The organism is Asaia astilbis JCM 15831 (assembly GCF_000613845.1).
In the GTDB taxonomy this organism is placed as follows: domain Bacteria; phylum Pseudomonadota; class Alphaproteobacteria; order Acetobacterales; family Acetobacteraceae; genus Asaia; species Asaia astilbis.
In genome coordinates, this window is the sequence record NZ_BAJT01000004.1 from 1 (window position 1) to 188,572 (window position 188,572).

Genomic DNA, 188,572 nt, shown 5'->3' on the forward strand with positions numbered 1-188,572 from the left:
GCTACACCAAGGACTTCACCTGGGCACGTCTCTGGACACAAAGCGCTTATGAAATGGTGGATGAGCACGAGCTGACCAACCAGACAAACTCGGTTCTGTCCTATGGCAATATGTTCCGTAATAATCAGACCAACGTGTTCTCTCAGGAAATCAAGCTGGAATCACGCGATCCCAAGGCACGGTTTCACTGGGAAACCGGCCTGTATTACAGCCGCGCGCGCATGGCTCAGAGCTTCTGGTACGATAGCTCGGACCGCCCCGGCACAACGCCGCTGAACGAAACCGCCTATCGACAGAACCAGCAGAATTTCAACCAGTATGTGCAGCTCAGCTATCGCCTTCTGCCCAAACTGACCCTGATCGGCGCGATCAATCACGACTCCGACGATCGACAGATGCTCAATCTGACGAGCACCAATGTCGACCTCAATACCGGGCTCGCCACCTCGCAAACCAATTTTGGCAATGCTGGTGCCTTGACCAACCAGTTTGGCGGACGCGTCGGCGCACAGTACCAGATCACGCCCAATGTCATGGGCTATGCGATTTTTTCCAAAGGATTCAAACCGGGCGGATTCTCGGCCAATATCACCCAAAATGCCAATCAGCTGCGTCCCTTCAAGCCTGAATCCGTACTCACCTATGAGGGCGGCTTCAAATCCATGCTTTTCGACCGTCGCCTGCGCTTCAATGCTGCCGGCTTCTACTACGATTATCGCGATCAGCAGCTACTGGGCAGCATTCTGGTCCCGCCCTATGGCGTTCTTGGTGGCTACGTGAATGCCCCGCGCTCTTATATCTACGGTGCGGAATTCGACATGGAGGCGCATCCGTTCCACGGTCTGACGCTGACACAGAATTTTGGCTATCAGAAGGGTGCGTATACTCAGTTCCAGAGCCTGAACCGCAGTGCAACAACAGCACAATTCGCCTCAATCGGCGTGTGGTCACCTGTCTTCACCAATTATAATGGCTACGACATGGGCCTGGCCAACCTCACCCTTTCAGGTGCGGCTGTCTATACATGGCCGGTCTTTCGCGATTATCGCGTAACCTTCGACGTCGATTATAATTATCGCGGCGCGCAGACACAGCCCCAGCATATCGGCGATGGAGGCATCTATCGCGCTCCGGCCTATTTCCTCGTCAATTCCTTCCTGACCTTTGCCTCTCCGAAGCAACACTGGTCGCTGACGGTCTATGGCCAGAACCTGGCCGATCGTCGCTACTGGCTCTCAGGCGGCACTCAGGCCACCTTCTACGGTGTCATTCCGGGGCTCCCGCGTTTTGTCGGGGCCAAGATCAACGTTACCTACTGAACAAAGCGACGACCTGCCTCCCCGCCTGAGACAGGTCTTTCTTTTACCCGCTGACCGGAGAACCGATTTGAGCGCTCATGTTCTGAAGAAACCCGCATCGTATCGCCCCGGTATTTTCGTTCAGGTCATCATCGCCACGATAGGCGGCATTTTACTGGGGCTTTTCGCGCCCCATCTGGCCCATCAGTGCCGTTGGCTGACCGATCTCTTCCTTCGGCTTATCCTGATGATCGTCGGGCCCCTCCTGTTCTGCATCGTTGTCAGTGGCATCACGGGGGCAGGGTCTCTGGGCGCTGTCGGACGACTGGGCAGCCGAGCACTGCTTTACTTCGAGGCCATGACCACGATCGTCCTGCTTCTGGCATTGGGGGCAGCCCTCCTGCTGCATCCGGGTCGTGGCATGAACTACACGCCGAGTCCCGAAGATGCTCGTGCCGTCGCAAGTTATGCTGCCAATGCCCATGCGCTGCACGGTCAGGGAGTCACCGGCTTTATCCTCTCCCTCATTCCTCGCTCGCCCGTGGCTGCCTTTGCCGAAGGCAATATTCTGCAAATTCTCTTTTTCGCTGTGCTTCTGGGTTGCTGTCTGTCGCGACTGGGTGAGGCCGGTGCCCCCATCACGACCCTGATCAACAGTTTCTCGGCGCTGTTTTCACGCATGATGCGCATTATCATCGCGACGGCGCCGCTTGGCGTGTTCGGCGCAGTCTCAACGACGGTTGCGGAATACGGGCTGGAGGCGATCAACCATCTGGCTATTTTCGTGGTTCTTTATTTCAGCGCCATCGCCGTCTTTATCGTCGTCATTCTTGGCGGTCTGCTTCAGCTTTGCGGCATCAATCCCCTGCGTTTTGCCCGATATTTCCGCGAAGAGATCCTGATCGTCACCGCAACCACAAGTTCCGATTCCGTCCTACCAAGCATCATGACCAAACTCGAAGCCATGGGCGTGTCGCGTCAGGTCGTCGGGCTTGTCGTGCCTGCCGGGTATTCGCTCAATCTCGACGCGCTCTCGATCTATCTGGGCTTTGCCATCGTCTTTCTGGCCGAAGTCACTCATACGCCGCTGACTCTCACACAAATCCTTTCAATGCTGGCAACGGCGCTCATCACCTCGAAAGGCGCTCATGGTGTGCCGGGGATCGCCATTGTCGTGCTCGCAGCGACTCTGGCCGCAGCGCCGTCCATCCCTCTTTCGAGTCTCGTTCTGCTGATCGCGGTGGACTGGTTCAGCGGCATCGCCCGCTCTGTCGGCAATCTGGCGGGTAATTGCGTCGCGCCGGTTATCCTTGCAGCATGGGAAGGCGCACTCGACCGCGAACGGGCACAAAAGATGCTTGGCTCACACTAACCGCTAAAGACGGAACCGCCATGACAGATCCGACACGCTATCCGGCAGCTCTGCTTGCCGAAGCCTGCCAGTCAAAACTGGTCACTGCTGGTGCCCTGCAAGAAGACGCTGCCGAGACCGTCAGAGCCCTGATTCAGGCCTCACGCCTTGGCACCGACAGTCATGGAGTGCGGCTGATCGGCTATTACGTGGATATGCTGACCAATGGCGGGGTCAGAAAACGCCCCGTGCGACGCTTTGAACAGACCGCCCCGGCGACAGGCCGCTTAGACGCCGATTCCGGTCTAGGTCATCCAGCGGCTTATCAGCCACGGAAGAGGCGGTTCGTCTCGCCAGACACGCAGGCATTGGTGCTGTGACCGTGCGTCACTCCACCCATTACGGCGCAGGAGGCGTTTACGCCCTTGAAGCAGCCAAACAGGGCTTTGTCTCTCTGGTGCTCAGTAACTCCGACCCTGCCGTGGCGCTCGCCGGAGGGCGGACTCCGTTTCATGGTACCAACCCCATCGCCATGAGCGCCCCTGTGCGTCTTGGCAAACCATGGCTGCTGGACATGGCCACATCGTCTATCCCGTTCAACCGGGTGAAGCTCTATCGGAGCCTTGATCTTCCCCTGCCCCCCGAGGTCGCGCTAAACGAAGAAGGTCATCCGACACTCGACGCCGAACAGGCCCGCTTTCTTCAGCCATTGGGGGGCATGGCTTATGGCCACAAGGGCGCTGCCCTTGCCGGCATGGTCACGATCCTGTCCGCTGTGCTGGCGGGTGCCGATCCCGACCCGGTCATGATCTCGACAGCAGAGGCTCAAAGCGGCCCCACACCCCAGAATGTCGGCCATACCATGGTCGCCTTCGACCCGGCGCGCTTTGTCGGTCAGGAAGCCTTCGAAATCGGCATGGAGCAGTATCTCGCCTTGCTCCGGACTTCCCCCGCCGCTGAACAGGGCGTTCCCGTCTGTGCCCCCGGCGACAAGGAATGGGCCGAAGCCGCAAAGCGGGACGAACACGGCATCCCCGTGGACCCGGATACGGAACGCTTTCTCGATTTGAGATAAAGCATGATCTCGAACGCGGCTCGGCTCTCTGTGCAGAGCCGCATTTTGCAGGTCATGGCATGAGGGCGAGCGCGCTCAGCGCGCCTGACCACGCCCCTTATCCCATAGCCGAAGCCCACGCAGCGCCAGATCGGCGATACCGGGTAGAAGTCGGGGCTGCATGAGACCGGGATCGAAAGCCGTCATGCGACGCGCGTTCTCGCGATAGCAATCTTCCACGAAACCGCGGAACGAAAAACCGTCGAGAAACAGATTGGTCTGGGTGACGGAGAAATCCCGTCCGTCATTCGGCTCCTGCCCCCGACGCACCATACCCAGAAGGCGGCTGAGCGCACGCAGATAGAAGCGAAGGGATTTGAAGGAGCGTCTCGCCCGGCCAAGCCCACGGCGCTTTTCACGCCAGGCCATGTAATTGATAAAGAACACGATGTGTCGGGTCTCTTCGAACATCAGGATGTCAAAGATTTCGAACATCTTCTCCGGCAGGAACTGGGACTGGCGCGCGCTTTTGAACGCTCCGAACCCCAGAAAGGCGTCCAGACATTCACCAAAGCCGAAATCGATAAACGCCTTTTCAAGGTCGGCCGGAAATTTTTCGATCGGCTGTTTCTCAGCCTTGAGACCGTAACGCTCGATCATCACCCGGATGAGTTCGGCATGACGGGCTTCTTCCAACCCCTGAAGCCGAACGGCCTCCCGAACCTGCGGGTCCATGATCCGCGGCGTGAAGGCGTCGACAATAGCCCCGGCCCGACGCTCGGTGTGGTACACCTCCTGCCAGAACGGAACTGCACGCAGCCGGGCCAGTTCTTCTTCTGTCAGCTCGGGCCACGGCAGGGTTTCTGGATCGAAAACCTGATGCGTGTCGATGAATTGCTGGCAGAAATAGCGCTTATGCGCTTCCGATCCCGGCTCGATCACACTCATGCAGCGGCGTGCTGCGCTTTATGACCGAGACGCGCGCGGACGGCACCAGAGGCTTTCTGCCAGAACCCGTAGGCTGCAAGCCCGGTCTTGACGAGCGTCGGTGTGGTCGTGGGACGAAGCAGGCGATGGTCGTAGCCGGAGAAGCGGCGATCGTTTTCATCAAGGCAAAGCTGCATCAGCTCTGGCACCTTGATGTCGATATCCGTCATTTCCTTGGCGCCGGTGACCGTGAAATTGTTATCCTGCGTATGCTCGTTACCGTCGGCATCGATCGAACGCGCTAGATCCATGCGCTCATAGGCAAGGAACGCCCAGACGCCGAGCACGCGTGCCTCGAAGATCGGGCGCTTCCACCACGGCATGGTCGCGCGGTGCCAGGCCAGCCAGTTGGCAAAAAGCAGAATGTGGCGACATTCTTCCTGCATAACCGGCTCGAACGTCTCGATCAGCTCCATCGGAAACAGACCCGCGCGCTCGGCCAGAGCAAACAGACCAAAGGCGAAGAAGCTGTCCACGCATTCCGAAAACCCGGTGACCAGATAGGCCCATTCGGTGTCTTTCGGCTCGATATAGGGCGGCTCCGGCGCCATCGGAATTTTATAGGCCTCAACCAGCTTGGAGAGGACCTCCTTGTGGCGGTTCTCTTCCCACGCATTGCGACGCAGAGCGTCTTTCATGTCGGGGTCGTCGATCATGTCCGCATAAGCGGCCATGCGAAGACGGGCCTTGCCTTCGGTCTGCACCGCAATATCCCAGATGGGCAGAGACGTAATGCGATGCAGCGTGTCCGGATCGAGTTCCGGCCACTCGATGACCGAGGGCTTGTATGGGTTGAAGGTCTCTCTGAACATGTCGGCGACGGCACGCTTGTGTTCCTGCGTGCCCGGCTTCAGCGGGCCCGGAATGGCACTGCTCCAGTGACGGGCTTCAAAATCGGCCTTGGCCAGAGTCTTGTCCGACGGCGCATCGGGAAGATGGCTGTAGAGATCTGCAAGACGTGACATGGGAGAGACTTCCTCTTCTTATTCCTTGATGTCGCTCATTTTGCTGATCGTCCGCGACACGAGGCCATAAGCAATGGCTTCTTCGGCAGACATCCAGTAATTGCGGTCGGTGTCCTTGGCGATCTTCTCGTAGGACTGACCGGTTTCACGGGCAAAAAGGCGATTGAGCCGCTCGCGCATCTTGATGATTTCGCGGGCTTCAATATCGATATCGGTTGCAGGGCCACGCACGCCACCCATCGGCTGATGCAGCAGAAAGCGTGTGTTCGGGAGGCAGAGCCGGCGCTCGGGACGACCGGCCGCGAAGATGAGTGCGCCTGCAGACGCGACCCAGCCTGTGCCGATCATGTTGATCGGTGCGACGGAATCCACGAAGCGGATCATGTCGTGAATGGTATCGCCACTCTCGACATGGCCACCCGGGGAGTTGACGTAAACGTCGATCGGCTTGTCGGAGGCACCAGCCAGAGCCAGCAGGCGTCCCGTGACCTCACGGGCGACCTTGTCGTTGATCCCGCCGAAGATCAGAACCTTGCGCTGCTCGAAGAGCTTGCCCTCGACCTCGGACGTCGCTGCCTTCTCGGCAGGCTCCTTCGGCTCGGGCGCTTCCGGGGACTGCGGATCGGGTTCTTCATCGTCGAGACGTGGGGCGAGGCGGGAGATATCCTGGGGGGTCGTACCACGACGCATGCCGGTGTTCCTCTGTCGGTGCAGCCTAATCATGCCTTCTATGTTGCGCTCGATAGCCGCCCCTCACAAGAGCCCCCCTGATTTTTGCTCCAAATCAAGCATCTCGCCAGAGCGGATCGGAACGGTTAGGGTGGCGCCCAGGCTTTAGGGCCATAAAGAAAACGCAAGGTCGATCAGGAAAAATGCAGAAAACAGGCTGGCTGCGAACAGGCTTTGCCATGGCAGGCGTGATGTCACTGGCCGCCTGCGGGCATCGGGATGCCGTCGATACGGTCGGCAACTGGTATCATCAGTTTCAGGGTGGCGAGATCGCCAAGCAGCGTCCACCCGCTCCGGGCGTGCACGGCACCTATCCCCGCGTCGGCCTGACACCCACGACTGCTGTCGACCTGCCAAGCGCTCCTGCCCGTCAGGCTCTGACCGACCGCCTGACGCTTCAGCGCAATCTGAGCCAGCATCTGGCCGTGGCCGATGGCCCTTTGATTATCGCCCCGCCGCCGCCGCCGCCACAGCCCAAGCCTCGTCCAGCCAATGACGAAAACGGCTCGTCCATGAGCGTTGTGGCGCCTGGCCAGACCCCGGCACCCCCTGCGGCACCAGCCCCGACATCGGCACCCGCACCAGACAAACCCTCTGCTCCGCAGCCAGCCAGGCAGGCAGCGCCTGCTTCAGAAAAGAAACCGAAGGCCAAATCCGACCGCGAGGCCAAACCTGCGCCTGCACCCGAAGCCGCCTTGCCCGACGTCACGCGTTTCGCACCGCCGCCGATCAAGCCGGGTGAGCTGCCACAGATTGGCGACCTTCCCCCGACAGCGCCGAACTTCCCGGGCTTCGCCATCCCACGCGATGCCAACCTGCCCGATATCGTCCCCCCGGCTTACGATCTGTCGGAGCCGCATGGCACGCTGATACGCTTCAATCAGGCCTCGGATCAGATGGCGAAAGGACAGGAGGGTGTGATCAACAAAGCCCTGACCGGACGCGGCCCTCATGACATCATCTTCGTCAAGGGCTTTGGCGAAATTGCCTCTTTCCGACCGTCAGAACAGGTTCTGGGCATCAAGCTCGGCCTGCTTCGTGCGCGCGTCGTGGCTCAGAGTCTGATCTTGCATGGCGTGCCTGCATCGGAAATCCGCGTCAGTGCCGGGGCCTTCGGGCGCGGTGCGAGAATTGACCGGTCGCCCTTCTGAGGAAGGTTCCGCCGATTCTGGAATCGGGTTAGTGAAGTAGAGTGTCGGAGTCGTGCTGACTTCGGCAACTTTATTTCAACCCTGTGCCCCCGAGCTCGAGAAAATGACCGAAGAGTTTCACCGCATTCGCCGCTTGCCGCCCTATGTCTTTGCCGAGGTAAACAAGGCCAAGGCCGCGGCCCGAGCGCATGGTGAAGACATCATCGATCTGGGCATGGGGAACCCTGACAGCCCGACACCGCCGCATATCGTCAAGAAGCTGGTCGAGACTGTTTCGGACCCCCGCAGCCATCGCTATTCGGTCAGCCGGGGCATCCCCGGTCTCCGCCGCGCACTGGCAGGCTATTATGAACGTCGCTTCGACGTGAAACTGGATCCGGAAACAGAAGTCATCGCGACCCTTGGCTCCAAGGAAGGGCTGGCCAATCTCTCGGCTGCCATCACAAGCCCCGGTGACACGATTCTGGTGCCGAACCCGTCTTATCCGATCCATCAGTTCGGCTTCATTATTGCGGGTGCATCCGTGCGCTCGATTCCGGCAACACCTAACGAAGACATGCTGCGCGCGCTGGAACGCGCCGTGCGTCACTCTGTCCCCAAGCCGACCGCGCTGATCGTCAATTTCCCCTCCAATCCAACCGCCTACACAGCCAGCCTCGATTTTTACAAGGAGCTGGTCGCGTTCGCACGGCGTGAGCAGATCTGGATCCTTTCCGATCTCGCCTATTGCGAGATCTATTTTGGCGATGAGCCCCCGCCGTCGATCCTGCAGGTCCCGGGAGCCAAAGAGATCGCGGTCGAGTTCACGTCGCTTTCCAAGACCTATTCGATGGCTGGCTGGCGCATGGGATTTGCCGCAGGCAACCCCCGTCTGATTCAGGCTCTGACACGCATCAAATCCTATCTCGATTATGGCGCTTTTACACCAATCCAGGTGGCGGCCGTCGCAGCCCTCAGCGGTCCACAGGATTGCGTGGCCGAAATCCGCGCAATGTATCGCGAACGACGCGATGTGCTGATCCGCGGTCTGCATGCCGCAGGCTGGGACGTCCCGACGCCGGAAAGCTCAATGTTCGCCTGGGCGCCGATCCCCGAACGTTTTGCCGAAATGGGCAGTGTCGATTTCAGCAAGCTTTTGCTGAAAGAAGCCGGTGTTGCCGTGGCTCCCGGTCTGGGCTTTGGTGAATATGGCGAGGGCTTTGTGCGGATCGGTCTGGTCGAAAATACGCAGCGCCTGCGTCAGGCAACCCGGGCCATCAAGACTTTTCTCAATAAACATGGCGTCAAACAGGCAGAGGCGGTTTCGTGAACGGTCAAACTCTTCATCTCGGTATTGCTGGCCTCGGTACGGTCGGAGCGGGCGTCATCCGTCTGTTGCGCGAAAACGCTCAGGCGATCACAGCCCGTGCCGGACGTTCCATCGAGGTTGTGGCCGTTTCTGCCCGCGATCGTAGCCGTGACAGAGGCGTCGATCTCTCCGGTCTGACCTGGCACGATGATCCGGTCGCGCTGGCTTCCGATCCCAATGTCGATGTGGTGCTCGAACTGGTCGGCGGCGCCGAAGGCGCGGCACGCATTCTGGTCGAGACCGCTCTCAAGTCAGGGAAACCTGTCGTGACCGCCAACAAGGCATTGCTGGCCCTTCATGGTGCTGCGCTCGCCACTCTGGCGGGAGAAAACGGAACCTCTCTCTTGTTCGAGGCCTCGGTAGCCGGGGGAATTCCTGCCATCAAGCTCGTGCGCGAAGGTCTCGCTGCAGACCATCTCCTGCGCGTCGGCGGCATTCTGAACGGGACCTGCAACTACATCCTGACCGCCATGCGCGAGACAGGTCGGGACTTCGACGACATTCTCGCCGAGGCTCAGGCTCTGGGTTATGCGGAAGCTGATCCCTCCACCGATGTCGATGGGTGGGACGCCGCTCATAAACTGGCCATTCTGGCTGGTCTGGCCTTTGGGCAGCCTGTGCGTTTCGACAGCCTTCATGTCGAGGGTATTCGGACCATCGCCGCTTGCGATCAGGCTTTTGCCCGCGAAATGGGCTATCGCATCAAATTGCTGGGAAGTGCGCGCAGCGATGGCGCAGGCAAGATCGAAGCCTCGATGCGCCCGTGCATGGTGCCTCAATCGGCTCCGATCGCGAATGTCGATGGCGTGTTCAATGCCGTTCTGACTGAGGGCGCCTTCAGCGGTCCGATGCTGATCGAAGGGCGCGGTGCAGGTGCCGGACCGACGGCCAGCGCCGTCGTGGCCGACGTGATCGATCTGGCGAGAGGCACAGCGCTGCCCGTCTGGGGCATGGAGCCACGTCCCGAAATTGCCTGTGCCCCGCGTGAAAGCCTGAACGGACAGTATTATCTGCGCCTCTTTGTGCAGGATCGCCCTGGTGTCGTCGCCGACATTACCGCCGCCCTGCGCGATTACGGCGTATCTCTCCGCGCTCTGTCGCAGCATGCCGCAGAAGAGGCGGGGCAGACATCCGGATCGCAGACAGTCGTTCCGCTGGCCCTCATCACGCATGAGACGACCGAAGCAGCCATGCTCTCCGTCCTCACGGCGCTCGAGCCGCTCGAAACCGTCATTGGCAGCCCGCTGCTCATGAAAATCGAGACTGTGTGATGTGGCAAAAGCGACACTTCCCTGCATAACTAAGCGTGTCGCAATTCCAGCCTCGCTGGATCGAGTACAGATAGGATAACCGAATGCCTTTCTCTCCTAAGTATAAAGTGACGGATCGCAACCTCGCACTCGAGCTCGTTCGCGTGACTGAAGCTGCAGCCATCTCGTCATCGGCCTGGACTGGCCGTGGGGAAAAGAACGAGGCTGACGGTGCAGCCGTTCAGGCCATGCGGGCTGCGTTCGACACGGTCGCGATCGAAGGAACGGTCGTGATCGGCGAAGGCGAGATGGACGAAGCGCCGATGCTCTATATCGGCGAAAAAGTGGGCGCTGGCGGACCGAAGATGGATATCGCCGTCGATCCGCTCGAGGGCACCAATCTCTGCGCCAAGGACATGCCAAACGCCATGACCATGGTGGCGCTGGCCGAGAGCGGCAATTTTCTGCATGCACCAGACATCTACATGCAGAAGCTCGTTGTCGGACCGAACCTGCCCCGCGACCTGATTGACATCGATGCCCCGATCGAGACCACGCTGCGCGATCTCGCCAAGGCTAAGGGCAAGGACATCTCCTCGATCACCATGTGCGCGCTTGATCGTGATCGTCACGAAGAGATGATTGCCCGCGCCCGCGAGGCCGGGGCCCGCGTCATGCTCCTGACCGATGGCGATGTGGCTGCTGCAATTGCGGCCTGTATGGAAGAGAGCCGCGTCGACATCTATGCAGGCTCGGGCGGCGCCCCTGAAGGCGTTCTGGCAGCTGCTGCCGTGCGATGCGTCGGCGGCCAGATGCAGGGACGTCTGATGTTCGAAGATGACAGTCAGATCGAGCGTGCACGTTCGATGGACCCTGAAAACGACCCGACACGCAAGCTCGGCCTGCACGACATGGCGCGCGGGGATGTGCTGTTTTCGGCCACCGGCGTGACAACGGGCACGCTTCTGCGCGGTGTCCGTTTCTACGGCCCGACAGTGGCTCGCACGCATTCCATCGTCATGCGGTCGAAATCGGCGACGGTGCGCTTCATCGAAGGACGTCACGATTTCACCACCAAGACGTGGGCAGCTCACTGATCCACGACTATAAGGGGGCGTATGTCTGACGCCCCCTCATCCCTCGCTTCGCCAGAACCGGTTCTCTCGATCCATTCCAGCGGTAGCGGGCGACGCTGGGTCTGGCGCGACGAAAGCCTTGCTTCGGGCGATGGTCGGCTGGCTCTGGCAATGGCTCAAAGAGCCGCCATTCCTGAAATTCTTGCCCGTATTCTTTTCAGCCGCGGGGTAGAGGCGACACGTGTTGCCGCTTTTCTCGACCCGCGTCTGAAAGACTGGCTGCCAGATCCTTCCTGCCTTCGGGACATGGATCGAACAGCCGCCCGACTGGCTGAAGCTGTCCGGAACAGCGAAACGATTGGCGTCTTCGGCGATTACGATGTGGATGGGGCCTGCGGCACAACGATCCTGACCGAGACCCTGCGCGATCTCGGTTGTGCGGTCCATTTCCATATTCCTGACCGACAGAAAGAGGGGTACGGCCCTAATGGCCCGGCTCTCGAAGGGCTTCGTGAAAAAGGAGCCAGTCTCCTTATCTGCGTCGATTGCGGTACGGCAGCAGTCGGGTTGCTTGACACTCTGCGACAGGGCGGAGACATCATTGTGCTCGACCATCATAAACCGGATGGTGCCGTTCTGCCCGGTTGCTTTGTGGTCAATCCAAACCGTCTCGATTGCGAGTCAGGTCTCGGCCATCTCTGCGCTACAAGTGTTGCGTTTCTGACCCTCATCGCCACCTGCCGCACTCTGCGCCTCTCTGGCTGGTTTGAAGATCGCGAAGAACCAGCCCTTCTCCGCAAGCTCGACCTCGTCGCTCTGGCGACAATATGCGACGTCATGCCACTGCGTGACCTGAACAGAGCTTTCGTCGCCCAGGGCCTTCGCGTCATGGGGCGAGGCGAACGTCTCGGTTTGGCGACGCTGGCCTCGGTTGCTGGCGTCAAGGAAACAGCAAGTGCCATGGCGTGCGGGTTCGGCATCGGCCCCCGGATCAATGCGGGCGGGCGCATCGCTCAGTCCGATCTGGGAGTTAAACTTCTGCTAAGCGACGATGCTTTCGAAGCCCGTGCGCTGGCTGAGAAGCTCGATGAAATCAACCGTCAGCGCCAGACCGTCGAAGCCGATATCCTGACCGATGCCTACCGTCAGGCCGAGATGCAGCTTGAGTCGGACCACGCGGCCCTCTTCCTGTACGGTGAAAGCTGGCACCCGGGGGTTGTCGGGATTGTGGCCAGTCGCGTCCGTGAACGATGCAATCGCCCTGTCCTGGTAGGAGCGCTACAGGACGGCGTCATCAAGGGATCGGCACGCTCTGTACCGGGGATCGATATCGGCGCTGCCATTATCGGGGCTCAACAATCAGGGCTTCTTCTGACCGGCGGCGGACACGCCATGGCCGCAGGTTTTTCCCTTGAGGCCGAAAAGGCCCCTGCCTTTCACGCCTTTCTCGATGAAGCTCTCAACCAGGCCCGCGAGCGCCCTCGTCATGACGCGCTTTGCATCGACGGTATCTTGAGCCTGCGCGGCGCGACGACAGAGATTGCCAGCCAGCTTGCCCGATTGGGCCCGTTCGGAGCGGGGCATGAAGAACCGGTTATCGCCATCAGCCGGGTCCGTGCCGTCAAGACGGAGCGCATTGGACGCGATGGCAATACGCTGCGTGTGATCTTGCAAGGTGAGGATGGGGGTAGACTGCGCGGTCTGGTCTTTCGTGCCGCAGACAAGGCATTTGCCGCCCTTCTCGAAGACCGGGCAATGCCGGTGCTTCATGTCGCCGGACAGCTCCGCTGCGAGCAATGGCAGGGCCAGGACATGCTGAGCTTCTTTATTTCCGACGCCGCCACGATTTAGGGTTGACCCCTCTCCGACGCTGGAATAATAAGCCGCTCACGCCTCCAGTCCCGTTCGTCTAGAGGCCTAGGACACCGCCCTTTCACGGCGGTAACACGGGTTCGAATCCCGTACGGGACACCACGGCATCTACCGCAGTTTTCTGCGGGATGCAGCGGGCTTAAAAAGCAAAATTTTGATTTAGAAAAATATAAGATCAAGCCGTTCCTGAAAAGATACTCTGGGAAATACGGCCTTGATACCGTGTCTTCGGTCAATATCAGGCGTACCCGTTGGTCGATTCCAATTGCCTGTTAAAAACCCTTCACACCGCTGGCCTTGGCGCGTCTTTAGTTCACCGGAAATTGCGCTCAGGTCGATCTACGCCAGTTCGCAAACGCCCTTTCTTCCGACAAGGTCCCTTTTGGGAGCTCGGCCGAGTGTCATCATCGCATATGTGTGACACATCACGACGCTGATTGTCATGACCACTTTCGTGCTCGTCTTCTTGATGACATCGACATCAAATCCGGCGTGTAAGGTGCTGGCGAAGAGACCATGAACGCAGTATATCAGCGCTGTCACTCGCCCCCACTCCTTCCTCTCAATGCAGAATAATCGGCGATGAGAGAATGCTGTTCTTCCAGCGAACCTGAAATAGCGCTGTATAACTCAATGGATCAGGGACAGATCTTAGCTTTATGCCAATTGCATCAAATCTTCTGCTCCTAGCCCATCTCATGCCCCTGTCCTTCCCTGACGCGACTGCCCAGATGCTCATTGCGCGGAATGATCCGTCAGGGTCCCTGCACGAGCCCCATGCCGCGAAACCAGCTACCTCGCCCCCGCGGAAGAAAACAATGGCTCCGCCTGCCTACTCACCAGCAAAAAAAGACCCTGCACTCAAATTAGGTCTGGCGATCCGTGGACGCTACGATCTCCGCTTTAATGACCGCAGCAAAGCAGGTCGAAACCGCACCTCAAATCACCTCTCCTTTGATACGGCGATCGTCACTGCGGATTACGATTCCGCAGTCCTCTTCGGATCCGCGCAATACCGTTTCTATGGGGGTAGCTTCATCTACGGAAAAGAGTCCGGCTACAAAAATTATCCCGGAGAAATCAGCTTTCCGCTTTATGGTTATCTGGGCGCAAAGATCAATAAAACGAGCCAGGTCACATTCGGTCTTGCACCGGTTCCTTTTGACGATCGTTGGTGGGGCGCTTCTTTCTTGAATAGTATTGGCTTCGTCTACGGACTGGAAGAAGTCTATAATCTCGGTGCTGTCCTTGGGCATAAAACCGATAAATGGTCTTTCGACCTCGGTTTTTTCCGACGACCGCTCCCAATGCAATGGGGCGCAGTGCCGATAGTGCGCGTTATTCTGTCAACATGACAGGACATGGGACAGTCTTGCCGAATGGATCGGATAATGACGAGCGATATATGACGGTTGGGCGGGCACGCTATCAAATCAGTTCGGGCATGAAAACGAACCTCGCCGTCACGGGATCTTTCTGGCTCTCCACAATCCACAACTATTCCACGAGAAGGAATGGTCAGCGCCGCGCTTTCGCTTTGAGCCTGAGATACAAAACTGGCCCGTGGCGCTTCAAGCTGATGGGGGTGCGACAGGATATGGACCTCAGAAATCCAGGATCGAACGACATCGTGACGGTGGGAGATTACGACTCAGTCTATAATATCGCGAGCCGTGCCACTATTGGCTTTATCGAAGGTGCGCGCACAATCGATACTGGTAAGTTCCCAGTCAAACTCGATCTTTTCGTCAATTACGCGAATGTCTGGAAAGATAGCAGTCATCATGCACCCAACACACAGCGCCTGAGTCTTGGCGCCTTCTGGACGGACAAAGCGACCAATCGCTTTCGTGTATGGTCGGAATTTTATCTCGGTCGCAACGACCCCAATGTTGGAGCGGGTCAGTTTACCAACGGTGCGGGACAAGGCGGTGACGATAAGTATAAATCTTCGTTTCTTGTTATTTTTGGATATTATTTTCAATAGACTAATAATTATTAATTTTTATGGTAGATAAATACTCAGTCTCCCACAAAATTCGTCACGCTGTGGCGCTTATGTATGCTCCACCAAATTGCACAGAAAAAAGGCTCTGGTGGAAACAGCACCCGATTTGTCAGCTCGGTGTCGATCCGTCCTGCTTCAACACCACACCGGCCAGGTAGAGACTACCGCAGATCAGCACACGTGAGGGCGGCCCCTCTAAGCGAGGCAGGATCGCCGCGATGGTCGGACCGGGAAGAGCAACGCCTCCAGAGGCGCTCACAATGTCTTTGATCGGCAGGGCCAGATGCTGTCCTTCTTCGCTCACGGCATAGAGACTAGCCGCGTGACGCTGGACGGGTCGCAAAAAACCGGCAGCGTCCTTGCTCTGCTTCATCCCGACAATCACATGCAAGGGACGGTCCGACCATGCCGCGAGAGTCACAGCGAGTGCTTCACCTGCGTTCGGGTTATGTCCGCCGTCGAGCCAGAGTTCCCATCCCTCTGGCAGTTGGGCCGCAAGCTTGCCTTCAAGGCGCTGCAAGCGTGCGGACCACTGAGTCTTAGCGATCCCCCTGCCCACGCCTTGTCGGGCAAAGGCAGTCCGCTCTCGCGCAGCACCGCGATGGCAAGTCCCGAACGGAACACCAGGCCCTAAAGATATTCGACTCCAACGCGTGAAAATTTATTTGTACCTTCAGCTTCAATCTATCTCCGGCTCACGAAAAAAGTCCGATAGTCGCTTCCGCCTTGATACCAAACGAATTTTATAATCTGGTGCAGACTGTGCGATGACTAAGATGTGGCTGTTTAAGGGCTTCTCTTTGACAATGAGATCAGACTGCAACAATGAATACTGGCTCTCTGCATCACCACCCCCACCTAATCAAAACGCTCAGTCGGTGAAAATCAAAGAGTATTCCGAATAGACAATCTCTTGTATTAATATATTATTAAGTCAAAAAACAAGTATTTTATATTCCTAATCTAATAATTTAATTTTTTTGATAAAGTACTCACCAACTCCGAGAGACATTTTTATAATTAACCGCCTTCACAAGTTAGAATCTCGATAACCAACATCAGGTTGCGAGGCCCATGGCAAAGAGGCCGGAGTGTATTGACGATCTATATGCGCGTAAGGGTTATTCGCGTCCCACCAAGCTTGGCTACCATTAGCAAGAATGAACATCGCCATAGCCCTGCCTGGCGAGCCAAATCCCTTACCAGCTGCAGAGAAAGTCGCGTAATAGCTAGGGTCAAGAGTTTTGAGATACGCCTCAAGCCGCACGCCGTCAGCAGCTGTTGGGTTATACACATGCCCAGCAAACAGTATCTGTCCACCTGATACGTGGGATAGCTCATCGCCAGATAACTCTCTCATCTACCTTCCTTTTGTTGGGAGAATTTATAATATCATGAAAATATATTAATTGTTTCAAATTATATTATTCTATGAACGGCTAATTTCATACACCTTTTTTGGATATTTTCGAACATCACAGATAATTGAAACACCAATTCTAAGAGAGAGATGTCATCACATCAGGTAATCAATCTATCCAATGAGAATTGATCGTCATTTATATATTTAAATATTTTCTCAATCGAAAGTTCTATACGTTATTGTTGAATTATCCAAAAATACTATCTCCATTTCCGAGTTTATCCTCTTCAGAACCGCTCTTTTCTTTATTCATTACAAATCTATTTTGTAAGGTCTCCCTAAACAGAGTCTGACGATGAAGTAAGTTTGGTGGGGATAAAATAAATGATGTATGATTATAAATATACTTATGTTTTTACTATATTTTTAAACCCTACCAGAACTTCACTTAGATAAGAATCTAATATTTTTCCGAATTATCCTGGCAATGATCCATCTTGCTTCAACACCACACCAGCCAGATACAGGCTACCGCAGATCAGCACACGAGAGGGCGGCCCCTCTAAGCGAGGCAGGATCGCCGCGATGGTCGGACCGGGAAGAGCAACGCCTCCAGAGGCGCTCACAATGTCTTCGATCGGCAGGGCCAGATGCTGTCCTTCTTCACTCACGGCATAGAGACTAGCCGCATGACGCTGGACAGGTCGTAGAAAGCCAGCGGCGTCCTTGCTCTGCTTCATCCCGACAATCACATGCAAGGGACGATCCGACCATGCCGCGAGAGTGACTGCAAGTGCCTCACCTGCGTTCGGGTTATGTCCGCCGTCGAGCCAGAGTTCCCACCCCTCTGGCAGCTGGGCCGCGAGCTTGCCTTCAAGGCGCTGCAAGCGCGCAGGCCACTGAGTCTGAACGATCCCGGCCCACGCCTTGTCGGGTAAAGGCAGTCTGCTCGCGCGCAGCGCCGCAACAGCGAGAGCCGCATTGCCAGCCTGATGCGCGCCTTGAGGCCGGGAGCAGGCAGCGCAAGAACGCCAAGCGGATCCTGATAGTCCAGTGTGCCATCGGCGTGTCGATCACAACCGATCTCCTGCCCGAGACGCCAAAGCGGCGCCTCGCAGGCGGCGGCCCGAGCCTCGATCACGGCCAGCGCAGCCTCATTCTGAGGCGCGCAAACGACCGGAACACCTTGTTTGATGATACCCGCTTTTTCGGCAGCAATCACCGCCAATGTATCACCCAGAAAAGCCTGATGATCGAGATCGACCGGGGTAATCACACAGGCAGCAGGGCGCTCCACAACATTTGTGGCGTCCAGACGCCCGCCAAGCCCGACCTCGAGAATAGCGAGATCAGCTGCGTTACGCGAAAAGAGCAGAAACCCCGCCGCAGTCAGCACTTCGAACACGGTGATGGGCGCATCTCCGTTCACGCGTTCAATTTCTTCAAGCGTTGCGACGAGTGCGTCTTCACTCACCAACTGCCCGGCGATACGGAAGCGTTCCGTCACATCGACCAGATGAGGGCTGGTCATGACATGAACCGACCATCCCGCAGCTTCGGCAATTGCGCGCAACGTCGCGCAGGTACTGCCCTTGCCATTGGTGCCCGCCACATGGATCACAGGCGGCAAGGCGCGCTCCGGATTGCCGAGCTTGCCGAGCAGGGTGTGAAGCCGATCGAGCGAGAGATCGATGAGCTTGGGATAGAGCGCCTGAACCCGGGCCAGAACGGCGCCGGTCCGGCCCTCATATTCATCACTGAGCTTGGCCGGGGGCGCCTGGGTCGTCATGGAATCATCCGGAGGTATAGTCACCACTCCCTTCCAGGGAGTGGGTGGCGTCAGTCTTTCAGGCGGCTTCGATAGACGGAGCAACAGGCTTGTTCATCATCAGACCGATCAGGCGACCCAGCGTGGCGCGCAGGTCGGGACGAGCCACGACCATATCGACCATGCCGTGGTCACGCAGATATTCCGAACGCTGGAAGCCTTCAGGCAGCTTCTCACGAACTGTATCCTGAATCACGCGAGGACCGGTGAAGGCAATCAACGCTTCAGGTTCGGCAATCTGGACATCACCCAGCATGGCGAAAGAAGCCGAAACACCGCCCGTCGTCGGATTGGTCAACACAACGAGATAGGGCAGTCCCGCATCCTTGAGCATTTCGACGCCAATGGTTGTGCGCGGCATCTGCATGAGAGAAAGCACCCCCTCCTGCATGCGCGCGCCGCCAGATGCCGTGTAGATGACAAGCGCCGCTTTCTGCAGCACAGCCAGGCGGCAGGCAGCGATAAAGGCTTCGCCCAGCGCAGTGCCCATGGTGCCTGCCATGAACTCATAGGCCATGACAGCGACGACAGCATCGTGGCCACCAATCTTGCCGTGTGCGACAGCCAGAGACTCATCGAGATGCGTCTTTGTTTTGGCGTCCTTCAGACGGTCGGCATATTTCTTCTGATCCTTGAACCCGAGCGGATCGCTGGGCACTTTCGGCAGCTCGATCTTCGTGTATTTGCCATCGTCGAACGTCCAATCGAGACGCTCATTTGCCTTGACCTTTCCATGATGGCCACAATGCGGGCAGACACGTTGAGCTTTCTCAAGATCCTTGATGAGGATCATCTGAGAGCAGGAGTCACAGCTGGTCCAGAGATTATCGGGCACTTCGCGCTGCAAAAGGCCACGGATTTTCGGTCGAACGTATTCGGTCAGCCAGCTCATCTTGATCCTACTTCTTGCCTGTCCCGCAACTTGTTGACCCCTTCCCTCGGGGTACTGCGGTCTGGTTGGCACCAGTCACTGTTGAGGTGCTTTTAGCGATCTTCCTTGTGTAATGCCAGTTCCACGAAAGAGGGCGGCCTCACACGTGAAGCCGCCCTCTTTCGTTAGACCGAACTTAGGGTAGCGCGCTCTTAGGCTGCCGCCTCTTCCTGTTCGTCCTCCGACACGATGCGTGTCTGACCGCGTGTCGGGCGAAAGCGCTTCTCGTGCAGGGCCAGCTCGATATCCTCAAGCGTGGCACCAGCTGTCTCGGGCACGAAAAAGAAAATGAACAAGACCGAAGCCAGATTGACTACGGCATAGAACCACATCGTGCCACCCAGCGTGATGAGCTGAACCAGTGTCAGGGCCGTGCCCGTTACCAGAAGATCCGAGCCCCAAAGCGTCGCCGCATGAAGACTGGTCGCCTGACCACGCATGGAAAGCGGGAACATCTCTGCGCCAAGAAGCCAGCCACAGACCTGGATGCCGCCCGAGTTGAATGCCATGAACGACAGCAGGAAGACGATCACAAGATAGGACCCAACGCTTCCGGGAGCAGGATGCATCGCAAAAACGATTCCCAGCCCGATCAAGCTCACGATCGACCCTGGCCCCATCACGAGCATGAGGCGACGACGTCCTACCCGATCCACAATCAGACAGCCGATGAACGTCATGATGCAATAGGTAATCGCCACGCCCAGAGAGGCCATGAGCGCCGAAGACGCGCCAAACCCGGCATCACGCAGAAATGTCGGTGCGTAATAGATCATCATCTCCAACCCGCCGCATTGGGTGAAGAAAGCCACACCAAGAGCTGCCACCAGAGCCGGACGCACCCAAGGCCGGAACAATCCCTTCCAGCCACGGTTACGCGGATCGATGGCCTCGGCATTCTCGCGCATTTCGCGCACTTCCTTGCGGATCACCTTTTTCGATGTGCGAATACGACCGAGCTCAATGATGGCACGCTTCATGCCCTCATTTTCAGCCGTCCAGCGGGGGCTCTTGGGCATGAAGAACATCGAGACGAAGACGATCGCGGCCGGGATAGCGGCGAGACCAACCATCGGTCTCCATCCCCAGGCCTCTCGCTGGGTGAAGCCAATGATGTTGGCCAGAAGAATGCCCAGCCCGATTGCGACGTTGAACATCGTCACGAGCGTTCCACGCTTCTCGGCAGGAGCCAGCTCCGAAATGTACATCGGCACGACCTGGGTCGAACCACCAACAGCAAAACCCAGAAACACACGGGCGATGATCAACATCCAGACATCCGGCGCGAAGGCACACGCCAATGCCCCGAGAACGAACACGCCGCTCACCAGTGTGACGCAGGCCCTTCGACCAAATTTTTCAGAAAAGGATCCGGCCGCCAACGCGCCGAGAATGGCCCCTGCCAGAATGGCAGAGGCGACCATCTCCTGCATGGTGCTACTCAGATGGAAATCATCGCTAATCAGGAGCAGCGCACCTGAGATGATACCCGTGTCGTAGCCGTAAAGGCCGCCACAGATAGCCGCCACGACGGCAGCAAGGATCAGGATATATTTCGCATAAGGCGAAACCTCGATCGGATGTTCGTCTCGTTGCGTCGCTCCGGAACGGGGCGTTTCTGAATTATTTGTCATGACGGTATAACCAATTACTTGGTAATTGGTTTAATCTCAAAGGGCAAAAATGGAAAAAGGAGCCCTCAATGGCCAAACCGACCAAGGTCAAGCCCGATGTCCCGACGATCAACCTGCGGGAGTTGATCATCATGCATGGTGTTCTGGCCGCTTTCATTGTCGGCATCATGCTGCTGGACTGGCGTCTGAACTAGGATTTTTCTGTTTTCTGGCTCTAACAGCCTGAATACGTCTAGCGCGTGGCTGGGGCGAAGTATCGGGCCAGAAGATAGCACAGCGTCGCACCGAGGCTGATCCAGAACGACACCGGTGCGTCGCTGTACCAGGACAAGACAAGACCTCCCCAGGAGAGCGCCAGAGCCAGCAGGGCCGAGCAGGCAAGACCTGGCCAGGGTGACAGACCGAGCCGCAAGACGCAGGCGGCCGGTCCCACCAGCAGGCTGAACACCAGCAGAATGCCTGTTGTCTCCGAACAGATGGCTGTCGCCAAGGCAACCAGCGTCATGAACGCACAGGCGACAAATCTCAGCCGAACGCCTTTTGCTGCTGCCAGATCGGGATCGAGGCTGGCAAACAGCAGAGGACGTGCAAGAAAGCACAGACCCACAAGACATAGTCCCGCAAGGATAAAAAGCAGGCGCAAGGTCGCGTGGTCCACCCCGAGCACGTTGCCGAACAGAAGGGCGGACGTGCTGCTGACAGGCGCATGCTGCCACTGCAAAAACAGCAATCCAAGACCGAGACTGGCGGCCAGGACCAGACCGATCACGCTGTCACGATAGTTCGCCGTCGCCGCGTTGGCGCGCAGATCGCCCTGAGGCTCCCATCCCAGCACCAGTCCCGCTGCCACGGCAGAAAGCGCCATACCCATCAGCGGTGTCATGCCAATCAGAACGGCGCCTGTCGCTCCGGCAAAACCGATATGAGAGAGCGCGTGTCCGGCAAAACTCTGACCGCGCAAGACAAGAAACCAGCCGACAAGACCGCTCAGAACGGCAACGACACCCGATGCCAGAAAGGCATTCTGCATGAATTCATAATGCAGCATCGGCCAGCTCCAGCTTATGTGCCTGATCTGAAGCAGATGGTCTGCAAACGGTCTGACAGCGTCCACACCGTGACATGACATCAGAACTGCCATACCCGTCTCGCGGCATCGCTCGCGCAGCATGGTCAGGATGCGATGCTGCCATGATAGATCCACACCACTCAGGGGCTCATCGAGGATCAGCAACGCGGGGGCATCGAGCAGTGCCTCGGCGAGAAAGAGCCGTTGTCGTTCCCCACCGGAGAGCTGACTCAGAGGCTGAGCCGCCAGAGTGTCCGCTCCCGTCAAGGCAAGAACGTCGTGCACATCTCGTTCCATCGCCCGACCCCAGCCAGGCAAGCCGAAATGCGTCCCGCGCCAGGACGACGCGATCAGCGCGCGCCCGGTCATCTGAGGCGCAGGCAGTCTCCGCTCTTGAGGCATATAGCCGATCCGGCTTCGCGCCTTGCGAGGAGACTCGCCCAGAACCTTCATGTCGCCGCTGCGGAGCGGGTGCAGTCCCAAAAGGGCGCGCATCAGCGTCGTCTTGCCATGACCATTGGCGCCCGACAGAACCGTGAAACTTCCTGCAGCGAGCGAAAGATCTGCCTCATCGAAGAGCACACGCTCCCCGTGGGTCAGCGTCACCTTCTTCAACAAAATCGCGGAGGATCGATCAGCCATGCGCACCAAGGGCGGCAACAAGGCGGTCGAGACGGTCTGTCATCCAACCCTGCCAGGCATGACCCGCTGCCGGAAATTCGTCGAACTCGACAATCGGAATTCCTGCCTCTCTTGCCAGCGCCACGATACGATTCAGTGAAGGGCTCGCAACCGCAGGATTGACCACGAGGAGCCTCACCTGTTTACGCCGCAGCGCTTCTTCAAGCCGAGCCACTTCGCGCGGTGCCGGATCGTCATGCGTCATCGCAGCAAGCGCAAAGGCCGGATCGACAATGTCGATCCCCAAGGCCTGAAAGAGAGGACCTCCTACAGGCTCTGCGACTGCGATCCTTGTTCCCTGAAGCTCTTGATGCAGGAGCTGCAACCGTTGCGAAATTCCGCCGATTACACTCATGTAACCCGCACGTCTGGCTTCGATCGCACCAGCTTCATCGGGTAACCGGCGAGACAGCTCCTGAGCGAGCGCTGTCACCATGAGACCGATTGCCTCGGGATCATCGAACAGGTGAGGATTGTCACCTTGTCCCAGCCGTGTCAGCGACGCGACCGAAATCACACGACGGGAAGCGCTGGGCTGGGCTGCGAGCAAAGGCGGCACCCAGTCATCGTAATGCCCTCCCATCATCAGCACGACACTGGAATCGGCCAACTTGCGCGCCATATCAGGCGTGACCTGAAAGTCATGCGGATCGATGAGCGGGGACGTCAGAATACTGGTTGTGCTAACCGCCTTACCACCCAGGGTCTCGGCCAGATCGCACCACAACGCTTCAGCGCAGAAAACCTTTACCGGCTCAGCTCTGGCAGAGCCAAACAGGGTCAGAAAGCAGAGCAGCAAGAAGAAAGTCTGGCGCAAAAAAGTCGCCTTTAGTTATATTATAACGACTGAGATACGCGATATAGAGGCGGAACTCTGGTCAGGACAAGCCGGAAAAGGAAATCCTTCATGCTCAGCATCACGGCCACGACCGAACTGGACCCTTTCTCGACCCAGACGCTCGCACTCCTCGACCGGGCGGCCGCCTTCTGCGCAACGCGTGCCAGCCGCCTGACCGAAACGAGACGTCTCGTGCTCGGACTGATCCTGCAGAGCCACAAGCCGTTGGGGCCTATGATATTCTCGACCATCTGCGCCAGTACCAGCGCAACGCGGCTCCCCCGACTGTCTATCGCGCGCTCGATTTTCTGCTCTCCCAGGGGCTGATCCATCGTATCGAGCGTATGAGCGCTTTCATCGGATGTGCCCACCGCCTCGAATGTCATCATGGCCACGGCTGCGGGCATCGTGCCCAGTTTCTGATCTGTAGTGGCTGCGGCGCCGTGAGCGAAGTAGAGGACAGCGAAATCTCTCACGCCATCGAGAGCGCTGCGAAAAAGACGGGCTTTGTCCCGCACCAATCGACTGTGGAAATCGAAGGGCTCTGCGCCTCCTGCAAACCGGCCTGATCGGCGGCGCCCGGTTGCTGTGCCATGTCGCGCTCTGACAAATTTGCCCTGCTCGGCGGCGAACTCCATTCGCGACCGGAGCGTGCTCCCCGCCCTGTGCGGCAAGAAAAAGCTCCTCTTCACCAGCCGGATCTCTTCGACTACGTGCCTCCTGTTCGCAAGACGCATCTTCTGCCCGAAGAAGCGCCCCTGTTGACGGTCACCAACCGCGCCTTTGGAGAAACGGAGCGTGATGACGGCTGGCTCTATCTTCTGCTCCCTGTCGAGCTGGGTTGGGCTCTCATAGAAGCGGGCCTGCCTCTCGACCCTCGCTCGCCAATATCTCTCAGTGAGCGCTCTGCGCTTCCTCCGCTTTTTTCATCTCTCTCTGAAGAGCATCCGGAGACCGAACCGCTGCTCCTTCGTGTCCGCAAAGCCCATGTTGCCCCCTTCCTGGAGAGCGACCCCGATATGAGTGCGCGTCTTGGCGCATCCTGCTATCTGCTGTCGCGACAGACACCGATCGGCTGACGCCGCTTTCTCACCCCCGTCAAGGATCCCGTCATGGACGATATTGCCCTCGCCGAAGTCACGCGCGGTGGACGCGTCGAATCCCTTCATCATGGACGCATCGCCCTTATGGACGATACCGGACGCGTCGTTCGGGCGCATGGCGCGATCGACAAGCCGGTTTTCCCCCGCTCGACGGTCAAGGCGCTCCTCGCCCTGCCTTTGGTTGAAACGGGTGCAGCAGACCGGCTGGGTCTGACTGATGCGGAACTGGCTCTGGCCTGCGCCTCCCATGGCGGAGAAATCCTTCACGCTGAAACCGCCGCCTCGATGCTTGCCAAGGCAGGACAAACCGTGACCTGCCTGGAATGCGGCGCGCACTGGCCGACCTATGATGCCGCGGCCCATGAGCTCGCCGCTTCAGGCGCACGCCCTACGCCCCTGCATAATAACTGCTCTGGCAAACATGCCGGGCTGATCTGTCTGTCGATCGACCAATCGCTGGACCCGAAAGGCTATATCAACCCCGAGCACGAGGCCCAGCGTCAGGTCACCGCTGCTCTGGCAATGGCGACTTCGGCCGCTCATGACGAAAACAATCGCGGACTCGATGGCTGCTCGATGCCAACCTACGCCATTCCGCTTTCCGCGTTGGCAACGGGGTTCGCCCGTTTCGGAACTGGAAAAAATTTTTCGCCCGATCATGCGTCGGCAGCCTCGCGGCTGCGTTCTGCTGTTGCGTCCGAGCCCTTCTTGGTGGCAGGGAGTGGACGTTTCGATACGACATTGATGGCGCATTTCGGTAACCGGATCTTTTGCAAGATGGGTGCAGAAGGGGTCATGGTCGCGTCCGTTCCCGAATTGGGGCTCGGCATTGCGATCAAAACCGATGATGGCGCGAACCGAGCTGCTGAAGTCGCTTTGGCGTCGCTGCTCCTCGGTCTCGACGGTGCGCAGTGGTCAGATGATGACCGCAGCGTGCTGACCGGATTGTCGCATCAGGTCATGAAAAACTGGAATGGACGAGAAGTCGGCACGCTTCGTGCCGCCGTAAAAGGATAAGACAAGACGATGCCGCTCGATACGGAATCAGGCCTAGCGTCGGTTTTTGACGCTACAAAATTTAAGATCGTCGTCATCGGCGTGCTCGCCGCTCTCGCGGGTCTGATGTCTGGTCTGGATATCGGCGTCGTCGCCGGCGCTCTGGACTTCTTTGCCAAGCAGTACCACGCTTCGACTTTCGCTCAGGAATGGGTTGTCAGCTCGATGATGGGCGGCGCTGCCGTCGGCGCTCTGGCTGCTGGCTGGATGGCACACACACTCGGTCGTAAACGCTCTCTGATCGCCGGCGCATCGATCTTCGTGATCGGGTCCATCGGTTGCGCGCTGAGCTGGTCGATTCCGTCGATGATCAGCTTTCGTGTTGTGATGGGACTGGCCGTCGGCATCTCTGCCTTCACCGCTCCTCTCTACCTCTCGGAAATCGCCAGCGAAGCCACCCGTGGTGCGATGGTCTCGACCTACCAGCTGATGGTGACGGTCGGCATTTTCATGGCCTTCCTGTCGAACACCTATTTTTCCTATTCGGGTAACTGGCGCTGGATGTTCGGTGTCGCCGCCATTCCCGCAGCCCTGTTCCTTCTGGGCGTCCTGTTCCTCCCATACAGCCCGCGCTGGCTGATCATGCAGGGGCGCCACAAGGAAGCCCGTGAAGTGCTGCTGTCCCTGCGCGAAGATCCGCTGGAGGCAGCCAAGGAAATCAAGGCGATCCGCGAACAGCTCGAAGTCAAACAGCATGGCCTCGAGCTACTCAAGACCAACTCTAATTTCCGTCGTTCGATCGCTCTGGGCATCATGCTGCAGGCCATGCAGCAGCTGGCTGGCATCAACATCATCATGTATTACGCGCCGAAGATCCTCTCCAATGCGGGTTTCGACGCGACCTCGCAGATGTGGTGCACGGCCATTATCGGTCTGGTGAACATGCTGGCCACCTTCATTGCGGTCGGTCTGGTCGATAGATGGGGCCGCAAACCCATCCTCTACATGGGTTTCTCGGTCATGGCGCTCGGCATGGGCGCCCTTGCCGTCCTGCTTTCCACAGACATGTCGGGCGAGACCTCGAAATTCATCGCGATCTTCCTGCTGCTGCTGTTCTGCACAGGCTTTGCCATGTCGGCTGGCCCTCTGATGTGGGTGCTCTGCTCAGAGATCCAGCCGATGCAGGGGCGTAATCTCGGCATCTCGCTTTCGACCCTGACCAACTGGATCACCAACATGGTTGTTGGTGCCAGCTTCCTGACGTTGATGAACACTTTCGGGACATCGGGCACGTTCTGGCTTTTCGCTGGTCTGAACGGCTCCTTTATCCTGCTCACCTTCCTCTTCGTGCCGGAAACAAAGGGCATGTCGCTCGAGGTGATCGAAAAGCGCCTGATGGCCGGCGAAAAGCTCCGCAAGCTCGGTCGCTGAAAAGAGCGCGAGCAACGTTTTTCCTCCTGTCTTTCCCCTGACCCTGGTCAGGGGAAAACTTCAAGGCGTCAGCAGCTCACTCCTGTCTGACTAAAGAACCAGAGCTTTCTTTGAAGAAAGCTCTTTTGGCACTCCCTTCTCTCGTAAGCCGATCGTGAAGATTGAGAGAAATCCGATGCCAGTCCCTTCCCGAAACGACGCGCGTGCTGGAAATTAAGACCTTCTTCACAAGAAGGCGGTCTGTCCCATGCTTCATTTCGCCCCGTCATCGCCTTGCGCGCTGATTCTGCTCGCGCTGTGTTTTCTGCTGGTCTGCCTCTTCGAATTTGCCAATGGCTTCCACGACACAGCCAATGCGGTCGCGACCGTCATCTACACCAACTCGCTCAAGCCGCGCGCCGCCGTCATCTGGTCCGGACTGATGAATTTCCTTGGCGTTTTGATGGGGGGGATCGCTGTCGCCTACACACTTGTGGAGTTGCTTCCCCCGGACGTGTTGACGCCGCCCAACGGCAATCCGGCCGTCCCTATGCTGGTGTCGTTATTCGGAACAGCGGTTGCATGGAATCTCTGCACCTGGTGGTGGGGTATTCCCAATTCGTCTTCGCATTGCACAATCGGAGCCCTCATTGGCATCGCGATCGGGGATTCGTTCCTTCATGCGCGTGATCTGGGACACAGCGTTGACTGGGCACAGATCTGGAAGGTGCTTCGCACCCTGCAATCTCGCCCCTTCTCGGATTCTTTCTGGCAGGCCTGCTTTATCTTCTGATCCGCTCGGCCACCAAGATGCCCGCTCTGTTCACGCCGCCCAAGCCGGGTGAGAGCCCGAACCCGATTGTCCGCGCGCTTCTTATTCTGACCTGCACATCGGTCAGCTTCTCTCACGGCAGCAATGACGGTCAGAAGGGTATCGGCCTCATCATGCTGACGATTATCGGCATGATGCCGGCAGGTTACGCGATGAACCCCGCCCATCCTGTCAATCGCCCGTATCTGGCACAGATTGCGCAGGAAGCCCGTCCCCTGATTTCGCAATATGATCGCTATAGTTTCAAGCCTGACGCCCTGACATCCATCGACCGGCTCACCGATCTGGCCGCACCTGCAAGCCCGGCAGAGATCCGCGGTGATGTTTATGAGGTCCTGTCCGGACTACGCGATGTCAGTGGCAATCCAGCAGCTTCGATCGTTGAGAAAGAGACCAGTACCCGCCTGTGCAAGGAACTCCGTCCAGCAGTTGAGTACGCCCCTTTCTGTCCGTGCGCTGAGCGCCCTCTGCCTTGGGCTCGGCACCATGATCGGGTACCGACGCATCGTCAAAACTCTGGGGGAAGGAATCGGAAAGCGACATCTTACTCCGGCACAGGGAGCCGCCTCGGAGCTGATGGGAGCCGGATTGATCGCTTCTGCCGGCTATACGGGCCTACCGGTCTCGACCACGCACATCATCACGTCAGGCGTCGCTGGGACCATGGTCGCGGCGGGATCCGGCATTAATGTCCGCATGCTGACCAAGATCGCGCTCGCCTGGATCCTCACCTTGCCTGTCACGATCACCGTAGCAGCCTGCGCGTTCTACTTCCTGAACTGAGAAAAGCCCACTCTCGCCTTTACAGGTCCGCCGTTGAGTGAGTGACGGCGTTCCTCACAAGCCAAAAAAACTCCCATTCCTTTGGCTCAGCACGATCGCAGGGCAGTTTTCCATCTGGCTGGGCACAAAGAAAGCGAGACGTCTCATCGCTGAAGAGTGCAATCCTGCCATCCGCCCTTTGCGTGTAGCGTAAATACACAATAACACCCTGAGCGTTGTCTCTCTCCACAGAGAGGCAGTCGCCAACGGAAGTCGTGAGAGCAGCCCATCCCTGCTCTCCGAGACGGACAGTCACCTTCACGATCCGCTCGCCTTGACCCGACCCATGCACCACGATCCCGGTCTGACGGTCTATCTGCAGCCAGGTCTGATGCGCTGTCAGCAGGGTAAAGGCGTCCCCGTAAACCACTCTGTCCGGATGGTTTTCTTTCTGCATCTCCCAGGCGCGCGCTGTCACCAGATCGATCAAATGGGACGCAACACGCCTTGGGTCCTCAAGGCGATACAGGGCGGGCTGGCCGAGAACGAACTTCTCCAGAATAATTCCCGGTGTCGTCACATATCGAATGCGCGCATCGTTCACTCGATCCATCAGAGCGAAATTCGAGGATACAAGGCCATCGCAGGTCAACGCGATCCCAACAGGGCTCGCGCAAAAAATGTCATTGTGAAATGCCGACCCCACGAAGCCCGTTGTTGGCCGATGGGAAGAAAACAGGCGCAGTTGCTGCCGCAGGCTGAGGGTCTCAGGAGAGATAATCGCAAAGCCTGCGCGTTCGAGATGAGACACGACGTCATGCTCGCCCCTGATCGTCCGCATCTGACTGTTGAACCCAGCTCTGGAGAGATATACCGGCCTGTCATCAGAGACATCCTCGCCGTAGCGATCCCCAAGAGCATTGCAAAAGCGCGCAAAGGCTCGGTGAGAAAAATGATTTTCTTCGAAGGATGTGCCGGCGACAATTAGGGAACTAAGCCGTGTCGGGCGATCGAAAACGACGAAATCGTCCCTCGCAAGACCCAACAAAGAAAAGAATTCAGCCAGCCAGGGAATAGCGAAAAGAGAGTCGAGCGTCTTTTCGGCATGAACGAGGATCTTCATCCTTCATAGGCGGCGCGTTCACACCAATATCGGGGCAGTGTCTCGGTTATAAAGTGCCCATAATGAGGAACAATATTCCCACCGTAGAAGTACTGAAGTTCTGGAGCTGCCGGAAAAGCTTTGGAAGGACTGACACAACAACTGGACGCCTGACCCAGAGCTTGAGTGGGCCAGCCACGCCTTGGACCCGCAGTTTGAACGAGCCTGCCATAAATATCATAAATGCCAAACTGCGCGTCATAATGACCAGGGATTCGAGGAATATAAACGGAATCATGAATAATGAGAGATTGAGGATCGTCTTCAAAAACCTTTAGACCTCCGTCCATACATTTGGAGTCTTGAACACCTGCAGAAAATCTCATTTGATTTCTTTTTATTAACGAAATAGGAATAAATTATATTTATGTATGAAAAATAAATCTATCCCTTTTGATGACTTCGAGGATTTTTTTGGAAGTCCACTCAGTAAATTATTTGGGATTCTTAAAGGAATAAAACAAAAAATGCCCCGTTACTGAAGAATCCCGAGGGGTTTTTTTCGATTTATTAGTTGATTTCACGAACTCGTGAGAGGTAGTCGCGTTCGTGACTCCGCACAGTTGCAATCTGGGGTGAAAAGGATGGTCGCACCTTTCGGGTCTTACGGTAAACGCACGCTCTGCACTGGCTGTCAGGATGGCGGCGAGTTCGGCATTCCGATCACCATGGCTTTTCAGCCGATCGTCAATCTGTCGAACAAAAGCATCTTTGCGTATGAAGCGCTGGTTCGTGGAGTAGACGGGGCAGGTGCACAGACTGTTCTGTCTCGCGTCACGCCTGAAAACCGTTATGCGTTCGATCAGAAATGCCGCGCAACCGCTATCAGCCTGGCAGCAGAACTCGGCCTTGCCGAGCAAGGCGCGTTGCTCTCCATCAATTTTCTGCCCAATGCCGTCTATGATCCCAACACATGCATTGGCGTGACACTGGAAGCCGCGGAACGCGCCAATTTTCCGACCTCTCAGATCCTCTTCGAATTCTGCGAGCATGAAGAACTGGATACGGATCATCTACTTCACATCCTGCGCGCCTATGACAAAATCGGCTTCAAGACTGCTATTGACGATTTCGGCGCCGGCTATGCAGGTCTGAATTTGCTGTCCCGATTTCAGCCCGATTACGTCAAGCTCGATATGGAGCTGTCACGAGCAATCGACACCACGCCCGTTAAACAGGTGATGATGCGCCACACCGTCGCGATGCTTGAGAGCCTCGGCATCACACCCATCAGTGAAGGCGTTGAGACCACCAAAGAGGCGAGAATTCTTGCTGATATGGGGATTGCCCTGCAACAGGGCTTTATCTATGCGCGGCCCGCTCTCGCAGAGCTGCCGAAAGTTCACTGAACCGCTCATCTGGTGCCGGGTGAGGGATTTGAACCCCCGACCTTCGGTTTACAAAACCGCTGCACTACCACTGTGCTAACCCGGCATAGGGCCTGAACAGGTCGCTTTTCGTCGGTAAACGCCAATTCGTCAAGATGTTTTGACAAGGTTGGCTGCGAGAAAACCGGTCTCGCTTCATTCCCGTGCGTGCGCCGCTTTGCCCCAATAAAAAAGCCCGGCTCGGAAGCCGGGCTTCGTCTCGGATCAGACCGAGTAGTACATTTCGAACTCGGCCGGGTGCGGCGTGTGCTCGAACTTGTAGACTTCTTTCCACTTCAGCTCGATGTAGCTTTCGATCTGGTCCTTGGTAAAGACATTGCCTTCAAGCAGGAACGCAAAATCGGCTTCAAGGGCCTGAAGAGCCTCACGGAGCGAACCGCAGACCGTCGGGATCTGGGCCAGCTCTTCCTTCGGCAGTTCGTACAGATCCTTGTCCATGGCTTCGCCCGGGTGGATCTTGTTGCGGATGCCGTCGAGACCAGCCATCAGCATGGCAGAGAACGCCAGATAGGGGTTCGCAGTCGGATCCGGGAAACGGACTTCGATGCGCTTTGCCTTCGGGCCGACCGAATACGGGATACGACACGAAGCCGAACGGTTGGCTGCCGAGTAAGCGAGCAGAACCGGCGCTTCGAAGCCCGGGATCAGACGCTTGTAGGAGTTGGTCGACGGGTTGGTGAAGGCGTTCAGTGCCTTGGCATGCTTGATGATGCCACCGATGTAGAACAGCGCGTCTTCCGACAGGCCTGCATACTGGTCACCGGCAAAAAGCGGCTTGCCATCGCGCCAGATCGACTGATGCACATGCATGCCCGAGCCGTTATCGCCCGCGATGGGCTTTGGCATGAACGTGGCCGTCTTGCCGTAGGAATGGGCAACGTTGTGCACGCAGTATTTGTAGATCTGCATGAAGTCGGCCGACTGGACCAGCGTCGCGAACTTGGTGCCCAGCTCGTGCTGTGACTGCGCCACTTCGTGATGGTGCTTTTCGATCGGCAGACCCATCTCGCCCATCGTCGAGAGCATCTCGGCGCGCAGATCGCCTTCGCTATCGACCGGGGCAACCGGGAAGTAGCCGCCCTTGACCACCGGACGATGGCCCATATTGCCTTCCGGATAATCGGTCATCGAGGCGTCAGGACCTTCGATGCTGTCGAGCTGATACGTGCCGTAATTCGGGCCCGTGCCAAACTTCACGTTGTCGAAGATGAAGAACTCGGCTTCTGGGCCGAAGAACGCCGTATCACCCAGACCGGTGGTCTTCAGATAGGCTTCAGCAGCCTTGGCCGTCGCGCGCGGGTCACGGGCATAATAATCGCCGGTGCGGGGCTCGACGATATCGCAGATCAGGATCAGCTGCGGCTTGGCCGAGAACGGGTCCATGACAGCCGTTGTCGGATCGGGCAGAAGAACCATGTCGGATTCATTGATGGCCTTCCAGCCACCGATGGACGATCCATCGAACATGAAGCCTTCAACGAAGGTGTCTTCCTCAATGGTGGTGTGCCACTGGGTCGTGTGGTGCCACTTGCCCTTCGGGTCGGTGAAGCGCAGGTCAACCAGCTCGACTGAGTGTTCCTGCATCAGCTCGAAGACGCGCTTTACGGCGGCGCTGTTCGGCTTGCCTGGCTTGGCATGTGCTGCATTCGAAGAGGACGCAGCCTTGGAAGCCGCGGCTGTCGCTTTTTTCGCCATTTGTCAAATACCTGTATCTGCCTCAAGGGGCCGCACTGATCGGCTGCAGAACGATTAAGGCAGGATTCGCATACTGTCGAGTATTCTAAAGGCTTTTTGCACCCTCAGACGCACGAAAATACCCCCGGATCTGTCCGTGGAACGCCCCGTGAACACCTTTCGTAATCAAAACGATGCATGACAGACCAACGAAAAATGCATATCGCGCGGGGTCGCATCGGCGTTGCGACTTTTTTCCGCTCCCCACGAGACTGTGATGGCCAGCGCCCTCCTGAATCAGCCTCTCAGATGGATTCCGCCATTCGACGCGTCCTTTCTCCCTGAGCGGTGCTCCTACTGTCACGAGGCGCAAGCCGAATGCGTTTTACAGTGTCGATTATGACGGTATCATATCGACCTCCCTCTTCCTGAGCAGGTCCGGCATGAAAACTCTCAACGCGTTTCTCGGCTCCTTGCCGACCACAATCTTCACAACGATGTCGCAGCTGGCTGTCGCCCATAAAGCAATCAATCTCGGGCAGGGCTTTCCGGATATCGAGGGGCCTGCCGCACTGATTGACGAGGCCGCCAGCGCCCTCCAGGACGGACGCAACCAATATGCGCCCCTTACGGGCCTCCCCGAACTGCGCGAGGCCGTGGCACGCGCCAATAAACGCGATTACGGCCTCGACATCGATCCCGGTACCGAGGTCATCGTCACCTCAGGCGCGACCGAAGCTCTCGCTGTCAGTCTGATGGCGCTGATCGAACCGGGCGACGAAGTTGTGCTCATCGAGCCCCTTTATGACACCTATCTCCCCGTGTTGCGTCTTCTTGGAGCCGTTCCGCGCTGCGTCCGTGTGGAAGCCCCTGACTGGCATCTCCCTGAAGAGGCCCTGCGCGCCGCCTTTTCTGACAAGACGAAGCTGATCCTGCTCAACTCCCCCATGAATCCGAGTGGCAAGGTCTTCAACACGCAAGAGCTCGATTTGATCGCCTCGCTTGTGATCGCTCATGACTGCTATGCTTTGTGCGACGAGGTTTACGAACATCTCACCTTTGGTGTGAAACACGTCCCTCTCATGACCCGCCCGGGCCTGCGCGAACGTGCCATTCGCATCGGCAGCGCTGGCAAAAGCTTCTCAGTCACGGGCTGGAAAATCGGCTACATCACCGCCTGCCCGGCTCTGACTTCTGTCATCGCCAAAGCCCACCAGATCATCGCCTTCTCGAGCGCGCCCAATCTTCAGCGCGCTGTGGCGAAAGGGCTGGATCTGGGAGAATCCTTTTTCACCGAACTGTCTGACAGCCTGCGCACCCGGCGCGACCTGTTTGCCAATGGGCTGCATGCGCTCGGCTTCCCGACTCTTCCTGCCGATGGCAGCTATTTCGTAGTGGCTGATATCTCTGCGCACGCAAATGGCCGGATGATGTGGCCTTCTGCCGCGATCTCGTGACCGAGGCCGGTGTCGCCGCCATCCCGGTTTCAGCCTTTTACGACCCGCAAGGCGCCGAGCCGCCACGCCATCTGATCCGTTTTGCCTTCTGCAAAACAGAAACAGTGCTGCGCAGCGCCCTCGAACGTCTCTCGAAGCATTTCGGCCCTCAACAGGGCTGAAATGATGCCCTTCAGAGCGTTGAACACACGGATCGAGCAGAACCTATCGGGGTTGAGCCGCGCTTACAGCTCCTAAGGGCGCTTTTGAGGAAATCTGCCCGTCACCTTCTTTCGCATGCCCCCCGGTTTCGACATCGCCTGCGGGCTTGACCGGAACAGCAGGGGCCACCTGCGGGCCTACAGCACTATAGGGATCGCTCGGCGGAAGAACCTCAATCGGAGCCTGATTGGATCGCGGGTTCCGTTTGAGGATCTGGGCCGTTTCATCCGGATAGCGACGCATCAGACCCAGAAGCGTCCCGTTGGTCCAGCCAAACCCGATCTGCATCGGGTATTCCCCGCCTCCCTTGCCGCCTGAGGCGCTGATCCCGGGCGCGGCGACATCGTATTTTTCGAGCAGGACACCCGCTTTTTCGTAAGTGCCGATCACGCGGGCCATCCAGCGTCTGGCAATGGTCTCGCCCAGATCGCTCGCGCCATAATTATTCAGGCCCTTGATGGCCGTCCATTGCCCAGGCGCCCACCCATTGGGAGCATCCCATTGCTGACCGCTCTCATGGTCTGTCGCCATGACGCCTCCGGCCCGCAAAAGGCGCGTCTTGATCGCATCGGCCACGCCCATGGCCTGTTCCTGTGTAGCCAGACGCAGGAACAGCGGCATGGCGGTCGCCGAAGACAGCACATCGGTCGACCGACCCTTGCGCCAGTCGTAATCGTAAAAGGCGCCGCGCTCATCGTTCCAGAAAATGCGTCGGATCGTCGCGGTACGCTCATCGGCGCGCTCACCGTACAACTTTGCAAGCTTGCGCTGGCCGGCAAGCGCGTAGGCATGTTCGAGCGTCTGCTCGAGATGGACGATAAGGCAGTTCACCTCGATCGGCGCGATATCCGTTGTGTGGATCGTCGCCAGCGTATGCCCGTCTGCCAGCCAGCGTGACGAGAAATCCCACCCTGTCTCGGACCCCGCGCGCAGATCTCTGTAAACCTCGGACGGTGCTCGTGATCCAGCGCGACCCGCTGTGGCCACGTCTTCAGGATAGCTCTCATCGCGCGGCGTATCGAGATCATCCCAATGCCGCACAAGCAAGGTACCATCTGACAGGCGCACCACCCGTCGATGAGCCTGCCCCGGCTTGAGGGTGTCAGCCCCTTCCATCCAGTAATCATATTCTTTCTGCAGTTCCGGCAGAAACTCGCGATACGCACTCTGCCCGTCATGCTGGGCCAGAAGATCGACCATCAGGGAGAAGAACGGCGGTTCTGAGCGACTGAGATAATAGGTCCGTGTTCCATTGGGGATATGGCCGTAGCGGTCGATCAGAGACGCCATATCCTGAATCATGCCGCGCAGCAGATCCCATTGCCCGGTCTCATAGAGACCGATCATCGTGAAATACGTGTCCCAGTAATACAGCTCCGAGAAACGGCCACCCGGCACCACGTAAGCGTGGGGCAGAGGCAACAGCGAGGAATACGGCAAGGGCTTGTCAGGTTGACGCGTCAGCACGCCCCACATGCCCTGAATATAATCCGTGATATTTTCATCGGCCTTCCGGCGATAAGACACATCGCGTCGCACGGGCGGAGAAAAATGCTGAGCGTAAAAAGCCTTGATGCTGAAATCAGGATGCTTGCGCTGGGCGTCCCAGTCCTGAAGCAGGGCCGAGGGCGCCTCATCCGGTCGGGAATCCGCAATGGTCTTGAAGTCAGGCGCCAGATGTGCGCCCCCGATCGCCGCGAAAAGCCCACCAAGAGCAATGGAGGGAGAACGGAGATCCTGCGGAACGGACGCCACGTGCAAGGACTGAGCGGCCTCGCTGGCAACGGTTTCACGCGGTCCTGCAGCCGGGCTGGCGGGGGGCGCGTCGACGCTCTTCAGAACCGCCTCTCCTCCGGGCTTCGTCGTCGGTGCCTTGATAGCGGCAGGGTTGGACACGGCTTGCGCTATGTCTTCCCCCTGATCGGTAGCGGCCCGTGCAGCTGACCCGGCAGGCGCGGCACCAAGCACAATGAGCGAGGCGCCGAGTAACAGGGAGCGAGAGAAGGAAAGGCGTAGTCTCGTCATGTAATCTCCATGAAATCCGACCGAATGAGAGCGTGTCAGCCTTCTCTATCCACATGAATTGGGCCTCAATCTGTCACAGATGTGACTCGAGCCCCGTGCCGATTTGTGGCGCTCTGCTCCCCCGCACCGACAGAATACCAGAACGTGGGGAGGACGCCCAATGAACAGACCAACCTTGAAGAGGTTTCAAAATAGTACCCGAAGCGTCTTTTTCCTGGTGGGCGTCATTTCAGCGCTCTGGTCCTGCCTCGTTCCGGTCGTCAAACACCATGCGGCACTCGACGATGGCGGGCTGGGGCTCCTGCTCCTCTGCCTCGGGATCGGATCCATCATCGGCATGCCTCTGGCCGGGCAATGGGTCGGGCGTTGGGGGTGCCGGGTGGTTGCGACTGGCGGCATCTGCCTGGCCGGATCTTTGCTCATGCCCCTGGCCCTGCTCCATGCAGTGCCTCTTCTGGCCGCGTCAGTCTTTGGGCTTGGCGTTGGACTCGGTGCGGTCGAGACAGCCATCAATATTCAGGCCATCGATGTTGAAAAGCTCACGGGCAAACCGATCCTGTCAGGTTTTCATGCCTTTTTCAGCATTGGTGGCGCCATCGGCGCAGCCGGGCCCCAGCTTCTGGCAACAACAGGAGCGCAGCCCTGGATCAGTATCCTGATCGGGCAATTCAGTCTGATTGTCCTGATGGTTTTCGCCTGGCCCGGCCTGCTGAACCAGCCCGAGCCGGAGGGTGGCTCCGGCTTTGCCCTGCCGCGCGGGATCGTCTGGCTTCTCGGGCTTCTGACCGGCATCGCCTTTTTGGCAGAAGGGGCCGTTCTGGACTGGGGCGGGGTCTATCTCTCTGGCGAACGGGCCTCTTTCAGCATCGAACCGGGATGGGGCTACGCCTTTTTCGCCACGGCCATGACCGTCGCCCGGCTGACAGGCGATCGTTTTGTCGCCTGGATCGGCCGACCGCTCGCCATGGCAGGAGGCGGAGTCTGTGCGGCTCTCGGTTTCAGTCTGGTCGTGTTCGGTCCCAACCCGGCCAGTCTGCTCGCCGGCTTTGTGCTGGTCGGACTGGGCTGCGCCAATATCGTTCCCGTTCTCTATGCCGCAACAGGCAGGCAACAGGTCATGAAGACAAATGCCGCCATCGCCGCCATCACAACGATGGGCTATGCGGGCATTTTGGCTGGACCTGCTCTCATAGGAGCGATTGCCCATCTCAGCAGCCTGTCTTTCGCCTTCAGCCTTCTCGCTGCCTTGATGGTGTTCATCGCCCTGAATGCACGTCTGGCAAAATGAGGCAGCGCAGAGCGGGAAGCGCGTCTTTTTCAGTCAGAGATGCTGCTTTCCCCTCGCATTCGGCGACAGGACGCGCCATGTGTCTGAGTTCAAGAAGGAGCTTTTCGTACCCATGACGACCTATGCCGAAGATGCGCCCCTTTCTGCTCTGGCGGTAACGGATCGCCTGTTCTTTGAGCGGGCTGACAGCACGCTGACCCGTGATGAGGCAGAAAAGATCGTGACCCGGTCTCTCGAAGGGATCGAAGATGGCGAGCTCTTTCTGGAGTATCGAGAGAGTGAATCCATCGTGCTCGATGACGGTGTCATCCGATCAGCAAGCTTCGACACGTCTTCGGGGTTCGGTCTGCGCTCGGTCATCGGCCCGGAAACCGGCTTTGCCCATTCGGATGAGATCAGCAAAAGCGCGCTCGAGCGCGCCGCCAGCGCCGTCTCTGTCGTGCGTCAGGGCAGAAGCGGCACCCTCTCGGCACCCCCTCAGGCCACAAATCGTCGCCTGTACGCGCCGGAAAGCCCGCTCACTGACACCGATTTTGCCGCCCGTGCCTCTGTGCTCGGCGAGATCGATGCCTATGCACGCGGTCTCGGACCTGAAGTCGTGCAGGTCTCGGCCAGCATTGCGACAGAATGGCAGGCGGTGCAGATCATGCGCGATTCCGCCTTTCGCACAGCCGATCTACGCCCTCTGGTGCGACTGAACATCTCCGTCGTGCTCGAGCGCGACGGTCGACGCGAGAGTGGCAGCCGGGGCATGGGCGGTCGCTATACCTTGTCCCGCCTGCTGGGCCGCGATACCTGGCAGGACGCCGTCGATGAAGCCGTGCGCCGTGCAAAGGTCAGCCTCGACGCCAGCCCTGCCCCTGCTGGCGAGATGGATGTGGTTCTCGGCCCGGGCTGGCCGGGTATCCTGCTGCACGAGGCCGTCGGCCATGGGCTTGAGGGAGACTTCAACCGGAAAGGGACGTCCAATTTCAGCGACATGGTCGGCAAGCGCGTTGCCTCCCCCGGCGTGACCGTCGTCGATGACGGCACACTGGCCGAAGGACGCGGCTCTCTCACCATCGACGATGAAGGCACTCCCTCCGGTCGCACGGTGATGATCGAGGATGGCATTTTGCGCGGCTTCATTCAGGACCGCCTTAATGCCCGCCTCATGGGCGTGACACCGACCGGGAACGGACGTCGTCAATCCTACGCTCATACGCCCCTTCCTCGCATGACCAACACGCTGATGCTCGGCGGTGATGCCACAACGGAAGAGATGATCCGCTCGACGAAACGTGGCCTTTACGCCGTCGATTTTGGCGGCGGTCAGGTCGATATCACCTCGGGCAAGTTCGTCTTTGCCATGTCCGAAGCCTATCTGATCGAAGACGGCAAGGTGACGCGCCCGGTCAAGGGCGCAACGCTGATCGGCAACGGCTTCGATGCGATGAACAAGATCTCGATGATCGGTCAGGATGTCGCGCTTGATCCCGGTATCGGCACCTGTGGCAAGGCGGGTCAGGGCGTTCCTGTCGGGGTCGGGCAGCCGACACTCAAACTGGCAGGGCTGACGGTCGGCGGCACGGCCTGATCTTTTGCCGGGCGAGGCGTTCTGGTCAGAGCCGGGTTACGCCCCGGCCTGACCGCGCTTCGCGCCGAGAGCCATGCCGATAACCATGGCGAGATAAACCAGCCCCATTTCCTTTTTCGAGAACACCAGTTCCCATCCCGGCGTGAACCGCTTCGGCGTTGCCTTGTAATCGGCAAGCGCGGCAACGGGCCCCAGGGCAGCAGTCACGAGAAGCGCCCTCGTCCGCCCTGTTTTTTTCCCAAGAGCCAGATCGTACAGAACCGACCAGAACAAAAGTGCCCCCACATTGGTGGCGATCCCTGTCGCGCTATGTTTGAGATCGACTGTCTCTTTCTGAGCTGCCTCTGGCCCGACCAGCCAGTGGGCCGTGCAGTTGACCCCCTGCACCGCCTTGAGCCCGCGTCTTTGGGCAAGCACGAGAAGGGCAGCATTACAGGTGAGAGAACCGAGCAGGGTCGAGGCGACAATACAGGTGCGCATGGGGGAAATCCTGAAAAGCTTCAATAAAGGGTAAGGCAGATCGCACCGCCGATGATCCCCATCGTCCAGAAAATGGAGATCACGATGCGATGACGAATGGCGCGCAGAGCCAGAATCCGCAGAAGCGGATCGAGTGGAGCTGCCGTCGCTTTGACGCCTGTGGCGTCATCGATATCCCGACACGTTTCCAGCCGATCCTCCCCCCGAACGCGGACGGCACTGCACCAGTCATGACGCAGTTTTTCCAGCTCGGTACGTCGGTAAAAAGGTTTCGAGCGCAGCATCAGGCGTGGCGGGCCGCATCGAAACAGTTTCAGTGCTTTGAACAGCCCTGGGGTGAGCCCCAGATAGGCGGCAGCCTGAGTAGGGTCGAGCAGCTCCTGAACCGGAAGATGCCGTATCTTGGCGCTGACCTGATCTTCTTCCGACTGAATCATGCCCTGATCTCCCCACCGGATGAACGAGATAACGTCGTAAGGGTTCAGCCAAAGGCCCGCAGATCGACCAAAACCATATCTTTCAGGCAGAAATGGGGTCTTTCGGGCGTGTCGACCCCTTTGAAGCGCAGGCAGGCGACGCAATATCAGAAGCTGTCATCAAGAAAGGGAGAAGAGATTCATGGCCACCGGCTGGGCTCCCGATGGAGCTGTTCAGGACCAGATCGACGATACGATTGCCGATGCCGTCAATCGGGCACGACACGCCTTACCCAAAGGCGAGAGTGCGGAAGAGTGCTTTGAATGCGACGAGCCCATTCCCGAGGCCCGACGCAACGCCATTCCGGGCGTGAAGCTCTGCGTTTCCTGTCAGGCAAAGCGCGATAACCGCCCGGTCTTCACCGGCATCAACCGTCGCGGCAGCAAGGATAGTCAGCTCCGCTGACATCCCTGCTGACCCCTTCCTAGAGCACAGGGGTCAGAAGCGGCTTACCCTGAAAAAACGCGGCAAGATTGTCGAAAACGAGCCGTCCCATGGCGTGGCGCGTTTCGACGGTTGCGCTCGCGCGATGCGCCTGAAGCACGACGTTATCGAGGGAGAAAAACGCCTCTGGCACCTGCGGTTCTTCAGCAAAGACATCAAGACCTGCCCCTCTGATGGTCCCGTCCTGCAAGGCCTGAAGCAGCGCCTCTTCATCGACGACCGAACCACGCGCCACGTTGATCAGCACACCGTCGGGCCCCAGAGCCTGCAGAATATCCTCATCGATCATGTGATAGGATCGTGCGCCGCCCGAGACGCATAAGACGAGCACATCGGCCCATTCCGCCAGAACCCGTAACTCCGGATAGAACGGGTATTGCGGGGTATCGGTCTGCTGGCGCGAGCTGAAATAGGCAATGGTCGTGTCGAACGCTGCGGCACGCTGCGCCAGAGCTTTGCCAATGGCACCGAAACCGGCGATGCCGATCTTCTTGCCTTTGAGGCTCCAGGCATTCGGTACCGGGTCACGGCCCCACCGATTGGCACGGACAAAGCGATCACTCGCGCTGATGCCGCGCATCGCATCCAGCATGAGCCCCATCGCCATATCGGCCACATCTTCGGTCAGCACGCCCTGAGCCGTCGCAAGGCGGATAGACCGTCGACGACATTCATCGAGATCGATCTTATCGATCCCGACACCATTGACCGAGATCACCTTCAGATTAGGCAGCGCATCCATAATCTGGCGCGGCAGGCCACTTCCCCCTCCGGTACTTACCCCCTCGATCCGCTCAGCCAGTGGCCCCAGGGCCTCGAGCGACGTGAACTGATGCAGACGAAAAGGTGCCCCGAGCTGCTCATTGAAGCTCTCCGGCATTGGGTCGATCATGAGGATATCGGTCTTGCTGGCCATGACACATCCGCCTTGCAGGTTACTGGTCTTTCGACCCTAGAAACTTCGCCGCCAGGACGCTCATCACCTTGGCGTTACGACAAAAGAGCCGCCCTCAGCCGCTCTTTCACGCAGAAGCATTCTCAGAACCGAAAAGGGGCGCCCAGTCGCGTCTCGACAGGAAAAAGCCCTTCGAAAGAGACGCAGATCTGTGCAGGATCTTCCAGAAACAGCGTCCCCATGGTCGAGCCTGTGGTTACCACATCGCCAGCGCGCAGTGGACGCCCACGTTCGACAGCATGATTGGCCAGCCAGGTCAGCAGACGCAGCGGATCACCAGCACTATTGCCGCCCGTCTGGTCATATTTCTTTTCCCCATTTACCAGCATGGTCATGGGGAGCGTCGTCGGTGTGAAGTCACGCCACTCCGTGACCCCTCTTCCGACGATGAGCACGCCATGACTGCCCTGATCGGCCAGATGGGAGAAATTATGCTGCGTGTTCGGGGCGACAAACCGCGTATCGAGCAGTTCGATCGCACCATGTATGGCCGCAATCGCCTCAGCGACTTCTTCTTCTGTCCAGGGTTCCGCCCGGGCGGCAGATCGGTTTTGAACGAATAGGCTATCTCTGCCTCGACCCCATGGAAACGGCAGAAAGAGGGTGAAAGATCATGCCCGCTCTCAAAGACCGTCGTCCGATGTAAAGGCGCACAGGAGGGAAGTGCCGTAGGGGTCGCCGCCCCGACTTTCCAGCCGACAATCTCCCCCTTTCCGGCCTCGCTCAGTGCGCGAGCGACAACATCCTGCACCGCGTAAGCCGCTTTGGAATTGAGCGGCACGATGGTCTCAGGAACCGTGTGCAACGGTTTGTTGGTGCGCCGTGCATCGAGAAGAAGCGACGCAAGATGAACATCAGGCGCAGTCTGGGTCGTGGAAACAGTCATGGGCAAATCGATTTCCAAAAAAACAAGCTAGCCCGACCGGGCGATCTCCCCCTTGCCTCTCAGGAACCAAAGCAAGGATCGGTCGGATCATTTCATGAAAAATGACATGAACGTAAGAATTTGGCCATAATTCGTTTAGGGCTGGTGACCGATCTTCGAACACAGATGCGTTGGCTCGTCGCCTGGCGCGCCTTCATGCAAGAAAACGTCGATCCATCCCGGCTCACTCCGGAGGGAGGACCATGGGTCTCAGACGTGGCTTGCGCGCCTTGTTGACCAGCGTGTCCAGCGCAGAAAGAAAGCGGGAGCGATCGGCTTTGCCGAAAGCAGCCCCACCCGGTGTCATCATCCTGCCGAGCGCAGATCGGTCATGAGATTGCGCATGGCCAGCGCCATGCCAATGGCATCGCCATCGAGAAGACGCCCCTTTGGCTCGAGAACATGAGCTCCCTTTTCGACACATCGTGCGGCCAGAGGAATATCCGCTGTAATCACGATGTCCTGCTCGGCCGCGCGCTCGGCAATCCAGTCATCGGCCACATCGGGACCTGACTCGACAACGACACGCTCAATCAGGGGTGAGTCCGGCAAAGCGATCATACGATTGGCCACGACGAACACGTGCAGACTGTAGCGTCCGGCAACGCGATAGACTTCGTCTTTCACCGGGCAGGCATCTGAGTCGATAAAGATACGGGTCATCCCTGTCTTTTGCCGCAAGCTCCTCTGCACGGCAAACACGCGCTCACCTGGTCGGAAACAAAAAAGGCGGAGCCTTTCGGACCCCGCCTTCCTCGCCTGCAAGCGTCTTCTCTCAGTTGGAGTCGTCGCTGCCATCGTCATCGGTGTCGGTGCCAGACGGTGCGATCGCGATGAAGATCTGCTGCCCGTCGCGCAGAACGCGCAGCAGGATCGGCTGCTTGCTCTTGAGCACACCGCGCACAGCGGTCAGCACAGCACGGGGGTTATCGACCTGCGTGTTCCCCACGGCCTGGATAATGTCACCGGGACGCACACCCGCCTGCTCCGCGGGTGATCCCGGGGCAATCTGATTAATGACCGCTCCCTTGACGGTGTCATCGACACCGAGCTGCTGACGCATATCGCGCGAGAGCGGAGCAAGAGAGATCCCGATCTTGCCGCTGCCCGACTGGCTGGAATCGTCGTTCGAGGTCGCATCGGCCCCTTCGCCATCTTTCGGCATGTTGCCGATCTTGGCCTTGAGGGTCTGAACCTTCTGATCGCGCAAGATCGTAAGCGTCACATCGGTGCCGGGCTTCATGGAGACCGTATGCACTACCAGATCATGCACGCTCTTGATCTTGGTCCCGTTGAGTGCCGTCACAACGTCGCCGCTCTTGAGACCTGCCTTCTCGGCAGGACCGCCCGGGCTCACCTGTGCCACAAGGGCGCCTTCAGGCGGAGCACCCGGCTCGCTGGGCTTGAGACCAAGCGCCTGAGCCAGAGTCGGGGAGATGCGCTGCATCAGCACACCCAGATATCCACGCGTGATGTGGCCGGAAGTACGAAGCTGATCGACAACGCTCTTGACCGTGTTCGACGGAATGGCGAAGCCGATCCCGATCGACCCACCGGACGGCGAGATGATGGCGGCATTCACGCCAATCACCTTGCCATTCTGGCTGAAAAGCGGGCCGCCCGAATTGCCGTGATTGATCGGCGCGTCGATCTGGATGAAATCGTCATAAGGGCCGGCATTCAGGTCGCGACCACGGGCCGAGACGATACCTGCCGTCACCGTGCCGCCGAGGCCGAACGGATTGCCGACAGCGACCACCCATTCACCGGGCTGGACATTGTCTGAATCGCCCAGTTCGATGAAGGAGAGCTTGCCGTTCGGCTTGACCTTGAGCAGGGCCACATCGGTCTTCGGGTCACGACCGATAATCTTGGCAGGCAGAACCGTGCCATCATCAAGAGTGACAGACACCTTGGTCGCACCGTTCACCACATGGTTGTTGGTGACGATGTACCCATCATTGGAGATGATGAAGCCCGAGCCGCGCGCTTCAACCGTGCGATGCGGCTGCTGTGCCTGAGGCGCCATCTGGAATGGGAAAGGGAACGGAAACGGCATGCCCTGCGGCATCTGCTGGCCGCCACCACCGCCCCCCTCTTCCTGCTCCGCAACGTCGGCGCGGATACGCGAGGTGATGGACACGACGGCAGGCTTCACCTGCTTCACCAGATTGACGAAATTCGGCAGGGTCTGGAGCTGTGTCTGGGGGGTGATCGGCTTCGGCCCAGGCGGGGGACGTCGCGCCGATCCCGAGAGAAAGAGCGGTGGCCGCCATCAGGGCCAGCGGGCGAAATTTCCGTGAAGGCGTCGAACGAACAAGCATGGCGTCAGTCATGATCTTTCCAACTTGGGCACCCCCTTGGGTGCGGTATGGTAAGAGAAACTTATGAAGCCGCCCTGGGTTCGTCTAGAATGGCGCAGGGTAAAAACGTGGTAATCCATTTCAGAGAGCGCGCGATGTACGCAGCGATCTGAAGAATTCCTTCAGAAGCAAGGCATTTTCCTGCTCACAGAGACCTCCCACCACCTCAGGCCGATGCAGGCAGGCGGGTTGCTCAAAAATCCGTGGCCCATGATCGACACCCCCGCCCTTGGGGTCGTAGGCTCCGTAAATCACCTTCCCCAGCCGGAAATGCACCATGGCGGCCGCGCACATGGGGCAGGGCTCGAGGGTGACCACCAGCGTACAATGAGACAACGAGCGCCCGCCAAGAACCGCGGCGGCCGCACGCATGGCCAGGATCTCCGCATGAGCACTGGGGTCCTTGCGTTGCTCAACCTCGTTTCCCGCCTGAGCGATGACAGTGCCTTCTGGGCCAATGACAACAGCCCCGACGGGCACCTCTCCCTGTGAGGCGGCAAGACGTGCCACATCGAGCGCCCTGACCATACCGTCGCGAGCCGCAATACGGTCCGTCGCAGCCTCACCGGGCGTCGAGCCCAGGCTGGCGCAAGATTGTCGGACATTATCGCACACAGGATCTCTCACTCTCGGTAAGCAGGCGCTTTCGGTTTGCTTCAAAACCCTGTTTACATCGTCATCATGACACGCGCACCTCTCATCGGCCTTACCCTCGATATCGAGCCCGGCGGACCGCAGGCCTTTTCGCGCTGGCCTTATTACGCCCTGCGTCAGAATTATTTCGACGCTGTTATCAAGGCAGGCGGGCTGCCGGTCGGCCTGCCTCACGATCCGGCTCTCGCCATGGATCTGATCGACCGTCTCGATGGTCTGGTCGTGACAGGCGGCGCCTTCGATCCTGATCCGGCGCTCTATGGGGAAGCGCCTCATCCAGCAACCACACTCAAGCCTGGCCGCACCGAAGCCGAACTGGCCTTTCTTGCCGCTGCCCGTGAGCGTGACCTGCCCATTCTCGGGATCTGCGGCGGGATGCAGCTCATGGCCATCGCCTGGGGTGGGGCGCTTCATCAGCACCTCCCCGACCATGCTCCAGGCCCTATCGCCCATGAACAACCTAACCCGCGCAATGAAGCCGGGCATGAGATCCATGTCGTATCCGACAGCCTTCTGGCGCAATGCACGGGCCAGAAAACGATGCGCGTCAATTCCTCCCATCATCAGGGTGTGCGGGACCCCGGCGCCCTTGCCATCAGCGCCCGCGCGCCGGATGGTGTGATCGAGGCCATCGAGACGAATGATGGAATTTTTCGTCTGGGGGTGCAGTGGCACCCGGAATTCGCTATCGATCCCGGTGATGCGCGTCTATTGGCTGGATTGATCGACGCGGCCCGACACGCGACACCACAGGACAGACGAGCATGACTGAAGAACAAAAAGGCGACCGCATCGCCAAATGGATGGCCCGCGCAGGCGCAGGCAGCCGACGCGATATCGAACGCATGATCGAGGCCGGGCGCATTCGTATGAATGGTGCTCCGGTCGAGCATCCGGCCACTTTCGTTCAGGATGGCGATATCATCCAGCTCGACGGCAAGGTGATCGGCAATAAAGAGCACACACGCGTCTGGCGCTATCACAAGCCTGACGGGCTCATGACGACCCATCGCGATCCGCAGGGCCGCCCGACGGTATTCGACTCCCTGCCCGAAGGCATGCCGCGTGTCGTCAGTGTCGGACGCCTCGATATCAATTCCGAAGGGCTTCTGCTGCTCACCAATGACGGCGAACTGGCTCGACGCCTCGAATTGCCGTCGAATGCCTGGATCCGACGCTATCGCGTTCGCGTATTCGGCGTCGTCGACGAGCGCAAACTTGCAGCACTGGCCAAGGGCTCCGAGTTCGATGGCGTTCGCTATGGCCCGATCGAGGCCGGGCTGGACTCTCAGAAGGGCGACAATGCCTGGCTGACCGTCAGTTTGCAGGAAGGCAAGAACCGGGAAATCCGCCGCGTTATGACAGGCCTGAACCTGCATGTAAGCCGCCTCATCCGTGTTTCCTACGGACCTTTCCAGCTCGGCACGCTGCAAAAGCGTGAGATCGAAGAGGTTCAGGGCAAGATCCTGCGTGAGCAGATTCCGGGCCTCGCCGCCGCACCGCGCCGTGTCCGTCGGGTCGTGAAAGACACAACGCCTGCGCCCGAAGCGACAGAAGAATAATGCGTATCGTCGGCGGCGAGCGCAAAGGCGTTATCCTTCAGTCTCCTCGTGGCGAGACCACCCGTCCCACCTCCGACCGCGCACGACAGGCCGTGTTCGACATGTTGGCCCATGCCCCATGGGGCGGGATGGAGTTTTTGCACAACGCCCATGTTCTGGATGCCTTTGCGGGCACTGGTGCCCTCGGGTTAGAGGCGCTCTCACGAGGTGCTGCTTCGGCCATCTTCATGGAACAGGACCGCAGCGCGCGCGCCGTTATCTCCGCCAATATCCGAGCCTGTCGCTTCGACGACCGAGATCTGTCGGTGCTGACCTGCGACGTGACGCGTGCTCCGCGCGCATCACGCCCCTGCACGCTCGTCTTTCTCGACCCCCCCTATGGCAAGGCTTTGATCCCAGCCGCCCTCAAGGCGCTGACCCGCTCAAACTGGATCGATCCCAACGCCGTAATTGTCGCCGAGAGCGCGGTTGCAGACGAAATCTCGATCGACCTTCCTCTGCTTGCCGAACGGCGTTTCGGCGTTGCTCAGGTGCGTATCTGGCGCGCATCCTGATCTCGCAGCTCGCCTTCTCCCCGGCGATGACGCCAGACCGGCCCTCAGGGGTCACCGGCCAGAGTGTTTTCTATCATTATAAACGCGGAACTCTTTCCAAAAGATGACCCTCCCTGACGGAGGAAGGAAGAGCGCTGCTTTGCACGATATTGACGAAATCCGGTCCTTTTTGACTCTCGTCTCGTCGCGTTGTTCCGCTATAGTTCTGCCACACGACAGGAATAGTTTCAGACGATGCTCGACGCCCCATGCGCGGGGTGCAACGTATTGCGCAAGAACAGGAAGATGCGAATTTGGCTTTGTTCAGCCGCCGGTTTTCTCCCACCAATGCCTCCCCCAGACTACGCAGCCAGTTTCATGACCGGCTGACGGAGCTTGGTGGCTTTATTCTGCTCGCCCTCGCCCTCGCCCTCAGCGTCGCCCTGTGGAGCTACAACCCACAGGATCCGTCCTTCGACACCGCTACCAAGGCCGTCCCGACCAATATCCTCGGCCAGCCCGGCGCGACGCTTGCCGACGCCCTGGTGCAATGGCTCGGCCTCGCAAGTGCTCTACCGATCATCGTCATGCTATGCTGGGCCTGGCAGATCGTCCGTCATCATGCCCTCAGCGTGCCCATCCTGCGGTTGATCGCGTTTCTCTGCCTCCTACCGGTCGCCGCAGCCCTGATCGCGACACTTCAGGTCCTGATGCCGGTCCTGACGACGACCTGGCCTTCAAGAGCAGGTCTGGGGGGGCAACTCGGACTTGTGCTCGCGGACCATCTCGTATCGACCGGACGGGCGACCCTGGGACGCACAGGAGGGATCGTCTTCTCTCTTCTGGGGCTGCTGCTGACCCTGCTTCTGGTTCCGCTCGCTCTGGGCCTGCGACGCAGCGAATGGCGTGCCCTGTTCAGGGGTGCGCGCTCCGTCGGCAAAGGCTCGGAACATCTTGCCCGGCGCATGGGTCACCGTGCCCGCCAATCGACACCCCCTGACTGGAGCAGCTACGAACCGGTCGAAGCGAACGCCTATCGTCACGAGCATCCTCACCCTGAACCTCGGCGGACACAGGGGGCTGCACGACAGCCTTTCATTCCGGCCAATACCGGATGGCTTCAACCTCCGGAAAAAACGGAAGAGACGCTCCCGGCGCTGCGCGCTGCGCGGACAGAACCCGAACCGGCCCCTACCGCTGAGCCGCCGCCGTCGAACCCCTATGCCGTCCAGCTGGCGAAAATCGCCCGCGATCAGGATAGCGGGCAACGCCATGTTGCCGTGACCCATTATGCCGAAGCGGAAGATCCCGCACCTCTGACGGAAGAGCCAGCACCACAGCCACTCCCTCAAGAAGAACCCAAGCGCGGTCTTTTCGGCTTCGGACGTGCGCGCACCGAAACCCCACCCCAGGCTCCGCCAGCAGCGACCGGAAGGCAGGCTGGGACAACACAGGCTGGCAGGCTCCCTCACTTGGCCTGCTCCGCAAGGCGCCCGATCTCGGCCATAATGGCCCGTCGAACGAAGTGCTTCAGGCCAATGCGCGTCTGTTGGAGCAGGTTTTGTCCGATTACGGCGTACAGGGGCAAATCGGCGATATCCATGCTGGCCCGGTGGTTACGCTCTACGAGCTCGAACCCGCCCCCGGCATCCGCTCCGCACGCGTTATCGGGCTTGCCGATGACATTGCACGCTCTCTCTCGGTTCTGAGCGTCCGTATCGCCACCGTGCCGGGTCGCAATGTCATCGGTATTGAAGTGCCCAATGCCTCGCGCGAGACGGTTTATTTTTCGGAACTGCTCGACACGCCCGAATTTCATGAACCAGGCGCGGCGCTTCGCCTTGCGCTGGGCAAGGATATTGCGGGTAACCCTGTTTATGCCGATCTGGCCAAAATGCCTCACCTGCTGATTGCGGGCACCACGGGCTCGGGCAAATCAGTTGGTGTGAACGCCATGATCCTGTCCCTTCTCTACCGGCTGACGCCGGAAGAGTGCCGACTGATCATGATCGATCCCAAAATCCTCGAGCTCTCGATCTATGACGGTATCCCGCATCTGCTGACACCGGTCGTGACGGAACCGAACAAGGCCGTCGCAGCGCTCAAATGGACCGTGCGTGAGATGGACAAACGCTATCGCTCCATGGCGCATCTGCAGGTCCGTAACATCACCGGCTACAATCAGCGCGTGCGTCAGGTACGAGGCACGGGCGAGCTGGTGACCCGACGGGTCCAGACAGGATTCGACCCGGAGACAAATCAGCCCGTTTTCGATGAGCAGCAACTCGCGCTTGAGACCATGCCCCATATCGTCGTGGTGATCGACGAAATGGCCGATCTCATGATGGTCGCAGGCAAGGAAATCGAGACAGCCGTGCAGCGTCTGGCCCAGAAGGCGCGTGCCGCAGGCATCCACGTCATCATGGCGACCCAACGCCCCTCCGTCGATGTCATTACCGGCACGATCAAGGCCAACTTCCCGACACGCATTTCCTTTCAGGTCATCAGTAAATTCGACAGTCGCACCATTCTGGGCGAGCAGGGTGCCGAGCAGCTTCTGGGCCAGGGCGACATGCTCTACATGCAGGGCGCTGCTCGCATCACGCGCGTACACGGACCTTTTGTAGCCGATAGCGAAGTGGAAGATGTCGTCGCCGATCTGCGCAGCAAAGGCGAACCGATCTATAATGACGAGGTGGTCTCTAACCTCGAAGATGAGGGAAGCAGCAGCTCCAGTAGTAATGGCATGGGCGGCGGCGGTTATGACGCCGAAGCCAGCCTGTTCGATCAGGCCGTCGATCTCGTAACCCGCGAGGGCAAAGCCTCGACCTCCTTCATCCAGCGTCATCTGTCGATCGGCTATAACCGCGCAGCCAAAATCATCGAGCAGATGGAAAAGGAAGGGATCGTGAGCGCCGCCAACCATGTCGGCAAACGCGAGGTTCTGGCCCGTCGTCAGCGCGATGAAGACTGAGTTTTCTCTTCCGATGATTACTGATTTTCCCTATCCGATCCTGTATCAAAGCCCGCGCCTTGTCGTCATCGACAAGCCTGCCGGGTTGCCGGTTCATCCCGGTCCGCAGACCAGACATTCGGTCGAAGCGCTGTTCCCGCTCCTGTCACGACGCAAGGATGGTCCCTGGCTGGTGCATCGTCTTGATGCCGACACCTCTGGCTGCCTGATGATCGCGCTTCGCAAACAGGCTCTGATCGACGCGCAGGCGCTTTTTGCCTCGGGTCAGGTCCAGAAGACCTATTGGGCTGTCGTCAACAATGCTCCTGCGGCCGACGAAGGCATGATCGACGCTCCTATAAAGAAAATAACCGCCCGGGAAGGCTGGCACATGGCTCCGCATCCAGATGGCCAGAAAGCCCAGACAAACTGGCGCGTGCTTTCCCGCGGAAAAGGGCGAGCTGTTCTGGAGCTGACGCTGCTGACCGGACGGACCCATCAGGCACGTGTCCATTGCGCAGTTCTGGGAAGCCCGATCATCGGTGATGGACGTTATGGGGGGAATGCTGGCCCGCTGCATCTCATGAGCCGGGCCCTCGACGCCACGTTGCCGACAGAGCAGGTATCAGTGCGCGCCGAGCCCCACGACATCATGCGCCGCACCTGTCAGGATTTTGGGCTTCTGCTGCCGTAAATCACAAACCACAGTCGAAAAAGCCAGGTCTCAGCGGTGCGCTGACGGGTAAACTCGCGCTCTGATAACATCAACTGCAAACGAGACAGGCATGAGCCCTTCAGACTCTCTTCCAGCTTGGCAAGAAAATCTCTGGCCTCAGGAGACAATTCCACTCCAAGATCTGGAGCCTTCAGACGATCGACCAACCCAGCCAGCAGCGCCATAAAAACTTTCGGGCCACGACGTAAAGCACGAGCGCCCCGAATGATACGGGAACGTTCGACGCCAACTGCGTTGCGTGGGTGCTGTCGATAGAAACTGACGCAACGCTCATCGAACACAACCTGACCGCCAGTTCCCAAAACAAGCAGATAGCTCCACCAGTCGTGCAACACACCCTTGGGCGGCGGAACCGGTCGGATCAATGTCGCGGCCTCCGCATTAAGCAGGACGGTGTGACCCGTGGCCAGATTCTGGATCAAGGCAGAACGAAAATCAGGTGCACGCTCGAGCGAGAGAGACGGTCCCAGCACAGTGAGTGTTTCATCGGTCAGCAATTGCCGGGCACAATACAGGGCCGGTCCGTGAAGCAACTCGATCTTTTCACGAGCCCATGCAAGTTTCTGCGGGACCCAGACGTCGTCCTGATCCGCGAAAGCGATCAACGCATCGTGTGGTGCCGCGTCGAGCAGAAACGCATAGGATCGCGCCACACCGACATTGCCCGGCTCGGCGGGGACCTCAATGCAACGTCCCTGACCCCGATGCTCCTGGAAGGACAGCATAATGGCACGCGATGCATCCTGCGAACCGTCATCGCGCCAGTACAGACGCCAGTTATCATCTGACTGAACCAGAAAACTGTCGAGCTGCTGATTGAGATAGGCCTCGCCATTATAAACGGAGAGCAGAATCGCGATCGGCGGCACCAGGGCCGCCCGTTTTGAATCACGCCCACCTACCGCGTAGAGACGCGGTGAAGCAGAGACAGCCTTGTTCTGCCCCGTCACGTTCAGGCCGGCTTGTCGGCGAAATGCTCATCGACGGCACGCGCGACGCCATCGCGCCAGTCTGGCAGACGAATGCCAAAAACCCGTTCCAGCTTGCTACAGTCGAGCCGGGAGTCCTGAGGACGCTTTGCAGGAGTGGGCCAGTCTGCGGTACCGATTGACGCGACTTCCAAAGGCATGGTCTGACCGTGACGGACCGCCTCCTCAAGGGCTGCCACTGCCAGACCGTGCCAGCTCGTCTCGCCTGAACCACTGGCATGATAGAGACCAGCGAATTTGTCTTTCCAACTGGTCTGAATCTGATCCGCGATCGCGAGAATAGCCTTGGCCAGATCATCTGCGCTGGTCGGGTTTCCATATTGGTCACCAACGACTTTCAGGTGCGAGTTCTTCGCCCCTGCATTGACCATGGTCCTCACGAAATTCTTGCAATGACCCGAATAGACCCAGGACGTTCTCAGCACGATGCTTTTGGGCTGAGCCTCAAGCACAGCCTGCTCACCGGCGGCCTTCGTACGTCCGTATACCGTCTGAGGCGTTACAGGATCCGTCTCAACGTAAGGCGCCCCCTTGTCACCGGCATAAACATAGTCGGTTGAGACATGAATTAGAGGAATGCCTTTAGCCGCGCATAACCGCGCCAGCTCGGCAGGTCCCGTCTCGTTGGCTGCTCTGGCGCCTTCGACATTGCTCTCGGCGAGATCGACCGCCGTCCAGGCCGCCGCATTCACGACAAGCGATGGTCTGACACGCTCGAGAGTCGCTGAAATCGTCTCGGGGTCGGCCAGATCGAACGACGGGCGTCCGACCAGCACGACGCGTTCCTTGCCGATGATTTTGAGCGAGGTCGCGAGCTGACCCTGACCGCCGGTAACGAGAATGCTGTATTCGGGTGTCGTGCTCATGAGTACTGAAACCACCCTTTGGCTTCCGTGAAATGAGGAGCAACCTTGTCCTTGTCAGACAGGACCACCTCATCTGCACTGATCGGCCAGTCTATCGCCAGATGCGGGCAATTCCAGATCACCGCACGTTCCGACGCCTTATCGTAAAGCCCCGTGCACTTATACTGAACTTCGGTGTTTTCCTGAAGCGTCACAAAACCATGCAGGAAGCCTGGCGGAACCCAGAGCTGGGACCAGTTTTCCTCGGAGAGTTCCGCAGCAACCCACTTACCATAGGTCGGTGAGCCGGTTCGGGCATCGATCGCGACGTCCCAGATTGCCCCCTTGGTGCAGCGCACGAGTTTGCCCTGAGCATGAGGCGCGAGCTGACAATGCAGGCCGCGCACAACGCCCTTTTGCACCGACAGGCTCTGATTGTCCTGCACGAAAGGCAGATCAATGCCGGCTTCAACCATCTTCTGATGATTATAGGTTTCGGAGAAGAACCCGCGTGAATCGCTGAAGCGCTGGGGCGTGACGAGAATCACGTCGGGAATGGCGAGACGGTCGACTTTCAACACTCTTCTCCTAGCTACGGCCGAACTGGTTCTGATTGGCAAGTTCAAGCAACATGCGACCCAGCTCGGTTTTCTTCTTGGCGTTGCCCTGAGTGATAAGCTGCTCACGGTCAATGAAGCCCATTCGATAGGCCACTTCGGTCGGAGATCCCACCAGCATTCCCTGTCGGGACTGGATGGTCTGCACAAAAAGACCCGCCTGCATGAGGCTGTCCGGCATGCCGGCATCGAGCCAGGCACAACCACGCCCCAGACGATCGACCTGTAGCGATCCCTCTTCCAGATACATCTGGTTGAGATCGGTGATCTCTAGCTCGCCTCGAGGGCTCGGCTTGACCCTCTTCGCAAACTCCACGACGCGATGATCGTAGAAATAAAGCCCTGTCACAGCCCAACTCGACTCAGGCTCGGTCGGCTTCTCGACAATACGCTCTGCGCGCCCACTCTCGTCGAAACTGACCACGCCATAACGCTCGGGGTCGCGCACCTGATAGGCAAAGACGGTCGCCCCTTCAGGGCGCGCAGCCGCTGCGCGCAGGAGCACACTCAGATGATCTGCAAAGATCAGATTGTCACCCAAGGCCAGAGCACAAGGTGCACCATCGATCCAGTCTTCACCAATCAGAAAAGCCTGTGCCAGACCGTCTGGCGAGGGCTGCTCGCGATATTCGAAGCGTACCCCAAACTGGGATCCATCGCCCAGAAGGCGCCTGAACTGCGGAAGATCATGAGGCGTACTGATGATCATGATATCCTTGATTCCAGCCAGCATAAGCGTGGTCAGCGGATAATAGATCATCGGCTTGTCGTAGACGGGAAGCAGCTGCTTCGATGTTGCCAATGTCATCGGGTGCAGACGCGTGCCTGACCCCCCGGCGAGAAGGATACCCTTCATCGGCTTCGAGTTTGCGGCGCTCATGCTTTTGTTCCCAGTCTCTGTCCGGTGTAGCGTCGGGCGCGAATGCCCTCCCACCATGTGCGGTGATCAAGATACCATTGTACCGTGCGGCGGATGCCCGTTTCAAAATCATGCGTCGCCTTCCAGTCAAGTGCCTGTTCGGCATGGCTGGGGTCGATCTCATAACGGAAATCATGGCCGGGACGGTCCGTAACAAAACGGATCAGCCGCTCGCGCGGGCCCGCCGGGTCCGGTGACAATTCATCGAGAACGGCACAGATGGTTTTTACCACCTCAAGATTGGTGCGCGGCTGGCGTGCGCCAATCGCATAGGTTTCACCCGGCTGACCACGTTCCACGGCCCGCACCAAGGCCTCAGCATGATCTTCAACGAACAGCCAATCGCGGATATTTTCGCCCTTGCCGTAAACCGGCAGCTCCTTGCCTTCGAGCGCATTGATCGTCACGAGCGGGATCAGCTTTTCGGGGAAGTGCCAGACACCGTAGTTATTGGTGGTGTTGGTGACAAAGGTGGGTAACCCGTAAGTGTGATACCAGGCGCGCACCAGATGATCAGACGCCGCTTTGGACGCTGAATACGGACTACGCGGATCGTAGGGCGTCGTTTCGGTAAATGGCGGATCGTCCAGTTCGAGATGCCCGAAGACTTCATCTGTCGAAATGTGGTGAAAGCGGAAAGCCTTCTGCGCCTCTGCGTCGAGCGTTTGCCAATACCGGCGGGCCGCCTCCAGCAGGGCATAGGTTCCGGTGACGTTTGTCTCGACGAAAACCCCCGGCCCATCGATCGAACGATCGACATGACTTTCGGCAGCGAGATGCATCACCGCATCAGGACGATACTCCTCAAAAAGTTTCTGAAGCTCGACACCATTCACGATGTTGACGGCAGCATGGCGGTAACGTGGGTCAGAAGCCACATCGCCGACAGTTTCTTCCGAGGCCGCATAGGTCATGCAATCCACGTTGAGGACTTCATGAGAGGTATGACGGATCAAATGCCTGACCACGGCAGATCCGATGAACCCACAACCACCTGTCACTAATATTCGCATCACCACTCTCAGTCACAGCATTTTCGAAGGCGGTTCAGAGCACCCACACCACCTGTTTCATCCCTCACTACAATCTGTGAGTCGGTAGGAAAGATGGTATCTGCGTCAAAATACATCCTTGCGCTTTCTTAATGACTACATGAAACGTTTTCCTATCGTCCGATGGAAGTTTGGTAATATATAGAAACACGCAAGGAATTTTTGATTTGAATTAATTAATATAATAATTGTACATATTTATTATTTATGTCAAAGAAAATATATCTATAATTTATACTAGTTGTACGGTATATTTCATTAATTAATATTTCTTTTTTGTGTGAATTCTGAATTTTTCCATACAACTATGATTTTACCGGTATTTTTATGATACGCCTTCTTCTCAAGTAAAGCGATTTGATCAGATCGAAGCATTTACCTATGTGTTTCACTAGATCGCTCGATGATAAATACTCCGTGAGAGGCTGATGTCTCAAAGCTTCTTTATGACACGAAATGCCGTCAATGCGGCCAGACTTCCAAAAATCACAACACCCAGTGACTGACCGATCAAAATGCCAATTGGCCCGTAAAACGATCCAATCCAGACGAAGGGGATCGTGCCCAATGTTGCCCGTCCCCAGTTAAATCCTGTCGAATAGAACGGGTGACCCAGATTATTGAACGCCGTGTTGGAGACGAACAGCAGCCCTACGAAGAAGTAGCTTGCCACCAGCCAACAGCAAAACAAGGTGACGATATGGGCTGCCACTCCCTTCGAGGCGAAGAGATGTAAGATTGGCGTGTGAAACGCTGCCAGGATGGCCCATGTCAGCAATACGCAAAGCGCCGTCAGCTTGAGCGAAGCATAGAGCGCCTCACGGACACGGTCTTTTCTCCCCGCCCCCAGATTCTGCGACATGATCGGACCAACCGAGCCGGTCAACGCAAATACAAAGGCAAATGCGACAGGTACGATACGCTCGATCGTCGCCTGCCCGGTAATCGCCTCAAGACCGAAACGCGACATGAAATGGGTGGTGAATAATCCGCCCACAGGCGTCGCCAGATTCGTCGCTATTGCTGGCAAGGCAACGGCACCAATCTGCCGCGTCGCGGGCGCAATGGCCCATAGACGCGGCATCTCCAGCATACGATGCTCACGCAGACTGAAAAAGCCGAAAGCCACTACAGTCCCACGTGAGATGATCGTACTGATGGCGGCTCCGGTAAGCCCCATATCGAAGCCGAAAATCAGGATCGGATCGAGAATGGCCGAGACGATTGCGCCCACAACAGTGACCTGCATCGAGCGCCGCGCGTCACCCACACAGCGCAAGAGAGCCGATTGAGCCATGCCGTAGCAGACCAAAGGCAGGAACGGGGAAACCAGATGCATAAACCCGGCCGCCTGAACCAGCGCCTCGCCGCTCGCCCCCAACAGCTTGAGTAAGAACGATGCCAGAACAGCCGTCAGAGTACCGAGAACGGCCGTCACACCGACCATGACAACGATGAAGCTGAGGCAAAGCGCCGCGCCCGGATCACCCGGCGAGCCCCGATCAAGCGGCCGATAATCGCACCCAGCCCGATCGTCATGCCGATGGACACCGCGACCTGAACATAGCCGAGAGCCGCGGCAAACCCGATTGCCGCCGTAAGGGCCGGGTTATGCAGATGCGAGATATACCAGAAATTGAGCAGATCGACCGCGAACACGGCCATCAGCCCGATTGCCCCGGTTCCGGCCATGACCACCACATGGCGCATGATGCTACCGTGAACGAATCGCGCAGACCGGGCCGCCTTGAGATCGACCTCGGGCGGCAATTGCTGCGACGGCAGCTCTTCCGAGGTAGTCAGACCGGGAGTAGACGAAGTCAAAGCCATATCCGGATGATCCTGCCCCGTTTCCAGACAAGTGGAAACGACTGAAATCCGGATTAGCTTTTTTTTTGCGATATTTCAGCGGCCTGCTTCAGACACGCTGAAGAATTTGCGCTTCGATCAGGGCGGAGCGTGCTCCGCCCTCTCTCGTTATTTCTGACCTTTGAGGTCGGCAATCCAGGCATCGACACGGTCAGTCAGGAGATTGAGAGGCAGAGCCCCGCCCGACAGAACGACATCGTGAAACTTGCGAATATCGAATTTGCTACCCAGCGCAGTCCTGACCTTTTCACGCAGATGCAGAATGGTCTGCTGACCGAGCATGTAACCCAAAGCCTGACCGGGCCAGGCGATATAGCGATCGGTCTCGGCCTGCATGTCAGGTTCGCTGGTTGGCGGATGAGCATGGAAGAATTCGAGCATCTGGGCTCGGGTCCAGTGCAGATCATGCACACCCGTGTCCAGAACCAGACGATCGGCACGGAGCAATTCCCCGTTCAGACGACCGTAATCGCTGTAGAGGTCCTTGTAGAACCCCAGCTCCTTGCCGAGCCCCTCCGCATAAAGCGCCCAGCCTTCGATATAGGCATTGTAAAAGCTGCTGACGGAACGGGGGGAGTGGCAGGGACTGGGCGGTCGAAATCTGGAAATGATGCCCGGGCACACCTTCATGATACGCCGTGTCCTCAGCCGTGTAGATGTCGCGCTTTGCAAAATCACCCGTATTGACGAACACGATACCTGGTCGCGAGCCGTCAGGCGTGCCCTGATGATATTCGGCACCCGCAGCTTCCGCCTCGCGGTAGCGTTCAACGGGGCGCACTTCCAGTTTGGTGGCCGGAATCTTGTCGAAGTACCGTGTCAGAGCCGGCTCCATCTGGGCGATGTAGCTGCGATAGAGATCGATGATCTGCTCGCGTGATGTCGCGAAGAGCTTCGGATCCTTGGCCACCGAGGCACGCAGAGCTGCCAGATCGGCAAAGCCGAGCTTATGCGCGATTTCGACCATCTCGCCCTCGATCTTGGCAACCTGATCGAGCCCAAGCTGATGGATCTGTTTTGGCGTCATGGTCGTCGTGGTCAGGGTACGAATATCGTAGCGATAGAGTCTTCGCCCCCCGGGAGTGCCCAGACGCCATCCTGTGTACGACCATGAGCGGAATAACCCTGCTTCATGAAGGCTGCCAGACGCTGATAGGCCGGGCGCACATCGTGATCGATCGCTGCGATGATGGCCTTGCGCAAGCGTGCCTGATCCGCAGCAGGTACGGCAGCAGGAAATTTCGTGACCGGTTCACCGAACGGGCTTTTTTCTCCTTCCGGCGCGGCAATCTGCTCGACCTGCAGCTCTGCTTTTTCGAGCAGGAAGCGCGGAGGCATGAGACCGTCCTTCTCACCCAGACGGGCAAGGGCAATTACCTGATCGATAGCCTTGGGGATGGCGCGTAAACGAGCAAGGTAATCTTCGTAATGCCTGGTGCTGTCGAACGGAATGCTGGAGACGAAACCCGGATATTGCAGCTGGGCGCCATTCATCTGGTCGATGGGCATTTCATACGTCTTGAGACGAATGCCCTCGAGCGTATCCTGCAGTTGCTGGATGATCATGGCACGGCTGATCTGCCGCTGATCGTCGAGGGACGCCGGGGCAATGGCTTCGAACTGCTTCAGGAAACCGTTCAGGACGGGCACGGAGCCCTTGATGTGGGCAACAGACAGATCGGTCCAGCGATCATTGTAGCGATAATCCCCGATCGACGTCGCCAGCTCGGGAGCGTTTTTCAGCTGATACTGCCACTCTTGATCGAGCAGACGATCGAACGCTTCAAAAGCGCCCTGTCCGGTGGCGCTTGTCTGGGCAGGGGCAGCCAGGGCCGTCGTTGATGCGAGGAGGCAGCCAAGTCCCATCAGGGCAAGGCGGGAAGAGCGGGGGAATCTCATGAGAGTCGGATCTCCTGATGCGCGCCAGGCACCCAGAGATCCGAACCGGTCAGAACCCTGCGTGCCAGTCTGTCGAGGGGATCTTCATAGCGGTATCGTTACGATGCCACCACCCTCCGCCGAGTGCCTGAAACAGGGCCACACTATCCGTAAATCGTGTGGCTTTGGCCTGGATCAGGTTGAGCCGTGCCTCAAGCTCGATCTGCACCGCCGCCTGAAGCAGGATCGGGCTGATATCGCCGTAAGACATCTGCTTTTGAGATATTCTGAGGCTACGCACCGCAGCATCTTCATTCGTCGCGCTGATGCTCAGCGCGTCGGAATCGTCCTGCAAGGCATGAAGCGTATCGGCGACATTCTGCATCGAAGTCAGCACGGTGTTTTTATACTGCTCGGTTGCAGCAAGAAGATTATCGCGAGCCTGACGCTCCAGATGCAACAGCTCGAAGCCCTGAAAGATGGGCTGTGCCACCATGGCTCCGATCGACCAGTTGCCGTAACCGGGGGTGAAGAACTGGCTCATGGCATTGATGGCCTGCCCAGGCGTCGCGGAAAGCTGCACATTGGGCAGACGATTGGCGATGGCAACGCCAACCTGAGCGCTCGTGCTGTGCATCTGTGACTCAGCCGCCCGGATATCCGGGCGTTGGGCCAGAAGGGCGCTGGGCAGGCTTACCGGTAAGGTCGCAGGCAGACGATAGGAATCGAGCGGGATTTCCGGCAGATTTTCGTCCGGCGTTGTTCCGACAAGAGCGGCAATCTGATCATGAGCCTGCTCGGCCTGAAGATGCAGTGGCGGCAACGTCGCCTGAGCCTGAGATAGAGCAGCCTTCTGCGCCAGAACCTGAGCCTCGGCGAGGTCGCCAAGGCGATACTGCTTTTGCATGACATCCAGCAGCTTTTGCTGTGTCGCGATGATGTCCTGCGTCGCCGCAATCTGGGCGTTGACGCTCGACTGCGTAATGAGCGTGACGACGAGCGTGTTGATCAGCGTATTTGTGGTCGCGACCAGCTGAAAACGCTGCATCTCGGCCTGCGCTGCCTGATTTTCCACCTGACGGCGGAGTCCGCCCCACAGATCGGGCTGATACGATATATTCAGCTGCAGCGTGTGAAGGTTATACAGATAGCTGTTATTCGCGGGCACGGGTGACAAGGCCTTCGAGGTCTTGTTGCGTGTCGGATTGAACGACGCTGAAATGCTGGGCAAAAGCGGTGCGCCCGCGACCTTTGTCTGCTCGTAAGCCGCCTTGAGCGACGCCTGAGCCGATTTGAGCGACGGGTTATTCAGCAGGGCACGGGTGACAAGAGCATCGAGCTGCGGGGCACCGAGCGCTTTCCACCATTCTCCACTCAGATCAGCTCCTACGGCCAGAGCCTGAGGGGCGCCGGCTGACCCGCTATCTTCCGTGCCATGAATGGACGCAGGGAGGGCTTTGCTCTGGTAGCCTGCGTTTTTAAGCATATCCGGCCGATGAAAATCAGGCCGATCGCACAGCCAGACAGCGCGAAACTACCAGCACAAGCCATCAAGACAACACGCTTCATGACACGCCTCCCGAACGTCGCGCCCTGCGCCGTTCCATGAAATGCTCCATTTCGAAGAAGAAGACGGGCAGGACGAACAGAGTCAACAAGGTCGCAATACCAAGACCGCCGACCACCACAGTGGCAAGGCCGCGCTGCACGTCGGTGCCGACACCGGTTGCAAGAGCTGCTGGCAGCATGCCCGCACTGGCCACAGTGGCTGTCATCAGAACAGGGCGGAAACGCTCACCTGCACCGGCCAGAACAGAGTCATGAATGCTCCGCCCGGCACGGTGATGACGATTGATGGCTGCGATCATGATGATGCCGTTCTGCAGCGCCACACCGAACAGGGCGATAAAGCCGACGGCTGTCGCGATGTTGAGCGTCTCGCCCCGCAGGTGGAGCGCAATGAGTCCTCCCAGAGTGGCGAGCGGTACGACGCTCAGCACGAGGGCTGCATGACGGAACGTGCCGAACTCCATGAACAGCAGCAGCAGCATGATGGAGAACATGACCAGCAGGGCAACACCCAGACGCGCCTGGGCGCGTTGCTGCTGCTCGAAGCTGCCTGCCCATTGCAGACGATATTTACGCGGGTCGAAATGAACCTGAGTGTTGATCCGCTTCTGCGCATCTTCGAGATATTGCGAGAGCGGACGCTGGCCGTTATCGACGCGAATGGTAATCTGACGCTCGCCCATCTCATGGGCGATATTGCTCTCTCCCATATGCACGCCGACATCGGCCACCTGCGCCAGAGAGATCGCCGCACCATCGGTCGAGCGCAGCGGCAGCGAGCGGATCGAGGCCAGATCGTTCAGGTCGTTCGAACCCACATGGAGCGTCGCGTTATAGACGCGGTCTTCGACATAAACCTGCGTGATAGCGCCATCGCCGATCGCATTCTGCACGACCGTGCTGATATCGGACACATTGATCCCGTAGCGTGCTGCCTGATCCCGCCGTGGCGTAATCATGAGCTGCGGGATCTGGGGCTCCTGAAAGATCGACGCCTCTGCAGTGCCGGGCACATCATGCAGAACCGCGACGATCTCACGACCGATCCGGCGCAGCTCATGAAAATCATTGCCATAGACGCGCAGCACCAGCGGTGAATGGGCACCACCGACGAGGTCGTTCATGCCGTCCTGGATGGGCTGGCTGATACCGAAGCTGATGCCCGGTATCTTGGAAAGGCGGTCACGCAGACGATTGATAAACTGGACCTTGGTCTCGCCGCTTGCCCACTGATCGTATGGCTTCAACCCGACAGGCATTTCGATATGCGAGAACGTCCAGGGATCGGTTCCCTCGTCGTTACGACCGAGCTGGGTGATGGCATAGGAGGTTTCAGGAAACTCCCTGATTGCCGAGCGTACCTCGCCAGCGATACGGCTGCCTTCATCGAGCGAGATCCCGGTAGGCAACTGAACCTGAAGCCAGAGGGCGCCTTCATCGAGATCGGGCAGGAATTCACGTCCGACCGTTGCGCCAAGGATCACGACCGAGACCAGAGCCGCACCACTGCCAATGAAGGTGACGAGCGGCCGGGCAAGCATGTGGTTGAGACCCCGCTCATAAGCGCGATGCAGCGCTTCGAGCGGGCGGTTATGCCAGATCCGGCGTGGCTTATGCAGCGCGAGATAGCTGAGCGTCGGGATGAGACAGAGCGCGCAGACAAGCGCGCCGATCAAGGCGAAGCTGACAGTATACGCCATCGGCCGGAAGAGCTTGCCCTCGCTCCCTTCGAACGCGAAGAGCGGCGAATAGGCTACGATAATGATCAGCGTGGACGAGAAGATCGAGCGTCCGGCAATGCGGGCGACACTCAGAACTTCGGTGCTGGTCAATGTGGCCTTGGGCGAGTCCTCACGCAGACGCAGGATCGCCTCGGTGATGACGATGGCACCATCGACAATCACCCCGAAATCGATGGCGCCCAGAGAAAACAGATTGGCCGACATCCCGCAGAAATGCATCAGCACGAACACGGTCGACAGCGCGAGCGGGATCGTCACGGCGGTCACCACAGCACTGCGCGGACTGCCCAGGAACAGGGTGAGAATGACCAGAACGAGGCCGATGCCCTCCACCATGGTCTCACCGACCTTATGAGTGGTTGCCTTCACCAGATTGTCGCGGTCGATATAGGGAACGAGACGCACATCGAGCGGCTTGAGCCGCTCCTGCAGCTGGTCCACCACACCATGGACATTATCGAGCACCAGAGACGGATTGGCGCCGGAGAGCATGGTCACGATGCCTTCGATCGTGTCCGGGTTGTTATCCTTGCCGAGAATGCCTTCGCGGATCTGATGACCGAACTGCACCTGACCCAGATCGCTCAGCAGCACTGGCGTACCATTATGCTGGGCCACGACAATGCGCTTCATGTCATCGAGCGTGTGGATCATCCCTACACCACGAACGATGTAGGATTGCTCTCCACGCGTAATACGTCCGCCTGCCGCGTTCGCATTGTTGTTCTTGATCGCATTGACCACATCGTCGGTGCTGAGACCGTAGCGCAGCAGCGCGTCGGGCTTGAGCACCAGCTGATACTCACGGGTCAGCCCGCCAAAATTATTGACGTTCACGATCCCCGGCACACGCTGAAGCGTCGGGACCACAATCCAGCGCTGCACGTCAGAAAGCTGCATCAGATCCATCGAATCCGATTCCAGCGTGTAGCGGAAGATTTCGCCCGCAGGCCCGGTAATCGGGCCGAGCTGCGGGGTCACACCATCGGGCATGCTCGCCGTGCCGAGCAATTCGAGCACAAGCTGACGGGCAGTAAAAACATCGACGCCGTCATGGAAGATCAGCGTGATCAGGGAGAGCCCGAAGGTGCTGCTGGAGCGGCTCTCCGTCACACCCGGCACAGCCGCCAGAGCACGCTCCAGTGGAACGGTGACCTGCTGTTCCATTTCTTCGGCGGCGAGGCCCGACACCTGGGTCGTGACCTGAACGTTCACGGCCCCCAGATCGGGATAGGCCTCGACCGGAAGCACGCGCCAGGCATATCCGCCCGCGAGAGCCAGAAACACGGCACAGATAAAGACGATATGACGGCGCGCAAAGCACCATGAAATCAGGGTCGCAATCACGGATTAGGAGGCTCTCATCTGCGGCGCTGACAAATCAGTCGTGATCGTTAAGGAGAATAGCCCCGCGGGTGACGATCTTCTCGCCTCCCTGCAGGCCCGAGAGAACGCGTACACTATCGCCCTCGTCATAACTCACCGTTACCGGACGGCGACGATAATGCCGCGCTCCGCCTTCTTCGACGAACACGGTCAGACGGTCATTGTTCATGAGCAGGGCGGTCTTGGGGATGATCACCATCTCAGGCTGTTTCACCGCGATTTCCACATCGGCAAACATGTTCGGCCGCAGCATGCCGTCGCTGTTATCGCACAGAATATGCGCAATCACCCGACGGGTATCGCTATGCAACGAGGGGTCGATCGACTGGATCGGTGCCGTGCACTGGCGACCGGGGAGGGCGCTGATCTGAGCCGTCATCTGCTGACCGAGTGTCACGATCCCAACTGAATCTTCCGGGATCTGCGCATCGATCTGAACCTGAGCAATGTCGAGGATCACAGCCTGCACAGCGGTGGCATCGGTGACATTCACGCCAGGCGCAAGCGTCGTGCTGGCAATGACGCCATCGACGGGAGCGATCAGCCTGACCAAACCCTCGCCATCCTGATCGGTGCGGCTGTTGAGGGCGTCAAGACGACGTTCAGCGCGCTGGCGCTCAGCCTTGGCCTGCGCCAGGTCGTTGAGGGCGGAATCCATGTCCTTGCGGGCGTTGCCCCCAATCGCAAGCACGTCCTGCGCGCGTTTGACGACGCGCTCCTCATAGGTTTCCTGCGCGCGCGCCTTGACCAGATCGGCATAAGCCTGATCGAGATCTCCCGATGCGAGAACCGCAAGCACATCGCCTTTATGCACGACCTGCCCGGGCTGCAGACTGGCTTCGATCACATGACCCGCGACAGGGGTCAGGACGTTGACGCTGCGACGCGGCTCAGCCTGAACAAGACCGGGCACACGCAACCCGTGGGTCAGCACGCTGGTTTTGACCGGATCGATCCGCAACCGTTTCATCAAGGGAGAGTCATCGGTCACGATGATCGTCCCGTTCTCCTGACTAAGCTGGATCACAGGACGGTCGGAAGCTTTCCGACCATGCTCATGGATGATGGTTATGACAATTCCGAGGAGCAGAATGGCGATGAGCGCTGCCAGACCGAGGCGGCGGATAAGAGATGCCTGCATCGTCAGGCAATGCCGTCATGGGAACGCATAAAGACCTCGGCTCAGAGATTTGAAATGTTTTGTCGCATTCGATAGCCGTTCAACCCTGCTTCGCCAAGCGGTCTCCGGCCTCAGACCCGACTTCTAATAGGACAGGTCTGCGCCAGACGCATGATAATTTCATGTCATGCGCAGAAAATAGCGAAATTTGAGCGCAACCGGGCGACTTAAGGGGCGGTTTCCGGTGTCACCTCGGGGCCGAGCGTCCTTAGGGAGCGGGGTCTGACCGGCCCCCCCAGAATATGCCCGATCGGTGTCAGAGCTTCGATATGATCACAGAATATCTTGAAAACAGCGAGCATGGGCACTGAGAGAAACGCCCCGCCAATGCCCCACATCCAGTCCCAGAACAGCAATGACGCCATCACCAGAACCGGGTTCAGGGTGAAGCGCTTAGCCAGCAGCATGGGGGTGATCGTTTCACCCTCAAGAACGTGAATGCAGAGATAGATCGCCGGAGGCAGCAATGCCATCAGGAAGGATGGGAAACTGATCAGGGCTACGCAAAAATAGACCACGACGCCCGTAAGCGGCCCGATGATCGGCACATAGTTGAGCAGAAAGGCCAACACGCCCCACAGAAGAGGGTTCGGCATGCCTGTCAGCCAGCACTGGATCAGGTTCAACGTCCCGACCAGAATGTTCATGATCGTGATGGTCGCCAGATACAGCGACACATTGCGCTCGATCTGGGTCGTAATCTGCACGATCCTGCGCTTGCCTGCATAAGTCGGCATGATCTCCACGATGCGACGCAGCAGACTGTCTCCCTCTGTCATGAGGAAGAAGAGCATCAGCAACATGGTGAAGAACTCACCCATGAAAGTGCGCGTGCCGATCAGAAAAGATGAGCCCCAGAGACGCAGGGTCTCGGCACCATTGGACGCAGAAGACGCAGCGGCACTCGCCGCACTGATGTGATGATGCCCACCACTGGACATCAGTGCGACCACACGCAGATAGCCCCGTTGCAAGGAATCGATGGGCCCCTGAAGGAAAGCCAGTTTCTGCTGCAACGCTGGCAGGCTCTGCGGCACCTTGGTGAGCCAGGCCGCTGCCGGCACTGAAATGGCGGTCCCGATCCCGACCACGAGCAGAAACATGGCGATGATCAGCAGCAACGCCGCGATAGGTTTCGGGAGACGACATCGACCGTGCAGAAAGCGCATGGGGACGATCATGAGCAGATTGACCACCATCGCGAAGACGAACGGCAGAACGATGTCAGCAGCAAAATACAGCGTGTAGAAGATGGCGAGCAGCGCTAGCGTCAATACGCCAAAATCGCGCAATCCAAGGCTTTGACGCAGCATGGCTTTGCGAATCAACCCGGCCTGATGGAGTTCGTTTTCGCTCTCGGAGCTTTCGAGATTTTCGAAAGAGCTTTGCACTTCACGACGCGGAGCGTCCCTCAACCCATCTTCAGGCTGAGGTATGTCCGAAGTCAGAGACGGGCCTGACATGGCGGGCGATTCTTTCATGAAGGGCGGGTTACAGCGCGATACGGACGCCGTCATGAACGCCGGTCAACCGTCCGCAGTCCAAAACGTTGTCGTCAACGTGAAGCAGGTTACATTTTATTGGGTTGAATCACATTGGCTTGCAACCCATTTTCAGGTTCTATCGTATAGCTATCTCAGCATATGGATCTGTTTTTTCTAAAAGGACATCATCATGGCTTGGAACACCCCGAAGGTTACCGAAATCCCGCTCGGCGCCGAGATCAACTCTTATGTCTGCGGCGAGAAGAAGTAAGTTCTTCATCGGATCGCTTACACGCAGCAGCCGCACCCCTTGTGCGGCTGTTGTCGTTTTGGGCCGATGACGACCTGACTGACCTGCATCATGCTCGATATCATTGTTCTAGGTAGCGGCGCCGGCGGTGGCTTTCCCCAATGGAACTCCAACGCCCCAGCCTGCCGCGCCGCCCGCGAGGGCAGGATTCCTGCTCGTAGCCAGGCTCGCTTGCCGTCAGTGGCGATGGCCAGAACTGGTTCATCCTCAACGCTTCGCCCGACCTGCGTGCCCAGATCCTCGCAACTCCGGAACTGCAGGCTCAGACTGGGCTTCGTTCCACTCCGATCCAGGGCGTCATTCTGACAAATGGCGAAATCGACTCGATTACCGGTCTGCTGACCCTACGCGAGCGAGAGCCCTTCCGGCTCTACGCCACTCAGGCAACCCACGCTCAGCTCGACGCCAATCCGATTTTCGAAGCCGTCAATCGCGAGATCGTCCCCCGGCTCACGCTGAACGAGCTCGAGCCGGTAGCCTTGCCGAACAAGGACGAGACGCTTTCAGGCCTGACCGTGACGGCCTTCGATGTCCCCGGCAAGGCGCCGCTCTATGCCGAGCACCTGCCCAGCCAGAAGGGCGAAACCATCGGACTCGAGATTACCGATGGTGATCGCACCCTGATCTTTCTGCCTGCATGCGCCGACCTCACCCCGGAGATTCGTGAACGCATCCGCAATGCCGATGCGCTGTTCATGGAAGGCACGCTCTGGCGCGATGACGAGATGATCCGAGCCGGGCTCAGCCCCAAGACAGGTCTGCGCATGGGGCACATTTCCATGTCTGGCGCAGACGGCATCATTGCCACCCTGCATGATGCGCCACCCCATCGTGTCTTCATTCACATCAATAATTCCAACCCTGTCCTGATTCCCGACTCACCGGAGCGCAGGACAGCAGAGGAAGCTGGCTGGACCATCGGCGAAGACGGTCTGCGCCTGACATTGGGAGCATCATCATGACGGTTCTGTCCCCCGACGCCCTTGAGGCGCGCCTGCGTGACATCGGAGCAGAGCGCTACCACAACCGCCATGCCTTTCATCGTGCGCTGCATGACGGCAAGCTGAACCGCACTCAGGTGCAGGCCTGGGCGCTGAACCGCTATTACTATCAAGCCTCTATCCCGGTGAAGGACGCCACACTGCTTGCCCGTCTCCCGACGGTCGAACTCCGTCGGGAGTGGCGTCGCCGTCTTGAAGATCATGACGGTAACGAGCCAGGCACAGGCGGCATTGCACGCTGGCTGAAACTGACAGACGGGCTCGGTCTGTCACGCCCTTATGTCGAAAGCCTTCAGGGCATGTTGCCCGCAACGGGCTTCGCCGTCGAAGCCTATGTGCATTATGTGCGCGACCGCTCTCTTCTGGCCGCCATTGCCTCATCCCTGACAGAGCTCTTCTCACCGACGATCATCAGCGAGCGTGTTTCAGGCATGCTGCGCCATTACGACTTCATTTCTGAAGAGACCATGGCCTATTTCACGCCGCGTCTGACACAGGCTCCTCGTGATTCAGACTTCGCTCTGGCCTATGTCAAAGAACACGCCCGCACCGAAGAGCAGCAGAAGGAGGTCACCGATGCGCTGATCTTCAAATGCAACGTGCTCTGGACGATGCTCGATGCGCTGCAGCACGTGTATATGGAGGATCATCCTGCTCCAGGTGCTTTTGCCGGGGCTCAAACCCCAGAGGCTTTCAGCGCGTGAGCGTCTCCGAAGACAGTATTCTGAAGTTCACCCGCGGGCATCGTCTACAACATGACCGCGTGCGTGACGTCTGGCTCATTCAGGCGCCCGAAAAGGCCTTCATTGCCGACCCTGTTGCCGCTGCCATTCTGCAGCTCGTCGATGGCGCACGCTCTCTCGGCACGATCATCGAGACACTTGCCGAAACCTATCAGGCCCCACGCGACGTCATCGCCACCGATGTCCAGACTTTGCTCACTTCGCTGATCGATCAGAGGGTGCTGAGCGCATGAGCTTTGCGCCGCCTCCGATGAGCCTGCTCGCCGAGCTGACCCATCGCTGCCCGCTCGCCTGTCCCTATTGTTCCAATCCTCTCGCTCTCGATCGGCGAGCCTCGGAGATGGAAACGAAAGACTGGCTGCGCGTGCTCGATGAGGCCGCAGCTCTGGGCGTCCTGCAGGTTCATTTCTCCGGCGGCGAGCCCATGGCACGTCACGACCTTCCCGAGCTTGTGCGTCATGCCAACGCGCTCAATCTCTATACGAATCTCATAACCTCGGGCGTGCTCATCAACGAAAAGACACTTGAAGCGCTCGATACCGCCGGGCTCGACCACATCCAGCTCTCTTTTCAGGATGTGGATAAGGCAGGGGCAGAACGCATCGGTGGACTGCGCGGCGCGCAGCAAAAGAAGCTGAATGCTGCTCGCCTTATCAAAGCACGTGGCATTCCGCTCACTCTCAATTTTGTCGTTCACCGCGAAAACGTCGCACGTGTGCCTGAAATGCTCGATCTCTCTCATGAGCTTGGCGCTGGTCGTGTCGAGATCGCCCATACTCAGTATTATGGCTGGGGACTGAAAAACCGCGACCTCCTGATGCCATCAGCAGCCCAGCTCGAGGCCTCGACAGAGGCCGTCGTGAAAGCCCGTGCCCGTTTCGGCAATAGCCTCGCGATCGATTACGTCACCCCCGATTATCATGCCGATCAGCCCAAGCCTTGCATGGGCGGGTGGGGCCAACGCTTCGTCAACATCACGCCCTCAGGCAAGGTCCTGCCCTGCCACGCTGCCGAAACCATTCCGAACGTGACCTTCCCCAGCGTTACCGAGAATTCCCTGGGCAGCATCTGGCAGGATTCCCCCCTGTTCAATCTGTTTCGCGGCACAGACTGGATGCCCGAACCGTGTCGGAATTGCAGCCTCAAGGAAGTGGACTGGGGCGGCTGCCGTTGTCAGGCTCTTGCCTTGACCGGCGACGCTTCAGCCACCGACCCCGTCTGCGCACGCTCCGACCGTCATGCTCTCGTCATGGAAGCCGCCACAGCTGGTCACGATGGGGAATTTCTCTACCGCCGGTTCTCCTACCCCTGAGAGGAACGGGATACGGCCATATCTCAGGACCGTAAGAAATCGTTTTTTGATTGCCTGATCGCGGCGATAGGAATTTCGAGAGCGCAAGGCCCTTCATGGGGTCAAAGGCGAAGCTTCGAAAACCCTCTTACCCGGAAAAAGGACGGGCCACGATCATGATGACGATGACGAGCATCAGAAGCGTCGGCACCTCATTGGCGATGCGATAGAAACGCTCCTGATGCAGGCGCTGATCGGCGGCAAACTCGCGACGCCAGCGGGCGCAGAAGCCGTGAAAGCCACAAAGCAAGAGAACAGCACCAACCTTGATCCACCACCAGGGGGCCAAAGGATCGATCAGACCGGGAAGGGACGCAAGCAGACCACCGGATAGGAGCGTGACGATCATGGCCGGGGTCATGATGGCGCGCAAAAGCCGACGTTCCATAATCTGGAAGCGGGCACTTTCCGCGGTCCCGGGAGCAACCTGCGAGTGATAGACGAAAAGACGCGGCAGGTAGAAATTTCCAGCCATCCATGATGTGAAGGCCAGAATATGGAGCACCTTAAGCCAGGGATACCAGGCAGAAGGGCCGTCATATTGCTTGCTCCTTGAGAACATGGTCGAGGATCGGCACAAGCTCATCCAGATGCGAGATACGCCTCAATCCGAGCCAGCCCTGTCTGGGCGATGGCCCGTCGGCACGCAGAAGAATGCACGCCATGCCAGCATCATGAGCCGCCTGCACGCCCGTATCGGAATCCTCGATCACTACGCAGTGTGACGGATCGACTCTCTCTTCAGCAGCGGCAAGTAAAAAGACGTGAGGGTCGGGCTTGGGCCGCATCATGTCACGCGCGGAGTGAACCCGATGACGGGGAAAAAGAGATGAAAAGCCGACACGTGCAAATTTGACGTCCATCTCCGGCCAGGACGAATTCGATCCCACTCGAAAAGGCAGGTCGAGAGCCTGTACTCCAGCAAGCATGGAAGCCGCACCGTCGATGGGTCTGGCTTCATCCCGCATCAGGTCGACCAGCCTGTCCTGCATGATCGCAACGTAGTCATCCCCCAGATCATATCCCGTTTCAGCTTCGAGTTCACGCTTGACCTCGGACAGAGCCTTGCCTGCGAAACGTTTTAGTCCCTCTTCATCACTCACTGCGATGCCATGATCCCGCGCCACCTGGGCCACTAATCGACAGGAAGGCCCTTCGCTATCGATCAGCACCCCATCGCAATCGAAGATCACAAGGCGCAATGTGCCTGACGGAGACAAAGCGTGGGTCATGCTCTCAGCCGATATCACGCACGGCGTTGACGAGGGCACCAACATGCTCCGGTGGGGTTTCAGGGATCACCCCATGACCAAGATTGAAGATATGCGGACGACCTTTGAGAGCATCTCTGATCGTATGCGCCTCGTCGATCAGACTTTGACCACCATTTTTGAGAATGATCGGATCGAGATTTCCCTGGAGAGCCAGGGTCTGGGGGCAGAGTGTTGCCATCTGGGCCATATCGACTGACGTATCGCATGCCAGAGCATCGACGCCGGTTTCACGGGCATATTCGAGCGCCATCAACCGGCAAGACGCGGGAAACCGATGATTTTCACACCCGGCCGGGCAGCCCGGATCCCTTGGACAATCTCACGCGTCGGCGCAATGACGTGCTGTCGGAATTGCGATGGAGGCAACAGACCCGCCCAGCTGTCGAACAGCATGACGGCTTCAGCCCCGGCATCGATCTGACCGATCAGCATATCGGTGGTTGCCCGCGTCAGCAGGGCGATGAGATCGCCATAAAGAGCCGGATCCTGCAAGGCCATGGCGCGCGTCACGCCAAACTCTCGAGAGCTACCGCCATCGACCATGTAGCAGGACACGGTGAACGGACTGCCTGCAAAGCCCAGAAGCGTCGTCGGCTGGGGAAGATCACGGGCCAGAATCCGCAAGGTCTCCTGGATCGGCGCCACGATTTCGGCTACGCGGGAGGGAGACAGCGCATCGAGGCCTGCCCGATTACGGATGGGCTCCATCACAGGACCACGCCCTTCGATGAATTTCAGATCCTGCCCCATGGCCCAGGGCAGGATCAGAATGTCCGAAAACAGGATCGCGCCATCCATGGCGTAACGACGGATGGGCTGAAGGGTGAGCTCGGCGGCGATGTCGGGCGTGGTACACCGCGTGAGAAAGTCGGCCTTGGCCCGTTCTGCCCTGAACTCGGGCAGATAGCGGCCAGCCTGACGCATCAGCCAGACTGGAGGGGGCCAGACAGCCTCACCCTGGAGGACACGCAGAAGCGGTTTTGCAGGCGTCGGGCTGGGTGAGATTTCGCTATCCATACCGACCAATAATCATAAAAGAAAAAAGAAAGATATCCTGTCGGATAGGTTGATCCCTGTGGATGACGGGGTACCCATCTTTCCGAAAACGTACCCCGACTTACCAACACTGTGTACAGAGAATTAAGTCTTTGGTTTTAGGTGCTTGCGCGAGTTATCCCGAAATACCCACAGAGAGGCTGTGTACAACCCACTGGTTCTGCTGGAAAAGGTACAATCCACGGTACTCGGTACGTCATTCCGAAAACCCTCGTACAATCCCCATGTACCCCAGTACTGACGGTACTCATTTACCGCCCTGACAAAAGGAGTCTCATCATGGAGTCGAAGAGCGCGAATCCGGGAAAACCGGGCCTGTTTCTAGCAAGCGGATCAACGGCACGGCTTGGTTTGCTGCGGGATGCAGGTCTCGATGTGACGGCCTGCCCGGTGGGGATCGATGAAGCTGTACTGAGGGATCGTATGAGGGCAGAAGGTGAGGCGCATGGCGCGATCGCTCTGGCGCTCGCAAATGCCAAAGCCCTAGGGTTTTTCAGGAATCATGCATTTATGAGCGCCGATTTTGTCATCGCGGCAGACCAGATTCTGGAGTGCGATGCGTCGGTTTTGACAAGCCTGAAACGCCTTTGGAGGCCAGACATCATCTCATGCAGCTTCGAGGACGTACGCATCATCTACAGACGGCGCTGGTCCTGTACCGGAACGGTGAAAAGCTCTGGGAGCATCTGGCGACACCCGCTTTGACCATGCGCCGCTTCAGCGATGCCTTTCTCGATTATTATCTCGACGCCGAAGGCGACGCGCTGCTCTCCTGCGTTGGGGCGTACAGGCTCGAGGGGATGGGTGTACAGCTCTTCGAGACGATCGAGGGCGATCATGATGCCATTCTGGGCCTGCCACGACTGGATTTACTCGCGATCTTGCGGGATTACGGGGTTGTACAAAAATAGTGTTTTTGGGGCTTGTCAGAGAGAAAGCCCCCCGCTATACCCGCGCCACTAGCCTGACCCAAGAGGCTGGTTTTGATACGGCGGGGCCATAGCTCAGTTGGGAGAGCGCCTGAATGGCATTCAGGAGGTCGTCGGTTCGATTCCGATTGGCTCCACCAAATCCTCCCAAATTCATAATCGAAGATGATTTTCAGGCTTTGAGCTAGTCACCGTTTTGTTATGTAGCAACATGGTTGATATACAAACCACTTATGTGGCACTTGTCGAACCCCATCAGCCTCATGACGAACGAATAATGCTCCCTGAATTACGCGTCCCTCGACGATCTGCGGCGCTTATGCGGCGCTTCCCCGTTCTGCTTTCTCTGGGTCTGAGCGGGTGTACCCGCGCGCCGCTGCAGGATGTGTTGGGGTCCTTCTTTCCATCATGGATGCTCTGCGCGGCAGCCGGGGCGGTTGCTGCGTCCCTGCTGAGAGCCATGACCGGCATGCTCGGGATGCAGCAATCAGTACCAGCGCCCATGCTGACTTATCTCTCCTTCATGGTGGCCATCACTTTCGCGGTGTGGCTCGTCTTCTTCGGTCACTAGGCAATGGCGATGCGTTCTCTTCCCTCTCGTATCGGGGGGATTTCCCTCCTCATTCTCTCTCTGGCGGCTTGTACACTGTGCGGCTTCCTCGTGCTGGACCGGTTGCATAGCCGGCCCCGCACCGAAGATGCCTATATCGCGGCGAATATTGTCCATCTCGCCCCTGAAGTGAGTGGACGCATTGTCTCAATGCCCGTGCACGACAATGAAGTGGTTCGCCGTGGCCAGACACTCTATGTGATCGACCCCGAGCCCTACGAGTATCGGGTCCAGCAGGCTCGCGCTCAGGTTGAAGGAATCAAGGCTCAGATCGATGTGCAGACCAGTCAGGTCAGCTCGCAGGTCTCGCGCGCCGGAGCCGAGGCGAGTTCGGTCATGAGCGCCAGAGCCCGACTGACTTTGGCTCAGGCAACACAGGCCAGGCTGACACCGCTCGAAAAGCAGGGCTTCGTTACCCGTGAGGCGCTGGATCAGGCACGGGCAGAGACGAAGAGCGCCGAGGCCGGGCTGCAGACCGCGTTACAATCGGCGGTGTCAGCGCGTCAGGCTGTTCGCAGCGTCGCCCCCCTGCGCGCCGATCTTGCAGCCGCTCAAGCTGCTCTGCGTGAAGCAGAGCGTGATCTGCGCCTGACCACGGTCAAGGCACCTTGCGACGGGATCGTGACCGATCTGAATGTGGCTGCAGGTGAATATGCCACGACCGGAAAGCCTGTCTTTACGCTGGTCGATAATGAGACATGGTGGGCGATCGCCAATTTCCGCGAGACCCAGCTCTCTGGTCTGGTGCCGGGGCAGAGGGTGAAGGTTTATGCCATGGCCCAGCCCGGCACCCCCATCACCGGAACGCTCGAGAGCCTGAATGCCGGTGTCGTGCCGGATGAGGGCATGAGTGCCAATGGTCTGCCCAAGGTGCCACGCAGCCTCAACTGGGTCAGGATTGCCCAGCGCTTCCCTGTCCGGATCAGCTCGATCATCCCCCGACCGATCTTATGCGGATTGGCGCCACGGTTGTTGTGGTTGTCATGCGATGAGCAGTGCCGAACAGGCGCTCGGCACGACGCTGCGACTAGGTCGACCTGCGCCGCCGTCGCTGCTGGCGTTTCTTCGTAAGGAGCTGGCGCCAGCGCCAGGAAGAGCGCGCAATACGGTGCTTCTTGTCGCTCAGGTGATCGTGACCATTCTGATCGGCGAGACATTCCGCATCCCGGATCTGCCGGTCTTCGTCTTTATCTGCTTCTTCCTCTCCGGGAACGATGCCGCGTCCAATATGAGCACGGCGGTGATGGGGGGGATCGTGATTGTCGTCGGCACGGCGCTGACGATCCTTTTTCTGATGGCAAGCCTTTCGGAGCCCGGGCTTCGTTTGCCGCTCATGCTGCTGATGACCCTTGCGGCCGGATTTCTCTCCCAGGCCATGACCATGGGGGCTCTGGCCAATATTCTGCTGTTCTGGATCGTCTACATGACCATGAGCGCGGATATGCTGGAGACGGCGGGTTATTCGCTGGATGGTTTTGTCGGCAACACCACGGATAGCACTTTGCCGGCAGCGCTTTTCATGCCGCCGGAAGAGGCCATGGTGCATACCTTGCTCTGGGTCGGTGCGGTCTTCGTCATGGCGCTGGCCATCATGGTGATCGCCAATCGTCTGGCTGGTCATGACCCGCTGACGATGCTTCGCGGTGGGCTGGTGGCGCGACTGGAGGCCGTTGCTCAGGCATGTGATCGCGGTGGACGACCCGACACGAAAGAAAGTCAGGCGATCAATCGGCTTGCCGAACAGGGTGTGGCCTCGCTGCGTCATTTTCACGATCTCAGCGTCAAGCTTCATCCCGAGATGTCGCAACGCCACGTGGGTCTGGCCATGATCCGCACCACGGCGCGTCTGGTGATGATCATGCTTGCCTGGGGGCGTCTGTATCAGCCAGAAGGCGAGGCGTTCTTGCGCAAGGCCGGTGAGATCGTTCGGGATTTTCTCAGGATATCGGGTCACGGGCGGGATCATACGTCTCCGGCCGAGTATGATGCTGCCGAACTCGAAGAGCTTGCAGAGCCTTTTCGTCATGACCCTCGGCTTCATCCGATCGCGCTCGAGCTTATTCGCAGCCTGACGATCATCCATGGCCTGTTGTTACGACCGGAGACGAGCGCGGCGTCATTTGCACCCGAGATCAAGGCGGCAGCGCGCAGTTTTCTCAAGCCCGATGCGTTCACCAATCCGACCTATCCCAGGGCCGCGATCCGTATCGCGCTGTCGGTTGTGATCTGCTACGCGATCACGCGCTTCACTTCATGGCCTGGTATTCAGACAGCCGTTGTGACCTGTTTTCTGGTCTCGCTCGGCACTGTGGGGGACAGCGTTCATAAAATACTTCTGCGCGTCGTGGGAGCCATGATCGGGGCGTTTCTCGGGATCGGGACGATCCTGACGGTGATGCCCTCGCTGACCGATTGCCTTGATCTGCTTCTGGCGGTCATCCCTGTTGCGCTCTTTGCAGGCTGGGTAAAAAGCGGCAGCGACCGCATTGCCTATGCCGGTGTCCAGATTGCCATGGCCTATTTCATGACGATTCTTCAGGGATATGGCCCGACGCTGGATATGGAGACGGCGCGTAACCGTGTCGTCGGTATTCTGATCGGGAATATCGTCGTTTATCTCGTGGCGGCGGTTTTATGGCCTGTGACGACGACTGACGTGGCCCGACGTCATCTGACGGGCGCCGTGCGTCAGCTGGGCGAACTGATCATGCTACGGCGCAAGCGGCCTGACGCTGCGGTCGACATTACGCAGGAAATCGAACGTGAGAAATTCGGACGCGCCATCGCCTCAACACGCACGGCTCTGACAAACGCTCCTCTGGAAGAGGAGCGGCTCAAGTACATAGTTGCCGTGCCCGCGATCACCAGCGCGCTTGTCACGGATATCCAGATGCTCGCGATCCCGGTGGCGGTGATTTCGGACATGAGACACGCCCCCGAAGAGGCCGCGCTCGATTATGTCAGGGATCTGCGTCTCTGGCTGGATGATCTGGCAGCGTGGCTTGCAGAGGGAAGAGACGCTGCGGTGCTTGAGACAGCGTTGCCTGTCCCGCCCGTTCTAGCCCATGACCCACAGCGCACAGCATGGTTTGCCATCCTGAATGATAGCCTGCGGCAGATTATCCATCGATACGACCCTGATATGCCCGAACAGGCAGAGGCTGCCTGATGTACCGAGACGACTGCCGGATCCTGCCGATGACGAGACATTTCCTTTCCCTTTTTCTGGCCAGTCTTGTGCTGGCAGGGTGCAACGATACGCGTGATCTGGCACCGCAATCGCCCGATCAGCCTGGCATCCGACGACATCGACCGGGCTTTCTCTTCCGCCAGAGATGCGTCTCTCCGGCGCGACGGCACCCGGATCGGACAAGGCGCGAATAGCGGCACAGTCAGTTGTGGCCATGCCGGAAAGCGAGGGTAAGGCGGTTGCGCTATCGCAGTTGATCGATCTGGCCGCGCGCAATAACCCTGCGACCCGCATCGCCTGGGAATCAGCGAAGCAGGCGGCCATTGGCGTCGGGATTTCCCGTGCCGCTCTCCTGCCTCAGATAACCCTGACGGCAATGGGAGGGTATCAGCGTATGGCGTTGCCCTTGCCGAATTATCTCTCGGAAAGAGGCTATCTGACGTCCAACGGGGCGGCGGCCTTTCCCAAGCTGGAACTCGATTATCTGCTGCTCGATTTCGGACGCACGAGGGCGCAGGTCAGCGAGGCCAAATATGAGACACTGGCTGCGAATTTCGGCTTTTCTGCCGTGCATCAGCAGCTGATCCTTGATGTGATCAGTGCCTATCATGCGCATCAGGCGGCTCAAGCCATTCTCAAGGCGTCGCATCAGGCGGTCGAGAATATGGGCATTCTGCTGCGTTCTGCGCAGTCGCGCCACGATCACGGCGAGGCAACGATCATCGATGTGGCGACCGCACGACGCAATCTGGCGCAGGCGCGTTTTCAGCTGGCCAAGGCGGAAGACAGCGATCATGCCTCCCGTCATGCCTTGCTCGAGGTCGCGGGTCTTCCGGCAACGCTTCCTCTCACTGTCGAACCGGTGACGACACGTGATCTGCCGCAGACCTCGCCATCGCAGATCAGTCAGCTTGTTCAGCAGGCTTTGTCATCGCGGCCTGATCTGCTGGCTGATATCGCCAGATTACGGGCGCAGGACCAGGCCGTTCTTGCGTCGAAAGCGGCGTTACGCCCGAAAATCTCTGTCACTGGCACCGTGTCCGGCTATCTGGGCGCGCTCAAAACCTATGGGACAGGTCAGTCTGCCCCTGCATCAGCTATCGCCCAGCCCGAAGCCGGAGCCTTTCTGCAATTCAGTTGGCCGCTTTATCAGGGGGGGCTGCGTGCCAATGCCATTCATATGGCGGAGTCCCGACGCGATCAGGCCAAAGCAACGCTGCTCAAGGATCGTCTGACGATCGAGAGGCAGGTGGCTGACAGTCAGGATGCGCTGGAGACAGCACTGGAAGAGGTGCGGTCGGCTCAGGTGCTCAACGAAGCCGCCATAACGGCCAATGAGGGGGCCTCTCAGGCCTATGCCCATGGGGTTGGCACCATGACCGATGCATCAACGGCGGCTGCCATGCTCTATGAAGCTCAGGCGTCGCTTGCGGTCAGTATTGCACAGGCCTTTACCAAGGCAGCGGCACTGGCCCATGCGACGGGTCAGCTCGAACTGGGCCGAAATACTTCCGGAACGACGATCGAGGCGGCCCCATGAAAGCATTTCCGGGTGAGACGGTGACGCTGGGGCGCATGATGGGTCTGATTGCCCGTCGCTGGCGTCAGATTCTCGATGGACAGCTCAGGCCTCATGATCTGACGGATGCGACATGGCAGCCTTTGCTGGAGCTTCAACGTCATGGGCGGCCCCTGCATCCCAAGGAGCTGGCTGAGGCGCTGCTGCTCGATAAATCATCGATGGTTCGCATTCTCAGAACGCTGGAAGAAAAAAACTTCATCACGCGGGAGCCCGATGAGTCAGATCGTCGCGCTTTCTTTGTGCGTATCAGCGATGCAGGCAAAGCCCGTCTGCAGGAGGTCATCCTGATGTCTCGAGTGATCGAAGAGAAAGTGACCGAAGGATCGATCCCGAGGAACTGGCGATTACCCGCAAGGTCGTCAGTCACATCCTTGGCAAGCTGAACGCCCTTGGTCTGGAGTGAGGGAAAAACGCGCTGGGTCTCTCCTGCCGTAACGCGAGAGTGTCAGGCAGGAGAAGGAGATCTCCTCAGCGCTCGCTATCGAGGACGGCCTTGAGCGCGGCAAGAGTCAGGCGCACTTTATGCAGCTCGGCGTTATAGCCCATCGCGCCTAGACGCCAGATCTTGCCGACCAGCGGGCCGAAAGCCGTGCCGATCTCGATTTGATACTCGTCGCGCATACGGGCACGCACCCGCTCGCCATCGATCCCCTCGGGAATATAGACACCCGTCACATTGCTCATGCGATACGCGTCCTGACCGTAAAGAGTCAGCCCGAGAGCCCTCAGTCCTTCCGACATGGCCTTGCCAGCCGCGACATGGCGCTCGAACCGCTTCTCCAGCCCTTCTTCCAGTGCCAGACGGGCACATTCACGCGCAGCGTAAAGCATGGACGTGGCTTCGGTGTGATGGTTCAGGCGCTTTTCGGACCAGTAATCCATCACCATGGACAGATCGAAATAATTCGAGCGAATGAATGGGCGCGGTCCATCGCTGATATCGTCCCGACGAATGCCGCTCTCGACCTTGCGCCGTGAAAAGATGAAATCGGCAGCACGATCCGAGATGGTGATGGGCGCACTTCCCGGCGGTCCGCCCATGCATTTCTGCAGCCCGGCCGAGATCACGTCGATCTCCCACTCATCTGTGCGTACCGGCATGCTCCGAGCGTTGCTGTCGCATCGACGTAAGAAAGCGCACCGTATTTGCGGCAAAGTGCGCCAACCCCTTCGAGCGGCTGAGCCGTCGTGGTCGAGGTGTCGCCGTGAATGGCCGCAAACACGGCAGGGCGATGCTCGGCGAGTGCAGCTTCAATCTGCGAGAGCGTGGCCACCTGCCCCCATTCAAGGTCGATGGTCGCGATATCGGCGCCTAAACGTTCGGCGATTTCCCCCAGCAACATGCCAAAGCGGCCTGAACGGATAAGCAGCACTTTGGCGCCCGGCTCGATCAGTGAGGTGAGGGCTGCTTCGATACCGGCACGGGCGGACCCGTCGATCAGGAAGGTCCAGCGGTTCTGGGTCATGAAAACCTGACGATAGAGCGTCATCGTCTGGTTCATGTAGTCCGTCATCTCGGGGTCGAACTGGCCGAGCATGTCAGCGCCCATGGCGCGCAGGACACGAGGATGCACATTGATCGGGCCAGGCCCCATCAGAAGGCGCTGCGGCGGATTGATCTCACCGAAAAAGCTGCTCACATCGTTTCTCCAAATCGTTCGACGAACGTCACCATGGCCTGATGCGCCGCTTCGACATCGGCATCATCGACTGACTCTGCCGGGTTATGGCTGATCCCGTCCTTGCAGCGGATGAACAGCATGGTCATGGGGGCAAGATGGGCCATGATCATGGCATCATGACCTGCCTGACTCAGCAAAAGCGGGGGGGTGGTGCCTGAACTCTGCTCAATGGCCTGCTTCAACAGCGTGTTGAGGCGTTTATCGCAGAGCGCTCCCTTGAGGTCCTGGATCCGTTCGATCTCAAGGCCGATATGGCGCCGGATGCACAGCGTCTGCAGGGTATCACCGATCTGCTGGGCGACATCCTCGCGCACACCGGGTGTCACGGCCCGGATATCGATGGTCAGAACGACCCGACCCGGCACGATATTGGGCGCGCCGTTTTCCACTGAAACCCATCCGACCGTCGTCACGAGATCGGCTGGATCCTGAGCCCCGATTTTCTCGATTGCTGTGATGGCTTCGGCCGCGGCGGCCAGAGCATCGCGGCGTTCATGCATGGCCGTGCCCGCATGATCGGCCTGACCGGTCAGCGTTACGCGATAGCGACACTGGGAGGCGATGCCTCGTACGAGACCTAGAGGCAAGGCGGCCCGATCAAGATACGGGGCCTGTTCGATATGCGCTTCGACATAGGCCAGCACGTTCTGACGTCTGGCGGTCATGAAACGCGATGTCTCGAGTCCCCATGCGGCAAGAGCATCGCGCAGGGTTACCCCTTCAGGGTCAGTAACATTGTCATCGATCTGTTGTGTGAGACCAGCGGCAGAGCGGGAGCCCATCATATAGGTCGGAAAGCGGGAGCCTTCTTCATCTCCGAAGCCGATCACCTCAAGCGCAAAGGCGAAACGTCGGCCAGTCCGATGAAAGTGCGAGACGAGCTCGATCCCGAGCAGAACACCCAGCATACCGTCATATCGTCCGCCATCGCGCACGCTATCGACATGAGAGCCGACAAGCAGCACCGGCGCATCGGGTGTCGTCCCGGCATAATGGCCGATGATGTTGCCCACAGCGTCGGTTTCAACGCGCATCCCGGCTTCGGTCATCCATTGGCTCAGGCGCTCCTGCGTCGCCTTGTGGGCTGGGCCGAGATAAGGGCGAAAAAGCCCATCAGGCTGATCGCTGAAGGGAGCGACCCCGAGTTCGTCACAACGGGCTTTGGCCCGTACGCCACCAGTTGGAAAATCCATATCCTGAATCATGTATACAAGATGTCCCAAGGGAGAGTGAAAAACAACCTAAAGCTGTCAGGACCGTCAGCAGGAAGGAAAAAAAGAGAGGTTGCCCGGGCGAGGACGGGTCATTGCAAGGCGCCGACTGTCCCCTCTCTGCCTATCGAGACAGGAGTGGTCATGACCCGTTTTTGTGAGATCGGCTCGGCGGATTCGATTTTTCGGAAGGGGCTGCAAGAAACAGCCTTGTCGATCTGGACCCCCATAGCCTTCAGGCCCTGAGGGTCCAGATAACGTTTCAAGGGCGATCAGGCGCCCAGTTCGGCCTTGAGCTGCGGCAGGACCTCGAAGAGATCTCCCACCAGACCGTAATCGGCAACACTGAAGATCGGGGCTTCAGGGTCCATATTGATTGCCACGATGACGCGGCTGTCTTTCATGCCTGCCAGATGCTGGATGGCACCCGAGAGACCGACAGCAATGTAGAGCTCGGGAGCCACGATCTTGCCGGTCTGGCCGACCTGCATCTCGTTGGGGGCAAACCCGGCATCCACCGCAGCACGTGAGGCGCCGATTGCCGCATCCAGCTTGTCTGCGACCGGCTCCAGCAGCTTGAAATTGGCCGCGTCCTTAAGGCCACGCCCGCCGGAAATGACCACACGGGCTGATTCCAGCTCAGGACGGTCGGAATGGGTCAGCTCGATACCGACATAGGCGGCGTCAGGCACTTCAACGGCTGTCGAGACAGTCTCGATCGGTGCTGTTGCATCGCCCAGCTTTGCAGCGTCGAAATTGGCGTTACGCACGGTCAGAACCTTGAGCGCATCGCGCGAGCGCACGGTGGAGAGCGCGCTACCTGCGTAGATCGGACGTACGAAGGTATCGGCGTCGATGATCTCGATCACTTCGGTGATCGGCTGGACATCGAGAAGACCTGCAACGCGAGGTAGGACGTTTTTGCCATAAGCGGTCGCAGCAGAAACGATATGATCGTACTCCGATGCGCGGTCGGCAATCAGGGCTGCAATGCTCTCGGCCAGCTGCGGCGTGGTCTCTGCGTGAAGAACGCGGGTAATGCCGTCGATCTTCGCAGCTTCCTGCGCGCCTTGCGGGCCGACAAGCAGCACATCGACCGACCCGAAGGTGCGGGCAGCGGCGACGGCAGACAGACTTGCCTTTTTGATGGAGGCGCCTTCGGCTTCGATCAGAACCAGAGTTGTCATGCTCAGATCACCTTTGCTTCATCACGCAGCTTGCCAACCAGCTCGGCAACGCCTGTTACCTTGATGCCGGCCTGACGCACGGGTGGCTCAACGACCTTCACCGTCTCCAGACGCGGCGCGATATCCACGCCCAGCGTCTCGGCAGCGATGGTCTCCAGAGGCTTTTTCTTGGCCTTCATGATGTTGGGCATGGTGGCATAGCGCGGCTCGTTGAGGCGCAGATCGGTCGTCACCACGGCGGGCAGGGCCAGACGCACGGTCTCAAGACCGCCATCGGCCTCACGCACGACGGTGATACGGCCGTCTTCCACGGTTACCGAGCTTGCAAACGTCCCCTGGGGCCAGTTGAGACGGGCGGCCAGAATCTGGCCTGTCGCATTCATGTCGTCATCGATGGCCTGCTTGCCCATGACAACCAGACCCGGATTTTCGCGGTCGATGATCACCTTGAGCAGTTTGGCGACAGCCAGCGGTTCGAGCTCGGCATCGGTCTGAACCAGAATGGCGCGATCGGCGCCCATTGCCATGGCAGTACGCAGGACCGGCTGAGCCTCTGTCACACCGATGGTCACGACCACGACTTCGGAAGCCGCACCTTTTTCGCGAAGCCGCACGGCTTCTTCGACAGCAATTTCATCAAAGGGGTTCATCGACATCTTCACGCCTTGCGTGTCGACACCGCTGTTATCGGCCTTCACGCGGGGCTTGATATTGTAATCAACCACCCGCTTGACCGGGACCACTATCTTCATCTGTTCCTCGCCGATCCTGAAATATCGACTGGGTTCATACCCTATTGCGACTCAAAATCACATACCGACCGGATAATTCGGCCCGCCTGCTCCTTCAGGAACGCACCAGTCGATATTCTGCGTCGGATCCTTGATGTCGCATGTCTTGCAGTGCACGCAGTTCTGCGCGTTGATCTGCAGCCGCATCGTGTTGTCTTCCTCGAGCGCTTCATACACGCCAGCCGGGCAGTAGCGGCTTTCGGGGGAGCGGAAGAGCGCCCAGTTGACCGGCAGCCATTTCGACGGATCGCGGAGCTTGAGATGGATCGGCTGATCTTCCTCATGATTGGTGCCCGAGAGGAACACCGAGGAGGTCAGATCGAAGGTCAGCGCGCCATCCGGTTTCGGGTAGGCGATGGGCTTGCTCTTCTCGGCCGGTTTGAGCGCTTCATGGTCCGTATGGCTGAAATGCAGCGTCCAGGGCGCACGACCGCGGAAGATCACGCTATCGATCCCGGCATAAAGCGCGCCTAAGCGATTGCCCCAACGGGCGAAGGCCGGGCGGATATTGCGGGCTTCGAACAGTTCCTTGAACAGCCATGAGCTCTTGAAGCGTTCGGTATAGCTCGTTGCTTCACTCGAGCCTTCCTGCCCCAGTGTTTCGGCAATCGCCTCGCCTGCCAGCATGCCGGACTTCATGGCTGTGTGCGTGCCCTTGATCTTGGGCATGTTCAGGAAGCCGGCGGAGTCTCCAGCCAGCACGCCACCCGGGAAGGAAAGACGCGGCAGGGCCTGAAATCCACCTTCGGAGAGGGCACGGGCGCCGTAGATCAGGCGTCGGCCCCCTTCGAGATGCTTGGCGAACTCTGGATGGGCCTTGAGGCGTTGCATCTCCTGAAAGGGAGACAGCCAGGTATTGCTGTAATCGAGGCCGGTGACGAAGCCGTAGGAGACGAGGTTCTCGCCAAAATGGTAGAGCCAGGCGCCACCATAGGTGCCGTCATCCATCGGCCAGCCGAAGCTGTGCTGCACGAAGCCGGGCTTGTGCTTTTCAGCCGGAATCTCCCAGACTTCCTTGATGCCGAGACCATAGGTCTGGGGATCGACACCCTGACGCAGATCGAACTGCTTCATCACGCGCTGGCTGATCGAGCCGCGAACGCCTTCGGTGAGGATGGTCTGCCGGGCACGCAGGATCATGCCGGGAGCAAAATTCGGTCCCTGCTCGCCGTCACGTGTCACGCCCATATCGCCGGTGATAACGCCACAGAGACGACCATCTTCGATAAATGGCTCGGCAGCGGCAAAGCGGGATAGATCTCGACGCCCATTTCCTCGGCCTGAGCGCCGAGCCAGCGGCAGACTTCGCCCAGCGACACGACATAATTGCCGTGATTGGCCATGGCGGGCATGAGCTTGTCGAGAAACGGAATGGTAAAGCCGCGCTTTTCGGTCAGGAAAAGCACTTTCTCTTCCGTCACGGGTGTCTTGAGCGGCGCTCCGCGTTCTTTCCAGTCAGGAAACAGCTCGGCAAGGGCGCGCGGTTCGATCACCGCCCCCGAGACGATATGTGCGCCGATTTCGCTGCCTTTTTCCACCAGACAGATCGTGGCCTCAGGCATGAGCTGACGCAGACGGATCGCAGCGGAAAGCCCCGCAGGGCCACCGCCGACGATGACCACGTCGAATTCCATTTCTTCGCGTTCGATTTGCGTGCTCATACGAGGTTCCGATCAGTCTCGGTGTCAGGCGTCGCGGCGGGTGAACGTCCAGTAGAACGGCACACGGCCTTCGCGGTAGGCTTTGGCTTCATAGCGCGTGGGCGACCAGCCTTCGGGCCGCTCGCCTTTGGCGGGCGGAGGGGCGTCGAACAGATCTTGCGTGCCCATGATCTCGAACACCCAGTCCTGATAGACAGGGTGATCGCTTGCCACGCGCCAGACAGCACCCGGCTTCAGCAGACGTGCCAGCTCGCGGATGTTCTCCGGATGGATGAAGCGTCGCTTTGCATGGCGTGCTTTGGGCCATGGATCGGGGAACATCAGATAGGCGCGATCGAGGCAGCCATCCGGCAGGGCCTTGAGCAACTGCCGCGCGTCATCTGGCCAGATCCGGAAGTGATCCGGCGGGGTGACGGTGTCTTCCTCGCCTTCAGGCACAATGCGCGACATGAGCGAGCACAGACCGTTTTCGAAGACTTCCGAAGCGATATAGCCCACGTCCGGATTGCGTTGCGCCTGGTCGAGCGCGTGCTCACCCCCGCCGAACCCGATTTCGAGCCAGACTTCATCGACAGGCGCGCCGGTAAAGGCGGCTTTCGGGTCTGAAGCCTGATCGAGATTCAGGCGGAGCCTGAGCAGCGCCTCGTCGAGAAGACGCAGCTGACGGGCGCGCAGAGGATGCCCGCGCTGGCGGCCGTAAAGCCGCTCAGGCTGGGACTTGAGAGTATGGTCAGACAGTTCGGGACCTCAGCGGTTGAGGGCACCGTGCAGCGAGCTGACCAGATCAGTCTGCTCCCACGTGAAGTTGTCCAGCATCGGATCGGGAACGCGACCGAAATGGCCATAGGCCGAGGTCGGAACATAGATCGGACGGTTCAGACGCAGGTGCTTGCGGATACCGCGCGGCGACAGATCGACCATTTCGTTCAGCAGCTTGCCGAGACGGGCTTCGTCGATGTCCTTGCCCGTGCCGTCGAGGTCGACATAGACCGAGAGCGGCTTGGACACGCCGATGGCGTAGCTGAGCTGAATGGTGCAGCGATCGGCCAGACCTGCTGCAACGACGTTCTTCGCAAGATAACGCGCGGCATAAGCTGCCGAACGGTCAACCTTAGTAGGGTCCTTGCCGGAGAAGGCACCGCCGCCATGAGGAGCTGCACCGCCATAGGTGTCGACGATGATCTTGCGGCCAGTCAGGCCTGCATCGCCATCGGGACCGCCAATGACGAAGTTACCCGTAGGGTTGACGTAGAATTCTTCTTCCGGGCACATCCAGCCTTCAGGCAGGACTTCACGAACAACTTCACGAAGCATTTCGCGAATGGTGTTCTGGCGCATGTCTTCGATATGCTGCGTCGAGATGACGACCGAGGTCGCACCGACCGGCTTGCCATCGACATAGCGCAGCGTGACCTGGCTCTTGGCGTCCGGCAGCAGGCCAACGCCCAGAGCGTGGTTGCTCTTGCGGTAATCGCGGACCTTTTCGAGGATCGACTGGGCGTAGAAAAGCGGAGCCGGCATCAGATGCTCGGTTTCGCGCGTGGCGAAGCCGAACATGATGCCCTGATCGCCAGCGCCTTCATCCTTTTCGCCTGCACTATCGACGCCGACAGCAATGTCAGCGGACTGTGCATGAAGCAGAGACGTAATTTCAGCGTTCTTCCAGGAGAAACCTTCCTGATCGTAGCCGATGTCCTTGATCGCCTGACGGGCGCGCTCGATCAGCAGCTCGCTGGTGATCGATGCCGGGCCGCGCACTTCGCCAGCCAGGATAACGCGGTTGGTCGTGCAGAGAGTTTCGCACGCCACGCGGGCTTCCGGGTCAGCTTCGAGATACGCGTCAAGGACGGTATCGCTGATACGGTCGGAGACTTTGTCCGGATGACCTTCAGAAACGGATTCAGATGTGAAGAGGAATTCGCCGTAATTACGCACTCAGGGACCTCGCAGGGAATGAGTGAAAGAAAATGACAGCGGACGCACGACAACCTGCGCCCGTACCGCAAGAGAGGGCTGTCCTTAGAGGTATAAAGCTGCAGGGGTCAAGGGTTTGTTATGGTGCGGCCCGTTGGCTGGGCCGGATCAGGCACCGAAAATAGCGGTCATATCATAGAGTCCAGCCGGTTTTCCGGCCAGCCAGCGGGCCGCCTTCACAGCGCCTTGAGCAAAGACCCGACGATCGAAAGCCCTGTGTGACAGGGTGATCTGCTCAGTGCCCGAAGTCAGGATCAGACTATGCTCGCCGACAACCTGACCGGCGCGCAAGGAGGCAAAACCGATGGCTCCGTCAGCACGCAGACCCGAGCGATCGATCTCGGTGACGTCGGAGAGACTAACCTGACGTCCCTTGGCGACCTGTTCACCAATCGCAAGAGCCGTGCCGGACGGAGCGTCGCGCTTCTGACGATGATGGGTTTCCAGAATTTCGGCGTCGTATTCATCGGCGGGTAGTGCCGCGCCGAGCTGACGTGCCAGATCGAGCAGCAAAGTCAGACCGGGCGCAAAATTGGCCGCTTTCAGCACGGGAATTCGCGTCGAGGCTTGCAGGATCGCGGCTTCCTGTTCGACGTCGAACCCTGTGGTGCCAACCACCCATGCGCAGCCTGCCTGAGCGAAGGTCTCCGCATGAAGACAGGTTGCTGACGGACTGCTGACATCGATCACGACATCGCTGCATCCGGCCAGCTGGGCCGGATCGGTCACGATATGACGGTGCGGGTCGGCGGTGCGGGCAATCCCACCAGAAAGCTGAATTCCGGAGGCGTTGACCTCTTCGGCGCAAAGAATGCCGAGGCGCCCTGTAATACCCGCAATACCGACACGCATTGTTCTTATTTCCCTTCGAAGAAATCGCGAACCTTGGCGAAGAAGCCTGTGTGTTCAGGGTTGGCCTTCTCCTGATTTTCTGCCGCCCCGGCTTCCGTCTCGAACTCTTCGAGCAGCTCCTTCTGACGGGGGCTGAGGTGATGCGGCGTCTCGACAGCAACCTGAATATACATGTCACCGCGTGCGCTGGAGCGCAGGACGGAGAAGCCCTTGCCGCGCAGGCGGAAATTCTCGCCGGTCTGCGTTCCTGCAGGGATCTTCACCTTGGCGCGACCGCCATCGATGACCGGCACTTCGATCTCTGTGCCCAGCGCGGCCTGCGTCATGCGCAGCGGGACGCGGCAATAGACATTGGCGGCGTCACGCTGGAAGATGTCGCTGCCGCCAACGGCGACATGCACATAGAGATCACCCGGCTGAACGCCGCTTCCGCCTGCTTCCCCCTCGCCGGTGAGGCGAATGCGTGTGCCGTCTTCGACACCGGCCGGAATGGCGATTTCGAGCGAACGGGTCTGTTCGGTGGTACCGGCGCCCTTGCAGCTTTTGCAGGGGTTACGCACAACCTTGCCGGAGCCATGGCAGGTCGGACAGGGGCGCTCGACCAGGAAGAAGCCCTGCTGCGCCCGCACAGCACCGGCACCGTGACAGGTGGGGCAGGTGCTGTCGCCCGCGTTGCTGTCTGCCGATCCCGAACCATGGCAGCTCTCGCAGGCCACACGTGTCCGGACCTCGACAGGCTTTTTCACGCCTGAGAAGGCCTCGGACAGCGTGATCTCGACCTGGACCTGAATATCGTTGCCCGAGCGACGTCGTCCGCCGCCGCCGCGACGGCCTCCCATCATATCGCCGAACATTTCGAAAATGTCGTCGAGGCCGCCACCGCCGAAGCCGCCGCCAAAACCGCCGCCGCCGCCCATGCCGCCATTTTCGAAAGCGGCATGACCGAAGCGATCATAGGCTGCGCGCTTTTGCTCGTCCTTCAGGACGTCATAGGCTTCGTTGATTTCCTTGAACTTATGCTCAGCACTCTCATCGCCCGGATTGCGGTCGGGATGATAGCGCATGGCCTGTTTGCGATAGGCTTTTTTCAGCTCATCGGCAGAGGCGGTGCGTGTCACTTCAAGAATGGCGTAAAAATCGGTTTTGGTGGCCATGGGAGTCCTCGGCAGGAGATCCAGGGATCAGAAGGGCGGCCTGTGACGACCGGATCTAGTCTCTGACCCTCTCGGGCATAATGGCGAAACGCCCGCCCTTCCCTCAGGAAAGACGGGCGTCGAAAAGCGTTCAGTTACGGGAGGGGCGAACCCCTCCTTCACAGGAACTTAGTGCTTCTTGTGGTCGTCCACGTCTTCGAAATCGGCGTCAACGACGTTGTCGTCCTTGGCAGCATGGGGCTCACCGCCTGCGGCAGCGCCTTCTTCAGCCTGAGACTGGGCGTAGACTGCCTGGCCGATCTTCATGGCGGCCTGCGTCAGACGCTCTGTCGCCGATTTCAGCGCTTCGGCATCGCTGCCATTCATGGCTTCACGGGTTGCTGCAACAGCGGCTTCGGCTTCGGCCTTGTCCGCAGCAGGAACCTTGTCACCCGCTTCGGTCAGCGACTTTTCGGTCTGATGGATCAGACCTTCAGCGTTGTTGCGCTGCTCGACCATCTCGCGCTTGGCCTTGTCTGCCGTGGCATTCGCCTCAGCTTCCTTGACCATGCGGTCGATATCGGAGTCAGACAGACCGCCAGAAGCCTGGATCTTGATCTGCTGTTCCTTGTTGGTCGCCTTGTCCTTGGCCGACACGTTGACGATACCGTTGGCGTCGATGTCGAACGTGACTTCGATCTGCGGCACGCCACGCGGGGCCGGTGCAATGCCCGTGAGGTCGAAATTGCCGAGCAGCTTGTTGTCTGCTGCCATTTCGCGCTCGCCCTGGAAGACCTTGATCGTCACAGCGTTCTGGTTGTCCTCGGCGGTCGAGAAGGTCTGGCTCTTCTTGGTCGGGATCGTCGTGTTGCGATCGATCAGACGCGTGAAGACACCACCCAGCGTTTCGATACCGAGCGACAGCGGGGTCACGTCGAGAAGGAGAACGTCCTTGACGTCACCCTTGAGCACAGCGCCCTGAACGGCGGCACCGATGGCGACCACTTCGTCAGGGTTGACGTTGCGGGCCGGTTCCTTGCCGAAGAACTGCTTCACGGTCTCGATGACCTTCGGCATACGCGTCATGCCACCGACGAGGATGACTTCGTCGATTTCAGCCGGGGTGACCGAGGCGTCCTTGAGAGCGGCACGGCACGGGCCGAGTGTACGCTGCACTAGATCGTCGACCAGGCTTTCCAGCTTGGCGCGGCTCAGCTTGACCACGAGATGCTTCGGGCCCGAGGCATCGGCCGTGATGAACGGCAGGTTGATCTCGGTTTCCTTGGAGGAAGACAGCTCGATCTTGGCCTTCTCGGCAGCTTCCTTCAGGCGCTGCAGAGCAAGCTTGTCGCCGCGCAGGTCGATGCCCTGGTCGCGCTTGAACTCGTCAGCGAGGTAACCGATGATCCGGTTGTCGAAATCTTCACCGCCGAGGAAGGTATCACCGTTGGTGGACTTCACTTCGATGACGCCGTCGGAGATTTCGAGGATCGACACGTCGAAGGTGCCGCCGCCGAGATCGTAAACGGCCACCGTGCCGGAATCGCGCTTGCCGAGGCCATAGGCCAGAGCAGCCGCTGTCGGCTCGTTGATGATACGCAGCACTTCAAGGCCAGCAATACGACCGGCATCGCGCGTTGCCTGACGCTGGGCGTCGTTGAAGTAGGCCGGAACCGTGATGACGGCCTGGGAAACGGTCTCACCGAGATGGGCTTCGGCGGTTTCCTTCATCTTGCCCAGCACGAAAGCCGAGATCTGTGACGGCGCGTAGTTTTCGCCGCGAGCGCGCACCCAGCGTCGCCGTTATCGCCACGTACGATTTCGTACGGGACCATTTCCTTGTCCTTGGCAACGGTCGGATCGTCGGAGCGACGGCCGATCAGGCGCTTGACGGCATACAGGGTGTCGGAAGGGTTGGTGACGGCCTGACGCTTGGCCGACTGTCCGACGAGACGCTCACCGTTGGCGGTGAAAGCGACCATGGACGGCGTCGTGCGGGCGCCTTCGCTGTTTTCGATGACCCGGGTCTCATCGCCTTCGCGGATCGCGACGCAAGAGTTCGTGGTGCCAAGGTCAATACCAATGACTTTGCTCATAGTGCAGTCCTTTCAGCGGCGCTGTCCGGCCCATTAAGGCACCGGTCAACGCCCTTGTTTTCGTCTCCCTGCCTCGGCAGGGGCGGGTTACTGATAAAATCTAGGAGGCCTGGTTGAGGGTTTCAACCCTCATTCTGCGGCTTTGTTGCCACCCTTGGCGACCACGACCATGGCGGGCTTGATCAGACGGCCATTCAGGGTCCAGGTGGGCGTCCAGGCCTGTATGACCGTGCCATCGGCATGCTCGTCGCTCGGCTGCTCGGCCATAGCCTGATGCAGATTGGCGTCGAACACCTCTCCAACCGGGTGCTGGCAAGTCACGCCATTGCGTTCAAGAATACCGAGGAAGGAGCGTTCCGTGCTCTCGAAGCCTTCGCGCAGCTTGCTGACAAGACCATCCTCGCCCTCTGTCTGGGCAGGCAATGACGCGACACCGCGCTGGAGATTCTCGGCTGCCTCGACGACATCCTTGGCGAATTTCTGAACGGCATACTGGCGGGCATCTTCAACGTCACGCTTGGCGCGCGTACGGAAGTTCTGCATCTCGGCCTCGGAGCGCATCCATCTGTCACGAAAATCCTCGACCTGCGCTTCGAGCTCGGCAATGCGGGCCTCGGGGCTTAGTGCCGCCGTTTCCGTCTGGGCTTCAGCCGTCTCGGGGATCGGGGTTTCTTTCTGCTCGTCGTGGAGCGCGTTTTCAGTCGTCATCGTGGTCGCAACCTCGAAAAATCTGGCCCAGTCTGACCGGGCGGCATAGGGTCGGCTTCTGGCATACTCCCCCTGTCCGGGGCGAGACTGGCCGCCAGAAACCACGAAAGCACCGATCGACCATCCTGGGATGTCCGACCGTTTTCGACTGCCCCGTCTTGGGCGCAGCCGCGTGGTGAGATATAGGTGGCTCTATCAAGCCATATGCCAACCCCCCTGTTATTGGCAACAGGCAGAAAGTGAAGGCGGATACATCGCGCATGGAGACGACAAAGCACACCATCGCCCTGGTGGATGACGATCGCAACATTCTGACATCCGTCCAGATGACGCTGGAGGCCGAGGGTTTTGTGGTCCACACCTATACCGATGGCGAAGCTGCCCTGCTGGGCATGCAGGCGCGTCCGGTCAGTCTGGCGGTGCTGGATATCAAGATGCCGCGCATGGACGGAATGGAGCTGCTTCAGCGCCTGCGTGCACGCTCTGCCCTGCCCGTCATTTTCCTCTCCTCGAAGGATGAGGAGCTCGATCAGCTTATGGGTCTGCGTCTTGGCGCGGATGATTACATCACCAAGCCGTTTTCGCAGCGCCTCCTGCTGGAGCGCATCCGTGCCCTGCTGCGCCGTCAGGATGCAAGTCGGGCCGAGGGAAGTGGCGGTTCCACCGCTGGCGCCGCCATTGTGCGTGGTAGCCTGACACTGGATGAGACGCGGCATCAATGCCTGTGGGCCGATCAGGATATCATGCTGACGGTCACCGAGTTCCTGCTCGTCAAGGCGCTTGCCACGCGGCCCGGTATGGTCAAGTCGCGCGATCAGCTGATCGATGCGGCCTATGGCGAAAATATCTATGTCGACGATCGCACGATCGACAGCCATATCAAGCGCGTTCGCAAGAAGTTCAGGCAGATCGACGATAATTTCAATCAGATCGAAACGCTGTACGGCATAGGCTATCGATACAAGGAAGACTGACCCGTCATGCCGCAGCGTGAATCCTCCCCTCGGCGGTCGCGCCGCGGTGCGCCGGGTCTGGTATCTCAGGCGCTCAAGCGTTTGCGCAGACGGTCTTTTCGTCATGCCGATACACGGGCGCTCGAGGCAGGTCGTGACGGCAAGGCAGCGGAAAATCGCTTCAAGCTGCCCCGGTTTGCGTCGCCGCTCATGCGACGCATTTTTCTGCTCAATACGCTGCCTCTGGCCATTCTGGCCGTCACGCTGCTCTTTCTGAACGATTTTCAGAACAGTCTGCTCGAAACTGACGTGAATGCCCTGCGCGAGCAGGCTCATATCTATGCTGCTGCCATGGGGCAGATTGCTGTTGTGCGCGATCCGTCACGGCATCCTTTTCCAGGGGCGGAGTTTCAGCTCGATGGCAATCAGGCGCGACCGCTTCTGCTGCGTCTGACCGAGCCCAGCCCGAACGTGCGTGCCCGTCTGGTGGGACCTGACGGAACGCTTGTCGCCGATAGTCTGAACGAAGCGGCTCTGGTGCGTCGTGGGCGCAAGCGGCAATCGGGAGCGGGCGAACCAGCGCCGCCGCCGCACTGGCAGCCGCCACGCAATAACGGCGTCGAAATAGCCTATGAGTGGCTGCTTTCGCTTTTGCCGCTCTCCTCACGCGAGGGGATCGTAACGCTGGAAACGCAGGATAATCCGCCTCCCTTGCGCTCAGCAGGTGACTACCGAGGCGTTGAGACATCGCCCTATATCCGGCGCACCCCGGCCCATGAGCTGGTCATCACGATTGCCGAGCCGGTCATGCATGAGGGTCAGACGGTGGGCATTATCCAGCTCACCCGTCAGGCTCAGGAAGTGGATCGCTCGCTTTTCGCCGTGCGCTCCTCGATCCTTTCCCTGTTCCTTGCCGCCATGGCCGTGACGGTTCTGCTTTCGTGGTATCTCTCGATCACCATCGCACGACCTTTGCTTCGTCTCGCCGTGGCCTCTCATGATATGCGCGATGTCGCGGGGAGGGCCGACACGGTGCCGGAAGCCCTGCTGGTTCGACGTGACGAAATCGGCGTGCTGGCGCGTGCCCTGCGCGGCAGTGTTCTGGCGCTTTGGGCGCGGATGGATGCCATCGAACGCTTTGCGGCCGATGTCAGTCATGAAATCAAGAATCCGCTTTCCTCGATCCGCTCGGCCATCGAGACGTTGCCCCGTATCGAGAACCGCGAGCGTCAGACGCGTCTTCTTGCGATCATCAATAATGACGTGCGACGTCTGGACAGGCTGATCACCGATATTGCCGATGCCAGTCGCATCGATGCAGAGCTGTCGCGCGCCCGGTCCGAGCCGGTTGCTGTCGGGATGCTGCTTTCCATTCTGACAGAGATGCACCAGACGACGCGCAAGCCCGAAGATGCCATTCTCGTTCTCGATGACTCACATGACGATGCAACGCATCCCCTGAAGGTTCTGGCCGTGGAGGACCGTCTTGTTCAGGTCTTGCGCAACCTGATCGGCAACGCGATTTCCTTCTCGCCACCACGTGGGCGCATCACGCTGTTCATGCGGCCGGAAGACCGACAGATCCGGATTACGGTCAGCGATGAAGGGCCTGGAATTCCCCCGCTCAAGCTCGAAGATGTTTTCGATCGCTTTTATTCGGAACGTCCCCAGACAGAGAATTTCGGTCAGCATTCAGGGTTGGGTCTCGCCATCAGCCGACAGATTGTCGAGGCTCTTCACGGCACGCTTCATGCCGAGAACCGCTACGACGAAGCCGGAAAGATCATCGGTGCCTGCTTCGTCGTGATGTTGCCACGCGCGCAATAGGGTCTGCCCGCTCATGAGCGGGCGAGACGTGTGACGCTGGCCGCCTGACGACGCGCATAGATCGAGCGCATCTGCTCGACACCATGGTCGTAGGAAGTCTGGGTGCACTCTTCCACATCGGCTTCGCGCTGATCGCTTGCGCCCATATCGCGATTGCAGATCTCAGAGGCCTTGGCGCGAATGGCGTCTGCAACCCGGTTCCAGTTGCGGTCGGAGGAGAGATCGATTTTGGAAACATCGATTTCTGCCGACTGTGCGCTCGGCGTTTTGTGTTCCTGAGCGAGGACGGGCTGAGCCGAGACGGAAACGAGGCTGACGATGGCAACGACAGATTTGGTAAGTCCGAACATGATGAGATCCTCTTCCTGACCTCGAACCCTGTGTTCGATGGCCTGATCTCTCTCATGCAAAACCCGTGCCAAACCTTATTCCGAGGCAGAATTTTATTGCCTCTTTTGAAAATAAGGGGATGCAGTGCTAAAAATACCCAAGAAGAGCGCACTACGACTCATGTTGGTCATTTTTGCCACTAAGAGATATTTTCAAAGGGAAAGTCTTTTTGATTTCCGACGAGATGGTCGAGATCAGGCGATTTTTACGCGGCTGTTTCGGGTCGCGGGCCTGGTGCGTAAGGCCCTGATAGAATGGAAAAGGCTGCCCTGTTCAGCGTGCTGCGTGCCAGCTACGTGCCTGAAGGACGACGCTATAGCTCACGGCGGCAAATAAAAGAGCCGCAGCAATTCCGCCAAGTACGGTCATCGAGACCGGCAGGTGGAAAAGATAGGTCGGATCGTCGCAGGGCTTGGCCGGTCGGAGGGGCATGGACGCCATACGCTCACGAAAGCTCATTCCGGCGTGGTAGACCGGAGCATGGCAGGCCGGAAACGGGCTCCGCCACCATTTCTGCTCGACCCCGTTATGCAGCCCTGCCAGCATCACGGCTGTTGCCAGAGCAGGGAGGGTCAGCACGGTCGCCCAGAACCCGACGGCTCCCGGAATGAGGAGAGCGAGCACGCCCAGAAACGCGACAACCCGCCAGGCATGCGCTCGATCAGGCAGAGCTCGCAGGGCGCATAGCCAAGGACGTGTTCTGTCCAGTAGGCCAGAAAAAGGGCCACAAAACCGGAGAGAAACAATAATCCACCGGTTAGTCGAGCAATCATCCCTGTCTTTCGGTTTCTTTGAGCATTTCGAGAAAACCGTCTGCCCAGTTTGCTGCCGTATTCTGGGTGACGTCGCGGTGAAGAGCCTGCCAGCGTCTCTGCCGTTCTTCAAGGCTCATTGTGATTCCGGCATGAATCGCATCGGCGATGCCTTCATGGTCATAGGGGTTCACCATTAGGGCTTCTTCCATCTCGGGTGCTGCCCCGGCGAGAGAAGACAGGATAAGCGCACCGGGATCATCCGGGCTTTGGGCCGCGACGAATTCCTTGGCGACGAGATTCATGCCGTCCCGCAGAGGCGTCACAAGAGCCACATCGGCAATGCGGTGAAAACCGGCGAGAACCTCGCGCGACACTGACTGGGTAAGATATCGTATCGGAGACCAGTCGAAATTGCCGTGCATGGCATTGATATGGCCTGCCATCTCGTCCAGCTCCCGCCGTAGAGAGCGATAACTGGACACCCCAGCACGAGAAACCGGTGTGATCTGCAGCAGAACCGTTTGCCCCTTATGTTCGGGATAGCGGTTCAGGAAGGTCTCGTAGCCGTGGATGCGCTCTGGAATGCCTTTGGAATAATCCAGACGATCAACGCCGAGGATCAGCTTGCGTCCACGCAAGGAGCATGAAGACGCTGCACTTCTTCTGCCATGACGTTGCGCACCGCCTGCTCGCCGAACTCCTCGGGATCGATCCCGATCGGAAAGTGGGCGGCGCGTGCAGGGAGGTTATTGGCCTCGAAGCACCCGTTCATGTTGTTCGCGTCTTCTGCCGTCTGCACGCCAATCAGATCATAGGCGGCCATTTCGCGCAGCATTTCCTCTGCGCACGGCATTACCCGGGTCACGCTCCATGGCGGGAAGGGAATATGCAGGAAAAAGCCGATCTTTGCCTTGACGCCCCGCCGCCGTAGCTTCGCGCCGAGCGGAAAGAGATGATAGTCATGGATCCAGATCGTATCGTCTTCGCGAAGTAAGGGGACGAGCTGATCAGCGAAGAGCGCATTGACTTCGCGATAGACCTTATAATCGGTCCGCTTGTAATCGATGATCCCGATCCGGTAGTGGCAAAGCGGCCAGAGAAGACCATTCGAGAAATTTTCGTAGAAATGCTCGTATTCGCTGCGGGTCAGATCGATCGTCGCATAGGTGCAGCTCTCATGCGTGTCGAGCTTGGGGGTCTGATCCTTGGAATGGCCGATATGCGTCCCGACCAGCCGAACCAGAGGCTCTCTGTGCCACGCACGGCGTCGCGCACGCCGACGGCAAGCCCTCCGGCAGGCTGGTTGCGTTCTCGAGGGGCGGGAACACGATTGGAAACAACGACAAGGCGACCCATCAGGCTGTCTCTCCATAATGGGCAAGCCAGGCCCGGAATGCGTGCGCAGTCGGAAAGTCATCGGGAATGAGATAACCGTACCCACCCATAGCTCTGGCACTGCGAACACCGTCCATGTCAGTGACATCGTCGCCGACGAAGAAGGGAATGCGTCCTGCGAAAGGAGACTGTGCCATCAGGGCTTCGACGGCCTTCCCTTTATGGACACCTGCAAGTCGGATTTCCCAGGCCATCTTGGAAGGATGAAGCTCGAAGATATCCTGACCTTCGAGCCAGGATTCTATGACGGCTTTGAAGATCGTCTCGGCAGCCGGATTGCCTCGGTAATGAAGCACCAGACCCGCTTTTTTTCGTTCAAGCGACGTTCTGGGTGTCGCTGCGATCAGGAGCTCGGCTTCCTGAACCCAGAGCGAAGGCAAAGAGGCGGCATTGACCGGCTCTTCTGCGCCGTCCGGACTGCGGCGAAGGGTCAGGCCATGTTCGCCTGCAATGGCAGTTGGGATGCCCGGCAGGAAATGATCGATTTGTGCGATCGGGCGGCCAGTGACGATGGCAAGGGCCCCGCCGCAACGCTCTTTGAGACGCAACAGGGTCTCGTGGAGACCTGGCTCAACCTGAACAGAGTCAGGTGTGGGGGCAATATCGACCAGAGTTCCGTCGAAATCGAGCAGAAATGCCGCCCTATCCGATGGAGGAGCTGCAAGGTCAAATGACGGTTGAGCCAAAGGAGAGGGGGTTGTCATGTGGCTGATAACTTCCTCAATGATACGCGGTTGCACCGAAATGCAGGATGGGCCGCGTTATCTCCCCCAAATCTGATCAGAATGTGGTGAGAGGGTCAGAAAGTTGAGGCATCAGCGATGAGAGAGCGGGGGCGGCGGCAAAAACCGGGTGTCAGTTACCGCCCGAGAGGGGAGAGTTGCATGGGGCCACCGGACTCCTGACCAGGGTTCTGCGGTGCTGTCGGCACAGCCCGAGGGGGTGACGCAGCAGGGGCTCCGAGCGGCGCGAGCGTGGTCGGTCCGCCCGATGGGGAGGACGGAAGGCCTCCGGGAAGGGTTTGGGGGGCGGGGGAAGCTTGCCCAGAGGGCTGACCGGGCTGCTGGCCTGGATCATTCAGATCGCCCGGCTGGTTCTGCGCCCCCTCAGGCGAGGCAGTCGAAATTTCGGGAGCGACCGATTGAGGCAGAGGAGCAAGAGCGGGATCGGTTTTGGGGCCCGCGCAGGAAATGATGGCGATGCCGTAAAGAGCGCTCTTATAGGAGCTAAGGGAGGGCTCCTGCGCCAGAATCCATCCCTCGTAATGAGCATCCGGATCGGTATCGTCGCTGGTGGCGATAAGGGCCGCCGCATCGCTTGGCAGGGTTTCCGGCCTCTCGACACAGCGTGTGACGCCAAGACGCAGGCTGCGATAATGCGCCTGACCGCCGACCGGTATGGTCAGGGTTTCGATGTGGGAGTCGGCGCGGTTAAGCACGCGAAGTACAGCTTCGCCGCGCCCCTGCCACAGATCGGCAGGGTAAAGCACCGGCGGCGCAACCGCCTCGGCGGCCAGACCGGCGCTGTAGGGAGCAAGACTGATCGAAGCTGCGCAAAGAAGCTGGGGGAGAAGGCGCGCGCGTCTCATGTATTGAGCTCCTTGAGGGCGCCGATCATGTCGGTCAGGTGACGGCGCATGGAATCAGGCGCAACACCCATCAGAAGCGCATCTTCGAAGACATCCTGAAGGGTCTGTCTCAGCTCGACCTCATTTTCTCTCAGGACCTTGAGCTTTTCGACGCAGGCGATGGGCTCGCCCTGACGATCGGTCCAGAGGGTCGGGGAGGTCATGGGGTTGCGGCCTTGCGGCTCTTGTCGAGCGAATCCGTCACAGAAAAGATGAACTTGCTCAGGAGCTGCTCGAGACTGATGGCGCCCTGGGTCTGGGAGACGACAGCGCCCGGAGTCAGGTTTTTCTCGTCGCCGCCGGGGGAGAGAGCGATATATTTGCCGCCCAGCAAACTGTCTGAGGTCACGATGGCAGCGCTGTCTGTAGGCAGGGCAATACCGTCGCGCACCGTGAAGCTGACATCGGCACGAAAGCTCTTGGGGTCGACTGTCTCGGAGGTGACGTGGCCGACGGTGATCCCGGCAAGCCGGACGTCCGAGCCGACAGAGAGACCGTCGATCTGGTTGAACACCGCGTGCAACGCATAGCCATCATGACCACCCTGGCTGCGGCCGAGCACGGCGAGGGCAAGCAGGGCTGCAAGAGCGGCGAGAACCAGAAAACCGGTCGTCAGCTCGAGAAGGTTGCGACGGGGGCGCACGCCAGACAATGAACTCATGGGCTTTTCGGAACTCACAGACTTTGGGAACGCACAGGCTTTGCGTGCCCGGCAGGTCAACCCTGACAGGCAAACCAGAGTCCTACAGGCTTCGTCTGCAAGCGTCCATCACCCTGCCCGGCTTCGGTGTTCGAATGTTATCCACCATATCCCCATTTTACGGACCATTATCCTCATTCAATCGCGTCGAATGACCCTTTCTCGGCCCCGGTTAGAGGCCTAAATTCATCCTATGACAACGCTTCTCCAGTGGAACGGGGTGCGTATGCGCGTCGCGCATGTCGCTGCCGATCCTGACGATCTCGCCCTGCGTTCCGTAACGCTTCCTGCCAGTTGGGAAGACGAGGCGGCGATTGCGCTTTTGCAGCTCTCCGGCGCGTCGGGCGCCTTGCGCCTGCCTGTCGAGACAGCGCGATGGCTCGATCGTCTTCAGGGCTTGCCCGCGTTTGCCGGAGAGGGCGCCATAAACGGAGCGGACGAACCGGCCCGGCCCCTTGGTTCCGCTCTTGCGGACGCCTTGCTGCAACGTCAACTCGCGCCGACGGCGTCCCTGTGGCAGGGCCAGGCCGATCGACGCGCCGGGTTCGTGCTCAATCTTGCAGCTTTCGTTCATGAGGGAGATTTTTCGGGCGAGGCGTTCGTCTCGACCGTTCGTCTCGCCTGTGTCGCACTGCGGCGTTTGCATGCCGTCAATGGGCCGATGCTCAATGGGGAGCTGCCGCTTTTCGACATGCAGGCAGCCTCTTCGTCCGAGCCGGATGACAGTGGCGGTCCAGCCGGCACGTTGCTCCTGACCAATCTCGATAGCTGTCTGGCCCTGATGGGCCTCGATTACGACAGCGAAGCAGGGCGTGATGCCGCCTGTTACCTTTGCTGGCTGACCACGTCGCTGGCGCGGCAAGGCGCAGGGCCGGTGCCGTTGCCGCCTGTCTCCTGCCCAATCCCGGGTCTCGAAGTTCTGGGCCGTCAGATCCGTGACGAGATGGAAGACAATCTGCCAGATCTGCCGAACCGGGCCCTGATCGAAACCGGGTTTTCTGTCTCTGGTCCGGTCGATGCGCTTCTGGGTGTTGAATCCTGCGGATTAGCGCCGATTTTCTCGCCTCTTCGTCCTGATGGGCATTTGCGGATCAGCGCGTTGTCCCGTCTGGCTCATCGCGGACTGAGCATCGAGGCCGCTCTGGCTGCTGCCGTTCTGGGTGATAACCCGCTTCCGGTGCCGGGTCCCGATGCTCATCTCCGGATGCATCGCGCTCTGACCGGGTTTGTCGATCGCATGCCTGCACGACCTGACCCGAGAGCCTCTCTGCCGCTGACGGCACGTCTGGAGCGGGGCGCGCGTCGCCCTCTGCCTGCCCGCCGTGGTGGCTTTACGCAGCGTGCAGCCATCGGGGGCCATCGTCTTTATCTGCGCACGGGAGAATATGAGGACGGATCGCTCGGCGAGATCTCTCTAACGCCGGGTCGCGAGAGCTCCATGGTGCGGGGATTACTCGAAAGCGTAGGACAGGCGGTCACGATTGGCCTTCAGCATGGGGCTCCTTTAGGGGCTTATGTGGAGCAGTTTGCCCATACGCGGTTTGGGCCTGCGGGGACGGTCGAGGGCGATCCGGTTGCGGCCTATGCCTCATCCCTGCTTGATTATGCGTTCAGGGCGCTGTCAGATAGTTATCTGGGCAAGCGCCTGCCAGATAGCGCGCCGGAAGATTCTCATCCGATTGAAGAGGATCCGATGCTGCCGCTCGACATTCCCGGTGATCTCCCCCCGCGAGAGCGTGGCAGGCTGCGTCTGGTCAGCTGACGGGAGACATCTCTCAGCAAGGAGACATTGCCATGTCTGAAACGCCTACAACGCGTCTCGCCGCTCTCGGTCTGCAACTGCCCAAGGCGGCTGCACCCGTTGCGACCTATGTCCCGGTGGCACGGAGCGGGTCCCTTCTTGTCGTGTCAGGGCAATTGCCTCTCTCGGGCGGGACGCTCAAGGCGACTGGCAAGCTTGGTGAGGATGTTTCTCCTGAACTCGGGCATGAATGTGCTCAGCTCTGCCTCCTGAACGTGCTGGCGCAGGTGCAGGCCGAGCTGGGCGATCTGTCAAAGGTGAAGCGCATTGTGCGTCTTGGCGGCTTTATTGCCTGCACGCCTGATTTCACTCAGCATGCAACGGTTATGAATGGCGCTTCTGATCTGGCCGTTGCCGTGTTTGGCGATGCCGGACTTCATGCCCGTTCGACCATTGGTGTGCCCTCCCTGCCGCTCGATGCGCCGGTTGAGGTCGAGGCTCTGATCGAGGTCGCCTGATCTCTTTCGCTTTAAGCAGCCTCCGGTTGATTCGGTGTTGGAGACGGCCCAAATGCCCAGCATGACAGAATGGTCTCTGACGCTTCACGCCTCTATTACCGAAATCGGTGCCGCGGCATGGGATCGCTGTGCAGGGGACGATAACCCGTTCCTCTTCCATGCCTTCTTTCTGGCGCTTGAAGAAAGCGGTTCAGTGGGGGCCAGAACCGGGTGGCTGCCCCGCTATGCTGCGCTGCATGACGGGACTGGTCTGGTCGCCGTCGCTCCGCTCTTTCTCAAGGGGCATTCTTACGGCGAGTATGTCTTCGATCAGAGCTGGGCGCGCGCCTATGAGCAGGCTGGGGGGCAGTATTATCCCAAGCTGCAAATTGCCGTTCCGTTCTCTCCGGTCAGTGGGCAACGCCTGCTGATCGACCCGGCCCATCGCGCGTCCGGTGCGATCAGGGGCGTATTTGCCGATGCATTGCGTCAGGCCTGTCAGGAACTCGGGCTGTCTTCCGTCCATATGAGTTTCTGCACGCAGGACGAGCAGGAGACGCTCTCCGGCCATGGCTGGATGGGGCGGATTGGGCTGCAATATCATTGGCATAATCAGAATTATGCCAGCTTCGATCAGTTTCTCGAGGCTCTCGCTTCGCGAAAACGCAAGGCCATCAAGCGTGAACGACGAGACGCACAAAGCTGCGGGCTCGATTTCCGGACGTTACGGGGGCCAGAAATTACAGAGGAAGACTGGGACCGTTTCTACACTTTCTATCAGGCAACGATCGATCGCAAATGGGGTCATGCCTATCTGACACGCGCGTTCTTCACCGGGCTGTCAGAGCGTCTTGGAGATCGTGTGGTGCTGATGCAGGCTCTCGATCGGGGCGTACCCGTGGCGGCGGCACTCAATCTCGCCGGACGCGACACGCTTTACGGGCGGAACTGGGGATGTGAGGGCGAGTGGCCCTTTCTGCATTTCGAGCTCTGCTATTATCGCGCCATCGATTTCGCCATTGCGGAGGGGCTAAGCCGCGTCGAAGCGGGCGCGCAGGGCGAACACAAGATCCAGCGCGGCTACTTGCCGAGCCTCACCTATTCGAGCCATTTCATCCGCGATCCGGCGCTCGCTCAGGCGGTCAGGCCGTTTCTGGAGGAAGAGCGCGCTGCGATCATGCAGGAGAAGGAGGCCCTCGCCTCATTTTCTCCCTATCGAACTGAAAATATCAGTTGAGAACGACTCTCACTATCATATAGGCTGATCTCCTCGTCAGCACGCGGGGCTGCTCTCCGCGTCTTTCCGAAAGCCCTGAGGCTTAGGATCGTTGTTTCTACGGATCTCTTCTGCCTGATCGAATGGTCGGGCGGAGGGATGCAGTCGTGAGGGTCAGACTGAATGATCAGATATCTGTCGACCGGTGCCGCCGATCTCGCGCGTTTGCTCGCACAGAGCCACGCTACCCAGCCCTCGCCCGTCTGGGCCGAGGCACAGCTCTTTTTCGGTTTTGAATCAGCCGAGCGAAACGAGGCTGCCGGTCTTTCCAGCTCCGGAGGATGGGCGGAACATATGGAATCCGCCGCTGGCTGAGAGGATCCCGCGCTGAAAGCGCGAGGATTTCTCCATCAGGGATTGGCGTTGGTACCTGGCGTCAGGGTCAGACCGCTCCGATCGGGGATCGGTAATCCCTGCTCCGGATCGAGCGCGATACGCCTGACTGCCCCGTGATCGGGGAATGTAAGACTCAGCCTGTCATGAAGCATCCAGGCTTCGGTCGGGATAAGACGTTCTGCGCTAGTCCCGTCCTGCCAGGTAACCCGCAAGAGGACTGGCAGGATCAGTTTTCCCTCATTACGAATGCCGACACTGATCGTCTTTTCTGCACCGCTTTTGGCGGGGTTTTGAGCCACGCCGTCGAGACGATATTGCGGCCACCAGTTTTCGAAATACCAGCCACGCCAGAACCAGGTGAGGTCTTCACCCGCTTCGCTCGACATGAAGCGGAAAAAGTCCGAGGGCGTTGGGTGTTTGAACGCCCAAGCGCGAATATAGGCGCGGAAGGCTGGATCGAAACGCTCTGGCCCAAGAATTTTCTCTCGCAACAGCGTCAGTCCGTAAGCGCCTTTGAAATAGGTGACTTTGTGCCTGTATTTCTCCGGGACGAGTTCGGCAGGCATCATCAATGTCGGGGCGTCTGAGGCGGTCAGAACAGGAACGATGTCTTTTGCCGGGTTGCCTGTCTCGGGGGCGTATTCGGCATCCTTCTTGGGGGCGTACTCGCCGTGGTTGAAATGCTCTGAGGCATAGGCATCAATGAACGTGTTGAAGCCCTCGTCCATGAAAGCGTGGCGCCGCTCATTACTGCCGACGATCATTGGAAACCAGCCATGACCGAGCTCGTGAGTGGTGATCCAGAACAACATGTCGTTCTTGTCCTGCCAGCCATCGAAAACGATGCCAGGATATTCCATGCCTGCACCATGACCGCCAAGATTGACGGCATTCGGCCAAGGATAGGGATACCATTGCGATGAGAAATACTCGATCGCGTGCTTCACGTACTCGGTTGAGCGATCCCAGGCCTGGGGCCCAGCGCCTTCACGGGGATAGACCGACATCGCCAGGCGAGGCTCCGGTTTATGCCCTCCGACACCGGGCAGTGCTGGGAGGTCGAGCTTGGCCGCATCCCAGATGAAAGCAGGCGAGGCCGCAAAAGCCACGTCACGCGTGTTCTCCATATGGAAGCGCCAGGTTTTCTCCCCGGAGCGTGCCACATGGCTCGCCGGATCGAGGACATCCTGAGGGGTGCGGATCAGCACGCGCTTGTCGCTCTTTCCGGCTGCGGCCAGACGGGTCTGCTCCGTTTTCGTCAGGACCTCTTTCGGATTGGTCAGTGCGCCTGATCCGACAACCGTGAAGTTCCACGGCACGGTTACGGCATAATCGATGGTGCCATATTCGAGATAAAATTCCTGACCGAGATAGGGGAGTGTGTCCCAGCCTTTGAGGTCATCATAGACGCATAGCCGTGGATACCATTGGGCGAGCTCATAGATCTCGCCATCCTTGACCTTGGTGACGGCAGTCCGCCCGCCCCATTCACCGGGAACTGTATGGTGCCAGGCGATATGAAGTTTCAGCGCGTGACCCGAGCCCGCCAGAGGGGCCAGGAGGGTCACCTGCATGCGCGTGTCTGAAATGTGGAAATGAACGGGCTTCTCGATGCCGTTTACGTCCACTGTCACACGCTCGATGACAGCCCCTTCGGAACTTGCCGGGTGCCAGTCGGGGAAGGCCACCCAGGACCGTGAGTCCCTGCGATAGAAATTCTGATCCAGCTGAAGCCACAGGACGTCAAGCGTATCGGGACTGTTATTGGTGTAGGTTACGCTCTCCGTCCCGCTCAGGACATGGTTGTCCGTGTCGATGCGCGAGGCAATGCGATAATCGGCGCGATTTTGCCAGTAACTTGGCCCCGGTCGACCGGAGGCACTTCGCCAGACATTGGGTGCATCGGGCAAGACAAGGGTGTCGAATACCGGTCGCATCGAGAGTGGCATGGTCTGGCTGGGTGCCGGACGGGCGGCAAGAGCCGATCCTAGGCAGGACGCCAGACCGAGAGGGATAAAAAGCCTACGCATTCGGGAGCGACCTTGTTGACGGAAGAGGAAAATTCTTCCGTCAATCGTTTCACTTCCGTTTCCACGACGCAAGGTGGTTTTCGCGACCGCCCCGCGTTAGCTGAGGCGATCGAGAGGACCTCGATGCTCTTTTGGATCAGACAGCCTGCCAGTGCGGGGTCTGGGATTTGTAAGGCGTATCGAATTCCTCGATGAGGCGGCTGAACACGTGGTGGTCGTGTACACTCGTCGGAGGCAGTGAGGCGATACCGGAGAGGTCGCGATGCATCAGGCGGTTTAGCGCCCGGTTGAAGACACCTGGCCCTGTCTTGTAGGCGATGAACAGGCCTGGATGCAGATAGCAGTTGCGATAAACGTTCAGCAGGCATTCGTTCAGCAACGAGCTTTGCGGCACAGAGCCGAAGAAATCGTTATGAACAACGTTGTTGTGCGTCAGGAACAGGACGTTCTCTTCCTTTCGGTCGAGAATAAACTGAAGAGCCTGTTCGTCCCGAATGCGAATATCGGCGTCGAGCCACCAGCCGCCAAGTGCCTGAATGACGTGCACGCGCAGAATGTCAGCGGCTTCGGCTGGATGCCGGGCACCCAGAAAGAGCGAGCGTGCTTCGATGCCATAGACATCGTAGAGCCATTGCTCTGCTTCCGCCTTGTCAAAGATCTTGACGTCGAGCCCGGTAATTTTCCGGTGGAACTCGAAATTACGGACGATCTCTTCCGGCGGGTTTTTATCCCAATAGAGGAACAGCTTGTTCGGAATGACCCGTTGCGTGCTGCACCTTTTCGAGAAGGGAAAGTCTGCGCTGAGAGCGAAGCCGAGGAAGAGGGAGTCGATCTCTTCCCCAGTGTGGAACTCTTCGAATGCATTTGCCGTGAGGCGCATGGCGCCTATCGGATTGTTCTCGCGCCAGGCCTTGTGAACGCTGCGGATGAAGTTGGCGTGCGGGAGGCATAATGCGCCCAGTTCATCCACCTCGCTGGACGGCAAGGGCAATCCGGCTTTCATGAGGCAGAGCAGGCGTGCCTGAAGCAGCGACTGTGCAAGCGGGTATTCGCCAGGGCTTTTTGAATGGAGCTCGTAAGCGATGCGATAAAAGCGAGAGGCTTCTTTTACACGGAAATGAGTGTGAAGAATATTTGCAAGCGTAAAAGCATGCATGACTGTCGTGCAGCCATTCTCCCTATAGAAGGCGAGAGCCTGCTCGTCTTGAGCAAAATCCGTTTCAGTAAGCGTGTCCAGCCCCGTCAGATTGTCCGACGGAGCAGTTTCAGGCTCCACCTCATCGGTCTGAGATGTTGTTTCAGACCGAGCTTCATCCCACGCACCGATATCGGTCAAATCGTGATCTGGCTCCGGATTATTACGCTCCACTGCCTTTGAATCCTGCTTCTGTGACGCCTTGATTGTCAGGCTATCTCACATTTGTATCGTGATGTCCAATTTCTAATGGCGTGGAATATTGAAGAAGGATTTTTATATATTTATTATATCGAAATACACATGAAACACTAACTTACAAATTCGAGAAAATTCTTCTCTCTGTCTGTATGTGTGGAATCTTTGGACAGTAAATTGACTCTGAAGTAGGAACTTGAAGATTATCACAAAGACGCCATTAGGTCTCTGACGTCGTTTTCACCTATTTCCTGGCTTGTCGACTAGGGCCAGAAGGCGATGTCCCTAAGAATGGTTTTGATTTGAGCGTTGGATAGATATTTGAGGAAGTATAATTCTTTATTCTTGGGGATTTTGTCATCCCTAAGAAAGCACCTAGAAGAAGGCGCAGGTTATTCACCTGCGCCCCTTTTTCTTAGTAGCGGTATTCTTCGTGCTTGAACGGACCAGCGACGGGTACGCCGATATAATCGGCCTGCTTGCCGCTCATCTTGCTCAGCTCGGCGCCGACCTTGGCGAGATGAAGTGCTGCCACCTTCTCGTCCAGCTTCTTCGGCAGGGTGTAGACCTTGGTCTCGTACTGGCCGGGCTTGGCTGTCCAGAGTTCGATCTGAGCCAGAGTCTGGTTGGTGAAGGAGGCCGACATCACGAAGGAGGGGTGACCCGTGGCATTGCCAAGGTTCACGAGACGGCCTTCGGACAGCAGAATAATGCGCTTGCCATCGGGGAACTCGATTTCGTCCACCTGCGGCTTCACATTGTCCCACTTGTAGTTGCGCAGGGCTTCGACCTGAATTTCGCTGTCGAAATGGCCGATATTGCACACGATGGCGCGGTGCTTCATCTCGCGCATATGCTCGACAGTGATGATGTCGACATTGCCCGTGCAGGTTACGAAGATATCGCCACGCGATGCGGCGGCTTCCATGGTGACGACTTCATAGCCTTCCATTGCGGCCTGAAGAGCGCAGATCGGATCGACTTCGGTCACGAGCACGCGGCAGCCTGCATTGCGCAGCGACGCCGCTGATCCCTTGCCCACATCGCCATAACCGGCGACGACGGCAACCTTGCCGGCCATCATGACGTCGGTGCCACGACGGATGGCGTCGACCAGGCTCTCACGGCAGCCGTAGAGATTATCGAATTTCGACTTGGTGACGCTGTCGTTCACGTTGATGGCCGGAACCTTCAGCGTGCCCTTCTTGGCCATTTCCCACAGACGATGCACACCCGTGGTCGTCTCTTCGGACAGACCACGCACATCGTTCAGCATCTCGGGATACTTGTCGTGCATGAGAACGGTCAGATCGCCGCCATCATCGAGGATCATGTTCGGTGTCCAGCCATCGGGACCCTTGATGGTCTGCTCGATGCACCACCAGAACTCCTCTTCGCTCAGGCCCTTCCAGGCAAAGACCGGCACGCCGGTTGCGGCGATGGCAGCAGCAGCCTGATCCTGGGTCGAGAAGATGTTGCACGACGACCAGCGCACGGTGGCGCCAAGGGCTGTCAGTGTCTCGATCAGCACGGCAGTCTGGATGGTCATGTGCAGACAGCCAGCGATGCGCGCGCCTTTAAGCGGCTGGCTTGCGCCATATTCCTCGCGGAGGGCCATCAGCCCGGGCATTTCGCCTTCAGCAATGGAAATTTCCTTGCGGCCCCATTCGGCCAGGGCGATATCGCGCACCTTGTAATCGGTCATTCTGAAACCCTTGTCTTTCTCTAATGAGGGGCATTTGTATAAAGCGAGTTCGGCCATTCGGCCAGCACGCATAAAAAACGCCCGTCTCCTACGGAGCGGGCGTTTCAGACTTTATCAGAGAGAGGGTTATTTCTCTGCTGATTTAGCTGTGGTTTTCGAGTGTTTGTGGTGATGCTTGGGTTTGGACGCGGCCTCATGCTGCGGAGATGAGATCGGCATCTGCGTTGACGTTTCCCCGGTCAACGAGGCTTTGGCAGAAGGCGCGACGGGAGCCTTGGGGTCAGGCTGCTCGCTCATCTGGTTTTTGAACGTCTCGTTCTGTTCGGTCGGATTATGGATCTGACTCGACTGGTTTTTGAGTGTCTCTGCCGTCTTCGCGTTGGGAGCGACGTCGCTATCGGTCACGGTGCTCGCCTGGGCGAAGGCAATCTGATGGACCCCAAAGGGTGTCGCAAGAAGAACGGATACGGCCAGAGCGGCTCTGAGTGCATGTTTCATGACAGGCTCCTGTCGAAAAACCGGGAAGGGGGCGTCCAGTATGGTTCTTGGTTTTGAAGGACGCTCGAACGAGCTGGTAACAAACCGACAGCGTTCCAGTTTCCTCTCCTGCAGATTAAGGTTTGAAAGCGGTTGCCTGTCTAGGGCACACATGCGACAGAGCTGTCAGCGCAATGCCCGCGCGCCCGATCCCTCACGATGGAGGATGGCATGTCCAACACACGCTCGCAGCTGCCGTTCTCAGTCGTCGCAGGTCAGGACATGAAGCCGAGCAGTGCCTTGCCGCATGGGATCGCGAACGGGCTCGTCTGGGCGATCAGGGCACGCCCCGGTGAAGACCCTGCTCCGCTTGAGCCGCATGAGATCGAGAGTCTTCTCAACGATCGTACGCCGCCGTCTAACTATCCCAAGCCATCGGAAAGCTGGGCCTGGCTGCATTTTGACACCGTGCATAGTTCTGCACGACAGCATGTCGCCACCCTGCCCTGCCTGCCAGAAGATGTCAGTGCCATGCTGGCGGAGACAGAATATGGCGTGATGCTTGAAGCCCTGCCCGGCCTTGTCTGGGGCGCGCTGCCTGCTTTTGACGACGCCGTATCGGAAGAAGATCGCGATATCTGTGCCTGGCGTTTTGCCATGCGCCCTGATCTGCTGATTACCACCCGGCGCAACCCTATCCCGGTGCTGGGTGCAGCTTTTCGCACGCTTCGGGCGGATTCGATCCCCCGGAGCCCAGCCGGGGTGATCGACCGCGCCTTGCGGGAATTTACTGGCAGTGTGCGTCGCCAGATTGGCAAGCTCGATGATGAACTCGACCGTGCCGAAGACGCCTTGCTCCTGATCGAACGCCGTACCGATCTGGGTCATCTGGGCGGCATCGTGGGTAAGGGCCGCCGACGCGCGACGGAGCTGCGCCGCGTTGTGACACCGATCGACCGTGTGCTGCGTGATGAAGATCTGGAATTGCCCGAATGGGCCGAGGATGAATTGCGTGACCGGACCGAGCGTCAGGTTCACGCCGCGCTGGACGATATGATTGCGCTTCTTGACCGTGCCCGTTCGCTTCAGGATGAGCTGGGGTCATCTCAGGCTGAAGAAACCAACCGTCGTCTTTATATCCTGACAGCGGCCACCATTCTCATGTTCCCTGCGACGCTGGTCACCGGATTTTTCGGCATGAATACGGGGGGGATGTATCTGGCGAGTGGACAATTCGGGACGCTCGAAGCCGGACTGGTCTGCTTCATCGCGATGATCCTGACCTGGGTCTTCCTCAAACTCGCTCGCCTGCTCTGACGCGGTTTCGGTCGGCTGCGTGACGACGAAAGCGCGATATCTGGCTCATTGATCTGTGAAGGGAACGCGCTCAAGCCTTTCCCATGGTCCACCCAGATAACGCCATAAATTCAGGGCGGCTGCGCGGCTCTCTTCTCGTGCTGGCTCCGTTGAAAGCCGGGCATGCAGGTCACGGGCCTGTTCGGGAGTGACCTTGTTTTGCACTGTCAGATGAGGACGCCAGGGGGCCTGATCCTGCTTTGTCAGTCGTTCATTTGGAATGAGCTGACGGATGGCCTCGCGGATCTTTGCCCCGTCAGGGCTGAAAATACGGTAGGCCACGCCGCGCCCCAGGAGATAGGGAGCCTCGATCCGCACCAGAGGGGCAGGACGTCTCTGCTTCATGACAGTCAGAACATCGTCCCTGTCGATGGCGTTCATGGCATGGAACAGTGTGATATGCGCGGGAACAATATTTCGTTCGGGTGGAAAATAGAGATCGCGCTGCCTTTGTGCCCAGCCTTGATCTTCTGGGGCCAGTTCAAGGGTGAGGATGAGCGGTGCCTCGGCGTGTTCTTCCATTGTCGTCGACGATCCCTTCTTTATGGCTGATGTGAAGCCAAAGCGGATCGCACCCTAAACGGGTTGCAGAACAAACAGATCGCCGATGCGGCTTGTTTGTCTACTGCTCCAACGGGTTTACTCGCCGCCGATATGGTGTTTGCCGCGTGAACGGGCGAGATCTTCCTGATGCTGGCGGGCGGCGTAGCGGGCGCGTTGGTTTTCAGTACGCTCGCTCGCACAGGCAGGGCATTGCACGCCTTCGACATAAAGCGCGGAAGCTTTGTCTTCAGCCGAGACGGGGCGGCGGCAGGCGTGACACAGATCATAGGCGCCCGGTTCGAGCCCATGGCGCACGGTAACGCGCTGGTCGAAAACGAAGCATTCGCCTTCCCATTGGCTCTGGGATTCAGGCACTTCTTCCAGATATTTCAGAATGCCGCCCTTGAGGTGATACACATCCTCGACACCTTCGGAGAGGGCGAAAGCGGTCGATTTCTCGCAGCGTATGCCGCCTGTGCAGAACATGGCGATTTTCGGCTTGCGCCCTTCTGCTTCGAGAGCCGCGCGACGGGCGCGGAACCACTCAGGAAATTCACGAAAGCTCTGGATGTCAGGGTCAATGGCGCCTTTGAACGTCCCGACCGCCACTTCATAGTCGTTTCTGGTGTCGATCAGGATCGTATCGGGGTCGGCAATCAGCGCGTTCCACTCGGTAGCCGGGACGTAGTGCCCGACACCGGTGAGCGGATCGATATCGGGTTGACCCATGGTGACGATTTCACGCTTCAGGCGCACTTTCATGCGGTTGAACGGCATGGCGTCATTATAGGAGAGCTTCCATTCGAGCGCGTCGCATCCGGGCAGGGTGCGAATATGCGCGAGAATGGCTTCTATCCCCTCGGAGCTCCCCGCAATGGTGCCGTTGATGCCTTCACGTGCGAGGAGGAGGGTGCCTTTGATACCGTGGGAAAGGCAGGCGTCGAGAAGAGGCCCGCGTATTGCAGCCGGATCGTTGAACGGAGTGAAGCGATAAAGAGCCGCAATGCAGAAGGTGCCTGCGTCATGATAAATCTTCCCGAAGCCTGAAAACCACTTTTGCGGCTCTCTTAGCGCAGAAGCGGGGGCGAGGCCTATCAAGAATGGCCGAGCGATGCTTGAGACCGGGGAAGCAAGCTTTGATTGAGCGGGGACGATCTCTTTTGCAGAAAGGGCAGGGCCGGTGAAAAACCGACCCTGGAATGTCTCAGTAATTCAGACTGATCTGACCGAGGAAGGTGCGGCCAGCAGTGGGTGTGGCCCGGTTCACGAACAGGCTCTGATAGTTCAGGCGGTTGGCAAGATTATAGCCGTTGAGCGCGATCTTCCAGTGCGAGCCCAGCCGGTGAGAGATGACAGCGTCAAAATCTAGATTGGCCGGAACACGGACTGTATTGGGTGTGTTCAGCCACACATGCTGACGCCATGTCAGGCCACCGCCAAACGAGATATTGTAAGGCTTGTTCGGGAAGGCTTCATAAACAGACCAGAGTGTCGCCTGATTATGCGGCACATACTGCACCTGCTTGCCAACGGCCGCAGCGTTGTCGGAGGAAAGCGTCTTGCTGTCGTAGAGGGCGTAGGTCGCCGAAATATTCCAGCCGCGCATGATCATGCCGCCAACCGAGAGTTCGAGCCCCTGGTTGCGCTGCTTGTCACTCGATCCCAGTACCTCACCCGTGACCGGATCGGCGTTGAGGGCGTTATTCTTGTCCAGACGAAACAGCGATGCCGTAAAGCCCATGCGATCATGGAAAGCGCTATATTTCGCTCCAACCTCGTACAGCGTGGCCTTTTCCGGGCTGGCGAAGGAATTGGTGCCCGGGCGGATCGGTACGGAGCCGTTGGTGACGTACATACCGCTTGGCGTCGTCGACGTGGCCCAGGTGAAGTAATAGGTCTGATGCGCGTCGGGCGTCGCAACAAGACTGACATTGGGGTTAAAGACGCTGCTGACCTGATGGTAGTGGATGTCAGGATTGGCTGCGACATTGCCGCCCGTCAGATTGTAGCTCGTTTGCCAACGATCCCAGCGGAAACCGCCTTTGACGGATAGCCAGTTCGTCATCCAGATCTGGTCGTACAGGAACAGGCCGGTATCAAATCCGTAGCCGTTCGAATTGCCCTTGGCGCCGAGCGCGCCAAGGCTGACGAGGCCGCCCGGGTTCATGTCGCCTGGCACGGGGCGCAGATCGCCGACATTGGGGTTCGGATTGACCAGAGAGGCAAAGGGTTTGGCTTCGAGATAGGTCGATTGCGACCGCACGTCATTGACGCGTTCGATATCGAAGCCGGTCACCAGCTGGTGTTTCAGGAAGCCTGTATGAAAATCGGCCACCATCGAGGCCACATTCTGGATTGACCAGCTTGTCTGCTGATAGGGCAGAGGCGCGAGATAGGTGCCGGGCCCTTTACCATTACCCGCGCCACTGGGGCCTGAGCGCGCGACGAGAGCGGAGGCCAGATTGCCGAGGAAGTAGTTATTGACGCAGGTCTTGTCGCAGGTCGCCTTCGATGCGGCGAAATTGCGATAGAACTGCCCGCCACGAAGATCGTCATAGAACTTGATATGGTCGTTGAGTTTGTAGGAGAAACGCGCCGTTTCCATATTATCGTTGGTGGCGTTCTGATCGAAATTCGTGCCGTAAAAATTGGTGCGACGAATGCCGTACTGGGTAATGGGCCCCCCTGTTCTGGCACCGGGGGGCGTGATGACCGGCACGCCGAAATCGGGCACCGAATTCTCCTGCTGGTGCATATATTGCAGGACGAGCGTGGCTTTGCTTCCCAGTCCGAAGGCGATCGACGGTGCGATGCCCCAGCGATGGGAATAGATGGAATCTCGTCCGACGACATTATTCTCGCTCCCCATGCCTGTGATGCGCAGGGCCGTGTGATCGTCGAGTTTTTTGTTGAAATCTAGGACTCCGCGATAGAAGGAGCCCGATCCGCCGTTGAATTCTGCTGAATAATGATCGGTCAGGGTCGGTGTCTTGGTAATCATATTGATGGCGCCACCGGTCGTGCCGTTACCGAAGACTTCGGAAGACGGGCCTTTGATGACCGACACGGTCTCGAGATTGAAGGCATCCCGGCTGTAGACGCCGAAATCGCGCAGCCCATCCTGATAGATATCGTTTTGGGCCTGGAAGCCTCGGATCAGGAACTGATCGCCATTCATGCCCCCCGCACCCTCACCGATGGATGAGGTGACACCCGGTACGTTGCGCATGGCTTCGTCTACCGATTTGACGTTTTGCTGCTTCATCAACATCTGCGGCACGATGTTGATCTGTTGTGGGGTGTGCAGGGCATCCTGCGGCATACGTGAGAGACCGATCGGATCTTTCAGCGTGTTGAAGCCATTGCCGACGACCGTAATCTTCTCATCGGCTTTGTCCTTGTCGCGCTTTTCCGCTTTGCGGTGACGCTGCGGTTTCTTGTCTTTCTGAGTGTCTGGCGTGTCCGTTGCAGCAAAGGCCTGTGTCGATCCGAGAATGATCCCGGTCAGCATCGGCAGGAGAGAAAGGGTTTTGCGCGAGGGGGAACGCATGAGATGCGACACTCCGGTTAGTTGCGAGGGTTTCGCAACTCCTTAATGAAAGCGCGTCTGATTCTCAAACTCTTTGTAAGAAACTATTATTGATTTTTATCTTAGTATTAAAAATGGTAACCAAAACATATTTCCTTTCTCGCCAGATCAGACTGGGAAACCCCTTCGTCACGGTGAGAATTGCTGCGATGAGCGGGTGTCCTGAAGCAGCTTTGCCTCGTGCTTTTCATGGGATCGAGCGCGACCTCAAACCCGGCTCGGAATGGCTTCCGAGGGAGGCTGCGCTGACCGGGCATGACGGGCTTGGTCATGCATGCTCACGAAACAGTCTCTTGATCTGACTGGTTTTTTAGGGAAGCTCGGCGGCGCTCGTGTTCGTTTACCCCTCTTTAAGAGGGAGAGGGCGAAGCTGGGCGAGGGAGCGTATCGATGACATCTGAAAGCCATATCTTTTCCAACGGACGATATACGGCATGCGTGGCCGCCTTGGGGGCCGAGCTCTGTTCGCTGCGTGACGAGACCGGCCGGGAGCTGATGTGGACGGGAAGCACATGGCCTCGCCACTCACCGGTCCTGTTTCCGATTATCGGTCGGCTGCGTGATAATCATGCCGTCATCGATGGGCTCGATTATACCCTCACCCAGCATGGCTTTGCGAGAGACCGTGTGTTTCGCTGGGTCGAGCGCGGCGCAAGCAGCTGCGCGCTCGTGCTTGAGGATGACCCGACGAGCCGGGCCCTTTTTCCGTCGGCGTTTCGTCTGCAGCTGAACTACACGCTCGATGACGAGGGGCTGCATGTGCATTACACATTACGCAATCCTGACACCCGAGACGTGTTGCATGCGTCTTTGGGCGCGCATCCTGCCTTCATCTGGCCGCTCTCCTCCGACACGTCGAAAACAGATTATGTTCTCGAATTCGAGTCAGCTGAGCCCGGACCGTTATCCGCTCTCGATGGCGGATTGATCGTAGGAAACGACCGTCCGAGCCCGGTGAAAGACAACGTGCTCAGGCTGGACGAGGCCTTGTTCGAAAAAGACGCGTTGATTTTTCTGCATCCCGTCAGTCGCTCGATCCGCTTTCGTGATGAGCAGTATGCCGGCCTCGTTTTCTCCTGGCACGGTTTTGAGCAGCTGGGCCTCTGGATGAAACCGGGCTCGGATTTTCTCTGTATCGAGCCCTGGCAAGGCTATGCCAGCCCGGTCGATTTTGAAGGGAGCTTCGAGGAGAAACCCGGTCTCCTGCACCTCAAGCCGTGCGAAAGCTGGCGTGCTGGCTGGTCTGTCCGTCTGGAAGGCTGAGGGTCGGTCGCCCGCCTCACCCTGAGGGGAGACAAGGCCTGTCATCATAACATCCCTTGCAATGCAGCCTTGGCGGTGGAACGTTCGAGCGCTCCCTTCCTGCTCTCGATCAGAGGTTTCATGATCCGACGCTCGTTCTGCGCCGCTTCGGCGCTTTTCACCGTTTCTCTCGGCATGGCCCTGCCGGGGCAGGCTCTTGCCTGGGGGCCTTATGGTCACGCCATTGTCGCCGATATCGCCCAAAGCCGTCTGTCTCCACAGGCGACAACCGAAGTGACGCGCCTTCTCGCTCTCGAAAATCATCAGACGCTCGATCAGGTGGCGTCATGGCCCGACACGATCGGCCACGTCTCGCCTGAGAAAGGCGGGCTGCCCCAGACCCTTGCCTGGCATTACGTCGATACCGATACGAATTTCGCGACCTACGCCAAGCCTCGCGATTGCGGCAACGATTTATGCGTCACGGAGAAACTGCCGGAGATGGAGAAGGTGCTGGCCGACCCGCATGCACCCTCAGCCGAACGGCTGGTGGCGCTGAAATGGATCGTTCATCTTGCCGGTGATCTGCATCAGCCGCTTCATGCTGCGGAACGCGATCACGACAAGGGGGGCAATGCGGTGAAGGTGTCCTATTTCGGTCAGGACCGAAACGGACATGAGAACCTGCATTCGCTGTGGGATGAGGGGATCATGAACCATGAGCGCCATCTCGTGGTGGGACCCCATTACACCATCGATTTTGCCAGGGCGCGCGCGGAGGCCGACCGCCTCAATGCCCAGATTACGCCCGGTCAGGCTGACTTCTGGAGCGGCGCGCTTTCTGCCGACACGGTGCATGACTCTGTCGTGAAATGGACGGATGAGAGCCACGCTCTGGCGCGCGATGTGGTTTACGGCGCGCTTCCCAGCGGCAAGAAAAAAGCGCTGGGCGAGGCCTATACCGCCGTCGCCCTGCCTGTGATTGAGACAAGACTACAACAAGCGGGTGTGCGCCTGGCCGATCTGCTCAACACGGCGCTTACCGCGCCCTGAACTGGAAAACAGTGTTCCGGGGCGTCAGTCAGACACCCCGGGCTCTGCTTTACTGCCCAGCGAAGACACGCTGATAAAAAGCGAGCTCTCTGGAAAAGCTGTCTTTCAGGGTCTGCTCCTGACGAAAGCCATGCCCTTCGCCCTCATAGACATGCAGCTCGGAGTGTCGCCCTAAAGTCAGAAGGCCGTCATGCATGGCCTGAGCCTGAGCAAGCGGGACAACCTTGTCGAGATCGCCGTGAAGGAACAGGACTGGCGCCGTTATTTCTGCCACATGACTTAGAGGGGAGCGCGCCAGATAAAGGGCCTCCTGCTCAGGATAGGGGCCGATCAGCCGGTCGAGATAACGGGACTCGAATTTATGGGTCTCGCCGGCAAGCGCACGCAGATCTGTCACGCCGTAGAGCGAGCATCCCGCAGCGAACACGTCAGACGAGGCGAGAGCTGACAGGACAGTCAGCCCGCCTGCGCTGCTGCCCCGGATAACGCAGCGCTTCGGATCGGCAAGACCCTGTGCTGTGACATGACGTACGGCTGCGATGCAGTCCTGCACGTCCGCAATGCCCCATTGGCCTTCGAGAGCTTCACGATAGGCACGCCCGAACCCGGTCGACCCACGGTAATTGACATCGAGCACGGCGAAGCCGCGGCTGGTCCACCATTGCACCTTGAACGAAAAGGCAGAGTTGGCGCGTGCTGTCGGGCCGCCATGCGCCATCACGACCAGAGGCGGTTGCTCGCCGGGTGCCAGCGCGTGGGTGCGGTTGACTGGCGCGTAATAGAGGGCGTGTGCCGTTTCGCCTGCCTCGGAAGGGAAAGACAGAGCAACGGGGACGGCACAGTCACAGGCGTCGACGCCTTCAGGAAAATCGAAGGACTGTCTGACCTGTCGATTTCGTCCACCGATGACGATGGCGGGTGGCGCGTCGGCTGGGGTGTCGATCCAGGCGAAGGTGTCATCGAAAAGGACAGGCACCTGCGCGGCATCGATCTCGGGGTGGTGCGTCCAGCCGTGACTGTCGAGAATGCCAATCTGGCTGACGCCTTCGGTCACGATCTGGGCCATGAGACGGCCATCGGGCAGCGGGCGAAGGCTACGCTGACCGAAGACCCAATGGGGAAATCCCGTTTCACCACCCGGATCGGGCAGATATTCGGGCTGATGGGTCAGATCTGTCCAGAAACGGCAGGGGCGCCAGGATCCGATTGCGTCGCAGCTTGCCAGAAGTGTTTCGGCGCTTTCCCACACCGGATCGACGGTGCTGCATCGTAAGGTCTCACCGCTCAGCGTCAGAGGCCATCCAGACTGAGGCACGGCGTCGTGCCATGTCAGACGAGACAGAGACAATCTGGTTGCGTCCCATGGCATATCGGGGTGAGACCATGAGATCCAGGCGAGATGCCCGTCATCGGGGGCCGGACGGGGCGCTGCGTAGAAATCATCCCCTTCCACCAGAACGGTCTCGGACTGACGATCCAGCCAGACGATGGCCGCCTTTGCTTCACCTGCTTCGCGCTGATCTTCGCGGACGCAGAAAACGCCGCGCTCGGCACGATCGAACGAGAATTCCGTATAAGCGCAGCCCGGAGTTGAGGCGAAAGCGACCAGAGAGCCATCGTTTCCTCTCAGCCAGACCTGACCGGATTTGCGGTCACTGAATACCACGTGCTGGCCCTGCGACACGCGATAGGCGCCGCCGCCATATTCATGCACGCGCGTTCCCACATCATGAGTGGTTGGCAGTAAATCCTGAGGCGCTTCGTTGCGTTTGAGACTGACAAGGGCCGTACGTCCGCGTTCCTGAGGTCGACCTTCCAGCCAGTAGAGACGATCTCCTTCGGCCTGAAGGTCGGAGAGCGAGACGCTGCGGCCCGCCACGAGATCTGGTGAGACCCAGGAAGGCCAGGAACCGGAAGGGATCGAAGATGGATTCGTCATGGGATTCAGGATAATCCGATGGAAACCATCTGACGAGTTTTCCTGAGAGCGGCTTTCAGGCATCAAGTCGGACTCTTCTTCGTCCCGCCTGCCAAGGATAAGAGCCCTGCTGCATTTTCTGGAACACCTGCTCAGGGAGTATGGCTACGGCATTGTTGGCGTTGTTGTCATGCTTGAAAGCATGGGGCTGCCTTTGCCTGCCGAGAGTCTCCTCATCGGCGCGGCGATCTATGCAGCCACCACCCATCATCTCGAGATCCGGTGGGTGGCCGTGGCTGCTGTCACGGGCGCCATCATGGGGGATAATCTTGGATATCTGATCGGGCGCTCCATCGGCTTCAAGCTTCTGCAGAAGCACGGAGCAAGGTCGGTCTGAGCGACGAACGTCTGCTTCTCGGTCGCTATCTCTTCAAAAAGCATGGGGGAACTGTTGTTTTCCTCGGGCGGTTCCTCGCTATTCTGCGCGTCTTCGTGGCGCTTCTGGCGGGCGCCAATCACATGCCCTGGAAATCATTTCTCTTCTTTAATGCGCTTGGGGGCGTTGTCTGGGCGGGAGGCTACTCGCTCGCCACCTATTTCCTAGGCAAGGAAATCCTCCGTCTCTCAGGACCCCTCGCAATCGGCATCGGCTCGTTGGTCGCTCTCTTCCTCGGGGTCTGTCTTTATTTCCTCAAGAAAAACGAAAAGCGTCTGACCGATGAGGCCCTGAAAGAAGCCAAGGCCGAGGCAGGCCCTGAAAAGGCTGAAGCATGAGAGAGACTCTCTATCGGTCCTGCGCCGGGCAGACTGCAATCGTCACCGGCGCCACTGGCGGCCTCGGCCTTGCAACGGCTATCGGCCTCGCCCGCAAGGGAGCCGAAGTGATCGTCACGGGGCGTAACGCCGAAAAAGGGCGCGAGGCGTTGATCGCGATCGAACAGGCAGTTCCAGGGGCGACACTGCGTTTCGAAGGGCTCGATCTGGCATCGCTCGCCTCCATCGTTCGCTTTGTCGACCGTATGGGCAGTCAGCCTGTGCATATTCTGGTCAATAATGCGGGCGTTATGGCGCCGCCCCAGCGCCGGACGACGCAGGACGGGTTTGAGCTGCAATTCGGGACCAATCATCTGGGGCACTTCGCTCTGACAGGAAAGCTCCTTCCTGCCCTGATTGCCGGAGAGGCGCATGTTGTGACCATTGCCTCGCTTGCCGCCTGGAAGGGGGAAATCCCGTTCGACGATCTCAATGCGACAGAGAGCTACAAGCGCTTCGATCGGTATCGCCAGAGCAAGCTTGCCAATCTGCTGTTCAGCCTTGAGCTCGATCGACGGGTCAAGGCGGCTGGTGCGCCGCTTCATGTACGTGCTGCCCATCCCGGTTGGTCGACCAGCTCGATCATCACCAATAGTGCGGCGCTCGGTGTGTCGAACGCGCCGCTGAGCCGGGTGCTGGCTCTGATTCAGGATCGTCTCGGAAATGTGTTGTTCCGCCTGATGGGACAGGATGTGACCGCTGGCGCGGAGCCGTTTCTCTACGCGGCGCTCTCATCTGAGGCGGAAGATGGCGGCTATTACGGTCCTCAGGGTACCGGCGAGAGACGGGGGCCTCCGGGACCTGCGATCGTTCCTCCGGTTGCGGAGGGGCTTTCCCTTGCGGAAAAGCTCTGGCAGGCTTCGGAGAACATGACCGGTATACGGTTCGAATGGGAGACTGGCCAATGAGCATGACCCTGTCCGTTTTCCAGGAAAGCCTTGAAGATGGCATTCCTCCCCAAGGTCTTTCCCCTGCGCTTCTGGCTTTGTGGTGGGGAGGGCGTTCCGATTGGCCCGCTGTGCATGAGATCGTTCAGGCCAATGAACAGGATCGCGATTGCAACTGGGTGCATGGTTGGCTGCATCGTGTCGAAGGGGACGTCGATAATGCCCGCTACTGGTATCGTCGCGGCGGTCAGGCCATGGGCCACGGTGCGGTGATGGATGAGTGGAAAACCATCGTCATCCGGCTATTGAGCGGTTCTGGATATTAGATGGCGCGGGGCGGTGCCCCGCTGATCCCCACCAGAGAAAGTGTTATCTGAAAATCTGCTGGTTTTGACGTGGGGATGAAAGGGGCCGAGGCCCCTTTGCGTGTCCAGGGACAAGCCCTGGACGAACGCATCAGCCTTCCTGCGTGGGCAGGTTTTCGGCGATGTAAGGCGGTAGGTTGAAGGCGCCGACGTGGATTTCTGGCGACCAGTACCGTGTCGTGCCGAGAATGCCTGCAGCCTCAGCGCGTGCGCGAACGTCTTCGACACTCTGCTTGGTCGGGGTGACGCCCTTGGCAGCAACGCCGAGCGTCATGAAGCCACCGACATAAGTCGGCACGGCGGCAACATAAGCCGAGACATGCGGGAAGAAGTTGGCACGACGCACGCTGGTCTCACGCAGCTCATCGGCTTGCATGAAGGGAACGCCGCACTGATTGACGATCAGACCCTGTGCGGAGAGGATGCGAGCGCAGTCCTTGTAGAAGGCATCGGTGAAGAGCACTTCGCCCACGCCGATCGGGTCGGTCGAGTCGACGATGATGACGTCAAAGGAGCCCTCTTCTGCCTTAGCGACATAATCGATGCCATCGCCGACGATGACTTCGGCGCGCGGGTCGTTCCAGGCGTCACCGGCGATGTTGGGCAGATGCTGCTTGGACAGCTCGATCACGGCGCCGTCGATTTCCACCATGACGGCTTTTTCAACGGTCTTGTGCTGAAGCACGCGACGCAGAACACCGCCATCGCCCGCACCGATGATCAGAACGCGCTTTGCATCAGGATGCGTCAGCAACGGCACATGCGTCAGCATTTCCTGATAGACGAACTCATCACGCTCGGTGATCTGGATGACGCCGTCGAGCACGAGTACACGGCCGTGAAACTCGCTTTCGAAGACGACGATGTCCTGAAAATCGCTTTTGACGCGTGCAAGCTCGCGCGTGACACGAAAACGCTGACCCCAGTCAGGGTACAGGGTTTCGTTGATCCAAGACTCAGACATAGCGTTGCCCCTTTTTCTCGTAAAAAAAGCCGGGCTTTTGGGCCCGGCTTGGTCTGCAATCCGCGCAGATCCGGACTTGTGTCAGGCTGCGTTTGTGATCTTTTCGCGGCCACGACGAACTTCGTCGGAAACAACGCGACCAGCCTGGAACAGACGCTGCATCACCGGAATCGTTAGATTCGGGTCGCAGGCACCGCACATGAAGACGTCCACGGCAGCGAAGTTACGCTCCGGCCAAGTGTGGATCGAGATGTGGCTTTCAGCCAGAACAATCACGCCCGACACGCCGCCATTGGGCGTAAAGTGGTGGAAGTGGCTGTGCAGGATCGTCGCTCCTGCGGTAACCGCGGCTTCGCAAAGCGTGGCGTCGATTGATGCAGGATCGTCCAGATTCTTGGCGTCCCAGAAATCGATCAGCAGGTGGTGGCCGGCAAAGCGTTCACCATCACGCTCAATAAAGTAATCCTTGCACACCTCTTCATGAGATGTGTTCGATGCGACAGTCTGGTTATCTCTCGGGAGTTCCGATACCATCCCCAGTTGAGCAAGTGCGTTCATCACGTACCTCTAAACCAGTAGACAGCCTGTTGGGCAACATGCCCCCTTGGGCCAAGGCCGCCCGATTAAAGAGGATGCCCCCCGGATGCAAGAAGTTTCTGCATCCGGAACCTGTATTGTCATACTCCTGTCAGGAGATGTCCGTCTGACTGCGCACGACGCGAAAAGCCCCGAAAAACTCGACGCTGATGATGAGCGGCCCGCATGCCGAGTCCAGAGCCGCAAAGGCATCTGAATGATCGTTCTTGAAATCGAGATAGGCCTGATAGGAGCTCCATTCATCGATGGCGATGTAGCGCCCGGTCTGCAGGACATCGGCGATGAGTTTTGTGCCCCGGTAAGAGGGCACATTGCGAAATAGTCGGGCCCATGGGCCGTCTGAGCCATAGCTCGACTCGAATGTTTCGATCTGGTTTGGAGCGACCACAAAGCGCCTGACAATTTCGCAAGTCACTGTCTTCATCTCTTCTGGGCGATGGATCTGCCCTTGGAACCCAGATCGGCAAAGGCCTCTTCAAGGCGATCGACGATGCTTTTCTCGCCAACACGGAGCCATTTTCGCGGATCGTAGAATTTCTTGTAGGGCGCGTCCGTCTCGGGATCGATCTGGTGCAGGAACGCCTTCGGATGATCGAGCACATATTGGCCGATTCCGTTGGCAAACGCGAATTGCACGTCAGTATCGATGTTCATCTTGAAAACACCGTAGGAAACAGCTGCCGTGATCTTGTCTTTTTCGGAGCCCGATCCGCCGTGGAAGACGAGAGCCAGCGGCTTGGGACCAAGACCTGTTTTTTCGGCAACATGCTCTTGCGAGTGCAGAAGGATTTCAGGGCGGAGCTGGACGTTGCCCGGCTTGTAAACGCCATGAACATTGCCGAATGAAGCCGCTACGGTCACATGGCCGAGGGGCGACAGGCGGTTCCACGCCACAAGAACATCTTCCGGTTGGGTGTAGAGATGGGCGTTGTCTTCATGATCTTCGAGGTCATGGCCAACGCCGTCCTCTTCTCCGCCCGTGACGCCAAGTTCGATTTCGAGGCTGATCCCGAGTTTCGCCATACGGGGCAGAAGACGGGCGCATTCGGCCAGATTATCGTCAAGCGCCTCGGCGGAGAGATCGAGCATATGCGAGGAAAAGAGAGGAGGACGACCGGCAGCGACCTCGGCCTCGCTCAGTTCAAGAAGACCCTCAACCCAGGGAATGAGCTTGCGATCGGCGTGATCGGTATGAAGAACGACGCAGACGCCATACTCACGGGCCAGAAGATGCACATGATGCGCCATGCTGCAGCACCGAGCACACGGGCTCTGTGCTGATCGGCCAGGCCTTCGCCCGCATAGAAGCGGGCTCCACCATTGGAGCATTGGATGATGACATCCGAGTTGTTCCGGGCTGCCGCTTCGAGGACGGCATTAACGCTGTCTGTGCCGACGACATTGATGGCAGGCAGAGCGTAACCACCCTCCTTGCAGGCCTCGATCAGGGTGAGATAGTCATCACCTGTGACAACGCCCGGGGGCAGAACTCGGTTCGTGCGCGACGTATTCGGGTGTGTAGGGGTCATAAGGATCTCATGTCTCTGATAACGGATCGTCACGCCTATTTTATCGCTATCTGTGACGGTAATGCCTAGACCTTTCATGGACACATTGAAGTCATTCTTGTTTCAGAACGGCTGAATCGGCCCGGTTGTCGCAGTTTGCCCTTGCGCTGATCGACCCGTTCGGTCAGTTTCTGCCCTCTTCTCCACGGCCACCTCGCGTGAATTTCCCGGTCGCTGGATCTGGCATGGATTAACGCAATGAGGGGATGGACCGGTTGAACATGAAAGAAGGGATCTCTTTGCCTGGGGCGGAAGACCGGCAGGAGGAGAGCGTCTCGATCAATGCCAAACGGCGCCAGATTCTGGACGGTGCTGAGGCGATCTTTCTCGAATCCGGTTATGAAGGGGCCTCGATGTCCCAGATTGCGTTTCGCGCCAAGGTCTCGAAGGGCACGCTTTATAATCACTTCGAGAACAAGGCTGCGTTGTTCGGCGCCGTTATCGACGATCTGAGCCGAAGCAAGCTGGCTCCAGCTCTGTGTCAAAGCCAGCTGACCGCCATCACCTGTGTCGAAGCCTTCTCGCAGCTTGCAGAGCGGTTTATCCGCATCCTGCTTCAGCCGGGGCCCTTGCGGCTTTATCGCATCATTGTTTCCGAAGCACCCCATTTCCCGGATCTGGCGGACACGTTCTGGCGCTATGGCTTCGGCAAGACTCTCGATACGGTGACGCAGTGGATCGAGCACTGGATCGACCGTGGGGCCATCGTAACGGATGACCCGGTTTTTGCGGCGGAGCAGTTCATGGCGCTGTGTCAGACGCGGCTTGTGCAACGCAAGCGCTTCGAATTGCCGATCGACAGCAGTGACGAGCAGATCCTTTTCGTGTCAGGGCGTATCGGGCAAGCTTTCGTTGCCATTTATGGACGCGAGACACAGGCACACAAGCCGGCTAAACGCTCTCTTCAGACCTGATGTCATAAAACCGGTATCCAGAGAGTGCCCCATGGTTTCTGTTTTCTCCCGAACAGGTATCGGCCTTTTCGTTAGTGGCCTTCTCTTTTCGGTATCAGGAGTTGTGGCGGCGCAGGATGGCGTGCCGGTGAACAGGGCTCAGATCGTGGCTGTTTTCCCTCATGATCCTGAAGCCTTCACCGAAGGCCTGTTTTACCAGGATGGATATCTTTTCGAGAGCACCGGCCGGGTGGGCCATTCGGAGATCCGGAAGGAGGCCCTCGAAACAGGCAAGATGATCGCTCAGACCTCGCTGCCGGACGGGTATTTCGGCGAAGGGATCGTGGCTTGGCGGAACAGGCTCGTCACGCTGACATGGAGGAGTGAGCGAGGATTTCTCTGGAGCTTCCCCGGTCTGAAAATGCTGGGCAATTTCCGCTACAAGGGTGAGGGCTGGGGGCTGACCCATGATGACAGCTCGCTGATCATGTCAGACGGATCTCCCTGCCTGAAGCGTCTCGACCCTGTCACACTGCGTGTTTTGAGCAGAATATGCGTCAAAGCAGCCGGAGTGCCTGTCAGCAGATTGAATGAGCTCGAATATATCCATGGCGAGATATGGGCCAATATCTGGATGACACCCGAAATAGCGCGGATCGACCAGTAACGGGAGAGGTAAAATCGTGGATCGACCTGACTGGTCTTGCAGAAAAGGTGAATAGCTTCGATCCTGATGCCGTTGCGAATGGGATCGCCTACGACCGGAAGCGCGACAGGATATTCGTTACAGGAAAATACTGGCCTCATTTATATCAGATAAAAATCAACGACTTCAAAAACTGACTTCAAGATTAATAAGAACTCGTCAGGTCTTGATTACATAGATGTGAATGGAAAACGCAGATAACTGCTTAACAGAACGCAAATAACGCTATGAAATGCGCTCGCATCCTTTGTGGATCGCGTTGAACCTTTGGATCGAACGAGACGCTCGCCAGGACATCGAGGCACCGTTCGTGACGAGATGGGAGCGGCACGTGGCATATTCAGATCAAGACTGGCCTCAGGGCACACAGACGCTTGGACGTGGTCTCTCGATTATTCTGGCGATCAAGGCGGGGGTCGACACGCTTTCAGGACTGGCTCTCGAGATCGGTTGCACGCGCAGTACGACACAGCGCTTGACGGCTGCGTTGTTGCAGCAGGGATGGTTACGTCTGAAATCGACGGGGCGTTACGGTCTCGGTGAAAAGCTGATCGCCATGACACCCCGGACGCAGACGGCCTCACCTCTTCTCGGTCTGGCAGCCCCGCTTCTGCATAGTCTGAGCGAAGTCACCGGCAAGACCGTTCAGCTCGCGGTCCGTTCGGACAGTCACGCCATTTGTCTGATGCGGCTGGAAGGCCGTCAACCGCTGCCGATACGCGCACGGACGGATCAGCATGTGCCGCTCGCCCGTACAAGTTCAGGACGGGCTCTCATTCTCGATGACAGCGAGAGCGATTGGGCGCGCGCGTACCGGGTCAGCTATCGCCATGCGCCCGCCGGACTGACGAGCTGGATCAATCGGATGCGTTCCTACCGGGCAGCGGATTGTGTCTTCGATCTGGAGGATGATGAAATCGGGATTCACGGTGTCGCAGCCCCCGTGCGCGATGCGTCGGGAAGCATCGTTGCGGCGATTAGTCTCACAGATCGTGCAGCGGAGATGCCTTTGATGCGGATGAAGGCGCTCGCACCTCAGATCATCCATACGGCGACGCTGCTTTCGGCCAGACTTGGCTGGCATGAATTCAGCGACGTCGCCGATTAGGTACCTCTTTCAGCACCTGCTGGAGCCTCACTCCAGCGGCGCGCCAAGGGCTTCCTTGAGCCCTGCGAATGCGCTTTTCAGCGGTGCGAGGGTAGGACGACCAGAAGCTGGAAGAGAGCTGGGGCGACGATATATCTCAGTCCGAGCAGAACAGCGAGCGGGCTGAGATCGAGCGCACCGAACTGGGGCAGGATCGAGCGCACAGGATTGAGAACCGGCTCGACCATGCGGCTGAGGAAGAGTGCGACATTGTAGACGAAGCGGTTGCTCGGATCGAGGATGCGAAAACCGAGCAGCATGCTGACGACGCAGTACAGGATCAGCGCCCACTCAAAGATCTGAATTAGCATCATCAGGATGTTGAAGAGGGCTAAAAGCGGCAAATCCGGTCTCTCTGTAAAACAATAGGACTGGCCCACCCTAGCGCTGGCAGGGGCCTTGCACAATATCGTCCAGTGAGGCGGGTTTGGGACAGGTGCGTCAATCTTGACTCGCACGACAAACCATGGTGCTTTCGAGCTGTTCCGTGGGGCTGTAGCTCAGATGGGAGAGCGCCTCGTTCGCAATGAGGAGGTCAGGGGTTCGATTCCCCTCAGCTCCACCACGGAACCTTCCCCCCCTTACCGATATCGTCCGTAGCCTGCTCTGCTCAGTAAGCAGTATTAGCGCACCCAGACCTTGCTTGCGCTGAATGAAATCCAGACATCGTGTTGGGCAAACCAGTCAGCACCCAGCAGCATGTCCACATTTTCGCGCATGTCCGAGACGGTCAGCACAGGATCTTTCCAGACGGGATTACCCGTGGCTGGTGTTTCCTCTTCAAGATGCAGCGCGTGAAAACGATGCCAGTGATACCAGCGCGCATTGAGATCGACGCCACTGGTCACCCCACCCTCATCCTTGCGCAGGATGTCGTCCGTAATGCCCATACGATGGGCGAAGCGCCGTGACAGGATGTGAGAGCGCGCCCCGCTATCGATGAGGGCCGTACCCTCATGTCCATCCAGCGTGAAGGACACGCTCAGTCGTGTGCCATCATGCCGCGTCAGCAAAGTGGTGTATCCCACCGGCCATGACGGCGCTGCGACACAATGGGCGCCTTGTTCAGCAGAACGCCACAGCGTGAGACGCTGGTGTGGCACGTCGAATTCGACATCGAAGTTCTGAAGCAGATCGACACCCATGAGCCCTGCGAACGGCGGGGTCAGGTCGGGCAGGCCGGGAAGTGCTCCGAGGGGAATGGAGCGCAGCCCGAATGGGATTGTTCCCAGAGACAAGGCTCGAATCAGCATATTCGGAGCGAGCTGCCCGCGCCCATTGGGGCCCTGAATGACAGTGGCATGAGCCGGTCGGGGGTCAGATGCAGTGCTGTTGCGGCTTCGGGCGTGATGAGACTGCCCTCAGAGCCTGTATCGAGAATAAAGCGCGCCTGCCTCCCGTCGAGTACGACCGGAGCATTGAGAAACAGCCCGTCATTATGCAGCGGCAGAACGGCAATGCGTTCGGGGAAGCACGGATCAGCGATGGCTGCGGAAGGAAAGGCACCGGCCACGATCATGGTCAGGAGAGCAAGAGCGGGACGCAGCACTTTTTCTTATTTCCTTGCGCGTGGGTGGGCCTGCCAGACGGCAAGAAGATGATTTTCATCGGCCAGCGTATAGGTCTGGGTCGTGGAGAGGCTGGCATGACCCAGAAGTTCCTGAATGGCGCGCAGATCGGCACCACCTTCCAGCAGATGGGTCGCAAAGGAATGCCGCAAGGCATGAGGGGTTGCGCTGGAATCGAGGCCGCTTTGCTCGCGCCAGGTCTGCATCACCCGTCGGGCGACAGCGGGTTGCAGCCTCTTGCCTCTCAGTCCGACAAAAAGAGGCGCTTCAGGCGTCGGGCAGGATGGTATTTTCGCCATTCCGCCAGCGCTTTCTGCACGGGGGGAAGAAGTGGAACGAGGCGCTCCTTGCCCCCTTTGCCAGTGACACGCAGCCCGGCCTCGGCAGCACGGTCGACATCGCGGAGCGTAAGAGACAGGGCCTCTCCGATACGCAGACCGGCGCCGTAAAGCAGCGTGAACAGAGCTTCATCGCGCGCAGCGCAAAGCGGGTGATGGGCAAGGGACGCTATTTCGGCAGGTGCGCTGCGAGCCAGGTCACGGGACAGGGGGCGGGGCAGGCGTTTACGGGTTTTGGGCGCACTCAACTGGCGTAGAGCGCTGGCGCTGACGCCGTGATGCAGCGACAGATACTGCATGAACGAGCGGAACGCCGAAACGCGTCTGGCGCGGGAACGGGCGCGGCCATCCTGTGTACCGCGTCCTCTCTCCGCTCTGCCTGCGTCGAAGGCGAGCCAGGCGCGGAAATCGCCGGGACGCAACCCTGCAAAAGCGTTCAGATCGGGTTCCTGTCCCAGATGGTCTGTCAGAAAGACCAGCGCAGCCGTAACGTCATTGCGATAGGCCTGCACCGTATTGGGGCGGGCACGCTTTTCATGAATCAGCCAGTTCAGCCAGTTTTCGAGACATTCATGCATCTGCATGACGGCGAACCTCGTCTCGGTTAAGAGGGCAGGGCAAAAAGGGGCGCTCAGGCAGCATGACAGAACCGAGCTTAGAGAAGCTGACAGCAGAAGGCGAGAGAGAGCGTGTTAGCGTGCTGGTGCCGCTGCCTTTTCCGACCGCGCTGGATTATTTGGCACCAGCCGGCTCAGTGGCTCCGGGCGATCTCGTGAGTGTCCCTCTGGGACGCAGGCAGGAAACGGGGTGCGTCTGGGAAGCGCAAACCGATGTGCCAGCTGATTTCGCACCCGTCACGGGGCGCGCTGTGCCTCTCGCGAGGTTGAAGCCTCTTCTCGGACGACTCGACCTGCCCTCGATTCCGGCCGATCTCCGACGCTTCATCGACTGGCTGGCCGCCTATACGCTTACGCCGCCTGGCCTCGTGCTCGCCATGGCCATTCGGGCGCGTCATACTCAGCCGACCCGTGTGCAACTGGGCTGGATCAGGGGATCTGCCGAGACGACCGGGCTGCGCATGACCGAAGCGCGTCAACGTGTGCTCGATGTCGTGGGTGACGTCCCGCTTTCGACCGCGTCCCTGACGGAAAAGACAGGGGTTTCTGCTGCGGTTCTGCGTGGCCTTGCCGCTGCGGGAGCGTTGCGCGAAATGCCCCTCGTTGTACCTCCGCTTTTTGCACCGCCCGAACCGGGCTTTCACGTGCCTCACCTTTCGATCGAGCAGCAGGAAGCTGCCGATCGTCTTGCCGAGGGTGTGCGGGCGCATCGTTTCAGCGTGACCTTGCTGGAAGGGGTCACCGGCTCCGGCAAGACCGAGGTCTATTTTGAAGCCGTTGCGGCCTGTCTGGCGGCAGGAAAGCAATGTCTGGTTCTCTTGCCCGAGATTGCACTCTCGACCCAATGGACGGACCGGTTTGCCCGTCGGTTCGGCGTCCAGCCTGCTCTGTGGCACTCCGAACTTGGCGGTAAAAAGCGCCGGGAAACCTGGCATGCGATTGCGCAGGGACAGGCCTCTGTCGTGGTCGGCGCGCGCTCGGCCCTATTTCTACCCTTCCCTGATCTCGGCTTGATCATCGTGGATGAAGAGCACGAATCAGCCTTTAAGCAGGAAGAAGGGGTGACCTATCACGGGCGGGACATGGCGATCGTGCGGGCACGACTTTCGGATGTTCCTGCTATTCTCGTCTCGGCGACACCGAGCCTGGAGACTCTGACCAATGTCGAGACCGGCCGTTATGGCCATGTCACGCTGCAGAGTCGTCATGGCAATGCGAAGCTGCCGGAGGTACGGCTCCTCGATATGCGTCGAGCCCCGCCCGAGCGTGGTCAGTTTCTGGCGCCGGAGCTGATCGGCGCCGTTCAGGCCTGTTTCGAGCGTCAGGAACAGGCCATGCTGTTTCTGAATCGTCGTGGGTATGCTCCGTTGACCCTTTGCCGGGCCTGCGGTCATCGCATGGAGTGCCCACATTGCTCGGCATGGCTGGTCGAGCATCGGGCGCGACAGATCCTGACCTGTCACCATTGCGGTTATCACGCAGCTCTGCCCGAGACCTGCCCGTCCTGTGAGGCTGAAGCCAGCCTCGTGGCGATCGGGCCCGGGATCGAGCGGGTTTACGAAGAAGCAAAGCTGCATTTCCCGGAGGCGCGCATTCTGGTCATGGCGTCTGACACGCTCGGTTCGCCTTCTGCGACGGCTGAAGCCGTCCGCCGGATCAGTGAACGTGAGATCGATCTGGTCATCGGGACGCAGATCGTCGCCAAAGGCTGGCATTTTCCCGATCTCACTCTCGTAGGTGTGGTCGATGCCGATCTGGGTCTTGGGGGCGGAGACCTGCGTGCGGCAGAACGGACGGTGCAGTTGCTGCATCAGGTTTCAGGACGTGCGGGCCGGGCGGACAAGCCGGGAACGGTTTTGCTGCAAAGCTATCTCGGCGATCATCCCGTGATGAAGGCGCTCGTCTCGAATGATTATCAGGCTTTCATGGAGCAGGAGTCAGCTCAGAGAAAGCCGGGATTTTGGCCGCCTTACGGGCGTCTCGCGGCACTGATCGTCAGTGCCGATTCCGCTGAGGCAGCCGACAGGCTTGCGGGGCTTCTCGGTGCCAAGGCGCCCGATCTGCCGGGCACACAAGTGCTTGGACCGGCCCCTGCCCCGCTGGCCATTCTCCGTGGTCGCCATCGCCGCCGCTTGCTGCTCCGCACACGGCGCAATGTGGCGGTTCAGCCGATTTTACGAGAATGGCTGGAGGGCGTGAAGCTGACCACGCATGAGCGGATCGACATCGATATCGACCCGATTTCGTTTCTGTAGAGCGAGATAAAGAGATGCTGCCCTGCGCCATCTAAAAGCGCAGGGTAGCATTGACGTGTGCCTAAGTGAGAGAGTGCCGAAAATCAGGCCTTCTTCTCTTCCTTGTTGTCACGCTTGGGCTTGATCGCCTTGACCACGAAAGTGACGATGGAAACGATGGCGAGAATATGCTGAGCGTGCGGGCGAAGCTTCTTGGGGCCGAACATGCTCACAAAGGTCAGGCCGCCGAGAATGGCTTCTTTCGTCTGAGGCTTCGCCGCACAACAGATCTTGCTGAGGCCGCAGCTCTTTTTGGTTTCTTCCGGGTTGGTCAGTTCAGTGACCTTGGCTTTGTTCTTCTTGAACATCGGAGTCTCCTTTGATGTCTCTGTCCTGTTCAAACAACGTAGACGAGACAGAGTTGAGATCGTGGCGCGCTTTAAATCGGGCGTCCATCCATGGCAGTCTGAAGCGCCTTCACACGTTTGGCACCATGTGCTGCCCAGGGATCGACCACGAGCACCTGCTGTGCTGCAGCGAGTGCGGCTTTCATGTCGTGCCGCTCTTCTTCGATCTGCGACAGAAGCTGCCATGAAAGGGGATCGTCAGGATCTTTTTGCAAGGCGACACCCAGATCGCTGATCGCCCCTTCGAAATCGCCAGCAGCATAGCGCACCCGGGCGCGACCACGACGGATGAAGGCCTTGTCGGGTTGAAGAACAAGCGCATTATCCAGCGCGGCCTCAGCTTTGCGGTAGTTATGGTCTTTCAGGCTCAAATCGGCATTTTCCAGCAGCAGGCGTGTGCTGGCCGAGAGCCCTTTCTGGCGAAGGGTTTCAGCGCGTCGTTCCAGGGCGCGTGCCTCGGCCGGAGTTTTCGCGGCGCGCAGGGCGTCGTTGACCTTGGGCAAAGGGTCCGGCTTTGGCTTGGCCGAGGGGGCAGCCTTGCCCGAGACCGAGCTGTGAGTGGCCTGGGGGGAAGGCTCGGAACGGGCCGGGGAAATGGCCAGAACGACAAAAGCCGCGCTGCTGATAAGCAGACACGGCTTGACGACGGCCCGGTAAAGGGCCGTTGACTGCGTCAAAACGGGGCTGAAGCTCCGTCTCGGCATCAGCAGAAAGATTAGCCTGGCGTGCTTTCATACGCGGGTTCTTCTTGTTGATGACATAAACGCGACCGCGACGACGAACGACGCGGCAATCCTTGTCACGGATCTTGGCGGATTTAAGGCTGTTACGGATCTTCATGATAAATTTCTCCCCGGGCCATGCATGACGAACGGGCAGTGCCCGCGAATGGTCGTCGGAATACGCATCGCCATGCCGGGAGTCAACTCTTTGCTGCGTTTCTTCACCCGGAAACGCTGTATTTTGGGCGTTTTCAAAGACTGAAAACGCAATTATCCTGATTCAATGAAGAAAGCTCTGACCGTTTTCGCTACCGTCCTGCTGGGTCTGCCCCTCGCTGCCCAGGCTGCGCCTCATCCAAAGAACGATCCTGCATCGATCCTCAACCGGATTCTCGCCGTTTTGCAGACGGATCCGGACTCCGCGAGTGACGCCTGCGTCGAGGCTCTGAAAGAGCTTCACAAGACGCAGAAGATCGTCGCGGATCAGGATACGGACAGCACCAATTCGGATGCTGCCGTTGCGCGTGACGTGCTCGAATCCGATTTCGAAGAGACGATCGAGGTCTGCGGAACAGATGCCCGCAGATTATGCCGTACCAAAAGCGAGACCCAACCGAAATTGCCAGGGCTTTGTGCGGCGATCCGTCCCCGTCCGCAGAGCGAAGGCGACGACTAGAAACGGCCAGCAACGACCCGGTCTATACCGGGTCGTCAGAGCATGACTCGGTCAGAGGGGACGGCGGGCAATTGCCCAGAGAGCGAAAGCCTGCACATAGGCGACCTCTTCCAGACGTTTAAAGCGGCCCGAAGACCCGCCATGCCCGGCATCCATATTGATGCGGCACAAGAACGGACCGCCCTGAGCGACCTCCCGCAATCTGGCGATCCATTTTGCCGGCTCCCAATAGGTGACACGCGGGTCGGATAATCCGCCCATGGCCAGAACCGGCGGATAGGCTGCGGCCTTGATGTTGTCGTAGGGCGAATAGCTAGCAATCAGGTCATAAGCCTCGGCATCTTCGAGAGGGTTACCCCATTCGGGCCATTCGGGCGGGGTGAGCGGAAGCGTGTCGTCCGACATGGTGTTCAGCACATCGACGAAGGGCACCTGTGCGGCAATTCCGGCAAAAAGATCGGGGGCGAGATTGGCGACAGCTCCCATAAGCAACCCGCCGGCGGAACCACCATGGGCGATAATGCGCCCTTCCTTGCCGTAACCCTGCGAAGCGAGAAAACGTCCGCAGGTGACAAAATCGGTGAAGCTGTTTGGCTTGTGTTTGCCCCGGCCTTGCAGAAACCAGTTCCAGCCTTTTTCCGATCCGCCTCGGATATGAGCGACGGCGTACACCCAGCCTCGATCGACCAGGCTGAAGACCGATGTGCTGAATCCTGACTCCATCGAGATTCCGTACGAACCATATCCATAGAGCAACAAGGGAGCGGTGCCATCGCAGGGCGTGTCGCGACGCTTGAGCACGGTAACCGGAATTTCAGCGCCGTCTTCCGCCCGGGCGAAAAGGCGACGTGTTTCGTACAGGCACGGATCATGGCCCGAGGGGACGTCACGGATTTTTCTGAGGGTCTGCACATCGCTCGTCAGCTCGATGTCGTACCAGTGCGCAGGCGTTGTCGGCGATTCATAGATATAGCGAAGGACGGTATCGCTATATTCCAGAAAGCCGAGCAGTGTGAGGTCGAACGCCTCTTCCTGCATGCCGATGGTCTTTGCATCGGCACGGATATCCCCCGTCGCGCTCTGAGCTGCGACATGGATTTCGATATTGCCGTTGACGCGCTCCGCCCAGGCGAGGTGGCTCTTGCTGGCAGCAGAGCCAAGCAAAAACCGTCCGGGTTCGTGGGGGACGTAAGAGCTCCAGTTCTCACGCGAGGGGCTCTGATCGGAGGTCTGCATGAGCTGGAAATCGATCGCCCCGCCCGTATTGGTGAGAACGATGAAGCGGTCATTCCAATGGGTGAGCGAGTAACGCTCGCCACGAACGAGCGGGGATGCGACTTGTGGCATCTGTGTCGGGTCGCTGGCTGGAATGAGGAGCGTCTCATTGGTGTCGTGGTCGCCGCGCTCGATCAGTATCCACTGGCGCGATGCTGTCACGTTCAGGCTGACGAAGAATCCGGAATCCGGCTCGTCGAATATCAGCACGTCTTCTCCGCCGGCGAGGGGGCGTCGATAAACTCGTGACGGGCGCCCGTTGTCATCGCGATAAATCCAGAACAGCCAGGCGCTATCAGGTGAGATGACGAAGCTTCCTGCAGCGCTCTCGACCGGTGCAGCGTAAGCCTCTCCCGTCGCCAGATCGACGCTATGCAATCGATAGACTTCCGAGCCCTGCGTATCGGCTGCGTAGACAAAAATACGGTGATCGTCGGAGTGGCTTGTCCCCGCGAGGGCGAAATAAGCGTGCTCTTTCGCCAGAGCGTCCACGTCGAGGAGCACCTGTTCGTCGCCCCCATTGCGAGGTCGGCGCAGGTAGACCGGGTGCTGGGCATCCTTCGCAAAACGCGAGAAATAAAGCCAGTCGCCATCCGGCCAGGGAACGGAATCCTCGGCAGGCGGAATCCGGCCGATCATTTCCTTGAGCAGTGTGTCCCTGAGTGCGCCGACGTCGCCCAGCGTGTGTTCCGTATAGGCGTTCTCCTCCTGCAGGGCCTTGGCAATATCGGCGCGCAGCAAGGAGGGATCGCGCAGCACTTTCTGCCAGTTCTCGTCCTTCATCCAGGCATAATCATCCTGTCGGACGCGACCGAGCTGAGTGATGGTATGGGGAACACGCCTGGGGGTAGGGGAGATCATGGCCGGGCCTCGGGGTCTTTGAAAAACAGGAGGCACAGAGTGCGGCAGAACAGGGCGCGTCTCAACAGGCATAAGGCGCTTCTCGGTTGAAGTTTCGGTACGGAAACAAACCTCTCAGTCGCTCAGCTGTTACGAACGGACACGTCCTTCACCCCAGGGCTCTCTCTGGGAGAGTGCGTTTTGGCAGGCTCACCCCTCGAAACAGGGCCTGAAGAAGAGCAGAAAAAAGGATAGGTCTTATGTTGTCACGTACTTGCCTTGGTCTTACCGCGCTGTGCAGCCTTGTTGTTGCCGGTGCCTCCGCCCACGCCCAGCAGGCCCCGGTGCCCTCAGTTCCCTCGGGAACGCAGTCGACCATGATGCCCGCAGGATCGGTTGCGGTGCAGCGTGATGGTGCTCCCGGTGCGGCAAGCACCGTGATGCAGGCCGTTGGCGGTTCTGGTGTGAGCAACACTGTTGCCACCGTCGCGACGCCCGGTGCTCTCGACAGCTATGGTCTGCCGTCTCTCGATTCAGCCAAGGCAGGCAATCTGGCCGGTCTGGCCAGCTATTGCGTGCGCAAGCATCTGGTGCATGGCAACACGCTCCGTGTCATCGGGCGTGATCTGGCAAAGCGTCCGGACGTGAAGACCGACCAGTATTACTCGCTGGGTGGTCAGGGTCTGCTGCAGACCAGCACGAACGTCCCGTTCGACGTTTCCACCCTCGATGCCAGCCACCGCACGCAGCTCTGCGCTCAGGTCGGTCAGCGCGGTAAGGCCATCAAGTAATTCCTTGTTGCCCTGATCAAGAAAAAGGCCAGTCCGTTTGGACTGGCCTTTTTTGTTATGGCAGGCGCAGTGATCTCAGCACTGTCCTGGGGAGGCTATGTGCCCCACCAGAATTCAGTAAGGCAGCGCGAGCACCAGATCGAGGCCTTCTGCACTGCAAAGGACAGCGGCCTTTTCCTGCCGTGTCAGGCTGCCAAGGGCCGCGGCAACCGAGGGTGATTCCTGCAATTTGAGCAGGCCGACAACAAGGTTGGGATCGATCGCGGTACCGGGCTGGCGCGGCGCGGGCAGGGCCCGACGATGCTCCGCTGCCAGATCGGGGTTGCTGCGCAGAGCCGCAAACGCTTCTTTTGGTGCGCGGTTGGGCATGGCTTCAGCCTGGGTGCGACGAAGGTCGTTATCGGCGGCCAGTCTGAGAATGGGCGGGAGATCACTTTCCTCAGGGATAAGCAGAAGTCCCCAGCTCTTCAGCCACAGCCCGACATTCCGGCTGGCTGTCATTGCGGCGAGCGGGATGGCGAGTGCGAGGCCCACCAGAACGGGTGTCATCCAGAGAAACAGCGAGAAGGACACAGACCAGGCCGCAGAGGCCAGGACGACACCGAATGCGGTGTAGATCCAGTAGCCGTCTGCGATCTCTGTAAGCGAGACGCGATCGTCATCGCGGTTCTGGGCATTCCATCCGGAGTCGCGGCCACGAAGAATGGAGATCACGCCCGACGTGTGGATCAGCATGGCGATTGGGGCGATCAGCCCGCCGACCAGCGTCTCAAGCAAAATCGAGGCGACAAGACGCGCGAAACCACCGCAGCTCCGCAACATGGCCCGATCGAACAGGGTTGCGATAAGGGCAAGAATCTTGGGCGCGAGAAGCACAGCCATGGTGCCGATGAACACATATTTGGCCTGTACCGGATCAACTTGCGGCCAGTGGGGATAAAGGGTTTTGGTGTCGCCGAAATACTCCGGTCGGTCAAAATGCGACTGAAGAGAGATCAGGATGCCGAACATCAGAAAGAGCAGCCAGAGCGGTGACGTGATGTAGGCGCCGATGCCGACCATCATGTGCATACGGCTCATCCAGTGGAGACCGCGAGAGAGCACGATTTTGCCGTGCTGTAGATTGCCCTGGCACCAGCGCCGGTCACGGATCGCGACATCGGTAAGCGATGGAGGGCTTTCTTCGTAGGACCGAAAAGGCCGGGGATCATGTGAATGGCCCAGCCGCCGCGACGCATGAGAGCGGCCTCAACGAAATCATGCTGAGAATGCCACCACCGAAAGGCTTGCGACCCGGCAGATGAGGAAGCCCTGCCTGCTCGGCAAAGGCGCGGGTGCGAATGACGGCGTTATGGCCCCAGTAATTGCCTTCGGAGCCATGCCACCAGGCGATGCCATGAGCGATCAGCGGGCCATAAACTCGCCCGGCAAATTGCTGCATCCGCGCAAACAACGTCTTGCCACCGATAATGACGGGCAATGTCTGGATCAGGGCGACCTTCTCGTGCCGCTCCATGGCGGAGACCGTGCGGACGATCAGGCCGCCATCCATGACGGAATCGGCGTCGAGCGTCAGCATTTGCTGATAGGCACCGCCGAAACGCTTGACCCACTCCTCAAGATTGCCGGATTTTCGGTCAATATTCTTGGGTCGACGACGGTAGAAGACCCTGCCCTGACCGTTCACCGCCTCGACAAAAGCAAGATAAGCGCGCTCTTCACGAACCCAGACATCGGGATCCGTCGTGTCGGACAGCATGAAGAAGTCGAACGCGTCGATACGGCCGGTTGCCACCAGACTGTCATGGATCGCGCGCAGCCCGACGAGAACCCGGTCGGGATCCTCATTATAGGTCGGCATGAGCACGGCTGTGCGTGTCATCAGGGCCGGAAGAGGGGTATCGCGGGAAATGCCGAGACCCAGACCGCCATGACGCAGGACGGAGACAAATCCTGCGAGCGACGAGGTGAAAGACAGCGAGATCCACGCGCCCAGAATGACGAAGAGCGCCAGAACGATGATGCCGAGTGTCGATACCCCCATGCTGTTGAGCACGCGGTTCATCTCGAACGCGCCCCATCCTGTCAGCAGGACTGCACCGCCGATCACGAAAAGGCGTCTCAGCCAGAGAAAGGACGGTGTGGTCGGGGGATGGCGGTCACGTCCGAACGTCTCGGGACGCTGACGCAGATTCTGCGTCGGCATCTCGAGGGGCGATTCAGCTGGAAGCAAGTCGAAAGGGGCGATTATGCGAGGAAGGCTGCTCACGGGGTCCAACGATACATCCATTTTTCGGAAATCGGGCCCTGGTCACTGGAGAGCTGGCACTCCAGCTCGGCCAGTTTGGCACTGCCCGGGTAGAATTCGAAGGTTGTGCGCCATCCCTTGAGATTGGGGTTGGGCTCAACCACCACGTTCTTGATCGTGCCTGTCGAGGTCTGGGGCAGCAGGTGGAATGCTGCATTGGGCGGCAGATTTTCAAACGGCTTGCCGGTGAAATCGATCACGAACATGCGGCCATCAGCGTGATCGGTGACAGCGCCGACCCGAGTTGCGCCGATGCGTGCCAGATCGGTCGGCCACGGCGTGTCCCAGCCCCAGTACATACGATAGGTGAAGTTGTATTCGTGTCCCGCCTGCATCGGCTGCTTCGGGCGCCAGAAGGAGACGATGTTGTCGTTGACTTCATTCGGGGTCGGGATTTCGACGAGATCGACGGCACCCTCACCCCAATCGCCGATCGGTTCGATCCAGAGTGAGGGGCGCTTTTCATAGTTCAGCGCCAGATCCTCGAAATCATGGAACGAGCGGCGACGCTGCATCAGGCCGAAACCGTGAGGGCTGGTGTCCTGAAAGGCCGAGAATTGCAGATCGACCGGGTTGTTGAGCGGGCGATAGAGCTGATCGCCGGTGCCGGTCCACATCTGAAGCGCTTCGCTATCATGCGCGCCGGGGCGCCAGTCATCGACATGATTGCGATTATTGGCGTCGAAATAGAACATGCCGGTCAGGGCCGCGACACCGCCTTCGGTGATGGTGGTGCGAGGATAGAAGCTCGACTGGACGTCAAAAACGGTGGTGGCACCCGGACGGATCGTGAAGCGGAAGGCGCCGACGACCGACGGGCTGTCCATCAGGGCGTGGATGACGACGGAATCGACGCCCGGCTTGGGCTTCTCCAGCCAGAATTCACGAAAGAGCGCGAACTCCTCTCCCTTCGGGTCGCCTGTGCCATCCGCAAAGCCGCGCGCGGACAGGCCGTAATTCTGTCCTTTGGACACGGCACGGAAATAGGAGGCACCGAGGAAGACGGCGCATTCTTCCATCACGTTCGGTGTGTTGATGGCGTTGCGCAGACGCAGACCCGAGAATCCCAGATCATCGGTCACGCGCAGCAACGGATCGGGATAGGCAAACATGTCCGGGTCATAAACGATGGGGGTCGACTGCCCATCGACGATCTCGTTCATGTTGATACGGGGACGATACAGGAAGCCGCGTGGGAAGAACTCCACGTCGAAGGCCAGGTTCTGACCGTGCCACAGCGCGCGGTCTTCCTTGTAGGTGATGCCGCGGAACTGGTCGAAATTGAGATTGTCGATCGCACTGGGCAGCGATTGCGGGGGAGCCTTGTAAGCCGATTTCGACATTTTCTGTGCGATCTGTCGCACAGTGTTGTTGTCGAATGCGGTCGGTTGGGGAGCCGCAGCAGGCGCTGCTCTGGCTATCTTGCTGGCCCCGAGAACCGAGAGGCCAGCACCGATTTTAACAAGGTCGCGACGCAGCACTATGACTTTCTCCAGCAGGCCCGGCAATGCGCCGGGTGATGTCTGATTTCCTTAACGCCCTTAAGTTACTTTGGGGCACAGGAAAACTCGCCTGCCCTAGAAATCTGTCATGAGTGCGGCTTACGCGCATTGTTTTCAGGCAGAGAGGGCTGCCTTGACCCCTTTTTCGCGGATAATCTTGCGCAACTCGGTCACTTTTGCGTCAAGCGCTTCGTGATCGAGCTTACGCCAGCCATCGAATGCATGGAGTCCGAACCCTTCGGAAAGCTCCTCGCTGCGGGCGATCTTCCAGGTGTCTTCCGTGAAGGTCGGCTCGATCGGATCGAAGCTCCCTCCCTTCTCATTCTTGCCACGCAGCATCTCGAGATAGGTAGCCAGACCATAGGCAACGCGGTCGAGCGGCAGCTTCTCCTTGAGGAGGTTCTGAATGGTTGCTGTCCAGAAAACCTGCACCTTGGACGCACCATCACTACCGATACGCAGATTCTGATCGGCCATGGCCGGATTCGAGAAGCGCGAGATGACCGATTGCTTGTATTTCTCGAGGTCTTCGCCCGGAGCCGCCTTGAGCGTCGGAATGACGTCGGTGTCGAGATAGGTCTCGACCAGCTTGCGAAGATCGGGGTCGCTGATCGACTCATCGATATGGTCGTAGCCGAGAAGCAGGCCCGAGAACGCCAAGAAGATGTGCGATGCGTTGAGCATGCGGATCTTCATGTATTCGAAGTCAGTCACGTCATCGACCATCTGCACGCCCACTTTTTCAAGAGCAGGGCGCCCATCGGCGAACTCGTCTTCGACAACCCACTGAGTGAAATCCTCGGCGACGAGCGGCAGCAGGTCATCAAGGCCGCTGTCGCGGTTCAGACGCTCTGCGATCGCTGAGGAGACGGTCGGGGTGATTCGATCGACCATCGCGTTGGGGAAGGTTGCATTCGCTTCAATCCAGCTTGCCAGTTCCGGATCACGAGCGCGCGCATACCCGAGGAAAGCCTTGCGGGCGACATTACCGTTATGGCGCAGATTGTCGCAGGACATGATCGTAAAGGCGCGATTGCCAGCATCGCGGCGGCGGCGCAGGCCTTCGATGACGTAACCGAAAATTGTCGAGGGCGTCTCAGGGTTTGCCAAATCCCGTTGAACAGCTTCGCTCTCCAGATTGAACTCGCCCGTGTGCTCGTCGATATTGTAACCGCCTTCAGTGATCGTCATGGAGATGATCTTGATGGCCGGATCTGCAAGCAGATTCAGAACAGCATCGGGCTTTTCCGGCGCAAGAATGTAGTCGCGCATGGCACCGATCACGCTGCGCTGGCTCTGGCCTGAAGGAGCGGTTTCGGTCAGGGAAAAGAGGCAATCCTGCTTCTTGAAGTCGTCAGCCTTCTTTTTCGACCGCTCGCCCGACGTCAGCCCGACGCCGACGATGCCCCACTGGTTTTGGCCGGGAAGGCCGAGAACCTTGTTGATGTAGTAGGCCTCATGGGCGCGAAAGAAGTTGCCCACGCCGAAATGCAGGATTCCGGGCTTGATGTCCTTGAGATCGTAAGACGGAGCTGCCACGCCATTGGGCAGGTTTCGCAGAGTCTCATGGGTGATCATAAGCTTTAATCCTCTTTGGTTTCGTTCAGGCTGTCGTTTTCAGCCCCGAGAGAGCGCGCAAGCGCTTCTCTTTGGTCGGAAAACCGGCCCTCATCCAGGTCATGGCCCCAAGGCGCATTTCTGCCCGATCAACGCCCAAGGACAATCACAAGTTCATCGTGATCGCGTTAACGTCTTATTTTCCGATCATGGCGCGGAGATCCTTCGCCCGGCTCTCCGGTTCGCTCATCAGGACATCGGTTGCACGTCTCAGATCCTGACGCAGCAGGGCGATAACGAAATGCATTTCAGGCAAAGCGTCCTGTCCCAGAGTCGGCAGAGCACTTAGCACATCCTCACGTCCGGGTCGGAAAGGGGTCTCATGGGCCTTGCCTGCTGCGTGGATTTCGCAGCGGCGGGCGAGTGAACGATAGGCGTGGCTAAGTCCGGTATGAAGCCCTGCTACCCCTGAAAAACCGCCCCTGTCCTTGCCAGCATTGATCGCACGGGCAACCAGCATTGTGTCGCTCAACATGCGGCGCATGAGCGCGGGAAGCACACTCAGGATCGGGTGGCGCTTTTCGAGTAAGCCCCAGTTTTCATGATAGGCCTCAGCCACGCAGTCATTGATGACCAGCAATTTGCGCGCACACTGATCGTTGCGGTCTTCAAGCTCGCTCCACATTTCCTCACGTCGCAGGGCTGCCTGAAGCAACTCGTCCATTTCGCGGAACATGCGACTGGCTGTGAGGAAACCGCGGCGTCGGGCGCTGGCGTGCAGCACGACGAAGGAGACGATAAGCGAGACGATGACACCCAGAAAAATGGCTGTCAGGCGTTCGGTCAAAGGCCAGTAGGGATTACTGTCGCGCGCTGGCAGGAGGTAGACGATCATCAACGTCACCCCCGCAAATCTCAGCGAAGGGCGGATGGCCGCCAGATAGGCCAGGGGGGCGAGAGCGATCCAGAAAATGGTCCAATAGGTGCCGATAAAGAGCTGGGCCGTGATGGCTAGTGTGCCAACAACGGCACCGATCACGGTCCCGACAATCTGGTCGCGCGCGGTCGAGACGGTCTGGTCGATGCTCGATTGCGTGACGATCAGGGCCGTAATCAGGGACCAGGTTGTTTCGACAAGGCCGGTCGTCTCGCCGATGATCCAGCAGATCGCGACTGCAACGAATGTTCTGACCATCTGGCGCCAGGGCGCCTCTCCATCCTCACGAGCATTTAGCAGAGAGGCAAACGGCATGCGTCACTCTCCGGAGAGCGGCAGAGGCACCCAGCGCAGACCATCCTGTCCCTGAACGAGAAGCAGTACCGTGTGCTTTTTCTGCTGACGTGCGCGCGTCAGCTCTTTGGAGAGGGCATCGGGCGAATTGACGCCGACCTGCTGCACTTCGGTCACCACATCACCGGCTTGAAGGCCGCGTGTATCGGCTGGTCCGTCACGTGTAATATCGGTGACGACCACACCGCGTTGCGAGTCCGACAGATTGTATTTGGATCGTGTCTCGTCATTGATGGCCGAGAACGTGACGCCCAGATCCGCCAGTGCCAGCTTGCTGGGGCCCTTGGCCTTGGCGTCTGTCGGAGGCATGTCCGGGGCTTCGGGGGAGGCCTTGACCACCAGAGTGACATCGAGGGTCTTGCCCTTGCGCCAGATGCCGAAGCGAGTTGATGTGCCCGGAGTGATTTCTGCGACGAGACGGGGCAAAGCGTGCCCGTCGATCGGTTTGCCATCGAGCGAGATGATGACATCGCCAGTCTGCAGTTTGGCCGCAGCTGCAGGACCTTTGGGGTCGACCCGGCAAGCATCGCGCCTTTTTCGGGCTTGAGACCGATGCTATCGGCAATTTCATGCGTGACGTTCTGGACGCGCACGCCGATCCAGCCGCGCGAGACATGCCCGTCTCGCCGGAGTTGCTCGATGACACCCCGCGCGTCATTGGCCGGGATGGCAAAGCCAATCCCGATCGAGCCGCCGCTCGAGCTGTAGATGGCCGTGTTGATGCCGATCACCTGTCCATCGAGATTGAAGAGCGGGCCGCCCGAATTGCCGCGATTGATGGAGGCGTCAGTCTGGATGTAGTCGTCATACAGCCCGTGATTGATGTCGCGCCCACGAGACGAGACGATACCGCTTGTGACCGTTCCGGAAAGGCCGAAGGGGTTGCCGATGGCGAGAACGCGATCGCCGACGCGCGCCTTGTCGCTGTCGCCAAACTGCACGGTCGGGAACGGGGTCTTGCTCTCGATCTTAATGACACCGAGATCGGTCCGGCTGTCGCGACCGATGATCTTGGCGGGGAGAACCGTGCCGTCCTGAAGGGTGACCGAGACCTTGTCGGCATCCTTGATGACATGATTATTGGTCACGATGTAGCCATCGGGCGAGATGATAAAGCCCGAGCCTAGAGCCTGCATCTTGCGCGGCGGCTCTGACGGTGAGGGCGAGCGGTTCATGTAGTCGTGGAAGAATTTTTCCATCGGCGAACCGGGAGGAAATTGCGGCACCTGCGGCCCGTCATCGGGGCTCGCATCCGGGCCTTCGTCATCATCCTCGTCCTCGCCCGGCTTCAGCGTTGCCGAAATCGAGATGTTCACAACGGCTGGCAGCAACCGCGCTGCCAGATCGGCCAGAGAGTCAGGCGCAGCATGCACGCTTCGCGCTGTCTCGGCCGGACCGACCGCGCCTGCAGGAAGGGTCGGGGCCGGCGCTCCGGGCGACGGTGCAGGCTGGGCAAGGATGGAGGAGCTGGCGGAAACCCAGCCGCCCATCAGCGCGGCAAGAACAAGACGATGTTTCATAATCTTACGCTAACGCACTTCATGGGTTTGCGTCACCTATCTCAGCGCCACGATCTTTTTTCTCTTCTTCTTTCGCTTCCTTGCGCGTCTCACCGGCCATCAGAGCGGCCTGACGGCGATGGCGGTCAAGCCATACGGCCAGAACATAAACGCCCAGAAATCCCAGCACATTGACCAGGATCTGGATAAGCCAGCCATCGCCGAAGCTGTTCATGACCAGACGCGCAAAGAGGTCGAGAATGGTGCCGAAACTGAACACCTCGAGAGAATGACGCCCCAGCAGGGCCAGACCCTGCCCGATCCGTGTTTCCGAGAGTCTCGTTGCTGTCACCGATGACTGCACGAGCAGAAGAATGGCGAGCGCCTCGGTCCAGCGCCAGACGGCGAGATCGGATTTATCTGCCTGAGGAATTTCAGCAAGGGGTCTGAGGCTGGGCAGGTTCCAGCTCTCATAGGGGAAGCATTCCAGCGCCCCGAAAACCAGACAGGCCCCTGCCAGAACTCTGGCCCAGAACGGGCCGGGCAGATTGCCACCGCGCTTGCCCGCCATGATCGCAGCGAACATGCCTAGGGTAAAAATGAACTGCCAGGCGAAGGGATTGAAGTACCAGCCATCCGGATCGAGCCAGTTCGGCAAATTGAGAGTCGGATCGCTGTTGATCAGTCCCCAGAGCGCGAGGCTTGAGCCTGCCAGAAGCCAGGGCGAGATCTTCCAGAGAAAGACCAGAAGCGGGAAGGCCATGAGCAGAACGATGTAAAGGGGCAGGATGTTCAGATTATTGGGCAGGGCCTGAAGCGACAGGACACGCCAGACCCATTCGTGACCGTGCGCCAGTTCGGGCTCGAGAAAATCGACAGGGACCGGAGAATAGTGACGCCATTGCCGGATGGTCATGACCGAGATGAGCAGCATGACCATCTGAAACAGATAAAGCCGCCAGCAGCGACGGACGATGCGTTCGATTCCCATCCCCCAGCCCCCGGTAGGCGCGCCGCGCAGGATCAGGCGGCCATAAGCCAGCCACGACGCATAACCTGCCAGAAGAACGAAGATCTCGGCGGCGTCGGCGAAGCCGAAATTACGCAGGGTAAAGCGGTTGAGCACATCCTGTGGGGCATGATCTGCGAGCATCATCAGGAGCGCGATACCGCGCAGGGCGTCGATGCGGTGGTCGCGCTTCTTGCGTTTCGGGACGACGTCGCTCTTGGCCTCGCTCATTCCAGTCCTGCTTTCCCGCCCGGACAGATCCGGTCCTGTGTCTCAATCGTGCTCTGCTCTTACGCGCAGATGGTTGTGCGATCTACTTCCGGCCATGTTAAACGACAACATATTGGGTACGGCCCCGCCGCCAGAGGACAATCATGACCGATACAGAAAAACCCGCCAATGAAGCTGACCAGCGCAGAATTCTCGAGACTCTGCGTCTTGTCAAAGACGAGGCTGGCACATCGAATGTTCTGAGCTTTGCGTCTCTGGAGGGTATCGCGCTGCGTGACGGCCACGCTCATGTGTCGCTTGCCACCTCGCGTGAAGATGCCGCGCGCATTGAGCCGATGCGCCCACGCGCCGAGGCCGCTCTTGCCGGTCTGCCTGGCATTTCCCGTGCAACGATCATTCTGACGGCCCATCGCCCCCCCGGTCAGGGAGGGCAGCAATCGCAGGGTCATCGTCCTTTCAAGCTCGATCAACCGGCCAATAGTCCCGGCCATCCGCAGCCGACTCGGCCCGATGGCAAGGCGCTGCCCCAGGTGCGTGCGATTATCGCTGTGGCTTCGGGCAAGGGCGGGGTCGGCAAATCGACCACTGCGGTCAATCTTGCCGCCGGTCTGGCAAAGCTCGGTCTCCGAACCGGCATGCTCGATGCCGATATTTATGGCCCGTCCTTGCCGCGGATGCTTGGCCACTCAGCCAAGCCTGCGCTTGAAAATGGCAAGATCATCCCTGTCGAAGCCTGGGGGATGCATGCCATGTCGATCGGTTTTCTGGTCGATGAGCAGCAGGCCATGATCTGGCGTGGCCCTATGGTGATGGGAGCAATCGGACAGTTTCTGGCAGATGTGGCCTGGCCTGAGCTGGATGTTCTCGTGATCGACATGCCCCCCGGAACCGGGGATGCCCAGTTGACGATCGCCCAGAAGCTCAGCCTCCGCGGGGCGGTCATTGTCTCGACCCCGCAGGATATTGCGCTGCTCGACGCCCGCCGTGGTGTAATGATGTTCGAGCGCATGAACGTGCCGTTGCTCGGGGTCGTCGAGAACATGTCCTATTTCTGCTGCCCGAACTGTAATCATCGTACCGAGCTTTTCGGCCATGGTGGTGCGCGTGAAGAGGCAGCGAAAGCGAATGTGCCTTCCTCGGTGAAATTCCGCTTCTTGCCGATATCCGCATGAGTGCCGATGCCGGGACGCCAATCATTATCTCCGCGCCGGAGAGTGAGGCGGCGCAGGCCTATACGCGCCTTGCGCGCGCTGTTGCCGATAGTCTGCGTCTGGAGCCGGGAGCATGAAGCGCCTGATCCTCGCGCTTTTCACGGCTGGTGTCGCGCTCTCAGGATGCGGCCCTCGCACGGTGCCGCATCATGGTTATGCCGCTGACGGATATGGGACCATCGATAATTCGACTCATCTCCCGCCGCCAGATGCGCTCTGGAAGCCAGCCCCGACGACAAAGTGAATGACGGACGGGGCGTTGCCTCGTCCTGTTTCCGTCAGGCCCAATTCTCAGAATCCTGTCTGAGCGAGCCTGACAAAGTGAGGTCGGGTTTTTCTGCGGGGCACCTTGCAGCGCCCCGCGACAGTCTCAGTTTCCGGAAGGAGCGGCCTGCTCCCCCGTTTTTTCCTTTACCGACACTGTGCCATTGACGGTCCGGTTCAGGACAGAAAACGAGACGGCGTCCATCGTCGTCACATCGACGTCATCCCCGGTCTTCAGGCTGTTCAGCAAAGGCAGAAGGGCTTTCTGCTTGACTGTCACCGTACGCGTGATGTCGGCGTGATCGATGATCGTAACCTTATGTGCGGCGGCATCGACGGCAAGAACCTTGACGCGCTGACGCTGGAAGGAAACGAGCGTGCCGTGCGGATGACGCTTGGCGTATCCCTTGGCAGACGAGACGGTCGATTCAGGGAGGGGGCTTCCGGGACGGGCGATATCGGCTGCCATCGTCTGAAAGAAGCGGAGCGAGATGTGATCGCCCGCTTCGAGATGAGGCAGGTCCTTCGCGTCTTTGGGAACCGTGAGGGTAAGCAGCCCCCCCTTCTTGTCCCGAAGAAGAACGGTGCGTGTCTGCATGTCGGCGGTTTCAACCGTCGCATCCATGCTCTGATTGCCCGTGATGACGGCCTGTGCTGCCGCTGGGTGGGCAGTAACGGCAAGGGCTGGTGCCGTCAGAAGAAGGGCAGTCAGTGCGGGGCGCAGAAAACGACGGGTCAGGGGCGCTGTCTTCGAAACCATGGGAACGTTCTTGTCCTTCTTGGATGTCACGCAGAGCAGACAGGGTCGACTGTTCTGGTGTCCTGGTGCGGGTGACCAAGGCCATCAGGCTGCCCCAAGTCGCCCGTCATGAAAAGAGGGCGCCTGACAGGGCGCGCGCGAGTGCGAGGTAAATTTTCCACAGCCTTCAGCTGAACTGCCTCTGTGGGACAGTTCAAAAAACCGAAGATGCAGACAGGACCAAATCAGAAGGTGACAAACGGGTCATTTTACTGTGCAAACGAACCATGTTCTGGAAAATCAAAAGCGGCATTTCTGGCTTTGGTCTTGTGATCCTGGGTGTGCTGACCTTCGGGGGAGAAGAGGCATGCGGGCAGGAACCGCCGCACCGTGAGCAGATACTGGTTCATGGGCATCAGGCCTCCGGGATGAATGCGGCCTATCTGCACGATGAAGCCACTCTGGGGCCGCTTGGGACGCGCAGTCTGCTTGAGACCCCTTTCTCGATCATGACCGTGCCGCATGATGCGATCGTGAACCAGCAGGCGCGTAATGCGAATGATCTGGCCCAGTATCTGCCTTCGGTTCAGCTCGAAATGCGGGGAGATCCCAATACGAGCCGTCCTCAATCACGCGGATTTGAAGCTGATGTCATCGCCAATTCACGCCTCGATGGTCTGAATATGGTGATTACCACCCGTATGCTGCCGAGCAGTTCGACTCGCTTCAGGTGCTGAATGGGCTTTCCGGTGCGCTTTATGGACCGCAAAATCCTGCTGGAACGTTCGATTATGTTCTGAACAGACCGACAGACCAGCCACGCGAGAGAGTTGTTTTTGGCGTCGATTCTCAGGCGCCTCTTGAGTCGCTCGATGCGTCAGGACGTGTCGGAAAGTCGAAATGGTTCGGCTATCGCGTCACGATGCTCAACCAGTCGGGGACGACCTATACGCCGGACGCCCATCTGAGGCGGGGGCTGATCTCGGGCGCCTTCGATTTAAATTTGGACGCCCGGACCCAGATCCAGATCGATGCCAGCCAATACAGCTATGCGCAGCGTGGCTATGCCGGTGGTTTTTCCTACGCAACCGGAATTGCCCTGCCTCAGGCTCCCGATCTTTCGCGCCGAGGCTATGGGCAGGACTTTGCGGGGTACAATGCCTCGACCACAACAGTGCTCGCCAAAATCGTGCATCGGTTCTCTGATGACTGGTCTATGACACTGGGCGGTCTCTATCAGGATGCCTGGCGCAATGTGTTTTCTGTCACCAATACACTGACTGATTCAGCAGGACGCTACAGGACCAGTATTGCTGCCGCGACGACGGCAAATGATTTCAGGGTCTGGTCCAATCTCGCCTATCTGAATGGCCACTTTCATACGGGTCCATTCAGCCATCAGGTTCTGCTGGGCTCCAATGGCTACAGTATGGGGACGTTCAATCCGACAAAAGGGCAGAGTGCTGTGCTCGGTACGGCCCGCATCGGAGAGCCCGTCGTCTTTCAGGGGACGCAGCCTTATTTTTCGGGCAGCTATCAATCTGCGTCCATTGTGTCTCAATCCCTGCTCGCCGGGGATACGATCACGCTCTCGCGCCACTGGTCTGTGATGGGCACCCTGGCCTGGAGCTGGCTCGATACGACCAGCGGCAACACGCTTGGCGTGACGACGGCACGCTATCATGTCGGGCCGGCTTTTACGCCGATGACCAGCCTGATCTACCGGGCCAATGAGCGCACCAGTCTTTATGCAACCTGGGGACGTGCCATTCAGGCGGGGCCAATCGCACCGGCATCGAGTGTAAATGCCAATGAGGTTCTGTCTCCTCTTCAGTCGGAGGAATATGAGGTCGGGATCAAATACCGCCCTGTGCCTGAACTGATGCTGAGTGCTGCGGGCTTTCGGATGACGCGGGGCTTTGCTTTCACCGATCCGTCAACGGGACTGTATCGGGAGGCAGGCGAGCAGAGAAACTATGGCGTGGAAGGCAGATTGCCGGTCGTCTCAACAAGGCGCTGAGCGTTTTCGGGGGCGTAACCTGGCTTGACGCCCAGACGGGTGCGACGGGATCCGTGCTCACATCTCACAAGCAGGTCGTCGGTGTGGCGCCTGTGCAGGTCAGTTTACTGCTTGATTATCATTCTGTCTGGATGAGAGGGGCTGCCGTCAATGCCAGTATCCATGGCGTGAGCCAGCGGGCGGCTGATGTCGAGAACCGAAACTTTGCCGCAGGTTTCACGACGCTCGATCTGGGCGCGCGATATGGTTTCCACCTCTATCACGTGCCGGTTGTGCTGCGCTTTGGTGTGTCGAATGTGACGGATGAGCGCTATTGGGCGTCCGTCTATCCGAGTTCGATCAACGGTGCGGCAAACGCCATGAATTCGGCTGTGGCGGGGATGCCGAGAACCTATCACGCCACCACGGAAATAGAGTTCTGAGCGGGGGCTTTTGCGCGCTGAAACTCAGCTGTGTGAATGCCATCCGTGCACGGTCTCATCGTTCTGCCTGAGCCGGGCAGCACCTTTGGCAACGGCGCTCCAGGCGGCGTTGGCCAGAGCCTTGCGACTGGGGAAATCCTCCGGGGCGAGAGGATGATGCAGCAGAATAGTCGCCCGTTTGTTGCGCTTTTTCAGAAACTGCCAGACATGGGGACCCAGATCCATATCGCCATACCAGGCGAAAACAGCGCGTCGTGTCCGCGTGACGGGGAGTCCCTCAAGCCGGTCATAGACGAGCGAGATAGGCTGGATGAGTGGGGTCAACCCAGCCGGATAGGACGGCATGTCGATCTGCGGTGCGTTTTTGGGGATACGCGGCAATTTCGCGATGGCGAAAAATGTCGACATGAAGGGCAGTACGCGCGAGCCGTCGGATGAGGTGCCCTCTGGGAACAGGATCAGATTATCGCCTGTGGCCAGACGCGTGATCATCTCGTCACGTTCGCGACCGGTCGTGCTCTTGTTGCGACTGACAAAGATCGTGCGCCCGATTTTCGAGACAAGGCCCATGATGGGCCAGCGCTCGATATCGCCCTTGGCGACAAACACCGAATAGATCTTGGTACCCAGAACCGGAATATCGAGCCAGGATGAGTGATTGGCGACATAGATTACCGGACGTTCCCCGCGGTCACGCCCCTTTTGCCCACCGACCGTACCGGCTGGCTGTCCGATCACCTTGATGTCGAGGTCGAGCAGTTTGCACAACACGCCCCAGATGACGCGTGTCCAGCGTATTTTAAGAACGCCCGGTATCGGTAAAAGAAGGGCTTCAAATCCGACCGAGAGCGGCACCCAGACCACCACTCCTGCAAGGCGCAAGCTGGCACAGACGCTCTCACTCCAACGCCTTGCGGGTGTGGCAGGATTCAGGGCGACATGGCCTTGAGGCGCGGAATGCCTCTCAGGGCGGGGCAAGCCTTTTGGAGGGGAGGAACCTTCTCGTCGTGACATCAAGCCGGTGAGTCGGTTTCGAAAGAGTGCGGCGCTCATGACCTGTTCAATACTGTCATGAAGCAATTGTGACAATCGCTCCAGGCAGGGCTTCTGACCGTTATGTCGGCTGGATCTGCGGCGTGCGCGGGCGTTTGCTCGGGAGAGAAGGTGGTTCTTTTCAGCCGCTGGTAGTTGTTCCACGTGAAACAATGATCGCTCTGAGACGTCGATAGGAGAGATGTCACGAGCCCTTGATGTTTCCAGGGGTGCGCGTCGTGCATATGGAAAGAGGAAATGAGTGATGGCTGGTCTTGGTGATTTTCCCGGCCTCCCGCCGATCAACCCGCAGCTCAAGCCCAACTGGTTCATCGGGCTGGGTGTGGTGTTGATCGTTCTGGGTGGGATCGCGTTTGTCGATACTGTCGTGACAACGCTGGCGAGTGTTGTCGTTATCGGCGCGTTGCTGATTTTGACGGGCATCGCTTATCTGATTCAGAGCTTTGCTCATCGCACCGTGGCGGGGTCCCGTTTCTGGATCACCGCGTTGATGGGGTTCCTCTACGCACTGGGCGGTATTCTGCTTATTCAGGAACCTGAGACAGGGTCTCTCTTTATCACGGCGTTTCTGGCTGGGTGTCTCATGGCGTCGGGCCTCATGCGAGGCTTTTGGGCCGCCGGGCATCGCTATGTCGCCAATTGGTGGACGCTTGTTCTCAGTGCTGCTGTGGCATTGCTGACCGGAGTGCTTATTTTCGTTACTCTGCCTTGGTCTGGCCTGTGGTTGATCGGCACCCTGATCGCCGTTGAACTGGTTTTCGGCGGGGTATCGGCTCTGGCCTTCGGCCTCTCGCTCAAGAAAGCCGGTCGGTAATCGACCGTGGTATCTCTGGCATTTCTGGCCAGTTTTTTGGAAAGGGGGCGAGAGACGCCCCCTTTTTTATGACGCGCGGACTGCTTCTGAAATGTCAGCGAGCTGCTTCAGGACGGTTGGTACGGTCGCAGGTGTTGCCTTGCCGTCGTCGAGCGTGGTGGCTAGGGTCGAGATCAGAGCCGAAGCAACCACAGCCGCATCGCCGACCGAAGCGGCCTGAGCCGCTTGCTCAGGCGTGCGGATTCCGAAGCCGATGGCCACAGGCAGAGCGCTGACCGCACGCAGGCGGGGAAGGGCTGCTGCAAGCTCGTCACGACTGGCCGTGCGTGTGCCAGTGATGCCGGTGATGCTGACGTAGTAGATGAACCCGGAAGCCGTCTCGAGAAGATAAGGGAGGCGTGAGTCCGGTGTGTTCGGGGCGACGAGCTGAATGATGTCGAGGCCGTTCTTCTGTGCATCGGTCGCGAGAAGGTCGCTCTCTTCCTTGGGAAGATCGACGATGATCAGACCATCGACACCGGCCACGGCTGCGTCGGCGCAAAAACGGGCCGGACCGTAGCTGTCGATCGGGTTGAGATACCCCATGAGAATAATCGGGGTCTCGTTATCCTGCTCGCGAAAGGCACGCACCATGTCCAGAACGCCAGCGAGCGTCGCTCCGGCTTGCAATCCACGCCGCGCCGCTGCCTGAATGGTCGGGCCGTCCGCAGACGGATCCGAAAAGGGGACGCCGATTTCGATCAGATCGGCTCCGGCTGCTGGCATGCCTTTCAGAAGGGCAAGGGAGGTCTCCAGATCCGGGTCAAAAGCCTGAAGATAGGGAATGAGCGCGCCGCGGCCCTCGGCCTTGAGGGCGTCGAAACGGGCCTTGATACGACTCACAGCGAAACTCCCAGATGCTCGGCAACGGTGAAGATATCCTTGTCACCACGGCCTGACAGATTGAGGATGATGATCTGGTCGCGCGCCATGTCGGGGGCGATTTTCATCACATGGGCGAGCCCATGAGCACATTCGAGCGCTGGAATGATGCCCTCGGTGCGTGTCAGAAGCTGGAAGGCTTCCAGAGCTTCCTTGTCTGTCACGCCGACATATTCGGCGCGACCGATGTCGTTCAGCCAGGAATGCTCTGGCCCGATGCCCGGATAGTCCAACCCCGCACTGATCGAATGCGCCTCGGCAATCTGGCCGAATTCGTCCTGAAGCAGATAGGTCCGGTTGCCATGCAGAACGCCAGAGCGTCCGCGTGAAATGGAGGCTGCGGTCAGGCCGCTATCGAGACCATGACCAGCCGCTTCAACGCCGATCATTCTGACGGCTTCGTCATCGAGGAAGGGGTGGAACAGCCCCATGCGTTCGAGCCGCCGCCGATTGCAGCGATGAGCACGTCGGGAAGACGGCCCTCGACAGCCATGATCTGCTCACGCGTCTCGATGCCGATGATCGACTGGAAGTCGCGCACCATCTCCGGATAGGGGTGCGGCCCGGCGACGGTGCCGACCAGAAAATAGGTGTCATGCACATTGGCGACCCAATCGCGCATGGCTTCGTTCATGGCGTCCTTGAGTGTGCCGGAGCCTGCCGTGACGGGTCTGACCTCGGCACCCAGAAGATGCATGCGAAACACGTTGGGCTTTTGCCGCTCGACATCGACGGCGCCCATATAGACGGTGCATTTCAGCCCGAAAAGTGCGCAGACGGTTGCCGTTGCGACGCCGTGCTGGCCTGCGCCAGTCTCGGCGACGATGCGTGTCTTGCCCATGCGTCGTGCCAGAAGGATCTGGCCCATGACGTTGTTGAGCTTGTGCGAGCCCGTATGGTTGAGCTCCTCACGCTTGAGATAAACCTTCGCGCCGCCGAGTTCTTGACTCAGGCGTTTTGCATGCCATAGCGGGCTTGGGCGGCCGACATAATCGCGGAAATAGTAATCGAGCTCGCGACGAAACTCGGGATCGGCCTTGGCGGTCTGATAGGCATCAGCCAGATCCTGCACCAAAGGCATGAGGGTTTCGGCAACGAACTGGCCCCCGAACGTACCGAAACGGCCACGCTGGTCGGGGCCGTTGCGCAGGCTGTTGAGGCGGGGCGAGACTTCAGAACTCATGCGAGTTGTCCTGTTAGAGGCATGGATCGACACGGCGAGCGGGTTTCTGCGATACCAGAGGGGCGGCGCAACGTCCATTCCCGACCCGCAGGGGAAATCCGCCCAGTCGGAAAGAGAGTTTCGATGTTTCTAGCGCATCCTGTGGGGCGTCCCGTTCATGAGATTATTGCGGTCGAAGATGCGGGAGATGTTTCCTGGCTCGATCTGATCGATCCAAGTGAGGACGAGATCCGTCTTGCCGAGGCTGTGACAGGGCTGACGCTGCCGAGAAGGGAAGCGCTGGAGGAAATCGAAAGTTCGTCACGCCATTACCGGCAGGACGATGTCATTTATCTTTCGACCCCGCTCATCCGCATGGTCGAGGAACAGATGACGACCTATCCGGTCGGAATCGTCGTGTCTCCGCGCTGGCTGATTACGGTGCGCTACGCAAGCTACGCAGCCTTTGAGACCATGAGCCGCGATCTGTCAGCAGCCGATGTCGATGGTGCCTCTCTCGATGTGCCTGAGCTGGCCATTCGATTGCTTGAGACCATCGTCAACCGGTTGGCTGATATTCTCGAGAATGCCGGCCATACCCTCGATGAGATCTCGCGCACGGTTTTTGCCGATAAGCGGTCAAACCGTCGTGTGCGTAACGCCAATGTTCTGCGTCAGACACTCAGAAAACTGGGAGGGAGCGGTGATCTGACCTCGTCCATCAGGGAGAGCCTTCTGGGGGTCGATCGCATCGGGATGTATCTGGGCGATGCGCGTTATTTCGAGTTTCGCGATGCGCTGAAGGGGCGCCTGCGTATTCTGAGCAGGGACGTCGCCTCGCTGAACGACTACGTGGCGCAAATGGCCGTGAAGGTGCAGTTTCTTCTGGATGCGACGCTTGGCTTTATCAGCATCGATCAGAATGACGGGATGAAATTGCTGACGGTTGTCAGCTTTGTCGGCATCACGCCGACCTTGTTGGCGGGCATCTATGGCATGAACTTCAAGCTCATGCCGGAACTCGAATGGCATTACGGCTATTACTATGCGCTGGGCCTGATGGCTCTCTCGGTGCTGCTGCCTTTGTTCATCTTCTGGCGCCGGGGATGGTTTGGAGATCGTTCATCGTGAACAGGTTCGCTCTGTCCTTTTCCCTTCTAGCTCTCGCGTCAGTCGCCTCTCGGGTGCAGGCAGCGCCTGTCTTCCATCCGACGACGCATGAGGCTCAGCAGGTCCTCGATCGTCTGGTGAAGGAGCCTCTGAAATTCGAAGGTGCAAGTGGGCTGCCTCTCGGGTTTCGTCAGGCGGCCGGTAATCGGGGCAGGCAACCGACCCGGGTCCTGATGGGGTACCATTTGAATGGCACGCAGATTTCAGGTGAGTTCGTCGCCCTCGATGCCGAGAACAGGCCCTTGCAGGCGGCATCGCTGAACGGTCGTTTGCTGGATTCAGGCAAGGTCGAGGGACCCGTGTCGTGTCAGGTTGATATCGGTCTGCCGTCGACGCTCCACTTGAGCGGCCTTTGCGGCCCGGCGCAAATTTCGGGCGCCTATACCGAACAGACGCCTGAATCTCCGCTCGTCTTTCTGTTGCCCGGTCTGGGAGAGTCTGAAGGCGCAGCCGGAGAGTACAGGATGATGTCCTGGCGTGGTTGATGCGCAGTGTTGACAGAAACCCGTATTTTTCACTAGATTGCAAAGCAAGCGCCGCTTTTCTGTTCTGCATTGCGGCCTTTTTTCAAGACCTTCCGTCTTCGCTCATCGTCGGGCCCGTCCTGCGGCCCATCTGACGGGGCATCCTTTCACGATCGATCATCTGTCACGGATACGGACTTTGTCTCCAGGGCAGTGGACTATAGCCCATCTAAGGCGCTTTTCATGCATCTTGCTGAACTCAAGAAAAAATCACCTGCCGATTTGCTGGCCTACGCTGAAGAGCTGCAAATCGAGAATGCATCCTCGATGCGCAAGCAGGACATCATGTTCGCCATTCTCAAGACCCTGGCGGACAACGATCAGGCCATTTATGGCGAAGGCACACTGGAAATCCTGTCTGACGGTTTCGGGTATCTTCGCTCCCCCGAAGCCAATTATCTGCCCGGCCCTGACGATATCTACATCTCCCCCGCCCAGGTGCGCCGTTTCGGCCTGCGCCCCGGTGATACGGTCGAAGGTCAGATTCGTGCGCCGCGCGATGGCGAGCGTTATTTCTCGCTGCTCAAGGTCAACTCGATCAACTTCGAAGAGCCTGATTCCGTCCGTCAGCGCATCAACTTTGATAATCTGACGCCGCTCTACCCTGAGCGTCGCCTCCGGATGGAAGTCGAACAGGTCGGTGCTCCTGAGCCCCAGCCGACAGGCAAGGGCAAGAAAGACCAGCGCGATTACACGCCGCGCGTGATCGATCTCGTAGCCCCCATCGGTATGGGACAGCGTGCGCTCATCGTGGCTCCGCCGCGTACGGGTAAGACCGTCATGCTGCAGAGCATTGCGTCTTCCATCAGCGCCAACCATCCTGACGTCTTTCTGATCGTGCTGCTGATCGATGAACGTCCGGAAGAAGTGACCGACATGGCCCGCTCGGTGCGTGGCGAAGTGGTCTCATCGACCTTTGACGAGCCCGCGACCCGACACGTTCAGGTCACCGAAATGGTGCTGGAGAAGGCCAAGCGTCTTGTTGAGCACAAGCGTGACGTCGTGATCCTGCTGGACTCCATCACCCGTTTGGCGCGCGCCTACAACACCGTTGTGCCGTCATCGGGCAAGGTGCTGACCGGTGGTGTGGACGCCAACGCCCTGCAGCGCCCCAAGCGCTTCTTCGGTGCTGCGCGTAACATTGAGGAAGGTGGCTCGCTCACCATCATTGCAACGGCGTTGATCGATACGGGCAGCCGTATGGACGAAGTGATTTTCGAAGAGTTCAAGGGCACGGGTAACTCCGAGCTCATTCTCGATCGTAAGCTCTCGGATAAGCGTACCTTCCCCGCGATCGACATCACCAAGTCGGGTACGCGTAAGGAAGAGCTCCTTGTCGATCGTGCGTCGCTGTCGAAGATGTGGGTGCTGCGCCGTATCCTGTCGCCGATGGGCACCATGGATGCGATGGACTTCCTGCTCGACAAGCTGAAATACAGCAAGACGAACCAGGATTTCTTCGACGCCATGAACAACTGATCTTTCGATCAGCTTGTGACGATCAGCCGCCGGGTGCCCATGGTGCCCGGCGTTTTTTTGTAAGAAGCGTCAGCTCTCGCTTGGGATGAAAGGGGCGCAGCCTCTTTTCGGGGGACGGGGCCCCGCCCCGTGATCCATCTATGTCCGCTCTGTTCGAAAAGCGTTTAAAGCGCGACGCCCTCCAGTCTGAGTAGATAACGCTTGTCGTCCAGTCCGCCTTCGCCGGAGTAGCCGCCGAGATGACTCTTGCCGAGAACGCGATGGCAGGGGATCAGGATCGGGATCGGGTTATGGGACATGGCGCCCCCAATCGACCGGGCGGAACCGCCGGCTTTTGCGGCAAGTTCCGCATAGCTGATCGTCTGGCCGTAGGGCACATGCTGCAGGGCAGCCCAGACGGTTTTGCGATAGGCGGTGCCCCAGGGTGCCAGAGGTAGGTCGAAACTTTCAGGCTCGCCGTCGAAATAACGTTCCAGCATGGTCTGGGCGCGGGTAAGAAGGGGCGTCTTTTCCTGATCGCGTCCCCATCCCCAATCGAGGGCGACGATAGACCCTTCATCTTCGCTGAGGGTCAGGGGGCCAAGGGGAGAGTGTAATGAGAGCTGGGGCATAGAGGATTCACATGGTTGACGCGATGGAAAGCCCGGCAAGACGCAAGGGCGAAGTCATTTTCGCTCTGGCGACCGGTGCCGGGCGGGCGGCGATTGCCATCATGCGCGCAAGTGGTCCCGGCGCTCAAGAGGTGCTTGCCGCCTTGTGTTCGGGGCGTCTGCCTTCGCCGCGTCATGCCAGCCTGCGCGCGCTGCGTCACGAGGGCGAGCATCTGGATGATGCCGTTGTTCTTTGGTTACCCGGTCCGCGCTCCTATACCGGCGAGGACGGCTTTGAACTGCATCTTCACGCAGGACCAGCCGTCATCGATCGGGTCGCGCTCGCGCTGACGGCACTCGGAGCGCGACCTGCTGAGGCAGGGGAGTTTACGCGTCGGGCTGTGCAGGCAGGCCGACTGGATCTGCTTCAGGCCGAGGCGATTGCCGATCTGGTAGAGGCCGAGAGTGACAGCCAGCGTCAGCAGGCGCTGGCTCAGGCAGACGGTGTGCTCAGCCGGCGCTATCACGACTGGAGCGACCGATTGAAAACGCTTCTTGCTCATCAGGAAGCACTGATCGACTTTCCGGATGAAGATCTGCCTGAAGAGGTCGAACAGGCATTGGCTCGCAAACTCGACGGATTGCGCACAGAGTTTCAATCCCACCTTGCTAACAAGCGGGGCGAGATCGTGCGACGCGGGCTGACCGTGGTCATCGCGGGGGCGCCCAATGTTGGTAAGTCGAGTCTGCTGAACTACCTGGCAGGATATGACGCAGCAATCGTCACCCACCGGGCGGGGACGACGCGCGATGTGATTGCGATCGACTGGCTCTTTCATGGGGTTCGACTGCGTCTGGTCGATACAGCAGGGCTTCGGGAGACCGAGGACGAGATCGAGGCAGAAGGCATCAAACGCGCAATGTTTCACGTGGAACATGCCGATCTTGTGCTTCATGTGATGGCAGGCGAGGCAGAAATGCCGCTCCGCCCTGACGCGTTTTTGGTCTGCAACAAGATCGATCTGTATCCGGCTTTGGAAGGCACACTCGGCTTGAGCGTGCAGACGGGCGAGGGAATGTCTGCGCTCGAAGCGCTTCTGGCCGAGCGGATCAAAGCCCTGACAGCAGGCGTCGGCGCGCCTCTGACAAGGGCGCGTCACCGGGCTGGCATCGAAGAGGCGCTGCTCTATCTCGATCAGGCGCGTGCAGCGCCGTGGCCCGAGGTGAGGGGCGAAGCATTGCGACTTGCGATGCGGGCTCTCGGTCGATTGACGGGACAAGTTGATGTCGAGTCCCTGCTGGATGTGATATTTGGACAATTCTGCATTGGTAAATGAGGCATGTGTGAGCGAGTTTGATGTTGTCGTCATAGGCGGGGGGCATGCGGGTTGTGAGGCAGCTGCTGCCTCGGCACGTTTCGGCGCGCGTACGCTTTTGCTGACTCAAAAGCCTGAGATGATCGGTGCGATGTCGTGCAACCCGGCGATCGGGGGGATCGGCAAGGGACATCTCGTCCGCGAGATCGATGCACTTGACGGGTTGATGGGCCGCGCCGCCGACAGGGCGGGAATCCATTTCAAGCTGCTGAACCGCTCCAAAGGGCCTGCCGTCCACGGCCCACGCGCACAGGCCGATCGCTATCTGTATCGGAATGCCATTCAGGCGCTGTTGGTCGAAACGCCCAATCTAACGATTGTGGCGGGTGAGGCGGCTGATCTCGTTGTGCAGGACAAGCGTGTTACCGGGGTCGTGTGTGAAGACGGGCGTGTGTTCAGTGGCGGCGCAGTGGTGGTGACCAGCGGTACGTTTCTGCGTGGTGTGATCCATATCGGGCATAAGCAGGAGCAGGCGGGGCGTATCGGGGAGCGTCCTGCGGCGCGTCTGGGAGAGCGCCTTGAGGCGCTTGGCCTTCGTATGGGGCGGCTCAAGACCGGCACGCCTGCGCGTCTGGCGCGTGACAGCATCGATTGGGAGTCTCTGGCAGAGGATAAGGGCGACGCCGTACCAGAGCCGTTCAGCCGTCTGACCGATCGCATCACCACCGATCAGCTCTCCTGTCGCATCACGACCACGACGCCACAGACGCATCAGATCATCCGGGATAATCTGGCCTTGTCTGCTCTTTATGGCGGTGCAATTGCCGGACGCGGGCCGCGCTATTGCCCGTCGATCGAAGACAAGATTGTCCGGTTCGGTGAGAAAGACGGACATCAGATCTTCCTCGAGCCCGAGGGGCTGCCGGGGAATCCCGGGGGGGATCTGGTCTATCCGAACGGTATTTCCACCAGTCTGCCCGCCGACATTCAGGCATTGATGATGGCGTCCATTCCAGGGCTTGAGAAAGCGCGCATCGTCACGCCCGGCTACGCGGTTGAGTATGATTATGTCGATCCGCGTGAGCTGGCCCCAAGCCTCGCTTTGAAAGCAATGCAGGGTCTTTACCTCGCCGGGCAGATCAATGGCACGACCGGTTATGAAGAGGCGGGGGCTCAGGGCCTTCTGGCGGGTCTGAATGCGGCTCGCTTCGTCGGGGGCAATGAGCCGCTCGTTCTCGGTCGTGATCAGGCCTATCTGGGTGTGATGCTTGACGATCTGACGTTGCAGGGGGTTTCCGAGCCCTATCGCATGTTCACGTCACGGGCCGAATACCGGTTGAGCCTGCGTGCCGATAATGCCGATCTCCGTCTGACGGCGCTCGGGGTCGAGATGGGATGTGTGAGCTCTGAGAGAGCGGCACGTCTTGAGCAGGACGAGCAGGCCATCACGTCGGCGATGGAGCAGGCGCGTGCGGCGCTCTATGCCCCTCAGGATCTCGCAGCGCAGGGCATTACGGTCTCGCAGGACGGTCGTCGGCGCTCCTTGCTCGATGTGCTGTCTGGGCAGGCAGATGAGGCGGCAGCATCACGTCTCGCGCCCTGGTTTGCCGAGCTCCCCTTGCGCGTGCGACGCCATGTCGAGACGGAAGCCCGCTATGGTGGATATCTTCAGCGTCAGGAACGGGAGATCCGTCAGCTCGCGGGAGAGGCGCAGATCTCTCTGCCCGTCGATCTCGATTACACCCGTATCGGCGGCTTGAGCAGCGAGATGAAAGAGCGTCTTTCTCTGGCCCGGCCCGTCAATTTTGCGGCGGCGCAGCGCGTCCCGGGCGTCACACCCGCCGCCATGATCGCACTTCTGGCGCATGTGAGGGCCGTGGCATGACCCCTGTTCCACGTGAAACACGCGAGCGGCTAGAGACTTTCGCGGCTTTGCTCGAAAAATGGAACGCGCGCATCAACCTCGTTAGCCCCCGTGACATGCCCCTTTTATGGGAGCGTCATATCGATGACTCACTCAGGCTTGTACTTCATCGAGCGGGGTGCCCGTGTCATCGATCTGGGGTCTGGCGGCGGCTTTCCCGCGCTCATGATCGGCATCGCCTGTGATGCCGAGATGGTCATGGTGGAGTCAGACCAACGCAAATGCGCCTTTTTGAGAGAGGCGTCACGGGCTTGTGGCGTCAAGGCTCAGATTGTACCCAAGCGCATCGAGCAGGCCGATGTCGATCCTGCCAGCTATGTGACGGCACGTGCCCTGGCTCCGTTGTCGCAGTTGCTGGAATGGAGTGCCCCTTTTCTGCTTCCGCATGGGAAAGCCCTGTTTCTCAAGGGAAAAAATCTGCCGGACGAGTTGACCGAAGCCGAGCGGTGCTGGCACATGCAGCATAGAATTCTGGACAATCGCGCCGCCTCAGGGGGCGCCATCATCGAGATAAGCGATATAAAACGTGTCGACTAACGACACGGGCAAAAAGGCCCGTATTCTCGCCATCACCAACCAGAAGGGGGGTGTGGGCAAGACCACAACAGCAATCAATCTGGCGGCAGCTCTTGCCAGCACGCAGCGCGTTCTGCTGGTCGATATCGACCCGCAGGGCAATGCGTCCACCGGGCTCGGCGTTGATTATAATGCGCGTCAGATCGGTAGCTATGCAGCACTCATGCAAGAGGCTCCACCGGAAAAACTCCCTCGTCCAACCGAAACACCCAATCTCGATGTTATCGTGGCCAATACCGATCTGGCCGGTGCCGAGATTGAGCTGATCGGGAGTGAACGGCGCGAGTTTCGTATCCGCGAGGCACTTATGGCGCTTGCCGATCGTTATGACATCATCCTGATCGACTGCCCGCCCAGCCTCGGTCTGTTGACCCTGAATGCGCTCGTGGCGGCCGATGCAGTGCTGATCCCGCTGCAATGTGAGTTCTTTGCGCTTGAAGGCATCAGTCAGATCGTTCGCACTGTCGATCGTGTGCGCCGGGCGTTCAATGCCGATCTGCACGTGGCGGGTATCATTCTCACCATGTACGATCGACGCAACAACCTGTCTGAACTGGTTGCGGCCGATGCGCGCAATTTCTTCGGGGAGCAGGTTCTGCAAACCCTGATTCCGCGCAATATCAAGATTTCCGAAGCGCAGAGCCACGGGTGCTCGGTGCTGGAGTATGACCGGCGCAGCAGCGGTGCCGCAGCCTATCTGGCTTTGGCAGAAGAAATTGCCCAACGTCTTGGTATCACCCAAAAGAAAGGGGCATCGTCATGAGCAAGAAACCGGCTCCGCGTCTTGGGCGCGGTCTTGCAGCCCTTCTCGGTGACCAGGCACATGATTTGCCGCGTGCACCGTCGCCCAGTCAGGAGGTTGCTCATAACCCTGCAATGCTCGGTGTCGACCTTCTGGCGCCCGGTCCCTTTCAGCCTCGCGTGGATATGGATGAAGGCCGCCTGAATGAGCTGGCGGACTCGATCCGTAGTCGGGGCGTCCTCCAGCCTATCCTGGTTCGACCCGATCCCGAGCAGAAAGGGCGTTACCAGATTATCGCAGGCGAACGTCGCTGGCGTGCGTCGCAGCGGGCTGGTCTGCATGAAGTACCGGTGCATGTGCGCCTGCTTGATGATGCTGATGCCATGGCAGCGGCGCTGGTGGAGAATCTGCAGCGTGCTGATCTGAACGCGATCGAAGAAGCTGAAGGTCTTCAGCGGCTTCTGACCGATTATGCCCTGACACAGGAAGAACTGGCTGGCGCGGTGGGCAAATCCCGTCCGCATATCGGCAATATCCTGCGTCTGCTGAACCTGCCAGAATCTGTGCGTCAGAAGGTGCGTGAGGGGCTTTTGAGCGCCGGTCACGCACGTGCCCTCTTGGCCCATCCTGATCCGGTGGCTGCCGCAGAAATCGTGATCGGACGCGGCCTCAATGTGCGTCAGACCGAGGCGCTTGCTCGTCAGGTGCCCAAAGCCGAACAGGAAGCGTTGAAGCCGCCACGCGACAACGAGCTGGTGCGTCTGGAGCGGGATCTGGCGTCGCGGCTGGGGCTCAAGGTGAAGATCGACTTCAATGGCAAAGGGGGGTCGCTCCGCCTTGACTATAACAGTCTCGATCAGTTCGACACGCTCATGCGCCTGTTATCGCCAGAGAAATCCGCAAAGTAGTTTCGAATGCGGAATAGTGCATTTTTCCTCTTGCTGCCTGTTCCGCCCCCTGTTAGAAGCCCTCTCACCGGAGCGGGGCTATGGGCACATAGCTCAGTTGGTAGAGCAGCTGACTCTTAATCAGCGGGTCCAAGGTTCGAGCCCTTGTGTGCCCACCATCGCCCCGCCGGTACCTTCCAAGACATTATGCAGATCACCAAGCGTCAAAGTATGACGCTTTTTGTGTTATCTGATCGTCCCGTGTGGTGTTCACAGGGTATGGCTAGGAGAGAGCGCGCTTACTGCGCTCGCTCTGCGTTCAGAGGCTAAATGGAAGCTTTACGCCTGTGCATCCGAGCTGATGCTCTCTCCCGATGCGGAGGACGGCGACAGCTCTATGGCTTCTTCAAAAGGAAGCACGCAAAGGATTTGATTTTAGGAAAAACGCTGGCTGGGATGGGAGGGATCGAACCTCCGAATGGCGGAATCAAAATCCGCTGCCTTACCGCTTGGCTACATCCCATCGCGTGTGACGGCTTTTAATCTGCCTCATGGCAGACGTAAAGCCATTATGTTTCGAGTTCGAGCGAATGGTCAGGGATTCCCGTCTGACGGGTCGCTTCCTCCAGCAACCGGTTCGGCGACGGCTTCAGAGCGCCATAACGTTCAGCCTTGTCGAGGGCCTGATCGAGCGCTGCCATGGTTTGCGCGAGATCGGGGCTGTCATCCTTTTCCCATGCGCGCAGAGCAAAACCCCAGGCTCCCGCAAGACCGTTGAGACGCAGCGCACCGGTAATGCCGGCGCAGTCGACACCGGCCAGATCGCCCATCCAGCGCATCGTATCGAGTGTTGCGGCACCGAGAAGCACCGCGAGACCCGGTCCGTGGGCAGGGCCTGAAGTACCGCGCGAATGCCTTCGCGATATTGCTGAAACACGTCGAAGCGACGCATGAAGAGATCGAAGACGCGCTCGCGCACGGATCCATTCAGGCCGTCATCACGAAAGGCCGATTCATCGGCAAGGCGACCCAGCCGCATGAGAAGACTGTGACGGAAGGGAAAGCGTCCGCGCACCTCGTCAATCGGGAGGCCTGCCTGTTGGGCCGCCTCAACCAGCGAGAAGCGCGGCCAGCCTTTATCGGCGGCAAGAGAAAATCCTGCCTCCAGAAGCGCCAGATCAAACTCTTCGCGATCGATACTCGTCATAAACCTGTTCCTGTCTTTCTGAGGCCGATCATACCCTATGGGCGTTTGGTGACAATTGAATGACAGGTCAGGATCCGTGTTTTCTGTCAGGATGCCATCTCACGGGCGCGTGCCATGGCCTGATCGACGGCCTTTGTCATGGCTTCGGGCCAAGCGGGAGGGGCCATTAGCACGTCGAGTGCCTTGGCCGTGACGCCATTGGGGCTGGTGACGTTCTGGCGCAGAACGGCGCTTTCCTCTTCAGACGCCGCGATCAGAGCGCCTGCACCCGATACAGTGCCTCTGGCGATCAGCCGTGCGGTATCTGACGGAAGGCCGACTCGCAGCGCCTCTTTTTCAAGAAGCTCGGCCAGCAGGAAGACATAAGCGGGTCCACAGCCGGAAATCGGGGTCAGGGCTTCGAGCTGTGGCTCGTCGTCGACCCAGGCCACCACACCGACGGCGGAGAGCAGCGTCGTGCAGAGTTCACGTTCGGACGCGTCGAGGTCGGGACTGCAAACGCCCGTTACGCCCTGGCCAATAGCGGCCGGTGTGTTGGGCATGGCACGAACGATCTTGGTGCGCGCGCCCTGACAGGCAGCACGCAGACTTTCGACCGTGCGGGCTGCGAGCATGGAGATGACGATCGTGTCGTCGAGCCAGGGACGCAAAGACGCCAGCGCTGTTTCCATCCCGGCCGGTTTTACTGCCAGAATGATGATATCCGGTTTGAAATCCTGCGGAATTTCCTCGGCACTGCGGACCACATGATGAGGTGCAGGCGGCGCCGGGCAGCGCCGGTCAAGAATGACGGATGAGGCAACGCCCCGGTCCAGCCATCCCTGCCAGAGCGCACCGCCCATTTTTCCGCAGCCAACGAGAAGCAGAGAAGGCAGGCTCATGCTTCACCCATACAGTCGAGCATGGCGGCTTCGAGCGCTTCGACCGGCGTCTTGCCGCTCCACAGCGTGAACTGAAATGCGGGGTAAAAACGCTCGCATTCCGTAATGGCGATATCGATCATGTCTTCCATGCTTTCTGCAGCAAGGCTGGTGGCACCGCGCAGCAGAACCGAGTGACGGAAAACCGGCGTGCCCGTTTCGAGATCGAGGCTGAAATGGCCGATCCAGAGACGCTCATTGGCAAGCGCGATGAGCTCATAGAGGGCTTTGCGACGGTTGGCGGGGGCCCGCAGGTCGAACGTGCAGGTAAAATTCATGGCGGCGATTTCGCGGGACCATGAAAAATAGAGACCGTAATCGCACCATTTTCCGGGTGCTTCGGCCGCCATTTCCGAATCGGTGCGACGGTCGAACGCCCAGTCATGGCCGCAGACGATCTGCTCCATGACGTCGAGCGGATTGGTATCCTGATGTGAGGAGGAGGAGACGGATAGAGCAGGCATTCGGGACTCCCTGGGCCGGTGACGCGCGGGGCGAAGCGACGCGCATCAGGATGTCTGCAACGATATGAAAATTCGCAGTTTTTGGGCCGCGAATCGTCATATCAGGTCACGTTAAGGATGCCGCGCCTCACTTGCAAGGACGCAGACATTCCTGCCTCTCAAGAGGAAGAGGCGGGGGTGGTGAGTGCCTTTTCCAGATCGGAGAGACGCTCTTCGATACGGGCCAGTCGCGCATCGGCATCTTCCTGTGCGATGCGTGCCCGTGTTGCGAGTTCGCGGGCCACGTCCAGTTCGTCACGGCGTACGAGATCGAGCGAGGAAAGCACTTCGTCGATGCGCGCGCGCACCACGGCGTGAAGTTCTTCGCGCAATCCAGTCAGGGCCGAAAACGCGCCTCCGGCGGCGCCTGCGAGATCATCGAAAAAACGGGGCCGGTCTGCCATGGCTTTATCCTTGCTGTCCTGACGTCCGGTCGTGAAACCGGGCGGGTTAGAGGCCCCCGTGCGGCCAGCAGGGGCGATGCGGCGCCCAGACTGACTTTCACCTCTGCCGAGAGCAACGTGACACGGGGCGTTGGGATGCCAGGGTCACGTTTTTCTCCAGCGGGTGTGGCTTGGAGGTTGCGTTTGGGCGTCTTATACAGATTCCATGATGATCGTCACCGGCGGCGCCGGATTTATTGGCTCGTGCCTGGTCGCAGCGCTCAAGGCGCGTGGTGAGGCTGTCGCGGTTGTGGACCGCCTGCGCGATCAGGGGAAGTGGCGAAACCTTGCCAAGCACCCGCCGGATCTGCTGATCGATCCTGATGCGCTCGATACCTTTCTGGCGAATTCTACCGATATTCGAGCCGTCTTTCACATGGGGGCGATCAGCAGCACCACGGCCAGAGATGGCGATCTGGTGTGGCGCACCAATGTCGATCTTTCGGAAACCCTGCTTGACTGGTGCACAGCGCGCGACGTCCCGTTTTTCTATGCGTCCTCGGCAGCAACCTATGGCGCTGCAGACAGGCCCGAGCAGTTTTCGGATTCACCGGCCTCGCTCGCAACCCTGAAACCGCTGAACCTGTATGGCTGGTCGAAACACGTCTTCGATCAGCATCTGACAGCGCGTCTGAAAACAGGAGGAATGATGCCGCGCCAATGGGCAGGCCTCAAATTCTTCAATGTCTATGGACCCAACGAATACCATAAAGGGTCGATGATCTCGGTCGTGAAGGTCAAATATGACGAGGTCAAGCGTGGTGAGCCAGCACGGCTCTTCCGGTCCGACCGGCCCGATTTGGCCGATGGGGCGCAGGCGCGTGATTTCATTTGGGTGGGCGATCTGGTCGATATCATGCTCTGGCTGTTCGATCATCCGAAGGTAAGCGGGCTGTTCAATTGCGGCACAGGCACGGCACGCAGCTATGTCGACCTTGCCAATGCGGTCTGCGATGCCGCTGGCATGTCCCGTCGTATCGAGTTCATCGATATGCCCGATGCGTTGCAGGGCCAGTATCAATCCTATACCTGCGCTGACATGACGCGCTTGCGTGAAGCGGGGTATGACCGTCCCTTCACCTCTCTTGAAGAGGGCGTCACGCGCTATGTGCGCGAGTATCTCGCAACGTCAGACCCCTATCTGTAAAGGCTGCCATGCAAGCCCACCCGATCATCCTGCCCCAGTTCGATCCGATTGCCTTTCGTCTGGGGCCGTTGGCTGTGCACTGGTACGCGCTGGCCTATATTCTCTCGATCCTGATCGGCTGGAAAATTGCCATCCGGCTCTGCGGTCTGGCGCCACGTGCCGCAACCCGGGAGCAGGTGGATGATTTTGCCTTCTGGGCCATGCTCGGTGTCGTGCTGGGGGGGCGGCTTGGTTACATCCTCTTCTACAAGCCGGGATTTTACCTGACTCATCCTCTCTCCATCCTGCAGGTCTGGCAGGGCGGCATGTCGTTTCATGGGGGAGCTCTGGGCGTAATTCTGGCGCTTGCGTGGTTCACTTGGCGCAACGGGCTCAACTTTCTGTCTTTTTCGGACCGCATCACCATTATTGTCCCGCTGGGCCTTGGGCTCGGTCGCTGCGCGAATTTCGTCAACGGAGAGTTGTGGGGTCGCGCTGCGCCGGAATGGCTGCCTTGGGCGATGGTTTTCCCCACGGGAGGGCCGATCGCCCGTCACCCGTCCCAGCTTTATGAAGCCCTGACTGAAGGGGCTCTGTTGCTGGGTGTGATGCTTGTTGCTGCGAGCCGTCCCTGGGCGCGGATGCGTTACGGGTTTCTCTCCGGACTTTTTCTTTTTGGCTATGCTGCGGCGCGCAGCTTTTGTGAGCTGTTCCGGGAGCCCGATTCATTCATCGGCTTCCTGCCCTTCGGCGTGACAATGGGGCAGGTTCTCTGCGTCCCGATGGCACTGGCCGGGCTCTGGCTCATGATGTACGGCATACGCCATCCGCATACGCTCGAAGGGGAGAAAGCCTATGGCTGAGTCTGCTCCGCGTGGTTGGGCGCTTCAGGCCGACTCTCTGGCTTTTATGCGTCATGGCTTCTTCACCCGTCTTGGAGGGGTCTCTCCCGCGCCGTTCAATTCGCTCAATTGCTCTCTGGCCTCATCGGACCGACCCGAGAACATTGCGGAGAACCGCAGCCGCGTCGCCCGATTTCTCGGGGTAGACGCTCCCTCGTTGCTGGGCCTGACTCAAACGCATTCGGTCGATGTCGTGACGCTGACACGCGAGACGCCGCTCTGGCAGACTGGGCGTGGTCCGCGCGCCGATGCGTTGGTGAGTGATCGTGACGATCTGGCGCTAGGCGTGATCACGGCTGATTGCGGGCCGGTTCTCTTTGCCAGCCTCGATGGCCGTGTTGCGGGGGCGGCTCATGCAGGGTGGCGCGGCGCCGTGGGTGGGGTGCTCGAGGCCACGCTCTCGGCAATGGCTGCTCTCGGGGCTGGCGATGTTGTGGCGTGTGTCGGCCCCTGCATCCGTCAGGACAGTTATGAAGTTGGGGCCGAGATGCGTGAATCTGTGCTCGATGCCTCGCCCGAAGCCGCGTTCTGTTTCATGCCAGCCGGGCGCGATAATCATTTCCTTTTCGATCTGCCGGGGTATTGCCTGCACAGATTGCGCCGCGCCGGCTTACGTTACGTTTCGATGATAGGGCTCGATACATGCCCTGATGTGCGTCGCTTTTTCAGCCATCGTCGGCGCACGCTCGCCGGAGGCGGAGCGATCGGGCATCAGATTTCAGTAATCAGGGCAGGAAGACAGTCATGAGATCGAGCATGAAGACCGTGATCGGATTGCTGGGAAGCATGGCTCTTCTGGCGGGATGTGTGGATATGCCGCATCCATTTGGCGATCCCGGGCCGGAAGGGCGCCGTCTCGCCCTGACAACGCCGCCGCCACGCCTCGCTGTCCCGACACCCCCAGACTCCCTGCTCGATAATGCAGCGTCAGCGCTTTGGGCCAGAGAGGTCGCGACCCAGTTGGTCGATCAGTCCCTGCCAGCTGTCGCGCAATCCGCGAAGCCGGGCGATTGGTGGCTCAGGCTCTCGGCCACGATGCAGGGGGATCAGGTGGTCCCGCATTATGTGGTCATGATGCCGACAGGTGAGGCGCGTGGTCATTGGGATGCCGCGCCGATTCCGGCTTCTGTCTGGGCACAGGGGCAAAAGCCGGTTTTGACGACACTTGCTGCCGCCTCGGCTCCGCAGATCAGCAATGTCCTGACCGGTATTCAGGCTGCCATGATGCAGGCTGACCCCCACAGCCTCAAGCGCCGTCCGGCGAAAGTCTTTTTCAAGGGCGTGAAAGGGGCGCCGGGAGATGGGAATGTCTCGCTGGCGCGCGCCTTTGTCGCGAGCTTTCCCGATCAGCACGACAAGCTGGAAAGCAACGTCAAGAATGCGGATTACAGCGTTGAGACGACAGTGACGTTGAGCGATGGCCCGGCCGGGATGACTGGACATCCGACCCAGCACATCGAGATCATCTGGCGTACGGTTGCAGCAGACGGCAAGGAAGCAGGGGCGGCTACCCAGCTTCATGACATCGATGCCCATTCACTCGATGGCGCCTGGGGCGATGTGGCGATGGCGGCTGCTTCTGAAGCGGCGGGTGGTGTGCATCAGATCATCACCAATTACTCGGGACGCGATCATAAACCGCTCCCGCCCGAACAGGCCGCGGCGAAGAAATAGACAGGAGACGGTGCGTTCAGGTCAGGCTGCGCACTGCTTTGACGATTTTGGCGGCGAGGCCTTCGGGATCGGTAATGACATACCGATTGGGATCGATTTCTTCTCGTTTCAGGAAGAAATCGACATCCAGGTAGAGCGCTTTATGGTGGCAGCTCTCGTCAATCATGCGTTGCGTACCGAAAATATAGCCGTCATGATTCAGGACGATGATCGTCTTTCCCTGGAAGAACGCCGCATTCATGAAGGCCGAGCCAGAGAAACCGATGAAAGTCGAATGGCTGGCCCAAAGCTTGAGTTGTTCTTCAATCGAGAGGCTTTCCGGGTAGCAGAGTTCAATACCCAGCTTTTCAAGCACAGCACCCAGCGCGTCTTCACCGTCATAGCGGCGCGTGGTTGAGGCAGCGCGGTGTCGGGAGAGAAAGACGGGGCGATGGTGTTCTGTGCCTGAATATTTTCCCAGAATGCGCTGCCCGATATCGCGCATGAAATGGCTCCAGACATCGTAGCAATGGGAGTTTTCGATAAAAGAAGGCTCGGCAACGTCGATATTTTTGAGAAGTGAATTCTCCGGGAGAGAGAGAATTTGGCTTCGGTCGATTTTGAGGCTGTCCAGAATTTTGACGATGAAGCCCCCTTCATCATGGAAGCTCCGATAATTGGGCGCGATATACCCCGCATAGCGTCGCTTATGATGACGCAGATACCACAAGCGTTGCAGCGTGCTGGTCAGGAAATGGCCGAAATGGTCGTGGAAGTAACCCAGCCAGAAGCAGTCTGCCGGACCTTCTGTGGGGGGGTGGTCGAGAAAGACGGTTCGCGGTGCATATACGTGATAATGAAAAGCGCCCTGCAGATTTTCCCCTGCGCAGTAAGTAGAGTTTTCGACAAGGACCCCACCCAGGGTATAGAGAGAGTCGTGAAGAAGAATAGAATTGTTGTGGTGAGAAAAAGAAGGTTCTCCCCTAAGAATCAATGATCTACCAAATGTATTTCTGCATATAAAACTCTGATTTATCATCATTACTACAAGATGATAGTAGTTAACGAAAATTTTCAACCTAAGATTGGGTGATCGACATCACCACTGTGGAGATATCTAAAACCATTTATCTGTCTCAAACTGGTTATTCTCTGAAAATTAGTATTGGTATCGATGTGGTCCAGTATCAAATGTGAAGAAAATGAGACAATTTGAGAATTGATTAACTATTAACAATTTCATTGCCGGAAAAACTTGTGCAATAAAGTCGGGGTAACGCGCTCTTTCAGAAGAATAGCAGAACCAGGGGGTCAATTTTGGTGCACGTAAAAAGCCTAGTCTTCGGGGTTCTCTCTTCAGCCTTGCTGCTCGGTGGCTGTGCCACCGAGTCTTCTCGTACGTTGCCTGTGCCGCCCGTGCAGGTGTCGCAAACGGCGTATAATGGCCCGCGCGTCGCCATCGCAGCGGGGAAGTTTGCCAACCGCTCCAATTACATGAACGGTATTTTTTCTGACGGAGTCGATCGTCTCGGCAATCAGGCCCGTGTCATTCTGCTGACGCGCTTGCAGCAGACGGGTCGTTTTTCCGTCATGGATCGTGACAATCTCGCTGAGGGAAAGCAGGAGGCGGGTTTTCTCGGTCAGGGACAGGCGATCAAGGGCGCACATTACCTTGTAAGCGGCGATGTCACGGCCTTTGGTCGTAAGGATGTGGGTGACATGCAGCTTTTCGGCATCGCAGGGCGGGGTCACAGCCAGATCGCCTATGCCAAGGTGAGTCTGCAGATCGTCAATCCGCTGACATCACAGATTGTGGCGACAAGCGAAGGCGCTGCGGAATACAGCCTGTCCGACCGTGAAGTCATCGGTTTTGGCAGCACCGCCGCGTACGATTCGACGCTGAATGGCAAGGTGCTCGATCTGGCAATTCAGGATGCTGTGAACCATTTCGCTCAGGACGTTGATTCGGGGCAGATTCGCTAATCTCCCCCACCGCGTTTTTTTAAACCGAGAGACGGATTTCGAAATCATGACACGTTACGCGAAAGTTTTGGCAGGGCTTGCTCTGTCAGGCATTCTCGCTGGCTGCTCAGGGCAGTCAACGCCGCCCCTCTATAGCTGGCGGAGCTTTCAGGCACAGCAATACATCTATCTGCAGGGTAAGACCGATCCGCAGGCACAGATTGCGGTGCTGGAAAAGGATATGGAAAAGGCCCGTGGCAAGGGGCTGTCCGTTCCCCCTGGCTTTCATGCCCATCTCGGACTGCTTTACGCAACTCAGGGCAAGACCGATCTGGCCCAGCAGGAATTCACTCAGGAGAAGACCCTGTTTCCTGAAGCCGCGACCTATATGGACTTTCTCCTGAAAAACATGGGCCAAAGCACGAGCACGAGCACGAGCACGAGCACGAGCCAGACTGCGAAGCGTCGTCATGAAGAGCGTTTCTGTCATGCGCCGCGTTGCCGGACTGGCGCTCTGTCTTGCCGTAACGGCCTGTGCGTCACAGGGCCAAGCCCCGGACTATACGGCCTTCAAGGCAGCGAAGCCTCGTACCATTCTGGTCCTGCCGCCGGTCAATCATACGCCAGACGTCAATGCGACCAATGGGCTTTTGTCGCAGATGACCCTGCCTCTGGCGGAAGGGGGCTATTACGTCGTTCCCGTCACGCTTGAGACCGAAACCTTTCGGCAGAACGGGCTGAGCGCCCCTGACGAGATCATTCAGGCACCTGCCGAAAAGCTGCGGACGACCTTCGGTGCGGATGCTGCGCTTTACACGACGATTACGGCTTATGGCTCAGTTTACCATGTGATCGACAGCAACACCATTGTGACGGCCAGTGCGAAGCTGGTTGATCTGAAGAGCGGTTCAGTCCTGTGGACCGGCATAGGGTCGGCTGCGAGCTCTGAGAAACGTCAGAACTCGGGTGGTGGGATCGTCGGTATCCTCGTGAGTGCGGCGATGAACCAGGTGATCGATAATCTGACGGATGAAAGTCTTGCCGAAGCAGGAACTGCGGCAAACCGCCTCCTAAAGGTTGGGCCGCCGAACGGGCTGCTCTACGGACCACGCTCGGTGAAATACGGTACCGACTGATTGTACCGATTAACCTCGTCCCGCAGCGCCGGGACGAGGTCAGGGTGTTACACCCACTTTGGTGGAAACCTCGTTCTGCCAGTTCGGGCAGGTGGTGCGCTTGAACATAACGGGCCCTTTTCGGACCGGTGATTAGTCCTGGGCACCTTTCCCCACATAGCGTCTCAGTTCACTCCCGGTGAGAGTATTTGGGGCGTCGAGAATCCCCTGAGCCGGGCCAGAATACATGATCTGGCCGCCATCGCCGCCTGCTTCAGGCCCCAGATCGACGATCCAGTCAGCGGCGAGCATGGCGTCGAGGTTGTGCTCGACCATCACGACGGTTTTTCCTTGTTCGACAAGGGTGTCGAGCAAGGCCAGCAAGCGGGACACATCGGCCCCGTGCAGGCCGGTTGTCGGTTCGTCCAGAATCAGCGTGTCGGGCGAATCGCCCAGACGGGTTGCGAGTTTAACGCGCTGTCTCTCACCGCCTGACAGGGTGGCGGTTGCGCGCCCGATCGCCAGATGGCCGAGCCCGACATGGTCAAGCTGCTCGAAGAGTGTCGCAATTTCGGCGGTGCGCGACGAAAAGAACCGTGCTGCCCTGCTTGCCGGCATGTCGAGAATTTCAGCGATCGTGTGATTATCCAGCCGATAGCTGAGAGCCGTTTCGTTGAAACCAGTGCCGCCGCAGGCTTCGCAAACCGTCTCGGTGCTGTCGAGAAAGGCGAGTTCCGTGACGAGGATGCCGCGGCCTTTGCAGGTCGGACAGGCTCCCTGAGCGGCATTGGTAAACCAGCTGCGTGACACACGGTTGGTACGGGCCATGAGATCGCGGATACGATCCATCGCTCCGGTATAGGTGGCGACAGTCGATGTGCTGCTTCCCCTCAAGGGGCTCTGGTCGATCAGATGTGCGGAGGGTTCAGCGGCGAGGATCTCCTGCACCAGCGAACTTTTCCCCGATCCTGCGACCCCGGTCAGGGCGATGAGAAGGCCGCGGGGGATATCGATATCGATGTTGCGCAGATTGTTGCGGCACGCCTTGCGGATCCGGATCGGCGCACCTTCAGGGGCGCGTGCGGACGTAAAAACACGTGGTGCGCGCAAAGAGTGCCCCGTCGGTGTGTCCGACGCGCGCAGACCCGGAAGATCGCCGGAAAACAGAACTCTGCCTCCCGCTTCGCCGGGTCCCGGTCCCATATCGATGACGGCATCAGCGATATCGATCAGATCAGGATCGTGTTCGACGAGCAGGACCGTATTGCCCTTGTCGCGCAGGCGCTGAAGGATGAGGCCCAGATGGCGTACATCGCGGGGATGCAGCCCGGTCGAGGGTTCGTCGAGGATATAGGTGAAGCGACTCAGAGAACTGCGAGATGGCGCACCATCTTGATGCGCTGGGCTTCGCCACCCGACAGGCTGGGTGTCGTGCGACCGAGCTGGAGATAACCCAGACCGAGATCGATGAGCGTACGAAGCTGCCCGATCAGATTTTCGAGGGCTGGCGCGACCTCGGGCATGGTCCATGTTTCTGCCAAGGCAAGCAGATCGGCAATCGAGAGGCGACTGAGATCGTCGATGTTGCGTCCGTCGATCCGGCAGCTCAGAGCGGCCTGGTTCAACCGGGCTCCCTTGCATTCCGGGCAGGTCGTGCGGTGAATGATCCGTGCCAGATCACGGGCGGTCTGCCCTTTATGGGTATCGCGCACGCCGTCGGGATAGGTCCTGCGAAAGCGATGGACGACACCTTCGTATTTGGCGGTCGCATACCAGTCAGGGGGAGGGTTTTTCAGAGGCTGCGGCTCTGCATAGAGTAGCAGATCAAGATCTTCTTTCGAGTAGTCCCTGAGCTTGCAGTCTGCATCGAAGAGTCGGGTCAGCTTATACCATTTCCAGTACCAGGTTCCCGGGGCGTAGGCGCTGAATTTGAAGGCGCCTTCGTTGATCGACTTGTCGAGATCGATCAGCTCCCTTTCGTCAATATCGACGGCTTCACCCACTCCTTCGCATCGAGGGCACATTCCCGCAGGATCGTTGAAGGAAAAGACGTGCGAATAACCGACGAAGGGGCGTCCCATCCGTGAAACAATCAGGCGAAGGAGAGGGGACGCATCGGTTGCTGTGCCAACTGTCGACCGACGGCTGGTACCGATCGCTTTCTGGTCGATGATGATAGCGGTGGACAGACCGGTTATCTGATCGACATGAGGGATCCCCCTCTGGGGAGACGATTACGCACATAGGTCGGATAGGTGAAATTGAGCTGACGCTGTGATTCAGCGGCGAGAACGCCGAAGACAAGGGAAGACTTTCCGGAGCCGGACGCCCCCGTAAAGACGGTGATCTTACCGACCGGATGGTGATCGAGACACCTTGCAGATTATTCTGCGTGGCATTCGAGACCTTGATCAATTCCATCATAATGCCCTTACCTGACTGAACCCTGCCGACAGGCCGGGGGCCATCAGGAACGATCAAGTATCTGTGAAGTTTCGGATCATGAGGGCCTGCCCGGCGAACCGGATGAGAGGGCGGTTCGGTTTCTGAACAGGGATCCTAGCTTACCATCGGTCTGGCAACGGATCGGCTGGGAGGAGGCTGATCCTGCTGAGTCGGCGGCTTTGTCCGCGCGTGTATCCAACCCAAGAGGAAAAAGGTTGCCCGACACAGGGGTATCAACGAGCTGTCGTTGCCGAAAAAAGTCTGCCTGTCTGGCTGGAAAGCTTTGAGTTAATGACAGCGCGCTGCGGCATTGTTAGAAGGCCGCGTTTGCTGCCGTCCCGGACCGGAGTCTTTTCCTGATGAAGATCGTCGCCTGTAACAGTAACCTGCCTCTGGCGCGAGCCGTGGCGCAGGAACTGCGCCTGCCCTTGTGCAAGGTATCGGTGCGGCGCTTTGCCGATGCCGAAGTCTTCGTTGAAATCCAGGAAAATGTGCGTGGCGAGGATGTCTTCGTCATTCAGAGCACCTGCTCGCCGACCAATGACAATCTGATGGAATTGCTGATCATGCTCGACGCCCTGCGTCGCGGGTCAGCCCGTCGTGTCACGGCGGTCATGCCGTATTTCGGTTACGCCCGTCAGGATCGCAAATCCGGTCCGCGGACGCCGATCAGCGCCAAGCTGGTAGCGAATCTTCTGGTCGAAGCAGGGGCCAACCGTATTCTGACGATGGATCTGCACGCCATGCAGATTCAGGGTTTCTTCGATATTCCGGTCGATAACCTCTACGCCGCGCCCTTGTTCAAGCGCGACATCATTGCACGTCATCAGAATGAGAATCTGATGATTGTCTCGCCCGATGTGGGCGGTGTGGTGCGCGCGCGTCAATTGGCGCAGCGTCTGAACACCGATCTTGCCATCATCGACAAGCGTCGTGAGCGTGCGGGCGTGTCCGAGGTCATGAACGTGATTGGCGACGTCGCCGGGCGTTACTGCATTCTCGTCGATGACATCGTCGATAGCGGTGGCTCGCTGTGTAACGCAGCCGAGGCCCTGATGAAGCACGGGGCGATCGGGGTAGAGGCCTATGTGACCCACGGCGTTCTGACCGGGACGGCTGTGGAGCGTATCACTGCGTCGCCTCTGAAGATGCTGACCCTGACGGACAGTATTCCTGCGACTGACGCCATGGAAGAATCGCCCAATATCCGCCAGATCAGCACGGCTAATCTTCTGGCGCGTGCCATGAGTGCTGTGGCAGATGAAAGCTCTGTCTCTTCGCTCTTCGACTAAGGACCGGATTTTATGCTGCTTCGTCGCCCCTTCTGGTATTTGCGCCACGGTCAGACCGACTGGAATGCCCAAAATCTTTCGCAGGGCCGGACAGATATTCCGCTGAATGCCACGGGACGCGAGCAGGCGGTGAAAGCCGGAGACTCGCTCTCCCGTCACTGGCGCGATGGCGCCTCACCGATTGCCCGGGTTATCTCTTCACCGCTGACACGCGCCTATGACACTGCTCTGGCGGCTCAGGAAGCCATTGCCGTTTCCAGCGGCGTTACTTTGCCTCTCTCCACTGACCGCGATCTTGAAGAGGTCTGCTTCGGTGTGATGGAGGGAGAGCCGATGGGAGACTGGTACGATCCCTGGATTGCAGGCGAGTTCACCCCTGAAGGCTGCGAGACGTTCGAAGGTCTCAAGACCCGTGCTTCCGGCGCTGTCAATCGTGCGCTCGAACAGGACGGCATTCCCATGATCGTGGCGCATGGTGCGCTCTTCCGTGCCCTGCGTGCGGCGATGGACCTGCCGATCAATGTACGATTGGCCAACGCTGTGCCGCTTTATTGTGACCCGACCGAAAACGGCTGGGTGCTCACCGCTTACGAGTAAGCAGGACGGCGCGTCGTGCGTCATCCCTTGCTTGAGGGTGAAATGCCGCAGGCAAGCAGCGCACGGCCACTTCAGCTGGCCGTGTGAAGCCTTCACAAGATTACCCCACCGAATCCCGAAGAACATTGCGTTAAGGCGTCAATTCCGCTAAGGCGCCCCTTCACTCAGGCACCCCTGGAGGCCGTGAGTGCAATGAATTTGGGAGAATACCGTGACAAATATGACGTCCCTCGAAGTCTCTACGCGCGCGAAGGCTGGTAAGGGGGCAGCGCGCGCAACGAGACGTGCCGGTCTGGTGCCGGGTGTTGTGTATGGTGGCAAGCAGGAGCCGGCTCTGATCCAGGTCGATCCGCGCATCATCCACAAGGAAATGGTCCGTGGTGGCTGGCGCTCACGCCTGTTCGAACTTCCGTTGGAAGGCGGCACCGTGCGCGCTCTGCTTCGCGAAGTGCAGCTGCACCCTGTGACCGATGCGCCGATCCATGTCGATTTCCAGCGTCTGGCTGCTGGCGAGAAGGTCCACGTGACCGTCGCCATCCACGTGACCGGTGAAGACAAGGCTCCTGGCATCAAGCGCGGCGGCGTGCTGAACCTGGTCCGTCACACGGTAGACGTCATGGCTGACGTGGACAGCATCCCGTCCAGCTTCACGGTTGATCTGAGCGCGCTCGACATCCACGACAACGTGCGTTGGGACGACCTGACCGGCACCGAGAACGTGACGCCGGTTCTGCAGGCACCGAACTTCGTCATCGCTACCATCGCTCCGCCGACGGTCGATGCCGAGATGGAAGCTGAAGCTGCTGCCAAGGCTGCTGCCGAGGCCGCTGCTGCTCCTGCGAAGAAGAAGTAAGACCGCTCAGGGTGGCCGCAATGCTACTCTGGACCGGGCTCGGTAATCCCGAGCCCGGCATGCGTCGACAGCGCCATAATATCGGGTTCATGGCTGTCGACCGTATTGCCGAGCATTACCGTTTTTCGCCCTGGCGTTCGCGCTTCAAGGGAGAGACGGCTGAGGGCAGCATTGAGGGACAGAAAGTCCTTCTGCTCAAGCCCATGACTTACATGAATTTATCCGGCGAGAGCGTGCAGCAGGCTGCGCGGTTCTTCAAGATTCCGGTTGCCGACATCACCGCGCTTCATGACGAACTGGATCTTGCGTTTTGCAAGGTACGTGTCAAACGCGGGGGCGGGGCTGCAGGCCATAACGGATTGCGCTCGATGGACAGGATGCTGGGCGACCAGAATTACCAGCGTGTGCGTCTGGGCATCGGTCATCCCGGTCACAAGGACCGTGTGACGGGCCATGTGCTGGGCGATTTCGCCAAGGCCGAACAGAATGAACTCGAAGAGCTTCTCGATGCCGTCTCGACGGCATCGCCCCTTTGGCCAAAGGGGAGCCGGAAGCCTATATGACCAAAATCGCCATGCTGTGCGGGGAGAAACGCTGATGGGCTTCAATTGTGGCATCGTGGGGCTTCCCAATGTGGGCAAATCCACCCTGTTCAACGCGCTGACCGAAACGGCAGCGGCTCAGGCGGCGAATTATCCGTTCTGCACTATCGAGCCCAATGTCGGTCGTGTAGGCGTGCCTGACTCGCGTCTGGACAATCTGGCCCGGATCGGCAAGTCGCAGAAGATCCTGCCGACCAGTCTCGAATTTGTCGATATCGCCGGGCTTGTGCGCGGTGCGTCGCGTGGCGAAGGTCTGGGTAACCAGTTTCTCGCCAATATCCGCGAAGTGGATGCCATCATTCACGTACTGCGCTGCTTCGTCGATGATGACATCACCCATGTCGAAGGCGGTGTGGATCCGGTCCGCGATGCGGAGATTATCGAGACCGAGCTGATGCTGGCCGATCTCGACTCGCTGGAAAAGCGTCAGGTTTCCCTTCAGAAGCGCGCTCGTGGCAATGACCGTGAAGCACAGCAGCAGCTTGCAATCATGGACCCGATCATCGCGGCGCTGCGTGACGGTAAGCCTGCCCGCACCGCTGTGCCAGTCGGTGAAGAGGAAACAGCACGTCGCCTGCAGCTCATGACCACCAAGCCGGTGCTCTATGTCTGCAATGTCGAGGAGGGTTCAGCTGCGACCGGTAACAGCCATTCCGACGCCGTGCGTCAACGTGCCGAGGCAGAAGGGGCGGCCGTGGTGGTGGTTTCGGCTGCGATCGAGGCAGAGGTCAGCCAGCTTCCGCAGGAGGAGCGTGCAGAGTTTCTTGAAGGTCTTGGGCTGAGCAATTCCGGTCTGGATCGCGTCATTGCCGCTGGATACGGCCTGCTGGGTTTGAGCACCTATTTCACGGTCGGTCCGAAAGAGACCCGTGCCTGGACGATCACCAAGGGGACGAAGGCGCCTCAGGCCGCTGCAGTCATTCATAATGATTTCGAACGCGGCTTTATCGCCTGTGAAACCGTGGCCTATGACGATTACATCGCCTGTGGTGGTGAGTCCGGTGCCAAGGAAGCGGGCAAGCTGCGCATCGAAGGCAAGGAATATGTCGTGCAGGACGGCGACGTGCTGCTGTTCCGCTTTAACGTCTGAGACGCTCCTTTTTCTCAAGCGTCAGGAAATTTTCACGAGAGCAGGTTGGACGGTACTTGACCGACCTGCGTGACACGCAAGAATGGTCTCTCGACACTGGAGAGGGTTATGGAAATTCTTGTCGCTTGTGATTCCTTCAAGGAGAGTCTGACCGCAGAGGCCGTTGTTGAGGCCATCATCAGCGGCTTTTCGGAAATCTTCCCTGCGGCGCGTTACCATTCTTTCCCCATGGCGGATGGCGGGGAAGGAACAGCAGCCATTACCGCACGAACCCTCAAGGGTCATCTTGTGACGCACACGGTTACGGGGCCCTCGGGGTTCCGGTAACAGCAGATTTTGCTGTGCTGAAAGAGGGTCAGACCGCTGTCATCGAGTTGGCTGAGGCGGCGGGTCTCGCTCAGGTACCGCCCGAGTCACGGTCTCCCCTGTTCACGACGACCTACGGCGTCGGGCAATTGATCGCGGCAGCACTCGATCTTGGTTGTCGTCATCTTGTTCTTGCCTTGGGAGGCAGCGCTACCTGTGATGGAGGCGCTGGTCTGCTTCAGGCGCTTGGAGTTTCGTTACGCGATCTGCATGGTCAGGAAATCGCACAGGGAGGGGGACCGCTGGGAGGCGTGTTCTCTCTGGATGTTCAGGGGCTCGATCCCCGACTCACAGACTGTTCGATCGACATATTATGCGATGTCACAGCTCCCTTGCTCGGCGATACCGGGGCTGCCGCCGTATTCGGGCCGCAAAAGGGGGCAACGCCTCCCATGATTCCGATCCTCAACGCCTCTCTTGCGCGTCTCGCGAGTCTGCTCGAAGCGCATGCTGGGCGTGACCTGACAACGCTTTCCGGCATAGGGGCGGCCGGAGGGGCTGCGCTTGGCCTCGTTGCACTGTGCGGGGCAAAGCTTGTCCCGGGGGCCGATGCCATGGCCCGATTGCTCGGGATAGATCGGGTGATGAACCAGGTCGATCTTGTGATCACGGGCGAGGGGCGTCTCGACGGTCAGACGGCGTGCGGCAAGGCGCCTCAGGCGATTGCGAATTTGGCCAGGCAAGCGGGGAAACCGGTCTTTGCCTTTGCGGGTACGCTAGGCGCCGGGAGCGAGCGGCTGCATGCGGAAGGGTTCGATGCGCTCTTTAGCAGCCTCGATCGTCCCTGCACGCTGGAAGAGGCAATTGCGAACGCGGCGCCTGCCTTGCGTCGATGTGCACGTAATGTTGCATCGGCTCTCGCGGTAGGACGATCTTTTCAAGCTGCGTAGGAGTGATACATAGCCTTGCACGTTCCTTCCCACCGTATGGTGGGAGAGAGCCGTTGCATGGAAGACAGGAGAATGCAGGATGGAAGCCGTTACACCTCAGTTCGACTTCAAGGCCCTGACCCGACCAGCTCGCGCGGCTGCCCGCATTCTCGCCATTGCTCCGGAAAGCCAGCGCAATGAGGCCCTGCGTGCGGCAGCGGCGGCTCTACGGGAGCATTCAGCCGATCTTCTCGTTGCCAATGCGCGCGATGTCGCGTCATCGAAGGCAAGTGCAGCCTTCATCGATCGTCTGACCCTTACTCCCGCTCGGATAGAAGCGATGGCCAAAGGGCTCGAGGCGATCGTCCAGCTTCCCGATCCTGTTGGTCGCACGCTTTCGGAATGGACGCGTCCCAATGGCTTGCTCATCCGGCGAGTCGCAACGCCGCTCGGCGTGATCGGCATGATCTATGAAAGCCGTCCTAATGTCGGAGCCGACGCTGCAGGACTCTGCATCAAATCGGGGAATGCCGTGATTCTGCGCGGCGGATCTGAAAGTCTGCATTCGGCCCGGTGCATTCAGAGCTGTATTCAAAGCGGTTTGGAGAAAGCGGGCTTGCCGGGCGCATGTGTCCAGATCGTGCCTGACTCGGATCGTGCCCATGTGACCGCCATGTTGAGTGCCTCTGGAGAGATCGACATGATCATCCCTCGCGGAGGCAAATCCCTGGTGGAACGTGTGCAGCGTGAGGCCCGCGTGCCTGTGCTCGCCCATGCTGACGGGCTCTGTCACACTTACATCCATCAGGACGCGGATTTTGAGATGGCGCGCGAAATCCTGGCCAATGCCAAGATGCGACGCACGGGAGTCTGCGGAGCGACAGAGACGCTCTTGATTGATCGGAAAATTGCTGCCGATCTGCTTCCACTGCTTGTGAAGGATCTGCACGCTTTGGGGTGCGCCATTCTGGGCGATGAGGCGGCGCGTGGCATCGTCGATGATCTCGAGGCGGCAAGTCCGGACGATTTTGCGACGGAATGGCTGGATGCACGGCTTTCAGTTGCCGTGGTCGATGGGGTCGGGGCGGCTTTGGCGCATATCACGCGCTTCGGCAGCGGACATACCGAAGCCATCATCACAGCCAATGCTGAAGTCGCCGAGCATTTTCTGAACGGAACAGACAGTGCTGTCGTGATGTGGAATGCGTCTACCCAGTTTTGCGATGGCGGCGAATTCGGCTTTGGGGCGGAAATCGGCATCGCCACGGGCAAGATCCATGCACGCGGCCCGGTCGGGCTCGAACAGCTCACGACCTTCCGGTACGAAGTTCGTGGCGCGGGTCAGACGCGACCCTGAGGCGGTGCAGATTCCGAAATTCGGGGATAATCGAGCGATCTCCATCGGCTTGCTGGGTGGGTCGTTCAATCCCGCCCATGCAGGACATCTCCAGCTCGCTCGCTATGCGCTGTCACATCTAAGGCTCGATCAGGTGTGGCTGATGGTCTCCCCCGGTAATCCGCTCAAGCCGCGACTTGGAATGGCCCCTTTCGATTCGCGTCTGGAGTCGGCGCGTGCGCTGGCAGATGGGCGACGCATCATTGCGACCGATATCGAGGCACGCCTGAACAAGCGGTACACGGTCGAGACCATAGCGCTGCTGCGCCTGCGTTTTCCGAACGCCCGATTCGTCTGGCTCATGGGGGCAGACAGTCTGGCCACACTGACGCGGTGGAGAAGATGGCGGGAGATCGCGCTTCATATTCCGATGGCGGTTGTCCCTCGTCCTGGCAGCAACAGGACTGCGCTCGGTGGGCAGGCCACCCATGCACTCAGCCATTTACGTGTGCCTTCGCGGCAGGGTCCGATCATGGCTCTGTCGAAAGGTGGTGTCTGGGCTTTTCTTCCGGCGCCGCAAAACGGTATATCAGCGACAGCGTTGAGGGATTCTGGAAACTATCCCGCGGCGCGCTCTCTAATGAACTGACCGGAGTGTCGAGCCATCGCCAGAAAACCGTCCGACGAGACGACCACCCCAGCCCGTCGCAGCCGCGCGTCTGCTGGTGAGACAAAAACGCAGCCTGCCACGGGTGAGGCGACAGCAATTCTGAAACCGGCAGCAACGCCGCGCAAGAAGGCTTCAGTGGCCGGTCCGCGCAAAACGCGTACGGCTCCAAAGGCGGGTGCAGAGCGTGATCTTGTCGAGAAAGCTCTTGTTGTCATCACCACCAGCCTGGATGAGGACAAGGCCGAAGATATCGTCACGCTCGATCTGCGTGGGCGCGCCAGCTTCGCCGATCATATGGTGATTGCCACCGGTATTGTTGATCGTCAGATCGCAGCGATGGCTACGCATATCGAAGACAAGCTGAACGAAATCGGTATCAAGAGAATCACCATCGAAGGTGCCAATGGTACCGATTGGGTTCTCCTCGATACCGGCGATATCGTCGTTCATCTCTTCAAGCCCGAAAGCCGCGCGCTGTACGCTCTTGAGCGCATGTGGGGCAAGGATCTGGACGATTCGGCTACCGACGATACGGATACGACGGATCTCTGATCCGGCATGATTCGTATTGTTGCGGTTGGTCGCCTCAAAAGAGGGCCCGAGCGGGAACTGTTCGATCGTTATGTCGAGCGTACCCGCCCAAAGGTCGAGCTGCTCGAGATACCCGAATCGCGAGGCAGCGCCCTTGAGATCCGCCGCAAGGATGCAGCGGCAATTCTCGCGGCCTGCCCTGACGGGACGATTATGGTCGCTCTCGACGAGGGGGGGAGTTCTCCTGACTCGCAGCAATTCTCGACCTTGCTGGAGGGCTGGCTTGCTACCGGAAAGCAGGTCTCTTTCGTGATTGGTGGTGCGGAAGGCCTCGAAGCGAGTGTCGTCGATAGAGCCGATGCACGCATTTCATTCGGCCGTATGACCTGGCCCCATATGATTGTGCGCCTTTTGCTTGCCGAGCAGATCTACCGGGCGCGCGCGATCAGCGCAGGGCATCCCTATCATCGCGCTGCGCGTCCCTGATCAATAACCCGGATAGCGTTTTCGACCCGTCCAGATTTGTCTTCAGGTTTCCTCTTCTGCTTTCCAGGCAGGAGCTGAAGCATCGCAGGCAATAAAAAAGGCGATCCGTTTCCGGACCGCCTTCTGGGTGTGACGTGAGGAAAGCTTAGCGAAGGTTGCGGCTTGGCCCTTCGAGACCGAAAGCGTCGTCTGGAGCTTCAGCCACCTCGGTCGAGGAAACAGGATGCTTGAGGGCATCGAACGATGCTGTCGACATGGTACGGGAGTGAGCCGAATTCGCCGCAGGGGTGGCGCTATTATTGGCCATCATCACCCCGTTATCAGGACGACCATAGATGAAACCGTATGTCGGATAGATGCTGCCGAAAGTTTCTGTCCGGCTGTTGAGCGCGACGCGTACAGCAGACCAGTCATTCTTCGGGGAAACATCGATGACACGCACATTTTTCGCGACGCCATTCTGGCCCCAATGGGACTGATCGATGACAATCGTACGGTTGTCTTCCACAGAGCGTACGACAGCAACATGACCATAGGGCATGCGGCGAATTGCGCGGAAATTCAGGACGGAGCCGGGCTCGGGCGCTGAGCCGCGTGCGTAGACGCCGCGGGAGTTTTCCCACCAGTCGCGAGCGTTACCACTCAACACGACATCGGAAGCAGCTTTTGCATAGGCAACACATTGGATCACATGACCACCAGAACGGTGACGACGTGTCGTGAAGCGCGTGTGGTGCAGGGCGCCATGACGTGTCGTGACATGAGAGCTGCTATGCGCTGTATGCGTAGCTGATTTGTGTGTCGGCCTTTGGCGGGCTTCAGCCTTCGGAGAGAAAACTGAAGCGCCAACCAGGATAGACAGGGCAGTCAGAGACGAAAAAAACGGCCTGCGGAGAAGTCTGAGGCAACTTTTCTGTCTCAAGTTCATTGATCTGATATCCGCCCATCATGTGTTGCATCTAGGTAACTGTGTTCACCTTGAATTTGCAACCCGTGTAGAGTGGAGTCATGGCGAATTTATGAATTTTCTCTGAGAAAGTTTTGTGTCACCCAGAGAAAGTTCAAGACGGCTCATTTTGTCGTGATCAGCATGATCTCAACAAGCATACGCGGGTCGACCATCACCGCCTCTACGCAGGCACGCGCGGGTGCTGCGCCCTCAGGGAGCCAGGCGCCCCATTGCTTGTTCAATGCGTCGCGATCAGCGACATTTTTCAGCCAGATCTGAGCCTGTAGAATGCGGGTGTTGTCCGTGCCGTGGAGTTCGAGCAGGGCATCGAGTTGCTGCAGGACGTCAGCGGTCTGCGCGTCGAAATCGGCATCGAGGTTACGAGCGACGACGCCCTGGGTGAAAACGAAGCCGTGGTATTCAACGGTTTTGGACATAACGGCGTTGGGTTCTGTACGGATAATGCGGGCCATGATCGTCTCCTGAAAATCTTGTAATGCCGGTCAGATGTTTTGTTGCCGGGAAGCCCCGACTCTGATCCGGGTACTGCGTCTGGTCAATCCTGTCTCGAGAGATGATAGCTTGCTTGCACGGCGAGCGCGCTGTATCGCGCCTTAAGGCCCGTAGACGGCCCCGATCTTCCTATTCGATCGTCAAGGAGAAGCCGGATTTGCGCGCTCGCACTGTGAAGGTCACCCCTCTGCGCCAGAACTGCACGGTGCTGGAGAAGTTGGAAACCGGCCGGGCTGTCGTTGTCGATCCGGGAGGCGATGTTCCAGAACTGCTCCGCCAGCTGGATGGTCTGACCGTCGATGCAATTTTGCTCACCCACGGACATTTCGACCATGTGGGCGGTGCAGACTCCCTGCGATCCGCGCTGAATCGACGTCAGAAGACACCTGTATGTCTTATCGGGCCCGACGAGCGTGATGCGTTTTTATTGAACTCGGTGACTCTCCAAGCTGAGGCGTTTGGTCTGTTCGACCTGCATGATGCGCATCCGGATCAGTTCGTCGTGGATGGTGAGGTCCTCGATCTTCCTGAGATCAGGTTCGAAGTCGCACATTGCCCAGGTCATACGCCGGGTCACGTCGTTTATATAAGCCGCGAGGATAAGCTGGCGATTGTGGGTGATACCCTGTTTCGTGGTGTTGTTGGTCGTACGGATTTCGCTTATGGCGACCATGAGGGCCTGATTGCCGGAATAAAGCGCACGCTGCTTTCCTTGCCTGACGATTTTGTTGTTTTGCCGGGGCATGGCTTGCCGACCACGATCGGTGAAGAACGACAGAACAATCCTTTTCTGATCTGAAAGCCGGGAGTGCAGACATGAAGAACATTTGGCGTAACGGTCTGCTGTTGTCAGGCTTGGCTTTCGGTGCGCTAGCACCCCTGGCGCATGCTGATGACAAGGCTCAGGCCGCGGCGCAGAAGCCGCTGGAAAAAGCGCCTTTGACGATTACAGACCGGCAGAGTCACCGACACGATTTCACGATAGAAATTGCGCGGACCGAAAAGGAGAAGGAGGCGGGAGAGAGCCTTCGCAAGGAGGTTCCCGAAGGGACTGGAATGCTCTTCCTGTTCACGCCACCGGAGGCAGCCAGTATCTGGATGCGTGATACACCGGTTTCGCTCGATATTGCGTTCATCGGTGCTGACGGCAAGATTCAGGCGATTGAGGAAAAGACCGTGCCGTTCAGTGAGCGACGTCTCGGCGGCAAAGATGCCTCTGCGGCGGTCCTTGAGCTCGCTGCGGGTACGATGGAGAAAGCTGGCATCGTTGTGGGCGACCTGGTCTCGTCCAAAGCGCTGGCAGCGGCCCGCTGAAGGCGATGAAGGTTTTTCTGACAGGAGTAGCCGGCTTCGTTGGCTATCATGTCGCCGAGCACCTGCTTCGCCTTGGGCATACAGTCGTTGGTATCGACTCGCTCAATGCCTATTACAGCGTTCAGCTGAAGAAAGATCGTCTGGCCCAGCTTTTGCCGAAAGCAGGCTTCACCTTTTTTCAGGCAGATCTGAGCAATCGTGAGAGTGTCGACGCGATCCTGTCTGAGCACTCCGACGTCACGCATATCGTTCACCTGGCTGCGCAGGCTGGTGTTCGTTATTCGATGATCGATCCCGGCGCTTATGTGACAGCTAATATGATGGGACATGTCGTGTTGCTTGAAGCGGCACGCCGTCTCTCCGGGCTTCGCCATATCGTCTATGCGTCATCGTCATCCGTCTATGGTCTGAACGAGGCGATGCCGTTTCGCGAAAGCGATGCGGTCAATCGGCCTGGCTCATTTTATGCAGTGACCAAGCGCGCAGGTGAGCTGACAGCCCATGCTTACGCGCATCTCTATGGTTTGAGACAGACAGGGCTCCGCTTTTTTACAGCTTATGGTCCCTGGGGCCGTCCTGACATGGCCTGCTATAAATTTGCGCGGGCGATCGTCGATGGTGCGCCGCTCACTTTGTATGAAGGTGAAGGTCTGGCACGAGATTTTACTTACATCGACGATATCGTTTCCGGCGTCGTGGCGTCCCTCGAGCACGAGCCAGCCCAAGGTATGTCCCGCCTGCTTAATCTGGGTAGCGACTCCCCGACCCCAGTCAGCCGTTTGGTTGCGTTGCTTGAGCAGGAGTTGGGGTGCAAGGCTGTTATCGAAGCGCGACGTCGACCGCTTTCCGATGTCGAGGCAACCTGGTCTTCTCATGAGGAGATGACGGCGCTCACCGGATGGCGTCCTGTCGTCAGTCTTGAAGAGGGTGTGAAGCGCTTCGTATCGTGGTTTCGCGCTTACGACCTGAAAGGCGAGAGCCTTGAGAAGGCGTCGGGCAGCTGAGGCCAGAGCCTGAGATCATAGGTTGAGGTTCAAAAGCCTCTCTTTTTTCACCCTTCTGTCATTTTTTTGAAATTTAGTGATTGACGGTGTGTGGTGTGGGGCGTAAAAGCCCGTTCACCGCAGCGGAACACGCTGAGTGATT

Annotated in this window: 150 protein-coding genes, 6 tRNA genes and 32 pseudogenes; 95 read left to right on the forward strand and 93 right to left on the reverse strand. The window is 58.8% G+C overall.

The genetic code is table 11. The features are described 5' to 3' along the window. The 3 genes and pseudogenes from JCM15831_RS03735 to JCM15831_RS16450 form a co-directional block, all read left to right on the forward strand. The coding region (locus tag JCM15831_RS03735; RefSeq protein ID WP_025822819.1) for a TonB-dependent receptor at positions 1–1,319 on the forward strand (1,319 nt) is incomplete at its 5' end. Positions 1,320–1,386: 67 nt separating this feature from the next. Then, complete coding sequence (locus tag JCM15831_RS03740; protein WP_025822820.1) at positions 1,387–2,670, forward strand: cation:dicarboxylate symporter family transporter; 1,284 nt, start codon at positions 1,387–1,389, stop codon at positions 2,668–2,670. Positions 2,671–2,690: 20 nt separating this feature from the next. Beyond that, a pseudogene (locus tag JCM15831_RS16450) lies at positions 2,691–3,724 on the forward strand (Ldh family oxidoreductase). Between the two features lie 75 nt (positions 3,725–3,799). Here JCM15831_RS16450 and JCM15831_RS03750 read toward each other — a convergent pair. The 3 genes from JCM15831_RS03750 to JCM15831_RS03760 are packed head-to-tail and all read right to left on the reverse strand — an operon-like array spanning position 3,800 to position 6,345. After that, positions 3,800–4,651 (reverse strand): hypothetical protein, encoded by an 852-nt coding sequence (locus JCM15831_RS03750; RefSeq protein ID WP_025822821.1) that lies wholly within the window; start codon positions 4,649–4,651, stop codon positions 3,800–3,802. Beyond that, positions 4,648–5,655 (reverse strand): ferritin family protein, encoded by a 1,008-nt coding sequence (locus JCM15831_RS03755; protein ID WP_025822823.1) that lies wholly within the window; start codon positions 5,653–5,655, stop codon positions 4,648–4,650. Before JCM15831_RS03755 ends, JCM15831_RS03750 begins: the two co-directional genes overlap by 4 nt. An 18-nt stretch (positions 5,656–5,673) precedes the next feature. Continuing rightward, positions 5,674–6,345, reverse strand: a complete 672-nt coding sequence (locus JCM15831_RS03760; protein ID WP_156938731.1) for an ATP-dependent Clp protease proteolytic subunit — start codon at positions 6,343–6,345, stop codon at positions 5,674–5,676. Positions 6,346–6,527: 182 nt separating this feature from the next. On the opposite strand from JCM15831_RS03760, the gene JCM15831_RS16455 reads away from it, so the two are divergent. From JCM15831_RS16455 to JCM15831_RS19965, 8 genes are all read left to right on the forward strand, one after another. Beyond that, the gene (locus JCM15831_RS16455; RefSeq protein ID WP_025822827.1) at positions 6,528–7,535 is read left to right on the forward strand and encodes a hypothetical protein; all 1,008 of its coding nucleotides are present in this window, start codon (positions 6,528–6,530) and stop codon (positions 7,533–7,535) included. Positions 7,536–7,638: 103 nt separating this feature from the next. Then, entirely contained in the window at positions 7,639–8,844 is a 1,206-nt protein-coding gene (locus tag JCM15831_RS03770) for an LL-diaminopimelate aminotransferase (RefSeq protein ID WP_025822829.1), read from the forward strand. Then, positions 8,841–10,154, forward strand: coding sequence for a homoserine dehydrogenase (locus JCM15831_RS03775; RefSeq protein ID WP_025822831.1), 1,314 nt, complete (start codon positions 8,841–8,843; stop codon positions 10,152–10,154). Before JCM15831_RS03770 ends, JCM15831_RS03775 begins: the two co-directional genes overlap by 4 nt. 83 nt (positions 10,155–10,237) lie before the next feature. Then, positions 10,238–11,230 carry a class II fructose-bisphosphatase gene (gene glpX / locus JCM15831_RS03780; RefSeq protein ID WP_025822833.1) on the forward strand — a complete coding sequence of 331 codons (993 nt, stop codon included), beginning with the start codon at positions 10,238–10,240 and terminating at the stop codon, positions 11,228–11,230. Positions 11,231–11,251: 21 nt separating this feature from the next. After that, entirely contained in the window at positions 11,252–13,060 is a 1,809-nt protein-coding gene (gene recJ, locus JCM15831_RS03785) for a single-stranded-DNA-specific exonuclease RecJ (RefSeq protein ID WP_025822835.1), read from the forward strand. A gap of 47 nt (positions 13,061–13,107) precedes the next feature. Next, a tRNA-Glu gene (locus JCM15831_RS03790) sits at positions 13,108–13,183 on the forward strand. A 716-nt stretch (positions 13,184–13,899) separates the two neighbouring features. Continuing rightward, positions 13,900–14,436, forward strand: coding sequence for a hypothetical protein (locus JCM15831_RS19960; protein WP_156938732.1), 537 nt, complete (start codon positions 13,900–13,902; stop codon positions 14,434–14,436). A gap of 50 nt (positions 14,437–14,486) precedes the next feature. Next, the gene (locus JCM15831_RS19965; RefSeq protein ID WP_156938733.1) at positions 14,487–15,068 is read left to right on the forward strand and encodes a hypothetical protein; all 582 of its coding nucleotides are present in this window, start codon (positions 14,487–14,489) and stop codon (positions 15,066–15,068) included. Between the two features lie 130 nt (positions 15,069–15,198). Here the strand turns inward: JCM15831_RS19965 and JCM15831_RS03805 are convergent. The 4 genes and pseudogenes from JCM15831_RS03805 to JCM15831_RS03820 form a co-directional block, all read right to left on the reverse strand. Further along, a pseudogene (locus JCM15831_RS03805) lies at positions 15,199–15,704 on the reverse strand (glutamate ligase domain-containing protein); the annotation flags it as partial. A gap of 1,224 nt (positions 15,705–16,928) precedes the next feature. Continuing rightward, positions 16,929–18,241: pseudogene (locus JCM15831_RS16465) on the reverse strand (bifunctional folylpolyglutamate synthase/dihydrofolate synthase). A 58-nt stretch (positions 18,242–18,299) separates the two neighbouring features. Then, on the reverse strand, positions 18,300–19,172 hold the full coding sequence (gene accD / locus JCM15831_RS03815; protein ID WP_025822841.1) for an acetyl-CoA carboxylase, carboxyltransferase subunit beta: 873 nt from the start codon (positions 19,170–19,172) through the stop codon (positions 18,300–18,302). Positions 19,173–19,363: 191 nt separating this feature from the next. Then, on the reverse strand, positions 19,364–20,845 hold the full coding sequence (locus JCM15831_RS03820) for a sugar porter family MFS transporter (RefSeq protein WP_025822843.1): 1,482 nt from the start codon (positions 20,843–20,845) through the stop codon (positions 19,364–19,366). A gap of 68 nt (positions 20,846–20,913) precedes the next feature. Here JCM15831_RS03820 and JCM15831_RS23255 point away from each other — a divergent pair, with 68 nt between their 5' ends. Further along, positions 20,914–21,039: a hypothetical protein gene (locus JCM15831_RS23255; protein ID WP_269530319.1), complete on the forward strand. Its 126-nt coding sequence runs from the start codon at positions 20,914–20,916 to the stop codon at positions 21,037–21,039. A 38-nt stretch (positions 21,040–21,077) separates the two neighbouring features. On the opposite strand, the gene JCM15831_RS23615 is transcribed toward JCM15831_RS23255, so the two are convergent. Together JCM15831_RS23615 and JCM15831_RS03835 are read right to left on the reverse strand one after the other, a co-directional pair. After that, positions 21,078–22,520, reverse strand: coding sequence for a metal ABC transporter permease (locus JCM15831_RS23615; protein ID WP_198024231.1), 1,443 nt, complete (start codon positions 22,518–22,520; stop codon positions 21,078–21,080). Between the two features lie 28 nt (positions 22,521–22,548). Beyond that, positions 22,549–23,412 carry a metal ABC transporter solute-binding protein, Zn/Mn family gene (locus JCM15831_RS03835; protein ID WP_025822847.1) on the reverse strand — a complete coding sequence of 288 codons (864 nt, stop codon included), beginning with the start codon at positions 23,410–23,412 and terminating at the stop codon, positions 22,549–22,551. A 272-nt stretch (positions 23,413–23,684) separates the two neighbouring features. Between JCM15831_RS03835 and JCM15831_RS23620 the strand changes: the two genes are divergently transcribed. The 5 genes and pseudogenes from JCM15831_RS23620 (at position 23,685) to JCM15831_RS23625 (ending at position 28,557) form a co-directional block, all read left to right on the forward strand. After that, positions 23,685–24,002 (forward strand): transcriptional repressor, encoded by a 318-nt coding sequence (locus JCM15831_RS23620; protein ID WP_306301822.1) that lies wholly within the window; start codon positions 23,685–23,687, stop codon positions 24,000–24,002. Between the two features lie 24 nt (positions 24,003–24,026). Continuing rightward, the gene (locus JCM15831_RS03845) at positions 24,027–24,512 is read left to right on the forward strand and encodes a hypothetical protein (protein WP_025822851.1); all 486 of its coding nucleotides are present in this window, start codon (positions 24,027–24,029) and stop codon (positions 24,510–24,512) included. 33 nt (positions 24,513–24,545) lie between these two features. Beyond that, positions 24,546–25,553 carry an asparaginase gene (locus JCM15831_RS03850; RefSeq protein WP_025822852.1) on the forward strand — a complete coding sequence of 336 codons (1,008 nt, stop codon included), beginning with the start codon at positions 24,546–24,548 and terminating at the stop codon, positions 25,551–25,553. Between the two features lie 9 nt (positions 25,554–25,562). Continuing rightward, a complete protein-coding gene (locus JCM15831_RS03855) occupies positions 25,563–26,963 on the forward strand; it encodes a sugar porter family MFS transporter (protein ID WP_025822854.1) in 1,401 nt (466 codons plus the stop codon). Between the two features lie 247 nt (positions 26,964–27,210). Further along, positions 27,211–28,557 (forward strand): annotated as a pseudogene (locus tag JCM15831_RS23625) (inorganic phosphate transporter). Positions 28,558–28,576: 19 nt separating this feature from the next. Here the strand turns inward: JCM15831_RS23625 and JCM15831_RS03865 are convergent. Beyond that, on the reverse strand, positions 28,577–29,659 hold the full coding sequence (locus JCM15831_RS03865) for a glycosyltransferase 61 family protein (protein ID WP_025822856.1): 1,083 nt from the start codon (positions 29,657–29,659) through the stop codon (positions 28,577–28,579). Between the two features lie 623 nt (positions 29,660–30,282). Between JCM15831_RS03865 and JCM15831_RS03875 the strand changes: the two genes are divergently transcribed. After that, a complete protein-coding gene (locus tag JCM15831_RS03875; protein ID WP_025822860.1) occupies positions 30,283–31,047 on the forward strand; it encodes an EAL domain-containing protein in 765 nt (254 codons plus the stop codon). Positions 31,048–31,057: 10 nt separating this feature from the next. Here JCM15831_RS03875 and JCM15831_RS03880 read toward each other — a convergent pair. Both JCM15831_RS03880 and glnA read right to left on the reverse strand, forming a co-directional pair. Beyond that, positions 31,058–31,132, reverse strand: a tRNA-Thr gene (locus JCM15831_RS03880). 158 nt (positions 31,133–31,290) lie between these two features. After that, positions 31,291–32,673 carry a type I glutamate--ammonia ligase gene (gene glnA / locus JCM15831_RS03885; RefSeq protein ID WP_269530332.1) on the reverse strand — a complete coding sequence of 461 codons (1,383 nt, stop codon included), beginning with the start codon at positions 32,671–32,673 and terminating at the stop codon, positions 31,291–31,293. A gap of 530 nt (positions 32,674–33,203) precedes the next feature. Between glnA and JCM15831_RS16475 the strand changes: the two are divergent. Further along, positions 33,204–34,378 (forward strand): annotated as a pseudogene (locus tag JCM15831_RS16475) (aminotransferase). A 43-nt stretch (positions 34,379–34,421) separates the two neighbouring features. Here the strand turns inward: JCM15831_RS16475 and treF are convergent. Beyond that, a complete protein-coding gene (treF, locus tag JCM15831_RS16480; protein ID WP_025822865.1) occupies positions 34,422–36,443 on the reverse strand; it encodes an alpha,alpha-trehalase TreF in 2,022 nt (673 codons plus the stop codon). A 217-nt stretch (positions 36,444–36,660) separates the two neighbouring features. Between treF and JCM15831_RS03900 the strand changes: the two genes are divergently transcribed. Beyond that, positions 36,661–37,731, forward strand: a complete 1,071-nt coding sequence (locus tag JCM15831_RS03900) for an MFS transporter (protein ID WP_051528301.1) — start codon at positions 36,661–36,663, stop codon at positions 37,729–37,731. Between the two features lie 112 nt (positions 37,732–37,843). Next, positions 37,844–39,307, forward strand: a complete 1,464-nt coding sequence (gene tldD, locus JCM15831_RS03905; protein ID WP_025822868.1) for a metalloprotease TldD — start codon at positions 37,844–37,846, stop codon at positions 39,305–39,307. A 36-nt stretch (positions 39,308–39,343) separates the two neighbouring features. Here the strand turns inward: tldD and JCM15831_RS16485 are convergent, their stop codons facing one another. Together JCM15831_RS16485 and JCM15831_RS03915 are read right to left on the reverse strand one after the other, a co-directional pair. Further along, a complete protein-coding gene (locus JCM15831_RS16485) occupies positions 39,344–39,787 on the reverse strand; it encodes a hypothetical protein (protein WP_025822870.1) in 444 nt (147 codons plus the stop codon). A gap of 20 nt (positions 39,788–39,807) precedes the next feature. Further along, positions 39,808–40,224, reverse strand: coding sequence for a hypothetical protein (locus JCM15831_RS03915; protein ID WP_156938735.1), 417 nt, complete (start codon positions 40,222–40,224; stop codon positions 39,808–39,810). 181 nt (positions 40,225–40,405) lie between these two features. Between JCM15831_RS03915 and JCM15831_RS03920 the strand changes: the two genes are divergently transcribed. Continuing rightward, positions 40,406–40,669, forward strand: coding sequence for a DksA/TraR family C4-type zinc finger protein (locus JCM15831_RS03920; protein WP_025822874.1), 264 nt, complete (start codon positions 40,406–40,408; stop codon positions 40,667–40,669). A gap of 19 nt (positions 40,670–40,688) precedes the next feature. Here the strand turns inward: JCM15831_RS03920 and JCM15831_RS03925 are convergent, their stop codons facing one another. From JCM15831_RS03925 to JCM15831_RS03945, 5 genes and pseudogenes are all read right to left on the reverse strand, one after another. Then, positions 40,689–41,624: a 2-hydroxyacid dehydrogenase gene (locus tag JCM15831_RS03925; RefSeq protein ID WP_025822876.1), complete on the reverse strand. Its 936-nt coding sequence runs from the start codon at positions 41,622–41,624 to the stop codon at positions 40,689–40,691. 122 nt (positions 41,625–41,746) lie between these two features. Continuing rightward, a complete protein-coding gene (locus JCM15831_RS22400; protein WP_306301823.1) occupies positions 41,747–42,259 on the reverse strand; it encodes a fumarylacetoacetate hydrolase family protein in 513 nt (170 codons plus the stop codon). A 513-nt stretch (positions 42,260–42,772) separates the two neighbouring features. Then, positions 42,773–43,251: pseudogene (locus tag JCM15831_RS16495) on the reverse strand (YaiI/YqxD family protein). Between the two features lie 112 nt (positions 43,252–43,363). After that, positions 43,364–44,803: pseudogene (locus tag JCM15831_RS16500) on the reverse strand (Do family serine endopeptidase); the annotation flags it as partial. A 229-nt stretch (positions 44,804–45,032) separates the two neighbouring features. Further along, positions 45,033–45,479, reverse strand: coding sequence for a nucleoside deaminase (locus JCM15831_RS03945; RefSeq protein WP_025822878.1), 447 nt, complete (start codon positions 45,477–45,479; stop codon positions 45,033–45,035). A gap of 153 nt (positions 45,480–45,632) precedes the next feature. Between JCM15831_RS03945 and JCM15831_RS03950 the strand changes: the two genes are divergently transcribed. The 5 genes and pseudogenes from JCM15831_RS03950 (at position 45,633) to JCM15831_RS03970 (ending at position 51,347) form a co-directional block, all read left to right on the forward strand. Further along, positions 45,633–46,373: a gamma-glutamyl-gamma-aminobutyrate hydrolase family protein gene (locus JCM15831_RS03950; protein ID WP_035773871.1), complete on the forward strand. Its 741-nt coding sequence runs from the start codon at positions 45,633–45,635 to the stop codon at positions 46,371–46,373. Next, positions 46,370–47,167, forward strand: coding sequence for a pseudouridine synthase (locus tag JCM15831_RS03955; protein ID WP_025822881.1), 798 nt, complete (start codon positions 46,370–46,372; stop codon positions 47,165–47,167). Before JCM15831_RS03950 ends, JCM15831_RS03955 begins: the two co-directional genes overlap by 4 nt. Beyond that, positions 47,167–47,721 (forward strand): 16S rRNA (guanine(966)-N(2))-methyltransferase RsmD, encoded by a 555-nt coding sequence (gene rsmD, locus JCM15831_RS03960; protein ID WP_025822883.1) that lies wholly within the window; start codon positions 47,167–47,169, stop codon positions 47,719–47,721. The genes JCM15831_RS03955 and rsmD overlap by 1 nt, the downstream gene beginning before the upstream one ends. Positions 47,722–47,969: 248 nt before the next feature. Then, positions 47,970–50,674, forward strand: a pseudogene (locus JCM15831_RS22405) (DNA translocase FtsK 4TM domain-containing protein). 13 nt (positions 50,675–50,687) lie between these two features. After that, entirely contained in the window at positions 50,688–51,347 is a 660-nt protein-coding gene (locus JCM15831_RS03970; protein ID WP_035773875.1) for an RluA family pseudouridine synthase, read from the forward strand. On the opposite strand, the gene JCM15831_RS03975 is transcribed toward JCM15831_RS03970, so the two are convergent. The 11 genes and pseudogenes from JCM15831_RS03975 to JCM15831_RS04025 all read right to left on the reverse strand — a co-directional run bounded on the left by JCM15831_RS03975 (position 51,320) and on the right by JCM15831_RS04025 (position 66,748). Continuing rightward, positions 51,320–52,339 carry a glycosyltransferase family 2 protein gene (locus JCM15831_RS03975; RefSeq protein ID WP_025822887.1) on the reverse strand — a complete coding sequence of 340 codons (1,020 nt, stop codon included), beginning with the start codon at positions 52,337–52,339 and terminating at the stop codon, positions 51,320–51,322. The two genes, JCM15831_RS03970 and JCM15831_RS03975, sit on opposite strands and share 28 nt — an antisense overlap. Positions 52,340–52,341: 2 nt before the next feature. After that, the gene (gene rfbD / locus JCM15831_RS03980; RefSeq protein ID WP_025822889.1) at positions 52,342–53,244 is read right to left on the reverse strand and encodes a dTDP-4-dehydrorhamnose reductase; all 903 of its coding nucleotides are present in this window, start codon (positions 53,242–53,244) and stop codon (positions 52,342–52,344) included. After that, complete coding sequence (gene rfbC / locus JCM15831_RS03985; RefSeq protein WP_025822891.1) at positions 53,241–53,801, reverse strand: dTDP-4-dehydrorhamnose 3,5-epimerase; 561 nt, start codon at positions 53,799–53,801, stop codon at positions 53,241–53,243. The genes rfbD and rfbC overlap by 4 nt, the downstream gene beginning before the upstream one ends. A gap of 10 nt (positions 53,802–53,811) precedes the next feature. Then, positions 53,812–54,720 (reverse strand): glucose-1-phosphate thymidylyltransferase RfbA, encoded by a 909-nt coding sequence (rfbA, locus tag JCM15831_RS03990; protein WP_025822893.1) that lies wholly within the window; start codon positions 54,718–54,720, stop codon positions 53,812–53,814. Then, positions 54,717–55,772 carry a dTDP-glucose 4,6-dehydratase gene (rfbB, locus tag JCM15831_RS03995; protein ID WP_025822895.1) on the reverse strand — a complete coding sequence of 352 codons (1,056 nt, stop codon included), beginning with the start codon at positions 55,770–55,772 and terminating at the stop codon, positions 54,717–54,719. Before rfbB ends, rfbA begins: the two co-directional genes overlap by 4 nt. A 472-nt stretch (positions 55,773–56,244) precedes the next feature. Beyond that, positions 56,245–57,521 (reverse strand): annotated as a pseudogene (locus JCM15831_RS16510) (MATE family efflux transporter). Positions 57,522–57,788: 267 nt separating this feature from the next. Continuing rightward, positions 57,789–59,579: pseudogene (locus JCM15831_RS23885) on the reverse strand (DUF885 domain-containing protein). A 49-nt stretch (positions 59,580–59,628) separates the two neighbouring features. Beyond that, the gene (locus tag JCM15831_RS16520; protein WP_232227989.1) at positions 59,629–61,044 is read right to left on the reverse strand and encodes an efflux transporter outer membrane subunit; all 1,416 of its coding nucleotides are present in this window, start codon (positions 61,042–61,044) and stop codon (positions 59,629–59,631) included. 79 nt (positions 61,045–61,123) lie between these two features. Further along, positions 61,124–64,216 carry an efflux RND transporter permease subunit gene (locus JCM15831_RS04015; RefSeq protein ID WP_025822896.1) on the reverse strand — a complete coding sequence of 1,031 codons (3,093 nt, stop codon included), beginning with the start codon at positions 64,214–64,216 and terminating at the stop codon, positions 61,124–61,126. Between the two features lie 34 nt (positions 64,217–64,250). Next, positions 64,251–65,396, reverse strand: coding sequence for an efflux RND transporter periplasmic adaptor subunit (locus JCM15831_RS04020; RefSeq protein ID WP_025822897.1), 1,146 nt, complete (start codon positions 65,394–65,396; stop codon positions 64,251–64,253). Positions 65,397–65,602: 206 nt separating this feature from the next. Continuing rightward, on the reverse strand, positions 65,603–66,748 hold the full coding sequence (locus JCM15831_RS04025; protein ID WP_051528312.1) for an AI-2E family transporter: 1,146 nt from the start codon (positions 66,746–66,748) through the stop codon (positions 65,603–65,605). A 361-nt stretch (positions 66,749–67,109) separates the two neighbouring features. Here JCM15831_RS04025 and pqqA point away from each other — a divergent pair, with 361 nt between their 5' ends. The 5 genes and pseudogenes from pqqA to pqqE all read left to right on the forward strand — a co-directional run bounded on the left by pqqA (position 67,110) and on the right by pqqE (position 70,285). Continuing rightward, complete coding sequence (gene pqqA / locus JCM15831_RS20855) at positions 67,110–67,190, forward strand: pyrroloquinoline quinone precursor peptide PqqA (protein ID WP_010502998.1); 81 nt, start codon at positions 67,110–67,112, stop codon at positions 67,188–67,190. A gap of 90 nt (positions 67,191–67,280) precedes the next feature. After that, a pseudogene (gene pqqB / locus JCM15831_RS16525) lies at positions 67,281–68,191 on the forward strand (pyrroloquinoline quinone biosynthesis protein PqqB). Continuing rightward, on the forward strand, positions 68,188–68,934 hold the full coding sequence (gene pqqC / locus JCM15831_RS04045) for a pyrroloquinoline-quinone synthase PqqC (protein ID WP_025822902.1): 747 nt from the start codon (positions 68,188–68,190) through the stop codon (positions 68,932–68,934). Before pqqB ends, pqqC begins: the two are co-directional and overlap by 4 nt. After that, a complete protein-coding gene (gene pqqD, locus JCM15831_RS04050) occupies positions 68,931–69,206 on the forward strand; it encodes a pyrroloquinoline quinone biosynthesis peptide chaperone PqqD (RefSeq protein WP_025822904.1) in 276 nt (91 codons plus the stop codon). The genes pqqC and pqqD overlap by 4 nt, the downstream gene beginning before the upstream one ends. Beyond that, positions 69,203–70,285 (forward strand): pyrroloquinoline quinone biosynthesis protein PqqE, encoded by a 1,083-nt coding sequence (gene pqqE / locus JCM15831_RS04055; RefSeq protein ID WP_025822906.1) that lies wholly within the window; start codon positions 69,203–69,205, stop codon positions 70,283–70,285. The genes pqqD and pqqE overlap by 4 nt, the downstream gene beginning before the upstream one ends. Positions 70,286–70,412: 127 nt before the next feature. On the opposite strand, the gene hemJ is transcribed toward pqqE, so the two are convergent. The 3 genes and pseudogenes from hemJ to hemE form a co-directional block, all read right to left on the reverse strand. After that, entirely contained in the window at positions 70,413–70,886 is a 474-nt protein-coding gene (hemJ, locus tag JCM15831_RS04060; protein WP_025822908.1) for a protoporphyrinogen oxidase HemJ, read from the reverse strand. Next, a complete protein-coding gene (locus JCM15831_RS04065) occupies positions 70,861–71,556 on the reverse strand; it encodes an HAD family hydrolase (RefSeq protein ID WP_025822910.1) in 696 nt (231 codons plus the stop codon). The genes hemJ and JCM15831_RS04065 overlap by 26 nt, the downstream gene beginning before the upstream one ends. 4 nt (positions 71,557–71,560) lie before the next feature. Further along, positions 71,561–72,615 (reverse strand): annotated as a pseudogene (gene hemE, locus JCM15831_RS16530) (uroporphyrinogen decarboxylase). Between the two features lie 318 nt (positions 72,616–72,933). Here hemE and JCM15831_RS16535 point away from each other — a divergent pair. The 9 genes from JCM15831_RS16535 to JCM15831_RS04105 all read left to right on the forward strand — a co-directional run bounded on the left by JCM15831_RS16535 (position 72,934) and on the right by JCM15831_RS04105 (position 79,348). Further along, complete coding sequence (locus tag JCM15831_RS16535; protein ID WP_306301818.1) at positions 72,934–73,359, forward strand: Maf family protein; 426 nt, start codon at positions 72,934–72,936, stop codon at positions 73,357–73,359. Further along, positions 73,263–73,565, forward strand: coding sequence for a Maf family protein (locus tag JCM15831_RS23630; RefSeq protein ID WP_306301819.1), 303 nt, complete (start codon positions 73,263–73,265; stop codon positions 73,563–73,565). Before JCM15831_RS16535 ends, JCM15831_RS23630 begins: the two co-directional genes overlap by 97 nt. Positions 73,566–73,647: 82 nt before the next feature. Beyond that, positions 73,648–73,723 (forward strand) — tRNA-Ala (locus JCM15831_RS04080). 71 nt (positions 73,724–73,794) lie between these two features. Then, positions 73,795–74,154, forward strand: a complete 360-nt coding sequence (locus JCM15831_RS04085) for a YtcA family lipoprotein (protein WP_084490547.1) — start codon at positions 73,795–73,797, stop codon at positions 74,152–74,154. A gap of 9 nt (positions 74,155–74,163) precedes the next feature. Continuing rightward, a complete protein-coding gene (locus JCM15831_RS16540) occupies positions 74,164–75,264 on the forward strand; it encodes an HlyD family efflux transporter periplasmic adaptor subunit (protein ID WP_198024232.1) in 1,101 nt (366 codons plus the stop codon). After that, the gene (locus JCM15831_RS19970; protein WP_025822914.1) at positions 75,182–77,362 is read left to right on the forward strand and encodes an FUSC family protein; all 2,181 of its coding nucleotides are present in this window, start codon (positions 75,182–75,184) and stop codon (positions 77,360–77,362) included. The genes JCM15831_RS16540 and JCM15831_RS19970 overlap by 83 nt, the downstream gene beginning before the upstream one ends. A 29-nt stretch (positions 77,363–77,391) precedes the next feature. Beyond that, a complete protein-coding gene (locus JCM15831_RS21355; RefSeq protein WP_156938737.1) occupies positions 77,392–77,577 on the forward strand; it encodes a hypothetical protein in 186 nt (61 codons plus the stop codon). Beyond that, positions 77,529–78,923 carry a TolC family protein gene (locus JCM15831_RS04100; protein WP_025822916.1) on the forward strand — a complete coding sequence of 465 codons (1,395 nt, stop codon included), beginning with the start codon at positions 77,529–77,531 and terminating at the stop codon, positions 78,921–78,923. Before JCM15831_RS21355 ends, JCM15831_RS04100 begins: the two co-directional genes overlap by 49 nt. Beyond that, positions 78,920–79,348, forward strand: coding sequence for a MarR family winged helix-turn-helix transcriptional regulator (locus tag JCM15831_RS04105; RefSeq protein ID WP_025822918.1), 429 nt, complete (start codon positions 78,920–78,922; stop codon positions 79,346–79,348). Before JCM15831_RS04100 ends, JCM15831_RS04105 begins: the two co-directional genes overlap by 4 nt. A gap of 85 nt (positions 79,349–79,433) precedes the next feature. On the opposite strand, the pseudogene JCM15831_RS16550 reads toward JCM15831_RS04105, so the two are convergent. The 11 genes and pseudogenes from JCM15831_RS16550 to JCM15831_RS04160 all read right to left on the reverse strand — a co-directional run bounded on the left by JCM15831_RS16550 (position 79,434) and on the right by JCM15831_RS04160 (position 92,260). After that, positions 79,434–80,560: pseudogene (locus tag JCM15831_RS16550) on the reverse strand (pyridoxal-phosphate-dependent aminotransferase family protein). Between the two features lie 41 nt (positions 80,561–80,601). Beyond that, positions 80,602–81,840 (reverse strand): allantoate amidohydrolase, encoded by a 1,239-nt coding sequence (locus JCM15831_RS04115; protein WP_025822920.1) that lies wholly within the window; start codon positions 81,838–81,840, stop codon positions 80,602–80,604. A gap of 290 nt (positions 81,841–82,130) precedes the next feature. Further along, positions 82,131–83,045: an FAD-binding protein gene (locus JCM15831_RS04120; RefSeq protein ID WP_025822922.1), complete on the reverse strand. Its 915-nt coding sequence runs from the start codon at positions 83,043–83,045 to the stop codon at positions 82,131–82,133. Between the two features lie 2 nt (positions 83,046–83,047). After that, on the reverse strand, positions 83,048–83,797 hold the full coding sequence (locus tag JCM15831_RS04125; protein ID WP_025822925.1) for an electron transfer flavoprotein subunit beta/FixA family protein: 750 nt from the start codon (positions 83,795–83,797) through the stop codon (positions 83,048–83,050). A gap of 57 nt (positions 83,798–83,854) precedes the next feature. Then, positions 83,855–85,470 (reverse strand): annotated as a pseudogene (locus JCM15831_RS16555) (electron transfer flavoprotein-ubiquinone oxidoreductase). A 51-nt stretch (positions 85,471–85,521) separates the two neighbouring features. Next, positions 85,522–86,235, reverse strand: a complete 714-nt coding sequence (gene trmB, locus JCM15831_RS04135; RefSeq protein ID WP_025822927.1) for a tRNA (guanine(46)-N(7))-methyltransferase TrmB — start codon at positions 86,233–86,235, stop codon at positions 85,522–85,524. Between the two features lie 9 nt (positions 86,236–86,244). Next, entirely contained in the window at positions 86,245–87,432 is a 1,188-nt protein-coding gene (gene metK, locus JCM15831_RS04140) for a methionine adenosyltransferase (protein ID WP_025822929.1), read from the reverse strand. A gap of 147 nt (positions 87,433–87,579) precedes the next feature. Further along, positions 87,580–88,323, reverse strand: a complete 744-nt coding sequence (dapB, locus tag JCM15831_RS04145; RefSeq protein ID WP_025822931.1) for a 4-hydroxy-tetrahydrodipicolinate reductase — start codon at positions 88,321–88,323, stop codon at positions 87,580–87,582. Positions 88,324–88,328: 5 nt separating this feature from the next. Then, complete coding sequence (gene dnaJ, locus JCM15831_RS04150) at positions 88,329–89,477, reverse strand: molecular chaperone DnaJ (protein WP_025822933.1); 1,149 nt, start codon at positions 89,475–89,477, stop codon at positions 88,329–88,331. Between the two features lie 240 nt (positions 89,478–89,717). After that, positions 89,718–91,552, reverse strand: a pseudogene (dnaK, locus tag JCM15831_RS16560) (molecular chaperone DnaK); the annotation flags it as partial. A gap of 129 nt (positions 91,553–91,681) precedes the next feature. Next, the gene (locus JCM15831_RS04160) at positions 91,682–92,260 is read right to left on the reverse strand and encodes a nucleotide exchange factor GrpE (protein WP_035773890.1); all 579 of its coding nucleotides are present in this window, start codon (positions 92,258–92,260) and stop codon (positions 91,682–91,684) included. Between the two features lie 260 nt (positions 92,261–92,520). On the opposite strand from JCM15831_RS04160, the gene JCM15831_RS04165 reads away from it, so the two are divergent. Both JCM15831_RS04165 and JCM15831_RS04170 read left to right on the forward strand, forming a co-directional pair. Continuing rightward, positions 92,521–93,234, forward strand: coding sequence for a response regulator transcription factor (locus JCM15831_RS04165; RefSeq protein ID WP_025822937.1), 714 nt, complete (start codon positions 92,521–92,523; stop codon positions 93,232–93,234). 189 nt (positions 93,235–93,423) lie between these two features. Further along, entirely contained in the window at positions 93,424–95,040 is a 1,617-nt protein-coding gene (locus JCM15831_RS04170) for a stimulus-sensing domain-containing protein (protein WP_035773892.1), read from the forward strand. Positions 95,041–95,051: 11 nt separating this feature from the next. Here JCM15831_RS04170 and JCM15831_RS04175 read toward each other — a convergent pair whose 3' ends face one another. The 7 genes and pseudogenes from JCM15831_RS04175 to mlaD form a co-directional block, all read right to left on the reverse strand. Beyond that, positions 95,052–95,390, reverse strand: a complete 339-nt coding sequence (locus JCM15831_RS04175) for a UrcA family protein (protein ID WP_156938738.1) — start codon at positions 95,388–95,390, stop codon at positions 95,052–95,054. Between the two features lie 313 nt (positions 95,391–95,703). Further along, positions 95,704–96,203: pseudogene (locus JCM15831_RS16565) on the reverse strand (disulfide bond formation protein B). Next, a pseudogene (locus tag JCM15831_RS16570) lies at positions 96,200–97,541 on the reverse strand (alpha,alpha-trehalose-phosphate synthase (UDP-forming)). The pseudogenes JCM15831_RS16565 and JCM15831_RS16570 overlap by 4 nt, the downstream one beginning before the upstream one ends. Further along, on the reverse strand, positions 97,541–98,284 hold the full coding sequence (gene otsB, locus JCM15831_RS04190) for a trehalose-phosphatase (protein ID WP_025822942.1): 744 nt from the start codon (positions 98,282–98,284) through the stop codon (positions 97,541–97,543). Before otsB ends, JCM15831_RS16570 begins: the two are co-directional and overlap by 1 nt. 155 nt (positions 98,285–98,439) lie before the next feature. Next, positions 98,440–99,168 carry a DUF2155 domain-containing protein gene (locus JCM15831_RS16575; protein WP_025822944.1) on the reverse strand — a complete coding sequence of 243 codons (729 nt, stop codon included), beginning with the start codon at positions 99,166–99,168 and terminating at the stop codon, positions 98,440–98,442. Beyond that, positions 99,165–99,371 carry a hypothetical protein gene (locus JCM15831_RS04200; protein WP_025822946.1) on the reverse strand — a complete coding sequence of 69 codons (207 nt, stop codon included), beginning with the start codon at positions 99,369–99,371 and terminating at the stop codon, positions 99,165–99,167. The genes JCM15831_RS16575 and JCM15831_RS04200 overlap by 4 nt, the downstream gene beginning before the upstream one ends. Beyond that, complete coding sequence (gene mlaD / locus JCM15831_RS04205; RefSeq protein WP_025822948.1) at positions 99,368–99,868, reverse strand: outer membrane lipid asymmetry maintenance protein MlaD; 501 nt, start codon at positions 99,866–99,868, stop codon at positions 99,368–99,370. The genes JCM15831_RS04200 and mlaD overlap by 4 nt, the downstream gene beginning before the upstream one ends. A 232-nt stretch (positions 99,869–100,100) precedes the next feature. Between mlaD and JCM15831_RS04210 the strand changes: the two genes are divergently transcribed. The 4 genes from JCM15831_RS04210 to JCM15831_RS04225 all read left to right on the forward strand — a co-directional run bounded on the left by JCM15831_RS04210 (position 100,101) and on the right by JCM15831_RS04225 (position 103,736). Beyond that, positions 100,101–101,669, forward strand: coding sequence for a TSCPD domain-containing protein (locus JCM15831_RS04210; RefSeq protein WP_025822949.1), 1,569 nt, complete (start codon positions 100,101–100,103; stop codon positions 101,667–101,669). Between the two features lie 32 nt (positions 101,670–101,701). Then, complete coding sequence (locus JCM15831_RS04215; RefSeq protein WP_025822953.1) at positions 101,702–102,166, forward strand: RidA family protein; 465 nt, start codon at positions 101,702–101,704, stop codon at positions 102,164–102,166. Between the two features lie 61 nt (positions 102,167–102,227). Beyond that, the gene (locus JCM15831_RS04220; protein WP_025822959.1) at positions 102,228–103,382 is read left to right on the forward strand and encodes a GNAT family N-acetyltransferase; all 1,155 of its coding nucleotides are present in this window, start codon (positions 102,228–102,230) and stop codon (positions 103,380–103,382) included. 162 nt (positions 103,383–103,544) lie between these two features. Continuing rightward, positions 103,545–103,736, forward strand: a complete 192-nt coding sequence (locus tag JCM15831_RS04225) for a hypothetical protein (RefSeq protein ID WP_025822961.1) — start codon at positions 103,545–103,547, stop codon at positions 103,734–103,736. Positions 103,737–103,771: 35 nt separating this feature from the next. Here JCM15831_RS04225 and JCM15831_RS04230 read toward each other — a convergent pair whose 3' ends face one another. From JCM15831_RS04230 to JCM15831_RS04245, 4 genes are all read right to left on the reverse strand, one after another. Then, positions 103,772–105,787: a M1 family metallopeptidase gene (locus tag JCM15831_RS04230; protein ID WP_025822962.1), complete on the reverse strand. Its 2,016-nt coding sequence runs from the start codon at positions 105,785–105,787 to the stop codon at positions 103,772–103,774. A 136-nt stretch (positions 105,788–105,923) separates the two neighbouring features. Beyond that, complete coding sequence (locus tag JCM15831_RS04235; protein ID WP_025822964.1) at positions 105,924–107,156, reverse strand: glycosyltransferase family 32 protein; 1,233 nt, start codon at positions 107,154–107,156, stop codon at positions 105,924–105,926. Positions 107,157–107,595: 439 nt separating this feature from the next. Continuing rightward, on the reverse strand, positions 107,596–108,885 hold the full coding sequence (gene ahcY, locus JCM15831_RS04240; RefSeq protein WP_025822967.1) for an adenosylhomocysteinase: 1,290 nt from the start codon (positions 108,883–108,885) through the stop codon (positions 107,596–107,598). A 126-nt stretch (positions 108,886–109,011) separates the two neighbouring features. Beyond that, positions 109,012–109,383: a hypothetical protein gene (locus JCM15831_RS04245; protein WP_025822969.1), complete on the reverse strand. Its 372-nt coding sequence runs from the start codon at positions 109,381–109,383 to the stop codon at positions 109,012–109,014. Between the two features lie 210 nt (positions 109,384–109,593). Between JCM15831_RS04245 and JCM15831_RS04250 the strand changes: the two genes are divergently transcribed. Then, the gene (locus tag JCM15831_RS04250) at positions 109,594–110,679 is read left to right on the forward strand and encodes a CorA family divalent cation transporter (RefSeq protein WP_025822971.1); all 1,086 of its coding nucleotides are present in this window, start codon (positions 109,594–109,596) and stop codon (positions 110,677–110,679) included. A 45-nt stretch (positions 110,680–110,724) separates the two neighbouring features. Here JCM15831_RS04250 and JCM15831_RS04255 read toward each other — a convergent pair whose 3' ends face one another. From JCM15831_RS04255 to JCM15831_RS04265, 3 genes are all read right to left on the reverse strand, one after another. Then, positions 110,725–111,240, reverse strand: coding sequence for a 2'-5' RNA ligase family protein (locus JCM15831_RS04255; protein ID WP_025822972.1), 516 nt, complete (start codon positions 111,238–111,240; stop codon positions 110,725–110,727). A gap of 117 nt (positions 111,241–111,357) precedes the next feature. Further along, positions 111,358–112,293 (reverse strand): oxygen-dependent tRNA uridine(34) hydroxylase TrhO, encoded by a 936-nt coding sequence (gene trhO / locus JCM15831_RS04260; protein WP_035773899.1) that lies wholly within the window; start codon positions 112,291–112,293, stop codon positions 111,358–111,360. Between the two features lie 172 nt (positions 112,294–112,465). After that, positions 112,466–114,811, reverse strand: coding sequence for a TonB-dependent receptor (locus JCM15831_RS04265; RefSeq protein ID WP_035773901.1), 2,346 nt, complete (start codon positions 114,809–114,811; stop codon positions 112,466–112,468). A gap of 429 nt (positions 114,812–115,240) precedes the next feature. Here JCM15831_RS04265 and JCM15831_RS04275 point away from each other — a divergent pair, with 429 nt between their 5' ends. After that, positions 115,241–116,113, forward strand: a complete 873-nt coding sequence (locus JCM15831_RS04275; protein ID WP_025822983.1) for an aldose 1-epimerase family protein — start codon at positions 115,241–115,243, stop codon at positions 116,111–116,113. A 75-nt stretch (positions 116,114–116,188) separates the two neighbouring features. Then, positions 116,189–117,145, forward strand: a complete 957-nt coding sequence (locus JCM15831_RS04280; RefSeq protein WP_232227991.1) for a S1/P1 nuclease — start codon at positions 116,189–116,191, stop codon at positions 117,143–117,145. A gap of 49 nt (positions 117,146–117,194) precedes the next feature. Here the strand turns inward: JCM15831_RS04280 and JCM15831_RS04285 are convergent, their stop codons facing one another. After that, positions 117,195–119,084: an alpha/beta hydrolase family protein gene (locus JCM15831_RS04285; protein ID WP_025822987.1), complete on the reverse strand. Its 1,890-nt coding sequence runs from the start codon at positions 119,082–119,084 to the stop codon at positions 117,195–117,197. Positions 119,085–119,253: 169 nt separating this feature from the next. Here JCM15831_RS04285 and JCM15831_RS16580 point away from each other — a divergent pair. The 3 genes and pseudogenes from JCM15831_RS16580 (at position 119,254) to JCM15831_RS04300 (ending at position 121,089) form a co-directional block, all read left to right on the forward strand. Further along, a pseudogene (locus JCM15831_RS16580) lies at positions 119,254–119,837 on the forward strand (DedA family protein). Next, positions 119,834–120,784 (forward strand): SDR family oxidoreductase, encoded by a 951-nt coding sequence (locus JCM15831_RS04295; protein WP_025822989.1) that lies wholly within the window; start codon positions 119,834–119,836, stop codon positions 120,782–120,784. The pseudogene JCM15831_RS16580 and the gene JCM15831_RS04295 overlap by 4 nt, the downstream one beginning before the upstream one ends. Next, a complete protein-coding gene (locus JCM15831_RS04300) occupies positions 120,781–121,089 on the forward strand; it encodes a hypothetical protein (RefSeq protein ID WP_051528304.1) in 309 nt (102 codons plus the stop codon). The genes JCM15831_RS04295 and JCM15831_RS04300 overlap by 4 nt, the downstream gene beginning before the upstream one ends. Positions 121,090–121,219: 130 nt before the next feature. Here the strand turns inward: JCM15831_RS04300 and speE are convergent, their stop codons facing one another. The 4 genes and pseudogenes from speE to fbaA all read right to left on the reverse strand — a co-directional run bounded on the left by speE (position 121,220) and on the right by fbaA (position 124,218). Next, entirely contained in the window at positions 121,220–122,092 is an 873-nt protein-coding gene (speE, locus tag JCM15831_RS04305) for a polyamine aminopropyltransferase (RefSeq protein ID WP_025822993.1), read from the reverse strand. Between the two features lie 81 nt (positions 122,093–122,173). Beyond that, a complete protein-coding gene (gene speD / locus JCM15831_RS04310) occupies positions 122,174–122,650 on the reverse strand; it encodes an adenosylmethionine decarboxylase (protein ID WP_025822995.1) in 477 nt (158 codons plus the stop codon). 130 nt (positions 122,651–122,780) lie between these two features. Next, positions 122,781–123,113 carry an antibiotic biosynthesis monooxygenase family protein gene (locus tag JCM15831_RS04315; RefSeq protein ID WP_025823001.1) on the reverse strand — a complete coding sequence of 111 codons (333 nt, stop codon included), beginning with the start codon at positions 123,111–123,113 and terminating at the stop codon, positions 122,781–122,783. Beyond that, positions 123,110–124,218, reverse strand: a pseudogene (gene fbaA / locus JCM15831_RS16585) (class II fructose-bisphosphate aldolase). Before fbaA ends, JCM15831_RS04315 begins: the two are co-directional and overlap by 4 nt. 260 nt (positions 124,219–124,478) lie before the next feature. Between fbaA and JCM15831_RS04325 the strand changes: the two are divergent. The 3 genes and pseudogenes from JCM15831_RS04325 to JCM15831_RS04335 all read left to right on the forward strand — a co-directional run bounded on the left by JCM15831_RS04325 (position 124,479) and on the right by JCM15831_RS04335 (position 126,964). Continuing rightward, positions 124,479–125,171 (forward strand): TetR/AcrR family transcriptional regulator, encoded by a 693-nt coding sequence (locus JCM15831_RS04325; protein WP_084490550.1) that lies wholly within the window; start codon positions 124,479–124,481, stop codon positions 125,169–125,171. A gap of 31 nt (positions 125,172–125,202) precedes the next feature. Further along, positions 125,203–125,993, forward strand: a pseudogene (locus tag JCM15831_RS16590) (glutaminyl-peptide cyclotransferase). A 194-nt stretch (positions 125,994–126,187) separates the two neighbouring features. After that, complete coding sequence (locus tag JCM15831_RS04335; RefSeq protein WP_035773905.1) at positions 126,188–126,964, forward strand: IclR family transcriptional regulator; 777 nt, start codon at positions 126,188–126,190, stop codon at positions 126,962–126,964. A 77-nt stretch (positions 126,965–127,041) separates the two neighbouring features. Here the strand turns inward: JCM15831_RS04335 and JCM15831_RS04340 are convergent, their stop codons facing one another. Further along, entirely contained in the window at positions 127,042–127,347 is a 306-nt protein-coding gene (locus JCM15831_RS04340; protein ID WP_025823007.1) for a YggT family protein, read from the reverse strand. 145 nt (positions 127,348–127,492) lie between these two features. Between JCM15831_RS04340 and JCM15831_RS04345 the strand changes: the two genes are divergently transcribed. Further along, positions 127,493–127,568, forward strand: a tRNA-Ala gene (locus JCM15831_RS04345). Between the two features lie 58 nt (positions 127,569–127,626). On the opposite strand, the gene JCM15831_RS16595 is transcribed toward JCM15831_RS04345, so the two are convergent. From JCM15831_RS16595 to JCM15831_RS16600, 3 genes and pseudogenes are all read right to left on the reverse strand, one after another. Continuing rightward, positions 127,627–128,256 (reverse strand): retropepsin-like aspartic protease, encoded by a 630-nt coding sequence (locus tag JCM15831_RS16595; protein ID WP_051528305.1) that lies wholly within the window; start codon positions 128,254–128,256, stop codon positions 127,627–127,629. Beyond that, a complete protein-coding gene (locus JCM15831_RS22425; protein ID WP_051528306.1) occupies positions 128,250–128,552 on the reverse strand; it encodes a retropepsin-like aspartic protease in 303 nt (100 codons plus the stop codon). The genes JCM15831_RS16595 and JCM15831_RS22425 overlap by 7 nt, the downstream gene beginning before the upstream one ends. Before the next feature lie 6 nt (positions 128,553–128,558). After that, positions 128,559–129,493 (reverse strand): annotated as a pseudogene (locus JCM15831_RS16600) (tyrosine recombinase XerC). A 56-nt stretch (positions 129,494–129,549) separates the two neighbouring features. Between JCM15831_RS16600 and JCM15831_RS04360 the strand changes: the two are divergent. Continuing rightward, positions 129,550–131,781: a primosomal protein N' gene (locus JCM15831_RS04360; RefSeq protein WP_051528307.1), complete on the forward strand. Its 2,232-nt coding sequence runs from the start codon at positions 129,550–129,552 to the stop codon at positions 131,779–131,781. A gap of 83 nt (positions 131,782–131,864) precedes the next feature. Here JCM15831_RS04360 and JCM15831_RS04365 read toward each other — a convergent pair whose 3' ends face one another. The 3 genes and pseudogenes from JCM15831_RS04365 to ykgO all read right to left on the reverse strand — a co-directional run. After that, positions 131,865–132,128 (reverse strand): hypothetical protein, encoded by a 264-nt coding sequence (locus tag JCM15831_RS04365; RefSeq protein ID WP_025823011.1) that lies wholly within the window; start codon positions 132,126–132,128, stop codon positions 131,865–131,867. A 71-nt stretch (positions 132,129–132,199) separates the two neighbouring features. Next, positions 132,200–132,844 carry a tetratricopeptide repeat protein gene (locus JCM15831_RS16605; RefSeq protein ID WP_232227992.1) on the reverse strand — a complete coding sequence of 215 codons (645 nt, stop codon included), beginning with the start codon at positions 132,842–132,844 and terminating at the stop codon, positions 132,200–132,202. A gap of 43 nt (positions 132,845–132,887) precedes the next feature. After that, positions 132,888–133,007: pseudogene (ykgO, locus tag JCM15831_RS20860) on the reverse strand (type B 50S ribosomal protein L36); the annotation flags it as partial. Positions 133,008–133,172: 165 nt separating this feature from the next. On the opposite strand from ykgO, the gene JCM15831_RS04375 reads away from it, so the two are divergent. Next, entirely contained in the window at positions 133,173–133,565 is a 393-nt protein-coding gene (locus tag JCM15831_RS04375) for a hypothetical protein (RefSeq protein ID WP_025823015.1), read from the forward strand. A gap of 51 nt (positions 133,566–133,616) precedes the next feature. Here the strand turns inward: JCM15831_RS04375 and JCM15831_RS04380 are convergent, their stop codons facing one another. Continuing rightward, on the reverse strand, positions 133,617–135,701 hold the full coding sequence (locus JCM15831_RS04380) for a S9 family peptidase (RefSeq protein ID WP_035773911.1): 2,085 nt from the start codon (positions 135,699–135,701) through the stop codon (positions 133,617–133,619). A 239-nt stretch (positions 135,702–135,940) separates the two neighbouring features. Here JCM15831_RS04380 and JCM15831_RS04385 point away from each other — a divergent pair, with 239 nt between their 5' ends. Further along, the gene (locus JCM15831_RS04385; protein ID WP_025823021.1) at positions 135,941–136,471 is read left to right on the forward strand and encodes a DUF2501 domain-containing protein; all 531 of its coding nucleotides are present in this window, start codon (positions 135,941–135,943) and stop codon (positions 136,469–136,471) included. Between the two features lie 114 nt (positions 136,472–136,585). On the opposite strand, the pseudogene mdoH reads toward JCM15831_RS04385, so the two are convergent. From mdoH to JCM15831_RS16620, 6 genes and pseudogenes are all read right to left on the reverse strand, one after another. Further along, a pseudogene (mdoH, locus tag JCM15831_RS16610) lies at positions 136,586–138,761 on the reverse strand (glucans biosynthesis glucosyltransferase MdoH). Continuing rightward, on the reverse strand, positions 138,737–140,260 hold the full coding sequence (locus JCM15831_RS04395; protein WP_025823022.1) for a glucan biosynthesis protein: 1,524 nt from the start codon (positions 140,258–140,260) through the stop codon (positions 138,737–138,739). Before JCM15831_RS04395 ends, mdoH begins: the two are co-directional and overlap by 25 nt. 135 nt (positions 140,261–140,395) lie before the next feature. After that, a complete protein-coding gene (locus JCM15831_RS04400; RefSeq protein ID WP_025823024.1) occupies positions 140,396–141,859 on the reverse strand; it encodes a mannitol dehydrogenase family protein in 1,464 nt (487 codons plus the stop codon). Positions 141,860–142,034: 175 nt separating this feature from the next. Further along, positions 142,035–143,090 carry an FUSC family protein gene (locus tag JCM15831_RS04410; RefSeq protein ID WP_025823027.1) on the reverse strand — a complete coding sequence of 352 codons (1,056 nt, stop codon included), beginning with the start codon at positions 143,088–143,090 and terminating at the stop codon, positions 142,035–142,037. 3 nt (positions 143,091–143,093) lie between these two features. Continuing rightward, a pseudogene (locus tag JCM15831_RS16615) lies at positions 143,094–144,649 on the reverse strand (Do family serine endopeptidase). A gap of 19 nt (positions 144,650–144,668) precedes the next feature. Then, positions 144,669–145,868 carry an OpgC family protein gene (locus tag JCM15831_RS16620; RefSeq protein WP_084490552.1) on the reverse strand — a complete coding sequence of 400 codons (1,200 nt, stop codon included), beginning with the start codon at positions 145,866–145,868 and terminating at the stop codon, positions 144,669–144,671. Positions 145,869–146,011: 143 nt separating this feature from the next. Between JCM15831_RS16620 and JCM15831_RS23260 the strand changes: the two are divergent. Together JCM15831_RS23260 and JCM15831_RS21830 are read left to right on the forward strand one after the other, a co-directional pair. Further along, a pseudogene (locus tag JCM15831_RS23260) lies at positions 146,012–147,156 on the forward strand (Mrp/NBP35 family ATP-binding protein). Then, positions 147,153–147,323 (forward strand): hypothetical protein, encoded by a 171-nt coding sequence (locus JCM15831_RS21830; protein ID WP_198024238.1) that lies wholly within the window; start codon positions 147,153–147,155, stop codon positions 147,321–147,323. The pseudogene JCM15831_RS23260 and the gene JCM15831_RS21830 overlap by 4 nt, the downstream one beginning before the upstream one ends. Positions 147,324–147,449: 126 nt before the next feature. Here JCM15831_RS21830 and JCM15831_RS04435 read toward each other — a convergent pair whose 3' ends face one another. Continuing rightward, a complete protein-coding gene (locus JCM15831_RS04435; protein ID WP_025823029.1) occupies positions 147,450–148,103 on the reverse strand; it encodes a hypothetical protein in 654 nt (217 codons plus the stop codon). Between the two features lie 266 nt (positions 148,104–148,369). Here JCM15831_RS04435 and JCM15831_RS22440 point away from each other — a divergent pair, with 266 nt between their 5' ends. After that, positions 148,370–148,819 carry a TonB-dependent receptor plug domain-containing protein gene (locus JCM15831_RS22440; RefSeq protein ID WP_051528308.1) on the forward strand — a complete coding sequence of 150 codons (450 nt, stop codon included), beginning with the start codon at positions 148,370–148,372 and terminating at the stop codon, positions 148,817–148,819. A gap of 185 nt (positions 148,820–149,004) precedes the next feature. Further along, positions 149,005–150,524 (forward strand): annotated as a pseudogene (locus JCM15831_RS20865) (TonB-dependent receptor). Positions 150,525–150,548: 24 nt separating this feature from the next. Here the strand turns inward: JCM15831_RS20865 and JCM15831_RS04445 are convergent. Next, a complete protein-coding gene (locus tag JCM15831_RS04445) occupies positions 150,549–151,577 on the reverse strand; it encodes a lysophospholipid acyltransferase family protein (RefSeq protein ID WP_232227993.1) in 1,029 nt (342 codons plus the stop codon). 244 nt (positions 151,578–151,821) lie between these two features. Here JCM15831_RS04445 and JCM15831_RS04450 point away from each other — a divergent pair, with 244 nt between their 5' ends. After that, positions 151,822–152,391 carry an HdeD family acid-resistance protein gene (locus tag JCM15831_RS04450; protein ID WP_025823033.1) on the forward strand — a complete coding sequence of 190 codons (570 nt, stop codon included), beginning with the start codon at positions 151,822–151,824 and terminating at the stop codon, positions 152,389–152,391. A gap of 66 nt (positions 152,392–152,457) precedes the next feature. On the opposite strand, the gene trpA is transcribed toward JCM15831_RS04450, so the two are convergent. Continuing rightward, complete coding sequence (gene trpA / locus JCM15831_RS04455; RefSeq protein WP_025823035.1) at positions 152,458–153,273, reverse strand: tryptophan synthase subunit alpha; 816 nt, start codon at positions 153,271–153,273, stop codon at positions 152,458–152,460. Continuing rightward, positions 153,270–154,495 (reverse strand): annotated as a pseudogene (trpB, locus tag JCM15831_RS16635) (tryptophan synthase subunit beta). The gene trpA and the pseudogene trpB overlap by 4 nt, the downstream one beginning before the upstream one ends. 123 nt (positions 154,496–154,618) lie before the next feature. Here trpB and JCM15831_RS04465 point away from each other — a divergent pair. From JCM15831_RS04465 to rho, 3 genes are all read left to right on the forward strand, one after another. Next, the gene (locus JCM15831_RS04465) at positions 154,619–155,605 is read left to right on the forward strand and encodes a magnesium transporter CorA family protein (protein ID WP_025823037.1); all 987 of its coding nucleotides are present in this window, start codon (positions 154,619–154,621) and stop codon (positions 155,603–155,605) included. After that, entirely contained in the window at positions 155,602–156,129 is a 528-nt protein-coding gene (locus JCM15831_RS04470) for a hypothetical protein (protein WP_025823038.1), read from the forward strand. Before JCM15831_RS04465 ends, JCM15831_RS04470 begins: the two co-directional genes overlap by 4 nt. A gap of 222 nt (positions 156,130–156,351) precedes the next feature. After that, positions 156,352–157,647: a transcription termination factor Rho gene (rho, locus tag JCM15831_RS04480; RefSeq protein ID WP_025823039.1), complete on the forward strand. Its 1,296-nt coding sequence runs from the start codon at positions 156,352–156,354 to the stop codon at positions 157,645–157,647. Positions 157,648–157,811: 164 nt separating this feature from the next. Here rho and JCM15831_RS04485 read toward each other — a convergent pair whose 3' ends face one another. Next, the gene (locus JCM15831_RS04485; RefSeq protein ID WP_025823040.1) at positions 157,812–158,258 is read right to left on the reverse strand and encodes a methylated-DNA--[protein]-cysteine S-methyltransferase; all 447 of its coding nucleotides are present in this window, start codon (positions 158,256–158,258) and stop codon (positions 157,812–157,814) included. 11 nt (positions 158,259–158,269) lie between these two features. On the opposite strand from JCM15831_RS04485, the gene mnmE reads away from it, so the two are divergent. From mnmE to JCM15831_RS04515, 6 genes and pseudogenes are all read left to right on the forward strand, one after another. Continuing rightward, positions 158,270–159,574, forward strand: a complete 1,305-nt coding sequence (gene mnmE, locus JCM15831_RS04490; protein ID WP_156938740.1) for a tRNA uridine-5-carboxymethylaminomethyl(34) synthesis GTPase MnmE — start codon at positions 158,270–158,272, stop codon at positions 159,572–159,574. A 7-nt stretch (positions 159,575–159,581) separates the two neighbouring features. Beyond that, entirely contained in the window at positions 159,582–161,438 is a 1,857-nt protein-coding gene (gene mnmG / locus JCM15831_RS04495; protein WP_025823042.1) for a tRNA uridine-5-carboxymethylaminomethyl(34) synthesis enzyme MnmG, read from the forward strand. After that, positions 161,435–162,014: pseudogene (rsmG, locus tag JCM15831_RS16640) on the forward strand (16S rRNA (guanine(527)-N(7))-methyltransferase RsmG). Before mnmG ends, rsmG begins: the two are co-directional and overlap by 4 nt. Next, complete coding sequence (locus JCM15831_RS04505; protein WP_025823044.1) at positions 162,004–162,816, forward strand: ParA family protein; 813 nt, start codon at positions 162,004–162,006, stop codon at positions 162,814–162,816. Before rsmG ends, JCM15831_RS04505 begins: the two are co-directional and overlap by 11 nt. Beyond that, on the forward strand, positions 162,813–163,703 hold the full coding sequence (locus JCM15831_RS04510) for a ParB/RepB/Spo0J family partition protein (RefSeq protein ID WP_025823045.1): 891 nt from the start codon (positions 162,813–162,815) through the stop codon (positions 163,701–163,703). The genes JCM15831_RS04505 and JCM15831_RS04510 overlap by 4 nt, the downstream gene beginning before the upstream one ends. Positions 163,704–163,785: 82 nt before the next feature. Continuing rightward, positions 163,786–163,861 (forward strand) — tRNA-Lys (locus tag JCM15831_RS04515). 269 nt (positions 163,862–164,130) lie between these two features. Here the strand turns inward: JCM15831_RS04515 and JCM15831_RS04520 are convergent. The 5 genes and pseudogenes from JCM15831_RS04520 to JCM15831_RS04540 all read right to left on the reverse strand — a co-directional run bounded on the left by JCM15831_RS04520 (position 164,131) and on the right by JCM15831_RS04540 (position 166,716). Continuing rightward, positions 164,131–164,205 (reverse strand) — tRNA-Gln (locus JCM15831_RS04520). 46 nt (positions 164,206–164,251) lie between these two features. Next, a pseudogene (locus JCM15831_RS23890) lies at positions 164,252–164,880 on the reverse strand (TetR family transcriptional regulator). A 95-nt stretch (positions 164,881–164,975) separates the two neighbouring features. Then, entirely contained in the window at positions 164,976–165,770 is a 795-nt protein-coding gene (gene proC, locus JCM15831_RS04530; protein WP_025823047.1) for a pyrroline-5-carboxylate reductase, read from the reverse strand. After that, on the reverse strand, positions 165,767–166,273 hold the full coding sequence (locus JCM15831_RS04535) for a type III secretion system chaperone family protein (protein ID WP_025823050.1): 507 nt from the start codon (positions 166,271–166,273) through the stop codon (positions 165,767–165,769). The genes proC and JCM15831_RS04535 overlap by 4 nt, the downstream gene beginning before the upstream one ends. Before the next feature lie 158 nt (positions 166,274–166,431). Continuing rightward, positions 166,432–166,716: an accessory factor UbiK family protein gene (locus tag JCM15831_RS04540; protein ID WP_025823052.1), complete on the reverse strand. Its 285-nt coding sequence runs from the start codon at positions 166,714–166,716 to the stop codon at positions 166,432–166,434. A 205-nt stretch (positions 166,717–166,921) separates the two neighbouring features. Between JCM15831_RS04540 and rfaD the strand changes: the two genes are divergently transcribed. Genes rfaD through JCM15831_RS04560 form a run of 4 tightly spaced genes read left to right on the forward strand, consistent with a single transcriptional unit; the run spans position 166,922 to position 170,457 of the window. Next, positions 166,922–167,902, forward strand: a complete 981-nt coding sequence (rfaD, locus tag JCM15831_RS04545) for an ADP-glyceromanno-heptose 6-epimerase (protein WP_025823054.1) — start codon at positions 166,922–166,924, stop codon at positions 167,900–167,902. 8 nt (positions 167,903–167,910) lie between these two features. Beyond that, a complete protein-coding gene (lgt, locus tag JCM15831_RS04550; RefSeq protein WP_035773847.1) occupies positions 167,911–168,744 on the forward strand; it encodes a prolipoprotein diacylglyceryl transferase in 834 nt (277 codons plus the stop codon). Then, positions 168,737–169,531: a peptidoglycan editing factor PgeF gene (gene pgeF, locus JCM15831_RS04555; RefSeq protein WP_025823059.1), complete on the forward strand. Its 795-nt coding sequence runs from the start codon at positions 168,737–168,739 to the stop codon at positions 169,529–169,531. Before lgt ends, pgeF begins: the two co-directional genes overlap by 8 nt. Then, complete coding sequence (locus JCM15831_RS04560) at positions 169,528–170,457, forward strand: hypothetical protein (RefSeq protein ID WP_025823061.1); 930 nt, start codon at positions 169,528–169,530, stop codon at positions 170,455–170,457. Before pgeF ends, JCM15831_RS04560 begins: the two co-directional genes overlap by 4 nt. A gap of 16 nt (positions 170,458–170,473) precedes the next feature. Here JCM15831_RS04560 and JCM15831_RS04565 read toward each other — a convergent pair whose 3' ends face one another. Next, positions 170,474–171,157, reverse strand: coding sequence for a glycosyltransferase family 61 protein (locus tag JCM15831_RS04565; RefSeq protein ID WP_232228000.1), 684 nt, complete (start codon positions 171,155–171,157; stop codon positions 170,474–170,476). Here JCM15831_RS04565 and JCM15831_RS22445 point away from each other — a divergent pair. The 4 genes and pseudogenes from JCM15831_RS22445 to JCM15831_RS04580 all read left to right on the forward strand — a co-directional run bounded on the left by JCM15831_RS22445 (position 171,041) and on the right by JCM15831_RS04580 (position 173,534). Further along, positions 171,041–171,433: a hypothetical protein gene (locus JCM15831_RS22445; protein WP_232228002.1), complete on the forward strand. Its 393-nt coding sequence runs from the start codon at positions 171,041–171,043 to the stop codon at positions 171,431–171,433. The two genes, JCM15831_RS04565 and JCM15831_RS22445, sit on opposite strands and share 117 nt — an antisense overlap. 323 nt (positions 171,434–171,756) lie before the next feature. After that, complete coding sequence (locus JCM15831_RS16650) at positions 171,757–172,419, forward strand: CsgG/HfaB family protein (RefSeq protein WP_035773849.1); 663 nt, start codon at positions 171,757–171,759, stop codon at positions 172,417–172,419. A gap of 46 nt (positions 172,420–172,465) precedes the next feature. Next, positions 172,466–172,738 (forward strand): annotated as a pseudogene (locus JCM15831_RS23895) (DUF4810 domain-containing protein); the annotation flags it as partial. A 130-nt stretch (positions 172,739–172,868) separates the two neighbouring features. Further along, positions 172,869–173,534: a DUF799 domain-containing protein gene (locus JCM15831_RS04580; protein ID WP_025823067.1), complete on the forward strand. Its 666-nt coding sequence runs from the start codon at positions 172,869–172,871 to the stop codon at positions 173,532–173,534. A 132-nt stretch (positions 173,535–173,666) separates the two neighbouring features. Here the strand turns inward: JCM15831_RS04580 and JCM15831_RS22450 are convergent, their stop codons facing one another. Both JCM15831_RS22450 and JCM15831_RS22455 read right to left on the reverse strand, forming a co-directional pair. Beyond that, positions 173,667–174,716, reverse strand: a complete 1,050-nt coding sequence (locus JCM15831_RS22450) for an ATP-binding cassette domain-containing protein (RefSeq protein ID WP_232228001.1) — start codon at positions 174,714–174,716, stop codon at positions 173,667–173,669. A gap of 161 nt (positions 174,717–174,877) precedes the next feature. After that, positions 174,878–175,594: an excinuclease ABC subunit UvrA gene (locus JCM15831_RS22455; protein ID WP_232227994.1), complete on the reverse strand. Its 717-nt coding sequence runs from the start codon at positions 175,592–175,594 to the stop codon at positions 174,878–174,880. Positions 175,595–176,317: 723 nt separating this feature from the next. Here JCM15831_RS22455 and JCM15831_RS04590 point away from each other — a divergent pair. The 10 genes and pseudogenes from JCM15831_RS04590 (at position 176,318) to JCM15831_RS04635 (ending at position 184,650) form a co-directional block, all read left to right on the forward strand. Further along, positions 176,318–177,250 carry a ribose-phosphate pyrophosphokinase gene (locus tag JCM15831_RS04590; protein WP_025823069.1) on the forward strand — a complete coding sequence of 311 codons (933 nt, stop codon included), beginning with the start codon at positions 176,318–176,320 and terminating at the stop codon, positions 177,248–177,250. Positions 177,251–177,262: 12 nt separating this feature from the next. Further along, positions 177,263–177,847 (forward strand): histidine phosphatase family protein, encoded by a 585-nt coding sequence (locus tag JCM15831_RS04595; RefSeq protein WP_025823071.1) that lies wholly within the window; start codon positions 177,263–177,265, stop codon positions 177,845–177,847. 211 nt (positions 177,848–178,058) lie between these two features. Further along, on the forward strand, positions 178,059–178,700 hold the full coding sequence (locus JCM15831_RS04600; RefSeq protein ID WP_025823073.1) for a 50S ribosomal protein L25/general stress protein Ctc: 642 nt from the start codon (positions 178,059–178,061) through the stop codon (positions 178,698–178,700). Between the two features lie 20 nt (positions 178,701–178,720). Next, positions 178,721–179,298, forward strand: a pseudogene (gene pth / locus JCM15831_RS16665) (aminoacyl-tRNA hydrolase). After that, positions 179,298–180,392: a redox-regulated ATPase YchF gene (gene ychF / locus JCM15831_RS04610; RefSeq protein ID WP_025823075.1), complete on the forward strand. Its 1,095-nt coding sequence runs from the start codon at positions 179,298–179,300 to the stop codon at positions 180,390–180,392. Before pth ends, ychF begins: the two are co-directional and overlap by 1 nt. Before the next feature lie 108 nt (positions 180,393–180,500). Beyond that, positions 180,501–181,648 (forward strand): annotated as a pseudogene (locus tag JCM15831_RS16670) (glycerate kinase). 79 nt (positions 181,649–181,727) lie between these two features. Next, positions 181,728–182,984, forward strand: coding sequence for a glutamate-5-semialdehyde dehydrogenase (locus JCM15831_RS04620; protein ID WP_025823077.1), 1,257 nt, complete (start codon positions 181,728–181,730; stop codon positions 182,982–182,984). 37 nt (positions 182,985–183,021) lie between these two features. Beyond that, the gene (locus tag JCM15831_RS04625; RefSeq protein WP_025823079.1) at positions 183,022–183,612 is read left to right on the forward strand and encodes a nicotinate-nucleotide adenylyltransferase; all 591 of its coding nucleotides are present in this window, start codon (positions 183,022–183,024) and stop codon (positions 183,610–183,612) included. Positions 183,613–183,729: 117 nt separating this feature from the next. Then, complete coding sequence (rsfS, locus tag JCM15831_RS04630) at positions 183,730–184,185, forward strand: ribosome silencing factor (protein WP_035773852.1); 456 nt, start codon at positions 183,730–183,732, stop codon at positions 184,183–184,185. 9 nt (positions 184,186–184,194) lie between these two features. After that, positions 184,195–184,650 (forward strand): 23S rRNA (pseudouridine(1915)-N(3))-methyltransferase RlmH, encoded by a 456-nt coding sequence (locus JCM15831_RS04635; protein ID WP_025823083.1) that lies wholly within the window; start codon positions 184,195–184,197, stop codon positions 184,648–184,650. A 145-nt stretch (positions 184,651–184,795) separates the two neighbouring features. Here JCM15831_RS04635 and JCM15831_RS04640 read toward each other — a convergent pair whose 3' ends face one another. Together JCM15831_RS04640 and JCM15831_RS04645 are read right to left on the reverse strand one after the other, a co-directional pair. Next, the gene (locus tag JCM15831_RS04640) at positions 184,796–185,572 is read right to left on the reverse strand and encodes a CHAP domain-containing protein (protein WP_025823085.1); all 777 of its coding nucleotides are present in this window, start codon (positions 185,570–185,572) and stop codon (positions 184,796–184,798) included. A 149-nt stretch (positions 185,573–185,721) separates the two neighbouring features. After that, positions 185,722–186,072, reverse strand: coding sequence for a RidA family protein (locus JCM15831_RS04645; protein ID WP_025823087.1), 351 nt, complete (start codon positions 186,070–186,072; stop codon positions 185,722–185,724). A gap of 197 nt (positions 186,073–186,269) precedes the next feature. Between JCM15831_RS04645 and JCM15831_RS04650 the strand changes: the two genes are divergently transcribed. From JCM15831_RS04650 to JCM15831_RS04660, 3 genes are read left to right on the forward strand one after another with little or no spacing between them, the layout of a single operon-like run. Next, a complete protein-coding gene (locus JCM15831_RS04650; RefSeq protein WP_035773920.1) occupies positions 186,270–186,911 on the forward strand; it encodes an MBL fold metallo-hydrolase in 642 nt (213 codons plus the stop codon). A gap of 17 nt (positions 186,912–186,928) precedes the next feature. Then, complete coding sequence (locus JCM15831_RS04655; protein ID WP_025823090.1) at positions 186,929–187,426, forward strand: DUF192 domain-containing protein; 498 nt, start codon at positions 186,929–186,931, stop codon at positions 187,424–187,426. A 5-nt stretch (positions 187,427–187,431) separates the two neighbouring features. Next, positions 187,432–188,430: an NAD-dependent epimerase/dehydratase family protein gene (locus tag JCM15831_RS04660; RefSeq protein WP_025823092.1), complete on the forward strand. Its 999-nt coding sequence runs from the start codon at positions 187,432–187,434 to the stop codon at positions 188,428–188,430. Positions 188,431–188,572: the final 142 nt, after the last annotated feature.

Excerpts from the sequence above, each read along its gene's own strand:
- JCM15831_RS04125 (WP_025822925.1), bottom strand. The coding sequence starts at position 83,797 with ATGAAGATAGTGGTCCCGGTCAAGCGGGTGGTTGATTACAATATCAAG.
- rho (WP_025823039.1), top strand. The coding sequence starts at position 156,352 with ATGCATCTTGCTGAACTCAAGAAAAAATCACCTGCCGATTTGCTGGCC.
- rfaD (WP_025823054.1), top strand. The coding sequence starts at position 166,922 with ATGATGATCGTCACCGGCGGCGCCGGATTTATTGGCTCGTGCCTGGTC.
- JCM15831_RS19965 (WP_156938733.1), top strand. The coding sequence starts at position 14,487 with ATGACGGTTGGGCGGGCACGCTATCAAATCAGTTCGGGCATGAAAACG.
- JCM15831_RS16575 (WP_025822944.1), bottom strand. The coding sequence starts at position 99,168 with ATGAGACGCGCGCGCCTTCTCCCCCAGCTTCTTTGCGCAGCTTCGATC.
- dapB (WP_025822931.1), bottom strand. The coding sequence starts at position 88,323 with ATGCGTGTCGGTATTGCGGGTATTACAGGGCGCCTCGGCATTCTTTGC.
- JCM15831_RS04105 (WP_025822918.1), top strand. The coding sequence starts at position 78,920 with ATGAAAGCATTTCCGGGTGAGACGGTGACGCTGGGGCGCATGATGGGT.
- JCM15831_RS04025 (WP_051528312.1), bottom strand. The coding sequence starts at position 66,748 with ATGCTGCGTCAAAGCCTTGGATTGCGCGATTTTGGCGTATTGACGCTA.
- treF (WP_025822865.1), bottom strand. The coding sequence starts at position 36,443 with ATGACGAGACTACGCCTTTCCTTCTCTCGCTCCCTGTTACTCGGCGCC.
- JCM15831_RS16595 (WP_051528305.1), bottom strand. The coding sequence starts at position 128,256 with ATGCTGATTCGAGCCTTGTCTCTGGGAACAATCCCATTCGGGCTGCGC.
- JCM15831_RS03915 (WP_156938735.1), bottom strand. The coding sequence starts at position 40,224 with ATGATTCAGTCGGAAGAAGATCAGGTCAGCGCCAAGATACGGCATCTT.
- glpX (WP_025822833.1), top strand. The coding sequence starts at position 10,238 with ATGCCTTTCTCTCCTAAGTATAAAGTGACGGATCGCAACCTCGCACTC.
- hemJ (WP_025822908.1), bottom strand. The coding sequence starts at position 70,886 with ATGTTCTCAAGGAGCAAGCAATATGACGGCCCTTCTGCCTGGTATCCC.
- JCM15831_RS03955 (WP_025822881.1), top strand. The coding sequence starts at position 46,370 with ATGACTGAAGAACAAAAAGGCGACCGCATCGCCAAATGGATGGCCCGC.
- JCM15831_RS04225 (WP_025822961.1), top strand. The coding sequence starts at position 103,545 with ATGATCAGATATCTGTCGACCGGTGCCGCCGATCTCGCGCGTTTGCTC.
- JCM15831_RS04215 (WP_025822953.1), top strand. The coding sequence starts at position 101,702 with ATGTCTGAAACGCCTACAACGCGTCTCGCCGCTCTCGGTCTGCAACTG.
- JCM15831_RS21355 (WP_156938737.1), top strand. The coding sequence starts at position 77,392 with ATGACGAGACATTTCCTTTCCCTTTTTCTGGCCAGTCTTGTGCTGGCA.
- JCM15831_RS21830 (WP_198024238.1), top strand. The coding sequence starts at position 147,153 with ATGAAGCGCCTGATCCTCGCGCTTTTCACGGCTGGTGTCGCGCTCTCA.
- JCM15831_RS04285 (WP_025822987.1), bottom strand. The coding sequence starts at position 119,084 with ATGACGAATCCATCTTCGATCCCTTCCGGTTCCTGGCCTTCCTGGGTC.
- rfbD (WP_025822889.1), bottom strand. The coding sequence starts at position 53,244 with ATGAGCACGACACCCGAATACAGCATTCTCGTTACCGGCGGTCAGGGT.
- JCM15831_RS03770 (WP_025822829.1), top strand. The coding sequence starts at position 7,639 with ATGACCGAAGAGTTTCACCGCATTCGCCGCTTGCCGCCCTATGTCTTT.
- tldD (WP_025822868.1), top strand. The coding sequence starts at position 37,844 with ATGACGACCTATGCCGAAGATGCGCCCCTTTCTGCTCTGGCGGTAACG.
- rfbA (WP_025822893.1), bottom strand. The coding sequence starts at position 54,720 with ATGAGCGCCGCAAACTCGAAGCCGATGAAGGGTATCCTTCTCGCCGGG.
- JCM15831_RS03820 (WP_025822843.1), bottom strand. The coding sequence starts at position 20,845 with ATGACAAATAATTCAGAAACGCCCCGTTCCGGAGCGACGCAACGAGAC.
- rsmD (WP_025822883.1), top strand. The coding sequence starts at position 47,167 with ATGCGTATCGTCGGCGGCGAGCGCAAAGGCGTTATCCTTCAGTCTCCT.
- JCM15831_RS22455 (WP_232227994.1), bottom strand. The coding sequence starts at position 175,594 with ATGGGACGCCCCTTCGTCGGTTATTCGCACGTCTTTTCCTTCAACGAT.
- JCM15831_RS04295 (WP_025822989.1), top strand. The coding sequence starts at position 119,834 with ATGAGAGAGACTCTCTATCGGTCCTGCGCCGGGCAGACTGCAATCGTC.
- pqqA (WP_010502998.1), top strand. The coding sequence starts at position 67,110 with ATGGCTTGGAACACCCCGAAGGTTACCGAAATCCCGCTCGGCGCCGAG.
- ychF (WP_025823075.1), top strand. The coding sequence starts at position 179,298 with ATGGGCTTCAATTGTGGCATCGTGGGGCTTCCCAATGTGGGCAAATCC.
- JCM15831_RS04435 (WP_025823029.1), bottom strand. The coding sequence starts at position 148,103 with ATGGTTTCGAAGACAGCGCCCCTGACCCGTCGTTTTCTGCGCCCCGCA.
- pgeF (WP_025823059.1), top strand. The coding sequence starts at position 168,737 with ATGGCTGAGTCTGCTCCGCGTGGTTGGGCGCTTCAGGCCGACTCTCTG.
- JCM15831_RS03945 (WP_025822878.1), bottom strand. The coding sequence starts at position 45,479 with ATGGTCAGGGCGCTCGATGTGGCACGTCTTGCCGCCTCACAGGGAGAG.
- JCM15831_RS22440 (WP_051528308.1), top strand. The coding sequence starts at position 148,370 with ATGTTCTGGAAAATCAAAAGCGGCATTTCTGGCTTTGGTCTTGTGATC.
- JCM15831_RS04175 (WP_156938738.1), bottom strand. The coding sequence starts at position 95,390 with ATGTTCGGACTTACCAAATCTGTCGTTGCCATCGTCAGCCTCGTTTCC.
- JCM15831_RS04265 (WP_035773901.1), bottom strand. The coding sequence starts at position 114,811 with ATGCGTTCCCCCTCGCGCAAAACCCTTTCTCTCCTGCCGATGCTGACC.
- JCM15831_RS04560 (WP_025823061.1), top strand. The coding sequence starts at position 169,528 with ATGAGATCGAGCATGAAGACCGTGATCGGATTGCTGGGAAGCATGGCT.
- otsB (WP_025822942.1), bottom strand. The coding sequence starts at position 98,284 with ATGACAACCCCCTCTCCTTTGGCTCAACCGTCATTTGACCTTGCAGCT.
- JCM15831_RS04220 (WP_025822959.1), top strand. The coding sequence starts at position 102,228 with ATGACAGAATGGTCTCTGACGCTTCACGCCTCTATTACCGAAATCGGT.
- JCM15831_RS23630 (WP_306301819.1), top strand. The coding sequence starts at position 73,263 with ATGCAGCTTCGAGGACGTACGCATCATCTACAGACGGCGCTGGTCCTG.
- JCM15831_RS04595 (WP_025823071.1), top strand. The coding sequence starts at position 177,263 with ATGCTGCTTCGTCGCCCCTTCTGGTATTTGCGCCACGGTCAGACCGAC.
- JCM15831_RS04540 (WP_025823052.1), bottom strand. The coding sequence starts at position 166,716 with ATGGCAGACCGGCCCCGTTTTTTCGATGATCTCGCAGGCGCCGCCGGA.
- JCM15831_RS04445 (WP_232227993.1), bottom strand. The coding sequence starts at position 151,577 with ATGAGCGCCGCACTCTTTCGAAACCGACTCACCGGCTTGATGTCACGA.
- JCM15831_RS03970 (WP_035773875.1), top strand. The coding sequence starts at position 50,688 with ATGATTACTGATTTTCCCTATCCGATCCTGTATCAAAGCCCGCGCCTT.
- JCM15831_RS04450 (WP_025823033.1), top strand. The coding sequence starts at position 151,822 with ATGGCTGGTCTTGGTGATTTTCCCGGCCTCCCGCCGATCAACCCGCAG.
- JCM15831_RS03865 (WP_025822856.1), bottom strand. The coding sequence starts at position 29,659 with ATGAAGATCCTCGTTCATGCCGAAAAGACGCTCGACTCTCTTTTCGCT.
- JCM15831_RS19960 (WP_156938732.1), top strand. The coding sequence starts at position 13,900 with ATGGCTCCGCCTGCCTACTCACCAGCAAAAAAAGACCCTGCACTCAAA.
- JCM15831_RS04300 (WP_051528304.1), top strand. The coding sequence starts at position 120,781 with ATGAGCATGACCCTGTCCGTTTTCCAGGAAAGCCTTGAAGATGGCATT.
- dnaJ (WP_025822933.1), bottom strand. The coding sequence starts at position 89,477 with ATGGCCACCAAAACCGATTTTTACGCCATTCTTGAAGTGACACGCACC.
- JCM15831_RS04385 (WP_025823021.1), top strand. The coding sequence starts at position 135,941 with ATGTTGTCACGTACTTGCCTTGGTCTTACCGCGCTGTGCAGCCTTGTT.
- JCM15831_RS03850 (WP_025822852.1), top strand. The coding sequence starts at position 24,546 with ATGGACGATATTGCCCTCGCCGAAGTCACGCGCGGTGGACGCGTCGAA.
- JCM15831_RS04400 (WP_025823024.1), bottom strand. The coding sequence starts at position 141,859 with ATGATCACCCATGAGACTCTGCGAAACCTGCCCAATGGCGTGGCAGCT.
- JCM15831_RS04365 (WP_025823011.1), bottom strand. The coding sequence starts at position 132,128 with ATGTTCAAGAAGAACAAAGCCAAGGTCACTGAACTGACCAACCCGGAA.
- pqqE (WP_025822906.1), top strand. The coding sequence starts at position 69,203 with ATGAGCTTTGCGCCGCCTCCGATGAGCCTGCTCGCCGAGCTGACCCAT.
- JCM15831_RS22450 (WP_232228001.1), bottom strand. The coding sequence starts at position 174,716 with ATGGGACCGGGACCCGGCGAAGCGGGAGGCAGAGTTCTGTTTTCCGGC.
- JCM15831_RS04465 (WP_025823037.1), top strand. The coding sequence starts at position 154,619 with ATGTTTCTAGCGCATCCTGTGGGGCGTCCCGTTCATGAGATTATTGCG.
- JCM15831_RS03920 (WP_025822874.1), top strand. The coding sequence starts at position 40,406 with ATGGCCACCGGCTGGGCTCCCGATGGAGCTGTTCAGGACCAGATCGAC.
- mnmE (WP_156938740.1), top strand. The coding sequence starts at position 158,270 with ATGGTTGACGCGATGGAAAGCCCGGCAAGACGCAAGGGCGAAGTCATT.
- JCM15831_RS04210 (WP_025822949.1), top strand. The coding sequence starts at position 100,101 with ATGACAACGCTTCTCCAGTGGAACGGGGTGCGTATGCGCGTCGCGCAT.
- JCM15831_RS03750 (WP_025822821.1), bottom strand. The coding sequence starts at position 4,651 with ATGAGTGTGATCGAGCCGGGATCGGAAGCGCATAAGCGCTATTTCTGC.
- JCM15831_RS04170 (WP_035773892.1), top strand. The coding sequence starts at position 93,424 with ATGCGACGCATTTTTCTGCTCAATACGCTGCCTCTGGCCATTCTGGCC.
- JCM15831_RS04360 (WP_051528307.1), top strand. The coding sequence starts at position 129,550 with ATGACAGAACCGAGCTTAGAGAAGCTGACAGCAGAAGGCGAGAGAGAG.
- JCM15831_RS16485 (WP_025822870.1), bottom strand. The coding sequence starts at position 39,787 with ATGCGCACCTGTATTGTCGCCTCGACCCTGCTCGGTTCTCTCACCTGT.
- JCM15831_RS04410 (WP_025823027.1), bottom strand. The coding sequence starts at position 143,090 with ATGCCGTTTGCCTCTCTGCTAAATGCTCGTGAGGATGGAGAGGCGCCC.
- JCM15831_RS03760 (WP_156938731.1), bottom strand. The coding sequence starts at position 6,345 with ATGCGTCGTGGTACGACCCCCCAGGATATCTCCCGCCTCGCCCCACGT.
- JCM15831_RS04120 (WP_025822922.1), bottom strand. The coding sequence starts at position 83,045 with ATGACAACTCTGGTTCTGATCGAAGCCGAAGGCGCCTCCATCAAAAAG.
- JCM15831_RS03845 (WP_025822851.1), top strand. The coding sequence starts at position 24,027 with ATGTCGCGCTCTGACAAATTTGCCCTGCTCGGCGGCGAACTCCATTCG.
- rfbB (WP_025822895.1), bottom strand. The coding sequence starts at position 55,772 with ATGCGAATATTAGTGACAGGTGGTTGTGGGTTCATCGGATCTGCCGTG.
- JCM15831_RS04620 (WP_025823077.1), top strand. The coding sequence starts at position 181,728 with ATGGAAGCCGTTACACCTCAGTTCGACTTCAAGGCCCTGACCCGACCA.
- JCM15831_RS04065 (WP_025822910.1), bottom strand. The coding sequence starts at position 71,556 with ATGACCCACGCTTTGTCTCCGTCAGGCACATTGCGCCTTGTGATCTTC.
- JCM15831_RS04380 (WP_035773911.1), bottom strand. The coding sequence starts at position 135,701 with ATGATCTCCCCTACCCCCAGGCGTGTTCCCCATACCATCACTCAGCTC.
- ahcY (WP_025822967.1), bottom strand. The coding sequence starts at position 108,885 with ATGACCGATTACAAGGTGCGCGATATCGCCCTGGCCGAATGGGGCCGC.
- JCM15831_RS04580 (WP_025823067.1), top strand. The coding sequence starts at position 172,869 with ATGAAGAGCGTTTCTGTCATGCGCCGCGTTGCCGGACTGGCGCTCTGT.
- JCM15831_RS16620 (WP_084490552.1), bottom strand. The coding sequence starts at position 145,868 with ATGAGCGAGGCCAAGAGCGACGTCGTCCCGAAACGCAAGAAGCGCGAC.
- JCM15831_RS04275 (WP_025822983.1), top strand. The coding sequence starts at position 115,241 with ATGACATCTGAAAGCCATATCTTTTCCAACGGACGATATACGGCATGC.
- JCM15831_RS04165 (WP_025822937.1), top strand. The coding sequence starts at position 92,521 with ATGGAGACGACAAAGCACACCATCGCCCTGGTGGATGACGATCGCAAC.
- mlaD (WP_025822948.1), bottom strand. The coding sequence starts at position 99,868 with ATGAGTTCATTGTCTGGCGTGCGCCCCCGTCGCAACCTTCTCGAGCTG.
- JCM15831_RS03755 (WP_025822823.1), bottom strand. The coding sequence starts at position 5,655 with ATGTCACGTCTTGCAGATCTCTACAGCCATCTTCCCGATGCGCCGTCG.
- JCM15831_RS04020 (WP_025822897.1), bottom strand. The coding sequence starts at position 65,396 with ATGCAGGCATCTCTTATCCGCCGCCTCGGTCTGGCAGCGCTCATCGCC.
- JCM15831_RS04115 (WP_025822920.1), bottom strand. The coding sequence starts at position 81,840 with ATGGATTTTCCAACTGGTGGCGTACGGGCCAAAGCCCGTTGTGACGAA.
- JCM15831_RS03925 (WP_025822876.1), bottom strand. The coding sequence starts at position 41,624 with ATGGCCAGCAAGACCGATATCCTCATGATCGACCCAATGCCGGAGAGC.
- pqqC (WP_025822902.1), top strand. The coding sequence starts at position 68,188 with ATGACGGTTCTGTCCCCCGACGCCCTTGAGGCGCGCCTGCGTGACATC.
- JCM15831_RS04230 (WP_025822962.1), bottom strand. The coding sequence starts at position 105,787 with ATGCGTAGGCTTTTTATCCCTCTCGGTCTGGCGTCCTGCCTAGGATCG.
- JCM15831_RS04315 (WP_025823001.1), bottom strand. The coding sequence starts at position 123,113 with ATGAAGACAGTGACTTGCGAAATTGTCAGGCGCTTTGTGGTCGCTCCA.
- JCM15831_RS04160 (WP_035773890.1), bottom strand. The coding sequence starts at position 92,260 with ATGACGACTGAAAACGCGCTCCACGACGAGCAGAAAGAAACCCCGATC.
- JCM15831_RS16455 (WP_025822827.1), top strand. The coding sequence starts at position 6,528 with ATGCAGAAAACAGGCTGGCTGCGAACAGGCTTTGCCATGGCAGGCGTG.
- recJ (WP_025822835.1), top strand. The coding sequence starts at position 11,252 with ATGTCTGACGCCCCCTCATCCCTCGCTTCGCCAGAACCGGTTCTCTCG.
- JCM15831_RS04535 (WP_025823050.1), bottom strand. The coding sequence starts at position 166,273 with ATGCCTGCTCTATCCGTCTCCTCCTCCTCACATCAGGATACCAATCCG.
- JCM15831_RS03950 (WP_035773871.1), top strand. The coding sequence starts at position 45,633 with ATGACACGCGCACCTCTCATCGGCCTTACCCTCGATATCGAGCCCGGC.
- JCM15831_RS03855 (WP_025822854.1), top strand. The coding sequence starts at position 25,563 with ATGCCGCTCGATACGGAATCAGGCCTAGCGTCGGTTTTTGACGCTACA.
- JCM15831_RS16540 (WP_198024232.1), top strand. The coding sequence starts at position 74,164 with ATGCGTTCTCTTCCCTCTCGTATCGGGGGGATTTCCCTCCTCATTCTC.
- JCM15831_RS04200 (WP_025822946.1), bottom strand. The coding sequence starts at position 99,371 with ATGACCTCCCCGACCCTCTGGACCGATCGTCAGGGCGAGCCCATCGCC.
- JCM15831_RS04255 (WP_025822972.1), bottom strand. The coding sequence starts at position 111,240 with ATGGAAGAACACGCCGAGGCACCGCTCATCCTCACCCTTGAACTGGCC.
- proC (WP_025823047.1), bottom strand. The coding sequence starts at position 165,770 with ATGAGCCTGCCTTCTCTGCTTCTCGTTGGCTGCGGAAAAATGGGCGGT.
- accD (WP_025822841.1), bottom strand. The coding sequence starts at position 19,172 with ATGAGCTGGCTGACCGAATACGTTCGACCGAAAATCCGTGGCCTTTTG.
- JCM15831_RS04250 (WP_025822971.1), top strand. The coding sequence starts at position 109,594 with ATGTCCAACACACGCTCGCAGCTGCCGTTCTCAGTCGTCGCAGGTCAG.
- JCM15831_RS19970 (WP_025822914.1), top strand. The coding sequence starts at position 75,182 with ATGAGCAGTGCCGAACAGGCGCTCGGCACGACGCTGCGACTAGGTCGA.
- speD (WP_025822995.1), bottom strand. The coding sequence starts at position 122,650 with ATGAACGCACTTGCTCAACTGGGGATGGTATCGGAACTCCCGAGAGAT.
- JCM15831_RS04655 (WP_025823090.1), top strand. The coding sequence starts at position 186,929 with ATGAAGAACATTTGGCGTAACGGTCTGCTGTTGTCAGGCTTGGCTTTC.
- speE (WP_025822993.1), bottom strand. The coding sequence starts at position 122,092 with ATGTCTGAGTCTTGGATCAACGAAACCCTGTACCCTGACTGGGGTCAG.
- JCM15831_RS03875 (WP_025822860.1), top strand. The coding sequence starts at position 30,283 with ATGGTCGCACCTTTCGGGTCTTACGGTAAACGCACGCTCTGCACTGGC.
- JCM15831_RS04660 (WP_025823092.1), top strand. The coding sequence starts at position 187,432 with ATGAAGGTTTTTCTGACAGGAGTAGCCGGCTTCGTTGGCTATCATGTC.
- JCM15831_RS04645 (WP_025823087.1), bottom strand. The coding sequence starts at position 186,072 with ATGGCCCGCATTATCCGTACAGAACCCAACGCCGTTATGTCCAAAACC.
- JCM15831_RS04085 (WP_084490547.1), top strand. The coding sequence starts at position 73,795 with ATGGTTGATATACAAACCACTTATGTGGCACTTGTCGAACCCCATCAG.
- JCM15831_RS04485 (WP_025823040.1), bottom strand. The coding sequence starts at position 158,258 with ATGCCCCAGCTCTCATTACACTCTCCCCTTGGCCCCCTGACCCTCAGC.
- JCM15831_RS04590 (WP_025823069.1), top strand. The coding sequence starts at position 176,318 with ATGAAGATCGTCGCCTGTAACAGTAACCTGCCTCTGGCGCGAGCCGTG.
- JCM15831_RS04245 (WP_025822969.1), bottom strand. The coding sequence starts at position 109,383 with ATGAAACATGCACTCAGAGCCGCTCTGGCCGTATCCGTTCTTCTTGCG.
- JCM15831_RS23255 (WP_269530319.1), top strand. The coding sequence starts at position 20,914 with ATGGCCAAACCGACCAAGGTCAAGCCCGATGTCCCGACGATCAACCTG.
- JCM15831_RS04325 (WP_084490550.1), top strand. The coding sequence starts at position 124,479 with ATGAAAGAAGGGATCTCTTTGCCTGGGGCGGAAGACCGGCAGGAGGAG.
- JCM15831_RS16535 (WP_306301818.1), top strand. The coding sequence starts at position 72,934 with ATGGAGTCGAAGAGCGCGAATCCGGGAAAACCGGGCCTGTTTCTAGCA.
- JCM15831_RS04375 (WP_025823015.1), top strand. The coding sequence starts at position 133,173 with ATGAAGAAAGCTCTGACCGTTTTCGCTACCGTCCTGCTGGGTCTGCCC.
- JCM15831_RS04100 (WP_025822916.1), top strand. The coding sequence starts at position 77,529 with ATGCGTCTCTCCGGCGCGACGGCACCCGGATCGGACAAGGCGCGAATA.
- JCM15831_RS04510 (WP_025823045.1), top strand. The coding sequence starts at position 162,813 with ATGAGCAAGAAACCGGCTCCGCGTCTTGGGCGCGGTCTTGCAGCCCTT.
- lgt (WP_035773847.1), top strand. The coding sequence starts at position 167,911 with ATGCAAGCCCACCCGATCATCCTGCCCCAGTTCGATCCGATTGCCTTT.
- JCM15831_RS16520 (WP_232227989.1), bottom strand. The coding sequence starts at position 61,044 with ATGCTTAAAAACGCAGGCTACCAGAGCAAAGCCCTCCCTGCGTCCATT.